Raw genomic sequence first — 219,681 nt, forward strand, 5'->3', positions numbered from 1 at the left:
CCTGTCGCGAAACGTGCGCAGCGACCATCGGTCACCCCTGGATGGGTTGTCACGGGGCTGTGACCTTAGTACTTAGGCCGCCGACCGACACTCTACGCCGATAAGAGGAACTCCTCGATGCGACGCACGTTTGCGGGATTTCTGGCCGCTGCTCTGGCCATGTCCATCGCCCTCCCTGCCTCCGCCGGCGAACCCGAACAGCGCAGCGATCCGCTGGGCGACCTGATCACCGGGGCCCTGACGGGGTCCGTGCCAGGCTCGGTGGAATACCGAATGAAGGCCACGCTCTATCATGCGGGCGCCAAGGGCATCCGCGCGCTGGACAGCCTGGGCTGCAAGGTCGTGGCGATGCGCACCCTGGCGGTCGACAAGAGCGTGATCCCCCGCCGCACCGTGGTGTTCATCAAGGAAACCGTCGGCCTGCCGATGCCCAACGGCGCCAAGCATGACGGTTATTGGTACGCGTCCGACATCGGCGGCGCGATCAAGGGCAACAAGCTGGACCTGTTCAGCGGCCAGGGCGCGTCTTCGATGAAGCCCCTGATGAACCTGAACCTGGCGACCCTCTCGGTGACCAAGGTCGGCGAGTTCAAGGGCTGCCCGCCAGGATAGGCGGAGCAAATCAGTTAAAGAACTCGGTGGAGGCTGGCGCCGCTGAAACGGCCGCGCGGGTTGACGCGCTGGCTATACCGGGCGCGGGCTTCAGCATCTTGGCCACGCGATCGAGCAAATCGGCGCCACTGAACGGTTTCACCACGCAGGTGCGCACCCCCAGGGTGGCGGCGCGTCGAATATCCTCGACCCCCAGCCGCTTGCCGATCAGCAGCGTTGGACAGGGCGGTCGCAAGCGATCGTGCTGCAGGATCGTCAACAGTTTGAAAGCGTCGATATCGAGGATCCCCAAGTCGAGCACGAACGCCGCCGGCCGCATGTTGCGGATGATTTCCAAGGCCCCCGTGCCGCTGCGCGCCGACAACGGATGGTAACCCGCGACGTCCAGGCGGATTTGCAGCATCTCCGAAACCGCGCGGTCGCTGTCTGCGATGAGGATCCGGGCAACTGACATCAGAAGAGATCCAAGTCTCCGGCGTCGTCGCCGTCGTTCAATCCCGCTTCTTCCCCGCCGAACGAGGTCGTCATACGATCGGCCAAGGCGCCCAGCGTGATGCTCTTGAGCGCTGCGGTGACGCCGATCGTTTCTCGGGCCTCGACGGTCTGGCTGAGCCCCCGCGCGAAGGTCGAAAGGCCCGTCAGGTGCTGGCTGAGAAGGTCCACAGCCTGGACCCCCTCAAGCAGTTGCTCGCGGTGCTCGGGCGGAACTGTCATCAGCAACTTGCCGATCAGTGTGTCGAGAAAGATGCAGCGGGCGCCGGCCAATTCCAGCTCCCAAGACAGGACGTCGAATGTCGTGGCGACATCCGAATGAAGTTCAGTGGTCGCCGCTGACAAGATCGTTTCCCCCCAACCTTCGTGAAGGTAGGGGCACGACGGATAACGGCGGCTTAACCCTCCGCGGCTGAGCCTGCGTCCAAACTGCGCGGGGCAAGCCCGGAAGGCGCTAGAAGGCGCTAGATCCCCTCGCCCACGTTCGGCGCGGCGCCTGGGGCGCGAGCGACGTGGATACCGCACTCGGTCTTGTCCTGGCCCGCCCAGCGACCGGCGCGGACATCGGCGTTGGGGTCATCGACCGCCTTGGTGCAAGGCCAGCAGCCCACCGACGGGAAGCCCTGCGAGACCAGCGGGTGGGCCGGCAACCGATACTCGTCGACATAGGCGTCGAGCTCGGCCTTGCCCCAGTTGGCCAGGGGGTTGAACTTGATCTGGCCCTCGGCCTGCTCGACGACGGCGAGGCGCAGGCGGTCGCCGCCGTGGAAGCGCTTGCGGCCGGTGATCCAGCCGTCAAATTCGCCCAGGGCGCGGTCCAGCGGCAGCACCTTGCGGATGTGGCAGCAGGCGTCGGTATCGGTGCGCCACAGGTCGGACTTCGGATCGGTGACCGCCAGGTCGGCGAAGGCCGGGCGCAGGTCGCGCACCTGGGTCAAGCCCAGCTGAGCGGCCAGGCCCTTGCGATAGTCCAGGGTCTGGCCAAACAGCATGCCGGTGTCGAGGAACAGCACCGGGATGTCCTTGGACACCTGGCTGGCCAGGTGCAGCAGCACCGCAGACTCGGCCCCGAACGAACTGACCAGGGCCAGCCTGTCGCCGAAGGTTTCGAAGGCCTTGCGCAGGATGGTCAGCGGATGGGCGTCGCGCAGTTCGGCGTCCAGCCGTGCCACCAAGGTGGCGGTGCTGGAGGTCGGCTCGGCCACGGCTTGGTCATAGGCCATCACACACCCCGTTCCTCGAACGCCACCAGCCGGTCGTCGGCGGCGCGCTGATAGACATGGCGGAAGCGGTGGGCCGCCTTGGTCCAGGCCTCCGGCGTCGCCCCGTCATTGGGTTCGAAGGCGTCGAAGCCGCAGCGGACCATGAAGCCGGCCTGCTCCTGCAGCACGTCGCCCACGGCCCGAACCTCGCCCGTGAAGCCCAGCCGCTCGCGCAACAGGCGGGCCGAGGTATAGGCGCGGCCGTCACGGTATTTCGGAAAGGCCAGGGCCACCACCGCCAGGCGCGGCAGGTCATAGGCCAGGGCCTCGACCTCCTGGTCGGACTCGATGCGCACGCCGATCCGGCGACTATTGGACAGCAGAATCTCGCCCTCGGCCTGGAAGCGGGCCAAGGAAAGGATCACGTCGCCCTCGGGGATGGCCTCTTCGTCGGCGACGTGAGTGAAGCCGTCCTCGGCCCATTGGGCCGTGGCGCCGGCCAGCCTAATCAACCTGGGCATAGACCGCCTCCTTGAAGGGTTCGAGGCCGACGCGGCGATAGGTGTCGAGGAAGCGCTCCTCGCCGGTACGGATCGCCAGATAGACCTCGACCAGGGACTCGATGGCCGGGGCCACCTTGTCGGCCGACAGGCCGGGGCCCAGGATCTTGCCGATCGAGGCGTCCTCCGCCCCCGATCCGCCGAGCGAGAGCTGGTAGAATTCCTCGCCCTTCTTGTCGACGCCCAGGATGCCGATATGGGCCACGTGGTGATGGCCGCAGGCGTTGATGCAGCCGCTGATCTTGATCTTCAGCTCGCCGATCTTCTCGGCGCGATCGGGGTCGGCGAACTTGCGGGCTATGTCCTGGGCGATCGGGATGGCGCGGGCGTTGGCCAGGGCGCAGTAGTCCAGGCCCGGACAGGCGATGATGTCGCTGGCCAGGTCGATATTGGCCGTCGCCAGGCCGTGCTTTTCCAGCATGGCGTGGACCACGGGCAGGTCGTCCAGCCTGACGTGCGGCAAGACCAGGTTCTGGGCGTGGGTGACGCGCAGATCGTCCAGGCTGTAGCGTTCGGCCAGGTCGGCGACGACCTCCAACTGATCCGCGGTGGCGTCGCCTGGCGTCTGGCCGATGGCTTTCAACGACACCTCGACGATCGCGTAGCCGCTTTGCTTGTGCGGCTTGACGTTGTTGCGGGCGAAGCGTTGCAGGGCCGGGCTCAGCGCCCTGGCGGCCTCGAAGCTTTCGGAACGGGCCGGCAGGGTTTCGAACCTGGTCTGGGAGAAGGCGGCGCGGACGCGGGCCAGCTCGGCGGCCGGCAGGTCGGCGCGCTCGGCGCTGATCTTGCCCCACTCCTCGTCCACCTGGCGGCCGAACTCCTCGGCCCCGAGGGCGGCGACCAGGATCTTGATCCGGGCCTTGTAGATATTGTCGCGGCGGCCGTGGCGGTTGTAGACGCGCAGCACGGCCTCGACATAGCTCAACAGCCGCTCGGCTGGCAGGAACGGCTTGATGGTCGGACCCACATAGGGCGTGCGCCCCTGCCCGCCGCCGACGATCACCTCAAAGCCGATCTGGCCTTCTCGGCCGTGGCGCAGGATCAGGCCGATATCGTGCACCTTCACCGCCGCGCGGTCGCTCAAGGCGCCGGTGATGGCGATCTTGAACTTGCGCGGCAGGAAGCTGAACTCGGGATGCAGGGTCGACCACTGGCGCAGCACTTCGGACCAGACGCGCGGGTCGTCGATCTCCTCGGCCGTGGCGCCGGCATAGGGATCGGCGGTGACGTTGCGGATGCAGTTGCCGCTGGTCTGGATGGCGTGCAAGTCCACCTCGGCCAGGGCGTCGAGGATGTCGGGCGTGTCCTTCAGCTTCACCCAGTTGAACTGGATATTCTGACGCGTGGTCATGTGCCCGTAGCCCTTGTCATAGGTACGGGCGATCCAGGCCAGGCGGCGGGCTTGGCGGGCGTTCAGCGAGCCGTAGGGGATGGCCACGCGCAGCATGTAGGCGTGGAGCTGCAGATAGAGGCCGTTCATCAGCCGCAGCGGCTTGAACTGGTCCTCGGTCAGTTCGCCGGCCAGGCGGCGGGCCACCTGATGCCGGAACTCGTTGGAGCGGTCGGTCAGGAACTCGCGGTCGATGACGTCGTACTGATACATCTTACTTCCTGCGGATCAGGTCTACGCGGCCGGTGGAGCGGGCGGCGCCGTGGGCATGGCGCAGCGCCTCGATCACCTCGCCGCCGACGGCCTGCTTGCCGTGGGTGGGTTCGTTGGTAGGGCCCAGGGCCCGGATGCGTTCGCGGTAGCTGACCGGGGCCAGGCCGCCCTCGACCTGCGCCACGTCGATCAGATAGGCGTCGATGACCGTGGTCGCCTGGGTCTTGCCCTTGGCGACCGCCGCCTCGGCGTCGGCCTCATGCGCTTCGTCGAACAGCTCGGCCTCGCCGAAGCCCTCGACCCAGCGGCCGGCCTTCCAGAACACGACGTCGCCGTCGATCAGCCGATTGGCGGTGAGGACCTTCATGACCGGGGGCTCGCGCGCTGGAGGGTGGAGGAGATGATGTCGGGCGCCGCCTCGACGGCCATGGCCATCGATTCGCCGACCATCAGCAACGCCGGACCTCGCAATCCGTCGGCGGCGACGGCCATCTGGCCGAGCGTGGTGAGGATACGGCGCTCGTCGGGGCGGCTGGCGTTCTCGACGATCAGGGCCGGGGTGGCGGCGTCGCGGCCGGCCGCCGTCAGACGCGCAGAGATCAGGGCGGCGGTGCTGACGCCCATATAGACGACCACCGTCTGGTTCGGTCGCGCCAGCGCGGTCCAGTCCAGATCGGGATCGCCGTGCGCCGCATGACCGGTGACAAAGGTCACGGCCTGGGCCGAGCCGCGATGGGTCAGCGGCGCGCCGGCCCCTGCCGAAGCGGCCAGGGCGGCGGTGACGCCGGGGATCACCAGGCATTCGACGCCCGCCTCGCGACAGGCGGCCAGCTCTTCGCCGCCGCGACCAAACAAGAACGGGTCGCCGCCCTTCAGCCGGACGACGACCAGACCCTCCAGGGCCAGGGCCACTAGCAGCTGATTGATGTCATCCTGCGGCAAGGTGTGGCGCGACTTGCGCTTGGCGACATTGATCCGCTGAGCGCCGCGCGGCGCCACGTCGAGGATCTCGTCGGACACCAGGCCGTCATGGACGATGACGTCGGCCGCTTGCAGGGCCTTCAGGGCCTTGATCGTCAGAAGCTCAGGATCGCCGGGGCCGGCCCCGACCAAGGTCACGCGACCCGGCGCGCGGACGCTCTCGCCGCCGCCGATGACGACGAGGCCGGGGGTCGTACGGGCGGAGGCGGATCGGACCGTGGGCCGAGCCATGATTCAGGTCCTCTATAAGCCAAACGCCATCGACGAAACGCCGGGCCGGCCTCTTGGCCAAACCGGTTAGCGCCAAAGCATTACGGGGCGAACCCTAGGGTCCGCCCCGCTCGCGTTCACCGATGAAAAGGGCCGTCTCCATCAGCGAACGCTTGCAAATTGGTCGCGACCGGGTCACTTCGCAAACAAGGTCTTCTGCCGGGGCGTTTAGTAAAACTCATGGAAAGACAGTCGGAACGGCGTCGCCTACCGCCCCTCAACGCCCTGCGCGCGTTCGAGGCCGCCGCGCGCCATCTGAACTTTAGCCGCGCGGCCGACGAGCTGTCGGTGACGCCCGGCGCCGTCAGCCAGCAGATCCAGAACCTTGAGGACTATGTGGGCGCGGCCCTGTTCAAGCGCACGCCCAAGGGCCTGCTGCTGACCGACGCCGCCCAGACCGCCCTGCCCGCCCTGCGCGAGGCTTTCGACCGTCTGGCCGAGGCCGCCTCTCTGCTGACCGCCGCCGTCGATGGCCGCCGCCTGACCCTGACCGCCGCGCCCTCCTTCGCCGCCAAGTGGCTGGTGCCGCGCCTGGGTAAGTTCGAGCAGGCCCAGCCCCAGGTCGATGTCTGGCTGTCGGCCGGCATGGAGGTCGTCGATTTCGGGGCCGGCGAGGTGGATCTCGCCATCCGCTACGGTTCGGGCCGCTATCCGGGGCTGGAGGTCATCCGCCTGCTCAACGAGACGGTGATCCCGGTCGCCTCGCCTGAGCTGCTGGCCAGCAACCCGCTCGAATCGCCCGAGGGCCTTGCCCACCACATCCTGCTGCATGACGGCTCGCCCGACGCCGACGACAGCTGCCCCGACTGGGCCATGTGGCTGGCGGCGCGCGGCATCCGGTCGGTGGACGGGGCGCGCGGGCCGCGCTTCAACCAGTCGAGCATGGTGATCGAGGCCGCCGCCAATGGACGGGGTATCGCCTTGGCCAAACAGACCTTGGCCCAGGCCGATCTGGACGCCGGCCGACTGGTCATCCCCTTCGAGATTCCCACGGCCGTCGACTTCGCCTATTACGTCGTCCATCCCAAGGCCAAGGGACGACTGCCGCAAGTCAAGGCGTTCGTTTCCTGGCTGCAGGCCGAGGCGGCCGCCCACGAGGCGGCCCTCCTCACCATGGACAACGGCGCGGGCATCTAGGGCTAAATGGTCAAGACGAATATCGAGGTCGGCGAACGGCTGGTTCCCGCCGACTGTCAGTCCATGGCCGACGTGCGCCAGGGCGTCGACGCCCTGGACCGGGCCCTGGTGGCCCTGCTGACCGAGCGCCAGGGCTACATGGACGCCGCCGCCCGCATCAAGCCCGACCGCGGCAAGGTGTTCGACCGGGCGCGGATCGAGGACGTGGTCGCGAAGGTTCGCGCGGCGGCCCGCGAGTCGGGGCTATCCGAAGCCATCGCCGAGCCAGTGTGGCGCACCCTGGTCGACCGCTGCATCGCCTATGAGTACGACAGCTGGGACCGGACGAAGGGCTCATAGGCCTTCTGAGTCAGTCACGGCACCACCGCGTCGGCCTGCAGGCTCGAGACATCAATGGCTGCGACGAGATCAGAAAGGCCCTTGGCTGCGGTCGGGCATTCCTCCGCTAAGCAAGCGATGCTGAACTTGATAAAGCTGTCGGTGCCTTTGACGAAAACTGTTCCACGCTCTTGGATGGCGTGTCCCTCAAAGGTCCCGCTACGCTCGCAGTCAACTTTGAGCATTCCAAGGGTGGTGGACGAGGTACAAACGATGGCAGCCGGGTCGCCCTCGGGCATCATGCCCCCCCTCAGCAAACGCCGAGCGAGGTCCTCGGGACCTGCATAATCTTCCGGGCCACCGATATCGACTTCGAGGCTGAAGTTCACAAAGGCGGGGCCATGGTCCGGATCACAGGTGTAATAACCCCGTCCACCATGCTGGAAACTCAGGAATTCGCCGAAGCCTGCCACCTGAACACGCACCCCATAAAAGCCCCTCATAGCGCAATGGTCGGTACGAAGCGGCAACGTCAGGCCGGTCGCTACGTGCCGCACCCGGTCGTCGGTTACGTCAAGCGCGCTGTCGAGCATGTTTTGCGAGAAGTCAGGCGTTCGCCCTGCCACAAAGACGTCTGAACCAAGGTAGGCCCGCCCATCGGGGTGGGTTTTGATAGCGTAGATCGCGGCCCCAGCGCTGGCGTTCGCCGGCAACAATACACTTAGGACAATAAGAAATCCGATGATGGCCGAGCGCATGTGGTTCCCCGATAAGCGTGGCCTTTCCATGCCCTAGGGTCGGCCAGCGCGCAACCTTGAGACGCCCTAACCCTTCAACGACCGCAGCGCCCGTTCGTGCGCGTAGGCGGCGATGTCCATCAGCGCCAGGTCCAGCGCGTTGCGCACCGCTTCGAGGCTTCCACTGCCGTCCTCCGCGTTCTGGCACACGTCGCCCAGCGCGAAGGCCCCCACGCCGCGCGCAGCGCCCTTGACCGTGTGGACCGCATCGCCCCAGCCCGGATGGCTCTTGCTAAGCATCGGCGACCACAGGGCGGCCTGTTCGCGAAACAGGGCCAGCACCTCGTCTATGACCGCCGAATCGCCGGCCGCGAACCCTTCCAGATAGGCGAAATCGACCGCGCCGCTGATGTCTCGTCTGGCCAAAAAATAGTCCCTTGCGTTCCAAGATTCTTTGCGTATGTTCCGCGCCTCGCCGCCGAGGCAGACCACCGCTTCGGGCCGGACGGGCGCATAGCTCAGTTGGTAGAGCAGCTGACTCTTAATCAGCGGGTCGTAGGTTCGAATCCTACTGCGCCCACCATTCTCCCCCTCGTAATCTAGTTATACCCCTGTGGGGAATGACGCACGGATCGCGTGAGCCCAAACGCGGACAATCGTTTGCATGGGGTCTCGATAGGCAACCGGGACCGCCGCCGCGCGGTTTAAGGCCCCTAACGCGACTCCATCGCGGAAAGGGAACCATGCTCGCCCAACCCGCCGATCCCGTCGCGCCGTTCTTCGACATGGTCGGCCTGGCCGCGTCCGGCGATCCGGTGATGCTGCGAAACCTGGCCGCCACCCTGGGCGCCTTCTCGGTGCGCATCCTGGTCGCCGCCCTGATCCTGGCCGGCACCCTGTGGGCGGCCAACCGCCTGGGCCGCCTGGCCGAGGCGGGACTCGAACGCGTTCAAAGGCAGCAGCACCCGGCCGACAAGGCCCTGGGCAGCTTCGTCTCGGCCCTGGTCAAGTACGTCATCGTCGCCATCGGCCTGATCGCGGTTCTGCAGCAGCTGGGCGTGCAGGCCACCTCGGTGATCGCGGTGCTGGGCGCGGCGTCACTGGCTATCGGCCTGGCCTTGCAAGGCACGCTGAGCAATGTCGCCGCCGGGGTGATGCTGCTGCTGCAGCGCCCCTATCGGGTGGGTGACAAGGTCGAGCTGAACGGCCGCCAGGGCGTGGTCCAAGCCATGGACCTCTTCAACACCAGGCTGCTCGACTATGACGGCCTGACCCTGTTCCTGCCCAACGGCAAGGTGTTTGGCGACATGATCGTCAACATCACCCGCGCCGGGCGCCGGCGCATAGAGCTGGCGTTCAATGTCGACTACGAGGACGATCTAGACCTGGCCCTGGCCACCCTGCTGGAGGTGGCCAACAGCGACCGCCGGGTGCTGTCGGAGCCCAAGCCCTGGATAAAGGTGACCGCGCTGCTCGACAGCAGCGTCAGCGTGACCCTGCGCTGCTGGGCCGCGCCAGGCGACTGGATGGACACCCGGTTCGACCTGCTCAAGGCCGGCAAGGAACGGCTGGAGGCCCAGGGGCTGAGCTTTCCCTATCCCCACCAGGTGGCGATGGAGCGCAATTCGGGCCGGCCGGCGTCCGCTGAGTCCGCTGAGCTCAAGGCCAAGGTCCGCGACCGGGCCTCGGCGCCGTAGCGGCACGGTGGCGCGGCTCGCCGTTCCGTCGGATGCTCAGCGGAGAAGCCAGAGGCCCCTGGATGATCACGCTCTATCACTGCGTCGGCGCGCGCTCGTTCCGGGCCCTTTGGGCGCTTGAGGAGCTGGGCCTGCCCTATGAACTGCGGCTGACGGCCTTCCCGCCGCGAGTCCGCGAGCCGGGCTATCTGGACGTCAACCCGCTCGGCACGACCCCGACCCTGTTCGACGGCGACACGATGATGAGCGAGTCGGCGGCGATCGGCGAGTATCTGGCCCGCCGCTACGGGCCGTCCGACCTGACCGTCGGGCCTGAGGAGCCGGGGTTCGGGGCCTATCTGAACTTCCTGCACATGGGCGAGGCCACCCTCACCTTTCCGCAGACCATTCACCTGCGCTACGCGGTGTTCGAGCCGGAGGAGCGCCGCCTGCCGCAGGCGGCGGCCGACTATGTGCAGTGGTTCCTGTCGCGGCTCAAGGCGGCGGCCAAGCTGCTGGACGATACGGGCTATGTCGCCGCCGGGCGCTTCACCATGGCCGACATCTCGGTAGCCTACGCCCTGAAGCTCGGCGAGAGCCTGGGCTTCTCTGACAAGTTTCCCAAGGCCTTCACGGATCACCTGGAGCGGATGAAAGCCCGTGCCGGCTACCAGCGCGCCCTGATCGCCGAAAGCCACGGGGAGCCCGTGCTGTGAACGCCCCTCTTGCGGATCTTGGCCGCATCCCCGTCATCGTCGGGATCGGCGAGGCGCTCGACCGGCCGACCGACCTGAGCCAGGCCCTCGACCCGTTGGCCCTAATGGCCCAAGCGCTGCGCGAAGCCGATAGCGACGCGGGCGGCGGGTTCCTGGCCAAGGTCGGCTCACTGGATGTCGTCAACCAATTGAGCTGGCGCTATGCCGACCCCGCCGCCGAGCTGTGCGCCCGGCTGGGCATCGCCCCGGCCCGCGCCGTCTACGGCCCGGTCGGCGGCGAGAGCCCGGTGCGGTTCCTGCACGAGGCCGCCCAGCGGATCGCCCGGGGCGAGGCGCAGGTCTGCGCCGTGGTCGGGGCCGAGGCGCAGTGGAGCGTCAACAAGGCCCGCGCCGCAGGGGTCGACCTGCCCTGGCCGGCCAAGCCGCCGGCGACGGGCGGCGGTCCGCGCATCGAGGTCCACCCGCTGGCCCTAAAGCTGGGCGTCTTCCTGCCGGTCAGCGTCTATCCGTTCTACGAGAACGCCAGCGCCCATCATTGGGGCCAGACGCCGCGCCAGGCCCTGGCCGAGTCCGGCGCCCTGTGGTCGGCCTATGCGGCGGTGGCGGCGGAGCAACCCAACGCCTGGATCAAGCGCGCCTTCACCGCCGAGGAGATCACCACCCCGCGCCCCGACAACCGGCCGATCGCCTGGCCCTATACCAAGCTGATGGTCGCCAACATGGCGGTGAACCAGGGCGCGGCGGTGATCCTGACCAGCCTTGCTGCGGCGCGGGCCGCCGGGATCGCCGACGAACGGCTGGTGTTCGTCTGGGGCGGGGCGTCGGCGCGGGAGCCTGGCGACTATCTGCAACGAGACCACTATTACGGCTCGGCGGCCCAGGACGCGGTGTTGGAGGCGGTCGGCGGCATGGTTGCCCAAGGTTTGGGTGGCTTCGACGCCCTGGAGCTCTACAGCTGCTTCCCCTGCGTGCCGAAGATGGCGCGGCGCACCCTCGGCTTGCCAGAAGGCCTGACCCCGACCGTGACCGGCGGCCTGACCTTCTTCGGGGCGCCGATGAACGACTACATGACCCACGCGGCGGTCGCCATGACCCGGCGACTGCGCGACGGCGGCGGGACCGGCCTGCTCTACGGCCAGGGCGAGTTCGTCACCAAGCACCATGGCCTGGTGCTCGGTGACCGGCCATGCCCTGACGACGGAGCCCTGCTAAGGCCGGCCAGCGTGCAGGCGCAAGCCGACGCTCGGCGCGGCTCCGTTCCGGCCTTCCTGGAAGCCGCCGAGGGGCCGGCGCGGCTGGAGACCCACACCGTGCTCTACGACCGCGACGGCGCCCCGACCCACGGGGTGGCCATCGTCCGCACGGCAGGGGGCCGCGTCCTGGCCCGCGTGCCTGGTGACGATGGTGACACCTTGGCGGCCCTGACCGCTCAGGACGCCTTCGCCATCGGCCGAGTGGGGACGTTGAGGGCAGGCGGCGACGGGGTCACCGACTGGCGGTTGTGAACCTGTAAGCTCTACCGGCGTTCTCCTAACGAAGGGGAACCCGCCCATGTCTCGCCGCCTGATCGCGCCCGCCCTGTTTCTGGCCCTCGCCCTTGGCGCCTGCGCCTCGGAAAGATCGTCGGCGCCCGGCTACGGCTGGAGCTACATGGACAATACGGGCGACGGCCTGAAACTGGCCTATGGCCGTCCCAACAGCGACGACGTGGTGATTATGCTGGCCTGCGCGCCGGGCACCTCGGCGGTCACCGTGACCGCGACCAGCCTATCTGGTCGCGAAATCGCCCTGGCCTCGGGTCGCGTCGTCACCCGCCTGCCGGCCCAGCGAATGGCCTCGGACATGGCGGAAGGCCTGCTGCAGGCCCGAACCACGACCGACGCCTCGGCTCTCAGCGCCTTCCGCCGCACCGGCGACCTGACCCTGCTGGTCGCCGACGAACGCCACAACCTCGACGCCGCGCCGAGCGACCGGGCGGGGGTGAAGGCGTTCTTCAAGGCATGTGGGGCCTGACGCCTTCCTTGGGGTGATTGGCGCTTTGAGCTTTGAGCGACCGACCTGCTCCAAGCCATCTCCTTTTTTTGACCGTCATTCCCGTCCTTGTGGCGGGAACCCCTGGTTCAGCCGACGGTGAAGCGCCTTGGCGCGCGGGCGCGCCACACCCCTGCCCTTGCGGCGGACAGAGGGGTTCCCGCCACAAGGGCGGGAATGACGGTCGAATGGGGGCGCGCGGCTGAATGTCGACAGCTTCACCGCCCCTGCTGATAGACCCGCACATAGTCCACCTCGAACCGGGCCGGGAGCGCGGCGTCGTCTATGCCCTTCTGGCCGCCCCAGCCGCCGACCGCGAGGTTGAGGATCAGATATTGCGGCTTGTCGAACGGCCAGGCGCCGACATCGCCCGGCTGGTCGTTGTCGATCCGCACGAAGGCGCGGTCGTCCACGCCGATCAGGATACGGTCCTTGTTCCAGTCCAGCTGGTAGCGGTGAAAAGCCCCGCAGACGTCGGGCAACTTGGCCGCCCCGCCGCGCGCCTTGCCGACCGCGTGGTTGTATTTCCCGGTATGCAGCGTGCCGTGCACCACGCCCTCGTCCCAGCCGACATGCTCCATGATGTCGATCTCGCCGCCCTGCGGCCAAGGCGCCTTGGGGTCGGCGGGCATCATCCAGATCGCCGGCCAGGTTCCGCGACCGCAGGCCAGCTTCGCGCGCACCTCGAAGAAGCCGTAGGTCCAGCCGGCCAGGCCCTGGGTCATCAGCTTGGCCGAGCTGTAGCGCTGGCCGCCCCAGTCGGTCGGCTTCGGATCGGCCAGGTCGTCGTGGCGCGCCTCGATGATTAGCCGCCCGTCCTCCACCCGCACGTTCTCGCGGCGACCGGCGGCATAGTACTGCCGCTCGTCATTCCACCAGCCCAGCTTGTTGCGCGAGATGTCGAACCGCCATTTGCGCGGGTCCACCGCGCCGGGGCGGTCGAACTCATCGGCCCAGACCAGTCGTGCGTCGGCCGGGCGGCCGCCGGGCTGGTCGACGGTGTAGCGGGTCTCGCCCTTGGGATCGGCCAAGGCCGGGCTGGCGGCGAGGAGCAGCAGGCTCGTGATGATCAGATTACGCATCGTCCCTCCCTTGGATGGTAGCCACGTCCGGCATCAAAACGTGCCGCGGAAGGCAACCGAAGCCATCCGCTCGAACGAGTGTCCACGCCCCCAATGCTGCAGAGTGTCGCCCCGCTTACGAGGCCAATGTGGAACGGAGCGTGTGGCTATCTACTTCGATCTCATTGTCGGCTTCACCCAACCTGTGCGAGATCTCTCAACTCTAGAGCGGAGTCCATCCCTCCGCAGACGCTGGCCGCAGCGTCCGCTATTACGGGTAAAGGCATATTTATCCATGCAAACAACATCGCCGCACACTTGTCGTTCGCCGCCGCGTCACTCGCGTTCAGTTCATATCTAGGCACGTTCAACATCGCCACACGCCCCGGACTGCCATTGAGTCCAGCAATATACTGAGTGATTTGTGTCGAGCCCCGAACCGCCATAGCGCGTTGGCGCCAATTCGCTGACCGCTCGAGATCGACCGGAACTCCGCGTAGACCTCGGGCGGTTAACACCGATAAGCCGTACTGCGCTTGGGCATCTCCAGCTTCGGCGCGCGCCCGCAGTTCATTGACGGGCGCGGTCAAGGCTAGGCGCAGCGCCGATAGACTTTTTGCTCCCGTGTCAGGCGCCGTTGTCGCGCACCCGGACAGACCAAGCAGCCCAGCCAAGGCGAAGCCCAGGACGCGGCAATAGGTCCGACCTGATTTCACCGCTCGCTCCCCCCGCAACGCCCGAGCACCCTAGGGGGCGCTAGTCTAAGCCCGCCGCCCCGCCGCGCTGATGTTGTCGATGCCCAGCGCCGACAAACACCCGCGCAGGATGCCCTCGGCGTCGAGGCCGGCCTGGGCGTACATGATCTCGGGCTTGTCCTGGTCCTGGAAGACGTCGGGCAGGACCAGGGTGCGGATCTTCAGGCCGCGATCGAGCGCGCCGTGCTGGGCCAGGGCCTGGAGCACGAAGGCCCCGAAGCCGCCCATGGCGCCCTCTTCCACCGTGATGATCGCCTCGTGCTCGCGGGCCAGCCGCAGCAGCATATCCACATCCAGCGGCTTGGCGAAGCGGGCGTCGGCGACGGTGGCCGAGAGACCGCGCGCGGCCAGCAGGTCGGCGGCCTTCAGGCATTCGGCCAGGCGGGTGCCCAGCGAAACGATGGCGACGCTGGTCCCCTCGCGGACGATGCGGCCCTTGCCGATCTCCAGCGGCTCGGCCAGGGCCGGCAGGGTCAGGCCCAGGCCCTCGCCGCGCGGATAGCGGAAGGCGCTGGGGCGGTCGTCGATGGCCACGGCCGTGGCGACCATGTGGGCCAGCTCCAGCTCGTCAGCGGCGGCCATCAGCACCATGCCGGGCAGAGCCCCCATAAAGCCGATGTCGAAGGTGCCGGCGTGGGTCGGGCCGTCGGCGCCCACCAGGCCAGCCCGGTCCATGGCGAAACGCACCGGCAAGCGCTGGATGGCGACGTCGTGGATCACCTGATCATAGCCGCGCTGCAGGAAGGTGGAATAGATCGCCGCGAACGGCTTCATGCCGTCGGCGGCCAGGCCGGCGGCGAAGGTCACCGCGTGCTGCTCGGCGATGCCGACGTCGAAGGTGCGCTCGGGATAGACCTTGCCGAACAAATCCAGCCCTGTGCCCGAGGGCATGGCGGCGGTGATCGCCACGATGGTCGGGTCGATCGCCGCGTGCTTGATCAGCTCCTGGGCGAAGACCTTGGTGTAGCTGGGCGGGCCGGCGGCGGCCTTGTGCTGCTGGCCGGTGACCACGTCGAACTTGACCACCGCATGGAGTTTGTCGTCGGCGCCCTCGGCCGGGGCGTAGCCCTTGCCCTTCTGGGTGACGACATGGACCAGCACCGGCTTCTCGTCGAAGTTCTTGACGTTCTTCAGCACGCTGACCAGGGCGTCCATGTCGTGGCCGTCGATCGGGCCGACATAGTGGAAGCCCAGTTCCTCGAAGAAGGTGCCGCCGGTGACCATGCCGCGGGCATATTCCTCGGCCTTCTTGGCCGCGTCGCGCAGCGGCGTGGGCAGCTTCTCGACCACGGTCTTGCCCAGCTTGCGCACCTTGCGATAGGCGCCGCCGGAAACCAGGTTGGCCAGATAGGCGCTCATGCCGCCCACCGGCGGGGCGATCGACATGTCGTTGTCGTTGAGGATGACGATCAGGCGCTTGGTGGTGTCGACCGCGGCGTTCATCGCCTCATAGGCCATGCCGGCGCTCATCGAACCGTCGCCGATCACGGCGATGACGCTGTTGTTCTCGCCTTTCGCATCGCGGGCGGCGCAGAAGCCCAGGGCCGCCGAGATCGAGGTGGCCGCGTGGGCCGCGCCGAACGGGTCGTATTCGCTCTCGGCCCGCTTGGTGAAGCCCGACAGGCCGCCGCCCTGGCGCAGGGTGCGGATGCGGTCGCGGCGACCGGTAAGGATCTTGTGCGGATAGGCCTGGTGGCCGACGTCCCAGATGACGATGTCCTTGGGCGTCTCGAACACGTGGTGCAGGGCGACGGTCAGCTCGACCACGCCCAGGCCCGCGCCCAGATGGCCGCCGGTCACCGAGACGGCGTCGATGGTCTCGGCCCGCACCTCGCTCGCCAACTGCTTGAGTTCAGCCACGCTGAAGCCGCGCGTGTCGGCCGGTGACGAGATGGTGTCGAGAAGAGGGGTCAAAACAGGCATGTCCGAAGAAAGCGCGGTCAGTTGCGTCGGTCCAGCACGAAATCCACGCTGCGGCGTAGATGATCGGCTCGTTCGCCGAATATATCGAGATGTGACTTGGTTTGCACGGCCAACAGGTTGACCCGCTCCTTGGCCGCGTCGAGGCCCAGCAGCGTGACATAGTTGGCCTTGCCCTTGGCGTCGTCCTTGCCGCCGGCCGCCTTGCCCAGCACAGCCTCGTCGCCCTCGACGTCGAGAATGTCGTCGACGATCTGGTAGGCCAGGCCGAGGTCCTGGGCAAATCCCATCAGGGCCGAGCGCTCTTCCGGCTTGGCCCGGGCGATGATCAGCGGAATCTCGAAGGCAAACGCGATCAGGGCGCCGGTTTTCAGGCGCTGCATGCGGGCCACGGCCCCCAGGTCGTCGCGGACGCCCAGCAGGTCGATCATCTGGCCGCCGCACATGCCTTTGGCGCCCGAGGCGATGGCCAGCTTGCGCACCAGCTCAGAGCGCACATTGCCATCGTCGTGAGTGTCGGGGTGGGCCATGATCTCAAAGGCCGCAGTCTGTAGCGCGTCGCCGGCCAGGATGGCCGTGGCCTCGTCGTACTGGATATGCACGGTTGGACGGCCGCGACGCATGTCGTCATCGTCCATGGCCGGCAGGTCGTCATGCACCAGGCTGTAGGCGTGGATACATTCCAGCGCGCAGGCCGCCCGCAGCACCGGTCGCTCGGGCAGGTCGAACATCTTGCCGGTTTCCAGGGCGAAGAATGGCCGCAGCCGTTTGCCAGGACCCAGGGCCGCATAGCGCATGGCCTCGGTCAGCCGGCTTTCCGGGCCCTCGGCGCGCGGCAACAGCTCGTCCAGCGCCACGGTGACGATATCGGCAGCTTGGACGATGCGCTTCTCGAGGTCGATCAAAACAGTTTTCCCCCGTTGGGAACGTCACGGTCCACATCGACCAGCACCACCCCGCCCTCGGCGTCGGGGAAGCCCAGGCACAGGACCTCCGACTTCATGGGTCCGATCTGGCGCGGCGGAAAATTGACCACGGCGGCCACCCGGCGGCCGACCAGCTCGTCCAGCTGGTAGTGCTTGGTGACCTGGGCCGAGGACTTCTTGATCCCGATCGCGGGACCAAAATCGATAGTCAGCTTGTAGGCCGGCTTGCGCGCCTCCGGAAATGGCGCGGCCTCGATGATCGTGCCGATGCGAATATCGACGCGCTCGAAATCCTCATAGCCGATCTGGGGAGAGGCCTGACCCATCAGTTGAACTCGGCCGCCTCGGCGGTCACGGCCCCGCCTTGGCCGAGCACGATCTTTTCGACCTTCAGGCGAGCGGCTTCCAGCTTCTTCTCGCAATGGGCCTTCAGCGCAGCGCCATCTTCGTAGATCTCGATCGAGCGCTCGAGCTCGGCCTTGCCGGACTCCAGCTCGCCGACGATCTGCTCCAGCCTGGCCAAGGCCTGCTCGAAGCTCATGCCTTCAAGATCTTGCGGACTGATCATTTCTACTCCGGGGCGAACCGGCGCACCCTAGTGGCGGGGCGCCGCTCGGGCAACGCCGTTGGCTCGGCATTTGGTGAACGAAGTTCAGGGGATGGACGCGGCTGACGCTCTGACGGGCGCCTAGACCCGCTCGAAGCGCTTCACGCACCAGTATTTGAACCCCTGGTCCAGGGTCTTCTTTAGGCCGCGCTTCTGCAGGGACAAGCCGATCATGGTGTTGAAGAAGCCATGGGCGATCAGCAACACTTCCTGGCCGTTCTCGGACAGGCCGATCAGCAGGTCGGCGGCCTGGTCTGCGCGGGTGTCGGCTTCGGCGCGGCTCTCCTGGCCGGCATGGTGATCGAAGAACCACCACCAGAAACGGGCGAAAAAGCCCCAGTTCTTGGGCGACATGCGGATCCAGGGCGGCCAGGGCGGCGGCGGCAGCGGAGCCTCGATGAACAGCGGATCGCGCGCGAACACCCTGCCGGCGGCGACCGCGTCAGCGGTCTCGATCGAGCGGCGGCGGGTCGAGGCGACGATGACGCCGGCCCGCTGGGCGGTGGTCAGCAGCGAGGCGGGCGGCGTCTGGCCGGGCAACAAGCCGCCCTCCTCGTAGCGCGCCCACCATTCGCCATAGGCCGGAGCGTTGAAGCGGATCTTGCGCGACAGGGCCGGTTCGCCGTGACGAGCCAGCGTGATGGCGCCGGGCCGGACAGCCGGGAAAAGGTGGTCGGCGCTGGGTTCGTCGGCCATAGATTCTGGAAGCTCGACTTCGCGCCGTGCGCGAATCCCTGAGCCCTTCACCCCTCCTGCAACGCTTTGACATGGGCGGCCGCCGAGCGGCCGAGCGCTTCTAGGTCGTAGCCGCCCTCGAGCGAGGAAACAATACGCCCGCCGCATCGGCGGTTGGCCACCGAGACGATCGCCCGGGTCGCCCAGGCGAAATCCTCGGCCTCCAGGCTTTGCTGGGCCAAGGGGTCGCGGACATGGGCGTCGAAGCCGGCCGACACCAGGATCAGGTCCGGCGCGAAGCCATCGACCTGATCCATCAGCCCCTCGAAGCCGTAGCGCCAGGCTTCTCGAGGCGCATGGGGCGGCACGATGGCGTTGGCGACATTGCCGACTCCGGTCTCCGCCGGATCGCCGGTGCCCGGATAGAGCGGCGACTGGTGGATCGAGGCGAAGAAAACCGAGGCGTCGTTCTCGAACGCGGCCTGGGTGCCGTTACCGTGGTGAACGTCGAAATCGACGATGGCCACGCGCTTCAGGCCCGAGGCCTGGGCCACGCGAGCGGCCACGGCGATGTTGGAGAACACGCAAAAGCCCATCGCGGCGTCCGGCTCTGCATGGTGCCCCGGCGGGCGAACGGCGCAGAAGGCCCGGGTGCGTTGGCCCGCCGCCACGGCCCGCACGGCGGCGGCAACCGCCCCGGCCGCCCGGCGCGCGGCCTTCAGGCTGCCGGTCGACAGGATGGTGTCAGGGTCCAGGGCCCGGGTCCCGCCATGCGGAGCGGCGGCCAGGATGGTCTCGATGTAGTCCTGCGGATGCACCAGGGCCAGATCGGCCAGATCGACCAGCGGGGCCTCGAAGATCTCCAGGTCCAGCCCGCCGTCGTCCTCCAGCGCGTCGATCACCGCCCGCAGGCGCTCTGGTCGTTCGGCATGGCCGTCGCCGGGCCGATGGTCGAGCATGTCGGCATGGGTGTGAAGCGCCACCTCCATGATCAGCCCACCTTGCGCGACGTGAAGACGACCGGCGGACTGGCCAACAGGTTGGCGTCGCCCCAGGCCTTGAGGGCCACGATCACCGGCTCCAGACTGCGGCCGCGCGCCGACAGGGCGTAGTCGACGCGTGGCGGGACCTGGGCGTGAACGGTGCGGACAATCAGACCGTCGCGCTCCAGCTCCCGCAATTGCTTGGTCAACATCCGCTGGGTCACAGCGCCCAGTCGCCGCCCCAGGGCGCTGAACCTCAGCCCGCCGCTCAGCAGGTGGTAGAGGATGACGCCCTTCCACTTGCCGTCGATCAGACCCAGCGTCGCCTCGACGCCGCACTCCTTCGGATCGTCCACGGCTCGCTCCTTGGTATCCCGATGGATACTACGTACAGAAAAAGTCCGTACTTGCGAAGTTGGCTGCGGCAAGCGATCTCGTGCGGCGCGGCGGCGCCGCAATTTCGGAGACACTGCCCATGAAGATCGTTGGCTTCCGCGAGCCCTTGCCTCTCACCGAGCCGAGCGCCTTGCTGGATCTTGAGGCCGCCGAGCCGACGGCGACGGGCCACGACCTTCTGGTCCGCATCAAGGCGGTTTCGGTGAACCCGGTCGACACCAAGGTCCGCAGTAGCGCCGAGCCGCCGGCCGGCGAGCCCCGGATCCTCGGCTTTGACGCGGCCGGTGTCGTCGTGGCTGTCGGCGAGGCCGTCACGCTGTTCGCGCCCGGCGACGAGGTCTTCTACGCCGGCGCTATCGGCCGGCCGGGCTCGAACGCCGAGTTGCAGGTTGTCGACGAGCGTATCGTCGGCCGCAAGCCAGCAAGCCTAGGCTTCGCCGAGGCGGCGGCCATGCCCCTGACCTTCATCACCGCCTGGGAGATGCTGTTCGACCGGTTCGACGTAGCCCGTGACGGCGGTGAGGGCCAGACCCTGGTGATCATCGGCGGGGCCGGCGGGGTGGGGTCGGCGATGATCCAACTGGCGCGCAAGCTGACCCAACTGACAGTGGTCGCCAGCGCCTCGCGCGGCGAGACCCGCCAATGGGTCGGCGAGCTCGGCGCGCATCAAATCTTCGACCATTCGCAGCCCCTGGCCGACGAACTGGCCCGGTTGGGCGCCACCGACCCGGCCTATATCGCCTGCCTGACCCATAGCGCCGAGCATTTCCCGGCCGTCACCGCGGCCATTGGCCTGCAGGGCAAGATCGGCATCATCGAGGCCGACGGACCGATCGACATTCGCCCGTTGCATTACAAGAGCGCCTCGATCCATTGGGAATTCATGTTCGCCCGACCGCAAGGCACGCCGGACATGATCGCCCAGCACCATCTGCTCAATGCCGTGGCCGACCTGGTCGATCAGGGCGTGTTGCGCACCACCCTGACCGCCGTGGTCGGCAAGATCCGCGCCGCCGACCTGATCGAGGCCCATCGTCAGGTGGAAGGCGGCCGGGTCATCGGCAAGCTGGTGCTCGAGGGCTTCTAGACGATCGGCGCGCGCGGCGGCTATGTCTCGGCCATGAGCCTCGACATCCGCCGCGCCACGCCCGCCGACGCCGACACCCTGTCCTCGCTGGGGGCCCGCACCTTCAGCGAAACCTTCGGCCATCTCTACCCGTCCGAGGACCTGGAGACCTTCCTGGCCTATGCCTACGGCCTGGAACGCACCCGGCGAGACCTGGCCGATCCAGCGAAGGCGAGCTGGCTGCTGGAGGACGAGGACGGCGAGGCCATCGGCTACGCCACCGCCGGACCCTGCGGCCTGCCCCATGCGAAGGCCTCGGCCGAGCACGGGGAATTGCACCGGCTCTATGTGCTGAAGGCCATGCAGGGTGGAGGCCGAGGGTCACTGCTCCTGACCACCGCGCTCGACTGGCTGGTGAAGGCCGGTCCTCGCCCACTGTGGATCGGCGTTTTCTCGGAGAACCTGGGCGCGCAGAAGCTTTATGCGCGGCTGGGGTTCGAGAAGGTCGGGGAATATCGCTTCCCGGTCGGCGAGACGCAGGACCTGGAGTTCATCCTGAGACGGGGGTGAAAACCCAATTCCTCCCCCCATGGGGCATGGCAATCGCAGATGAGCGCGAGACGACTTCCCCCTTCCCCCTTTGATGGGCGAAGGGCCGGGGATAGGGGTGAAAGACTGTCCGGACGGGGGCGCGCAAGGACGAATATCTCGGGCGCCTTGCCTGCGAAACCGCAGCATCACCCCCACGCCCGCCCCTCCCCCATCAAGGGGGAGCGAGAAAAAGTCAGCTCCAAACCATATGCGATAGACCTGCCCACAAGGCCCATAGGGGGAGGACCTGTTGCCTTGGCCGCCCGAACCCGCCATCCTTCGAACAACCGTTCGAAAGCACGCCTGCCATGTTCCTCCGCTTCTTTTCCGAGCTCCGCGCCGCCAAGGTGCCGGTCTCCCTGCGCGAGTACCTCCTGTTGATGGAGGCGCTGGACAAGGACGTCATCGATCGCCGCATCGAGGACTTCTATTTCCTGTCGCGGGCCAGCCTGGTGAAGGACGAGAAGAACCTCGACAAGTTCGACCGAGTGTTCGGCCATGTGTTCAAGGGGCTTGAAACGGTCGAAGACGGCCTGACAGCCGACATCCCGGCCGAGTGGCTAAAGGCCCTGACCGAAAAGTTCCTGACCGACGAAGAGAAGGCCCAGATCGAGGCCATGGGCGGCTTCGACAAGCTGATGGAGACCCTGCAGGAGCGCCTGAAGGAACAGAAGGAGCGCCACGAGGGCGGCTCAAAATGGATCGGCTCGGGCGGCACCTCTCCCTTCGGAAACAACGGCTACAACCCCGAGGGCGTCCGCATCGGCCAAGACAAGAGCCGGCACGGCAAGGCGGTTAAGGTCTGGGACAAGCGCGAATACAAGAACCTCGACGACAGCGTCGAACTGGGCACCCGCAACATCAAGGTCGCCCTGCGCCGCCTGCGCAAGTTCGCCCGCCAAGGCGCGCAGGAGGAGCTGGACCTCAACGGCACGATCCGCGGCACAGCGGAAAAGGGCTATCTCGACATCCAGATGCGCCCCGAGCGGCGCAACACCATCAAGGTTCTGTTGTTCTTCGACATCGGCGGTTCGATGGACGGCCATATCAAGCTCTGCGAGGAGCTGTTTTCCGCCGCCAAGACCGAGTTCAAGCACCTGGAATTCTTCTATTTCCACAACTGCCTGTACGAGGCCGTCTGGAAGGACAATCGCCGCCGCCAAGCCGAGAAGACCCCGACCTTCGAGGTGCTCAACAAGTTCCCCCACGACTACAAGGTGATCTTCGTCGGGGACGCCACCATGAGCCCCTACGAGATCACCTATCCGGGCGGCAGCGTCGAGCATTGGAACGAAGAGGCGGGGGCCATCTGGATGACCCGCCTGACCGACATCTACCAGAGCGCCGTCTGGCTGAACCCGACGCCCGAGCGGCACTGGGACTACACCCAGTCGATTGGGGTGATGAAGCAGTTGATGAACAACCGGATGTTCCCCCTGACCATCGACGGCCTGGACAAGGCGATGCGGGAACTGGTGCGAGGCTAGTCGGCCTGGTCCGGCTCGCACGCCGCTTCGGGCCTGGCCAGATCGTTCAGGAGTACTTGGCGGCTTCGAGGTCGTGGAGGCGGCGGTCGACCGGGCAGCGCGGCCTGGGTTTGCGGTCTTCGGGCATGGACGTCGGCTCCTTCCAAAGCCTCCCCCTGGGTAAGGTGGTCGCGCAGCGACCGGTGAGGGGTCTCTCGGACCTGTCCGGACAAGGCTTTCGACCCCTCATCCGACCTGCTTCGCAGGCCACCTTCTCCCGCAAGGGGGAGAAGGAAACTCCGGCAGCAACCCGCCCCCAACAGTCCTTCCCGACGTCCGCTTGTGAACAGTCTCGAGCCCTCTGGCGTTGCCCATGGCAAGCCCTTGCAACGGCGGCGAACCATCAACGATCCGCACGACCTCGACCGCTTCGTGACCGCCCAGGCGTCGACCTATGACACCGCCTTGGCTGAGCTTCGCCGCGGCCGCAAGGCTAGCCACTGGATGTGGTTCATCTTCCCGCAGGTGGCCGGACTCGGCTTCAGCGCCACCTCGCAACGCTACGCTATCGGCTCGCTTGACGAGGCCCGGGCCTATCTGGACCATCCGGTGTTGGGCCCGCGCCTGGTCAGGGCCGTCGAGGCCGTCAACGCGGTGGAGGGCCGCGCCCACACCATCTTCGGCGCGCCCGACGACATCAAGTTTCAGTCCAGCCTGACGCTGTTCGAACAGGCCGCGTCCACCCCAGAGGTTTTCGCGGCGGCCCTGTCGCACTATTACAACGGCCAGCGCGACACCCGCTCCCTGGCCCTGTAGGATCGCGGCCGCAGCCGATAAGGCGGGCGCCCGTCACTTTCCTCCGCCCACCGCCCATCTTGACGCTTGCGCCAATTTCGAACGGCCGTAAGACTTCCCCGCAGGTAAAGGGGGATACCGTCAGTGAGTCCGAAGAGCGAGGCCGTGGCCGCTGCCCAAGCGCCCGAGGCCGACATCGAGAGCATCGACAACGAGGCCGTCACCAAGAACCTGGTGTTCGTGGCCGCCGAGCGTCTGTTCGCGCTGCACGGCTTCCAGAACGTGTCGGTGCGCGACATCACCGCGGCGGCGGGGGTGAACCTGGCCTCGGTGAACTATCATTTTGGCTCCAAGGACGCTCTGATCTACGAGATCTTCCGTCGCCGCACGGTCGAGCTGAACCGCGAACGGGCCAAGAAGCTGCACGAGGCCATCGACCGCCACGCGGGTTCGCCCCCGGTGCGCGAAATCCTGGCCGCTCTTCTGACCCCGCCGCTGACGTGGCTGGCGCCCGACCATGAGCGCCGCATCTCGTTGCAGTTCCTGATCCGGGCCCGCAGCGAGGGCACCGATGAGATCCGCAAGGTGCTGCAGACCGACGTCACCCACCTGCGCCGCTTCTCCGACGCCCTGCTGAAGGCGCGTCCAGACTTGCCGGCCGAGCAGATCTACTGGCGGCTGCACTTCACCCTGGGCATGCTGCACAACAACCGCTTCGCTGAGTTCGACCGCCTGAACGTACTGTCGGAAGGCACGACCAGCGAGGCCGACGTCGAAGCGCTGCTCTCCCGCATGCTGGCCTTCGCCGAAGCGGGCTTCGCGGCCTAGGACTCTTCTGTCGCCAGCGTCCAGGCCTGCTTCAAGTCCTCGACCAGCTGTGCATAGGCGCGAGCCTTGGCGTCGGGGTCGGGCACGCGCAGCAGGTAGGAGGGATGCCAGCTGACCAGGCCCTGGCCGCCGTCGCTCAGCGGTTGGGGTTGGCCCCGGCTCTGGCCGATCGGCACGGCCTTGCCGAACACCGCCAGTCCGGCCGTCGCGCCCAAGGCGAGGATCACCTTGGGTGCTACCAGCCGGCGCTCGGCGTCGAGCCACCAACGGCAAGCCTGGACCTCGCCCCGGTCGGGGGTCTTGTGGATCCGCCGCTTGCCGCGCGGCTCGTGCTTGAAATGCTTGACGGCGTTGGTGACGAAGGTCTGGGCGCGAACGACGCCGGCCTCGGCCATGGCCTTGGCCAAAAGCTGGCCGGCGGGACCAACGAAGGGCGCGCCCTGCAAATCCTCCTGGTCGCCCGGCTGCTCGCCGACGATCATCAGATTGGCCCCTCTTCCACTCAGGAGGGCCGGCCCGACGCCCGGCACGCCCTGGGTGGCGTCGCGCCACAGGTCGCAGCGGCGGCAGACCTGCACCCCGGCGGCCACCTCTTCCAGGTTCACCAGGTTGCTCTCGCCGTAAGAGCCATCGCGGCTATGGCGCAAGGCGGCCTTGAGCACCCGTTCCGAGGGCTTGGTCGGTTGGGCGGTGACCATCAGATCGGTCCGGTTCTGGGCTTGCTCGATCAGCTGCGGAATGAGCGCCGCCTCCGGCAGGTTCCGCCAATAGCGCTTGGGCATCTCCTGTTTCATCATCACCGGGTTCAGCCGGGCCGGGTTGAAGATCGAGGCGTAATAGGTGCGCCACATCTCCTCCTGGGCATCCTGCGACGGCGCGTCGGCCGGATCGGCGCCGGGCGACATCGTCAGGAAGCTGCGGTCCCAGTGGACGCAGGCGTCGGGGGTCAGGATCGACCAATTCATGTTGGCGAACCGCCGGGCGAAGAACGGCGACGCCGCCTCGGTGACCCGGTGGGCAGGCTCGAACCAGGCGACGAAGGTCTCGGGCGTCACGTCCTCCACCAGGCGGAAGCGGACGAAGGCGTGCATCTTGTGGATCGCCCGGCCCACGTTCTTGGCCATGTCGCGGGCCTTGGCGACATTGGCGTCGGCGGGGTTGTCCAGCAGCTTGGGCTGGGCCTCAAGGCGGTGGAGGATGCGGTAGAGCAGCGACAGGCGCTCGGGCGAGCGGTGAAGGATGACAGTCTTGGCGAGATCGACGAAGGCGGCGGGGACCTTAAGAATTCTTCCCTCTCCTATTTCAGGCGCCCTTCCCTCCCCTTTATGGGGAGGGAAAGAACCGGCGCCCTCAAACAGGTCCCGCTCCACCGTCCACACGACCGCCTCCGGCGCCACGCCTTCGGCCCGCAGCGCCCGGGCCGCGTCGCGCCAGCCGTCGAAATCGATCTCGGACTCCAGCCGCACGACCCGCATCAGAACAGGCTCAGCTGCTGTGGCTCGACCAGCGACGCCCGCAGGCCCGCGCCGTCCGTGGCGGCTCCTGGCGTCCAGTCGGCGGTGACGATGAACGGCTTGGCGCGCTTGACCGAACCGCAGACGCGCTTGACGTCTTCCAGGGTGAGCCGCGTCTGGATCCGGGCCAGCAGGATGCGGTCGACCCCCTTGGTCCCCAGGCCCGGCGTGCGCAGTAGGGTCTCGCGATCGGCGGTGTTGACGTCCACCGGGAAGTCGCCCCGGTTTCGCAGGGCCCAGGCGGTCTTGGGGTCCATGGTCAGATCCAGGTCCTCGCCCGGCGCGACGATCTCGCCCTGGCTAAAACCGTAGAACCGCATCAGCCAGTCGGCTTGATAGAGCCGGTGCTCGCGCACCAGCGGCGGGCGGATCAACGGCAGGCGGGCGCTGCTGTCGGCCATAGGGCTGAAGGCCGAATAGTAGACGCGCTTAAGCTGGTAGGAGCCATACAGCGCCGCGCTGCGGGCCAAGATGTCGCCGTCCTTGGTGGCGTCGGCGCCGATGATCAGCTGGGTCGACTGGCCGGTGGCGAACTTGCGAGGCTTGGCGCGCCCGACCTTGACGGGCTCGTTGCGATCCTCGATGGCCAGCCGCATGCGGCCCATGGCCTTCTTGATGCCGGCTGCGTCCTTCTCCGGCGCCAAGGCCGCCAAGCTCTCGTCCAGCGGCAGCTCGACATTGATCGACACCCGGTCGGCATACAGCCCCGCCTCAGCCGCCAACTCCGGCGAGGCCTCGGGGATCAGTTTCAGGTGGATATAGCCGCGGAAGTCATGGTCCAGCCGCAGGCTCTTGGCCACCCGCACCATCTCTTCCATCGTGTAATCGCCGGTGCGGATCACCCCCGACGACAGGAACAGCCCCTCGATATAGTTGCGCTTGTAGAAGTTCAGGGTGAGGTCGACGACCTCCTTCACCGTGAATCGCGCCCGGGTGACATTGGACGACACCCGGTTGACGCAGTAGGCGCAGTCATAGATGCAGAAGTTAGTCAGCAGGATCTTGAGCAGGCTGATGCACCGCCCGTCCGGCGCGTAGGCGTGGCAGATGCCCATCCCCTCCGTCGAGCCAACGCCCTTGCCGTCCGTCGAGTTTCGCTTCTGGGCGCCCGACGAGGCGCAGGAAGCGTCGTACTTCGCCGCGTCGGAGAGGATGGCGAGCTTGCGTTTCAGATCGAGGATAGCCATTCCCCTATCCTATTGTTCTTATTTTGTTCTGTCGACTGCGATCACCTGGCTGTGACGGAACGAAGCGGGTTTCCTCGGGTTATTTTGGCCCATGGCGCGGCTCGGCATCCTTCATGAAACGCGGTACGCCTACGCCCGGCCGGTCGGGTTCGGGGCTCACCGGCTGCTGATCCGGCCGCGCGACAGCCATGCCATCCGCATCGTCAAGGCGTCGCTGCAAACCTCCCTGCCCGGCGAGACCCGCTGGACCTACGACGCCGTTGGCAACTGCGTCTGCTGGTTCACCCCGCGTGGCGAGGCCGACGGCTTGACCATCACCAGCCGCCTGATCATCGACCGCTTTCCCGCGCCCCTCACATCGTTGCAGATCGACGATCCTCACACCATCTCGCCCATCGTCTATTCGCGCGAGGACCGGGCGGTGCTGAACCCGTTCATCACCCCGGCCACCGACGACGACGACCGCTTGCTGCTGCGCTGGCTGCGCCAGCAGATGGAACGGCCCGACGAGCCGGCGATCGACTTCCTGCTGCGGATGAACCGCACGATCCACGACCACTTTACCTATCAAGCCCGGCCCGAGGCCGGTACGCAAGCGCCCGCCGAGACCATCAGCCTGGGCAGCGGCACTTGCCGCGACTTCGCCTGGCTGATGGTCGAGGCCTTGCGCCGGCTAGGCTATGCTGCGGTGTTCGCCACGGGCTACATCTATAGCGGACCAAGCTCGGCCCTGCGGGGCGCGGGCGCCACCCACGCCTGGTGCGAGGTCTTCCTTCCCGGCCTGGGCTGGACCGAGTTCGACCCTACCAACGGCCTGGCGGAGTCGCCGGACCTCATTCTGGTGGCCCATACCCGCACCCCCAGCGAGGCCAAGCCGATCTCGGGCACCATCCTGGACGATCCGGGCGAGGCCAAGCTGAACGTGTCGGTCGAGGTGCGACTGTTGGATGGCCTCAGCGCGGCGGCCTGAAGACAAGAAAAACACAAGGGAGGACCGATATGATCAAGTCTTTCGAACACCAGGCTAGAGCATTTTCGAGCGAAGTGGTTCCGGTTCGCTTGAAGAAAAATGCGTTAAAACAGAAGATTAGAGCTCACGGCCTGACGCAGTCAGGTTGGGAAATGCTCTAGCGCGACTCTGGCTCAGATTGAATCGGCATTCAAAATCTTCCGTCTCCCCGGCGAAGGCCGGGGCCCAGGTGAAACCACGAGAGGCTCTGGATCAATCTGGCTCCCGGCCTTCGCCGGGAAGACGGGGAATAGGAGCGATGCATCTGTGTAAACCAAACGCGCTCTAAGCTGAGCGGCGCCCACCTGCCCTATCCCGTCGCCAAGCCCCAGCACGGCCAGAAGCCGGACGCCGACTGCCTGAAGATCCCGGGACGACGCACGTTCGATCCCCGCCCCGGGCGTTGAGTCACAGTTCCAGGAACGCCTCGAAGCCACCGAAGATCATCCGTTTGCCGTCGAACGGCATGTTTGCCATGTAGCCCTTCAGGCGCTCGTCGGCCATCACCTTGGCCATGATCTCGTCGCGGGCGGCCTTGTCGCGATAGGTGATCCACGAGAACACCACGACCTCGTCCTCGCTGGCCTGCACCGCGCGCGGGAACGAGGTGACCTCGCCGTAGGGCACGTCATCACCGAAGCACTCGACGTAGGACAGGGCCCCGTATTCCATCCAGACCTGGCCGCCGAGGCGAGCCATTTCCTTGTAAGCCTCGATCTTGGCCTTGGGGACCGCGATCACGAAACCGTCGACATAAGACATGACGTTCTCCTTTGCTGTGTTGACCAAGGACGTGCGAGGCGGGGTCGCTCCTACTTCAACCGCCGACCGCCCTTCGAGTGCCCCGCCGTCATCGGATCCGGCTTCTTGGGCGGGATCCAGCCCTCCGGCGGCACATAGCTCGACTGGTTGGTGCCCAGTCCCATCTTTCCCGGCTCCTGGCGCTTCAGGTAGGAGGCCTGGGGCGCGCCGGCCTCCGGTTGCTCCATCACCCGCAGGTCGCGGCGGATCAGGTCGATGCGATCGCGCAGGGCAGCGGCGGTTTCGAAGTCCTCGGCCGCGACAGCCTGGGCCATCTCCGCCTCCAGCTCGGACAGGTGGGTTTGGGACGGCATCGCGGGCTCCGGCGGCGGTTCACGACCATAACGCGCCAGGCTTGAGATCGGCGAACGCCAAGCGTAAGCCCTAGCCGTGTCTTTCGTGCAGCCCGAAGCGCCCGTTCGCGGGACCCGCCTGATCTCCCTAGCCGTCGCCAGCGCGCTGCTGATGGAGTTCATCGACTCCACCGCCCTGTCGACCGCCCTGCCTACCCTGGCCCGGGCCTTCAGCGTCGACCCCATCCACCTGAAGCTGGCCCTGACCTCCTACATCCTGGCCCTGGCGGTGTTCACCCCGGCCAGCGGCTGGGCGGCGGAGCGGTTCGGGGCGCGGCGGGTGTTCATGACCGCCATGGTGGTGTTCCTGGCCGGCTCGGCCCTGTGCGGCCTGTCGCGCAGCCTGGAAACCCTGGTCGCCTCGCGGATCGTCCAGGGAATCGGTGGGGCGATGATGACGCCGGTGGCGCGGCTGATCGTTGTCGGTGCGACCCCCAAGGACAAGCTGATCAAGGCCATGGGCTGGTTCACCATGCCGGCCCTGATCGGCCCGCTGGTCGGCCCGCCCCTGGCCGGCCTGGTGCTGAGCGTCGCCGCCTGGCCGTGGATCTTCTACCTGAATGTCCCCATCGGCCTGCTGGGCATGACGGCGGTGATGCGCTTCGTGCCCAAGAGCCAACCCCAGGAGATGGGCCGCTTCGACTGGCTGGGCTTCACCCTGTCGGCCGTGGCGATCAGCGGCCTGGTGGTGGTGGCCGAGACGGCGGGACTGTCGTTGTTGCCGCTGTGGGGCGTGGCGCTGGTGCTAGCCTTGGCGATCGGATCGGGCTGGCTCTACCTGCGCAAGGCCAAGGTGACGCCCAAGCCGATCCTCGACCTGGGCTTGCTCAAATATCGCACCTTCCGCGCCAGCCTGGTGGGCGGGGCCTTCGTGCGGCTGGGCATCGGGGCCAGCCCGTTCCTGATGCCGCTGCTGCTGCAGGTAGCCCTGGGTTGGAGCCCCCTGAAGGCCAGCATGGTGACCTTAGGGACGGGCGTCGGCGTACTAATCGCCCGCCCGTTCGCCGCCGCCGGCCTGAAGCGCTTCGGCTTCCGCACCTCGCTGGCGGTGTTCGTCACCGCGACCGCGATTCTGACCGCCGCGCCGGGCTTCTTTCGGCCTGAGACGCCGATGCTGCTGATGGCTGGAACCCTGTTCCTTGGCGGCTTCGCGCGCTCCAACCAGTTCATCGCCGCCAACACCATCGCCTATGCCGACGTGCCCCAGGCCCAGATCGCCGCGGCCTCAACCCTGTCGGCGGTCGCCCAGCAGGTGGGCCTGGCCCTTGGCGTCAGCTTCGGCGGCCTGATGCTGCACCTGGCCCGCGGCCACGGCGCCCACCTGACGCCCGAGCGCTTCGTCTGGCCCTATATGGCGATCGGGGTGGTGACCCTGCTGGCTCTGCCCGTCTATCTGCGGCTGGACCGGGACGCGGGCTCGGAACTCAGCGGGCGGGCGCGGACGGTGGGGCCGCTTACTGATTTGGCCCCAACGCCCGCCCATCCCGACCGTTCTTCGCTCGACTAGGGACGGACGCTATATCCGTCCGTTGGCGCGATCCACAGCACGGTGGTCGTCATCGCAGGCGCCGGCTGTCCATCGAGCGTGGCCGAAGCCGACATCGCCCCATTTCCCTGCAGATAGTAGGTGCAGATTTCCTTGCCGAGAATGGGGGCCATGGCTGCCAAAAGCTGCTCGCGCACCTTGGCGGATACAGCCGGATCGGCCGTCTTCCCGCCCACAAAAACCTCCGCGTCATGGAAATCCGAGAACTGGCCGCAAACCGCGCCCGATTTCACGATCACCGGTTCCGCCGTCTTCAGTGTCACCACTGGCGACGACGCGATCAGCACCTCGGCAGTGTTGATGATGGTCCCGTCGGCCTTAAAGACATAGCCGGCGAGGGACTGGCAGGTCTTGGCCGACAGGTTGGGCGCATAGCACTGCTGCATCCCCTTTCGCGCCAGCGCCAAGGGGTCGGCGTCGGCCGAGGCGGCGGCCTGAACCGCCGCCGTCAGGATCAAGGCCAACATCCCTAAACCTCCGTCTTCAGATAGATCTCAGACCCCTGTTCCCGGAACTTGTCGCTCATCTCGGCCATGCCCTGCTCGATGGAGTTCGGCGCTAGTCCCGCCGCGAATTCGCGGACTTCGTGGCTGATCTTCATCGAGCAGAACTTGGGACCGCACATCGAGCAGAAGTGCGCGGTCTTGTGCGCCTCCTTGGGCAGGGTCTCGTCGTGGAAGGCCCGGGCGGTCTCGGGGTCAAGGCCCAGGTTGAACTGATCCTCCCAGCGGAACTCGAACCGCGCCCGGCTGATGGCGTCGTCCCACATGGCCGCGCCGGGGTGACCCTTGGCCAGGTCGGCGGCGTGGGCGGCCAGCTTGTAGGTGATGACGCCGGTCTTGACGTCGTCGCGGTCGGGCAGGCCCAGGTGCTCCTTGGGCGTCACGTAGCAGAGCATGGCCGTGCCGAACCAGCCGATCATCGCCGCCCCGATCGCCGAGGTGATGTGGTCGTAGCCAGGGGCGATGTCGGTGGTCAACGGGCCGAGCGTGTAGAAGGGGGCCTCGTGGCAGTGCTTGAGCTGCTCATCCATGTTGGCCTTGATCTTGTGCATGGCCACGTGGCCCGGCCCTTCGATCATCACCTGCACGCCGTGCTTCCAGGCCACCTTGGTCAGTTCGCCCAGGGTGCGCAGCTCGGCGAACTGGGCCTCGTCATTGGCGTCGGCGGTCGAGCCTGGACGCAGGCCGTCGCCTAGCGAGAACGACACGTCATAGCTGCGCATGATCTCGCAGATGTCCTCGAACCGCTCGTAGAGGAAGTTCTCCTTGTGGTGGGCCAGGCACCACTTGGCCATGATCGAGCCGCCGCGCGAGACGATGCCCGTCACCCTCTTCGCCGTCAGCGGGATGAAGGGGAGCCTGACGCCGGCGTGGATGGTGAAATAGTCCACCCCCTGCTCGGCCTGTTCGATCAGGGTGTCGCGGAAGACTTCCCAGTTGAGGTCCTCGGCCACGCCGTTGACCTTTTCCAGCGCCTGATAGATCGGCACCGTGCCGATCGGCACGCTGCTGTTGCGGATGATCCAGTCGCGGATGTTGTGGATGTTGCGGCCGGTCGACAGGTCCATCACCGTGTCGGCGCCCCAGCGGGTGGCCCAGACCAGCTTGTCGACCTCGTCGGCGACGGTGCTGAGCACCGCTGAATTGCCGATATTGGCGTTGATCTTGACCAGGAAATTGCGGCCGATCGCCATCGGCTCCAGCTCGCCGTGGTTGATATTAGCCGGAATGATGGCCCGGCCGCGCGCCACTTCCTGCCGGACGAACTCGGGCGTCACGAAGTCGGGGATCGACGCGCCGAAGTCCTCGCCATCGCGTACGCAAGGCCGGTCCTGCTCGCGGCGCAGGTTCTCGCGGATGGCGACATATTCCATCTCGGCGGTAATAATCCCGGCCTGGGCGTATTCCAGCTGGGTGACCTTCTGGCCGGCGCGACCCTTGAAGATCGGCCGCTTGGCCATGAACTGCGGGGCCAGGTGCTTGCCCTGGGCGAAGCCGTTGTCCTCGGGCTTCACCTCGCGGGGGTTGAGCACCAGGTCGCAGTCGCCTCGGGCGATGACCCACGGCTCGCGCGAGCGTTCCAGGCCCTTCTCGATGTCGATCACCGCATGGGGGTCAGTGTAGGGGCCCGACGGGTCATAGATGGTGACCGGCGGCTCGTTGGCGCTGGGGTGGACGGCCACCTCGCGGAATGGCACCCGGATGTCGGGAAACAGGCTGCCGGCCTGGTAGACCTTGCGGCTGCCAGGGCGCTCGCCCGTCGGGATCGCGCCGCCAATCTTTTCCTTAAGAAGGGGGGCGTCTTTGATGGGCAGTTGAATATTCATGGTCGGGCGCTCCTCAAGCGTTAAGGAGACCCGGACGTGTCGCGCTAAGTCGGTGTGCGAGCTTGGTTTTCGCCAAGACCGCGTTCCCTCCCTTCGCCGGCATGACCCGGATCAGGTTCGACGGGTCAGGGCTTACGCCCAATCTCAGCCGCGCAAGCGACCCCCCGGTGAACAGGGGGACACTAGGCCGGTTGACGCGGGGGTCAAGGGCGGCCGTGCGTCCTTCGAGGCCCGCTGCGCGGGCACCTCAGGATGAGGAGCTCTGTGGCTCTGAAGTCCTCATCGTGAGATGCGAGGCGGAGCCGGGCCTCGAAGGACGCAACGCGCCTAGAGCGTTCCCGCCGAGAACGTGTCGCAGGCGCCGGGATCACCGGCGTCATAGCCCTTGCCGAACCACTTCATGCGCTGGGCCGAGGAGCCGTGGGTGAAGCTGTCGGGCATCACCCGTCCCTGGGTCTGTTCCTGGATGGCGTCGTCGCCGACCGCCGCGGCCGCGCCCAGGCCGTCCTCGATGTCGGCGCGGTTGATGGCGATCTTGCCGCCCGAGGCTTCCGGCGCGTGCTTGGCCCAGACGCCGGCATAGCAGTCGGCCTGAAGCTCCAGACGCACCGAGCCGCTCTCCGCGCCGCGCGCGCCCATGCGCTGGGCCTGGTCGGAAGCGCCGGTCAGGGTCTGGACGTGGTGGCCGATCTCGTGGCTGATCACATAGGCACGGGCGAACTCGCCCTTGGCGCCGAACCGTGTCTCAAGCTCCTTCCAGAAGGCCAGGTCCAGATAGACCTTGTGGTCGGCGGGGCAATAGAACGGCCCCATGGCTGATTGGCCCGTGCCGCAGCCGGTGGCCGTGGACTGGTCATAGAGCACCACCGCCTCGGGCGGCGTGTACTTGATATTGTGCCGCGCCAGGACCGGACCCCAGACGTCATCGTTGGAGGTCTCGACCACGTCGATGAACTGGCCTTCCTGGTCCGTCACCTGGCCGCGAGCGCCCTCCTGGGCGGCCGGCTGCTGAGCGCCATTGACGGCGTTCATCGTCGTTTCCGGCGGCACGCCGAACACGAAATAGCCAATGATCGCCAGCACCACCGCGCCAATGCCGCCGCCGGCCACGCCGACCGGCCCCAGACCGCGACGGTCCTCGATATTGCCCGAGCGGCGTCCCCCACCCCATTCCATGCGATCGTTCTCCGTGTTGATTATTGAGCAGGCCTGATGGCGCTCAGGCGGGCGCTGTTCTGCGCCAAGCGGGCGTCGGTCAAGCGGTCCATGCGCTCGGCCTGGGCGGCATAGTCGTCGGCCGAGGCTCCGCGCGGTGGAGCAGCCGGCAGGGTCGGGCGCAGGCTGGGCGAAACCGGCGTGGTTGGCGTCAGCGCCAGGTCGCGCAGGGTCAGCTGGGTGGAAAAACGGCCCTGGGCGGCGGCGGCTTCGCGCTGCGCGCCCAAGGCGTTCTGTTGGGCGATATCCTGTTGCTGCACGATGAGGTTCTGATCGCGCAAGGTCCGCAGGTCGACCTGCGCCAGGGCCGGGCCGCCGACGGCCAAGGCCGCCATCGCGGTCGTCGCCCAAAATCGAGCCTTGCTCATCTCGCGCTCCAGTTTCGAGGTCCCGATCGTGGCGCGCAAGGCGTCGTGGTCAAGGTCGCTTGACGGTGAAACGCGCCAACTCCTTTTTCGGCGCATCCCAGGCGGGATCAAGTTCCAACGCCTTGGAATAGTCGCGGTAGGCGGCCGTGACGTCGCCGAGGTTCTCATGGGCGATGGCGCGATTGTAATACGCCTTTTCCGGATCCTTGACCCCCAGGGCCAGGCCTTGGTCGATCTGGCTCAAGCCCTCATCATAGCGCTGGGTTCCGACGAAGGCCGCGCCGCGATTGACGAAGGCCTCGCCCAGGTTCGGATCGATCCTGGAAGCGGAGTCGAAATCACTGACAGCGCCGTTGAAGTCCCGCTGGCGCATGTAGAGCACGCCGCGATTGACATAGGTGCGGGCCCTGTCTCGGAAGTTCAGGGTCTCGATGTCCAACGCAACGGTGCAGGTGGTGACCGAAGCCTTGTCGGCGCGGCCGTTGAGCGCGGCGTTGGAACAGTCCTTGGCCGCGCCGCCGCCGATGATCAGGGTCGAGGCGTGGGCGGTTCCGGCGGCAAGGACCGCAGCGGCGACAAGGACGGTGGACCGGATCGAACTCATGGCGTTCCTCCCAAAGGCGCGCGGCCTTCTGGCGAGGGCGCGGCGGGGGGCCGTCGCGTGCCCGACTTCACGAGGAAGCCACGCCGGGCCGTGCTTTTCTGCGCCCGACCATAGCACGACTGCGCGCGAGGCTGTAGGTGGATCGACGACCGCCGGTTCCCTCAGCAGAGACGCCTCGCATGCACCTGGCCCGCTTCCCCCGCGCCCGTTTCGCCCACCTGCCCACGCCGCTGGAGCCCCTGCCCCGCCTGGGCGCCGAGCTCGGCGTCGACCTGTGGGTCAAGCGCGACGACTGCACCGGCCTGGCCGGCGGCGGCAACAAGACCCGCAAGCTGGAGTTCCTGCTCGGCGAGGCCCTGGCCCAGGGCGCCGACACCCTGGTCACCCAGGGCGCGGTGCAGTCCAACCACGTGCGCCAGACCATCGCCGCCGGCGCGCGCCTTGGCCTGAAGAGCGAGATCATCCTGGAGGAGCGCACAGGCTCCAAGGCGTCGGACTACGTCGGCAACGGCAACGTCCTGCTCGACCGGCTCATGGGCGCTTCGATCCGCTTCGTGCCGGGCGGGACCGACATGGTGGCCGAGCTGGAGGCCTCGGCCGAGGCAGTGCGTCAGCGCGGCGGCAAGCCCTATGTCATCCCCGGCGGCGGCTCCAATACGGTCGGCGCCCTGGGCTATGTCGACTGCGCCCGCGAGTTGGTGGTCCAGGCCGACGCGATGGACCTGAAGATCGATCGCCTGGTCACAGCCACCGGCAGTGCCGGCACCCATGCGGGCCTGGTGGCCGGTTTCGCGGCGCTCAGCGTGGACGTCCCCATCCTTGGCTTTGGCGTCCGCGCGCCCAAGGCCAGGCAGGAGGAGAACGTCTTCAACCTGGCCGTCGCCACCGCCGAGACAATCGGCGCAGCGGGCCGGGTGACGCGCGAAATGGTGGTGGCCGACTGCGACTATGTCGGCGCCGGCTATGGCCTCATCGACCAGGGCGTCATCGACGCCCTGACCCTGGCGGCCCGCACCGAGGGCCTGCTGCTGGACCCGGTCTATTCCGGCAAGGCGATGAAGGGCCTGATCGACCAGGCCCGCAAGGGCGCGTTCGCGGGCGAGCGGGTGGTCTTCCTGCACACCGGCGGCGCCCAGGGGTTGTTCGGGTACCAGAGCGAGATGGAGGCGGCGCTTGTCTAAGACCCTGGGCGTCCTCGGCGGCATGGGCCCCGCCGCCACGCTGGACTTCCTGGCCAAGCTGCAGGCCGCAACGCCGGTCAACCGCGAGCAGGATCACCTGCGGGTGCTGGTCGATATCAACCCCAAGGTTCCCGACCGCAACAACAGCGACGACGCCGCCGGCCCGGTGCTGGCCGAAATGGCCGTGGGCCTGCGCGACGCCGGCGCCCAGGTGCTGGCCATCGCCTGTAACACCGCCCATGCCTATGCGGCCGAGGTGAAGGCCAGCGGCCTGCCCCTGGTCGATCTGATCGAGACTGCCGGGCTCGCCGCCCAGGCCGCGGGGGCCGAGCGGGTCGGCGTGCTGGGCACAAACGGCGCCCTGGCCCTCTATCGCCGCACTTTTTCGCATCAGGCGCTGGAGGCCGTGACCCTGGACGATCACGAGCAGGTGGAGTTCATGGCCCTGCTCTATCGCGTCAAACACGGCGACCTGGGTCCCGACAGCCGCGAAACCATGGCCTCCCTAGCCCACCGCTTGGTCGGCAAGGGCGCGCAGGTCGTCGTCGCGGGCTGCACGGAAGTGCCTTTGGTAATGGGCGCGGCCGATCTGAGCGTGCCGTTCATCGACGCGACGGAGGCCTTGGCCAAACGCTGCGTCGCGGTGTGCCTGGCCGCTGATTAGGCGCTATTCGCCGTCGAGATGGGCGAAGCTGCGAGCCTCGGCCTTGATGGCCACCTGGGCGCGGACTCCCTCGTCAAAGAGCGCGCTGGCATAGTCGAGGGCGGCCTTATAGGCGGCCTCCTGGTTTGAATGGCGCGACAGCACCTGGCCTTCGCGTTCGACCGCCCAGTCGAACGGTTTGGTGACAACCAGGATCGAATCCATGGCCTACTCCTGATCGCCGGCCCCAACGCCGTAATGATCCCCCTACGGACCATTGATGCCCGATTCCGCCACCGCGCCTATGCAGAGCAGTACAGTTTGCGCGCGAAGGCGCTACTTTCGGCCTTAATGGCCGCAACAGCCGCCTTGGCCGCCGGTCGAGCCTCCAGTCGAGCCGCCGCCGTGGCCGTCGCCATGCCCGCCGCCGCCGTAGCGGCCGCCGCCTGACACCGAGACGCTGGACGACGCGCTACCGCTGGCGCTGCTGCTGGCCGAGGCGCTGGTCCCGCCGCCCGACCAAGCGCGGCCGCCGCCATAGGCCCCGCCACCGTAGGACTGGCCGCCGCGACCGCGAGTCGCGCCATAAGCCAGGGCCGCGCCGGTGGCCAGGCCGGCGCCATAGGCCGAGCCGCCGCCGTAGGATTGGCCGCCGCCATAGCCGGACTGGTACCGGCCGTCATAGGCTTGGCCGCCGTAGGCTTGGCCGCCATAGTTGGACTGGTCGTAGCTATGGTCGCCATAGGCCTGACCGCCGTAGCTGGACTGGCCGCCGACCCAGCCGCCGCCGAGCCCGGTACGGGCCGTTGTGCCGCCGTAATAGTAGCCGCCGCCGGCGAGCGCGCCGCCCTGGTCGCTATAGCCGCCACTCTCGCTGTAGCGTTCCGAGCTGGACTCGTAGGTCTGTTCCGAGCGCTCAAAGCCCTGGGCGACCTGGCCATAGGTCTGCCCGCGATCCCGATAGCCACGATCATCATGGGCGCGGTCATCGTCGCAGTCGCAGCCGGGACGCACGACCGTCTGCTGACGATCGACATAGACCGGACGATCGATCGGCACTTCCACGCGGCGCTCGATGATGCGATCGACGGGGCGGTCCACATAGACAGGACGATCCACGGGCACTTCGACGCGCTTTTCGACGACGCGCACCACGGGCACCTCGACCCGCTTCTCGATGACTCGATCGACGGGACGGTCCACATAGACCAGGCGGTCCACGGGCACTTCCACCCGCTTCTCGATGATGCGATCGACCGGGCGATCGACATAGACGGGACGGTCGACTGGCCTTTCGACGATCTTGACGACCGGAACCTCGACCCGCTTCTCGACGATGCGGTCTACCGGGCGATCGACATAGACGGGACGGTCAACGGGCACTTCGACCCGCCTTTCAATATAGACCGGGCGCTCGACGACCTTGACCCGGGCGGACGGCCGGGGCGCGGGCTTGCGAGCGGGCGCCGGCTTGGGCGCGGGCCGGGTGATGGGTGTGACGTGCGCGGGATAGCCGTCGGCCAAGGCGGCCGAGGCCGGCGCCAAGGCGGCGAACGTCAAGCTCGCGGCTCCGACCAGAAGGATTGTCTTCGGGTTCATACTCAACGCCTTTTTTCCGACCAAGCCGCCACGCACCTCGCGGACGCGCCCCCGATGCGTGTCCGAAAAGCGTCCCATTCTGGGTCGCGACAGGGTGTTGGGAGCAAGGCTCGGACCTGTCCAGAATTCCGCTCGTCCGGGCAAAATCCTAGAGGCCGAAGATCCGCCGCAGCCATTTCGGGACATGGCGCGGATGCTCCACCTCGCGATTCTCGTCTGGAACATCGTGCAGGCGCCCCTCGGGCGCGCTGTCCTTCGCGATCAAGCCCGCCTTCAGGCCGCTGGTCATGAAATCCTTCCATATCCGGGCCGGGATGTCGCCGCCGACCACGCGATTCATCGGCGAGTGGTCGTCATTGCCCACCCACACCCCGACCACCAGGTCGCCGCTAAAGCCGACAAAGAGCGCGTCGCGGTAGTCCTGGGTGGTGCCGGTCTTGCCATAGGCCCGCTGCGGCAACCGCGCCGCGCGGCCGGTGCCTTCCTGGACCACGGCCCCCATCAGGTCGAGCAGTTCGGCCCGCATCGCCGGCTCCAGCGGTTTCGTCTGGATCGGTGCGGCAAGCGGACGACCGTAGGGTTGGATCGGCATCTGGCCGGACGCCACGGCTGCGTAGGCGCTGGTCAACTCCAGCAGGTTGGTCTCGGCGGTGCCCAGAGCCAGGGTGGCGTCGTCCTCGCGCAGCGGCGAGGTGATCCCCAGGTCGCGCGCCGCCCGCACCACGGCCTCGCCGCCGGCCTGCTGGTACACCCGGGCGGCAATGATGTTGTTGGACTGGGCGAAGGCGTCGCGCAGGGTCAGATCGCGCCCGCCGCCGCCCTCGTAATTGGCCGGCGTCCAGCCGCCGATCGTCACCGGTTCGCCCACCACCAGGTTGTCCGGCGTGGCGCCGTCGCGCAGGGCGGCGAGGTAGACGAACAGCTTGAAGGCGCTGCCCGGCTGACGCTGGGCCTGAACGGCGCGGTTGAACGGGCTCTGGCGGTAATTGCGCCCCCCGACCATCGCCACCACTTTGCCGTCGGGCCGCATGGCGACCAGCGCCACCTGGCCGTCCTTGGCCTTGCCCGACGCCTTCAGCACCCGCGCCACCGCCTGCTCGGCCTGGCGCTGCAGCCGGCTGTCCAGGGTGGTTGGCACGCGGACCTCGCCATAGGCCGCGCCATCGAAGGCCGACTTCACCTGGGGCGAGATCCAGTCGGCGAAATAGCCTCCAACGGGCAAGGCGGCGCGGGCGACCTGGACATTGACATGGCCGGCGTCCTTGGCCTGCTGGGCCGTGATCACCTTGGTCTCGACCATGGCGTTGAGCACCAGCCGCGCCCTGCGGCCCGCCGCCTCGGGATGATCGACGGGATCCAGATCGACCGGCGCCTTGACAATCCCGGCCAGGATCGCCGCCTCGCCGATGCTCAGTTGCTCTGGGGCTTTGCCAAAATAGTGCCGGGCGGCCGCGCCCAGGCCATAGACCCCGTCGCCGAAATAGATGCTGGACAGGTAGCGCGACAGGATCTGGTCCTTGGACAGCCGCAGTTCCAGCCACAGGGCGATCATCGCCTCCTGGCCCTTGCGGCGCAGGCTGCGCTCGGGCTTGAGGAAGGCGTTCTTGGCCAACTGCTGGGTGATGGTGCTGCCGCCCTGCACCGTGCGATGGGCCTTGGTATTGACGACAAAGGCCCGGGTGATGCCGATCGGGTCGATGCCAAGGTGGTGGTAGAAGCGCCGGTCCTCGATAGCCAGGAAGGCCGCTGGCACGTGCTTGGGCAGCGCCTTGATGACCACCGGCGCCTCCTTGTAGGCGCCGCGCCGGGCGAAGGGCTGGCCCTGGTTGTCGAGCAGGATGATCGCCCGGCTGGGCAAGGGTTCCAGGGCCCGCGAGATCGGCAGGCTCGCCCCCAACCAGACCAGCAGGATCAACAGCGGCAGCAAGGCGCCCGTCGCTGCGCCGACCAGGATGCGATGCCGGACCACAAAGGCGCTCAAGGCCAGCCAGGCCGCCTTCAGCCGGGCGTTCCAGTCCTCAGGGATCATCAGCGACGCGCCTCCTCGGCTCAGCGCCGCTCAAGCTTGCAGAACGGGTTGAGAGGCTGGGGGTTCATTCGCGCCGTCCGTCGCGCGAACTTCCCGCCTCGGCCGGTAACTGCATGAAGGCGTCGACCTTGTTCAAGGCCGACAGCGGCGAGCTGATTCGGCAGTGCAAACCCTCGGCGCGATAGTCGACCTCGACCTGGCCGCCCAACTCGCCTGGTAAGGCGAGCTCGACGATCCGCGAGCCGAAACCGCGCCGCTCGGGCGGCCGCACGGCGGGACCGCCCTGCTCGGTCCAGTCGATGTTCAGCCGATCGCCGCCCTCCACCGCCCAGTGGATATCGACATGGCCGCTCTCCACCGACAGGGCGCCGTACTTCAGGGCGTTGATCGCCAGTTCGTGAAAGGCCAGAGCCATCAAGACAGCCGGTTTGGGCGAGACCATCAGGTCCTCGCCTGTGATGGTCAGCTGGCCGGCCTGGCCGCGATAGGGGGTCACCGAACCGTCGATGATCTGGCGCAGGCTGGCGGCGGACCAGTTCTTGTCGGTCAACACATTGTGTGTCGCGGCGATGGCCATCAGTCGCCCCTCGAACGCGCAGCGCACGGCCACGTCGACGCCCGCGTTGCGCAGCGACTGGCTGGCGATCGACTGGATGGTGGCCAGGGTGTTCTTGACCCGGTGGTTCAGCTCATTGACCAGCAGTTGGCGCTGCGACTCGGAACGCATCTCGCCGGTGACGTCGCGCGAGGTGGCCAGCACCCGGGTCACGCGGCCAGCCTCCAGGATCGGCGAGACGGTGGTGTCCCACCAGCGTGGCTCGCCCTTGGCGGTCGGGCAGAAGGCGCGAAAGGCGCTGGATTCGCCGGCCATCGCGCGCAGCAGGCCCGCCTCGACTTGGGCGCGGCTGTCGCCGGGCCACATGTCGGGCCAGTATTTACGGCGGTTGCGGCCCTCGAAATCGTCGATCTCGAACAGGGCCTGACCCTGGGCGTTCATGTATTCGACGAAGCCATCGGCGCTGATCACCCGGATGCAATCGCGGCTGGCCTCGACGACGCTGAGGAAATAGGCCCCCGCGCGTTCCAGAACGGCCTTGTCCGATCCCTCGTCCGCCACCCGGGTCTCCCTGCACGCGCCCATGATCACCGGCTGGCGCGGCAATTCAAGCGATGCATGTATCGAGACGCGGTTTATCTGAAAGCGTGGGCGAGGCGGGTCAGCCCGGATGGTCTTCCCGACTGGCTTCCAGCATGCCGACCAAGGCGGCCGACAGGCGTGAGGTCTGGGCCATGCGTCGCAGGGCGTCGCGAGCGTGATCGCTGTCGGCGATCTCGGCTTGCCGCTCCAGGCGCTCGGCCTCGTTCAAGTGATCATGTTGGCTAGGCATGGCGAATATTTACGGGGGATGAACGGGCCGTCCTATGTGACCACTGGTCGCATAACAGTGTAAATTCACGCAAATACAGCGCCTTAGCCCTGCCACCGGTGTCAGAAAAATCAAAACGGCCCCAGGTCATTGCTGACCTGGGGCCGTCGTCCTGTTCCCCAACAGGACGGCGTCGCGGGCTGCCAAATCTGGCGCGGCGGTGTCGCCTCAAAAACCAATGGCCCGTTCTCGCCGAGCACGAGCCGACGTGCAACGCGGCGACCTGTCACAGGATGACGCCGGCGTCATCTAACCTTGCTATGTCAAAAGACACTGGTCAAGTCATGACACCGGTATCATAACTTCTCGAACAACGCGCCGACCAACGGCGGCAAAGGTATCGGCGACGCGGACCAGGAGGAAACCAGGGGACCAGAAGGCTTATGAGCCCTCACGCTCCGCCTCCACGCCCAGATCGCCGCGCCCTAGCGTCGCGGGCCTGACGCCTGGGATCCCTCGGAGTCACACCCATGCCGCTAAGCCCGCTGACGCGCCGCCGCCTGCTCGCCACCACCACCGCCACCTTCGCCGTCGCCGCCGCCATGGCCCCGCTGAGGGCCCTGGCCCAAGGCGTGGCGCCGTCGAAAGACCAGGTGCTAGCCACCATGAAGAAGGCCTCGACCTTCATGGCCGAGAAGGCCGCCCATGAGGGCGGCTATGTCTGGAGCTATCTGCCCGACTTCTCGCGCCGGTTCGGCGAGATGGAAGCCTTCCCAACCATGATCTGGGTCCAGCCGCCCGGCACGGCGACCATGGGTCACCTGTTCCTCGACGCCTATCACGCGACCGGCGACGAGTACTATTACCAAGCCGCCGCCAAGGCCGCCGGCGCGCTGATCAAGATCCAGCACCCAGCCGGCGGCTGGAACTATATGGGCGACCTTGCCGGGCCGGCGTCGCTGCAGAAGTGGTACGACACCATTGGCAAGAACGGCTGGCGGCTTGAAGAATTCCAGCACTATTACGGCAACGCCACCTTCGACGACGAGGGCACCGCCGAGAGCTGCCAGCTGGTGCTGCGCATCTACATGGAAAAGAAGGACAAGGCCTTCAAGCCTGCTCTGGACAAGGCCATCAAGTTCGTCCTCGACAGCCAGTATCCGAACGGTGGCTGGCCCCAGCGCTTCCCGCTATCGGGTGGTTTCGAGAACAAGAGCCATCCGGACTATACCGGCTACATCACCTTCAATGACGGCGTCGTCGACGAGAACATCAAGTTCCTGCTGATGGTCTGGCAGACCCTGGGCGACAAGCGGGTGCTGGACCCGATCCAACGCGCCATGGACATCTATATCGCCGCCCAGCAGCCGCAGCCGCAACCGGGCTGGGGCCTGCAGCACACCGTGGCCGACCTCAAGCCGGCCGGCGCGCGCACCTATGAGCCCAAGGCCTTCGCCAGCCACACCACGGCCGGCAACCTCGAAAACCTGATGGACTATTACCAGCTGACGGGCGACCCGAAGTACCTGGCTCGCGTTCCGGAAGCCATCGACTGGCTGGCCAGCCTGAAGCTCAATGACAAGATCGCTCCGGGCAAGCCGCGTTACCCCACCTTCATCGAGATCGGCACGGGCGACCCGCTGTACGTGCACCGCCGCGGCTCCAACGTGTTCAACGGCGAATACTTCGTCGACAAGCACTGGGAGAACACGATCGTCCACTACTCGTCGTTCCGGGCGGTCAATATCGACAAGCTGCGCAAGCGCTACGCCGCGCTGAAGGCCACCCCGCCCGAGGTGGCCAGCAAGGACTCGCCGCTGAAGGGCGGCCGCCGTCCCCTGCCCCGCTACTTCACCACCAAGGACATCTCGGTGTCCGACCTTAATGTCGGCGCCCTGAAGACCAGCGACAGGACCACCGACGCCGACGCCGCCAAGCTGATGGCCGAGCTCAACGCCGAGGGCTGGTGGCCGACCGAGATGAAGGCGGTCAGCAACCCCTATATCGGTGACGGTTCGAACACCGTGACCCCGGGCGAGTTCTCCACGACCCGCGTAGGCGATCCCACCGACACCTCGCCCTACATCGCCGACGTGCCCAAGCCGGGCATCTCTACCGGCGCCTATATCGAAAACATGGCGGCGCTGATCCGCTATCTGGGGGCTTAGGTTTGGAATGGGGACACGCGCAGGCGCGTGTCCCCAAACGCTAGAGCATTTTTCGAGCGAAGTGGTTCCGGCTCGCGTGAAGAAAAATGCGTCAAAACAAAAGATTAGAGCTCACGGCCTGACGCAGTCAGGTCGGGAAATGCTCTAGGCCAGCACCTTGCGCATGAACCAGCGCGGATAGATCGGTTCCGATCCGTCCAGTTGGCCGAACACCTCGAAGCCCAGGCGTTCGTAGAACGGGCGGGCCTGGAAGGCGTAGGTGTCGAGCCACATCAGGTGGCAGCCGCGCCCGCGGGCCTCGGTCTCCGCGCGCTGCATCAGGCTCGTGCCCATGCCCATGTGCTGCAAGTCCTCGGGCACCACCAGCATGTCCACATAGAACGCGCCCCACCGCGACTGTCCCCACAGGCCGCCGCGCACCGTCGTGTCGCCGGGCGCCGTGATCAATAGCGCGAAGTCGTGGTTGTCGGGCGGGCCGACCGCGTCGGTCGTGGTCGCGCGCAGGACCTTCAGGCCTTGCTGATAGGAGGCTAGCGACGGCTTGTCGGTCTCGCGGATCACGGGGGTGAAGGTCATGGGAGACGCTAGCCCAGATCTCCTCACCCATGAAACGGGGGAGGTGGCTGCGAGGACTGATCTTGATCCCACGCCGAGGGTGGCTAGGGTGTGTCAAACACCCGTTCGAAAGCCACCGCCCATGACCGACGCCTTCATCTGCGACGCCATCCGCACGCCGATCGGCCGCTACGGCGGGGCGTTGTCGAGCGTACGGGCCGACGACCTAGCGGCGATCCCGTTGGCGGCGCTGATGGCCCGCAACGGCGGCGTCGACTGGGGCGCGCTGGACGACGTGGTGCTGGGCTGCGCCAACCAGGCCGGCGAGGACAACCGAAACGTGGCCCGCATGGGGGCCCTGCTGGCCGGTTTGCCCGCGACCGCCAGCGGGTCGACCATCAACCGGCTGTGTGGCTCGGGCTTGGACGCCCTGGGCGTGGCCGCGCGGGCCATCAAGTCGGGCGAGGCCCAGTTGATGATCGCCGGTGGCGTCGAGAGCATGAGCCGCGCGCCCTTCGTGATGGGCAAGGCCGACAGCGCCTTCTCGCGCAACGCCGAGATCTTCGACACCACCATCGGCTGGCGGTTCGTCAATCCGGCGATGCGCAAGGCTTACGGCGTCGATTCCATGCCCGAGACCGCCGAGAACGTCGCCACCGACTGGAACGTCAGCCGCGCCGACCAGGACGCCTTCGCCCTGCGCAGCCAGGCCCGCGCCGCCACCGCCCAGGCCAGCGGCCGTTTCGACGCCGAGATTGTCCCCGTCACCCTGCCCCAGCGCAAGGCCGACCCGGTGGTTGTCAGCAAGGACGAGCACCCGCGCACCACCACCATCGAGGCGCTGTCGGCGCTGAAGCCCATCGTCCGTCCCGACGGCACGATCACCGCCGGCAACGCCTCGGGCGTCAATGACGGCGCCGCCGCCTTGATCGTCGCCTCCGAGGCCGCCGTGAAGGCCCACGGCCTGACGCCGCGCGCCCGGGTGCTGGGCGTGGCGGCCGGCGGGGTCGAGCCCCGGGTCATGGGCATCGGCCCCGTGCCGGCGACGCGCAAGCTGCTGGCCCGGCTGGGCCTGTCGATCAACGATATCGATGTGGTGGAGCTCAACGAGGCCTTCGCCGCCCAGGGCCTGGCCGTGCTGCGCGACCTGGGCCTGCCCGACGACGGCGACCACGTGAACCCCAACGGCGGCGCGATCGCCCTGGGTCACCCCCTGGGCATGAGCGGGGCGCGGCTGGGCCTGACCCTGGTCGAGGAACTTCACCGGCGCGGCGCCCGGTATGGCTTGGCGACCATGTGCATCGGCGTCGGCCAAGGCATCGCCATGGTCGTAGAGCGCGTTTAGGGCCTCGCCTCTTCCTCTCCCCACGCGCTAAGCATCGTGGAAGATCAAGGAGGACCAAGATGGACAGCGCAACGATCCGCCGTCGAAGCCTGCTGGGCGCCGCCGGACTGCTGGCGGCTAGTCCCCTAGACGCCCTGGCGGCGACAGCTAAGCCGCGCGTGGTCATCCAGACCAATCACGGCGCCATCGTGGTCGAGCTGGAAACCGCCAAGGCCCCGATCACCGCCGGCAACTTCCTGCGCTATGTGGACGCCCACAAATACGACGGCGGCACGATCTATCGGGCGGCGCGCACCAAGGGCGTCAAGGGCGCGGGGACGATCCAGGGCGGACCCGCAGCTCGGGCCCGGCGTTTCGCCCCGATCGCCCATGAAAGCACGCGGACAACCGGCCTGAAGCACAAGGCCGGGACGATTTCGATCACTCGCAATGCGCCCGGCACCGCCACGGCCGACTTCTTCATTTGCGCCAATCCCCTGCCCTATCTCGACGCCCATCCGGGCGCGCCTGGCGACAACCAGGGCTTCGCGGCGTTCGGCCAGGTCGTCGAGGGCCTGGCGATCGTCAAGACGATCCTGGCCCTACGCAGCGACGGTCCCGCTCCCGTGCCGGCGATGAAGGGCGAGTTCCTGAACCCCCCGGTTCAAATCCTCAGCATGAAACGGGCCGCCGCATGATCCGCGCCTTCGCCCTGCCCTTGCTGGTCCTGGCGTTGCTGGCCACACCCGCCGCCGCCCAGACCTTGAAGGTCACTGGCGGTGAGATCGCCGCCACCCCCGCCGCGCCTGACGGCGTGCGCGTCTACAGGGGCCTGCCCTACGCCGCCCCGCCGACCGGCGAGCGCCGCTGGAAGCCGCCGGCCCCCGTCCAGCCCTGGACCGGCGTGCGTCCCGCTGACGCCTTCTCCCCCAACTGCCTGCAGCCCAAGCGCTACGCCGACCTTGACCCCTTCACCCCGTCGATGAGCGAGGACTGCCTATATCTGAACGTCAGCACCGCCGCGAAGCCGGGCCAGGCCCTGCCGGTGTTCTTCTGGATCCACGGCGGCGGCTATGGCGCGGGGTCGGGCGCCGAGCCGCGTCACGACGGCGCGGCCCTGGCCCGCAAGGGCGTGGTGGTGGTGACCATCAACTATCGCCTTGGCGCCTTCGGCTTCCTGGCCCATCCCGAACTGACGGCCGAATCGCCGAACCACGCCAGCGGCGACCAGGCCCTGGCCGACATGATCGCCGCCCTGCGCTGGGTGCGCGACAACGCCAAGACCTTCGGTGGCGACCCGAACAACGTCACCATCGCCGGGGAGTCGGCGGGATCAGACGCCGTCAGCCGACTGATGATCTCGCCCCAGGCCAAGGGCCTGTTTCACCGCGCCATCGGCGAGAGCGGCTCGGCCTTCGGCATGCTGGGCGATGACAAGACCCTGGCCCAGGGCGAGGCGGTGGGCGTGGCGTTCGGCAAGGCCCTGGGCGGCCAGACCCTGGCCCAGCTGCGCGGCCGCTCGTCGGCCGAGATCCTGGCCTTATGGGTCGCGCCCGACACCGGCCTGAACTTCGGCCCCGTCCTCGACGGCTGGATCCTTCCGGCCTCCGCCCCCGCTACCTTCGACGTTCACCAGCAGTCGGACGTGCCGCTGCTGGTCGGCTGGAACCATGACGAGGGCAGCCTGATGGAAGGCGGCGTGTTTGGCGCCAAGGCCCTGCAGCAGGTGCTGGCCGAGCGCTTTGGCGCGCGGGTCGGCGAGGCCCTGGCGCATTATCCGGCCGCCACGGCCCAGGCCTCGCGGGTCATGTATGCCGGCGACCTGTGGATGGGCCTGCCAACCTGGCGCTGGGCCACGGCCCAGTCCCGCACAGGCAAGGCGCCCGTCTATGTCTACCGCTTCGACCATGCGCCCAAGACGCCGGACGACTGGTTCGGGGCGAACAATCGCGGCAAGAGCTTCGGCGCCTTCCATTCGGCCGACATCGTCTATGTGTTCGACCACCCGGAGATCCTCAAGACCTGGACGGTGGACGCCGTCGATCGCCGCGTGGCCGACCAGATGTCGTCCTATTGGGTGAATTTCGCGCGGTCTGGCGACCCCAATGGCCCGGGCCTGCCACCGTGGACCGCCTACACGCCTGAGACGTCGCCGAAGAAGATGCTGATCGGGCCGGAGACGCGGCTGGTGGCCGATCCGGACATTGCCCGGCTGCGGCTGCTGGAGAGCGTGGGGAAGTAAAATCCTGCCCCTGTGGGGGAGGACCTACTTTGCCGCCGCCTTGATCGCATTTTCCAGGGCCGCCCGCCGCGTCGCAAAGCCTTCGTTGGCCGCCGCCTCTTCGGCCTCCAGCGTCCCGCGCCGCTCGGCGAAGGCCACTTCGGAGGCCTCGGCCTCGTCCTCCAGCGCCTTCAGTTCGGCCCGCAGCCCGGCCAGCGCCTCGGCCCGCGCGGTCTCCGCCTTGGAGGGTTTGCGGCGGGCCTTGGCCGGCAGGGCCTTCAGCGCCGCGCTCAGTCCGCCGGCGAGCCGGGTGATCACCGTGTCTGGCGTGGCCACCGCGGCGTCGAAAGCGGCGCCCGTCTCGACCGCCTTGGCCGTGCCGTCCTTGAACAGGTCGTGGCCGACATCCCAGGCCTCCAGGGCCTTGGCGCGCGACGTCGTGGCCACCGTGTAGTCGTGGAGGCCGTCGGACCAGGAAAATACCTTGAGCTTGCGCGCCATGGCCTCGCAACGATCGACGCCGCCGTGGTGTTCCGTGCGGTCAAGGTCGGAACTCAGGGCCGCGTCGAAGGCTTTCCTTTCCATGCATTGGCAAGGAGCCAACATGGCCGACAAGATCAACAGCCCCGGCCGCGAGGCTAATGCCGCCCTACCCCTTGGCGACCGCCCAGGGCTGGTCTCCGAGCACGACACGGTGAAGACCGGTCACAAGGAACGCCGCACGGCGGGTCCCGACGGCGGCGACGCCGCCGAGGTGGGCGACACCTTCAAGAACAGTCCCGGCGGCAAGGTCTAGGGCATTTTTCGAGCGAAGTGGTTCCGGTTCGCCTGAAAAAAAATGCGTCAAAACAAAAAACTAGAGCTCACGGCCTGACGCAGTCAGGTCGGGAAGTGCTCTAGGGCGGGGTCCTATTCCTTATTCAGTCCACCGCCCAAGGTCGGTCCCATGCCGTCGGCATAGCCGCCGAACGCATTATGGTTTCGCTCGAGCGACGCCTTTTCCAGCCGGGCTCTCAGATCCGCGTCCAGCGTCAGTTCGGCCGTGCAAACGGGGTCGTCCTCGTCGAGCGGACCATCAACGATCGAGGCCGCCAAGACCTGCAGCAAACGCTGCCCGAACCGGGCGTCCTCCGGGGTGTCCCTAGCGGGGGGGCTGGCCATGAACTCCATGACCTCCGTCAGGGCGGTCTCGTTGGCGACGCGGTCGGTCATCGGGGTGCTCCAAGCCAGATTTCACGGCCCCTGAAACGGCCAAGGTCCCATGGCGGTTGCCCAGACCCGCCTCGCGGCCCTAGACAGGCCCGCTCACTCCTCTGGACGCCCCGCCATGGCCTGGACCCGCCTCTATGACGAAGCCGAGCCGCAGCGCGTCAACCGCTGGCTGGCCCAGAACGGCGTCTGTTCGCGCCGCGAGGCCGAGGCGCTGATCAGCCAGGGCCTGGTGTCGATCGACGGCCTGCGAGTCGACGACGTTGGCCGCAAGATCGAGCCGGGCCAGACCCTGGTGCTATCCGACCGCGCCCAGGCGCAGCTGGAAGGCGCCCTGACGGTGATGATCCACAAGCCGATCGGCATCGTCTCGGCCCAGCCCGACACCGGCCAGGTTCCAGCCGTCCGCCTGCTGACCCGCGAGGCGCTGTACGGCCAGAGCCCCGTGATCCCCGGCTTCGACAACAAGCTGGCTCCGGTGGGACGCCTGGACATGGATTCGCGCGGCCTGCTGATCCTCTCCGAGGACGGGGTGGTGGCCAAGGCGGTGATCGGCCCGGCCTCCGAGCTCGAAAAGGAATATCTGGTCTGGGTCGATGGCTGGATCACCGACGAAAAACTCGCCCTGTTGCGGCACGGGCTGGAGCTGGACGAGCGCGCCCTGCGCCCGGCCGGGGTCGAGGTGGTGGGCCGCCAGCAGCTCAAGTTCATCCTGACCGAAGGCCGCAACCGCCAGATCCGCCGGATGTGCGAGCTGGTCGAGCTGGTCGTCGTCGATCTGCTGCGGATCCGCATCGGCGATCTGCTGCTGGGCGACCTGCCCGAGGGCCGCTGGCGGCCGCTGAGCACGGAGGAACGCACCAGCCTGATCGCCTCCGGACGTTGACCCCCGGCCCGGCGAAAGGCAGGGTCGGATTCCCGCTTTGGGGATCGCGCCGGGAGGCTTAATCCGGTGATCCGTCGCCCGCAGTTCGTACAGTCATGATCGCCCTCACCCCCGCCACCGCCCATCCGATCCGCAAGAAGAACCGCAACCGCCACCGCCCGTCGGTGCGGGCCTTGCGCCTGCTCCTGCCGGTCATCGCCATCGGCGTGGCCGTGACCATCGTCGGCCAGGGCACGATCCGCGCCCTGGCCGCCAAGGACGCGCCCGTCGCCTCGGGCGCGTCGCTGCGCATGGACAATCCCCGCTTCACGGGCGCGATGAAGGACGGCCGCGCCTTCCTGATCACCGCCAGTTCGGCCACGCGCGATCCGGCCAATCCCGACCAGGTGTTTCTCAAGACCCCTCAGCTGACGCGCGGCTACGGCTCCGACGCCCCTACCCACGTCGCGTCCAAGGACGGCGTCTATAAGGAGGAGAAGGGCTCGCTGCTGCTGACCGGCGACGTCAAGATCGACAATGGCCAGGGCTATCAGTTCGCCTCGCAGAAGGCCCTGATCGACACCCGCACCGGCGATCTGGTCGGCGGCGCCGCCGTGCAGGGCCTGGGCCCGAACAACAGCGCCGTCCAGGCCGACAGCTATTCGGCCAGCGACAAGGGCGACCGGGTAATCTTCAAGGGCCGGGTGCGCACGCGCATCACACCGCAAAAGTGATCCAGACCGACGCCAAGGCGAACGGCGCCAGGCCCCGGGTCTGTTTCCTGTTCATCGCCCAGACCCACCAGATCCTGCACAGCCTGCCGATCGCTGTCGCTCTGGCGCGCGGCTGGCCGGACGTCGAGGTCGAGATCGCCGCCACCACGGCCGAGCACCTGGACTATGTGCGTGGTTTGCTGGCCCAGCTTGGCGGCGCGCCGATCACCTCGCGTTTGCTACCGCCAAGCTGGCTGCGGAACCTGCGGCTAAAGGGCGCCTCGACCCCGCCCAAGGCCCTCATGCTGGCCGCCAACGCCCAGCGCTTGGGCCGTTACGACGCCGTCGTCACGCCCGAGCGCACCACCGCCCTGCTGCGCAAGCTCGGGGTCAAGGACTGCAAGCTGGTCTACACCCAGCACGGCGCCGGCGATCGCGGCGGGCCGTTCGAGCCGCGCCTGAAGGCCTTCGACCTGGTCATGGCCGCCGGACCCAAGCAGTACGAACGGATGATCGCCGAGGGCTGGGTGACGCCCCAGACCTGCGCCATGGTCGGTTATCCCAAGTTCGACATCATCGACGCCCTGCCCGGCTCGCCGCTGCCGGTGTTCGCCCAGGCCAGGCCGGTGGTGCTGTACAACCCGCATTTCCATCCCACCCTGGGTTCGTGGCCGCGCTGGGGTCGGCAGGTGCTTGAGGCCTTCGCGGCGGACGACCGTTACAATCTGATCTTCGCCCCCCATATCCGCCTCTTCGACGGCGCGGATCCGCGGACGGTGGACGCCCTGGCCTCGTTCGTCGATCATCCGCGCATCCATCTGGACCTTGGGGGGCCCGCCGCGATCGACATGACCTATACCCGCGCGGCCGACCTCTATCTGGGCGACGTCTCCAGCCAGATCTACGAGTTCCTGCGCACGCCCAAGCCGTGCCTGTTCCTCAATGCCTCGGACGCCGCCTGGCAGGGCGATGAGAGCTTTCATCACTGGCTCTATGGTCCGGTGCTGAACAGCGTCGAGGGCCTGGTTGACGCGATCGCTTCAGCGCGGCGCGGCCACGGCGCCTATAGCGACGTCCAGGTGCGAGGCTTTGCTGAAAGCTTCGACCTGCAGGAAACGCCCTCCTCGGTCCGCGCCGCCCGCGCGATCGTCGAGCGGCTGCCGATGTCGAGCCGCCACGGACGATGACCCAGGACTCTCGTGTTCTGAAGCGGGTCCTGGCCAATGCCGGCACCCTGCTCGGCGGGCGCACCGTCAACGCCTTGGTCGGACTGGCCTATATCGCCCTGACCGCGCGCGGCCTTGGCGCGGTTCAACTGGGCATGCTGGTGCTGATCAACGCCTTCGCCCAGTTCCTCGGCGACGTCGCCAAGTTCCAGTCCTGGCAGACCGTGCTGCAGTACGGGACCGGGCCGTTGCTGCAAGGTGATCGATCCCGCTTCCAGCAAGTCCTGCGGTTCACGCTGCTGCTCGACCTGATCGGCGCCGCCGTTGGCGTGAGTCTGGGCGTCAGCGGCGCGTTGCTGCTGGGCGGAGCCCTGGGCTGGCCGCGCGAGCTGGCGCCGGCCGCCGCGCTCTACGCCCTATCGATCGCCATGATGACCTCGGCCACCGCCGTCGGCCTGCTGCGCCTGTTCGACCGCTTCCGCTTCCTGGCCGCCGAGCAGGCGGTCAGTTCGGCGGTGCGCCTGGTCGGCTGCGCCGTGGCCTTCGCGCTGCACGCGCCGATCGGCGGGTTCCTGGCCGCCTGGGCGGCGGGGACGGTGACCTCGTTCCTGTATGTGATTGGCGTGGCCTGGTGGGACCTGGCGCGGCGCAAGCTGCTGGACGGGTTCACCTTCCGGGGACCGCTCAGCGAGGGCCTGCCCGGCGCCTGGCGCTTTGCCTGGGCGACCAATTTCAACGGCAGCCTCGACACCGCCTTCACCCAGGTGATCACCCTGGTGGTCGGGGCGGTGCTGGGCCCGGCCCAGGCGGCGCTATGGCGGGTTGGCCGACAGGTGGCCGACGGCATGGCCAAACCCGCCAAGCTGCTGGTGCCGGCGCTCTATCCTGAACTGGCCAAGTTGCGGGCCACGGGCGGCGAGATGGCCATGCGCAGGCTGGCCGGCCAGATCGCGCTGATGGGTAGCGCGGTGGCCGGGGCCCTGCTGCTGGTCACTGCCCTGTTCGGCGAGCCTCTCCTGGCGCTGGTGATGGGCAAGCCGTTCGCCGCCGCCGCCGGGATCATGACCTGGCAGGTCGCCGCCGCCGCCATCGGCCTGCTAGCCCTGCCGCTGGAGCCGATGCTGGTCTCGCTGAACCAGGCGGGGGCCGCCTTGCGGGTCCGCGTGGTGGTCTGCGCCCTCTATCTGCTGGCCCTCGTGCCTCTGATCAAGAACCTCGGCCTGAGTGGGGCCGGGGCGGCGTTGGTGGCCGCTGCCGCCGCCATGGCGCTGGGCATGTTCCTCACTCTGCGGCAAAGCTTGGGCCGGATGTCCGCCGCGCCGGGCGATGAACAAACTTGCGCCGATGACAAAAACGGCGCCAAAGGCGTGCCCTGATGATGACTCCGACGTCCCCTTCGCGAACCGTTCGCCTCGCCGACTTCCCCACCCTGACCGCCGCTCTCGACTTCGCGGCGAGCGGTGAGACGGGGGTCAACCTCTATTCCCTGCGCGGCGAACTGGTCGAGGCCCTGCCCTACGCCACCCTGCGCGAGCAGGCTTTGGACCTGGCTGGACGGCTGCTGGCCAGTGGCGCAAAGCCCGGCGACAGCGTGGGACTGATCGCCGACACCGAGGGCGATTTCGTACGCGCCTTCTTCGCCTGCCAATATGCGGGCCTGGCCCCCGCGCCCCTGCCGATGCCCGCGCCGCTGGGCGGCCGCGAGGCCTATGTCGAGCAGATCGCCCGCATGCTGACCACGGCGCGCGCCAAGCGGCTGATCGGTCCGTCGGGCATGAAGGACTGGGTAGCCGAGATCGCCGCCAAGACCCCGCTGGACTTCGCCGGCGCGCTGGCCGACCTGCCCGAGGCGCCCACTTCCCAAGAGGACGGGGCCGCGCTGCCCGATATCCTGCCGGCCGCCACCTGCTACCTGCAGTTCTCGTCGGGCAGCACGCGCTTTCCGACCGGCGTGTTGGTCACCCACCGGGCCTTGATGGCCAACGCCGTGGCCATCACCCGCGACGGCCTGCAGGTGAAGCCCCACGACCGCGCCGTGTCGTGGCTGCCGCTCTATCACGACATGGGGCTGATCGGCTTTCTGCTAAGCCCCATGACCAGCCAGATGTCGGTCGATCTGCTGCCGACTGGGGCCTTCGTCCGCCGGCCTCTGCTGTGGCTGGATTTGATCACCAAGAACGGCGGCACCATCTCCTACAGCCCGACCTTCGGCTACGAACTGTGCGCGCGCCGCGCGGAGGTGGCCTCGATCGAGCACCTGGACCTGTCAGGCTGGCGCAGCGCCGGCCTGGGCGGAGACATGATCCGCACCGGCCCTTTGAAGGCCTTCGCCGAGCGCTTCGCCGCCGTCGGCTTCTCGGACAAGGCCTATGTGGCCAGCTACGGCATGGCCGAGGCGACCCTCGCCCTGTCGATGGCTCCTCTGGGCGGCGGCCTCAGGGTGGAGCGCCTGGATGTCGAGCGGCTGGAACGCGAGAACCTAGCCGTCACCAATGACGACGCCGAACGCTCGCGCGACTTCGCCCGCAACGGTCCCGCCCTGCCCGGCCACGAGCTGGAAGTGCGTGACGAGACCGGCGTGGTGCTGCGCGAGCGCGGCGTCGGCCGTATCTATGCGCGCGGCCCCAGCCTGATGCGGGAATATTTCGAGCAGCCGGAGGAGACAGCCCGCGTCCTATCGACCGACGGCTGGCTGGACACCGGCGACATAGGCTTCCTGATCGACGGCGAGATCGTCATCACCGGGCGCGGCAAGGACCTGATCATCCTCAACGGCCGCAACATCTGGCCGCAGGACCTGGAATGGACCGCCGAGGCCGAGGTCGAGAGCCTGCGCAGCGGCGACGTGGCGGCCTTCTCCGTGCCCGGCGACGGCGAAGAGACGGTGGTGGTGCTCGTCCAGGCGCGGGGCGGCGACGCAGACACCCGCGCGGCCCTGGTCGACAAGGTCACCGGCGTCCTGCGCCTGCGCCACAGCGTCGAGACCCAGGTTCAACTGGTCGGCGCCCATGCCCTGCCCCAGACCTCGTCCGGCAAGCTGAGCCGCTCCAAGGCCCGCGCCGCCTATCTGGCCGGCGCCTACGGCGAGAGCGGCTGAAAGATGGACCCTACGCCCGTCAGGGGGCTCGTTGCCGTCACCGGCGCCACGGGCTTTCTTGGCCGGCGCGTGGTCACCGCCCTGGCGGCCGACGGCTGGACCGTGCGGGTGTTGGCCCGCCGCGACATCGCCGACCCCGCCTGGACCGACCTTGAACCACAGCTGGTGATCGGCGACCTGGCCGACGCGCCAGCCCTCGCGGCGCTGTGCGACGGGGCCAAGGTCGTTGTCCACGTGGCCGGCCTGATCAAGGCCCCCTCCCGCGCGGCGTTCGACCGGGCCAATGTCGATGGCGCGCGGCGCGTCGCGGGGGCGGCCAAGGCGGCCGGCGCGCGACTGATCCTGGTGTCCAGCCTGGCGGCGCGCGAGCCTCACCTGTCGGACTATGCCGGCAGCAAGCGCGGCGGCGAGGACGCGGCGCGCGAGGCGTTCGGCGACGCCCTGACCATCGTCCGCCCGCCCGCCATCTACGGCCCCAGCGACATGGAGACGTTGAGGCTGTTCGAAATGGCGTCGCGAAGCGCCTTCCTGCCCGTACTCGACCCCGCGGCGCGGATGGCCTGGATCCATGTCGACGACGCCGCCGCGCGTTTCGCCCATCTGGTCAAATTGCCGCGTCCTGGCCTGCTCAGCTTGTCCGACGACCGTCTTGGCGGGTATGGCTGGATCGAACTCATGCAGACCGCTTCCAAGGCGGTCGGCACGTCGCCCCGATTGATCCGTATTCCCGCCTGGGTGATCAAGTCTTTGGCGAATTTCTCAAAATGGGTCTCGATCGCCACCGGGAGCGACTCAATCTTCACCCCCGGCAAGGCCCGGGAGTTGCTTCACGGGGATTGGGCCCTATCTAGCAACGATCCGATTCCGGACTTTCCCCCGGTGCGTTACGCTCTGGCGGAGGGATTCGCGCACAGCGTGCGGTGGTATCGCTCCAAGGGTTGGTTGAAGGATAAAAAAGCTCAGAAGTCGCCGAATACGGCGATTTTCTGACAGGACGGCTGTTACAATTCGGTTATGTAGGTTTTTGGTCGGGGATATCGGCGCGTTCGATGGAAGCAGTTACGGATCTCACTTTGCGTGAAATTGGCTTGGCGACGGGCAAGGTGCTCGGACGTTCGGTCGAGGTGACGAACGTTACCCATATCGGCCGCGATCTGGCCGTCGATTCCTTGGCCTTGATGAACATCATCATGGAGCTCGAAGACACCTTCGACATCTCCATTCCTCTGGATCGCCTGGGTTCGGTCGAAACGGCCGGAGACTTGGCGGACCTGATCAAAGACCTTCGGAATAGGGCCTGAGCAATGGGGCTTTTCGACAAGCACATCGCATATCGCGACGCCTACAACGCCATCCGGCTAGCGGGCGCCGATCCCTTCAGCGTGCGCTTCGACGCCGTCACCTCGCCCACCGAGGGCGTGATCAACGGCAAACGCACCATTCTACTGGGGACGAACAACTATCTGGGCCTGACCTTCGACGCCGAGGCGATCGCATCTTCCGTCAAGGCCGTGCAGGAACGTGGCACCGGCACCACCGGTTCCCGCATAGCCAACGGCAGTTTCGAGGCCCATGTCGAGCTCGAGACGGCGCTGGCCAAGTTCTACAAGCGCAAGCACGCCATGGTGTTCACCACCGGCTACCAGGCCAATCTGGGCGTGCTGTCCACCTTGGTGGGCCGGGGCGACCATCTGATCCTCGACGCCGACAGCCACGCCTCGATCTATGACGGCGCGCGCCTGGGCCATGCCGAGGTCATCCGCTTCCGCCACAACGACCCCGAAGACCTGTACAAGCGCCTGCGCCGCATGAAGGACGTGCCCGGCGAGCGCCTGATCGTGGTCGAGGGCATCTATTCAATGATCGGCGACATCGCGCCGCTCAAGGAAATCGCCGCCGTGAAGCGCGAGCTGGGCGGCTATTTGCTGGTCGACGAGGCCCACTCGATGGGCGTGCTCGGCGAGCACGGCCGCGGCCTGGCCGAACTGGCCGGCGTGGAAGACGACGTCGATTTCGTGGTCGGCACCTTCTCCAAGAGCCTGGGCGCCATCGGCGGATTTTGCGTGTCCGACATGGACGACTTCGACGTCATGCGCGTCACCTGCCGTCCCTACATGTTCACCGCTTCGTTGCCCCCGGCCGTGGTCAGCTCGACGATCACCGCCCTGCGCCGCCTGGAAGAACAGCCCGAGCTGCGCCACAAGCTGATGGCCAACGCTCTCCGCCTGTATGACGGCTTGAGCGGCCTGGGCTACATGACCGGACCGACCTCCAGCCCGATCGTGGCGATCACCATGCCGAATGTCGAAAGCGCGATCGGCATGTGGAACGCCTTGCTGCAGAGCGGGGTCTATCTGAACCTAGCCCTGCCGCCCGCCACCCCGGACAGCCGCCCGCTGCTGCGCACCAGCGTCAGCGCCGCCCACACCGACGAGCAGATCGACCAGGTTCTGGCGGTGTTCAAGCACGTCGGCACGGCCATGGGCCTTATCGAGAGCCCGCTGAAGCGCGTCTCGGCCTAGTTTTCTCGAGTTCAGGGGGCAGCAGCTCGGCGCCGGGCCCTCACCCCTTTTCCGTCTCCCCGGCGAAGGCCGGGGCCCAGGTGAAACCCACGAGCCGCTCCGGCTGAATCTGGGTCCCCTGAGTTCACAAACGAAGTGCAACACTCTCTGACCGAGGTGTTGCGATGGGACAAGCGTATGATCACCTCACGTTTGAGGAGCGGTGCACTTCAAGTGTGAATCCACATCCCGGCGTTCGCCGGGATGAACGGAATTTTACGACACCCGTGCTTTCAAAAACCCCACCATCTCCGCCAGCACCGGCGCCTTGCCGCGCAAGGGCTTGGAGAGGGCCAGCACCGTGTCGGCGTGATTCAGCCCCGCATAGTGACGCTCCTCCACCGCCACGCCCTTGGCCCGAAGACCGGCGGCCAAAGCCACGGTGTTGCGCGGTTTGACGGTGGTGTCGGCGTCGCCGGTGGCCAGGAAGGCCGGCGGCGATCCGGCCTTGGCGTAGCGCGCCGGCTGGGTGGCGGGCAGGTCGCGGGCCTCGCCGAAGGTCTGCCGGGTGATCGGCCCGTCCAGCGGCAGAAAGTCGTAGGGACCAGACAGGCCAGCGAGCGCCTTCACGGCCTTGGGATCGACGCCGGCGGTCTTCAGGTAGCGGTCATCGAGCGCCAGCATGGCGGCGATATAGGCGCCGGCCGAATGGCCGACCAGCACGAGCCGGTCCGGATCGCCGCCCAGCGCCCGGGCATGCTCGATGGCCCAGCGCACGGCCAAGGCCCCGTCCGCGATGAAGCTGGGATAGCGCACGGCCGGATAGAGCCGATAGTCAGGCACGATTGTCAGGAAGCCCTGGGCCGCCAGGGCCCGGCCCACCCAGCCGTAGTCCTGCCGACGTCCGGAATCCCAGGAACCGCCATAGAAGAACACCGCCACCGGGGCCGGGGCCGTCTCGCGCTTGGGCGCATAGACATCCAGCACCTGCCGCTCCAGGGTCCCATAGGCGGCGCCGTGCTCGCTGAGCTTGGCGGCGTCCTTGGGTGTGAAGGTGGCGAACAGCGACAGCGGCGAACAGGCCGAGGCCATAGACCCCGCCAGCGCGATCAGCCCGGCTCTCCGCGTCATCGATCCGACCATGCCCCGCTCCACCTCATGCGCCCCATGCCCACGCCGCTCAAGATACGGCGTTGCACGGAGCCCGGACGCCTACAGCCGGTAACCGCCCGCCAGAATCTTGGCGTGGACCGTCTTGGTCAGCTTCACATAGCCCTTGGCCTGATCGCGGAAATAGAGCGGATCCTTGGTGTTGGCGGGATCGAAGCCCTCCTTGACCAGGTCCATTTTGCGATATTTGAAGGTGCCGGTGGTCTCGATCTCGGGCTGCAGGCGCACGAAGATCGGACGGGCATAGGCCGGCATCTCGCGATCGACATAGTCGGCCAGGGCGTTAATGTCGAACTCCGGCCCGACCACCAAGGCGGCCATGCCGGCCTTGCCGTCCAGGTCGCCGACCGGCACGCCATAGACATTGACCTCCTTGACGCCCTCGACGCCGGACAGGCGCTCGGAGACCTCGCTGGTGGCGACGTTTTCGCCCTTCCAGCGGAAGGTGTCGCCGATCCGGTCGATGAAATAGAGGTAGCCGTCGCTGTCGCCGCGCATCAGGTCGCCGGTGCGGAACCAGGCGTCGCCCTTCTGGAAGGCGTCGTGCAGGATCTTCTTCTCGGTCGCGGCCTTGTCGGCGTAGCCGGTGAAGTTGGAGCGGGCGTCGCTGGCGATGTGGCCGATGCACTCGCCGATCTCGCCGGGCGCCGCCTCGATGCAGCAGCCGTCGGAGCCGCGCACCGGCATCTCGGTCTCGACGTCGAACTTGACGATGCGGATGTTGAACTTGCTGCGCAGATATTTCGGGATCCGGCCGATCGCCCCGCGCCGGCCGTCGAAGTTGAACAACGAGACGTTGCCCTCGGTCGCGCCATAGAACTCCAGCACACCACCCACCTTGAAGCGGTCGAGCATGGTGTCCCAGACGTCGGGGCGCAGGCCATTGCCGAAGATCAGCCGGATCTTGTGGGCCCGCTCGTTGGGGCCTTCGGGGTGGTTGGCCAGATAGCGGCACAGCTCGCCGATATAGACGAACATCGTGCAGCGCTCGTTGACGCAGTCGTCCCAGAACTGGCTGGCTGAAAACTTCTTGCGCAGCAGCACGCTGCCGCCGTTCAGCAGGGCCGCGCCCATGGCGCAGAGGCCGCCGGTGGCGTGATACAGCGGCAGGGTGACGTAGATGCGGTCGGTGGCGCGGGCGTCGGTCGAGCCCGCGAAGCCGCGCATATAGAGTTGAGCGCGCATGTGGGTGATGCGCGCGGCCTTGGGCAGACCCGTGGTGCCGCTGGTGAAGATGTAGAGGGCCGTGTCCTTGGCGGTGATGCCGTTGCGCGCCGTCAGGCGGTCTGGGCGTAGATGGCTGCAGCTCTTCAGGGCGTTGACCAAGTCGCGCTGGTCGCCGTGCGCCGGTCCCATCACCCACTGCTGGACGTGGCGGTCCAGCGCCCCCTTCGCCTGTTCGAAACAGGGCGAGGTCTCGGCGTCGACGATGCAGTGCAGGGCCTGGGAGATGTTCAGGCAGTGGGCCAGGGCGGGCCCGGTCAACTGGTTGTTGATCAGGGCGGTGGCGACCCCGACCTTGGACAGGCCATACCAGATGGCCAGATATTCCAGCCGGTTGGGCATGAACAGCGCCACGGTGGCGCCGCGCGTGATCCCCTGGCCCTTGGCCCAGTGGGCATAGCGGTTGGCGATGGCGTCTAGTTCGCCGTAGTTGACGGTCTTGCCTTCGAAGGTGATGGCCGGGCTGCCCGACCACTTGTCGACGGCGGCTTCCAGGTCATCGCAGATCAGGTTGCCGCTGTCGGGAGCGATGGACTTCACGCGCTTGAGGGTCCGCGTAAGCCCTTTCAGGAACCGCAGTTCACGCTTCAACCTGGCCGGCAAACTCATCGACGCACTCCGTTCAAACAACCATTGGAGAGCGGCGAGCGACCGGTCAAGACATGGCCGAGTCCACCGATGACCGCGACAGTTGAAAATGGACGGCGCCCCGCCGATAGTCGAGCAAAACGGTCTCGAAGATGCTCAAAACGTCCATGCCCAGCAGCAGGGCGGGCCGGTCGGAAGTCCCCCAATAATCGAAGGTATGAACCGGGCCAAAGACCAGGGGCAGGTTGATCAGGCTGATCGGATCCAGCTTCAGACGCTTGAGCGCGGCCAAGCGACCGTCCGGCATTTGTCCCGTCAGACTGACCAGTTGGGTTTCGGTCCAGGCGCTGGTGACGCCCCGTCGCTGAATGGCGATGTCCATCAAAGCCCCGTTGCCGACCGTGGTGGTGGAGCCTGTGTCCAGGAAGGCAAGGGTCGGGACCCCGGCGGCCAGGGCCTTGATCAAGGCCAACCCGCCGCGACGCAGCTTTGTGGGCGCCGTGACGCTGAGCTCATCGGTCTTGGGCAGGCTGGCGCCGACGTGCAACTGCTTGCCCGCCACGTCCAGTGTCAGCCCCCGCTCGCCCAGCCAGTCCATGCCCAACATGCCCAACATGCCCGGCGCATTGAGATAGCGTTCCGGAAGGACCGACAGGTTCAGATGCCTGCGCTCGCGGCGGCTTACCCGGATGGTGTCGAGCGCCACGGTGCGCACCCTCTGGGCGCCGGCTATGCCGTGCAGGGTGACGTCCGGCCCTCGCGGCAGGGCCAGGCTGTCGGCCAGCACGGCGGAAATGACCGACGCGCTGGCGCCGGTGTCGACTAGGAAGGGATAGGGTCCCTGGCCATTCAGGAAGACCTGCACCGTCAACCGGCGCGCACCATCCAGCACGCGGGTCGGCGCGCTCGAGGGCGGCGTGGGCGCCTGCTGATCAGCCCAGCCAACGCCGAGCGCGGCAAGGGTGGCGAGCGCCGCCGCCATGTGGCGCCGGGATATCGAGACGTTAGCCATGGCGTCGCCTCCTTCTTGGAAGGACGCCTACACCCGCGAACCACCCATGGCCAAGACTAAGGTAACGCCGTTATCCCGTCGCCAGGCGTCGCTGATCCTCGCGCGCCGACTTCAGCTTTTCGGCCACCAGGAAGGCCAGTTCCAAGGCCTGCTCGCCATTCAGCCGAGGGTCGCAATGGGTGTGGTAGCGGTCGGCGAGATCGCCCTCCGACACCGCCCGCGCGCCGCCGATGCACTCGGTGACGTTCTGACCAGTCATTTCCAGATGCACGCCGCCGGGGTGAACGCCCTCGGCGTTGGCGATCTCGACGAACGACTTCACCTCGGCCAGGATTCGGTCGAACGGCCGGGTCTTGTAGCCGGTCGAGGCCTTCAGCGTGTTGCCGTGCATCGGGTCGGTGGCCCAGACGACAGAACGGCCGGCCGCCTTGGTGGCCCTCATCAGGCGCGGCAGGCGGTCGGCGATCTTGTCCGAGCCAAAGCGGCCGTACAGGGTCAGTCGGCCAGGCTCATTATGCGGGTTGAGCACGTCGATCAGCCGCAGCAGGTCGTCGCCCTCCATGGTCGGACCGCACTTCAGGCCGATCGGGTTCTTGACGCCCTTCATGAACTCGATGTGGGCGCCGTCCAGCTGGCGGGTGCGCTCGCCGATCCACAGCAGGTGGGCGCTGGTGTCGTACCAGTCGCCCGAGGTGCTATCGACGCGAGTCATGGCTTCCTCGAAGCCCAGCAGCAGGGCCTCGTGGCTGGTGAAGAACTCCACCTGGTGCATACCCGGATGGCTTTCGGGCGTGACCCCGATCGCGGCCATGAAGGTCAGGCTCTCGCTGATCTTGTCCGACAGCTCGCGGTAGCGCGCACCCTGCGGGCTGTCGCCCACGAAGCCCAGGGTCCAGCGGTGGATGTTGTGCAGGTCGGCATAACCGCCGCTGGCGAAGGCGCGCAGCAGGTTCAGGGTCGCGGCCGACTGGCCATAGGCCTTTAGCAGGCGGTCCGGATCGGGGATGCGCTCGGCGGCCGTGAAGTCCATGCCATTGATGTTGTCGCCGCGATAGGACGGCAGGGTGACGCCGTCGATCGTCTCAATCGGTTCCGAGCGTGGCTTGGCGAACTGGCCGGCGATGCGCCCAACCTTCACCACGGGCTTGCCGCCGGCGAAGGTCAGCACCACCGCCATCTGCAGGATCAGGCGGAAGGTGTCGCGGATGTTGTCTGCGTGGAATTCCTTGAAGCTCTCGGCGCAGTCGCCGCCCTGCAGCAGGAAGGCGCGGCCCTCGGCCACGTCGCCCAGCAGGCTCTTCAAGCGGCGCGCTTCACCGGCGAAGACCAGCGGCGGCATCTGGCGCAGGGTCTGTTCCACGCGATCGACCGCACCCATGTCCGGGTAGTCGGTCGGGACGTGTTTCGCAGGCATGGCTCTCCACGACGACGGGGTCCAACGGCTGGTCATGACGGTCTCGAACTTCTCAAAAGGGAGCGGCTTCTATCCTGGCCGCGCGGCAAAAGCAAAATTATTGCGACGAAACCCCGTTATTTAGCCCAATGGGGTAAGTTCAACCAAATTCTCGCCATCCGGTTGGCTGCCGAACCGCATCAGGCCGCAGGCGATCAGGGTCAAGGCGCCCAGGGCGAGCCACCATTCCTGCCAGACCCCGAAGCTTAAGGCCCCGATCACCAGATAGCTGACCAGGGCCCCGGCCGCCGCTGCAGCCTCGCCCCGCGAGCGCTCGGCGGTCCGTACGACAGCGTAGGCCAACCAGCAGAAGAACACCCCCGCCAGGGCCGCGCCGATCGCCCCCAGCTCCAGCCACAACTGAAGTTGGGCGTTGTGAGTGTGCAGCGGAATGGCAGCGCCGAAGGTGCGGCTGGCGTCCAGGCCCCAGCCGCGAAACGGATGGGTCTGGATGTGGTCGGCGGCGAAGGTCCAGATGTTGAGCCGGGCGTCCCAGGAAGCCGGAACCAGTTTGTGCAGCCAGGCGATCACGCCGGTCTCCACCCCGACCAGCACGGCAAGGGGCGCGACAACGAACGGCAGGGCCACCAGGCCGACCAGGACCCGTGGTCCCAGCGCGCCGCCATAACGCACCATCAGCCAGGCCACGGAGCCCAGAACCAGCGCGACTAGGCAGGCGTCGGAACTGACGATCTTGGAGGCCACCAAGGTTGCGGCGACCAGCACCCAGATCGCGCGCGGGGCGTTGCGCCGCCACAGGATCAACGTCACCGGCCAGATCAGCAGGGCCAGGGCGTAGGTGGCGGTCGAGACCTTGACCAGGGCCAGGTCGGCGCGGATCGGAACTCCGGTGAGTTGGCGAAACTGCTGATAGATCGTCGCGCCGGCGAAGGCGTCGATCACCACCAGCAGGGCCAGGGCGGTCATGCCATAGGCCAGGATCATGCCGGCCCGCTCGGCCGACCTTTCCGAAAGGCCCCGCAGCGCGACCACGGCCGCGCCGTAGCTGGCCAGTTGCAACAGCAGCTTCAGGGCGGTCAGGGCCTCGATGTCGTCATAGTCCTTCAGCGTCGAAGGATCGATCGCCGCCGGGCTCCAGATCATGCTGGTCGCCGCCCAGAGGGCCAGAGCCACCAGGATCAGCAGAGGCGGGGCGGCGGCGCGGGTCAGCCTCAGGCCCGGCAGGCAAAGAAGGCCGGCCAGCGCCATCAGCGGCGCGAAACCCAGCGGCCCCAGATAGGCCAGCAGTGACGTCATCACGACCACGAAGATCGCCACGCCGCCCAGCCAGGGCGTGGGCCGCTCCGAGGCGCCGCCGACGATCGAGGCCTGTCTGATCATGTGCCGCCCATTTCCGACGGCATGTACTTCTCGCGCATCGTCACCAGCTCCTCGGCCAGGGTGGGGTGGACCGCGCAGGTCGAGTCCCACTGCGCCTTGGTGACACCCATCTTCACGGCGATCGCCGCCATCTGGATGATCTCCGGCGCGTCCGGGCTCACCACGTGTACGCCCACCACCCTCTGGTCGTCCTGCTTGACCACCAGCTTGAACAAACAGCGCTCCTGGCCGCCATAGAAGGTCACCTTCATCGGGCGGAACACGGCGCGATAGATGTCGACCTTGCCGAAGGCGTGGCGGGCCTGCGCCTCCGTCATGCCCACCGTCCCGACGGGGGGTTGCGAGAATACCGCCGAGGCGACCATGTCGTGGTCGAAGCTCGTCGGATTGTCGTGGAATTCGGTCTGGGCGAAGGCCGCGCCCTCGCGGATCGCCACCGGCGTCAGGTTGATGCGATCGGTCACGTCGCCGACGGCCCAGATGTTCTCGGCCGTGGTCTTGGAGAAGTCATCGACGACGATCGCCCCGCGTTCGTTAAGCGTCAAGCCGACCTTCTCCAGGCCCAGCCCCTCGACATAGGGGTCGCGGCCGGTGGCGAACATCACCACGTCGGTCTCGAAGGTCAGGTCGTTGCTGAGCGTGCTGACCAGGCCGGCTTCGGTCTTCTCTATCTTCTGGTGGTCACAGCCCAGCACCACCTTGATCCCGCGCTTCTCCAGCTCGTCGGCCAGGTGCGAGCGCACGTCGTCGTCGAAGCCGCGCAGCACATTGGCGCCGCGATAGAGCAGTGTCGTCTCCACGCCCAGGCCGTTGAAGATCGAGGCGAACTCCACGGCGATATAGCCACCGCCCACCACCATCACCCGCTTGGGCAGTTCGGCCAGGTGGAAGGCCTCGTCCGAGGTGATGCCCAGGTCAGCGCCCGGGAAGTCCGGACGCCAGGGCCTGCCGCCGGTGGCGATCAGGATCTTGTGGGCGGTATAGCGGCCGGCGTCCTCGGAGCCATCCTTGGGCAGCACCTCGACGGTGTGGGCGTCGACGATCAGGGCCCGGCCGTGCAGCAGGTGCGCGCCGGCCTTCTGCAGATTGGTGACATAGATCCCCGACAGCCGGGCGATCTCGACGTCCTTGTCCTGCAGGAAGGTCTTCCAGTCGAACTTGGCGCCCTCAATGGTCCAGCCATAGCCCTTGGCGGTCTTCAGCTGGCTGGTGACCTCGCTGGCATAGACCATGAACTTCTTGGGCACGCAGCCGCGGATCACGCAGGTGCCGCCGACCCGGTATTCCTCGGCCACGGCCACCTTGGCGCCGCTCATCGCCGCCACCCGCGCGGCCCGCACCCCGCCCGAACCGGCGCCGATGACAAAGAGGTCGAAGTCGTACTCAGCCATGACAGGCTCCGGGGTGCGTTCAGATCAGGGCGGCCTCGGCGAGACCGGAAGACGGCGGATATGGGTCTAGGGGACCAGCTTGACCACCCCTTGGTCGGTTCCCAGCAGGGCTTCGTCGGCCAGGTCGAGGAACAGGCCATGATCGACGACGCCGGTCACGGTCTTCAGGGCGCCGGCCAGGGCCGCCGGCTCGGCGATCACGCCGGGCTGCATGTCGTAGATCACATTGCCGCCGTCGGTGACCACCAAGCCGCGATCGGCCATCCGCAGGCGCGGCGGCAGCAGGTCGAACTCGGCGGCGATGTCGGCCAGGCGCTGGCCGGTATGGAGGTGCCCAAAGCGCACCACCTCGATCGGCAGCGGGAACCGGCCCAGGGTCTTCACGTGTTTGGCGGCGTCGGCGATGACCACGCAGCGCTTGGACGCCTCCCAGACCAGCTTCTCGCGCAGCAGAGCCGCGCCGCCGCCCTTGATCAGGCTGAGGCCAGGACCGATCTCGTCGGCGCCATCGACGGTCAGGTCGATGCTCTTGACGTCGTCCAGCGCCACCAGGGCGATGCCGAGCTCGCGGGCCAGGCTGGCGGTGGCTTCCGAGGTCGGCACGCAGCGGACGTCCAGCTTGCGCGCCGCCAGGGCTTTCACGAACCAGACCGCCGTCGAGCCGGTGCCCAGGCCCACCACCATGCCGCTCTCGACGAGCTGCGCCGCCGCCTCACCCGAAATCCGCTTCTGATCTTCGGCGCTCATGCTTTCCCCCTCTTGGCCAGTTTCAGGGCCCGGAACCTGTCCGCCCAGCCCGGCTTGTCGCTCTGCGGCGCGCGGGCGACGGCCAGGGCGCCGGCCGCGACGTCGCGGGTGATCACCGAGCCGGAGCCCGTCATTGCCCCGTCGCCGACCCTTACGGGCGCCACGAGCGCTGTGTTGGAGCCGATGAAGGCCCCCTCGCCGACATGGGTCTCGAACTTTTCGAAGCCGTCATAGTTACAGAAGATCGTGCCGGCCCCGATATTGGCCTTCGCCCCGATCGAACCGTCGCCCAGATAGCTCAGGTGATTGGCCTTCGCGCCAGCCCCGACCTTGACCTTCTTGACCTCGACGAAATTGCCGATGTGGGCTTCCGGGCCGATCTCTGCGCCAGGCCGCAAGCGAGCATAGGGACCGATCAAGGCGCCCTCCCCCACGGTCGCGCCCTCGACATGGCTGAACGCCTTGATCACCGCGCCGCTCGCGACGCTGACGCCGGGACCGAACACCACGAAGGGCTCGACCGTGACGCCGGCCGCAAGCCTGGTGTCCCAGCTCAGATGCACCGTATCGGGCGCCGGCATGGTCACGCCCTCGACCAGCAGGGCTTGGCGGCGCGCCGCTTGCCAGACCGCCTCGGCGGCGGCCAGCTCGGCCTGGGAGTTGACGCCCTGCACGGCCGGTTCGGGCGCGAAGGCGGCGCGGGTGGCCAACTCCCGCTCATGGGCCAGGCCGACCACGTCGGTCAGGTAATATTCGCCCTTGGCGTTGTCGTTGCCGACCTGGGCCAACAGGTCGAAGAGTGTGGCGCGGTCGGCCGCCAGGACGCCGGAATTGCAGTGCTTGACCTGTTTGACGGTTTCGTCGGCGTCCTTCTCCTCGACGATGCGCAGCAGCACATGGCCGGGGGCCATGATCAACCGCCCGTAGCCGACGGGATTGGCGGCCTCGAAGCCCAGCACCGCGACGTCAGCGCCTCCCCCACGCGAAGAACCGCCGCGCAGAGCGAACAACGGCTCCACCACTGCGGCGGTCAGCAGCGGGCAGTCGGCATAGGTCACCACCACGTCGCCGTCGAAATCGGCCAGGGCGTCTCGCGCGGCCAGCACGGCGTGGCCGGTGCCCAGCGGCGGGTCCTGCAGAACGGTCGCGCCCTCGCCCAGGCGCTTGCGGACGTGCTCGCCAACCGCCGGGCTGTGGGCGCCGACCACCACGACGATCCGCTCACAGCCGAGGGTCTGGGCGGTGTCGATGGCGTGGTCCAGCAAGGTTCTTCCGCCGATCCGGTGCAGCACCTTGGGGGTCGGCGACTTCATCCGCGTGCCCTGGCCGGCGGCGAGAATGACGGCGGCGCGCGGGCGCACTGGAGGCGAAACGGCGTTGGTCATGGGCGAAGCGACTCCGAAGGCGCGGACCAAAGTTGCATTAGCCGCGCGTTTAGCCGAAAGGCCAGAGCCATGCATGCCCAGAACGACATTCTAACGACTGACGTTCTGCGCGGCGCGACGATCGCCTTCGACCTCGACGGCACCCTGGTCGACACCGCCCCCGACCTCGTCGCCTCGCTGAACATCATCCTTGGCGAAGAGGGCCTGCCACCCCTGCCCTTCGACGACGTGCGCAAGATGGTCGGGCGCGGGGCCAAGGCCCTATTGGAACGCGGTTTCGCCGCCGCCGGCGCGCCGCTGGACGCCGAGAGCGCGCCCGCCCTGGTCGAGCGCTTCATCGCCCTCTATTTGGGCCGGATCGCCCAGGAGAGCACGCCCTTTCCGGGCATGGTCGAGACCCTGGTGTCGTTGCGCACGGTCGGCGCCAGGCTGGCGGTCTGCACCAACAAGCTGACCCACCTGTCGATCGCCCTGCTCGACGCCCTGGACCTGACCCAATATTTCGACGCCGTGGTCGGGGCCGACCACGCCCCCGCCCCCAAGCCCGACCCGCGTCACGTGCTGGCGACGATCGCTGCGGTCGGCGGCGATCCGGCCCGCGCCGTGATGGTCGGCGACAGCATCAACGACGTGCTTTCGGCCAAGGCGGCCGGCGTGCCGACCCTGCTGGTGTCGTTCGGCTATACCGAAGCCCCGGTCGAAACCCTAGGCGGAGATCTGTTGATACACGCCTTCTCCGAGGTCCAGGAGGCCTGCGTCCGGCTTTTGACCTCTTGCGGTCGGGGAACGACCGGGCTATAGGCCCGTCCCTCTCGCGGCGAGGACTTCAAACCTCACCGACACGGCGGATGCTTAGCTCAGCGGGAGAGCACCTCGTTCACACCGAGGGGGTCGTAGGTTCAATCCCTACAGCATCCACCAACCCTTCCACCTTCTGCATCTGAACGCCGGTCGCCGGGCCCAGCCCGATTTGACATCGGCGGTCAGGCTCCCCATCTACCCGTTATCCAGCGGGCTTCGCGATCTCTTCGCACCCCGCCGGTCGCCTGATCGCAGGCCTCTGATCCCCAAAGCTCGCGCACCGCGCAAACCACGGCTTCGGCGACCCAGAATAAGCGGGATATCCGTTTTCCGGATCCGCCCGCCTTTCCTCAGAGCTCCGCGTCGCACCAGACGCTCGCGCCATAGGGCGCGCGCTCACCGAGCCTCCGCATCTGCGCGACCTGGACGTCGCCGGCCGAGGCTCAAGCCACACTCCAGAAAGCCAATATGACTATCCTTTCAACTCAAACCTTCTCCACCCATGCCCTGCCCACGATCTACGTGACGCAGGCCGACCACGAGATCCTCACCAACTTGGCCGACGCAAACGGCGGTCGCGCCCTGGGCGGCCGCGTGCTGGCCGGCGAAATGGACCGCGCCCTTATCGTTGAACCCGGGCAAGCACCCCGCCCTTTTGCCGGCATCGGCTCGACCGTCCATTACCAAGACCTGACCAGCGGCCAGGACCGCACGGTGCGCCTTAGCCTGCCGCGCGACGCCAGCATCGACAACCATCGCGTCTCGGTGGTCGCCCCGGTCGGCGCTGCGCTGATCGGCATGACTGCCGGCGAGACCTTCCGCTGGACCGATGACGAGGGCCGAACGCGCGGCATCCGGGTGCTGGCCGTCGACAACTGATTGCGTGCGATCGCCACTAAATTTTCAATCAAGCGGAGCCATTCGCCGCCGGCCGCGTTTATCAACGGAACGGGGACCTAAGCCATGACTGATCAAACTTCGACCAAGCTGACCTTCGAGCGCGAGCTCGTCGCCCTGATCCCTCACCTGCGCGCCTTTGGCCGCTCGCTATGCGGCAACGCCACCCACGGCGACGACTTGGCCCAGGACGCGCTGGCCAAGGCGCTGGCGTCGCGCGACTCCTATACGCCGGGCACCAACCTGAAGGCCTGGACCTTCATGATCCTGCGCAACGTCTTCTATTCCGAGAAGCGCCGCTCGTGGCGCTCGTGCTCGCTTGATCCGGAAGTGGCTGAGCGCACCCTGATCTCGGTGTCCAACCCGACCGCCGCGCTGGAGCTCGACGAACTGCGCCGCGCCCTGGACATGCTGCCTGCCGACCAGCGCGAGGCCCTGATCCTGATCGGCGCCGCAGGCATGTCGTATGAAGAAGTCAGCGACATCACCGGCGCGGCCCTGGGCACGATCAAGAGCCGGGTCAGCCGGGCCCGCGATCGCCTGGCCCTGATCTTCGCCGAGGGCGCGATCACCGAGGACCACCTACCGGCCCACACCGCCATGGCCGCGATTTTCCAGCGCATCGACACCTACCGCATGGCCCGCGCGGCTTAGACACCTTCAAGCCGGCCCATCAGAATGGCCGCCTGCCCCGTCCGGGACGGGCGGCCTTCTTGATTCCGGGGTGCGTCCCGCCACGGCGCCTCAACTTCCACTCATCCCGGCGAAAGCCGGGATGAAGAGAATTTGGGATGGCCTCCACCCCGCCAACCCTTACCGCGAAGCCGGATCCCAGGCCGCCACCCTGTAGCCGTTCTCATCCAGGCACTTGTCCATCGCCATCTTGTGAGCGTTGTCCTGGGCCATGCGCGCGTCCTTGGACCCGCCCTTGGCCTTGTCATAGGGCACCTTGAGGATCAGGCCGGTCTGGCCGGGCTCGGCGTCGCGCGCGGTGGCGCTGGACCGCGAGATCAGGAAGCTGTCCGTCTTGCCGGCCCGCACCTGATCGCGGCAGGCGGCGAAGGTGGTGGCGAAGGCCTTCTCGTCGGAGGCCTTGGTTTCCAGGCGCGGCGAATAACCCATGCCGCCGCCGCCCATCATCGAACAGGCCCCCAGCGACGTCACGCAAGCGATCGCCGAGGCGGCGACCAAGATCTTGCTACGCTTCATGTTTTCCACTCCGCAAACCGGGCGACCGGCTCGCCCGAGCTTGAGGAGCGCGCGTCTCAAGGTTCCGGTTCCCCGGCGCCTCAAGCCGCCTTGCAGACCTGCGGCGCGAACTCGGGGTAATATCCGGCCATCATCCGCTCGGCATAGGCCACCAGGTTGGGGAAGCCCTCGGCCCGGCGACGGATGGGCGAGTCGAAGAACGGCGTCAGGATCTGGGCCAGCATGGCGAAGACGATGGCGTCGACGCTGGTCGGCCGATGGCCCATCAAGAACGACTTGTTCCCCAAGGTTTCCGACAGGGCGGTCAGCGACCAGGCGGCCAGCTCGACCATCTCGTCGGGCGAATGGCGGCCCATGCCCACGGCGTTGAGATTGCTCCGCACGGCGCCCAGCAAGCCGTCAATCGCGTCGGCCCGCGCCTCGCCCGGCATGCCGTCGAACCAATGGGCCGGGCCCTTGGCGAAGTTGTCGTCGTCGGAGAACCGGAAATGGCAGTTGGCCCAGCCCAGGTGGTTCTCGACCATCCGCTCGATCGCCCAGGCATGGGCGCGCTGGGCCTTAGTGAGGCCGGCGTCCAGATCGACCCCGTAGCTGCGCTCGAGATAGGCGCGGATGAAGGTCGAATCGGCCACCTTGACGCCGTCGTCGTCGATCCACGGCAGCTGGCCCTTGGGCGAGGTTTCGGGCCGGGCCGGAACTTTTTCGTACCAGAGGCCCGCCATCTTCAGGTGGATCTCGGTCTTGGTGACATAGGGGCTGCCCTCGGGAAGACCGTAGGCGGGGCCGGTGGCGTAGAGCGTGATCATCTCGGTATCCCCTGATCCTGCGCCCCACCCATTGTCCCTGGAAGGCGCCGTGTTGCGACATTCAGACGCTACCGCCATGCTGCTGCCAGCATGCTGTCAGCATCGACGGATAGGGTGGACCCATGAGACGCGCCGAACGCCTTTTCCAGATCATCCAGATCCTCCGCCGCAACCGGCAGCCGGTGACCGCCGACGCCATGGCGGCCGAGCTGGAGACCTCCAAACGCAGCGTTTATCGCGATATCGCCGCCCTGGTCGGTCAGAGGGCGCCCATTCGCGGCGAAGCGGGCGTCGGCTATGTGCTGGAGGCCGGGTACGACATGCCGCCCCTGATGCTGACTCCCGACGAGATCGAGGCCGCCGTGCTGGGCGCCCAGTGGGTCGCCAGCCGCGGCGACCCCGTTCTGGCCACCGCCGCCCGCGACCTGATCGCCAAGATCGCCTCCGCCGTGCCCGAGGAGCTACGGCCCTATGTGTTGACCCCCGCCACGGGGACCGGCACGAACTGGAAGGCCCTGCCCGACGGCATCGACATCGCCCAGACCCGCGCCTGGATCCATGCCGGCCGCAAGATCCGCCTCGACTATCGCGATGTGGAGGGCGCCGTCAGCCAGCGGGTGATCTGGCCGGTGACGGTGGGGTATCTGGACACCGTGCGGCTGCTGATCGGCTGGTGCGAGCTGCGCGGGGATTTTCGGAATTTCCGGACGGACCGGATCGAGGGGGCCGAGTTCCTGGACGAGAAGCATGGGCAGCGGGCCGGGGTGCTGAGGGCGCGGTGGCAGCGGGCGCTGGAGGAGGAGCGAGCGCGATGGGTGGAGAAGGGGTGCGGGGGTTAGAGGCAAAGCGCCGGGCTTGTACAGAGTCTGCAAGACGGACGGAGCGCTATGGGTATTTTTCGACGCACTTGGACTTTGCTATTTCGAGTAAGTAAAATTGTTCGCCTGAGGGTGAGACAATATGCGAGCAACCGAAAATGAGAACTTGCCTGATGGAGCCACCCGTCGAAGCAGATCAAGCCGCCAGTCTTCTCGACGCGGCGGCGGATGCAGTGCTTAACGAACAAATGGTGAAGGCGGCCGACTTGCTGCTGCAAGCCGACATCCGAACGCTTCACGCCTACGCCGCCTTCGTGATGCTTCCAACAGCGGAACTTTTGGGATTTAAGAAACACGCCCGTCAGGCTCGGCACGAAGTGCATCTGCAGCATCCAGGGCTGCGAATGCCGACCGGTGTGGACGCTGAAGCTATTTTCAAGCGAGATGGTTTCCGATGTCGCTATTGCAGTTGCCGAGTGGTCAGGCCGGGGGTGCGGTCACTGCTGACAGCTCTATTCCCCGATATCGTCCGTTGGCCCAGCGGAAAGGGAGGCGATCGAGCTAAGCACGCAGCGTTTTACGCCCTGAACGGCGTTCTCGACCATATACAGCCCTATGCCCGAGGTGGCGACAGTTCGACGGAGAACATCGTCACAGCCTGCTGGCCTTGTAACTTCGGAAAAGAAGATCATACGATAGAGGAACTTTGCTTGTCCGACCCTCGGCTGAGAACCCCAGTTGTGGACGACTGGGACGGGCTGGCGCGACTGGTGCGCAACCGCCGCAAGCCCGCCGGAACAGTGGCCAAGCTGCAGACATTTCCGCAGTGGAGTACGCGCCCGGACATTGAGGGGTGGCTGACGTCGATGAACTCTGAAACGTCTCTGGGCGTGATCGAGGCGCTGCGAGATTTGCTTGTTTCGCTGAGAAAACTTTCGTCCGTCAGCTTGTCGATCGGGCAAAACCTAACCGTCAACATTGTCTGCGGCGGCAAATCCTTGGGCGTACTTGGTATAAGCTTAGCGGGCGATGTCGATGTGCCCTGGCTTATCAGCGGTGAGAAAGACTGGTTCAAGCCCTTCGCGAAGACCCTCGCTGACGCCGTTCCCGAAGCCATATTCTACGAGACGCCCAGAATGTGGCGCGTAGACGGCTGCGGTACTGCGAGAGGGCAGATCACCGTCGATGAGCTCGTCGGCGCTGCAGCAGTCGTTCTCGCTGGCGTCGAGCAACTCGCTGGAAAGCAAACCCGCCCTCTTCGGCAGCCGTAAATGGTAGCCTTCCAGCGTTCTCGAACTCTCAAGACGCCCGCTTCCAGCGAACCGCAGCATCTTCACCGGGTGCGGCTGCGCCTTGAACTCTTGGTGGATGGGAGCTCTGGCGTCTGACCGAGTCAAGGACGGCCCGAAGGGCCGCCGCAGCGCGGCGGCGCGAGAGCGTCGTCCTTGACTCGGTCAGACGCCAGAGCAAGCTCGCCAGCAAGGTTTAAAGGCGCGGCCTTGCCGTTGCGGGCGGATTGGGAAGGGGCTGGAGCTGACGCCATGAGCGCTTTGCTTATATAGCTCGCCCAATCGCTTTGGGATCTGGGTCCCGGCATTCGCCGGGATGAGCGGATTTAAACTAGTGGTGAGATTCAGTCGCTTGGAACCCGCCCAAATCCTTCTCGGGAAAGGGATCGAGCGATTTCCAGGGGGACTCAAACGTCGCGTTCTCTCCACTAGACCCCGTGCCGTTTCGCGAACGTCGCGAACAGCGCCGGCCAGGCCGCCACCGGCTTGCCTGTGATAGACCGCATCCCAAACCCGTGGCCGCCCTCCTCGAAGACGTGCAACTCGGCCGGGACCGCCTTGGCCTTCAGGGCCGTGAACATCATCAGGCTGTTGGCCACCGGCACGGTCTTGTCGTCGGCGGCGTGGACCAGGAACACCGGCGGGACGCGGTCGGTGACGGTCTGGTCGGGCGAATAGAGCGCGATCTGCTCGGGCGTCGGCGAGGGCCCCAGCAGTTGCTTGCGCGAGCCGCCATGGGCCGGGCCGTCGGCCATGGAAACCACGGCGTACATCAGGCACGACAGGTCCGGCCGGGCCGACAGGTCGTCGGCGGCGTCGACCGGGTCATAGACCTTGGCGTCGAAGCGGGTGGTCAGGCTGGCGGCCAGGTGCCCGCCGGCCGAGAAGCCCATGATCGCCACGCGCGCCGGGTCGAACCTCATCGCCGCCGCCCTGGACCGCGCCAGCCGCACGGCGCGCTGGGCGTCCTGCAGCGGCGCGTCGGGCCCCGCGCCCCACCCGTCGCCGGGCAGGCGATAGAGCAGGACGAAACAGGTATAGCCATGGTCGGCCAGCCAGCGGGCGGTCTCGAAGCCCTCCTTGTCGGTCACCACCCGCTCATAGCCGCCGCCGGGCATCAGGATCACCGCCGCGCCATTGGGCTTGGCGGGGCGGATCACGGTCAGGGTCGGCTTGCGGGTGTGGGTCACGGCGCGGTCGCGCAGGCCCTTGGGGTCCCCGCGCTCGATGATCGTCTCGACCACCGTGACGCCGCTCGCGCCGGGCGGATCGCCGGGCCACAGGGACAGGATTTCCGTGGGGTCCATGGGAGGAGCCTGGGTCTTAGGTTTCGCCTTGGCCTGGGCGGCGCCCGCGACGGCCGAGGCCAGCAGGCCGCCGGTCAGGCTGGCCAGGGTTCCCCGACGGTTCAACATGGCGACGTCCCTAAGCAACTTTAGGGAACCGTAGGACCCCCCGTTCGCCACCGCAAGTCACCGGTGTCATTGCCTTGGCGCCTAACCCCCCGCGAACCGCAGGTGGTGCAGCACGATCCCGCTGGTGGTGGCGACGTTCAGCGAGTCGAAACCGCCGGCCATCGGGATGCCCACCGTCCGTACCCGCGCCATCACCTCGGCCGACAGCCCCGGCCCCTCGGCGCCCAGCAGCACCGCCGCGCGCGCCGGCGGGACCAGCGCGGCCAGGGTCTGGTCGGCCGCCGGGCTCAACGCCAAACCCTGGAAGCCGTGACGCTCGAGCAAGGCCACAACGTCCTCCCCCGGCGCCAGCCAGGCGGTGGGCACGCTCATCGTCGCGCCGATCGAGACGCGGATGGCCTTACGGTAGAAGGGATCGCAGCAGTCGCCGTCGAGGATCACCCCGTCCACGCCGAAGGCGGCTGCGTTGCGGAAGATGCCGCCGAGATTGTCGTGATTGGCGATGCCCATCAGGATGAGCACCACCGCCCGCTCGCCGGCTTGCGCCAACAAGGCCTCCGCTCTCAGCGGCTCGGGCTTGCGCCCCACGGCCAGCACGCCGCGGTGCAGGTGGAAGCCGGCGATGGCGTCCAGCACCGCCTGGCCGACGACATAGACCGGCGCGCCGTCGGGCAGGGCCTCGAACACCGCCGCCAGTTTGTCGGCCCGCTTGCCATCGACCAGCAGCGACTGCACTCGATCCGGCCTGTCGCGGACGAAGGCCCGCAGCACGGTCTCGCCCTCGGCGATGAACAGGCCCTGGCGGCCGACCAAATCGCGCTCCTTGATGTCGCGATAGGCTGCCACGCGTGGGTCGTTGGGATCGTCGATGGGGATCAGGTCGGCCACAGGGACCCTCGCGGAAGCGCTAACGCACGCCCCGTATCGGAAGGATCGCCAGGCCGCCAGCCGTCGCAAGGCCCGCGGCGACCAGATAGAGCGCGTGATAGTTCACGTGGGTCGGCCCCAGGAAGTACAGGGCCAGCACCGGGGCCAGGGCCTGGGGGAGGGTGTTGGCCAGGTTGATCACCCCCAGGTCCTTGCCGGCGTTCTTCTGCGAGGGCAGCACCTGGCTGACCAGGGCGATGTCGACGGCGTAATAGCAGCCCGCCCCGCAGCCGAAGATCAGGAAGCCTAGGACGACGATCGGCCACGCCGGCACCAGCGAGAAGGTGATCATCGCCGCCGCCAGGGTCAGGGCCGCGCCGGCCGCGAACAGCTTGCGACGCCGCAGGCGGTCCGAGAGCATGCCGCCCAGCATGCCGCAGGTGACATTGGCGCAGGTGGCCACCGTGGTCAGCAGGGCCAGGCCCTCCTCGGCCCGCCGGCCCGGGAAAAGGCGCGTGTAGTGCAGCGCGTCCTGCAAATAATAGAGCATGTAACACTGGGTCAGAGTGATCGCGACCAGCACCATGAACCGACTGATCCAGGCCAGGGCGAAGTCGGGATACTTCACCGGATTGACCCACAGGTCGGCCAGGAAGGCGCGCCATTTCAGGGTCGGCCGCTCGCTGATCGGCAGGGGCGCGTCGTTGAGGCTGAGCGCGAAGGGCGCGATGGCGATCAGCAGCACGAGCCCGATCGCCAGGTAGCGGGAGCCTTCGGTGAACAGCAGGCCGCCCACCAGCACCGCACCGGCCATGGCGCCGATCGGATGGCCCAGGCTGAGAAAGGCCGCCACCCGGCCCTTCTGGACGTCGGGCACCCGGTCCGGCAGCACCGCCAACAAAGCCGAGAACAGCAGGTTGAAGGCCAACTGGAAACAGACCACGCCCAGCATCAGAGTGGCCGCGCTGTGGGCGCGCATGATCATCAGATAGGAAGCGACCGTTCCCAACGCCCCGGCGATCATCCAGGGCCGGCGACGGCCGAAACGCGAGGTGGTGCGGTCGCTGATCGCTCCGGCCAGCAGGTTGGCGACGCTGGCGACGATCGCGCCCCAGATCGCCACCTGGCTCAGCACCACCGCCTTGTGACCCGGGTCAATGGCCTCGGCCTTCAGCGGCAACAGCACCTGGATCAGGGGCATGAAGCTGACATAGGCCCCGATCTGGGCGATCGTGAAGGCGGCGATGAAGCCCGCCTTGACGGGCACGGTCGGCCTTGCCTTATCGATCGCTTCGACCTCCACCGCCGACATCACGCCCCCCGAAAACGTGCGGTCTATGCCGCGATTGGCGCGACACTGACCTCGCCCGCCGGGTGATACAAGCCAGGACCGCCACCGAAAGCGCCCGTCTCGCCGATTTTTCAAAAGCGAGCGTCGCCTTATGCCGCCCAGTTGCTCTAGGCTGACGCCATGGAGATGAGTCCTATCAAACCAGACTTGGCGGGCCCATGGCGTCGGTGACGATCTACGACGTGGCGGCGCGGGCGGAAGTGTCGATCAAGACGGTCTCCCGAGTCATGAACAAGGAACCCAATGTCCGCCCGGCGATGCGCGACAGGGTGCTCGAGGCGGCCAACGCCCTGGGCTACGCGCCGAACCTGTCGGCCCGCAGCCTGGCCGGATCGCGCTCGTTCGTGATCGCCGTCTTCGCCGACGCCGCCCTGACTATCGACCACTGGCGCAGCGAGCGCGGTTCGGACTACCTGCAGCGCATTCAATTGGGCGCGACGCTGGAATGCCGGGGCGCGGGCTATCACCTGCTGGTGGAGCTGATCGACCATGACGACCCCAAGGTGCGCCAGGAGGTCGGCGCCCTGCTAGCCGCCCTGAAGCCCGACGGCGTCATCCTCACCCCGCCCAGCTGCGACAACGCCGTGGTGCTGGAACTGCTCGACAAGTCCGGCACGCCCTATGTGCGCCTAGGTCCTGAAAAGCCGGAGGGCCTGGGCGCCCGCGTCCACATGGACGACGTCGCCGCCGCCCGCGAGATGACCGAGCACCTGGCGGACCTTGGTCACGCGCGGATCGGCTTCATCATGGGCGACAAGCGCTACGGCGCCAGCCAGGCCCGGCGCCAGGGCTATCTGGCCGCCATGAAGGCGCGCGGCCTGAAGGTCGACAAGGCCTGGATTCGCCAGGGTGACTTCACGTTCGAGTCCGGCCACGAGGCGGCGACGGCCCTGCTGGCCCTGCCCGTCCGCCCGACGGCGATCTTCGCCAGCTCCGATGAAATGGCGTTAGGAGCACTGGCCGCCGCAGCCGAGGCCGAGATCAGCGTGCCCGGCGAGGTGTCGGTGGCCGGTTTCGACGACAGCCCTGTCTCGCGCCTGAGCCGTCCCCAGTTGAGCACCATCCGCCAGCCGCTGGTCGAGATGTCGACCCTGGCCACCAAGATGCTGATCAACGGCGTGGCCCGCTACAGCGGCGCCGAAACCCAGCCGCCACGGGACGAACTGCTGCCGTTCACCCTGATCCACCGCGCTTCGACGGCGGCGGTGGCGGAAGGGTGAGGCTCCGCGCCTCAGCGGTTGCAGCCCGGCCCTCATCGTCCTGGGCGGGCGAACGCCGGGGCGCGAGCGCGGACCTCCGGCGCTGGCGTGTCGGCCTGAACAAACCCCGCCCCCGTGCGGAAACCGCCGACATGGTTGGATAGGTCCGCCGCATCGGCCCGCAGGGCGTGGGTGGCCTGGGTGGATCGCTGGACCATGGCGGTGTTGCGCTGGGTGACCTGGTCGAGCTGGTTGACGGCCACATTGACCTGCCCCAGGGCGGAAGCCTGCTCGTTGGCCGAGGCTGCGATCTCGTCGACCAAGGCGTCGATCGAGCCCACCTTGTCGACGATGCCACGCAGGGCCTCACCCGTCTGGCCCACCAGGTCGACGCCCTCGCCCACCTTGCGGCTGGAGTCGGCGATCAGGGTCTTGATCTCCTTGGCGGCGTCGGCCGAGCGCTGGGCCAGGGCGCGGACTTCCTGCGCGACGACCGCGAAACCGCGACCGGCGTCGCCGGCCCGCGCCGCTTCGACGCCGGCGTTCAACGCCAACAGGTTGGTCTGGAAGGCGATCTCGTCAATGACGCCGAGGATCTGCGAGACCTTGTCCGAAGAGCTTTCGATCTGCGTCATGGCCTGGGCCGCGCGGGTCACCACCGCGCCCGAGGCCTGGGCGTCGGCGGCGGCTTGCCGGACCTGAACAGAGACCGCCTTGGCGCTCCTGGCGGTGCGGTCGACGGTGGCGGTGAGTTGTTCGACGGCGGCGGCGGTCTGTTCCAGGGTCGCGGCCTGCTGCTCGGTCCGCTGGGCCAGGTCGTCGGCGGCGTGGGCAATGTCGTCGGCCCCGGCGCGGATGCCCGAGGTGGCGCGGGTTACCGCGTTCATGGTCTTGTCGAGCGCTGCGGCGGCGTTGTCGAAGTCGCTCTTCAAGCTCTCGAACTCGGCTGACAGCACGCCCTCAACCCGCGCCGACAGGTCGCCGGCCGCCAGGCGCGACAGGGCCACGCCCAGGGCGGCGATGGCCGCGGCGCGCTGGCGGTCGGAGGCCTGGCGCTCGGCCTCCAGCCGGTCGCGTTCTTCCAGCAGCACCGAGAAATAGGCCGAGACCGACAGGTCGATGTCGAGGAACACCGCCTTGGTCAGGGCCACCACCTGATCGGCGCCGTCGGTGTCGGCCTTGCCGCCGCCGAACAGCCCGCCCTTGCGGCGCTTGGCCAGCACGGCGCGGATCAAGCCTTCGACGACCAGGGCGTAGCCGCCGATCGACCAACGCGGCTCAAGGCCCGCGCGGGCGTTGGACTGGCCGACGCGCTCGACCGCCTGCAGGTAGTCGGCACCTTGATCGCCCGAGGTCATCCGCTTCCAGTGCGCCACCTGGCGGGCCTGGGCGCTTTCACCGCGCCCGCCCTGGAAGAGACCGCTAGTCTCGGCGAAGCCTTTCAGCTGGACGTAGAAGCTGTCCAACGCCGAGGGGATCGCGGCGTCGAGGGCCGGCTTGGCCGCCTGCAAAGCCGTCCTCGACCGATGATCGAAACGCATGAAGGCCATGCGCTGGTCGAGTTGCGGGTTGGCGCTCATGCGAGGAGTTCCGATTCACTTCGTGCGTTCAAGCAACGAGCCGTGACGGGAATTCATTAACCAAGATTGAAGCGGGGCTGTCGGGTGCAGATAAGACGCGGTTAGATGCTCCTCGCGAACCAGACAATGAAGGCGGCGACGCAGAGCAGGCCGAGCCAGAGGATCACCCTTACCCACAGGGGGTCAGGCGGCGCGACCTGGGCGGGCCATGGCACGGTCAAGGCGCGAAGCGCCGCGACGAACGCGGCGCTGGCGCCGACGACTCTGACCCAGTCGAGCTGAATCCAATGCCGAGCCATGACGATGGATTCCGCGTCCGTGATCGTATTCTTGGGCGAGCCCAGGCCATGGTACCAGAGCGCGGCGTTCATCGGCCAAAACGCGGTAACCGTGAGGATCAGCAGAGCGAGAATGCCGATCGATGGGAGGCATAGGAGCCAGCGATAACGCCATGGCGTCTTCCAGCCCGCAATCAGGGCCCCGAACGCCGCGATGAGCATGGCTGCTGAGAAGGGGATAAAGAAGGCCCCCGTATCGACCGGCCATGCCTTGCCATAGGGCATCATCGCCAAGGACTGCGGCGGGTGGGCGCTCCAAGCGCCTGCCAAGACAACGAGATCGAAGAGCTTTGCGCCAACCAAAGGGCCGCCGACCAGCACCGCCAGCCACAAGAAGGCTCTGGTTGCAACTTCACGACGCGGCATGTCCGACCCCTAGCTTGGCTTGAGAAAGTGCCCGATGTCGAGCCAAGTGTCTATTTCAGCATAACCCGACCGGCAGGTCCGTTTCGCACCACGTCTTCGGCGCTCGATCCCTGCGTTCAGACCTTCCAGCCTGCTATCCTCTATGCCGTCCACAGATAGCGCCATGTCTCCGAAATCGGCGCCCCGCCGCGTAGCAGCCGCAGCGACAATTCCACGTTCGTGGCCGCCGGCTTCAGCCCGAACGCCGCCCGCGCCGAGGCGTCTTCCGGATAGGGCGACAGGGCCCGCCAGGCGATCTCGCCGCCCGTCGCCTCGACCTCCAGGGCCACCCCATCCAAGCCCTCGGCGAGCGCCCCGCCCTGCAGGTCGACGGTGAACAGCCGCAGGCCCGCCTGGGCGTCGGCGCCTGTGCGCGTGCGGAACACCCGCGCGCCGGGGGTGGCGAAGCGCTCCTGGCCCCAGTGCAGGCGGTAGCGCAGATCGACCTGCGAGCCCGCCGCCCACGGCTGTTCTGGCCGCCAGAAGATGGCGATGTTGTCGTCGCTCTCCTTGGTGGTCGCCAGCTCGGCCAGATGGATGGCGCCCTTGCCCCAGGGGTCCAGGGGCTCGACCCACAGGCTGGGCCGCAGGTCGTAGCGGGCCTGCAAGTCACCGAAGTCTTCCAAGGCGCGGGCTCGCTGCACTAGGCCAAAGCCCTTGGGGTTCTCGTCGGGGAAATTGCTGAGCCGGTGGGCCTTGGGGTTCTGCAGTGGCCGCCACAGATGCTCGTCGGCCCCGGTCCAGATCGCCAGGCCGTCGCTGTCATGCACGGCGGTGCGGAAGTCATCGACCGGCGAGGCGGCGGCCACGTTGAACAGGAACATGCTGCTCATCCCCGCTGCGCCGGCCTTGGCCATGGCCACGCGCGGGAAGATGGACGCCGTCACGTCAAACACCACGTCCTCGCCCGGGCGGATCGTGAAGCTGTAGGCGCCGGCGCAGCTGGGACTGTCCATCAGGGCGTGGACGACCACTGCCTCGCCTTGGTGGGCCTCACTGGTGTTTTGGGGCCGCTCGAGCCAGAAGGCGATGAAGTCGGGAAACTCCTCGTTGGGCTCACCCGCCCCAATCGCGAGGCCGCGCGCCGAGAGGCCGTAGCGCTGGCCGCGGCCCAGGCTGCGGAAATAGCTGGCGCCCTGGAACACCGCGATCTCGTCCAGCTTGTCGGCGTCGTTCAGCGGATAGAGCAGGCGGAAGCCCGAAAAGCCGTTCCAGGCCTTGGCGACATCAGCATGCTCGCCGGGAATGTCGAACATCGCCGGGTCGAAGGCGATCGGCCGGGCCAGCCCTGCGGCGACCTCGTGGATCGGCAGCGGGAGGGAATAGAGATAGGCGGGCGGGAAGAACTCCGCGCGGAAGGAGGGACGGCGGTCCTTCCACAGGTCCGCCTCGGGCCGGAAGCGGATGCGGAAATAGTCGTCGTAGGACAGACCCGAGAGGGCCGGCTGGCGCGCGGGCTGGATATAGGAAGTCACGGCCAGGCGCCGGGCGCGTTCGCGCAGCAGTCCGACGGAAAAGGGCTCGGCGGCGTCCTCGACCTCGGCTTCCTCCCCGGCCCGCGCCATCGCCAGCCGGGGGGCCAGGGCCAGCACGGCCGATAGCGAAAGCTTGCCGAGCGCCGCGCGCCGGTTCACGGAACTCGAATACATGCTGGCCTTCTAAAGCAACCCGACGTCACCGCGCTACCGAACGCGGCCTGGACGGCGCCGATTGGCCTTTTCGCCTTGGAACAGGGCGCCGATAGGGCGATCGGCGACGAGGCTGCTGGCGTGACGTGGCAGGCGCGTCTATCACGGCGCGCAACAAGCGCGACCTTGGTGCGTTTGGGCTTTGGTCGACCTCTTTGCTAGGGTTGCGACGTCTGGAAAGAGAGACCTAAGGGCTTCATGGGCGCGCCGGCTGATTTTACCTTCGAGGACATCGACGGCCATCGCACAGCCGTGCTTTCCGGCGACTGGACCGCGCGCGGCATGGTCGACGCCGGCGAGCGTCTTGTCGGCGCCTTGGATGGCTCGGACGCCGTCGATCTGGACCTAACCAACCTCACTCGCTGCGACACAGCCGGGGCCTATGCGATCATCCGCGCCGCTGACGGCCGGGTCACAGCCGGTCACATCAAGGCCAGCAGCCAGACCGAGCGCCTGCTGAAACTGGTCGGCGACGCCGTCCAGGTCGAGCCGGAGGCCGCCCCGCCCCGTCGCGGCTTCCAGGCCCTGCTTGAACGCGTTGGCCGCGGCGTGTATGGCCTGGGCGACGATCTCTACAGCACCCTCGCCTTCCTGGGCCACTTGCTGGTGGCCATCGGCCGCTGCATTGCCAAGCCCAGCCGCATTCGCTGGGCCCCGGTCTTCTCGCTGGCCGAGCGCGCCGGGCTTGACGCCATTCCGATCGTGGCCACCACCACCTTCTTCATCGGCGCGGTCGTGGCCCTGCTGGGCGCCAACCTGCTGACCCAGTTCGGGGCCCAGGTGTTCGCGGTCGAGCTGGTCAGCATTTCGGTGCTGCGCGAGTTCAACATCCTGATTACCGCCATCCTGCTGGCCGGGCGTTCGGCCTCCAGCTTCGCGGCCGAGATCGGCTCGATGAAGATGAACCAGGAAATCGACGCCATGCAGGTGATGGGCGTTGACCCCTACGAAGCCCTGGTCCTGCCGCGCTTCACCGCCCTGCTGATCACGATTCCCCTGCTGACGTTCGTGGCCACCCTGGCCGGCCTCGCGGGCGGCATCGCGGTGACCTGGGCGGTGCTGGACTTGTCGCCGGGCTTCTTCCTGCAGCGCATGAACGACAGCGTCGGCGTGCAGCACTTCTGGATCGGCATGTCCAAGGCGCCGGTGATGGCCATGGTCATCGCCGCCATTGGCTGTCGCCAGGGCATGGAAGTCGGCAATGACGTCGAATCTCTCGGCCGCCGCGTGACCTCCGCCGTCGTCCAGGCCATCTTCGCGATCATCGCCATCGATGCGATCTTCGCCCTGGTCTACATGGAGATAAACGTATGACTTCGGTCATCGCCGCTCCCGCCGAAGACCAAGCCCAATCGACCGCCGAGGCGCCGCCGGTCCGGGTCACGGGCTTGGTCTCGCGGTTTGGCGACAACATCATCCACGAGAACCTGGACCTGACCGCCAATCGCGGCGAGGTGCTGGGCGTGGTCGGCGGTTCGGGCTCCGGCAAGTCGGTGCTGCTCAACACCATCATCGGCCTGAAGGTCCCCGACGGCGGCACGGTCAAGCTGTTTGGCCAGGACATGGCCGACGCCTCGCGCAAGCGCTGGAACGTCATCGAGCGGCGCTGGGGCGTGCTGTTCCAGCAGGGCGCGCTGTTCTCGAACCTGACCGTGCGGGAGAATGTCTCCGCGCCGCTGCACGAGCATACCCGCCTGCCAAGGCGCGAGATCGACCACCTGGCTGACCTGAAGATCGCCCTGGTTGGCCTGCCCGCCCGGGCCGGCAATCTGAAGCCCGCCGAGCTGTCGGGCGGCATGCGCAAGCGCGCGGGCCTGGCACGGGCCCTGGCCATGGACCCCGAGCTGCTGTTCCTCGACGAGCCGACGGCCGGCCTGGATCCGATCAGCGCCGCAGCCTTCGACACCCTGATCAAGGACCTGTCCGACAGCCTGGACCTGACCGTGTTCATGATCACCCACGACCTGGACACCCTCTACGAGATCACCGACCGCATCGCGGTGATCGCCGACAAGCATGTGGTCGCCACCGGCTCCGCCCAGGAGCTGGAGAAGAACGACCACCCCTGGATTCAAGAGTATTTCATGGGACCGCGCGGTCGCGCGGCCGCCGGCAAGGCGACGCCTCAACCCGCGCCGCAGGCGACACCAAGGACGAGTTAATGGAAAGAAACGCCAACTACGCCCTGGTCGGGGGAGCGACGCTGATCCTGTTCATGGGTCTGCTGATCTTCGGCGTCTGGCTGGCAAAGCTCAGCTTCAACCAGGAGTATGACCTGTACGACGTGTTGTTCGTCGGGCCCGTTCGCGGCCTGCAGGACGGCGGCGAGGTGCATTTCAACGGCATCAAGGTCGGCGAGGTCACCAAGATCGCGCTGGACAAGAGTGACCCCAACCGGGTCATCGCCCGGGTGCGCGTCACCTCGGACGTGCCGATCAAGACGGACAGCTTCGCCACTTTGGAGCCCCAGGGCATCACGGGCGTCAACTACATCCAGATCACCGCCGGCGCGCCCGCCAAGCCCTTGCTGAAGAGCACGGTCAAGAAGGACGAGGTGGCGGTAATCCGTAGCCAGCGCAGCGCGCTTTCGGACCTGCTGGAGGGCGGCGGCACGGTGCTGACCCGCACCATCGAGGCGCTGGACCGCATCAACCGCGTGCTGTCGGATGACAACGTCAAGACGGTCAGCGCCGCGATCAGCGACGTGCAGTCCGTCACCGCCGAGCTGCGCGAGCGCAAGGAGATCATCGCCGACGCCCAGCAGGCCCTGCAGAGCATCGAAGCCACCTCGACGCGGATCGGCCAGCTGTCCGACTCGGCCAATGGCCTGGTCAATGGCGACGCCAAGCGGACCCTGGCCAATCTGGGCGACGCCGCCGACGAGCTGAAGGCCACCGCCAAGGACGTGCGCGGCATGGTCGGCAAGCTGGAAGGCCCGACCAGCGACTTCGCCACCACCGGCCTGCCCCAGCTGTCGGCCGCCGTCGTCACCCTGCAATCGGCCGCCGAGTCGCTCGACCGCCTGGTCGGCGAGGTTGAACAGAACCCGCGCGCCCTGGTCAGCAAGGCGCCGGCCAAGGAACTGGAGGTCCAGCCGTGAGCACTCTTTCCATGAGCGTTGGGCGCGTCGCCCTGCGATCCCTGGCGGTCGCCGCTACGGCCCTGGCCCTCACCGGCTGCATCAGCCTGTTCCCCAAGGCGGATCCGTCGGGCCTCTACCGCTTCGGCACGGCGGCCCCGGCCGCGACCAGCGCGCCGGTGGAGAAGTCGTTCGGGGTGTTCAAGACCCCGACCGTCTTCACCCGCGCGGCCATGGGCGACCGGCTGCTGACCTTCACCAATGGCGAGGCCGCCTATATCGCCGGCGCCCGCTGGGTGTCGCCGGCCATCGTGCTGTTCGACGAAGCCGCCGCCCGGGCCTTCGAGGCCGAGAGCAGCCCCGCCCGCCTGGTCACCCGCGGCGAAACCGGCAAGGCCGCCATGGCCCTGCGCCTCGAGGTCCGCGCCTTCGAGACCGACTATGTCGACGGCCCCAAGGCGGCGCCCGAGGTGCTGGTCGAGATCCGGGCCGTCATGACCCGCAACGGCGACCGCGCCCTGCTCGGCGACAAGGTGTTCCAGACGCGGGTCAAGGCGTCGGACAACCGGGTCGGCGCGATCGTCCAGGCCTATGACCAGGCCAACAGCAAGACACTGGCGGACATCATCACCTGGGTGGGCGCTGCGGGCGCGAAGCTGCCGGCGGCGTAGATCCGCCGCTCATTCCAGCGCCGCGATTTCCTTCTCCCCTTGCGGGAGAAGGAACGCGCTGGAAAGGTCGATGACCTCTCTCCGAGATGTGACGCCCCCTACCCCCGCACAAAAATGTTCTTCAACCAGTGCGAGCCGGCCTTGGCGGCCTGGCCCCAGTCCTCGTCTTCGCTGGCGGCGTCGGGGGCGTAGCCCCAAGGGTTGAACAGCTTGACCTTCGTGGCCTTGAAGGCCGCGATGTTGCGCGTCACCAGGGTCAGGCCGTGCTCAAGGGCCGTGGCGGCCAGCAGGGCGTCGCGCCCTCCCCCGTGCGGCAGCTGGGCGCAGCGGCGAACCACCGCCGCATCGACGGGCAGGATGCGGCCGTCAAAGGCCGGCGCGACCTGGACGTCCAGCCAGGCTCGCAGGGCCAAGCCGTGGGTCTTGTCTCGACGCTCGGCGCGCCCTACCCCAGTCTCCAGCTCCAGCAAGGTGAGCGCCGAGATGAAAAGGCTGGCCCGCGCCACCCCGCCCGCCCAGCCGGCCAGCCCCGGGTCGGTCCCGCCCGACTTGGCGTTGCGCAGCTCGAAGACGATGTCGGTGTCGAGCAGGTACATCAGCCGCCGCTCCGGCGGTCCCAGGCGTCATCCGAACGCGCGGCGTCGAGGTCGATGGCCGGAAGTCCTGGCATGGCCAACAGGTCAACTATGGTCTCGGTCTGGCCGGTCAGCCGGCGATAGGTCTCCACGCTCATCAGCACGTGAGTCGCCTTGCCGCGATCGGTGACGAACACCGGCTCGATCCGCGCGGCGCGCTTGGCCTGGCTGACATCCTGGTTGAAGTCGCGGCTGGAGATGACTTTCACGGATCCAAATACCTACATTGACAAGGCTGTCTTGTAGGTACGTTACTACATTGTGACCTTCCGGCAACAGGGAATAAGCCAGCAAAAACAATCTTCTGTACAACCTCGTCAAAAACGGAATTTCAACTTGCGAGCCAAAGCCAAGTCTGCGCGGCTTGGCGCCAACGGCGGTCAACGCCGAGGGGTTTTCACAAGGGGGGACAGTACGTGTCCGACATCATCGCCAGTCTTGTCAGCACCGTCAGCGGCATTCTCGCGCCGCACGGGCCGGCAACCGCCTCCGCCGCGCACAGCTATGCGCCGGGCGATTTCAGCGTTCACTTCTTCCTGCAGCTCGCGGTGATCCTGCTGGCCTGCCGCGTGGTCGGCTGGCTAGGTCAGAAGCTTCTGGGTCAGCCCCAGGTCGTGGGCGAGATGATCGCCGGCGTGGTCCTGGGCCCGTCCTTGCTGGGCCTTGTGTTCCCGCACTTCCAGGGCATGCTGTTTCCCAAGGAAACCAAGAACGTCCTCTATGTCGGCGCCCAGTTGGGCGTGGGCCTGTACATGTTCATGGTCGGCACCAGCTTCCAGGCCGCGCACTTCAAGGCCAAGGCCAAGAGCGCCGCCAGCGTCTCTCTGGCCGGCATCATCGCGCCGTTCCTGATCGCCGTCGCCATCACCCCCTTCCTGCTGAAGGTGCCTGGCCTGTTCGCCGAGGGCATCTCGCGCGCCAACGCCACCCTCTTCCTGGGCGCCTGCATCGCCCTGACCGCCTTCCCGATGTTGGCTCGGATCATCAATGAGCGTGGTTTGGCGAAGACCTCGCTGGGCACCCTGTCGCTGACGGCCGGCGCCTTTGACGACGCGGTGTCGTGGTGCGTGCTGGCCGTGGTGCTGGCCACCTTCGGCGGCGGCCCTGGCGTGGCGGTCCTGGCGATCGGCGGCGGCGTGACCTACGCCCTGTTCCTGGCCTTTTTCGGTCCGCGCCTGCTGGCCCCCCTGGGCCGGATCGTTGAGCGCGAAGGCAAGATGAGCCCGACGATCCTGGCCATCACCCTGATGCTGTTCTGCCTGTCGGCCTTCCTGATGGACGCCGTCGGCATCCACGCCATCTTCGGAGGCTTCATGCTGGGCGCCGTCATGCCGCGCGGCCTGTTCGTCGAGGAACTTAAGAAGAAGGTCGAGCCGCTGGCCGTCGTCCTGCTGCTGCCGATGTTCTTCACCTATTCGGGCCTCAACACCCGGATGGACATGGTCAACTCGCCCCAGCTGTTGCTGATCGCGATCGGCATCCTGGCCGCCTCCATCCTGGCCAAGGGCGTGGCCTGCTACGCCGCCGCCCGCCTGTCGGGCGAGGACAACCGAACGGCCCTGGGCATCGGCGCCCTGATGAACTCGCGCGGCCTGATGGAATTGATCATCATCAATATCGGCCTGCAGAAGGGCATCATCGGCCCGACCCTGTTCTCGATGCTGGTGCTGATGGCCATCGTCACCACGGTGATGGCCAGCCCCCTGTTCGAGGTGGTCTACGGCAAGAAGGCGCGGGAGAGCGGCGAGCTCGAAGCGCTGGACGGAGCCGCGGCCAAAGCCGCCTAGAGCAAGCCGCGCGATATAGAAATCGCACGGCTTGCTCTAGATTTTTGTTTTCGCATCGCTTTTGCGCAAAACCGGTGGCCGCTTTTCCGCGCGATGCTCTAGGCAAGGTCTTGAAAGCCGCTTGCCTTAGCCCCGCTCCTCTGGAGCGGGGCCCTTCTTATGCGTCCGCTTCCGAGGCCAGGTCCCGCAGTGGCGCGCGAGGTGCCTGTTTGAGCCCGACGAGCCCTTCGAAGGCGAGCGTTTTGACGCCTGTCCAGAACTCGCAATAGTCGCGCCACAGGTCCGGCACGAACCAGGCCCCATGGCGGTAGGGCGCCGGCGTCCCGATCCGCATGGCTTCCCGCGGGGCGTCGCGCCACGTCCCGAACAGACGATCCCAGATGGGCAGGAGGGCGAGGTTGATCGGCATCCGGTTGAGGCTGTGATGCAGGCGGTGGTGCAGCGGCGACTGCACGACCCAACGGCCGACCCAGCCGAAGTTGGACTCGATCCGCGAGTGAATCAGAAGCCGAATGATGATGATCACGATGCCGGTTTGGGCCAGGGCCGCGGGGTCCGAACCCAGCAGAACGCCCGGCAGGATGGCGCCGACCACGGCAGTGAACATCGCCGGGTGCACGCGGGCGGCGGTCAGGACCGAGAACGACTCCGCGGCGTGATGGAACCGGTGCAGCGGCCAGAACACGCGCGAGTGGTCCAGGCGATGGCTCCAATAGTCGAGCAGCGTGTAAAGCAGGAACAGGATCGCGGTTTGAAGCAACAGGGGAGCGCCGGCGATGCTGATATCGATCCCGGTCGCGTCGGCGAAAAGGCATCGCAGCCCTGCGCCCGAAACGTACACGACGCCGAAACTCATGATCCCGGCGACCATGGTCGAAACCGGCGCCAGCTGGAAAAAGTAACAGGCCAAGTCGGACCAGCCCGAAGCGGTGCGCTCGACCAGCAGGTGCCGCACCGAGCTCTTCCGCCACCCCACCCACAAGTACTCGACCAGGAAGACGGCGGGCAGCAGGGCGCCGAGTTCCAGCGTGCGGTCGATCACGCGCCGGTGCACCTCATGCACCAGCTGGACGTGTCCGAAGAGATGCAGAACCACGGTGTCGGGAACGAGATGGCGCAGGGTCCACCAGCCCAAAGCCAGCAGGGCCAGGTGGGTGGCGACGAGCGACAACGCGACGGGATGAAACAGCCGGCGAATCGTCACGAAGAAAGGACCCAGCGCTCTCGCTGCTGGGATTGGTCCGCTATGATCCACTCGCCTATCCCTCGCCCCCAAAGCGTTCGGCACTCGCACAACGAGAGCAAGAGTTGAGCCAATAGCCCTAAGGAGCCGTTCACGGCGCAGCTTCGCTTGAGACAAAAGATGTCGAGCCCGTCGTCCGCCTCGTTTCAGGCGCTCTCCAGAGCCCGATCGAACCCGAACCGGTTGATCTGCGCGATCAGGTCGCGGTGGCTGGGCAGGTCCTGGGTGGCGCGTTCGCCAAAGCCGCGGATCTTGCGAAACAGGGTTTCGGCCGCCGCGACGTTGGGGAACTCCGCCCGTCCCGGCGACAGGTCGGTTTTGAAGCCCATGCCGTAGAGGATGTACTGGTAGTTGAAGAAGGCGAAGGTCTCGAGATCCAGGATGAAGTCAAAACGCGTCGGCGGGCGATAGCGCCATTGCTCCAGTAGATCGGCCAGCCGGTCGGGGATCGAGGCCGGATTTCTGTTGTCGCGCCAGAATGGCTCGGCGCGCTGGCTGATGCAGTAGTGCAGCTTGAGAAAGGTGATGATGTTGTCGTAGCGGGCCGTCATCAGTTCGTTGAAGCGGAAGGCGGGGGCTCCGATCGGCCCGTTATGGGGGAAGAGCTCGGCGATCATCGCCACCGCCGCCTCGATCAAGACCACGCCGGTCGATTCCAAGGGCTCCAGAAAACCAGCCGACAGGCCCACGGCGACGCAGTTCTTCACCCACTGCTTCTGACGATAGCCGGCATCGAAGGCGATGCTGCGCGGGGCGATCTCGGCGGCGGTGTCGCCGATGTAGCCGCGCAGAATCGCCTCGGCCTGGTCGTCGTCCATGTGGCCACTGGAATAGACGCAGCCGATTCCCCGGGCTCCGTTCAGGCCGATGTCCCAGGTCCAACCCGCCTCGTGCGCAGTGGCGATCGTAAAGCTCTGGATCGGCGCGTCGGGACGATCATAGGGGATCTTGCAGGCGATGGCCCGGTCGGCGAACAGAATATCGCGCACCGACTTGAAGGGCGACTGCATGGCCTTGCCGATCAGCTCGGCGTGGAAGCCCGTGCAGTCGATATAGAGATCGGCCTCCAGCCGGCCATGCTCGACAGAGATCACGTGGTCAATCGCGCCGGTTGCGTCCAGTTCCACCGTTTGCAGCGCGCCCTTCAGATGACGCACGCCCAACTCGACGGCGCGTTCGGCCAGAACCTCGGCCAGCCGGGCCGAGTCGAAATGGTAGGCATAGTTCAGCGGACCGGCGAAATTGCCCTCGTGCGGACGCTTAGGCGCCCGCTGGGCGTCGGCGACCCGCGACTGGATGGTCATGGCCTCGGCGAACGGCGCGCGCGTCGCCTCGTCCTGCAGCAACCAGTACGGCGCCAGGCTGGAGCCGTCGGTCGAGAACGGCGGCTCAAAAGGATGGAAGAAGTGGTGGCGGGCGCCGTCCTTTGGCGTCTGCGCCCAGTCGTTGAAGCGGATGCCCTGCTTGAAGGTGGCCGAGGTCTCGCGGATGAAACGCGCCTCGTCGATGCCCAGGAATTGCAGGGTGTTGCGGATGGTCGGGAAGGTGGCCTCGCCAACACCGATGATACCGATGTCGGGCGACTCCAGCACGGTGATGTCCAGGCGCGCGTGCTCGGCCACTTGCAGATGCTTGGCCAGGTAGGCCGCCGTCAGCCAACCCGCTGTCCCGCCGCCGACGATGAGGAGGCTACGTCTACGATCCATGTCGTCTGATTAGCGGTTTTGATCGGTTTCGGCCCGCGAAATCGGGCGCCGTCGGCCTCGAAGCGAGGCCCTACAGCGCCGACAGCGGCTCGGCCGCCGCGCCATAGCCGGCGTCGGGCTGGATGCGCAGCGACGCCCCCTCGACCCACGGCTCGACCGTGACCAGCGGTCGGCTTCGCGCGGTGTCGATGGCGGTGGTCGGGCTCGCGCTTTCGGCAAGCAATTGCAGGTTCATCCGGGTGGGGAAGATCACCTTCCGTTCGCCGGACGCCGCCAAGGCTAGGGCCTCGCCGGGCGCGATCCACTCGGCGTCGACCGCCTCGTGGCCGTCGCAGATCGCCAGTTGGGCCAGGGGCGCGTGGGCGACGTAGAACCAGGTGTCGAAGCGCTTGGTCATCAGCGGCGGGGTGATCCAGCGGGCGAAGATGGTCAGGGCGGCCAGGTCCAGCTTCAGCCCCAGATCACGCACGACGTCGAGGAAGGTCACGCGGTCGTCGGCGACGGCGGCCCGCACGTCGATCGCCGCCTCGCCCACATAGGTCTCGCCTTCGGCGTCGCGGGCCAGCAGCACGCCGGCCTCCTCATAGGCCTCGCGGATCGCGGCGATGCGCAGGGCCGGGCCGTCCTCCCCGACGCTGTCCCAGCCGGTGGCGTGGTCGGTCCAGGCGGGATCATGGTCGCCGGCGTGGCTCTTGCCGCCCGGAAAGACCAGGGCGCCCGCCGCGAAGTCGATCTGGTGGTGTCGCTTGACCATCAGCACCTCGAACGGCGCATCGCGGAGAAGCAGGATGGTGGCGGCGGGCCTTATCGGCTCTTCGGGGCGCTCTGACATGGCGTCAGCTTGTCGGAAATGCGCGCGGTTGCCCAGAGGGTTCGAACGGATGTTCGGGTTAGCCCGCCGCGGCCGCTCCCTTGGCCTGTTCACCCAGCCGGTCCACCCGCGCCAGCAGATAGTCGGTATCCTCGCGCGACATCGCCGTGGACGAGGTGAGAAACCGCTGGATCATGTGCTCCTGGAAACGCTCGCGGTCGCCGGGACGGCCGTCATAATCCATGGCGTGAAAGGCGTCGACGCCGGCCCGCAAGGCGGGGAACAGGCGCGGCGGCAGGCCAGCCCGCTCGCAGATCGCCTTCAGGCCCAGGTCGCCAGCGTCGTGGATCATCAGCCAGGTGCGGTGATGCGGTACGCCAGCCAGCTCGGCCACGCCCCACTCGAAGAAGCTCATGTGGCCATGGGCCAGGACCCGCAGCAGCAGCGACGGGGTCAGGCGCTTGACGCTGTTGAGGTGGGCGGCGAAGCCCTTGGCGTCGGCGGCGCGGCCGGCCTGATCGACGAGATCGATCGTGGCCCGCTCCTTGGCGCCCAGAATCAGTTCCAGCGTGCGCTCGGCCGACAGGGCATGGTGGTCTAGGATGTAGTCGCGAAGCTGGTCGCCGACCATGTCGATCAGGCGCTCGGTCACGGCCAGCGGCAGGCTCGTGCGATAGGCGACGGCGGTCAGCACCTTCTCCGAGGTGGAGAACCGGTTCAGCGCCTTTTGCAGCGCGGTCTCGGACATCCGGGCGTTGTCGTTGGCGCAGATGGTGGCGACCATCTCCTCCGACCCTTGCTCGACCAGCAGGGCGGTGACCTTGCTCGACAGCCTGGGACGCTTGGCCACCGCCATCTGCCGCATGGGGCCGCCGAGACGGACGATTTCGGCGAGATCGGCGTCGCTGAACACCGGCGAGAAGCTGATGATCGGCAGCGACACGCTCTCGACGTCGCGGGCAAGCTTGTTGGCGATGTCCGGCGGCAGCACCGGTGAGTTGCGCAGGGTCACGGCCAGGGCGCGGCGCACCAGCTCGGCGGCGTCTCCCGCCATCACCCGCAGGATTTCGTCCGCCAGCGTGCGTTGATCCTCGTCCAGCTCGGCGCGGTCGATGGTTCGACACAGCTTGTGGGCCGCCAGGGCGCGCTCGTCAGGGGTCGCGCCCTTCACCAGCATGCGGATATCTTGGTCGGTGAGGGCGGCGCGGGTGGTGGCCATGGGTGTCTCCCCTATCCCCCGGGGAACAGCGTGGAATCAGATCATCTCGCGTTAAGCTTAACGATTGTTTGTGCTCGAAGGGCTGTGGATTAACGATAAGCCGTAACGGGACGCAAACCGCGACCGCCTTAGGCTTCTCGGATACCCCGAGGAATCCGACCGTTGTTCGCCGAGCGCCGATCTCACGACCCCGCCTCGAGCGGCGCCGACGTCCGCATGGCGCTTGACGCCCAGGCCGCGCTTTTGCCTTACGCTCTGGCGGTATTCGCGGTCAGCCTGCCGATCTATGTCTGGGCCGGATCCTTCGCCGCCAATGCCGGCTGGCTGGCGATGAGCTTTAGCGTGTTCGCCATCAACTGGGGCATCTTCTACGGCGTCGTCGCCTGGCTGCGGACGCCAGCGGCCCAGGACGTGGCGCGGCGCTCGCGGGTGCAGGTGCTGTCGGGCCTGCTGTGGGCCGTGGCGGTCAGCCAGATGGCCGCCTTTGCCGATGGCGCGGGCGCGGCGCGCGAGACCCTGCTGCTGCTGGCTGTCGGCGCTTCGGTAGTCTGCATCTTCTTCTCCGCACCCAACCTCATCGCCCTGCTGATTACCGCACCGATCGCAGCCATGGGCCCGCTGGCCCTGCTGTTCTCACGCGCCGAGAGCCAGAGGGCCGGAACCATGGCCTGGGGCGCCATCGCCCTGGCCATGGCGCTGTCGCTGGTGCTCAACCGCATGCTGCGCCGCCAGCACGCCCTGGCCCTGGCCCACGAGGCCCTGCTTGAGGAGCGGCTGAGGGTGCTGGAGCACGCCGAGCGCGTCGCTCGCTCCAAGTCCGACATCGTCGCCACTCTCAGCCACGAGATCCGCAACGGCCTGACTGGCGTCACCCACGTTCTGGCCGCCGCCGCCGGCAAGGGCGGTCGCGCCGCCCCGTCGCGCGAACAGCTGAACGCCGCCCTCGACGCCGCCCAGGACCTGGTCGCCGTGCTCAACGCCACCCTGGACTCCGAAATCGCCGAGTCCGGCCGCCTCGCGGTCGAGGCGGTGGCCTTCGAACCCGTGCGCCTGATCCGCGACCTGGTCCTGCTCGACCGCCCGCACGCCATGGCCAAGGGTCTGGAGCTGAGCGTCCATATCGAGCCAGACCTGGAACACCGCCAACAGGGCGCCGCCATCGGCGACGCGCTCCGCACTCGCCAGATCGTCGCCAACATCGTCGGCAACGCCGTCAAGTACACCGTTCGCGGCCGTATTGAGGTGCGGGTCGAGCGGCGTGGCGACCAGATCGCCATCGCGGTGGCCGACACCGGTCCGGGTCTGTCGCCCGAGGAGATGGAGCAGGCGTTCCAGGCCTTCCAGCGCATCGAGCGCACCGGCGCCGGCGTCAATGGCGCGGGCCTGGGCCTGTCGCTGTCGCGGCAGCTGGCTCGGCTGATGGGCGGCGCGCTGGAGGCCTCCAGCGCCGTGGGCGTGGGCAGTTGCTTCACCCTGACCCTGCCCTTCGACGAGTCCGTTGTCTGCGCGATCGAGACCGACCGCGAGGCCGCCCAGGCCGCTGAACCGGCTGGCGCCCCTCCGCGCAACCTGCGCATCCTGGTGGCCGAGGACGACGCCCTCAACGCCGCCATGCTGCGGGCCATCCTGGAGCAGCTGGGCCACCAGGTGGTGCACGCCCAGAACGGGCGCCGAGCCCTGGACCTGGCCAAGATCTGCGACTTCGACCTGGTGATGCTGGACGGCCGGATGCCGATCATGGACGGTCCCCAGACCGCCCGCGCCCTGCGCGACCTGGACGGCGCCAATCGCCATGTGGCGATCATCGCGGTGATCGGCGGCGACGCCGACGAGGCCCGCGAGTGCCTGGACGCCGGGGCCGACACCGTGCTGCGCAAGCCGGTCAGCGTCGCCGCCGTAGCCCGCGCCGTCGCCGACGCCGCCACCCTGGGCCGCAAGAGCGCCAACCAGGCGGCGGTCGCCTAGCCTCTTCCCAACAGACGTTTAAGTCGTCCACACTCCTCCCAACGATAAAACGGGAGGATGCGATGCTGCGCGATCTGCGGGTCATAGAGTTGGCCACCTATATCGCCGCCCCAGGCGCGGCCGGGATCATGGCCGACTGGGGCGCCGACGTGATCAAGATCGAGTCGCCCGACGGCGACCCGATGCGCGGCTTCTTCGAGAGCCTGGGCTCGGACCAGGACGCCAACCCGATCTTCGAACTCGACAACCGCGGCAAGCGCTCGGTGGTGCTCGACATCCGCTCGCCGGGCGGAAGCTTGGCGGCGAAGGCCCTGGTCAAGGACGCCGACATCTTCCTGACCAATGTGCGCCCCGCCGCTCTGGCGCGCGCCGGCCTCGACTACGAGACCTTGAAGGCGGTCAATCCGCGCCTGATCTATTGCAGCCTGACCGGCTATGGCCTGGAAGGCCCCGACGCCGACAAGCCGGGCATGGACGTGGCGGCCTTCTGGTCACGGGCGGGGGTGGGCGCGATCACCGCCCCCAAGGGTCAGGAGCCGTTCCCGATCCGCACCGGCATGGGCGACCACGTCACATCCTTGGCGACGGTGTCGGCGATCCTGGCGGCCGTGCACGAGCGCCAGCGCACCGGAGTCGGGCGGTTGGTCGAGACCTCGCTGCTGCGCACCGGCGTCTATGCGATCGGCTCGGACATGGCGATTCAGCTGCGGTTCGGGAAGCTGGCCTCGACCCGGCCTCGCAAGGAGGCCGTGCAGCCCCTGGCCAATTTCTTCAAGACCCGCGACGGGCGGTGGATATGCCTGCTGGCCCGGCAAGGCTCCACCGACTGGCGCCAGATCGCCGCCGCCGCCGGCCGCCCCGACCTGCCCGACGATCCGCGCTTCACGACGGCCCGCCTGCGCCGCGACAATACCTCGGCCCTGGTGGAGATCCTCGACCAGGCCTTCGCCGCCATGGACTACGAAGAGGCCAAGGCCGCCCTCGACGCCGGCGACATCACCTGGGCGCCCTGGCAGACGCCGCGCGATCTGGTCAGCGACCCGCAGGCGGCCGCGGCGGGGTGTTTCGTGGAGACCCCGGATGGGAAGGGCGGGACCTTCCCCGCCCCGGCGGGTCCGGCGCGGTTTCCGGGGTCGGAAGATGGGCCGAGGGGGCCGGCGCCTAAGCTTGGCGAGCATACGGCGGCGGTGTTGGCGGAGGCGGGTTATTCGGAGGACGAGATTGCAGGGCTGGCAAGCCCCTGAAACTTTCCCTCTCCTTTACGGGAAGGGAGAGGAAGATTTGCTACCGATTGCTCTTCGTCCCGTCGCCGGCGTCGGACAGCATGCGCAGCATCTCGGACGAGAACATCGAGCTGGTCATCCGCTGGGCGGACGAGCCGCCGCCGGCCGACGACAGGCCAAAGCCGTCATCGACCCCTTGCGAGCCGCGCAGGATCAGGTCCACCAGTTGCTGCTCTTGCTGGATGCGCTCCAGCCGGCGGCCCGTGGCATATTGCACGAAGCCTGTCTCTGCGGCGGGCGTCGGATCGGAGTCGGGGGTGACGCGCGTGGCGCCGCCGGTCCGGGTCAGGTTGGCATAGACCTCGCTGACCGTGGCGGAGCGGCCCTCGCGATAGAAGATCGAGCGGTTGGCGGCCGCCGCGTCGGGGAACATCGCGGCGGCGCTGGCCCCGGGGCTGGCGCCCACGGCCTCGATCAGCCGCGCCGAGCCCTGGGGTCCCAGGAAGTGGGCGGCGTAGAGCTCGCCGGCCGTCGGCGAGCGCCCGACCCGGCCGCGCAGGTAGGAGGCATGGTCGGAGGTCAGTTCGCCGGCCATCAGCGAGGCGGCGTGCGGATCCAACTTCAGGCTCAGCACCGCCTTGCGCGCCTCGTCGCCGGCCACCCGGTACTTGCCGTCCGAACCCTGCTGGATCAGGTCGGCATAGCGGGCGTAGCCGTATTTGGAGCCGTGTTTTTTCAGCGTCGACAGCCAGGTCTGATCGACGAACTGGAACAGGCCCGACGCCGAGGAGGTGCCGGCCTTGGCGTTGGGGTTGAAGCCGCTCTCTCGCTTGGCCGCGCCCATCAGGAAGGTGAAGTCCACGCCCGTCGCGCTGGAGGCGCGCTGGATCGCCGACTCGACGACGCTGCGGATGGAGGTGACGTTGGCCATGCCCCGAATGTCTGACCGCACGTGGTTAATCGTGGATTAACCACGCCGCTCCGCCAGGCAGATTTTGCCTGTGGCGGGATGTCACAGTTACGTCTGTAATAAATTTAAGTTCGTAATATTTACAACCGTAATTCTTTGTGGAACGGTGGGGCGTCGGCCAGGAGCGGCCGGCCCCAGGAGGTTCCCATGGTCACCCAAACCGCCGCGATCGGTTCCTATATCCCAGGCGTCGACGCCTCGCCCGCCAAGCCCTCGAAGGCGATGCTGGCGGCGCTGGTCGTCGTGTCGATCGGCCATGCAGGACTGTTCGCCTATCTGGCTTACCAGAAGTATGGGCCGCCGATCGACATCGGGGGCGAGCCGCGCGTCTTCGAACTGCCGCTCTATAGGCCTCCGCCCAAGGAAGAGGTTCGAGACAAGCCGACTCCGCCGAGAGCGGCCAACCCTCCCCCGCTGCACAAGGCCGTCCCGCCGCCGGTGATCCCCGAACTGCTCAGTCCCTTCAAGCCGCCCGAGGAGCCGGTCGGCCCCGTCCGGGACGGTCCGGTGGACCCTGGCGCGCCCAAGTCGGAAGTTGGCCCGGTCGGCCCTCCCGCCCTGCCGCCCGCTCCGGTCATCGGCCGGCCCAACTGGCTAAAGAAGCCGGGCGCCTCGGAGTTCAGCCGCTTCTATCCCGACAGCGCCATGCGGCGCGGGGTCTCGGGCTCGGCGACCCTGAGCTGCACGGTGGCCGCCAATGGCGCGATCCGCATGTGCACGGTGCTGGCCGAGACGCCATCCGAAGAAGGCTTCGGCAGCGCCGCCATCAAGCTGTCGCGCTATTTCAAGATGAGCCCCCAGACCGAAGACGGCCGCCCCGTCGACGGCGCCAGCGTCCGCATCCCGATCAAGTTCGCGGCGGACTAGCTCGGGGCGCGGGATCATACCCACTTGCCCCCACCTGACCGCTTCGCGGTCTGTCCGCCCCCATAGGAGGCAGAGCTCAGGCGCGCGGGGCTCCGCCCCCTATGGGGGCGGACAGGCGACGAAGTCGCCAGGTGGGGGCAAGTGGGTGAGCTGCGAAAGGACTGTGACCTCAATAGCTCTTGGGCAGACCCAGCACCCGTTCGGCGATGAAGTTCAGGATCATCTCGCGGCTGACCGGCGCGATGCGGGCGATCATCGCCTCGCGGAAATAGCGCTCGACGTCATACTCCTTGGCATAGCCCATGCCGCCATGGGCCAGGACCGAGGTTTCGCAGGCGGTGAAGCCCGCCTCGGCGCCCAGATATTTGGCCGCGTTGGCCTCGGCCCCGCAATCTTGGCCGCGGTCGTAGAGGGCGGCGGCCTTGAAGGCCATCAGGTTGGCGGCTTCCAGCTCGGCCCAGGACTTGGCCAGGGGATGCTGGATGCCCTGGTTCTGGCCGATCGGCCGGCCAAACACCACGCGCTCCTTGGCGTAGGTCACCGCCTTGGACAGGGCCACTCGTCCCAGGCCCACCGCCTCGGCGGCGAACAGCACGCGCTCGGGATTGAGGCCGTGCAGGAGGTAGGCGAAACCCTTGCCCTCCTCGCCCACTAGGTCCTCCTGGGGCACGAACAGGTCCTCGATGAACAGCATGTTACACTCGACCGCCTTGCGCCCCATCTTGGGGATCGGCTTGGCCTCGATCTTCTCGCGGTCGGTGTAGAACAGGGAGAGCCCCTGGGTCGGCTTGGCGCACTGGTCCTTGGGGGTGGTGCGGGCGATGATCAGGATCTTGTTGGCGCGCTGGGCGCCCGTCGTCCAGATCTTGCGACCGTTCAGGCGGTAGCCACCGTCGACCGGCTCGGCCCGCGTCTCCAGGCTGGAGGTATCGAGGCCCGAATTGGGCTCGGTCACCGCGAAGCACATCTTGTCCTCGCCGGAAATCAGGCGCGGCAGATGCTTCTGGCGCTGTTCCTCAGTCCCAAACTTCACGATCGGCATCGGACCAAAGATGTTCAGATGGATGGCGCTGGCGCCGGAAAAGCCCGCCCCGGACTGGGCCACGGTCTGCATCATCACCGCCGCCTCGGTCAGGCCCAGGCCGGCGCCACCGACGCTCTCGGGCATGGCAACGCCCAGCCAGCCGCCCTCGGCGATGGCGGCGACGAACGCCTCGGGGAAAATCCCGGTCTCGTCGGTGCGCCGCCAGTACTCGTCGTCAAAGCCGGCGCACAGCTTGGCGACGCCCTCGCGGATGGCTTCCTGTTCCTCGGTCAACCAGAATCCGGCCATGCGCTCCTGCCCTTGCCTTGTTATCGTGGGTCCTCAGGTTCGCGAGAACCGCCGCGCGTCGAAGCTCGCGGCGTCCGGACCTGGGTTATCACCCATCAGATACGCGGCGACGAGATCGGCCACAAGCGGCGCCAGCAGCCAGCCGTTGCGGCGGGCTCCGACCGCCAGCATTACCTTGGGCGTCGCACTCCAGCCGACGAGGGGCAGGCCGTCGGGCGTGGTGGCGCGAACGCCGACCTCGGTGGCGAAGACCGCTTGCGCCAGTTGGGGGCGCAAACGGATCGCCGCCCGGCGAAGATCCTCCGTAGCCGTGGTGTCGACGGCCAGGTCATAACGACCAAATTCCATGGTCGCGCCGACGGCCGGGCGCGGACCCGGGCAGATATAGACGCCCTCACCCCGCAGAACCGGACCGTCGGCCGGCCCGCGATCAGCTCGCAAAATCTGGCCCCTGATCGGCGTCAAGACCGATAGCTCCGGCGCCAGGCCCGCGCCGTCCGCCGCGCCGGTCGCCAGCACCACGGCCGAGAAGGCGGCCAGGTCATCGGCGGTGAAGGCGCGGGGCTCGAACCGCGCGCCCAGGGCCTGGGCGGCGTCATGCAGGGCCTTCAGGGCCGGGCGGGCTTCGATCCGCCAGTCCTCGTCGCTCGTCAGGGCGCGTTCGCCGTCAGCGGGGTTCAGGGGCGCGCCCAGGGCCTCGGCGCGCGCCGCGACGGCGCAAAGCCAGGCGGTGTCGCCCTCAACCCTCAGGCCGCCCCTCTGGATCAAAACGCCGAGCGGGGCGGCGAAGGCGGGCCACAGGTCGCGCGTCCGGCGAAGGAGATCCAGGTGCGAAGCCGAAGCCGGGTCAAACAGCGCTTCGGCCACGGGCGCCAGCATGCCGGCCGCGACGCCCGAGGCGTTGTCGCCCAAGGGACGCGGATCGAACACCGTGACCGCCAGGCCGGCGCGCGCCAGGGCCAGGGCCACCGCCGATCCGATCGCGCCGGCGCCCGCCACGGCAACGGCCGTAGCCCCTTGGGCGCCTGCCTTCGTCTCCATGGCCGGCAGACACCCCTACCCGCCAAAAAGGTCAAGTCCGGTTCGCGCGTTTCCGGCGAAAGCGGTGATGTGTCAGAGGCGTGATGTGTCAAACGCGTGATGTGTCAGAGGCGTGACTATGACGGGCTCCTGGGTCTATCCTGTCTTCAGCAAGCTGGGCCGCGCGCCTCGCATCGACAGGCGATCAACGGCGGCTGGAGGGACGTGAAGCGGATGGCAGCAAAAACCACCGCGGATGCAGCTCATCCGGTCGACTTCTATGTCGGCGCGCGCCTGAGGATCCGGCGCAAGGTGCTGGGCCTGAGCCAGACCCAACTGGCCGACGCCCTGGGCATCACCTTCCAGCAGATCCAGAAATACGAGCGGGGGCAAATCGCATCAGCGCCTCGAAGCTCTACGAGGCCGCGCGCCTGCTGGAGTCGCAGATAGCCTACTTCTTCGACGGTCTGGACGAAACATCAGGCGCCAGTGACGACGGCTTCTCACAGCGTATGACCCAGTTCGTGGCCACGGCCGGGGGGCTGGAACTGGCCGACCTGTTCCCGCGCCTGAAGGACCGCCGGCTGCGTCGCCGCGTGGTTGATCTGGTCAAGGCGATGGTCGATGACGAGCCCGCCGCGGCGGTCTCCGAGACGCCCCTCGCCACGATGGCGCGACGACAGATCGAGAGCAGGGTCCGCGCGTTCTGGCCGGCGACTCCTTCCGTCGCTACGCATCGGTCTCCATGCTTCTCATCCTGTCGCTGTTCTTGGTCTGCACCGTCCTCGTCCCGGTGATCGGCGAAGTGGTCCGCCGTCACAACCGCATGATCCTCAAGCGCAAGCAGTTGGAAATCCTTCTGCGCGAGGGCGATGTCGCTGAATATCGGCTCGACTGAACGTCCGATCATAGCGTCGCTGTGACGCGGCCCCAGGCCCTATCGCGGGACGTCGTTCTGGCGCAGCATCCCTGGCAAGTCGAGCAGGCGCGGCGAGGTCCGCGCAGGGGAGCGTAGAGTGACCGTGTCTTCGGGGGCCGCTTTTGGCCGTGTCCGCTATTGGTGGCAGACCCGGCCTTTGGCCGGCTTGATGGTGGGTTGGATCGTGATCGCCCTGATCGCCTGGCGCGTCTGGGCGGCGCTCTTTTGCCCCCATGGCGAGGCCTGACACAGACGGCGACGAAAAAGGCCCGGCTGCGAAGCCGGGCCTTTTTGCGTTCCGCGATGGTACCGCCTCTCAGGCTTGAACTGAGGACCTCCGGTTCCACAAACCGGCGCTCTAACCAACTGAGCTAAGGCGGCGCATCGCGAGGGAGTGTGTTTAGTCGGACGCGGAGGCTGGATCAAGCGCCGAACAGCCTCCGCCATACGAAAACGCCCCGAAGCTTCGCAGCTTCGGGGCGCTCGCTTCTTGACCGGTCTCCGGGATCCCTAACGGGGAACCTGGAAGACGATCGGGATCGAGATCTGTCCACCATCCACCGGGGCGCCATCGAGCGTCTTCGGCTTCATCTTGAACAGTCGCGACAGCTTCATCGCCGCGTCGCCGAAGCCGTAGTCCGCCGGATTTTCCGACGTGACCGAGCAACCTTCGAGCGTACCCCTGGCGTTCACGGTGCACGAGATCGTCGCGCGGCCGTTCACCTCCATCCGCTGGGCGCGGTCGGGATAGTAGCGCGCCATGTCGTCCCCCGTGGGCTTGCGGGCCCAATCAGGACGCGTGACCACCGAAGCCCGAGCCGGCGGGTTCGAAGGAACCGGCGGCACGGCGGAGATCACGGGCGGCGCCGTTTGCTCGACCCGTACCTTCACAGGCGGGATCGGCAGAGGCGGCGGCGGCGTCACATCCGGCGGCGGCGCGATCGGCGGCCTCGGCTGCACCACCGCAGGAGGCGGAGGCGGAGCGTTGGTCGGCGGCGGCGGCGGCGGAGGAGGCGGCGGCGGCGGAGGAGGCGGAGGCAACTCCACGTCCACGGCGTCGTCGCTGTATTCCTTCATCACCGCTTCGAACTTCTGCTTCGCCATATAGACGCCGAGAAGAACGTGAACGCCAAGGACGATCAGGGTCGCAATACCAAAAGTGCCCAGACCCTTTTTCTTTCGGGGTCCTTCCGAGGTCAGCGGATCATAGTGGCGATGCCCGGGCGTTTGTTCGTCAGCCATGCAGCACCCCCTTAGCTATTGTCATCCCGGCCAATGAGCGCCACGCTATAGAAACCTGCATCCTGAAGTGAATTCATCACCTCCATGAAGGCTCCATAACGGGTCTTTTCATCGGCCCGGATGTAGATGCGCTCCTTGGTGGGATCGCGCTTACCGATGCTCTTGGCCAGGTCATCACCCAACGTCTGAGCATCCGTACGATTGTCGCCGATGAACACCTGACCTGAAGACTTGATCGAGATGTAGACCGGCTTTGGCGGGGTCGTTGACGGCTTCGCGACCGCTGGCGGCAGTTTCACTTCGACCGATGGGGCGGCGAGAGGCGCCGCCACCATGAAGATGATCAGTAGGACCAGCATGACGTCCACGAAGGGCGTGACGTTGATCTCGCTGTTCTGTTCGACGTTGAACCTGTCGCCCCCGCCGCCTGAGAGTTTGGCGGCCATCGGTGTTAGGCTCCCTTGTCGAGCTGACGCGAAATTGCGTTCATCAGTTCAGCGACGAAACCTTCCGAGCGGGTGCCGTAGGCCGAAATGCGGGTCTGGAAGTAGTTGTAGAAGATAACCGCCGGGATAGCGGCGAACAGACCAATACCGGTGGCGAGCAGCGCTTCGGCGATACCGGGAGCGACGACGGCCAGGTTGGTGGTGTTGGTGTTCGCGATGTTGATGAACGAGCTCATGATCCCGTAAACGGTACCAAACAGACCGATGAACGGACCGGCCGAACCGACCGAGGCCAGGAACACCATGCCGCCCGACAGGCGCTTGGCCAACGAGGCTTGGACCGCGTTGATGGCGTAGGTGGCGCGGGTGATCACCGAGTCACGGTGCTCGCCCGAGATGGCCAGGCCAGCTTGGCGCGACAGTTCAACTTCTTGGGCGGCCGCGGCGGCCATGTCGGCCATCGGGTTGCCTTCGAATTCCTCCGACGAACCGATACGGGCGATGTCGGCGATCGAACGAGCGCCCCGGAAGGCTTCCAGGAACTTGTCCGATTGACGGTTCAGGGCGCCAAACTCGAGGAGCTTGGTGATCAGCAGCACCCAGGAGAAGACCGAGGCGAGGATCAGGCCGATCATCACGACCTTAACGACGATCTTCGCTTCCATGAACATGGTGAAGGGCGTCAGCTGGTGCGACTTCATCTTTTCAGTCGCTGCGACGCCAGCATCGACTTCCTCGGCCGGGGCCGGGGTAACGGCCGGGGCGGGAGCCGGGGCGGCGGCTGTGGTGGTGGCCGGCGCAGGAGCAGCAGCATCCTGGGCGAAAGCCGGGGCGCTCGCCATCAGCGCGAGAGCGCCGACGAGAGCGATGAGGGGGGTCTTCCGTTTAATGTCGAGCATCTTTCGCCAGTTCCTGGTTGGTCTAGCACGTTTGGACCGAGGGTCGTCGCGCGAGAGCGTCTCCACCCTAACTTGAATAGCCCCCGAGGCGACCGATAACTCGGACGTCCCGCGGACCCGCTTCGCTGCGCTCGACCCGTTACGCCCCTCTAGCCAGGCTTGCGCCCTTCAGAAGGATCGTTTCGAAGCGCGTGTGACCACCGCCCTGTGAGGCAGTGATCTTACAGCAATGTTAGAATTGCGGCAGGGGTCCTTTGGCAACCCCTTTTCGCACCGTCAAGGGGTGACGGGCGGCATAAATTTACCGTCCCTTTGAAGCACCCACTACCGTTGCCGCATCGCACAAAAGAGAAATCAGGATTTAGGGGCGGTTTTTCCCCATCAAAGGGAATACCCATGTTGCGGTGCAGCAACTCAACAAAACGCCGGTCTCACAAGCCTGACCGAGACGCGCATCGCATCAAAGAACAATCTGACCGCGAGCGGCCGCCGGCGGGGGGCCAGGACCATTGAACGAGGCCGCCGCCCAAGACACCGCAATTTTTGCCTATTTTCCTGCGGGAAACCAGCTTGGCGGAAACGAGCTGGAGCCTGCTGGGCCTTCCTTGGCGACGGGTTGCTCCGCCTTCGTCCGCCCCACGGGCGCCGGCCAATAGGCGGCCTCTTTTGTCGGCAAGCGGTCCTCTTGGCTCTCAGACCTGTCGACAAGACGCCGCGATCTTCCCGATGGGAGAGTCAACGCCTTAGAGGTCGGCTCAGCGAAACAGGCTTTGCGAGCCTCGCCAGGCGGTAGGTAAAATTTTACATCTGCACCCCCCAGACGCGCCGGTGCTGAAAGTCGGGGCGCCGGAACACCCAAAGTCCACGTCGGCTTCGGCTGGGGGTCGAGGGAGGAAGTGGTGCCTGGAGCCGGATTCGAACCAGCGACACGCGGATTTTCAATCCGCTGCTCTACCAACTGAGCTATCCAGGCGCCGGGTCCGTCGGGGCCTAAAGGCGATCGAAACCGCCCTGACGCCCGCCTGACGGCGAGGAGCCGCGTCTATAGGTGAGGCGAAAAACGAAGTCCAGTCCCTCGTCGATGATCGCGGACTATTCCCGGCCGAAGTCTGTGGCCAAGTCCGTTGAAGGCGGGTTTTCCTCATCCTCGTCGGCGCCGGGCACGACATAGCGGTCCGACAGCCAGCGGTTTAGATCCACGTCGGCGCAGCGCTTGCAGCAAAAGGGCCGGAAGTCCGGGATCGCGGGCTTCTTGCAGATCGGGCAAGCGCTCATGACGTCGAGACCTCCAGGCGGTCATTGCCCCAATCGACAACCGGCGAAACGGTGAAGCGACGACCGATCTTGTCGGCCAGGGCGACGTCTAGGGCGGCGAAGGTCTCGGCGACGGCCACGCTACAGCGCCCGACCAGCCTGCCCCCGGGGTCGGCCCGGCCTTCGCGCTCGAAGGCCCTGACGAGCCGCAAGGCCCCGGCACGGGCCGAAAGGCCGCCGGTCTCGTCCAGCAGGCGGTCGAGAATCGGCTTGGTCCGTCGCGGCACGATCATCTCCAGCGCGCCAAACTTGCTGATCGGACCGATACCGACGCCGGGATTGTCGATGGCGAAGGCGTTGCGGGCCGCCGTGGTCAGGGCTGGGCCGTCGTGGCCGCGCCCGACCAGGTCAAACACCACAAGCCCCGCCAGGCCCTTCAGGCGCAGGACACGGGCCGCCGTGGTGAAAGCGGCCATGTTGGCGGCGCGGGCCGCCTTCTTGGAATCCCCATCGCGATTTCCGAGATCGACGTCGATGGCCACCAGGGCGCGGGTCGATTCGATGCTGATGTCGCCGCCGCCCGGCAGGGCGAAGACTGTCATCAGCGCCTCGGCCTCGGCCGCCTCGACCGCCTCCAGCGCGGCGAGGCCCTGGGTCGGCGAGCCTGACTTGACCCAGAGGCGCAGCAGCTCCTCCACGGTCGGAGCGTGAGCCGTCACGCGCGGGTCGCCGTCGCCCGGTCCGATGAAGCGGGCCACGGCGGACTTGTCGCGGCGCGAGGGGGTCTTGATCTCGATCTCGACCAATTGTCCCTCGACCAGCTTGGGCATGTCCTGGCGCATGGGCAGCAGGAGGTCGGCGCTGCCTGGGAGGGCGACGAAGGCCGAGTTGAAAACGCGCTCGATCTTCTTGACCCGGGCCACGCCGCGCACGCCCTCAGCGTCGAGAGCATCGTCGCCGTCCCACTCGGCGACCAGTCGCTCGGGACGCCCGTCCAGGGTGACGACCCCGACGGTCTCGCCGATGCCGGTATAGAGATAGGCGCGACGCTCGCTCATGAGGGCCTCCTCCAGCCGAGACCCGTCAGCAGGTTCAGGGTCTCATAGAGCGGCAGGCCGACCACGGAGGTGTAGGAGCCGTGCAGGTCGATGATGAAACCGCCGGCCACGCCTTGCACGCCATAGCCGCCGGCCTTGCCGTTCCATTCGCCGCCGGCCAGATAGTCGGCCCTTTCGGCGTCGGACAGATGCTTGAACTGCACGCGGGTCTCGACCAGCCGCGAGGCCTCGCGGCCATCGGGGGCGATCACGGCCACGCCGGTCAGGACCATGTGGTTGCGGCCCGACAGCAGCTTGAGGCAATGGGCCGCCTGCTCCGGCGTTTCGGCCTTGGGCAGGATTCGGCGACCCACGGCGACCACGGTGTCGGCGGCCAGCACCAGGCAGCCTGGAGAGCGGGGCGCGACCGCCCTCGCCTTCTCGATCGCCAGGCGCAAGGCATGGCGCCGCGGGGTCTCGTCCCGCAGCGGCGTTTCATCAATGTCGGCGGGATCGACCCGATCCGGGGCGACGCCGACCTGCGCGAGCAGGTCCAGGCGCCGGGGGCTCGCACTGGCCAGGACCAGCGGCGTCCGCTGGACGACCATCGCCAGCCCTACTTGAAGCGGTAGGTGATGCGGCCCTTGGTCAGGTCGTAGGGCGTCATTTCCACGAGCACCTTGTCGCCGGCCAGAACCCGGATGCGGTTCTTGCGCATCTTGCCGGCGGTGTGGGCGATGATCTCGTGATCGTTTTCCAGCGTGACGCGGAACGTCGCGTTCGGCAGCAATTCGCTGACCGTACCGGGAAACTCGAGTAGTTCTTCCTTAGCCATCAGGCCTCTCAAAACGGGTGACGCCATGCCGGCGAGGCCCCCGCGACCATTGAGTCGAGGAGCCGGTGACGGCTGCGAGGCGGGGGGTATAGCGCATTCACCCCCCGAACGTCGATGGCGCGCCGAAACGTTGTCGAATTGCGTTGGCCAGGGCGTCGCGAACCTCGCGGTACGAGGCCAGCATGGCCTCGCGAGAACCGTCCGCGAGGGTCGGATCGTGGGTCGGCCAATATTCGATGTCGGTGGCCCGGTCGCGGGCCAGCTCGACGGCCCGGTGCTGGGCCTCGGGAGTCAGGGAGATGACCACGTCGAAACTGTCGTCCTCCAGTTGGGCGAAGCTCTTGGGGCGGTGGGCGGTGACGTCGAGCCCCATCTCGTCCATGACCACCGCCACGAAGGGGTCGATCCCCTCCTCGGCGGGGTCGGGCTTGAGGCCGCACGAATCGACGAACGCTCTCGTTCCATAGAAGTGCTTGAACAGCGCCTCGGCCATCGGCGAGCGCACGCGGTTGAAATTGCAGGCGAAGAGCACCGCGCCCGGAAGCTCGCCCGACACGCCCTAGAGCCTCGCCCTGAAAAAAAGTGTCAGCCGCTCTGCACGCTTTTCATCCGTCTCCCCGGCGAAGGCCGGGGCCCACGTGAAACCCACGAGCCGCTCAGGATGAATCTGGGTCCCGGCCTTCGCCGGGAAAACGGTGGTGGGTAGGTTTGGAAAAGTTCTCATTGTGGGACCGCGCCCACTTTCACTGAGCACTCTAGCCTCGCCAGTGCAGGGCGCAGATCAGGGTGAACAGCCGCCGGGCGGTGTCGAGGTCGGTCTTGACCTTGCCTTCCAACCGCTCGCGCAGCAGGTTCGAGCCCTCGTTGTGCAGGCCGCGCCGGCCCATGTCCAAGGCCTCGATCTGCTGCGGCGTCGAATTGCGGATCGCCGAATAGTAGCTGTCGCAGATCATGAAATAGTCCTTGATCACCCCCCGGAAGGGCGACAGGGACAGCAGGTGGCGGCGCTCGTAGCCCCCCCTTTCGGTACGGGGGCCGGCGATGTCGAAGGCCAGGCGGTTCTCGATCAGCGACAGCTTCAGGTCATAGGGCCCGCCCTGCGCCTCGGCCGGCTCGAAATAGTTGCCGTCGAGCAAGTCAAAGATCGCCACCTGCCGCTCTTGCTCCTGGTCCCGCGACGCCGCCGCGAGGCTGTCCTCGTCGATGAGGATGGACTTCAGGGACTCGGTGGACTGGGCGTCGGACATCGAATGGAGACTTGTCCCTTACGGCTTGGAAGGCAACCGGTTGGACGAAAGCCGAACGGACGCCGAAAGCGCGTGGGCCGGCAAGCCCTCGGCCTTCGCCAAGGCCACGGTGTGCGGCCCCAGGATGCCGAATGACGCCGCGTCGCACTTGACGATCGAGGTGCGTTTCAGAAAGTCGTAGATCGACAGGCCCGACTGGAAGCGCGCCGCCCGGCTGGTGGGCAGCACGTGGTTGGAGCCGGCCACATAGTCGCCGATGGCTTCGGGCGTCAGCCGACCCAGGAAGATCGCCCCGGCGTGACGCACGCGGTCGGCCAGGCGTTCGGGCTCATCGATGGCGAACTCGACGTGCTCGGGGGCCAGCAGATCGACCAGCCGTGGGCTGTCGTCGAGCGGGCACAGGATGATCGCCCCGTGGTCGCGCCAGGACTCGGCGGCGTCGACGCCGGTGGTCAGGGTCTTGAGCAGGGCATCGACAGCGTCCGACACCGCCTGAGCGAAAGCTTCGTCGTCGGTGATCAGGATCGCCTGGGCGGCCGGGTCGTGCTCGGCTTGGCTGAGCAGGTCGGCGGCGATCCAGTCGGGATTGTTGTTGGCGTCGGCGACCACGACGATCTCGGACGGGCCAGCCAGGGCGTCGATGCCAACCACGCCATAGAGACGCCGCTTGGCGGCGGTGACATAGGCGTTGCCGGGGCCGACGATCTTGTCGACCGGCTGGATCGGTCCGGCGCCGTAGGCCAGGGCGGCGACGGCTTGGGCCCCGCCGATCCGCCAGATCTCGGTGACCCCGGCCTCCTTGGCGGCGGCCAGCACCGCCGGCTCCAGCTTGCCGGGCGGGGTGACCATGGCGATACGGTCCACCCCGGCCACCTGGGCGGGCACGGCGTTCATCAGCACGGTCGAGGGATAGGCCGCGCGGCCGCCGGGCACATAGACGCCCACAGCCTCCAGCGGCGTCCAGCGCCAGCCCAACTGCACGCCGGCCTCGTCGATCCAGCTCTGGTCGGTCGGGCGCTGGCGGGTGTGGAAGGCGCGGATGCGGGCGGCTGCAAAGGCGATGGCTTCGCGCACCTCGGCCGAAACGGCGGCGGCCCCGGCCTCGATCTCCTCGGGCGTGACCCGGATGGTGTGCTCGGTCAGCTCGACGCCATCGAAGCGGCTGGTGAAGCTGAGCACGGCCGCCAAGCCATCGGCCTGCACGGCCTCCAGCACGTTGCGGGCGGCCGCATCGACATTCTCGGGCGCGCCCCGACGCTCGTCGAGAAAGGCCTTGAAGGCGGCGGGAAAGGACGGGTCGGTGGAATTGAAGCGACGCATGCGGCCTAGATGCGGGTTTTTGGGGATGGTGCAAGGGGGGATCGCCCAGAGACACCCTCCGGCCGTCCGGACCACCCGCGCCCATCGCCTACGCACCGTCATCAGAGTGACGGGAATGGAGCGGCGTCTACCCCACCATTACCTTCCCGGCAAAGGCCGGGACCCATATTGAACCCAGGGCGCTCAACATCTTGAGCGCCAGAGAAGGGCGCGTCGTCCCCAAACGCTCAGGCTAAATCTGGGCCCCGGCCTTTGCCGGCTAGACGAGGTTAAACCGCAAACGCGCAGCCGCAGAAACGGACTGTTCGAGTGTCTGCGAAGGTGGATATCCGCCTTGAGCCCTAGTGAAATTTGGCGCGTAGAATCTTAGAAGTGCAGGGCTGTACTGTAAAAGTGGCCCGAAATACCGGATCGTTCGGTGGCGGCGGCAGCACATGATAAGTCGCTTGGACGCTTAGGTTGCCGTGGTTGTCCGGCTTACTATCAAACTCTATGTGTTCAAGTCCCTTGACCTCTGGACGGGCTTTCTCAATTTCCGCATACGCGGACCGACTCAGCTCGATTTCCTGGTCTTCCTGTGAAAGCACACAGGCTTGTGGAGCGACAGGACGGGTTGCACACCCTCCCACGAAGACAAGAGCGGCTGCGAACAGAATACGACTAGCAAGTCGCATGATCACTCATCCCTCTCGGCAAGTCCGCAACGCTTTATGCATCCTGGGGTTGGCGGCGCCCTTTTGCAATCGATCTGCCAAGATCCGTTCGGGTCCAGATCGCCTATCCCCATCCGATCAGGCGTTCGCCGGGATGACAGTCTTGGGCATGGTTACCCCATGCCCGCATAGGCCAGGGTCGCCAGTCCGGCCCCGAACATCAGGACCATGGCGACCAGCCCCATCCGGCCCCACTGGATGCAGGGGCCGGCATGCCGAAGCTCGGCGGCCTCGGGCTTGTTGATATCGCATTTGTTGAAGAACACTGGACGCGCACGGGCGCGCGTCGCGAACACGGCGTCAGCCATGGCGTTAACTCCCTAAGTTTCCCGCCCCTCTGACGGGAGCGCGAAAACAGGGTTAACACGAAAACTCGCCAAAAGCGCGAGTTTTCGTGTGCATTCCGCCTAAAGCGGCGCAGAAATGCGCGTTTTTGTCGTCGAAATGACGCCAAACGATCGAAAACGCGCGAATTTCTGAAACGACCTATTTGACGATGGTGTCCACCGTCTGCCGCGTGACGGCGTGATAGAGCGGCCGGGTCTTGGCGTAGAGCGCCTTGGCGATGGGCTGGCCCCAGTCGCCCTGGGCCATCAGGTCCTTGAACAGAGGCGCCACGAACTTGCGGCGGCCCTGCTCGGTGAGAAAGGTCTGCAGCGACGGCACGGCCGGGTCGTAGCGGTTGGCGACGGCCAGCTCCAGCCAGACAAAGCGGATCTCGCTGTTACCCTGGGCCGATAGACCGAAGGCCTTGTCCAGATCGGCCAGGCGTTCCTTCGACAAGGCGCGCGGCAGGCTGGTGATGAAGCGGGTGCGCTCGGGCGTGCTCCAGCCCTTCCATTTGTCGAGCGGCGCGGGGCCGCCGGTGGCGTAGGCGGCGGCCAGGGCGTCGACCGCCGGGAAGGCCGCCGACTTGATGTGCACGGCGTTGTCCGGCAGACCCACCTGATAGACCCACTGGTCGATGCCGATCGCGGCTTCCAGCTTGGGATCGCCCTTGATCAGGCTGGCGCGCAGGTCGGCGACGAAGCCGGCCGTGGTCTGCGACTGGAAGGCGTGGCGGGCGAAATAGTTCTTGAGATAGGCGTCCCATCGCGCGCGGCCGACGGCCTTTTCGATGGTCCGCAGGAAGGTCGCGCCCTTCTGGTAGGCGATGTCGGTCATGCCGTCGTCGGGATCGCGACCGGCCAGGTCGAGGTGCAGGCGGGTGTCGGCGCCGGTCAGGCCGCCGGCGTCCTTGATCGCGCCCTGCAGGTCGCTCCAGCCCAGGTCGGCCAGCATATTGGCGCGCTCCGGACCGTAGAGCTTCTCCATGATCCGGTTCTCGAAATAGTCGGTGAAGCCTTCGTTGAGCCAGAAGTCCGACCAAGTGGCGTTGTTCACCAGGTTGCCCGACCATGAATGGGCCAGTTCGTGGGCCACCAGGCTGACCAGCGAGCGGTCGCCGGCGATGATCGTGGGCGTGGCGAAGGTCAGGCGGGGGTTTTCCATGCCGCCGAACGGGAACGATGGCGGCAGCACCAGCAGGTCGTAGCGACCCCAGGCATAGGGGCCGTAGAGGCTCTCGGCCGCCTCGACCATCTTCTCGACATCGACCAGTTCGTAGGCGGTCTTCTTCATCACCGACGGCTCGGTATAGACGCCGGTGCGCTGGCCCAGCGGTGTGAAGGCGATGTCGCCGACCGCCAGGGCGATCAGGTAGGAGGCGACAGGTTTGTCCATCCGGAAGCGGTAGGCGCGGCCGCCGCCGGCGCCAAGTTTGCCGGCTAGGGGCTCACCGTTCGGAGTCAGCATCTGCGCGCTCATCACCGCCTTCAGGCCGGCCGGCGCCACGATGCGGGCGGTCCAGGTCTGGCGGACGCCTGGGCTGTCCTGGGTGGGAATCCAGGTGCGGTTGAGGATCGCCTCGCCCTGGCTGAACAGATAGGGCTTGGCCTTGCCCGCCGTCTGGGCCGGGGTCAGCCACTGCAATGCCGCGCCGCCGGGGGCGCTGTCGTAAGCGATGACGATGCGCTTGGCGCCGTTCAGTTGGACGGTCAGCGGAGCGCCGAGGATGGGGTCGGTCTTTCCCAGGGTGAAAGGCAAGGCCGCGCCCTTGGCGTCGGTGACGCCCTTGATCACCAGGCCCTTGCTGTCGAGCACGACTTCCTTCGCGCCTGGCGCGGCGGCGATGTCGAGGGCGGCCGTGCCGGTCATCTTCTGGTTGGCGAAGTCGGCGGTCAGGTCCAGGTCGATGTGGGTGACGCGGGCGACCAGGGGCTGTGCGTAGGAGTGGACGTCGCGCGCCTCGGGCGACTTGAGGACCGCCGGGATGGGCGGCTGAACGGCGGGCGTGGCGGCCATGACAGCGGTCGCGGCGGCGCCGGACAGGAGCAGCGCCAATAGGGCGGCGCGACTGGTGATGTTGATCGAGGGCATGATAGGGCGATTTCCGTGTTCGGAAGGGCGTTGGGATTGTTCTAGCCCACCGCCACGGCGGGTCTAAGGCCAATTGCTCAACTCCTTCCCTTTGGGGGCGGTGTCGGTGTCGGCGACGGTGGGGGGAGCAGGATGAGAAAAGATGCCACGCGTCGAGCACTGCCGGCCACTCCCCCCTCCGGCCCTTCGGGCCTCCTCCCCCACAGGGGGGAGGAGCTTAGAGATAATCCAGCAAACTCGTCCCGCCCGTATTCACGCTGCCGTCGGGATTGAACAGCGAGGCCAGCTTGTCCGACAGGTTCTGCAGCGCGACCATCTTGTCATAAAGCGCCGGAGTCCAACCCGCCGCCTGCCGCTCCTCGTCGCTCATCGCCGTGTATTGGGTGATCAGGTTCTTGCCGAAGGCCGAGTTGTCGGAGCCCTTGGCGCTCTTGTAGCTGCTGGAGATGCTGTCGCGGTTGCGGGTCTTCACCTCGGCGGCGGCCTGGGCGACCTCGTGCTCGGAGAACTGGGCGCCCTTGTTCAGCGCCACGGCGGCCAGGGAGCGGTTGTCGAACTTGGAGAAGTCGATCGTTCCGTCGTCGGGATCGGTCGCCAAGCCGTCGCCCGTCGCCGCGGCATATTGCTTGTCGAGCACCGAGCGGACGTCGGAGGCGACCGCCTTGATGTCGCGGGTGCGGGGGCTGGCGACCACGCCGCCGGTGTCCTTCAGATAGGCCGCGACGGGGTCGCCGTCGATGCCGCTGGGGGCCACGCCCGGCTTGTCGGTCGCCTGCTGGAGCCCCTCGGTGAGGGCGGCCTTGTCCTTGGCCCACTGTCCCATGGCCTTTTCCTCGGGCCCGGCGACCTCGAGATTGGCCAGGGCCGCCTTGTAGAGCCCGGCATGGTCTCCGGTCACCCGCATGGCCGAGGCCGGGGCCGACAGCGACGCGTCCCGCGTGGCCTTCATCTGCAGGGTCGCCACCACCTGCTCCTCGATCGGGAACTTACCGCCCTTGTTGCTGGCGATGGCGTAGAGGCTGCGGCGGTCCAGGCCCGCCAGGCTGATCGTCGCCTTGCCGTCCTTCAGGGCGCTGGTCGCCTTGGCGTCGGACAGCAGCTTGTCGAGCGCCGTGCGGGCCGAGGCAACCACGGTGTCGATGGTGCGGCTGTCGGTTTGGGCGGCCAAGGCGGCCTGGGCTTCCGCCGACAGGGTGACATTGACGCTGGAGCCGCTGGTCTTGGCTGCGGATGTGCTGGCGGTATCGGCGGCGGTTGCCTTAGTGGCTGTCGTCCCGGCAGCCGCCGCAGCGTAGGGATTGGTCGCGTAGCCGGTGGTGATGCTGCTGACCATGACGCCCTCGAACCGATCGCCGCGCAATCACGAATCACGGCGCTCCTGAACCCAAGTCAAAGGGCGCGATCATGGTTAAGGCTGCGTTCACCATGATCGCGCCGGGCCATCTCAATCTTGTGTGCTGACCTGGGCGATCGGCGCGATCGTGGTGAAGTTGGCGACGTCGGCCATGACCTCGCCGCCGCGCGGACCGGCCAGCGAGGCCTGCATCGCGGCGGCGTCCTCGAAGGCAAGGTGCGCCATGGCCACGAAGGGCGCGGGACCACCGTCGGGCGCCGAGACGCCGACGAACACCTGAACGTCCTTCAGACCGGAGGATCCGAAGGCGTCCTTCACCAGTGGGATGTGGGTGGCGTCATAATAGGCCTGGTCGAAGCTGGCGCCGGGCGTCGCCGGATAGAGCACGCTGAAGATGACCATGTCGGCTTCCTTGATGGCGGCGCTCGCGCATCGCGGGCCGCTCCCTGACGCGATTTAAGCACGCGCCTGGCCGGGCGCCCATGCGGGGCGCGGCGCCAATTACGAGGTTAGCGCGCTGACCAGAGACTGCCAGCGGCCGCTTGCAGATCTCCAGAGACGTTGCGCCGAGCCAGCGAGAGCCCTTCCAGCTCCACCTTGTCGGCGCGCAGGGTGCGGTCGTGGAGGCTGTAGCCCAGTTGATAGACGGCGCGGTCGGTTTTGGTCTGGCCATCCTCGATGAACACCGTCAGCACGCCGACCGGCACGCGACCGGTCCTGGCCTTGCCGGCATGCTTGCGCAGGCCGTTCTCGATCCAGCCGGCCTCCAGGCGCGGATTGCCGGTGGTCTCGACGCTATCGCTGCGCAGCTCGGCGGGAAACCAGATCGTCTGGGTCTGGATCACCTGCTCGGAATTGACCGAGTTCAGACGCACCGTCTCGCCCTTGTCGGCCACCGCGCCGGTCATCACGAAGGTCAGCTTCCGAGCCTGGGCCTTGGCCTCGGCCCGCCGTTCGCTGACGGCGGCGACCCGGTCGCGCTCATCGCGTTCGCGTTCGCGGTGCGAGTCCCAGAAGCCCAGGCCGGCGATCACCAAGGCCCCCACGCCGACGATCTCGGCCAGGGTCAGCCAACGCAGCTGGATGCGCTTGCGGGAGGTCTCTTCGGTCAAGTCGGTCTCCGTCGAAACAAGCGCGAATCCATGGCATGTTCCCACTCTCTAGGGGAAGTTCGCTTGGGAGGCACGGGAGACTGGACCTGACCTGTCGGCTATCTTGGTGAGCAAACCTTCGTCAGATTGGCCAAAGCCGCCATGCGCACACTTGATTTCGAGGACTTCGTCAGCCCGGCGCCCCATCCGGGTGAGCATCTGCGCGAAGACTATCTGCCGGCTTTCAAACTGACGGCCGGCGCCTTGGCTCGCTCCATGGGCCTGAAGGACCGCACCCGGATCGAGCGGCTGATCCGCGAGAAGCAGCCCGTCACCGCCGATACGGCGCTGCGCCTGGGCAAGGTGTTCGGGACGTCGGCTCAGTTCTGGATCAACCTGCAGAACGCCCACGACCTGTCCAAGCCCGCGATCGAGACGCGCGATGCGTTGAAGGCGATCAAGCCGCTGGCGGCGGCTTAGCGAAACCGCGCAATGTAACTCAATCTTGTCATCCCGGGCGTAGCGAAGCGAAGACCCGGGACCGCCGGAAGCGCCCACGTTCACGCGTCGGTCCCGGATCTTCGCGCTTCGCGCTCGTCCGGGATGACAGCCGAGGGAGGCTGACCTCAGTCCGCGTGCCCCGGCTTCCGAGACGTCGCCCAAGGCTCGGACACATCCGCCAACACCACGTCCAGGCAGTCGACGGTGACGCGCAGATCGCCGCCGCCGGCGAAGGTCAACAGCACGCTGCCGCCGGGGGCCTCGGCGGGCTCGAAGGCCACGGAGAGCAGTTCGACGACCGCCGACTTGGCGTCGCGGCGCAGCTTGCGGGCCTGGACGCCGGTGACGTCGCCAAGCTGGAGGGCGGAACGCACGCGCTCACCCTTCTTGGCGCTCGATTCCCAGCGAAAGCGGTTGCAGGCCAGGGTCAGCGTCCGCGCCGAAGCGTCCCAGCGGATGTCGCCGATCTTGGCGATGGCGTCCTGCAGGGCGGCGGAGATCACCGCCAGGTCGTCGGCGTCCTGGGCCAGCAGGCGTAACGGCGTAGCGGCGTCACTCATGGTCGTCGCCCTCGGCATCGCCCGTGATGCGGCGCACCTGAGCCCCGCAGGCGCCCAGCTTTTCTTCCAGCCGCTCGAAGCCGCGGTCCAGGTGATAGATGCGGCTGACCGTGGTCTCGCCGCGCGCCACAAGGCCGGCGATCACCAGGCTGACCGAGGCGCGCAGGTCGGTGGCCATGACCTCGGCGCCTTCCAGCTGGGCCACGCCGCGCACCCGGGCCTCGCCCCCGGCCACCGAGATGTCGGCCCCCAGGCGCATCAGTTCGGGGGCGTGCATGAAGCGGTTCTCGAAGATGGTCTCGCGGATCCGGCTCTCGCCCTTGGCCGTGGTCATCAGGGCCATGAACTGGGCCTGCAGGTCGGTGGCGAAGCCCGGATAGGGCTGGGTTTCCAGGTCGACGGCTTCCAGGCGGTGGCCGTTGCGCTTGATGATCACCCCGTCCTCGGTGCGAACGACGCCGCAGCCGGCCTCTTCCAGCTTGACCAGCAGGCTGTCGATCAGTTCGGGGCGAGCGCGAGTCAGCTGAACCTCGCCGCCGGCCATGGCCGCCGCCACGGCATAGGTGCCCATCTCGATGCGATCGGGGATCACCGAGTGCGTCGCGCCGTGCAGCTTGGCGACGCCGGTGATGGTGATGGTCGGGGTCCCCCCGCCCTCCACCTTGGCGCCCATGGCGTTGAGGCAGATCTGCAGGTCCAGCAGTTCGGGCTCGCAGGCGGCGTTCCTGATGGTGGTGACGCCGTCGGCCAGCACGGCGGCCAGCATGGCGTGCTCGGTGGCGCCCACCGAGACGAACGGGAAGGTGATCTCGGCGCCCTTCAGGCCGCGCGGGGCCTGGGCATAGACATAGCCTTCATGCAGGTCGATCTTGGCGCCCAGGGCCTCAAGCGCCTGCAGGTGCAGGTCGACGGGACGCGCGCCGATGGTGCAACCGCCGGGCAGGCTGACCTTGGCCTGGCCGGTGCGGGCGATCAGCGGGCCCAGCACATTGAACGAGGCGCGCATCTGCCGGACCAGCTCATAGGGCGCGAAACCGCTGGTAATCTCGGGCGCGTGCAGCACCGTCTCCGAACCATCAGGCCCTTCGCGCTCTTCGACCTGGGCGCCCAGGCGGGTCAGCAGCTTGCCCAGGAACCTGGTGTCGGCCAGGCGCGGCATGTTGGTCAGGCGCAGCGGCTCGGACGTGAGCAGGCTGGCCGCCATCAGCTTGATGGCCGAGTTCTTGGCGCCGCTGACCGGGATGATCCCGTTCAGCTGCGCGCCGCCGATGATGGCGATACGATCCAATGAAAGTCCCTCATCGCGCGGCTATTCGAGGGGGAGCGCCGCGCGGTCATCTGTGAAGAAGAGGTTCTAGCGGTTGCAAAGCCCCGCGCAAGGGGCGGCGCCGATTCCTCACCGTTCCCCCTCAGTCGGACGGCTCGCCGGTCTGTTCAAGAGCTGGTTCCGGCTTGGCGGCCGGCGCGGGGGCGACCTTCCTGCGGCGAAGATTGGTCCGTAGCGCCTGAGCCAGCCGCGCCTCGCGCGCCGCCTTTTCCCCAATGGGCTTGGTGTGAGGCTTGGGGTTGTGGCTCATGTTTCCACAGGTGAAAGCGCCGCGACGATTGGTCAACACGATTTTGGCTTTGCCAACCGCGTTTGGTTCGCTATACGCCGCTCCTCTTCGCCGCGGTAGCTCAGTGGTAGAGCGCATCCTTGGTAAGGCTGAGGTCCTGGGTTCGAGTCCCAGTCGTGGCACCATCGGGGTCCAGACCTCTCAGGTCTGGACCCCGACCACACCAGATCCCACAGATCCTCAACACATCGCCAGCCGCTAGTTGAACCGGCGCTTCTTCAGCAGGGCGCTGCGATCGGCCGAGCGGATCTCGACCTCGAAGACGTCCTGCTCGCGCAGGATGCGCAGAGGGATCACGGCGCCCGGCGGGCCTTGCGCCCAGAGCTGCGTGTAGAATTCGGCCAGGTCGTCGACCGGCTCGCCCGCCACCGCCAGGATGAGATCGCCCGCCCGCAGCTCGGCGCGCGAGGCCGGACCGCCGGGAACGACGCCCACCAGCACGACATGCGCGCCAGACTCCTGGGCCAGCACACCCAGCCACGGACGCGGCGGATGGCCCGGCTTGCCCCGCGCCAGATCGTCGAGGATGGGCGGCAGCAACTCGGCCGGCACGAACATGTTCATGGGCCGGGGCGCGCCGCTGGACGTGCGGCCTTCCAGGCTCAACGAGCCGAGCCCCACCAGCTTTCCGGCGGCGTCGATCAGGGCCGCGCCACTCCAGTGCGGGTGGGCCGGCTCGGTCATGATGGCGTCGTCGAGCAGATATTCCCAATAGCCCGCGAACGGCATGCGGGCGAGCACGCGTCCCGCTGCGGCATGGGCGCGTCCGCCGGCCCCGGCCACCACGACGGCGCTGCCGGCCTTCAGCCCCTGCGACGAGCCGAGCGGCAGCACCGGCAGGTCGAGCGGCTCCAGCGCCTGGACGAGGCCCAGTCCCGTCTGGTTGTCGAGACCCAGGACGTGGGCCGCGACGCGCCGGCCGTCGTTGAGCGTAAGGGTGACAGTCTCGGCCTCGGTGATCAGATAGGCCATGGTCAGCACCAGGCCGCTGGGTCCCACCACCACGCCATTGCCCAGGCGCTCCGTGCCCAGAATGCCGGCGGTGAAGGCGTCGGCCGGCACGCGCGCCTCCAGCGCCACGACGGCGGACAGCGCGCTATCCAGGTTGAACGCATGGCCGTCGGCGGTGGGACGCAGCCGGGCCTCGACCTCGTAACCTTGGAATGGTGAGCTCAACTCGATCTCCTTTAGGAGTCCAGATCTGGGATCGACCGGCGCGCGCGACAAGGGATACCGCCAGGCGACGGCACGTTTGCCTCAAACAGAACGCGAGACGTTCCGCGCGGCGTTGGCTCCGCCCGCGCCTGTGCTAAGAACCAGCATCCTCACGCGGGCCCCTGGCCCGCCAGCCTGCGAATCGCATGTCCGATCCTTCCGACGAGCCCAAGATCGCCCCGCGAGCCGACTCGCCCGAGGGCGCCACGCCGAAGCCGAAACGCGTGCGCAAACCCACGGCCGCGCCCGCGCCGGTGACCGCAGCCGAGCCGGCTCCGGAGACCATCAAGGCCGCCCCCGCCAAGCCCAGGCGCCTCCGCAAGCCAAGGCCCGTCGCCGCGCCCATCTCCGCGGTCGAACCGGAGACGCTGGACACCGTCCAACTCGCGCCGGCGGTTGTTGAACCTGAGCCGGCGCCCGCTGACCCGGAAACCGCCGAAGCGCCGCAAGCCTCCGTCACTTCCGATACCGCCCCGGCGCCGGTCCCCCGCAAGCCGGCGCTGTGGCGGCGCCGCGCCTGGCAGGTCGGAGCTGGCGCCGTCGTGCTGCTGGTGATCTCGGTGATCGCCTCGCTGCTGTGGTCCCTGCCCCTGGGCCGCGCCCTCGAGCCGCTGGCCAACCCGACCCTGATCCTGGAAGCCACCGACGGCACGGCCATCGCCCGGCGCGGGTCCTACAAGGAAGCCCCCGTGGTGGTCGCCAATCTGCCGGCCTATGTGCCCGGGGCCTTTGTCTCGATCGAGGACCGGCGCTTCTACAAGCACATAGGCGTCGATCCCAAGGGCATCGCCCGCGCCATGCGCTCCAACGCCAAGGCGGGCGGCGTGTCCGAAGGCGGCTCGACCATCACCCAGCAGCTGGCCAAGAACGCCTTCCTGTCCAACCAGCGCAGCCTGCGCCGCAAGGCCCAGGAGGTGCTGATCGCGCTCTATCTGGAAGCCCGGTTATCTAAGAATGAGATCCTGTCGCGCTACCTGTCGTCGATCTATTTCGGCGACGGCGCCTTTGGCCTGCGCGCCGCGGCCCGGCACTATTTCGACAAGACACCCGAGACCCTGTCGGTCGGCGAGGCGGCGATGCTGGCCGGCATGGTCAAGGCCCCCTCGCGCCTGGCCCCGACCGAGAATTTCGACGGCGCCAAGGCCCGGATGCGCGTGGTGCTGGTCGCCATGGTCGACACCGGGACCATCACCCCCGCCCAGGCCGCCCAGGCCGTCCGCGACATCCATGTGGACGGCGGCCGCCGCAAGCTGCCTACGGGCTCCTACTTCGCCGACTGGGTGTTCCCCCAGGCCAAGGCGGTGTTCGAAAACACCTATGGCGAGACCGTGGTGCGCACCACCCTGGACCGCGACCTGCAGGCCAAGGCCGAGAAGGTGCTGCGCTCCGCGCTGGACCGCGACGGCAAGGGGCTGAACGTCAGCCAAGGGGCGATCGTCGCCATGCGCACCGACGGCCGGGTGGTCGCCATGGTCGGCGGCCGCGACTACAAGGCCAGCCAGTTCAACCGCGCCGACGGCGATCGTCCGCCCGGCTCGGCCTTCAAGCTGTTCGTCTACCTGACCGCCCTGCGCCAGGGCATGACCCCGACCAGCCCGATCCTCGACGCGCCTGTCATCGTCAGCGGCTGGACGCCCAAGAACCACGAGAGCAAGTACGCCGGCCGCGAGGTGCCGCTAATCACCGCCTTCGCCGCGTCTTCCAACGTCGCCGCAGTGCGTCTGGCCAAGCAGGTTGGTCGAGACAGCATCGTCCGCACCGCCCGCGACCTCGGCGTCACCGACCCGATCCCCGACGACCTGACCCTGGCCCTGGGCACCGGCCCGATGAGCCTGGTGCGGCTGACGGCGGCCTATGCGGCCATCGCGGCCGGCGAGACGCCGGTGGTTCCGCACGGTCTGGCCGACTGGCGCAAGCCGGCCAAGGTTCATCCCCTGACCAAGGCCGAGCTGGTTGGTATGCGTGACCTGCTGCGCTCGGCCACCCAGCGCGGCACCGGCATCGAGGCGGCGATCCCCGGCGCGTTCGGCAAGACCGGCACCAGCCAGAGCTATCGCGACGCCCTGTTCGTCGGCTATGTCGGCGACCTGGTGATCGGCGTTTGGGTCGGCAATGACGACAACAGCCCGATGAACGGCGTGGTCGGCGGCGGCATGCCGGCCAAGATCTGGAAGGAACTCGCCAGCTACGCCGTGGGGCGCGGCGTTCGCGCGGCGCCGGTGATCGACGAAAGCCTGGTGCCACTCAATCCCGAGGACCCGACCCTGGAGATCGCGCCCGAGGTTACGCTCGACCCGGCCGTCCCTGGCGAGCCCGCGCCCGCCGATCCTGCCAGCCCCGCCGCGCCGGCCGACCCCTCGCCTCCGATCGCGCCCGTTCCGGTCGCCCCGGCCGCGCCTCCGCCGAGCGAAAACCGCTAGACTGACCCAAGGGCGCCGGCGCTCAGGTCGGTTCAATGCCGTTTTAGGCAACCGTTCTGGGAGGAACGCCGCTATGCCCGAGGCCCTGATCATCGACGCCTGCCGGACGCCGCGCGGCATCGGCAAGGTTGGCAAGGGAGCGTTGGCCGACCACCATCCCCAGCACCTGGCCGCCACTGTGCTGAAGGCCCTGGCCGAGCGGAACGCGCTGAACACCGCTGAGGTCGATGACATCATCTGGGGCACGAGCACCCAGCGCGGCAAGCAGGGCGGCGACATGGGCCGGATGGCCGCTCTGGACGCCGGCTACGACGTGCGGGCCAGCGGCATGACCCTGGACCGGTTCTGCGGCTCGGGCATCACCACGGTGAACCTGGCTGCGGCCTCGATCATGTCGGGCATGGAAGACCTGGTGATCGCCGGCGGCACGGAAATGATGTCCTACACCGCCGCCACTGCGGATCGGACCTCGGTGGGCCTGCTGGACTCCGGCAATCTGCGCCTGCGGGCCCGCCATCCCCAGACCCACCAGGGGGTCTGCGCCGACGCCATCGCCACCCTGGAAGGCATCGACCGCCGGGCGCTGGACGAGTTGGCCCTGCTGAGTCAGCAGCGCGCCGACCACGCGATCCGCCACGGCCATTTCGACAAGTCGCTGGTGCCGGTCTATCGCGACGACGGCTCGGTGGCCCTGGACCGCGAGGAGTTCCCTCGCCCCGAGACAACGATCGAGGGCCTGTCATCGCTGAAGGCCTCGTTCGAGATGATGGCCGGCGTGCCGATCGACGAGGCGGGGACCACCCTGGGCGGGCTGATCCACCAGGTCTATCCGGACCTCAAGATCAACCATGTGCACCACGCCGGCAATTCCTCGGGTGTGGTCGATGGCGCGGCGGCGGTGCTGCTGGCCTCGCCGTCCTATGCCGCCGCCCACGGCCTGAAGCCGCGCGGCCGCGTGATCGCCATGGCCAATATCGGCGACAGCCCGACCCTGATGCTCAACGCCCCGGTTCCCGCCGCCCGCAAGGTGCTGGCCAAGGCCGGACTGACGGTTGACGACATCGACCTGTGGGAGATCAACGAGGCCTTCGCCGTGGTGGCCGAGAAGTTTATCCGCGACCTGCGGCTCGACCGCGACAAGGTCAATGTCAATGGCGGGGCGATGGCGCTGGGCCATCCGATCGGCGCGACCGGGTCGATCCTGATCGGCACGATGCTGGACGAGTTGGAGCGGCGGGGCCTGAAGCGCGGCCTGGTGACGATGTGCGCGGCGGGCGGCATGGCCCCGGCGATCATCATCGAGCGGGTATAGCGCATGGGGACAGGCGCATACGCCTGTCCCCTGCCGGACCAGTCATCGCGCGTAGTAAGCCTCGACCAGCTTGCGATGGACCGGCAGGTGCTTCAGCGCCTCGGTCGAGGCCGCCGCCACCTTTTCGAAGGTCTGCCGCGCCAGCACGCCATCGGGATACCGCCCGTCGACCGGCGAGAAATCGGTCGCGGCGTTCATGCCGTAGAGGATGAACTGGTAGCTGGCCGGCAGGAAGGTCTCCAGATCGACGACGAAGTCGAAGCGCGACACCGGCCGGTGCGCCCACTGGGCCAGCATGTCGCGCAGACCTTGAGGCCACGAGGCCGGGTCGGCGTTGTCGCGCCAATAGGGCTCTTCGCGCTTGGACAGACAGTAGTGCAGCTTGAGGAAGGCGACGATCCGCTCGAAGCGGCCACTCATGGCGCTGCTGAAGTTGCGCGCCGCGCCTTCCATCGCCGCCCTGCCCTTCAGCGGGAAGGTGTCGGCGATCATCATCGCGGCGGCCTCGATCAGCATGCTGCCGGTGGACTCCAGCGGCTCGAAGAAGCCCGCCGACAGGCCCACGGCCACGCAGTTGCCGACCCACTGGGTCTCGCGATAGCCGGTCTGGAACTTCAGCAACCGCACCGGCAGAAGGTCGGCCTCTTTGCCGACATAGGCCCGAAGCACCTCTTCGGCCCGCGCCTCGTCGCTGTGCCGGCTGGAGAACACGTAGCCGACGCCCCGGCGGTTCTCCAGGCCGATGTCCCAGGTCCAACCCGCCTCGTGAGCGGTGGCCAGGGTGTAGGGCGCGATCGGCGCGTCCGGCGTGGCGTAGGGGACCTGCACGGCCAGGGCGCGATCGTTGAACAGCACATCGTCGCAGCGCTTGAACGGCACGCCCAGGGCCTCGCCGATCAGCAGGGCGCGGAAGCCCGAACAGTCGATGAACAGGTCGCCCTCGATGACGCCCAGTCCGCCGGCCGTGACCGAGGCGATGTCGCCGGTCTCGCCGTCGCGTTGCACCGTCTCGACCTTGCCGGTCAGGTGGACGACGCCCAGGTCCTTGGCCACGCCGCGCAGGAAGTCGGCGAAGCGGGCGGCGTCGAAATGGTAGGCATAGTTCATCGGCCCCTGGAAGTCGGGGTCCTCCAGCCGCTTGGGGCCTAGGCCATGGGCGACGACCTGGCTCTGGTTGGTCACCGCGTCAGCGAATGGGACGGTCGATCCCGCCTGGCGGTCCAGCAGCCAATAGGGCGACAGATCACGCCCGCCCGGTTGGACCGGCACGTTGAACGGGTGAAAGTATTCGGAAGCCTTGCCGTCCGATGAACGCCGTTCCCAGTCGCGGAACAGTACCCCCTGCTTGAAGGTGGCCGAGCTCTCTCGCAGGAACCGCGCCTCGCTGACCCCCAGCGTGGCGAGCGTCGCGCGGATGGTGGGAAACGTGCCCTCGCCCACGCCGATGATGCCGATGTCCGGCGACTCGACCAGGGTGATGCTGGCGCCGCCTGGACGGTTCGCGCCCAGCGCCTTGGCCAGGAAGGCGGCCGTCAGCCAGCCCGCCGTGCCGCCGCCGACGATGACGATGCGGTTGCCTGCCATGAGCGGATGATCCCTCAAAGATTGCTCAGGGAGGGACTGGACCCCGAGTCGGGAAAACAAAGAAAAGCCCGGGCGGCGTCAGGGGAATAGCCGCCACCCGGGAGAGCGTCAGTCTGGGAGGTGGAACGCTCAAGAAACTTCGATGGACCGGCCCACCGCCGGAGGCGGAGGGCCGGTCCCATGCGAGCCTAGAGCATTTCCCGACCTGACTGCGTCAGGCCGTGAGCTCTAATCTTCTGTTTTGACGCATTTTTCTTCACGCGAACCGGAACCACTTCGCTCGAAAAATGCCCTAGAACTTCGCGCGGACGCGGAAGCCCCAGGTGCGCGGGGGTTGATAAACCGACAGCCATACCGGGGTGGACGGCCCCCCGAAGGCGCCGGCCCCGGACTTGATGTTCTTGTCCTCAATGTTCTGGACAAAGCCTTCGAGCGACCACGGATCTTCTGGCGGCTCGTAGCGCACCACCAGGTCGGAGCGCGTATAGCCCTTCTGCTGGTCGGCGGCGCCCTGATTGAAGTAGGACAGCCAGCTCTTGCTTTCGATGTGGGTGCTCAGGCGCGGGGTGATCCGCCCGCCGTTGCTCAGCTCGAACACATGCTCGTACGAGACCGTGCCCGAGAAGCGCGGCGCGTGGGCAAGTTCGTTGCCCTTCACATTGACCAGCTTGGTGGGGTCGTTGTTGGCATAGAGGCGGGCGTCGATGCTCTGCAGGTCGTCCATCTCGGTCTTTTGGAGCGAGGCGGAAAACTGCAGGCGGTCGACGGCGGTCAGGTTGGCGGTTAGTTCGGCTTCGAAGCCGTACGCCGTCGCGCCCTTGGCGTTTTGGGTCACCAGTTGCGAGGACTTCACTGAGCCGTCCGGGTTGCGGGTCGTGACCGCCTGGTTGACCTGATAGCCTTTGAAGTCCGCGTAGTAGGCTGCGAGATTCAGCGTGGCTCGGCCGTCCAGGAAGCGGATCTTCGAACCCACTTCGTAGTTGGTCAGGGTTTCCGGGTTGGTCAGCTTGCCGCCGTCCTGGATGTTGCCCGACTTGAAGCCGGTGCCGACCGAGGCATAGACCAGCACGTCGTCGGTCAGATCGGCGTCGGCGCGGGCCAGCCAGGTCAGCTTGCTCCAGCTGCCCTTCACATCGTTGGGCGAGATCGCGTAGCCCGGCAGCAGCGTCAGCAGCTGGGCGGCGGTCAGGCTGCGGCCGACGGCGAAGATGCCGTGGCCATAGGTCCCGTAGGTGCACGAGAAGCTGCCGGCCGGATCGGGGCAGCCGTCGAACATCACGTTGCGGCCGCCGACGTCCTGCTTGGTGTCCTTGGTGTAGCGAAGGCCGCCGGTAAGGCGAATGCGGTCGGTGGCGTGCCAGACGGCCTGGGTGAAGGCGGCCTTGGACTCGATGGTGCGGGCGGCCTGGATGAAGCTGCCGGCCCAGGCGAAGGTGCCGCCGCGATAGCCGTTGCGCTGGTCGATGTCGAAGCGGATCGAGTTGTCTTCGTGGCTGTAATAGCCGCCCAGGATCCAGTCGACGGCCCGATCGTCGCCGGTCGACTTCAACTGGACTTCGTGGCTGTAGGCGTCGTTGCGCGACCAGACGGTGCGGTTCTCGTTGAAGGCGCCGCCCGGAGTGGTGGCGCTGGTCGGCGGCAAGGCGCCGGCGTCGGCGTCGCTGTTGGCGCCGCCACCCACCCGTTGCCAGCCGGTGATGTAGGTCAGGCCGATGTCGTCGGTGACCGCATAGTCCAGCTGGCTACGGATGCCGTAGGAATAGCGATCGCTCTCGGCGGCGGTGTCACTGAGCGTCGACCACTTCTTCTGGCCGGCGCGCGGGGTCTGCATCAGGCCGATGACCGGCGCGCCGGTATCCTGATAGCCCTCGACATTGACGTTCCAGGTCAGCTTTTCGGTGGCCTTCCACAGGGCGCTGACGCGCAGCGAGCGCTGGTCCTGGGCGTAGTACTTCTTGCCGGTGGTGACGAAGGCGGCGGGGTTGATGCCGTTGCCGGCCGGGGGCTGCTGGTAGTCGGCATAGCCGTCGTGGCGCTCGGTGATGCCGGCGATGCGGATGGCGAAGGTGTCCGACAGCGGCATGTTGACCGAGAAGCGGGCGCCCAGGCGGTTGTACGAACCGGCCACCAGTTCGGCGCTGCCGTAATAGTCGTCCGTCGTCGGCCTGGCCGTGCGTAGGCTGATGGCGCCGACCGTGGCGTTGCGGCCAAACAGCGTGCCTTGCGGGCCGCGCAGCACCTCGACGGCGTCCATGTCGTACATCAGCACCGCAGCGCCCTGGGCGCGCGGCGAATAGATGCCGTCCACATAGATGGCGACCTCGGGGTCGGCAACTTCGGTGTAGGCGTTATCGTTGCCGATGCCGCGCATGGTCACCAGGATCGCGCCCTGGTCGCCTTGCTGGTTGATGGCCATGCTGGGCACGAACTTGGCCAGATCGGTGACATCCTCTACCTGCTGGCGGTCGAGCGAGCCTTGGCCAAACGCCGTAATGGCGATCGGGGTGTCCTGCAGGTTGGTCTCACGCTTGGTGGCGGTGACCGTGATTTCCTCGATTTGGATGTTGTCTGCCGGGGCCTGAGCGGTCTGGGCCTGCACGGCGGTGGCGGCGATCAAGGCCGTTACGGCCGAGGTCCCGGCCAAGAGCGTATTGCGGAGTTTCATTCTTCATCCCTCCCTGTGTGCGATCCTTTTTGGTCGCGACTTGCATGCCGTGAATAGCTACAGTAGGACAACGTTGTCAATCACACTTATATTCAGTGTTTAGTTCAAACCTCGGCTTTTAGTGATATGTTTAGCTAAAAGTAGAAGCCGTGATATAAGCAAACAGCGATCGAATGCCTTGAATAGGGCAAGCTTTCTAAGGGAGGAAAAGAATGAAACGACAGCAGATGCGTGGCTTGGCCATGGCCCTGATGCTCTCAACGGCGTTGCCGGCCGCCGCTGCTCACGCCCAGGCCGCCCCCGCGATCTCGGCGAAACCTTGGATGAACACCAGGCTGAGCGCCGATCAACGCGCCGACCTGGTCGTTGCCCAAATGACGCAGGACGAGAAATTGACCCTGGTGTTCGGGTTCTTTGGCTCGAACCAGAAGAAGCCGCAGTTCACGCCTTCGCCGGAAGCCCGCATGGGCTCGGCCGGCTATATTCCCGGCATTCCCCGCCTGGGTGTGCCCGCCCTGTGGGAAACCGACGCCGGCGTGGGTGTCGCCACCCAGCGCGAGACCAGCGATCCCTACCGCGAGCGCACCTCCCTGCCCTCCGGCCTGGCCACCGCCGCCACCTGGAATCCCGAGGTCGCCTACAAGGGCGGCGCGATGATCGGTTCGGAGGCACGGTCGTCGGGCTTCAACGTGCAACTGGCCGGCGGCGTCAACCTGGCGCGCGAACCGCGCAACGGCCGCAACTTCGAATATGGCGGCGAGGATCCGCTACTGGCTGGCGTGATCGTCGGCGCGCAGATCCGCGGCATCCAGTCCAACAACATCATCTCGACCATCAAGCACTGGGCCCTGAACGCCCAGGAGACCGGCCGGATGACGGTCAGCTCCAATGTCGCGGACGACGCCGCCCGGGCTTCGGACTTCCTGGCCTTCGAATTCGCGATCGAACAGTCGAACCCAGGCTCGGTGATGTGCGCCTATAACCGCATCAATGGCGCCTATGCCTGCGAGAACAACTACCTGCTCAACGAGGTGTTGAAGACCGACTGGGCTTATCCGGGCTTCGTGATGTCCGACTGGGGCGGCGTGCACTCCACCGCCAAGGCCGCCAATGCGGGCCTGGACCAGGAGTCGGCCTACACCTTCGACAAACAGCCCTTCTTTGGCGCGCCGCTGAAGGCCGCCGTGGCCGACGGCTCGGTGCCACAGGCGCGCCTGGACGACATGGTCCGCCGCATCACCCGCTCGATGTTCGCCCACGGCCTGTTCGACCATCCGGTCACCCCGGGACCGATCGACTTCGCCGCCCACGCCAAGGTCACCCAGGCCGACGCCGAGGAAGCCATCGTTCTGCTGAAGAACGACGGCCTCCTCCCGCTCCTTTCTGGAAAGGGGGCCAAGACCGCCAAGACGATCGCCGTGATCGGCTCGCATTCCGACGTTGGGGTGCTGTCGGGCGGCGGCTCGTCCCAGGTGTTCCCGATCGGCGGCATGGCGGTGAAGGGCCTGGGCCCCAGCGGCTTCCCCGGCCCGATCGTCTATCACCCCTCTTCGCCGCTGAAGGCGTTGCAGGCCAGAAACCCCGGCGCCCGGTTCACCTATAGCGACGGGACCGATCCAGCCGCCGCCGCCAAACTGGCCGCGCAAAGCGACCTGGTCGTGGTCTTCGCCCACCAGTGGGCGGCCGAGTCGCAGGACTATTCCCTGACCCTGGCCGACGATCAGGACGGCCTGATCGCCGCCGTCGGCGCGGCCAATCGCAAGACCATCGTGGTGCTGGAAACCGGCGGTCCGGTGCTGATGCCTTGGCTCGACAAGGTCGGCGCCGTGGTCGAGGCCTGGTATCCGGGCACCAATGGCGGCGAGGCCATAGCCCGGGTGCTGACCGGCGAGGTCAACCCGTCGGGACGCCTGCCGATCACCTTCCCGCAAAGCGCCGCCCAATTGCCTCGCCAGACGATCGACTGCGACCCGGCCAAGCCGGAGGACTTCTGCGACGTCGCCTATGTCGAGGGCGCGGCGGTGGGCTACAAGTGGTTCGACCAGAAGGGCCTCCAGCCGCTGTTCGCCTTCGGCCACGGCCTGTCCTACTCGACCTTCGGCTACAGCGGCTTGAAGACCTCGGTGACCGGCGACAAGCTGACCGTCAGCTTCACCGTCAAGAACACCGGCAAGGTCACTGGCAAGGACGTGCCACAGGTCTATGTCGGTCCCACGGCCGGAGGCTGGGAGTCCCCGCGCCGCCTCGGCGGTTTCAAGAAGGTCGCCCTGGCCCCTGGCGCCAGCACCGAGGTCAGCGTCACGGTCGATCCACGCCTGCTGGCCACCTTCGACTCCAAGGGCAAGACCTGGGAGATCGCGGGCGGATCGTATGAAGTGTCGCTGGGCTCCTCGTCCCGGACGCTCTCGGCCAAGGCGAACGTGACGGTGGCGGCCAAGTCGCTGCCGGTGTCGTACGACGGAAAATAAGGCGAAAGGGCGGAGCGGCGGTGACCGCTCCGCCCCCTCTCTCGCAATATTAGGACGCTTTCGGCGCGGGCCCCGTTGAGGCGCGGACCATCAGTTCGAAAGGCAGCATCTGACTGCCCGCCGTCAGCTTCTCGCCCGAGGCGCTGGCCATGATCAGCATGTCGGCGGCCTTCTCGGCCATCCGGGCCACCGGCTGGCGCACCGCCGTCAGCGACGGAACGCTCAGCCGCACCCCGATCGAATCGTCATAGCTGAGGATCGACAGGTCGCCCGGCACCGCCAGGCCACGCGCCTGGGCCACGCTGACCACGCCCAGCGCCATCTGGTCGTTGGAGGCCATGATTGCGGTCGGCGGCAAAGCCAAGTCCAGCAAGGCGTTGGCGCCGGCGACCCCGGCCTCGAACGTGAAGTCGCCCTTGTAGATCCAGTCGTCGGGAACAGCCTGGCCCGCCGCTTCCATGGTCGCCACGAAGGTCTCGACCCGCAGGATGGAGGACGAGAACTTGTAGTCCCCGGCGATCATGCCGATCCGCCTGTGACCCAAGCCCAGCAAATGCTTGGTCGCCTGCCGCGCGGCGGCCCGGTCGTCCATATAGACCCGCGGCCCCTGCCCCTTGACGGGGGTGTTGAGCCGCACGAACGGGATACTTCGCTTTTTTAGAGCCGCCAGCACCACCGGGTTCTCGCAGTTGGGCGGCGTCAGGATCACGCCGTCGGGCTGCAGCGACGACAGGACCGCAGTGATCTGTTTCTCCAACTGGTCGGACTCCCGATCGACCAGCTCGAACATCAGGTGATAGCCCGACTGCTCGCAGCGCAGCATGGCGCCATAAAGCATCTGGTCGATCCACTCGTTACCGCGTTCGCTGCGCCAGTTGTCCAGGGTCAGGCGGCGGTCGTTGAAGGCGACCAGCAGGTAGGAACGCGAACCGGCCATGGTGCGGGCGGCCTTGCTGGGGCTGTAGCCCAGCTTCTCGACGGCCGCGAGCACGCGTTCCTTCAGGTCCGGCGTGACGTTGGGCTCATTGTTGAGCACTCGCGACACCGTCTTGACCGACACGCGCGCCTTCTCGGCGACATGGATGATCGTGGCCGGCCGCTTCGCCATGCAGAATCCATTCCCCCGCTTCAGATTCGAGCCTAGCGACCGCGAAACCTTATGTCTGCCCCCGGACGTCAGACGATGGTGCGGCGCCACCAGTCGGCGCCGGTTCGCCGTACCCGCCGCCACCCGGCGTCTCGATGACGATCACATCGCCGGCCAGCATCTCGGCCGCATCGGTGGCCCCGAGGGCCAGCACGCTTCCGTTCGCCCGCTCGACCCGCGCCGCGCCCAACTGCCCCGCCCCGCCGCCAGCCAGACCGAACGGCGCCACGCGGCGTCGGTTGGATAGCAGGGTGGCGGTCATCGGCTCACGGAAACCGATCCTGCGCACCACGCCGTCGCCGCCATGATGCGCACCGACGCCGCCTGACCCCCGCCGGATCGAGAAAGCCTCGACCAGCACCGGATAGCGACTCTCCAGCACCTCGGGATCGGTGAGGCGGCTGTTGGTCATGTGGGTCTGGACCGCGTCGGCGCCGTCGAAGTCCGGACCGGCCCCAGCCCCCCCGCAGATAGTCTCGTAGTACTGCCGCCGGTCGTCGCCGAAGGTGAAATTGTTCATCGTGCCCTGGGCGGCGGCCATCACACCCAACGCGCCATAGAGGGCGTCGACCACCACCTGGCTAGTCTCGACATTGCCGGCCACCACCGCCGCCGGATAGCGCGGCTTGAGCATGGAGCCTTCCGGAATGACCAGCTCGACCGGCCGCAGGCAACCGTCGTTCATCGGGATCTCGTCATCGACCAGGGTCCGGAACACGTACAGCGCCGCCGCCCGGCAGATCGAGGCCGGGGCGTTGAAATTGGTTGGGACCTGATCGCTGGTGCCGGCGAAATCGACCCGCGCCGCGCGGGCCGCGCGATCGACGGTGATGGCCACCTGCACCACGCTGCCGTCGTCCAGCTCGTAGGCGAAGGCGCCGTCCGACAGGGTCGCCAATACTCGCCGCACGGCCTCCTCGGCATTGTCCTGCACGTGAGCCATATAGGCCTCGATCACATCCTGGCCGAACTCGGCGACCAACCCGGTCAGGCTCTCGGCCCCGCGCGCGCAGGCCGCGACCTGGGCCTTGAGGTCGCCGATGTTCTGGTCGGGATTGCGGGCCGGCCAACGGCCCGAGGCCAGCAGGACCCGGACCTCGGCCTCCAGGAACCGTCCGCCCTCGACCAGCAGGACGTTCTCGATCAGCACCCCCTCCTCCTCGACCGTCCGGCTGTTGGGCGGCATCGAGCCCGGCGTGATGCCGCCGATGTCGCCCTGGTGGCCCCGGGCTGCGACGTAGAAGATCAGAACCCCGGCCGCGTCGAACACCGGCATCACCACCGTGACGTCCGGCAGGTGGGTGCCGCCGTTGTAGGGCGCGTTGAGCATGTAGACGTCGCCTGGTTTCATGCCCCGGCCATCGCCGTCGCGCGCCTCGCGGATGGCTCGAACGCTGTCGCCCATCGAGCCCAGATGCACCGGCATGTGCGGGGCGTTGGCGATCAGGTTGCCGTCCCGGTCGAACAGGGCGCAGGAAAAGTCCAGCCGCTCCTTGATATTGACCGAATAGGCGGTGTTCTGCAGAGCGAAACCCATCTCCTCGGCCACGGCCATGAACAGGTTGTTGAACACCTCCAGCATCACCGGATCGGCCGCCGCGCCCACCGCGTGGCGCTTGGCCAGGGCGACGACGCGGTCGAGGATCAGGTTGAGGTGCGCATCGACCGTGGCTTGCCAGCCGGGCTCGATCACGGTGGTCCCGGTGGCCTCGCGGATGATGGCCGGACCGGCGATCGTTGCGGCGATTGGCAAGGCGGCGCGGTCGAACACCGGCGTGGCGTGTTCCAAGCCGGCCATGCGGGTGAGCACCGTGGCCAAGGCCTCGACGTCGCCGGTCGGAGCAGCGCCCAGATCGGGCGTGGCCCCGGCGTCGGCGTGACCGATGGCCTCGACCGCCAAGGCCTCAACCATCAAGGCTGTACTGGGCGAGATAAAGCCAAAGCGCCGCTGATGCAGGGTCTCGAACGCGGTGCGCACGGCCGCTGCATCGCCCAGCGGTACGCGAAGGGGCGTATCGGTCCCAGCATATTTGACCAGCAGGCTGGAGATCGTCTCGACACGGATCAACGGCACATCTTGCCCGCGTAGGGCCACCTCGGCTTCGCTGGCCAAAACCGCAGCGCGCTCGACCAAGTCGCTGGCGTCGGACAGCGGTTGCTCGACGGTCGCCTCCCGCAGGATCCGCAGTTCGGCCAGGCCCATGCCGTAGGCGCTGAGCACGCCGGCGAACGGGTGGATCATCACCTTGGACATGCCAAGCGCGTCGGCCACCAGGCAGGCATGCTGTCCGCCGGCCCCGCCGAAACAGGCCAGCACATAGCGGGTGACATCGTAGCCGCGCTGGATCGAGATCTGCCGCACGGCCTTGGCCATGTTCTCCACGGCGATGGTCACGAAGCCCTCGGCGATCTGGGCGGGGCTCATATCGCGGCCGGTCGCGGTCAGGATCCCGCCGGCCATGGCCTCCAAGCGCGCCATGACGATGTCGCGGTCCAGCCGCTGATCGGCGTGCGGCCCAAACACCGCCGGGAAGAACTCGGGCGACAGCTTGCCCAGCATGACATTGCAATCGGTCACCGTCAGCGGCCCGCCGCGCCGGTAGCAGGCGGGACCGGGATTGGCGCCGGCCGAGGCCGGTCCCACCCGGAACCGCGCCCCGTCAAAGACGCAGATCGAGCCGCCGCCGGCCGCCACGGTGTGGATGTTCATCATCGGCGCGCGCATCCGCACGCCCGCCACCACGGTCTCGTAGGCCCGCTCATATTCGCCCGCGAAGTGGCAGACGTCGGTCGAGGTGCCGCCCATGTCGAAGCCGATGACGCGGTCGAAACCGGCTTGGGCGGCGGTCTTGGCCATGCCCACCACGCCGCCGGCCGGCCCCGACAGGATGGCGTCCTTGCCCCGGAAGGCGTGGGCGTCGGTCAGGCCGCCATTGCTCTGCATGAACAGCAGCCGGGTCTCGCGGCCCCCCTCTTTCGCCTTGAGGGCACTGGCGACCTTGTCGACATAGCGGCGCAGGATCGGCGATAGGTAGGCATCGACCACCGTGGTGTCGCCCCGCCCCACCAGCTTCATCAGCGGGCTGACCTCGTGGCTGACCGACACCTGGCTGAAGCCGATATCGCGCGCGATGGCGGCGACACGCGCCTCGTGGTCGGTAAAGCGAAAGCCATGCAGCAGCACGATGGCCACCGCGCGAAAGCCGGCGTCGAAGGCGGCCCGCAGACCGTCGCGCGCGGAGGCCTCGTCCAGCGGTCGCAGAACGGCGCCCTCGACGGTCATCCGTTCGTCGATCTCGACCACCCGGGTGTAGAGCGCCTCGGGTTTGACGATCTTGCGGTCGAACAGCTTGGGCCGCGCCTGGTAGCCGATCCGCAGGGCGTCGGCATGGCCCTTGGTGATCGCCAGCACCGTCGGCTCGCCCTGGCGCTCGAGCAGGGCGTTGGTGGCCACGGTGGTGCCCATCTTGACCGCGTCGACGGCGGTCTCGGCGCCTAGCAAGGCCCGCACGCCCGCCACGGCGGCGTCGTCATACTGCTCGGGGTTCTCGGACAGCAGCTTGTGGGTGACCAGGGTCCCGTCGGGACGCCGCGCGACGATGTCGGTGAAGGTGCCGCCGCGATCAATCCAGAACTCCCAGCCGCGTTCGGTCATTCATGGCCCCTTGGTCAGAGGTCCCTTTTCGCGCTGGGGAAGGTTCACATCAAGGGCGCCTCGCGATCCTTCTCCCCCTTGCGGGCGAAGGAGACGTCAACGCATCGCCTCGATCGCCGCCCAGATCCCCAGGCCCAGGAAAACCAGCGCCGCGCCCATGCGGACATATTTGAGCGGCACGACCTTGGTCACCGCCTCGCCGAAATAGACCGCCGGCACGTTGGCGACCATCATGCCCAGGGTGGTGCCGGCCGCGACCAGCAGCACGTTGTGGAAGCGCGCGCCCAGGGCGATGGTGGCGATCTGGGTCTTGTCGCCCATCTCGACCAGGAAGAAGGCGATGGTTGTGGTCAGGAACACGCCGTAGCGACCCTTGCCGCCGGGCATGTCGTCATCGACCTTGTCGGGGATCAGGGCCCAGGCGGCCATGGCGATGAACGAGACGGCGATCGCCCACTTGAACCAGGTTCCGCCGAAGAAGTCCGAGGCCAGCGAGCCGGCCAGCGCCGCCAGGGCGTGGTTGGCCAGGGTGGCGACCAGTATGCCCAGGATGATCGGCACGGGCTTCTTGAAGCGCGTGGCCAGGATGATGGCCAAGAGCTGGGTCTTGTCGCCGATCTCGGCGATGGCCACCACGAGGGCCGACACAAACAGGGATTCCATGGATCAGGTACCGTCAGGGCCGAGCGCATGCCAATAGCGTCGGAGACCCCGCCCAGCCCGGAACGGAAACCGACGCCATTGGTCTCGCCGCGGAAGCCTGTCGGCTTCCTCCACCCGCGCCATGATCTCACCCCTCTTGAAGAAGGAAGACCAAGTATGTTGACGACGGGCCCCGCTGATCGGTGCGGGCGGCTACTCCCCAAAGGTGAGCGGTTGGTAGCGGCGCGAGACGCGGCGGTCAATGCGCGTCTGCCGGTCGAAAGGTCGCGCCCGATGCCCAGGGACTTCGCAAGTCGGCCGCCAGTCTGACGCTGGCCAAGCCGTTCCCGCTAGACCTGTCGGCCATCGAGGGGGGCCCTCCGTTGTCATCCCGGACGAGCGCGCTGCGCGAAGATCCGGAACCGACGCGTGAAGGCAGGCGCTTCCGGCGGTCCCGGATCTGCCCCCGGCTTTCGCCGGGGTTGTCCGGGATGACGGCGGTGGGTGGTTGTGAGTTTGCCACCTCTAGGGAACCACCCCCGCCCCATCGAAGCGCATGACGTGGATCGCCACCCGCACCTTGCCGCCGGTGAAGCTGCCGCCGGCCGCCGTGATCACCACCGCAGTGTCGGCGTAGTAGGCCGTCGGCCCCACCACCCCGACATTGTTGGTGTTCTTGGCGACGCCCAGGCCCGAGCCGAACTTCGCCGTGTCACCGCTGACGCCGCAGCTGTAGGACGTCGCGCCCGTCACCGCGACGCTGGTGCGGGTCGAGACGCCCAGGACGATGGCGCGGTTGGGGATGACGACCGTGGTGGCGGTCAAAGCGCCCGACAGGGTGACTTCCTGTTCGACGATCTCGAACCGCGTATTGGCGCCGAACGGCGACTTGGCCGCCGTGACGGCCTTGAAGGTCACGGCCAGGGGCGTCCAGGTCGCGCCGTCGGAGATCACCGCATGGCCCTCGTCCTTGACCCAGGCCAGCCAACCGGCCGCCGGGGTCAGCGCCTCCCAGGCCCCAGCCTCGAACCGGGTGAGCAATCCCGCCGCCTTGCCTGCCCAGAAGGCCCCGGTCGCGGCGGCGGGCAGGATATGGATCGCGCCGTCGGCTGGCGCGACGGGCTGGGCGACGATCGTGCGGCTCTCGACCGCGAGCTGAACGAGACCGTCCAGCCGGGCGAAGGCCTCGTTGACCGTGATGTGTTTCTGGGCCTGGCCTGCGGCTACATAGGGCAGCGACAGTCGGGGGGTGGCGTCGTCGGACATCGGAAGGCTCCTGGAGGTTTCAAGGCCTCCATTCTCGCCCCGCCGCGAGTGACGGAGGACCGACGCGGGTCGATCCCCCTCTTCGTCCCCGTCTACTGGGCCGCGAAAGCCAGGCGGGCGCCCGATGTGAAGGCCGTCTTGGCCGCCAGCTCCGCCTTCGCGTCCTCGTATTGCTCTGCGAACTTGGCCACCAGCTCGCCGGCGGTCAGCACCGCGTCGATCGCCCCGACGCCCTGGCCCGAACCCCAGATATCGCGCCAGGCCTTGGCGTCCTGGTTGCCACCCGAGCCAAAGTTCATGGCCGAAGGATCGCTGACCGGCAGGTTTTCCGGATCGAGACCGGCCCGGACGATCGACTGGCGCAGGTAATTGCCGTGCACCCCGGTGAAGAGGTTGGAATAGACGATGTCGTTGGCCGAGGCCTCGACGATGGTGTCCTTGTAGCCCTGCGGGGCATTCGCCTCGGCGGTGGCGATGAACGCCGAGCCGATATAGGCCAGGTCCGCGCCCATGGCCTGGGCGGCCAGGATCGATCGGCCGCACGCGATCGCGCCCGACAGCGCCACCGGCCCGTCGAACCAGGCGCGGATTTCCTGCACCAGGGCGAAGGGCGACAGGGTGCCGGCATGGCCGCCCGCCCCGGCCGCCACCGGGATCAGGCCGTCGGCGCCCTTCTCGATGGCCTTGTGGGCGTGGCGGTCGTTGATCACGTCATGCAGGGTGATGCCGCCGTAGGAGTGGATGGCCGCATTGAGGTCCTCGCGCGCGCCAAGCGAGGTGATGACCACGGGCGCCTTGTGCTTGACGCACATCTCGATGTCTTCCTCGAGCCGGTTATTGCTCTTGTGGACGATCTGATTGACCGCGAACGGCGCCGAGGGCGCTTCGGGATGGGCGCGGTCATAGGCGGCCAATTCTTCCGTGATCCGCGCCAACCACTCGTCCAGCTGCGAGATCGGTCGGGCATTGAGGGCCGGGAACGATCCGACGATCCCCGCCTTGCACTGGGCGATGACCAGGTCCGGGTTGCTGATGATGAACAGCGGAGACGCAATGACAGGCAGGCGCAGGCGGTCGCGCAGGATCGGCGGCAAGGCCATGGACGTCGTCTCCTCTTGGGTCTTCCGGGGGCGACCACTCCGGGCCGCTCATGTAATCAGCGTTAGCTTAAACGCTCGTTCGTGGCATGTGCAAGCGCTTGACCTACCCTAGGGCAGAGAGGCATCTGCTGGTCAAAACAAGAAAATGCTGCACTGCAGGAGAGAAACGACGTGACTGAGGCGATCACGCCGCTGGCCGAGGATTTCGGTCCCCCAGACGAAACCCAATGGCTGGCCCTGGTCGAGAAGACCCTGAAGGGCCAGAGCTTCGACGACGCCCTGATCACCCAGACTGCCGATGGCATTGCGATTCGGCCCCTCTATACGGCCAAGGACGGCGCGGTCGTGGTGCGCGACCTGCGCGCCCGCGACGCCGATCGTCCGTGGGACCTGCGGATGCGCGCCGCCCATCCTGATCCCCGCCAGACCGCATCCGAGATCATGAAGGACCTGGAGAACGGCGCGGCTTCGGTTCTGCTGGCCATCGATCCGACGGGACAGAGCGGTGTCGCCGTCGGCGCCGTGCAGGACCTGGCCCTGGCGCTGAACGGCGTGATGCTGGACCTGGCGCCCGTCGCCCTGGACGCCGGGTTCCTGGGTCCCAAGGCCGCCGACTGGCTGGGGACGCTGGCCAAGTCGGCCCCCAACGCGCCCCTGGCCTTCCACATGGATCCGCTGACTGCCTTCGCCCAGGCGGGCGTCTCTCCCGGCCCGATCGAGGGCCACCTGATCGCTGCGGCGACGGTCGGCGCGCGGCTGTCGGAGACCTACGCCAAGGCCAGCCTGTTCCTGGCCACCGGCCGCGCGGCGCACGAGGCCGGCGGGTCCAACACCGAGGAGCTGGCGATGATGACCGCCAGCGCCGTGACCTACGCCAAGGCCCTGGTCCGTGCCGGCCTGTCGATGGAGGAGGCCTTTTCGCGTATCGTCTTGGGCGTCAGCCTCGACGCAGAATATTTCACCGGCGTCGCCAAGGTTCGCGCCGCTCGGGCCCTGTGGGCGAGGATCACCGACGCGTGCGGCGTTTGCGTTCCGGCCGTGATCGAGGCCCGCTCCTCCAACCGCATGCTGACGAAGGCCGACGCCTGGACCAACCTGCTGCGCCTGACCTCGGCGGCCTTCGCCGGCGCCGTCGGTGGAGCCGACGCCGTCGTGCTGGGCGCCTTCACCGACGCCCTCGGCCTGCCCACCGCCTTTGGCCGTCGCCAGGCGCGCAATACCCAGCTGGTGCTGATGGAAGAAAGCCACCTGGGCCGCGTCGCAGATCCGGCCGGCGGGGCGTGGTATCTCGACAACCTCACCGACCTGCTGGCCCGCGCTGCGTGGGGCGGTTTCCAGGCCATCGAGGCTGACGGCGGCATCGTAAAAGCCCTGGAAAGCGGCCTGATCGCCGATATCGTCGCCGACACCTGCGAGGCCCAGGCGGCCCAGTTCGCCGACAAGAGCCGCAAGATCCTGGGCGTCACCGCCTTCCCCAACGCCGCCGACAAGCCTGCCGAGGTGGCTACGCCTGATCTTTCCGACTTCGCGCTGGAAGGGCCCAGCACCCGCGTGCCGGGACCGGACTCCAAGTGCCGGCCCATGACCCCGATTCGTTTCGCCGCCGCCTTCGAGGGCGCTGTCGCATGAGCAAGTTCCCGAATTTCGCCGACATCGCCTTCGAGACCGGCGCCACCGCCGACGCGCCCGCTGATGGCCCCGTCTGGAACACGCCCGAAGGCGTCGGTGTCGCAGCGTCGTTCACGCAGGCCGATGTCGAGGGCCTGGACTTCACCGGCGGCTATCCCGGCGTCGCGCCCTATCTGCGCGGCCCCTACCCGACCATGTATGTCACCAATCCGTGGACGTTGCGGCAGTATGCCGGCTTCTCGACTGCCGAGGACAGCAACGCCTTTTACCGGCGCAACCTGGCGGCGGGTCAGATGGGTCTGTCCGTGGCCTTCGACCTGGCCACCCACCGCGGCTATGACAGCGACCATGAGCGGGTGAAGGGCGATGTCGGCATGGCCGGCGTGGCCATCGACTCCATCCTCGACATGCGCACCCTCTTCAGCGGCATCCCGCTCGACAAGATGAGCGTGTCGATGACCATGAACGGCGCGGTGTTGCCGATCCTGGCGCTCTACATCGTCGCCGCCGAGGAGCAGGGCGTCAGCGCCGACAAGCTGTCGGGGACCATCCAGAACGACATCCTCAAGGAGTTCATGGTCCGCAACACCTACATCTATCCGCCCGCCCCCTCGATGCGGATCATCTCGGACATCTTCGCCTACACCTCGACGCACATGCCGAAGTTCAACTCGATCTCGATCAGCGGCTATCACATGCAGGAGGCCGGGGCCTCGGCCGACCTGGAGCTGGCCTATACCCTGGCCGACGGCGTCGAATACGCCCGCGCGGGGGTCGCGGCCGGCATGAGCATCGACACCTTTGCCCCGCGCCTGTCGTTCTTCTGGGCGATCGGCATGAACTACTTCATGGAGGTCGCGAAAATGCGCGCGGCCCGGCTGCTTTGGGCCGGGCTGATGAAGCGCGAGTTCGCGCCGAAGGACGAGCGCTCGCTGTCCCTGCGCACCCACAGCCAGACCTCTGGCTGGTCGCTGGCGGCGCAGGACGTGTTCAACAACGTGCCGCGCACCTGCGTCGAGGCCATGGCGGCGGTCAACGGCCAGACCCAGAGCCTGCACACCAACGCCCTGGACGAGGCCCTGGCCCTGCCCACCGACTTTTCGGCCCGCATCGCCCGCAACACCCAGCTGTTCCTGCAGATGGAAAGCGGTACGACCCGTGTCGCCGACCCGTGGGGCGGGTCCTACTATGTCGAGCGCCTGACCCACGACCTGGCCGTCCGCGCCCTCGCCCATATCGAGGAGGTCGAGGCGGCCGGCGGCATGGCTCGCGCAATCGAGCAGGGCATCCCCAAGCTGCGCATCGAGGAAGCGGCCGCCAAGACCCAGGCCCGCATCGACGCCAATCGCCAGAGCGTGGTGGGCGTCAACCGCTACAAGCCGGAGGTGGAAGACGTCATCCCGATGCTGAAGGTCGACAACTCGTCGGTCCGCGCCCAGCAGCTGGAAAAACTGGCCCGCCTGAAGGCCGCGCGTGATCCTGCCAGGACGGCCGCCGCGCTGAAGGCCCTGGAAGACGGCGCGCGGGGCGCCGAGAACCTGCTGGCCCTGGCCGTCGATGCGGCCCGCGCCCACGCCACGGTCGGCGAGATCAGCCTGGCCATGGAGAACGTCTTCGGCCGCCATCGGGCCACCATCCAGTCGATCGAGGGCGTCTATGGCAAGGAGGCCGGCGCCGATCCCAAGGCCGCCCGGGCCCGCGCCATGGTCGCGGCCTTCCAGGAGGCCCACGGGGCCCCGCCTCGCATCCTGGTCGCCAAGATGGGCCAGGATGGCCACGATCGGGGCCAGAAGGTGATCGCCAGCGCCTTCTCCGACCTCGGCTTCGACGTCGACATCGGCCCGCTGTTCCAGACCCCGGCCGAGGCCGCGCAGCAGGCCGTGGCCCACGACGTCCACATCGTCGGGGCCTCGTCCCTGGCGGCCGGACACCTGACCCTGGCGCCTGAACTGAAGGCCGAACTGGCCAAGCAGGGACGCGGCGACATCATGATGGTGGTCGGCGGCGTGATCCCGCCCCAGGACTTCGACGCCTTGCGGCAAGCCGGCGCGGCGGCGATCTTCCCGCCGGGCACGGTGATCGCCGAGGCGGTCATCGAGCTGCTGGAAAAGCTGAACAAGCAGTTGGGGTATACGCAGGGGGAAGGGTGAACGAGGTGCGAGGCGGCGACGTCCTGCGTCTGATCGAAGTGGCTGACAGCTCGATCCTGCATGACCTCAGGGTCAAGGCCGAACTCGACGCTCGGCATGGCGTGACCGACTATTGGTGGTCGATGCTTATGGCCGCCGGATTTTCGTCCATCGCGATCCCACGGCCAATGGGTACGGCGAGATCAACGAGCTCAATCGCGACGGCGAGGTCGCGCCCCTTTCCGGATTTGACGGTCAAGGTTGCCGACCTGCCGACCTGCCGACTTAAGCCCTACCGCTTGTCCGCCTTCACCTTGCGCTTCTTGCGCGTCTTGATGTCGATGTCGTCGGGCAGACCGTGCTTGGACTCGATGTCCTTCTGCAGCGCCTTGGCGGCCATCAGGTGGCCGGGGAACAGGGTATCGACCGCCCAGCCCAGCATCGGCACGGTGTCGGACAGGTTGTCGGCGGCCAGATAGGCGGCCATCCGGGCCATCGTGGCGGCAGAGGCTCTGGCTTGCATGGCGTGGTAGAGCAGCACCCCGCCCGCACCCAGGCCGTAGGCCAGACCCACGCCGGGCACCCAGGCCAGAACGCCGTCCAGGCCAATGCCGAAGGGGCCAATGCCGATCAAGCGATCGGACAGGCGCTTGATGGTCTCGGCGTGCCGCCAGGCCTGATGGGCCTTATGGCGGTGGGAGGAAGGGCCTTCGTCGACGACGTAGCCCTCAAGGGTTTCGGCGGTGCGCTCGGTCATGTCAGTTCAACGCGCCTCTACGAACTTGGTTGTCTGAACGCCAAACTAGCCCAGAAACACGACACGGCGTTTTTCCTTGCCGGCCCGAATTCGCTCCAGAAGGTCGCGATATTCGGCAGTGCCCTGGACATCCTTGCGCGTGCCCTCGAAATAGATCGTGTCGTCCATGTGCTTGGTCAGCATGTCGGCCGACCACTTGTGGCCGGTGAACAGCATGTCGGCGATCTTGCCGGCCACCGGCACCGCGCCGGCGACGGTGTCGATCAGGATGATGGCGACGATCTGCACCACGATCATCGGCGCGGCGCGCGCTCGCACGGCGTCGATGACGATCAGCCCCCCGGCTCCCAAGCTGTAGAGCTCGCCCGCCCCCGGGATCCAGGTCAGCAGGCCGTCCAGGCCGATGCCCAGCGGCCCAATCCCGACCACGTTGTCGGACAGCTTCTTCACCCGCTCGACGTTGTTGCGGATATTGTGAAGATCCAAATGCGATTTGGCGAAGATCACCCGGCGGCCCCCAGCAGCGGAAGCGGTCAATCTGCCTTAACCACGGGCGCGCAGGAAGTGGTCAAAGCGCAGTTTCCCGCGTCAGGCGAAACCCCGATGCAAATACTTCGCGCCGGAAGGGAGCCCCTCGCGGATCAGCGGGTTTATGCTTAAGTTAACGGCGACGCGCCGATGGCGGCTGAGGGGGACTTACCGATGCTGATCTCGACCACCCCCTTTATCGAGGGCCGGCCGGTCCAGGATTACAAGGGCGCGATCTACGCCCAGTCGATCCTCGGCGCCAACGTGGTGCTGGATCTGATGGCGGCAATCCGCGACTTTATCGGCGGCCACTCGAAATCCTATGAGCGCGTGCTGGCCCGGGCCCGCGAAGACGCCATGAAGGCCCTCGTCAAAGAGGCCGAAAAACTGGGCGCCAACGCCATACTGGCCGTCGATCTCGACTACAACACCGTCGGCCCCAACGGCTCGATGATGATGGTTTCGGTATCCGGGACGGCTGTCGTCCTTTAGCTAGCGCGGCAACGACAGGCCAAACCAACCGCTCACCCCGGCGGATGCCGGGATGAGCGGTATTAAAGAGCGGCCAGCCGCTCGGCTTGAGCTACCCAGGCGTCGCGCTCGGCGCGGCCCTTCAAGTTCAGCTGGTTATCGAACTTGGCCAAGTCCTTGGCGCTCCAGGCGGCGATCTCTGCGAACCGGGTCACGCCCAGCTCGGCCAGCGCCACCGCCAGCTTGGGGCCGATGCCGACCAGCAGCGTCAGATCGTCGGCGGTCGCCTCTACGGTCTCGACGGCGGCTTCGACCACGGGTTTGGCTAAAGCCTTTGCGGTTTCCATAGCTTCGGTCGTGGCGGCTTCGGCGGTATCGAGCGTCTGCTCCATCGCTTCAGCGACGGCCTCGATCACGGGCGCGGGTTCGACGGGCTCCGCCATCTCGACCGGGGCGAGGTCAAGCGCGGGCGCCTCGGTGACTGGGGCAATGACCGGTTCGGACCCCGGCGCGTTGAGCGAGGGCGCCATCAACGCCTCGACATTGACCGCCTCGCGCCAGCGCGCCGACCACCACCACCAGGTCGCGCCCGCCATGGCGGCGCTACCGAACATCAGCCACAGGGGCGAGGCGGCGGCGGCCAACAGATAGGAGCCTTTTCCAGGGTCGAGCTTGGCGGGTTCGGGCAGGAACGAGAGGGTCATGGCGCGGGCTCCAACAACCGTTTTGTTGCGGCGCAGCATAACACGGTTTCCCGTATCGCAAGCGCGAAAATCTTGACCCTAGGTCAAGCCCGCAGCGCCCAGCGCCAATCCAGCGGCCACCATCACGGCGACCACCGCCAACACCGGCATGCGCAACGCCAGCACCAGCCCGCACGCCAGGCCTGTCAAGCCGAGCGCCCCGAGATTGAGGCTGGCCAGGTCCGGAAGTTCAGTGCGCAGCGGTCCCCAGGTCTTCACCCCGCCGACCCTGAACAGCAGGTGGATGGCAAACCACACCGCCAGGTACGCGATCACGCCGACAGCGGCGGCCGAGACCAGGGCCAGGGCCCGTGCTGGCCTGGGCTTGGTCCTCAGCCGCTCGACGAACGGACCGCCGGCGAAGATCCATAGGAACGACGGGGCGAATGTGGTCCAGGCGGCCATCAAACCCCCGGCCAAGGCGGCGAGCCAGGCCCATCCTTCCGGCGCGGTTTGGTAGCCGCCGACGAAGCCGACGAACACGAAGACCAGCACCAGCGGCCCCGGCGTGGTCTCGGCCAGGCCCAGGCCGTCGAGCATCTGGGTTGGGGTCAGCCAGCCATAGGACCCCGCCGCCTGGCCGACATAGGCCAGCGCCGCATAGGCTCCGCCGAAACTGACCACCGCCAGCGTGCTGAACACCCCGCCGATCCGGACCAGGGGCGATCCCGGCGCGACAGCCAGCGCCAGCGCCACCGGCGCGAGCCAGACGGCAAGGCAGATCACGGCCGTGCGCCAGGTGGGCCGCGCGTCCACCGCGTTGGGCTCCGCCTCGACGACCGGGCCGCCGCCCAAGGTCAAACCGGCCGCGCCGGCGGCCAGGATGATCAGCGGGAACGGCAGGGCGGTCGCAGTCAGGGCCAGGAAGGCCAGGCCGGCCGCCCACCATCCCGCCGCGCCCTTGATCGCCCGGCTGCCCATGCGGATCACGGCCTGCAGCACCAAGGCCACCACGGCCGCCTTCAATCCCAGCAGAGCCGGTCCGGCCCAGGCTTCGCGGCCATGGGAGACGTACAGGGCCGACAGCCCGAGCATCACCAGCAGGCCCGGCAGCACGAACAGCAGCCCCGCCGCGATCCCGCCGCGCACGCCATGCAGCCGCCAACCGAGCCAGGTCGCCAATTGCTGCGCCTCGGGTCCGGGCAGCAGCATGCAGAAGCTGAGGGCGTGGGCGAAACGCGCCTCGTCGATCCAGCCGCGCTGCTCGACCACCTCCTTGTGCAGCAGGGCGATCTGGCCGGCGGGGCCGCCAAAGCCGAGACACCCAACCTTCAGCCAAACCCAGAACGCTTCACGGAAGGTGGGGCGGAAACTGGGGCTGGCCGATGGCGTCACGCGCGCCAGATCCTCGCCTTGGCGCCGACGTCGCCGAGATTCCCGGCCAACCAGGTCGTGGCCTCGGTGATCGCCGCTTCCGTGGACTGCGGCGCGCCGACCATGACCATCGCGCAACCGTTCATCTTCATCGGGTCCGTCAGTGGGCGAAGGCGCAGTTCGGCAGCTAGCGCGTCGTTGGTGACGGTTTCCATGGCGCGCATGAAGGCGTCGAAGGTTTCCAGGTCCTTGAGCGGCATCCAGGCGGCGATCACCGCGTGTCGGTCCTTGGCCAGCACCGCCTTGGTCGTGGCGACGATCTGGGCGTAGTCGTCGCTGCGCTCGAACGGCGGGTCGATCAGCACGAAGGTCCGGCCGCCCTTCCCCGCCAAGGCCGCGGCGGTGGCATAGCCGTCATCCTTGATCGCCTCGGCGAAGGCGTAGGGCTTCACGGTGCGGCGCAAGCTGTCGAACTCGTCGGGCCGCAGCTCGCAGGCGGTGTAGCGGTCGGTCCTGCGCAGGCCGCCGGCGATGAGCAGCGGCGAGCCAGGATAGAGCGAACCGTCGCCGCCGCCGTTCAGCGCCTTCACCGCCGCGACCAGAGGCGCCAACACCGCCGGGACGTTCTTCATCGCCAACAGCCGACCAATCCCCGCCGCCGCCTCGCCCGACCGCAGGGCCATCTCGCCGCCCAGGTCGTAGGCCCCGGCCCCGGCATGGGTGTCGATCACCGACAGCGGACCGTCCTTGGCGGTCAGGGCCGCCAGCAGCGCCAGCAGGATCGCGTGCTTCTGCAGGTCAGCGAAATTGCCGGCGTGGAAGGCGTGTCGGTAGTTCATATCTGGCGCGTCGCTCCCGGAACCGACGATCCGTCTATCACGTTGGCGAATAAACAAGACCGCACGATAGGGGAGCACGCCATGGCGTCGCATTTTTCGAAGGGCGACAAGGTCACCTGGACCTGGGGCGCGCACAAGGCTCACGGCCAGGTCGCCGAACGCTTCGAGCGCCGGGTCCAGCGCACCATCCAAGGCGAAAAGATCGTCCGCAATGGCAGCCGCGCCGCGCCGGCCTATCTGGTCACCCAGGAGGACGGCGGCCAGGCGTTGAAATCCCAATCCGAACTGCATCCTTCAAGGAGCGAGTGACCATGGCCCGCGACATTGCGGAGACGACCCCCGCCGAACGCACCCTGCTGGCCTATGTCAACGACCAGGAGCAGGGCCTGCGCCGCGTCGCCGACGGCAAGGGCTTTTCCTATGTCGATGAGGACGGCAAGACGGTGACGGACGAGGCGACCCTCGACCGCATCAAGGCCCTGGCCATCCCGCCGGCCTGGACCAGCGTCTGGATCTGTCCCGACGCCAACGGCCACATCCAGGCAATCGGCCGCGACCAGAAGAACCGCAAGCAGTACCGCTACCACACCGAATGGCGGGCCGACCGCGACGCGCGCAAGTACGACCGCATGTCCGACTTCGGCCGCTCCTTGCCCAAGCTGCGCAAACGGGTCGAGCGCGATCTGGCGCGTCGCGGCCTGCCGCGCGAGAAGGTGCTGGCCGCCGTGGTCAGCCTGCTGGAACTGACCCTCATTCGGGTCGGCAACGACGTCTACGCCAAGCAGAACAACAGCTTTGGCCTGACCACCATGCGCAAGCGGCACCTGAAGCTGAACGGCGGCGGGGCAGTCTTTGAATTCGTCGGCAAGAGCGGCAAGAAGCACAAGACCGGCTTTCGCGACCGCCGTCTGGCCCGCATCGTCGCCGCCTGCCAGGAACTGCGCGGCCAACGGTTGTTCCAGTATTTGGATGACGACGGTCAACGCCGGGCGATCGAGAGCAGCGACGTCAACGACTACATCCGGTCCGCGTGCGGCGACGAATTCTCGGCCAAGGACTTCCGCACCTGGTACGGCTCGCTGGCGGCGCTGGAGGCCCTGGGCACCAGCCCGGCGCCGGCGACCCAGACCGAGGCCAAGCGCACGCTCAACACCTGCGTCAAGGCCGTCGCCGGCCTGCTGGGCAATACCCCGGCGGTGTGCCGCGCGGCCTATATCCACCCCAAGGTGCTGGAAGCTTTCGAGACCAGCCAACTGCCAAAACGAAAAGCCTCGTCGCCGAGGGCAATGGAGCTCGCGCTGCTGCGGCTGGTGGCGTCACAAAATCCTTCGCCCCTTGCGGGAGAGGGTGGCGGCTCAGCCGTTGAATGAGGGGTCGCACCGACCCCGAAACCGCGAGCGGCGCCTCAGTCTGCAGCGGAGTCGGTTTTCGACCCCTCCGTCGGCCTTAGGCCGCCACCTTTTCCCGCAAGGAGAGAAGGAAGATCGTGCGCCTTCAGCGCCGCCTTCAACTCCTCGACCATCAAGGCCTTCAAGCCCGCCGGCGAGACGATCTCCACCGCGTCACCCCAGGTGAAAAGGTGCCAGGCGAGCTCCCGCATGCCGCTTGCCCGGAAGGCCACGCTCACGGATCCGTCCGGCTCGCGCGACACCACCTGGCTAGGGTGGAAGCGCCAGCGCACGGCGTCGTCGGCGCGGCTGGGGCCGATGCGCAGGACCACGTCCTCGATGTCGCCGTGATAGATCCCGAAGCTCTCGGCGGCGAAGGCCGGCAGCGAGAAGTCGGCCGGCGGGGGCGCCGGCTCGTCGAGCACGCCCACGGCCTCCATGCGGTCCAGCCGGAAGGTGCGCGGACGGGGGTCCTTGCCCTCCACCGCCACCAGATAGTTGCTGTGACCGAAAAGGATGCCCAGCGGCGTGACCTTGCGGGTCCGGCCCGGCGCGCTGCCGCCCTCGTAGCGGAAGGACAGGGCCTGCAGCGCCTTGACGGCCGTGCGGATGGCCCCCAGGACCTGGGCGTCCTCGAACGGACGGGGGCCCGGATGGATGGCGATGGTCTCGGCCTGGATCAGGGCTTCGAGATCCGGAGCCACCCGGCGGCGGGCCGAGCCGCGCAAGGCAGACATCAGCTTGCGCTCCAGAGCCTGCAACGACGCGGCCCGCCCGGCCGCTCCCCCCGCAGCGTAGCTGTCGGCGGCGGTGCGCAGTGCGGCCAGTTCCTCGGCGGTCGGTGTCTGAAACAGGCTGTCCAGACCAGATGGGATGCGGAAACGCTTGGTGGGCGGATCGTCGATGGCTTCCATCTGCGGAAAGGCGGCCCAGACCGCGTCGCGCATCCGTTCGGCGGTGCGTCGCCCCACCTCCATCGCGCGGGCCATCTCGTCCAGGGTCATGCCCTCGGACGAGCCAGCCAGCATCCGGGCGAGGTCCAGCAGTTTGGTCGCCTTGTCGTGCCGCATGGCGAAACCAATACGACCGTTTTTGTCGCAACGCATCCTTAAAAGCAGAGTCCAGCAACTCGCGCCGTCTCGGAGCCTCGATCATGAACCGTCTCGCCTGCCAGGACTGGCACACCGCCCCGGTCAGCGCCGCGATGATCTCGGCCGTGCTCGACTTCGCTGACATCCATCGCGATCTCGGCGGCGGCCGCACCCTGCTGAGGCTGAGCCCCGAGCGGGTGTTGCGGGCCGACATCATTCTGCTGCTGGGCCGCGACGCCGAGCGCGCCGCCGACGTCGGCCTTGTCTGGAACGACCGCGAGGACCAGATCGTCCGGATCATCGACGACGCAGCCCTCCGCGTCACTCGCCAAGCCACGTGGGAAGACGCCTTCGACCTTTTCGACCACGACGACCGCGACCAGACGCCGCATCGCCTGAGCGCCTGAGCGCCTGAGCGGAACGTCTGGACGTTTGGCCGCAGCGAAAAACAACCCGAGGAGGCGGCCGAAAGATAAGGTCGAGAAAATACCCCAGTTTTGTATCAAATCTTTCGACAACGCGACAGATCGACACATGTACCTTAGGTTTTATATATATTGACCCGACACAAATACCCGCGACGACAGATCTTGCCGGTTCCAACAATTCCTCTTCATAGCTCGTAAACCGACATCGACCATTCTGGTGGCGAGCAAAACGCTCCCGGCAGTCAAAATGACGTCGGATGCCTTGAATAGGACGACGACCATGGGTCTCAATAGCATCAACACGAACTCGGGCGCGATGATCGCCCTGCAAAACCTGAACACCACGAACTCGGAACTGCAGGTTACGCAACAACGCATCAACACCGGCAAGAAGGTCGGTAGCGCCAAGGACAACGGCGCGATCTGGGCGACCGCCAAGGTCCAATCCTCGTCCGCCTCCTCATTGAACGCCGTCAAGGACTCCCTGCAACGCGGTCAATCGACGATCGACGTGGCCCTGGCCGCCGGCGACACCGTCACCGACCTGTTGGGCAAGATGAAGGAAAAGGCCCTCGCCGCGTCCGACACCTCGCTGAACACCGCCTCATTCAACGCCCTGGCCGCCGACTTCACCTCGCTGCGCGACCAGATCACCAAGGCTGTCACCAACGCCAAGTTCAATGGCGTGAGCATCGCCGATGGTTCGACCACAAAGCTGACCTTCCTGGCCAACTCGGACGGTTCGGGCTTCACCGTGTCGGCCAAGACCATTTCGCTGGCCGGTCTGGGCATGAGCGCGACGTCGACCTTCACCACCGCCGCGGCCGCCAAGACCATGATCGCTACGGTCACCAACGCCCTGGGCACCGCGGCCAACAAGCTGGCCTCCTTGGGCACCAGCTCCACCGGTCTCGACACCCACCTGACCTTCGTCGGCAAGCTGCAAGACAGCCTCGACGCCGGCGTCGGCAACCTGGTGGACGCCGACCTGGCCAAGGAAAGCGCCAAGCTGCAGTCGCTGCAAACCAAGCAGCAACTGGGCGTGCAGGCGCTGTCTATCGCCAACCAGTCGTCCTCGTCGATCCTGAGCCTGTTCCGTTAATCGACGGCCTTTTGCGTTCATCATACCTTTGGGGGCGGGTCTTCGGACCCGCCCCCTTTTTCGTGCCCCAGAGTCTAAATTTCAACAACGACAGCCTGGCCGCTACAGGATTTAGTCCACTCGTGGCGATGCGCCACCAAGGATCGATTTTGAGTCTCTCGTGTAAAGTGTAGAGATTTATAGTTATCTCTTGACCGAGAGTTCGCCAAGGCTGCTCGAAATAATAGAATCGATCGGCAAGTGTTAATGCCTAACGCGGCGTTAGCTACATCCCAAAAATAGCTGCGACATTTTTACAATATCGAAAGCATGACCGTGGAGAGTGGGCCCCGAGCAAAACGCTCCTGACTGTCAAAATGACGTCAGACACCTTGAATGGGAACTTGCCGAAATGGCTTTGAACAGCATCAACACGAACTCGGGCGCGATGATCGCCCTGCAAAACCTGAACACCACGAACTCGGAACTGCAGGTTACGCAACAACGTATCAATACCGGCAAGAAGATCGGTAGCGCCAAGGACAATGGCGCGATCTGGGCGACGGCCAAGACCCAGTCGAGCACGGCCAGCTCGCTGAACTCCGTCAAGGACTCGCTGCAACGCGGTCAATCGACGATCGACGTGGCCCTGGCCGCTGGCGACACCGTCACCGACCTGCTGGGCAAGATGAAGGAAAAGGCCCTCGCCGCTTCCGACACCTCGCTGAACACCTCGTCGTTCAACGCCCTGGCCGCCGACTTCAACTCGTTGCGCGACCAGATCACCAAGGCCGTGACCAACGCCAAGTTCAATGGCGTGAGCATCGCTGATGGTTCGACCACCAAGCTGACCTTCCTGGCCAACTCGGACGGTTCGGGCTTCACCGTGTCGGCCAAGACCATCTCGCTGGCCGGTCTGGGCATGAGCGCGACGTCGACCTTCACCACCGCCGCGGCCGCCAAGACCATGATCGCTACGGTCACCAACGCCCTGGGCACCGCGGCCAACAAGCTGGCCTCCTTGGGCACCAGCTCCACCGGCCTCGACACTCACCTGACCTTCGTCGGCAAGCTGCAAGACAGCCTGGACGCCGGCGTCGGCAACCTGGTGGACGCCGACCTGGCCAAGGAAAGCGCCAAGCTGCAGTCGCTGCAAACGAAGCAGCAGTTGGGCGTGCAAGCTCTGTCTATCGCCAACCAGTCGTCCTCGTCGATCCTGAGCCTGTTCCGCTAAGTTCAGCGTACCGCGTAAGCGTAAGGAAAGGGCGGGTCTTCGGACCCGCCCTTTTTCTATGCGCGCCCGATAGGCGTCAGCGTCTTGCCCATCCGCACCAAGGGCACCTCGACCCCGCTGGAGGTTGGCGCGGCGAAGCGCTCGATCTCCTGGTACCCGCAGGCCCGGTATAGCGGCTCGCCGGCCAGGGTCGCCGCCAGTTCGCAGCGCGAGAACCCCTCCCCCGCCGCCGCGCCTTCGCAGGCTTCCAGAATCAATCGGCCGACGCCCTTCCGCACGTGATCGGGGTGGGTGTACATCGCCCTCACCCTGGCCGCGTCCCGGGCCGGATCCAGCAGCGCGGCGTCACGCCCCGCCGAATGATCGCCGCCGAACAAGGTGGCGCGCCGGCTCCAGCCACCGCAGCCGGCCAGCACCCCGTCATCCTCGACCACGAAATAGGTGCCGTCGGCCACCAGTTGGCTGTCCAGCCCCATGACCTCGAACGAGGCGGCCACGCCATCTGGGGTCAAAAACGGGGCCAGCAGTTCACCGATCGCCGCGTTCATCAGATCGCGCAAGGCGGGTAGGTCCTCGGGGACGGCGAGACGCAGGTTCAGACTCAAAGCGGATCGCTCCTTTGGCGCGGGCCAGCTTGGCCGCTCGAACGGTCGCCTCCAAGCCCGAAGCCGCGACAATGGCGCCCTTGGCGAAATTCTTTTATGACAACGTTGTCACAGCCAAAAGAATGCGCTACAGAAGTCCCAGCCTTTCTGGGCGTTTCCTCCTATCCCACTTTGGGCCGTCTTCCGCTCTCCTGCGAAGGCGGCCTTTTCTTTGGGCGCTAGAGCATTTTTCGAGCGAAGTGGTTGCGGTTCGCGTGAAGAAAAATGCGTCAAAACAGAAGATTAGAGCTCACGGCCTGACGCAGTCAGGTCGGGAAATGCTCTAGGCGCGGCGGCCGAGACGCGCCAAGGCGCCCACCGCCCCGGCCGCGAACAGACCGCTGCGCCAGGCGCTCTCGCGATCCGGCGCCAGGCCGCAGGCGGCGACCCTGGCGTCGAAATCCATCACCTGCCAGGTCCAGGCGTCATTGCCCGCGTGGATCACCACCGCGTAGTCGCGCACCTGCATCTGGTCGTAGGCCATCTCATCGCTCCTTGATGACGCGTGTCACCAAACTGAAGCGGTCGTGTCGTCCCCCGATGCCGGGGGTTTCCAGGGCGGGCGGAGGGAGCGTGGGGGTTTGGTGCAGAACTTATAAATGTTGTCATCCCGGACAAGCCCGCAGTGCGCAGATCCGGGACCGACGCGTGAACGCAGGGGCTTCCGGCGGTCCCGGATCAGCGGCCCTGCGGGCTTGTCCGGGATGACAGGCTTGGAAGCTACCCCGTCACGACCCGCCCGCCCTCGACCACCACCGGCCAAGGTGACAGCCGCGCCCCGACGCAGGGTCCGCCGACGCAGGCCCCGGTCTCGACCTCGAACAGCGCCCCGTGCCAGGAGCAGGCGATCAGGCCGCCGTCGTCGGTCAGATAGCGGTCCAGCACCTGGGCCAGGGGCAGGCCGGCGTGCGGGCAGCGGTCGACATAACCGAACGCCGCCCCGCCCCGGCGCACCACGAAGCCGTGGAAGCGCTTGTCGCCGATCTGCAGGACATAGTTCCGCGCGCCCGGGTCGGCGATCTGGTCGAGCGGGCCGAGCTTCACCCCGGCCGGCGTCGTCCACACCCGACCGCCAGCCCTGGCGTCCGGCGCGGTCTCTTGGCTCAAACGCGCTCGACCGTCTGTTCGATGGCGCCGAAGATCGAGTGGCCCTTGGCGTCACGCATCTCGATGCGGACCATGTCCTCGCCCAGAAGGAAGGACGTCTTGGCCGCGCCGCCCAGGAGGGTCTCGACCGTGCGCAGCTCGGCCAGGCAAGAATAGCCCAGCCCCCCCTCGGCGATCGGCTTGCCGGGTCCGCCGTCTGCGCCGCGATTGCTGACCGTGCCCGAGCCGACGATAGTGCCCGCCGCCAGGCCGCGGGTCTTGGCGGCGTGGGCCACCAGGGTCGCGAAATCGAAGGTCATGTCGACGCCGGCGTCAGCCTTGCCGAAGTCCTTGCCGTTGAGGGTGACCACCAAGGCGCCGTGCAGCTTGCCGTCCTTCCAGGCCTCGCCCAGGGCGTCGACCGAGACGGCGACTGGCGAGAAGGCGCTGGCGGGCTTGGACTGGACGAAGCCAAAGCCCTTGGCCAGTTCGCCGGGGATCAGGTTGCGCAGGGAGACGTCGTTGCAGAGCATGACCAGGGTGATGGCGGCCAGGGCCTCCTCGCGGGTCGCGCCCAACGGCACGTCGCCGACGATCACCGCCACCTCGCCCTCCAGGTCGCAGCCCCAGGCGGCGTCGGCCAGCGGGATGGTGTCACGCGGACCGAGAAACCCGTCGGAGGCCCCCTGGTACATCAGCGGATCGGTCCAGAAGGTCTCGGGCATTTCGGCGCCCCGCGCCTGACGCACCAGTTGGACGTGGTTCACATAGGCCGAGCCGTCCACCCACTGATAGGCGCGCGGCAAGGGGCTGGCGGCGTCATGCTCATGGAACCGCTCCAGCGGCACGCCGCCATCCTCGACGCTCAGGGCCAGGGCCTTGAGCATGGGCTCGCAGCGCTCCCAGTCATCGAGCGCGGCTTGCAGGGTCGGCGCGATCGTTCCGGCGTCGGTGAACCAGGCCAGGTCGTTGGAGACCACCACCAGCCGGCCGTCACGGCCGCCCTTCAGGGACGCGAGCTTCATGGGCGCTTCCTCTTCATTTTCTTGTTAGGGCAGGACGGCTTTGGGAAAGCCCATCCAGCAGGCGTCATAGTCGGCCTGAAGCGCGCAAGTCTCCAGCGCGAACTTCGTGGGGCGGATCACCCAGCGGCTTTCGAACATGAAGGCCATGGTCCCGTCGATCCTGTGCGGCTTCAAATCCGCCGCCGTCGCGCCCGCATGGCTGGCCACGTCGGGGCCGTGATCGCTCATCATGTTGTGCAGGGACGCCCCGCCGGGGCTGAAGCCGCCGGCCTTGGCGTCATAGGCGCCGGTGACCAGGCCCATGAACTCGCTCATCACGTTTCGGTGGAACCAGGGCGGGCGGAAGGTGTGCTCGGCCACCATCCAGCGCGGCGGGAAGATCACGAAGTCCACATTGGCCGTGCCGGGGATCTCGCTGGGCGCGGTCAGCACGGTGAAGATCGACGGGTCGGGGTGGTCGAAACTGACCGTGTTGATCGTGTTGAACCGCGCCAGGTCGTACTTGTAGGGCGCCAGATTGCCGTGCCAGGCCACCACGTCCAGCGGGCTGTGGTCCCAGGTTCCGGCCCACAGCCCGCCCTGGAACTTCTGGATCACCTGGGTGGGACGATCGACGTCCTCGAAGGCGGCGACGGGCGTAAGGAAGTCGCGGCTGTTGGCCAGGCCATTGGAGCCGATCGCACCCAGCTCCGGCAGGCGGAACATCGGGCCGTAGTTCTCGCAGACATAACCGCGCACGGGCCCATCGACCTCGACGCGGAAGCGGACGCCGCGCGGGATGACCACGATCTCGCCCGGCGCGGCGTCGATCAGGCCCAGCTCGGTAACCAGGCGCACCGCGCCCTGCTGGGGCACGATCAACAGCTCGCCGTCGGCGTTCTGGAACACCCGGTCGGTCATCGACGTGTTGGCGAGATACAGGTGCGCGGCCATGCCGGCTTGGGTCGCCACGTCGCCGTTGCCGGCCAGGGTTGTCAGGCCGTCCACGAAGTCCGTCGGCTCGGCGGGAATGTCGAGCGGGTCCCAGCGCAGGCGGTTGGGGGTCGGCTCGGCGACATCGAACGGGCCGCTCTTCAGGCGATCCTGGACGTAGGGCGCATAGGGACCATGGCCAGCGCTGGGCCGCAGGCGATAGAGCCAGCTGCGGCGGTTTTCATGACGCGGCGCGGTAAAGGCCGTGCCCGACAGCTGCTCGGCATAGAGGCCATAGGGCGGCCGTTGCGGCGAGTTCTGACCGACTGGCAGCGTGCCAGGCACGGCCTCGGTGGAGAAGTGGTTGCCGAAGCCGGATTGGTAGGCGGGCGCGTCAGTCATGCGGTTCTCACAAACACCCCCACCTCCCTTCATCCCGGCGAAGGCCGGGACCCAAGCCGAGCTCGGAAGCGATAAGCGGCGGTTCGATCGTTCTGGGCCAAGCCGAAATCCAGCTTCGGTCCCGGCCCTCGCCGGGATGAAGGGAAAGAGAATAGAACCCTTCCCGCGCCGCTCGAAAAGCCCCCTAGGCCTCGACGGTAATCACCCCACGCCGAATCTGGTCCAGCTCGATGCTCTCGAATAGCGCCTGGAAATTGCCGTTGCCGAAGCCCTGATTGCCCTTGCGCTGGATGATCTCGAAGAAGATCGGCCCAAACAGGTTCTCGGTGAAGATCTGCAGCAGCAGGCCTTCCTCGCCGACATTGCCGTCCAGCAGGATACGGTTCTTGCGCAGGCGTTCCAGATCCTCGCCATGGCCCGGCACACGCTTGTCGACCAGCTCGTAATAGGTCTCGATGGTGTCCTGCAGCTTGACGCCCCGGGCCCGCAGCTTCTCGACAGTGTCGAAAATGTCGTCCGTGGTCAGGGCCAGGTGCTGGATGCCCTCGCCCTTGTACTGGCGCAGGAATTCCTCGATCTGGCTGTGGTCGTCCTGGCTCTCGTTGAGCGGGATGCGGATGGCCTTGTCGGGCGCGATCATCGCTTGGCTGAACAGGCCGGTGGCCTGGCCCTTGATGTCGAAATACTTCTGCTCCTCGAAGCCGAAGACCTCGCGATAGAAGGTCGACCAGGTGCGCATCTGGCCGCGCTTGACGTTGTGAGTCAGGTGGTCGAGCAGGTCGAGGCCGACATTGTTGGCCGCTTCCGCTTCCGCAGCGCCGGGCACGGCGTCCCAGCTCGCGAACACCGCGCCTGGGCCTTCGACCAGATACAGCATCGAGCCGCCGATGCCTTCCAGCACCCGCGCGCCCTCGCCCAGCACGGTCGCCGAGGCGTCGGCCGCGACGGCCCCGCGCTTCAGGGCCTCGGCATAGGCGGCTTCCACGTCGGCGACGCCGAACGCCATGCCGTTGGCCGAAGGGCCGTGCGCCGCGCGGAACGCGGCGACCTGGCCGGCCGGCTCGTCATTGACCAGCAGGCTTATCCTGCCTTGCTTGTAGCGGGTCACGGCCTTGGTCGGATGGGTCGAGGCGGGCACGAAACCCAGTTGCTCGAACAGCGCCTTCATGGCGGCCGGCTCGGGGCTGGTGAACTCGACGAAGGCGAAGCCGTCGAGGCCCAACGGGTTTTGGGGCGGGTTTTCAGCGGTCATGGTCATGGCGTTGTCTCCGGAGTCAGAGCGCAAGGGCGGCCGGCAGGGCGGCGATCAGGCGGTCGTTGTCGGCGGGGCGGCCGATGGTGATCCGCACCCAGCCGCCGGGCACGGGCGTGGGCCGCACGATAAGCCCTTCCCGAAGCAAACGCATGGCGGTCGCTTCGGCGCCGGCCGGGCTGCGCAGGAACACGAAATTGGCCGCGCTCCGTGTGCGCTGCACGGCCATGGCGTGCAGTACGGCCTCCACGCGGCCACGCTCGGCGATCGTCAGGGCGACGGTTTGGTTCAGGTGCTCCTGGTCGTCCCAGGCGGCCAGGGCGGCGGCCTGGCTGATGGCGGCGACGTTGAACGGCGGGCGGATGCGATCGAGGTATCCGACCAGCTCCACCGACGAGCAGATGCCGTAGCCGACGCGCAGGCCGGCCAGGCCATAGGCCTTGGAGAAGGTGCGGCCCGAGACCCAGGTCCCGCCCCAGGCCTTCAGCAGGGCCAGGGTGTCGAAGGCGGCGTGATATTCGCGATAGGCCTCGTCGACGAACACCACGGTCGAGCGCGGGGTGACGGCCAGGATCTCGGCCATGTCGACGCCGCTCATCGCGTTGCCGGTCGGGTTGTTGGGGGTGCACAGCACCATCAGCTTGGGACCCTTGGCGGCCTCGAGCTTGAAGGCCTCGACGTCGAGGTCGAAGCTTTCGAGGCGCGGCACGTCGATGAAGCTGGCCTCGGCGCAGGCCCCGAAGATTCCATAGGCCGGGAAGGTGGGCGCGCTCAGCAGGATGCTGTCGCCGGGGTGCAGCACGGCGCGGAACAGGTAGTCGATCAGGGCTTCAGAGCCCGGGGTGACGACGATCCGGCCGGCGTCGATCGCCAGGCGCTGGCCGATCGCGGCGCGCAGGGTCTCGCAATAGGGGTCGGGATAGATCTCGGGGCTGGCCAGGGCGGCTTGCACGGCGTCGGCGACCTTGGGGCTGCAGCCCAGCAGGTTCTCGTTACTGGCCAGCTTGGACAGGTCGGTGCGGCCGGCGCGGCGGGCCGCTTCGGCCAGGGTCATGCCGGCCTTGTAGGCGACGACGCCTTCCAGGGCGGGACGCACGGGCGAGGAAACGGCGGGGGCCAGGGACTTTTGATCGACAACCAGCATAGCCGTGCTCCGGTACAGGATAGGCCGGCAGGATAGGGCGTCCGCTATGGCGGGGTCTGGCGATGATGACGATCTCATGGCGTTTAATGGTCATTTTATGCCGACTCAGTGGTCCATTTCGGACCTTTGTGACGCCTCCGGGGACATGCCCTTGCGGCGTGTCCCCGTCCGGAAACCCGGCGGGTTGAGAAGGCGCGGAGCGGCCGGGCCAAGCCCGGATGACCGTGGGTTTAGAGTTTGCGTTTCGGCGTGGACCGACCGCTTCGCGAAACCGTTTGTCTCGAGGGACGACGATTGAGGGCTTGTTTCATCCCGATCGTCGTTCCCCCTCGGACGGGCAGGATCAAAGTCGCCCGGAAGGGGCCGTCAGCGACTCCGACAGATCCTGGAACAGACCGGTTTGAACGTCCCGGCCCCGTCGACCCGCGCAGATCCCGGCGAGGTTTTGATGGGCGGCGGATTTCTCCAGACCCATGCCTGCCCCACGCGTGGCCCTGCACGGCCCCGCTCGGTTCCATCTCCATCGCCGCTTCGGGTCGGTATCAAGCGCCCTCCTCCGCGACGGAGACGGGGTCCAGTATGAGGCCGTGGTGGGTGCGCCAGCGGTTGTGACGCTGATTATTTTATAGGGCGTTGAATTTGTTGGGGTTTGGGGTGAGTGATTGTGGGGATGGAGGGCGCTCTATCCTCTCTCCGAGAGGGAGAGGGTTCAACAAAGGCGGCCCGGTACCGCTAAACATGGACCGCGCAGCCGCATCCGGGGCGGATGCGGGCGGTCGCCGGAAGCAGACATTACGAGCGTCCGCGAAGGGCGGGAAGCGGACGCTGCGTCAGCCTTCGAAGGCCTCTGCCATCCTGGAACGATCGTAGTCCAAGAGCCAGTTGTCGAACTGCTGGTAGAGTCCGGATGTGGTTTCCTTGGCGATGGAGGTGACCTCCATACCCCGGTCGTCATAAGCGTTGACCGACACACCTCGCTCTAGGTCGACAAGTTTGGACATGACCGGCGCTTGCGGCATGACGCCGATGTCATGCGCAACTTGGTTCCAGAGCAAGATGTCGGCTTGATCCCAAGTCAGCCTTACAGCGCGGTGCAGCCAAGGTTCAGCCTCATCGTCGATCGTCTCATCCTGCCAGCGATAACCGCTCCAAGTCGCTAGGTTGGACTCGGTCGGCACTCCCATCTCTTCGAGGTGTCCGAAGGCCGTCCCCTTTGTCCAGCCACGCCGCTTGGCTCCCAATTCTCGTTTGGGATCAGGATAGGCAGCGATGACACCAACCAGGTTGTCTGTGGGCAGAGCCGCACGGGCTAGAACGCGTGCGCGATCGTAGCTGCTCGTGAACATCGTCACGTAGGAGTCACCCTGGTTTAGCTCAAATCGGAGCCGATAGGGTGAGGACCACAGGTCTCGCTCCCAGTCAGGTCCAAAGGATAAGGTCATCGTTGTTCTATAGGTGGCGTAAATAAGGTCAGCAAAGGGATCGAAAGCCGGCTTTAGGATTAGTGCGCATAGTTGACGTCTAGGACCTCCATGGGCGGCGTCTAATGAGGGACACACCCGCACTTTCCCCCCTCACCCGCTACCCCCTACCCCCTACCCCCGCTCCTTCGTTCGCTCGAACCGCACCTTTGGGAACCGCTCGGTGACATAGCCGATTTCCCACGACGACTTGCCCAGAAATACCGGCTGGTCGTCGATGTCGTGGGCCATGGCGGTGCGGTGCTTGTTGGTGAAGTCCTCGACGTCGGCGCGGTCGCCATTGACCCAGCGGGCCTCGGAATAGGGGGCGTTCTCGAACAGGCAGTCGAGGGCGTATTCGTTGGCCAGGCGGTCGGCCATGACCTCGAACTGCAGCTGGCCCACGGCGCCGACCACGAAGTCGGAGCTGCCGATCATTGGCCGGAAAAGCTGGGTTACCCCTTCTTCTGCCAGGCCTTCCAGCGCCTTTTTCAGGTGCTTGGCCTTCAGCGGATCGCGAACCCGAACGCGGCGCAGGATTTCCGGGGCAAAATTGGGCAAGCCGGCGAAGCGCAGGGTTCCGCTCTCGGACAGGCTGTCGCCCACCCGCAGCACGCCATGGTTGGGGATGCCGATCACGTCGCCGGCGAAGGCGTCCTCGGCCAGTTCGCGGTCGCTGGCGAAGAACATGATCGGCGCGTTGACGCTCATGGCCTTGCCGGTATTCTGGGCCTTGAGCTTCATGCCGCGCACGAACTTGCCGCTGGTCAGCCGCAGGAAGGCGATGCGGTCGCGGTGGTTGGGGTCCATATTGGCCTGGACCTTGAACACGAAGCCCGAGACCTCCGGATCGCCGGGCGCCACATGGGTGTCGACGCCGCTCTTGTTGACCTTGGCCGCATGCGGCGGCGGGGCGTAGGCGCCGATGCCGGCCAGCAGCTCGTTGACCCCGAAATGGCGCAAGGCCGAGCCGAAGAACACCGGCGTCATGTGGCCCTCGAGGAAGCTCTTGACGTCGAACGGCTTGGCGGCCTCGGAGACCAGCATGGCCCCCTCCTCCACCTCCGACAGCTCCTCTGGGTCGAGATACTGGACGATGGCGTTGGACTTCAGCGACACGGCGGCCGGGTGGCCCTCGTCGTCGGTCGAGCTCTTCTTGGCGTAAGGGATGAAGGTCTGGCCGCGCAGGTCGAGCATGCCCTTGAAGCGTCCACCCGAACCGGCCGGCCAATAGAGCGGCGCCGGATCGAGGGCTAGCTTCGAGGAGACCTCGTCCAGCAGCTCGAACGGGTCCTGGGCCTCGCGGTCCATCTTGTTGATGAAGGTGATGATCGGGATGTCGCGCAGGCGGCACACTTCGAACAGCTTCAGGGTCTGGGGCTCGATGCCCTTGGCGGCGTCCAGCACCATGATCGCCGCGTCGGCGGCCGTCAGGGTGCGGTAGGTGTCTTCCGAGAAGTCCTCGTGGCCCGGGGTGTCGAGCAGGTTGAACATCAGGCCATCGTGGTCGAACGTCATCACCGAGGCCGAGACCGAGATGCCGCGCTCGCGCTCGATCTTCATCCAGTCGGACTGGGTGCGGCGAGCCTGGCCGCGGGCCCGCACCGCGCCGGCCGCCCGGATCGCCCCGCCGGCCAGCAGCAGGTTCTCGGTCAGGGTGGTCTTGCCGGCGTCAGGGTGGCTGATGATCGCGAAGGTGCGGCGGCGCGCGGCCTCGAGGGCGAGAGAAGTGCTCATCAGCGGGGGTTAGCGCTCCGGCGCGCCGTTGTCACCTTCCCCGGGCGTCCGATCGGCCGTTTCCGACGGAGCTGCGGCTGCGTCAAACCATACCGCTTGCACGAAAACTCTCATATGACCCTAGGCAGCCTAGGGTTTTCGGATCATGCTGATTTTACGGCGATAGCTCCCCTGTAGAGGGACGGCCGCGAGTGAGGAAACGACGATGGCTATGGTTCACGACCCGCGCCACCAACGCGGCGCATGCACCCCTCAAGGCACGGCCCTGTGCCTCGGCGTCGCGGTGGCGGGCTTGGTGCTGGCCGCAGTGGCGCTGAGCTGGCTGATAGGGCTGATAGGGCTGATCGGCTTGCTCTAGCCGGCCCCAAAAGACCAGCCTAGGCCGCCAGGCGTCGCCAGACCTGACGGTCGGCTTCCAGATTGCTGAGCGCGCCGGTCTTCTGCCGCTCGAACAACGACCCCATGATCTCCGGCCCAAGCTGGGCATATCGCACCTGCACCTGATCAACCAGGCAACCGCGCGACGGGGCGATGAACAGCGCGGCGTTGATGTCCGGCATCTTGGCGATGATCAGGGTGGCCAGGCGTCGAGCCTTCTCCAGATCCTTGTGATGCAGCAGGGGCTCGGTGGCGTAAAGCTCCTGACCCAGCTTACCGACGTAGTTCAGCGACACCTTCGCGAAACGCTCGCGGGTGATCGGCGGGGCCGGTTCGGCCGCGTCGAGGCTGAGGACGACGTCGTTGAGCAGAAACAGCATCGGAACCTTGAAATCACCGGGCGGCGGCTGGGATCGGGGCGTTCGGGGAGAACCGCGTCATCCTGCCTCTGCGGGCTTTCGTTCCGGTTTAGGAGCAGGGTTAACAACCTGGGAAGCCTGGAAATCCCCAATCGCGCCGGCGCCGAGCCCGGAACCAAGGCTTGGCGACCCCGCCTCGGCGCCCCATGTGGAAGCTTCGCCCTCGCCGGAGCCGCAGCACTTGATCCCATCCCCGATCACCACCGCCCTGCGCGTCGCCGGGTTCTGTCGCGTGTCGCCGCGCGAGACCGACGCCCTGCTCGGCCGGCCCGCGGTGGCAGGCTGGGACGCCTTCGCCGACAGCTGGAATGATCTCGGCCTGGACCGCTTCATGGCCGACGGCGGTCGCTATCGGCGGCGGCGGTTCGCGGCCTTTTCGGCGTCGCCGGAGCAGATTGTGCGCAAGCCCCACCAGCCGCACTATCAGAGTCGCGACCACAACGGCCTCAATGGCGGAGTGCAGCGCTGGTTCGCGCCAATCGACGACGCCATCGCCGACCATCCGGTGACCCAGGCTGTGATCGGCGCGGGCCTGGCGCTGTTCCATCCGCTAACGATGGATCCGCCCAAGGCTTGGCACGTCGAGCTCCACCAGTTCCGGATCGAGGCCGGCGATGGCGAGGCGGGGCTGCCCACGCCCGAAGGCGCCCATCGCGACGGCGTCGATTGGGTGATCGTCATGCTGGTGGATCGCCACAACGTGGCCAGCGGCGTCACCGACATCTACGCCAATGACGGCGCCCGCCTGGGCAGCTTCACGCTGGAGCGCCCGCGCGACACGGTGTTCCTCGACGACCACCGCGTGCTGCATGGCGTAACGGCGATCCGCCCGCTCGAACCCGGCGCGCCGGCGCGGCGCGACGTGCTGGTTGCGACCTTCCGGCGGGAGTAGCAGACTGCTAGAGCATTTCCCGACCTGACTGCGTCAGGCCGCGAGCTCTAATCTTCTGTTTTGACGCATTTTTCTTCACGCGAACCGGAAGCACTTCGCTCGAAAAATGCTCTAGGCGGCCGGATCGGCCTCCACCGGCTCGGTCAGGAAGTGGCGGCCTTCGCGGTCCTCGATCTCGATCACCCAGATGTCGGGATCGATCCGGGCGGCGCGCTGCGTATAGGCGTCCAGGTCGGGTTCGAAGTCCGAGCGGACCGGCTGCATCCAGAACCGCTCGCCGTCGCCGCGCGTCGCCTCGCCATAAAGGCGCGCGGTGTTGGCGCGCCGGTCCACGGCCTTGACCAGCACCGCCCCGGCGCGCGGGTCGCCCTTGCGCGTCACCATGGCGAAGGCCCCACCCAGCTCGGCGCGGCGGATCAGGGCCCCGACCCAGATATCCGTGGAAAGTAGCATCGCTAACCGAACCGCAACCTCGGCGCCCTAAGGCTGCCTGCTGAAACCGCTCTCGCAGAATACGAGACCATGACGTCGAAGACCAAGACCCTTGAGGGTTTGACGGCGCGGTGGCCAGGGATTTTCGTCGCCATCGCCGCGCTCGGCGCGGCGACCGCCGTCCAGGCCGCCACCGCCGCCGACCAGCTCTATGAACGCACGCTGATGACCTCGGCCGACGCCCGCTGCCGGCTGTTCAAGCCCGGCGTGGGTTCCGCCCTGGACGCCGCCCGGGCCCAGGCGCGGGGCGCGACCCTGCGCTCGGGGGCCAGCGAGGCCCAGGTCACGGCGCTGGAGGCCCGCGCCCAATCCAAGGCCGGCGCCGCGCCCTGCAATTCCCGCGACCTGACAACCGCCGCCGACCGCGTGCGCAAGGCCTTCGACGGCTATTCGACCATGTTGCGGATGACCTATCCGGGCGACCGCGCCACCTGGCAAGCCGACCGCTCGGTCTCGGCGACCATTCCGATCTGGCGGCTGTCGCAGCCGGCCGGCTTTGGCGCCGATCGACTGGTGTTCGGCCTGGAGGGTCGCGCCAACCAGATGCGGGCAGTGGTTGTTTTCGCCGACGCCGCCCAGCCCTACACCGCCCGCCTGGTGCTGCGCGACACGCTGCGCACCCAGGGCCCCTATCTGAACGCCCGCAACGCCAAGGGGCTCGCCGCCAACGCCGCTCCCCGCAACGCCAGCCGGGTGTTCGGCGCCGAGACCCGCGACAGCGCGCCCGTCACCCTGCTGCCGGCCGGCGCGAAGACGGGCTTGTCATTCCGCTTTCCCCGCGACGCCATCGACGCCATGAGCCGGCTGGACCCGCGCGAAGCCGCGACGCTGGAATTCGTGTTCACCGGCCGCGCGGGACAGGACGTGGTGCGGCGGGCCTATGTGGAGGTTGGCGATTTCGCGGCGGGGCGGGCGTTCTTGCGGTAGGCGCTCCGGCGGCGAACACTTGCCCTCTACGGATCGCTTCGCGATCGTCTTCCTCCAGAGGGGGAAGAGCTCAAGGCTCCGCGCCCATGGGGGCGGACAGACCGCGAAGCGGTCAGGTGGGGGCAAGTGTGTGAGCCGCCTACCGCGGCGGTGCGAACTTCACGACGTTGGGGCCTAGTTCAGGCTCGGCTTCGGGCTCGGCCATCGGCTCCAGGGTCGCCGGCATCGGCCGTGACGCGTGCAGCAGCACCGGCATGCGCACCGAGACGCTGGTGCCCGCGCCCATCCGGCTTTCCACATGCATCTCGCCGCCATGCAGCTTGGCGAAGGCGCGCACCAGCGACAGGCCAAGGCCCGTGCCCATGGCCCGCTGGTCGACACCGCCGGCCTGTTCATAGGGCCGGCCCAGGCGTTCCAGGTCTTCGGGACTGATGCCAACGCCGGTGTCGGCGACCACCAGCTCGAACTCACCGTCATGGCCGTCGGCGGTGACCGTCACCTGGCCGCCGCGCGGGGTGAACTTCAGGGCGTTGGACACCAGGTTCAGCACGATCTGCTTCAGCGCCCGACGGTCGGCGTCGACCTCCAGCTCGCCCGGCGGCAGCACGCCGCGCAGCTGCACGCCAGCCGCGTCGGCCTGGACGCGCATCAGCCGCATGGCCGCCGTTACCGCCTCGCGGGCGTCGAATTCGCCACGCGTCAGCTCGAACCGCTCGGCCTCGATCTTCGACATGTCGAGCACGTCATTGATCAGGTCCAGCAGGTGGCGGCCGCTCTCATGGATCAGCTCGGCATATTCGCCGTAGCGATCGGTCAGCGGGCCGAACATCCGGGCCCGCATGATGTCGGAAAAGCCCATGATGGCGTTGAGCGGGGTGCGCAGCTCGTGGCTCATGTTCGCCAGGAAGCGGGCGCGGCCGGCGGCCAGGCTCTCGGCCTCGGCGCGGGCTTGCTGCAAGGCGGTCTCGCGGGCGCGCTCGACGGTGGCGTCGCGCATGACCCCGACCAGCAAGGCGGGAGAAACCAGGCGCAATTCCAGGCTGACCGTGCGGGCCGGATCCAGAAGGGGCGCGAACGAGACGCTGGCCTCGCCGGCCTCGAGCGCGGCGGCCAGGGCGGCGCTGACCTTTTGGCGATCCCCGGCGCTGGCGACCGTGACCAGGCCTTCATTGACCAGATTGACCGAGCCGACGCCGCGCGGCGCCACGCCGCGCAGGGTCTTGATCCGGCCGATGCTGTTGACCACCAGCAGCAGCTGCGGCGCGCCATCGACCAGGGTCTGCAGCGTGTTGAGTTCAACGAGATGGCGGCTGTCGCGTTCTCGGGCGACGCGATGGGTGAGAATCAGGCCGGACGCCAGGCCCACCCCCACCGTGGCCACGGACAGGAAGCCGAGAATGAAGGCCAGCGGCCCTTCTGGCGCGGCGGGCGCCAGGCCGGAAAGCTGGGTCAGGGCCGCCACCGCGCCGCCAATCAAGGCCAGGCTGGCGCCTTCGGCCAAGCGTCTGGGGGACGACAGGGTCGAGGCGGCCGCCACCGGCGCCAGGATCCAGGCGCTCATCGCGCCCGAAACGCCGCCCGTGACGATCGCCGCGCCCGCGCCGCAGGTGGCCCACAGCACCAGGATCAGGGATTGCAGGCGCTCGTCCCGCCGCTCGCCGACGGCCAGGGCCGCCAGGGCCGGAACTCCTCCGGCCGCCAGGGCGAGCCAGACGTACAGGCTGGTGGCGTCGGTGAAGGCCGCCGCGCCCGCCGCCAGAAACACCGCCGCCAGCCAACCCAGCCGCCACAGATAGGCCGCGCCAAAGCCACCCGTCGCAGACAGGGGCCGGCCGTTCGGGATCTGGGCGCCGTCAATGGCCAAGGCCGCGAGAATCCCTCTTCGCTGTTTCTGGTCGTCAAAGCTTAACGCGGACCGGGCGCTGCCCCAAGGCCGCACAATCGACGCGCGATCGTTAGCGCCCGAGCTTCCTGTGGACGGAAACGGATTCGTAAGCGCCTTGGTTCAAAGGTGGTCGCTCGCGTTACGGACAGAAGGTCCGGGAGTTCCTGATGCCGCCACCGGCCATCACCGATGCGTCGCCCCATGCCGAACCGCCTCGCGAGAGCGTAGGCGCCGACATGGGACCGATGTCTCAGACCGCGACATTCCGTCGCGCGGCGGCGCGCGCGCGTCGAAAACAGGCTCTCGACGACCAGAAGCGCTCATTCCTGCGCATGGTCAGCCACGAACTCCGGACCCCGCTGAACGCCGTGATCGGCTTCTCCGAAATCCTGTCCTGCGAACTCTACGGCCCCCTGGGGGCGCCCCAATACAAGGAATACGCCACCCTGGTGCATGAGAGCGGCCTGAAGCTGCTCAAGCTGGTCAATCAGATCGTCGAGATCGCTCGGCTGGAAGGCCATGTCACCGACCTGGACCTGGGGTCCGAGGACCTGGACGAGGCGGTCGAGGACGTGGTCCTGCAATTGCGGGCGGAAGCTGCGGCCAAGGGCGTCAGCATCGTCGCGCCGGAGGTCGGCGTCCTGCCCAGCCTGCGCGCCGACGGCCGAGGCCTGCGCACCATCCTGTGCAATCTTTTGCAGAACGCCATCATTCACTCGCCGCAGGGCGGGCTGATCGTCATCGAGGCGCGACGGATCGAAGAGGCGATGGTGGAGATCGAGATCCGCGACCACGGCGAAGGCGTGGATCCCGCCGATCTAAACCGCCTCGTCCGGCCTTTCGAGCAAGGTGGCAGCACGCTGACGCGGTGTTCCGAAGGCGCTGGCCTGGGGCTGCCGATCGTCGATCTGCTGACCCGGGCCATGGACGGCGGACTGCGGCTGAAATCAGCGCCCGGCCAAGGCTTCACGGCGATCGTCACCCTGCCGGAAGTTCAAGCCCGGACCGCAACGGGGCGCGGACGGCTGTAAACGGGCTTCCCCTTTGGGCGGCGGCGCACTAAGTCCCGCGCCATGCAACGCCCGATCGACGCCGCCCTCGGCGAACTCGCCGACGAATTCGAAGTCCTTGGCGACTGGGAAGAACGCTATCGCTATGTGATCGAGTTGGGCAAGGACCTGGCTCCGCTCAGCGAGGCCGAGCATTCCGAGGCCAACAAGGTGCGCGGTTGCGCCAGCCAGGTGTGGCTGGTCACCCAGCCCCAGGCCGATGGCACGGTGGTGTTTCGCGGGGACAGCGACGCGCACATCGTCAGCGGCTTGATCGCGATCGTGCTGCGGCTCTATTCGGGCCAACCCGCCAAGGACATCGTGGCGTTCGACGCGGCGGCCGCCATGGCGCGGCTCGGCTTGTCGGAGGCGTTGTCTTCGCAGCGGTCCAACGGCCTCAAGTCGATGGTGGCGCGGATTCAGCGCGACGCCGGGGCGCTGAGCTGAATCCTGCCGACCGCATCGGTCGAGATTTAGAAGAAGCCCGCCCGGGTTCCAATGAACCAGATCGCGATGACGATCAGCACCAGCTGCAGCAGCCAGTTGACCGGCGAGGGAATGGGGCTGCGTTGGACCGCATAGAGCGCTAGGCCAAGCAGAACGAGGGCGACGACGATGATGATCAGGATGCTCATGACGGCTAAACCGCGCTACCTGAACATTAGTTCCAGTCACGCTTGAGAACCTGTCACGCTTGAGAAGAAAGGCGTCACGGCCTATGGCCAGCCGATGAGCTTCCGCGTCGCCGCCCTCTATCGTTTCACCACCTTCGAGGACCCGGCCGCGATCCAGGGACCGCTGGCCGCCCTGTGCTGCGGCCTGGGCATAAAGGGGACCCTGTTGCTGGCTCGCGAAGGGATCAACGGCACCATCGCCGGCCCGCCGGAAGCGATCGACCAGGTGCTGGGCCACATCCGCGGCTTGCCCGGTTGCGGCACGCTTGAGCTAAAGTTCGCCGACGCGGACGCCATGCCCTTCCACCGCATGAAGGTGCGGATCAAGCGCGAGATCGTCACCCTTGGGGCGGGAGAGCTGGACCCCGCCAATCAGACCGGCGCCTATGTCGAGCCCGCCGACTGGAACGCCCTGATCGCCCAGGAAGACGTGGTGGTGATCGACACGCGCAACGCCTATGAGGCCGCCATCGGCACGTTCGAGGGCGCGATCGATCCCCGAACCTCCAGCTTCAGCGACTTCCCCGCCTGGTTCCGCGCCTTCCGCGAGACCTGGGATCCGACCGCGCCGCCGCCCAAGGTGGCGATGTTCTGCACCGGAGGCATCCGCTGCGAGAAGTCCACGGCCTTCCTGAAGAGCGAGGGCGTGCCGGAGGTCTTCCACCTGAAGGGCGGTATCCTCAACTATCTGGAGACCACGCCCGCCGACGAGAGCCTGTGGCGCGGCGAATGTTTCGTGTTCGACGAGCGGGTGGCGGTCGGCCATGGGCTGACGCCCGGCACGCACGGCCTGTGCCGGGGCTGCCGACGGCCGCTGGGGCCGGAGGATCGCGCGTCACCGCTTTATGTCGAAGGCGTCGCCTGCCCCGCTTGCCACGACGAACGCGACGAAGACGCCAAGGCCCGCTACGCCGAACGCCACCGCCAGGCGGCCCGGGCGCGGCAGCTGGGCATCGCCCATGTGGGGGCGGTGATGCCGCCGCGTGAAACGGACTGAACGGTCGGGATCATCGCCGCGTCGTCCGCGTTATCGAGGCTCACCCTTTTTGACGGAGCCTCCCCATGGCCGCCTATGACGCCTCCTACGGAAAGCCCGCCGCCTCGTCGGGCCTCTTTTCCAGCCTTAGCGACAAGCTCTCCGGCCTGTTCGGCTCGAAGGCCGCCCCGGCCTTCTCGACCGACCCCAACGCGCCGGCCCCGCCGGTCGATTACGCCCTGACGCCGGACGCCCAAGGCAAGATCACCCTGGCTGGCTACAAGGTGCCCGTGGCCTTGGCCGTGGTCGGCGCCGTCGCGGTCGGCGCCCTGCTGATCAACCGCCGCACCCGGGCCCCGGCTATCGCCGCAGCGGCCACCGCCTGGAGCTTCCTCGGCAAGAAGGCCGTCTAAGCCGCCGCTTCGAACCTTTCGGCCGAGCCCCGCGTTAGGCTGGTCACCATTCCAAGGAGAGCCTCTCATGGCCCATACCAACGAAGACCACATCAAGCTCGTCAACGGCCTGGTGGAAACCACCATAGACAGCGCCGACGGCTATGAAGAAGCCGCCAAGGACGCCGACGGCGCCCGCTTCAAGGACCTGTTCACCCAGCGCGCCCAGGAGCGTCGCTCGGTGGCCTCCGACCTGCAGAACGAAGTCCGCCGCCTGGGCGGCGAAGCCAAGGACGACGGCACCATCCTGGCCGCCGCCCACCGCGCCTTCGTCAACCTGAAGGAGAGCCTGACCAAGGGCGACGAAGCCGTGGTCAACGAGGTCGAGGCCGGCGAGGACCACATCAAGCACAAGTTCGAAAAAGCCCTGGCCGACACCGACGTTGACACCCAGACCCGAGCCGCCATCGAAAAGGCCTGGACCTCGGTCAAGTCCGGCCACGACCAGATGCGCGACCTCAAGAAGTCGCTGCAGCACTAGGGCATTTCCCGACCTGGCTGCGTCAGGCCGTGAGCTCTAATCTTCTGTTTTAACGCACTTTTCTTCAGGCGAACCGGAACCACTTCCGCTCGAAAAATGCTCTAGCGTCTAGTCGGGGGACACACACTCATCCCACGCCCTCTGCCCTGTCGGCACGGGCAGGAGGTTGAGCGTTTGTCCCCCTTTCGCCCGCGCTAATCACGCCATCCGGTAGTGGCTCGCCAGTCGCTGCAGCGCCAATTTCAGGATCGTCTTGCCCGACCGCCTGGGCAGGCCCAACTCACGTTCCGCCGCCTGAAGCGCGGTCTCGGCCAGGCACACCCGCTCCAGCATCTCCCGCAGTCCCGGACCCACCGCCGCCAGGGCCGCAGCGATCCGGTCCTTGGCCGCCCGCGCCCGCAACGCCGGCTCAAGGCGTTGGCCGCCACCTGCGGAACGTGGCTGGGCGTCCCAGTTCATGGTCAGACGGCCCAGCGTGCCGGCTTTTTGGAAGTCCTCGCGCAGCCGCTCGCCCGCCGCCATCTCGACGGGCTCGATGCCGCCGCGTCGGGCCAGCCAGGCCAAGGGGGACTCGCCCAGATTGGCCTTCAACACCACGTGGGCGCTGCTGCCCTCGATCACCACCCGCTCACCCTCGATGACACCAGGACGGCCGGGGGGCGGCAAGGCCGGGCCCTGGAGCGGGGCCAACCGCCAACCGCCCTCGCGCCGGACAATCAGGCCCCACTCACGCGCCAGAGCCCGAAAGGCGGCCTCGTCCATGGCCAGCATCGCCCGCTGGCGCGGTCCGAAGCGTACGGCATAGCCCAGGCCCTTCACCTCCAGCAGCGCGCCGGGCCGCTGCAGCAGCCGCGCCGCCCGGGCGGCCAGGCGCTCGGCCTCCAGTTCACGCTCGAAGACACCGCTCATCGCCGCGCGCCCTGGTGACAGGTGAGGTCGGGGATGGTGTCGGGCGCCTGTTTCACGCAGGCGTCCAAGGCGTTCATCTGGGCGTCAAAGGCGGCGTTCTCGCGCATGTCTTCGATGCGGTGGCAAGCGTGGCCGCAGGTGGTGCGGTCGCGGTTGAAGGCCAGGGCCACGCGCAGCAGCGGCCAGTTGAAATTGACGTGGGCCAGATAGATGGCGATCTGCCGCGCGCGGGCCGCCGCCTTGCTGGTGCGGCCGACCGAGGCGATCTCGGACGGCGACACCCCGGTGGCCAGGGCCACGGTATGGGTGACGAAGGCCGCGGCCAATCGGTCGCGACGCGGGTCGGGCGTGATCGCCCACAGGTCTTCGAGCGCTTGAGCAATCATGTACCACCCCCAGTGGTCGACGCCCCAATGACGCCGTCTGACCATCAGCCTAGGCCGATATTCCGGGGTAGAGGATAACTTTCCTATTACGCGCGTCTAGTAGGAATATAAACCTTTGATTGTACTCAGATGGGAGCCCCTCTATCCCCGCGTCCAAACGGGCATCGACGCTTTCGGAAGGATCGCGCCCTTGCAGCCGACGACCGCCGCGGCCAGCTCATGGCCGCGAATCACCGCCGATTCGATGGCCAGTCCGGCCAGGCGCGAGTGCAGGTAGGCGGCGTTGAAACTGTCGCCCGCCCCGGTGGTGTCCAGCGCCTTGACCCGCTGCTGCGCGGGCGTGGCGATGCGGCCTTCGGGGGTGTGGACATTAATCGCGTGGCTCTCGTCGCGCGCCACCACCTCGGCGCCAGTGGCGGCCCATTCGGCGGCCAGGTCCTCGGCCTCGCGGCCATAGGGCGGGCGGCTGTCCTCGCTGCTCAGCGAGATGTAGCGGCAGGACGGTACGACGCCATCGAGCGCCTCGCGAGCCGCCTCTGAAGTGGCCCACAAGGCGGGCCGGTAGTTGAAGTCGAGGGCCGCCGCCACGCCCAGCGAGTGGACATAGGCCAGAATATCCTTCAGCCGCGCCCGACCGATGTCGCCGATCACCGCCAGGGTGACGTCGGACAGATAGACCAGGTCGCTGGCCTTGGCCGCGGCGATCAGCTGGTCGGCGGTATGCTGCGAGAACAGGTCGCGGATTGGGGCCCGCTCGCGCCACTAGTGGAACTTCCGCTCGCCGTTGTCGTCCAACACGATGACGTAAAGGCCCGGCAGGCGGTTCTCGGCCTCGCGCACCAGCCGGGTGTCCAGCCCCTCGCGCCGCATGGCCGCAAGGGCGCCCTCGCTGAAGGGGTCGTCTTGGCCAAAGCGCCGTGCAGTAGGCGACCAAGTCGCCCAGCCGGGCCAGGTAGACGGCGGTGTTGAAGGTGTCGCCGGCATAACTCATCCGATGCAGACCCTCGCCCTCCGGCGACAGCTCGACCATGCATTGGCCCTGCATCAATTCTGCAAGTCTATCGCCTTAGGTCAGCCAACCTGAAGGGCCGCGCTCGATGAACGTCATTCGCACGATCGGTGAAGCCTTGACCCTTGGCGCCCGAGCGATCGTCATGGTCTGCGCGGCCGGCCTGCTGGCGAGTTGCGACGAGGTGGCGATGTCAGACGCCGACCGCGCCTTCGACGCCGCCTTCACTACAGCCTTGGCGCGACATCAGCCGATTGATCTGGCTCGCCTCGAAACGGGCGACTGGTTTCAGGTCTGCGCGATCGGCGAGGACAGACCGGCGTCGATGTTGCCGGGCCAACGACCCCGTCCGGGAGAAGCGGCGTTCGACACCCTGATCGACCCGGCCTTCTTGCCCGCGGGTCAGGCCGACGGCGGCGCCCTGGCCTATACTCATCCGGACGGGGTGGAGGTTCGTCCGCTATCGGGCCTGGCGATCAACATGGGGGCGTCGATCAATCGCTGCGTCCCGCGCAAGGCTGCTGTCTTGGTCGACTCGCCTGACACCGGCTGGCGGTTTCGAGATTATCCGACATCAACCGACTGGACGGCGGGCACTAGCCCTTCTTCCGCTCCAGAATCCACGCGTCCACCTTGGCCTCCAGCACCGCCAGCGGCAGCGAGCCGTTGAGCAGCACCGCGTCATGGAAGGCCCGCTCGTCGAACTTGTCCCCCAGCGCGGCCTCGGCGCGGTGGCGCAGTTCGAGGATCTTCAACTCGCCCACCTTGTAGGCCAGGGCCTGGCCCGGCCAGGAGATGTAGCGGGCCACCTCGACGTCGATATTGACCGGCGACAGGGCGGTGTTTTCGACGAAACAGACCTTGGCCTGGTCGACCGTCCAGTGCTTGGCGTGGAGGCCCGTGTCGGCCACCAGCCGGCAGGCCCGCCACATCTCGTAGGACAGCCGGCCAAACAGTTCATAGGGGTCGCGATAGAGCCCCATCTCCTCGCCGAGCCATTCCGAGTAAAGGCCCCAGCCCTCGCCATAGGCGTTGAAATAGACGGTCTTGCGAAAGTCCGGGACGCCGGTCTGTTCCTGGGCCAGCGAGGTCTGGATGTGATGGCCTGGCGCGCCCTCGTGCAGCACCAGGGCTGGCAACTCATAGAGGCCGCGCTGGTCGAGCGCCGAGGTGTTGATCATCAGGCCGCCGGCCCGGCCGGTCTTGGGGTCGCCGCCGAAATAGCGGCCGGTGGTGTAGCCCTGCTCGATGCTGGCCGGCACGGGGCGCACGCCATAGGTCAGGCGTGGCAGGGTCCCGAAATGGGCCGGAAGCTGGTCGTCGGCCCGCTTGGCGATCTCGCTGGCCTTTTCCAGTAGCTGCTGGCGGCTGGTGGCGTAGAAGCGCGGGTCCTTGCGCAGAAAGGCGATGAAGGCGGGCAGGTCGCCCGTGAAGCCCGCCTGCCGCATCACCGTCTGCATACGGCCCCGGATGCGCGCCACCTCCGACAGGCCCAGGGCGTGGACCTCGTCGGGCGTCATGGTCGTGGTGGTATGGCGGCGCACCAGGAAGGCATAGTAGCGCGCGCCGTCGGGCAGGTCGGTGGCGGCCAGGCTCTTGGCGGCGTACGGCAGATATTCGGTCTCCAGGAAGGTCACGAATCCCGCGCGGGCCGGCGCCACCTTGTCGGCCAGCACCTCGGACCCCTCGGCCAGCAGGGCGGCTCGGCGATCGGCGGGGATGGACGCGGGCAGGTCGCGCAGCGGGGCCAGCAGCGGCTCGTCGACCAGCGGCGTGGCGGCCGTTCGGCGGGCGCGGTCCAGCACGGCCCGCGCGGTCGGGACGGCTTGGACAAAGCCCGTGCTGATCCCGCGCCGGGCGTTGGTGATATTGGCCGCGTACCAGTCGGGCGTGGCGGCCAGCAGGCCGATCCACTGGCGCGCCTCGGCCTCGCTCTTCAGGTGCATGCCGTTGGCGCGGTACAGCAGGGTCACGTCGAAGCCGCCGTCGGTGTTGAACGGCATCCGCGCCTCGTCGAACGACAGGCCCTCCAGCCGCTCGTCGAGACTCCATTTGAGGATGGCGTGGGTCAGGCGCTGGTCGGGGGTCAGGCCGGCCAGGTCGACGCCGTCCAGGGCCTGGCGGGCGGCCGTCAGCTGAGCCTTACGCGTGGCGTCGGCGGCCGGTCCTACTGGCGGAAACTTGAAGCGCGAAGCCTCGTCGGCCCCGCCCTCCCCGTCGTCCTCGCCCGCTCCGGCGGCCTCATAGGCCTTGACGGCCTGATCCAGCCGGTCGGCGGCGCTGGGCGTCGCGGCGGCCGCCGCGCCATTCAGGGCGAGGGTCAAGGCCAGACCTACAAGGACGCACTTGAACATTGGAAGTTCCCCGCTAAAGCCTCGCGGTTAGAGCAGGAATCGCGGCGCCGCCCAAACGGCTAGAACGTCGTCTTGCAGCCTTGCTTGGCGTGGACGCCGCGCAGGAAGCCGCGACGGGCGAAGCCGGCGTCGAGGGCGGCGTTCATGCGGCGCTCGGCGGGGGCGGCGCCCGAGACCTCGCGCACCAGGCCGCGGAAGGGGATGATGGCGTTGACCACGGTCTTGCCGCCCGCCTCGGCCAGACGGCCGACGCGGTTTTCCTTGTACTCGTTGCCGACGTTGTAGTCGGGGCCGAGTTCGCCGTTCAGGCTGGCGATCTCGGCGGCCAGCGCCTTGCAGGTTTTCAGGCCCTTGATGTTGTAAGGGTCGCTGGCGGCCTTGGCCAGGATCGGCGGTACGTCGCGCTTCATCACGCCGACGTCGCGAGCCGGCTGGGTGCCGATCTCCAGGGTCTTCTTGCGCGCGCCGTCTTTCCAGCTTTCGTTGGTCTCGTCGGCGGGTTTCTTCTGCACCACCTTGGCGGGGACCTTGCCCGGATCCCTGCTCGGATCCTCCGGCTGGATCTGGCGCTCGGCTGCGGTCTCCTGGATCTTGGCTCTTGCCTGGGCGTGCGCCTGGCCAGCCAGCATAAGCGCCGCCGCAGCAACCGTCATAGAGGCCAGGCGAGCGCGTCCAAGGTTCATTCGAGTCATGTGCCGTTCCTACACCTTCACCGGCCCGACGCAGGTGAACGCCGTTTATAAACGGCTAGCTTCACAGTGGGTTCCGCAGCGCACCCAAGGCCCACCGGATGCGTCACGCTTCAAATTCTGGGGAGGAAATTGGAGCGGGCGAAGAGATTCGAACTCTCGACCCCAACCTTGGCAAGGTTGTGCTCTACCACTGAGCTACGCCCGCATCCGGGATCTTCTGGGTCTCGTTCCACGCTCCGAAAACCGGAGAATGGAGCGGGCGAAGAGATTCGAACTCTCGACCCCAACCTTGGCAAGGTTGTGCTCTACCACTGAGCTACGCCCGCATCGGCGAGGGCTGAAACAGCGCCCCGCGACGAGGAGGCGGCTTATGGCAGAGCGCCCCGCGGTTGGCAAGCGGTCTGAGGGAGGGTTGCGGCGCATGATGGTGGACATTGCAAACTCCTCCCCCTTTGGGGCAGGCGGCCGAAGGCCGGTGGGGGGAGTATTGGGGTCGTCGATCTTGTTCGTGGCCCGCGTCCAATCACTCCCCGCTCCGTCGGCTGCGCCGACACCTCCCCCACAGAGGCCCCAAAGGGGGAGCAACTGGGGTTGCGCCGAGGCTCGTTTTGCCCGTTCATTCGCCCCCTCATTTTCAGGAACTTAGCGTTTGCGTCTGTTCGTGTTCGGATTGGGTTATGTCGGCCTGGCCTTCTGCAAGGCCCTGGTCGCGAAGGGCTGGAGCGTCGTCGGGACGACGCGGGGCGCTGACCGCGCCGTGTCGCTGCGCGCCCTTGGGATCGAGACCATCGACGCCAACGACCGCGCCGCGATGACCGCCGCCCTGACCGGCGTCAACGCCGTGCTGATTACCGCTCCCCCCACGGCCGAGGGCTGCCCCGGCCTGGAGGCGGTGATCCCCGCCCTGGCCGCGGCCCAGGCCTTTCCCGACTGGATCGGCTATCTGTCGACCACCGGGGTCTATGGCGACTTCGAGGGCCGCTGGGTGTTCGAAAGCAGCCCGCTGAAGGCCCAGTCGGTCGAGGGCGCCCGCCGGGTCGGCGCCGAGCGCGACTGGCAGGAGGTGGGGCGCGGCATGGGCCTGACCGTGACCACCTTCCGGCTGCCCGGCATCTACGGCCCTGGCCGCAGCGCGCTGGACCGCCTGCGGGCCGGCGAGGGCCGGCGTATAGTCAAGGCTGGCCAGGTGTTCAGCCGCATCCATCTGGACGACATCGTCACCGGCCTGCTGGCCTCGCTGGACCGGCCCAGGGCGGGCGGCGTCTATAATCTGTGCGACGACGAACCGGCCCCGCCGCAGGATGTCATGGAACACGCCGCCGGCCTGCTGGGCGTGGCCGTGCCGCCGGACCTGCCGTTCAACGAACTGGGCCTGTCGCCCGCCACCCGCCGCTTCTACGCCGAGAACAAGCGCGTCTCGAACGCCCTGGCCAAGGCCGAGCTGGGCTGGCGGCCGAGATATCCGACCTATCGAGAGGGGCTGGCGGCGATTTTGGCGGGCGGGGGCTAGGGTCGCCCTACTCCTCCTCGGCGCTCGCCCACGGCGCCGGCGCCAGGGCCTCCAGGTTCGGCGCACCGCGGATGCGGGCGGCTCGGGCGAGGCGGCGGGAGACCAGGTCGCCTTCGCCTTCCGTCGCGATCCGTGACCGCGCCTCGGCCACGGCCGCCACCAGCCGCTCCAGGTCCTGGGGCCGCGACAGCCGATGATCGCCGTCCTTGATCAGGGTGAAGACCACGTCGCTTGAGGTCAGGCTGTTGGCCAGTTCCAGGGCGTGGGTCCAGGGCACATCCGGATCGGCACCGCCTTGCAAAACGCGCACGGGGACGTCGATCGGCACGGCGCCTTGCAGGATCGACCAGCGCGCGCCGTCTTCCAGGAGTTCGCGGGTTATCGGATAGCCGCCGTCCTCGTAGTCGGAAGGCCGGGTCCAGAAGCCGTCGCGGGCGATGGCCGTCTTGGCCTCGGCGGAAAGTTCGGGTTCCATCAGCTTTTCGGTGAAGTCCGGAGCCGGGGCGATCAGCACCATGGCCTTGACACGCTCGGGCCGGGCGATGGCCGCCAGACACGCGATCCAGCCGCCCATCGACGAGCCCACCAGCACCAGCGGGCCCGTCGTCAGGTCGTCGATCACTGACAGGGCGTCCTCGCGCCAGCGGCTGATGGTGCCCTCGGCGAAATCGCCGTCCGATGCGCCGTGGCCGAAATAGTCGAAGCGTACGAAGCCGCCGCCGGTGGCCTGGGCCTGGTCAGCCAGAACCTGCGCCTTGGTCCCCGTCATGTCCGAGTGGAAGCCGCCCAACCAGACCACGGTCGGGCCATCGCCGATAACCTTGTGATAGGCCAACCTGAAATTGTCGTCTCGGGCGTGGTATTCAACGGAATCGGTCATGGCGCGGCCTTGTTCATTTCGATAACTACGACCCCGTAACCCTCGCCAGAGCAACGCGTGTCCATTCTCCCCGATGATTTCACGCTTCTGCAAGTGACCCCCGAGCTTGAAACGGGCGGCGCCGAGCAGACGACGATCGACGTGGCCCACGGCGTGATCGCCCAGGGCGGCAAGGCGTTGGTCGCCACCAAGGGCGGACGGATGGCCGCGCGCCTTGAGGCCGATGGTGGTCGCCTGGCCCAGATGCCGGCCCAGACCAAGAACCCGCTGATCATGCTGGGCAACGCCGCCCGCTTGGTCGACCTGATCCGCCGTGAAAAGGTCAGCCTGGTCCACGCCCGCTCGCGCGCTCCGGCCTTCAGCGCCCTGTGGGCGGCCTACGCGACGAAGGTGCCGTTCATCGCGACCTATCACGGAGTCTACAACGCCAAGTCCAGCCTCAAGCGCTGGTACAACGCGGTGATGACCAAGGGCGACCTGGTGATCGCCAATTCCGAATATACCCGCGCCCACGTCATCGCCGAGCACGGCATTTTGCCCGACAAGGTGGTGGCGATCCCGCGCGGCGTCGACCTGACCCGGTTTGAGCCCGGCCTGGTCTCGGCCGAGCGGGTCGACGCGCTGCGCAAGGCCTGGGGCGTATCGTCCGAGGATCGCCGCCTGAAGGTGGTGCTGGCCGGCCGGCTGACCCGCTGGAAGGGCCAGGCCCTGGCCATCGAAGCCCTGGCCAAGCTCAAGGCCGTCGGCGAGCTGCGCATCCTGCTGCTGCTGGTCGGCGACGACCAGGGCCGCAAGGCCTATCGGGCCGAGCTGGAACACATGATCGCCCAGGCGGGCCTGCAGGACAGCGTCAAGCTGTGCGGCCATTGTGACGACATGCCGGCCGCCTATCTGGTCGCCGACCTGGCCATCGCGCCCTCGCTGGAGCCCGAGGCCTTCGGCCGCACGGCGGTCGAGCCGCAGGTGATGGGCAAGCCGGTGATGGCCGCCGATCATGGGGCGGCGCGCGAGACCGTGCTGAACGGCGACACCGGCTGGCTGGTCAAGCCGGGCGACCCGGAAGCCTGGGCCGAGGCCCTGTCCAACGCTTGCGAGGCGGGCGCGGCGCGACGTCAGATCATGGGCATGGCGGCCCGGGCCCGCGCCCGTAAATTGTATTCTGTTGACGCGATGGTCGAAGCAACGCTCAAGGTCTACGCGCGCGTTCTGGAGACGAAGAGTTGAGCAAGGAAGTCAAGAAGGTCCTGGTCATCAAGCTGGGCGCCCTCGGCGATTTCGTACTGGCCCTGGCGGCGATGAAGAAGATTCGCGAGGCCCATCCGCGCGCCAAGATCACCTTGCTCACCACCCCGCCCTTCGAAGCCCTGGCCAGGCTGTCGCCCTATTTCAACACCATCGAGACCGACGGGCGGCCCGGCGATTTCGGCGACCTGACAGCCATGCTCGGCCGGATGCGCAAGGCGCGCTACGACAGGGTCTATGACCTGCAGACCAACAGCCGCAGCAACTGGTACTTTCAGGCCCTGCGGCCTTTTCCGCCACAGTGGTCGGGCATCGCCACGGGCTGCGCCCTGCCCCAGCGCGGCAAGGCCCGCGACCACATGCACACCCTGGAGCGGCAGGCCGACCAGCTGAAGCAAGCTGGCATCTGGCCCGACGCCCCCACCGAGCCCGGCAGCGCCCCGCCGCCGGACCTGACCTGGATTCTGCGCCGCACCAAGGAGCCCCGCGGCCCAGTGGCTGGCGCGACGGCGGCCAAGCCCTATGTGCTACTGGTGCCGGGCGGCTCGGCCCATCGGCCCGAGAAGCGCTGGCCGGTCGAGAGCTATGCGCAGCTCGCGGCGCTGCTGAAGGCGCGGGGGCTGGATATCGTCATCATCGGCGGCCCGCAGGAAAGCGCCATGGCCCGCCAGATCCAAAAGGCGGTCGGCCAGGCCCGCGACCTGACCGGCCGCACCGACTTCGCCCAACTGGCCGTGCTGGGCGCCAAGGCGGCCCTGGCGATCGGCAACGACACCGGCCCCACCCACCTGCTGGCCGCCGCCGGCGCCCCGACCATCGCCCTGTTCTCCGACGCCTCCGATCCCGAACTGTGCGGCCCGCGCGGCCATGTGGCGGTAATCCGCTCGCCGGACCTCAAGGCCCTGCCCGTCAGCACCGTGGCCAGCGCCGCGATCTCGCTGCTACCGCACTGAGGACCGGGCGGGGACATGCACTTGTGCGTGTCCCCGGGTCTTGGCGTCATGCCTCCGAGTGGGGACACGCACAAGTGAATGTCCCCAGCTCAGTTCCGATCTCAATACCCCTCGTACCGCCCAGGCTTGTGATTGGCGATGATCACCACGCTGAGCGCGACAGCCGACAGGATGGACAGCAGCAGCCTGTCCCACGAGATCACCGCGAAGGCCGCGACCACGATCACGCAGTCCGACGCCATCTGCACCTTGCCGGCGCTGATCCCGCGTTTCTCGTAGAGCCACAGGGCCAGCACGCCGATGCCGCCGACGCTGGACTTGTGCCGCGCCAGGGCCAGGATCCCCATGCCGATGATCGTGCCGCCGAAGATCGCGGCGAACAACGGGTCGACGCCGGTGATCTTCAGCCAGTGCGGCATGGCCCAGGCCAGGCCCATCAGCAGCAGGTTGGTGACCAGGGTCTTGCCCGTGAACACCCAGCCCAGGGTGCGCTGGGCCAGAACATAGAACGGAATGTTGATCAGGAAGAACAGCACCCCGACCGGCCAGTGGGTTAGGTACGAGATGATCAGCGCCACCCCCGCCAGCCCGCCGGTCGACAGGCCCGCGGCCTTCAGCAGGGTCAGGCCCACGGCAATGAAACTGGAGCCGATCAGCAGGGCGTGGACGTCCTCGATCGGCGTATGGCGCGCGGCTGAAGCGGGCGCGGAGGCGGAGGCGACGGGGGCCGCCACGGGGGAGATGGTCATCGGGACTGAACGGATCACGGCTGGAAATGAAGGCCAGCCCGACCGAACGCCTCGCTCCCCTACCCGTTCCTGACACGACAAGGCCCAAAAAGCGGGGCCTTGGACGCGCGGCGCCTTGATAGCGCGGGACTCCTTCGTCATATATCACTAGGCGAACGCGGCGTCCCCAGGGCGCCGCGCGAACCTATTCAACGCCATAGCGCTACGTTCATGCTATCGTGGTGCAAACGCCCTTAAACAACACCGGAGCCGCCCTATTCGCCGTCCTATGCAAACGCCGCCCGTCAAGGATGGTCCGCGTATCAACGAAGACATTCGGGTCCCCCGCGTCCTGCTGATCGACCACAATGGCGAGAAGCAAGGCGAGATGCCGATTTCCGCCGCGCTCGAAGCGGCCGAGGAGGCTGGCCTGGACCTGGTCGAGATCGTTCCCAACGCGAACCCTCCCGTCTGCAAAATCCTGGACTATGGCAAGTTTAAGTTCCAGGAGCAGAAGAAGAAGAACGAGGCCCGCAAGCGGCAGAAGATCGTCGAGCTCAAGGAAATCAAGCTTCGCCCCAACATCGACATTCACGACTATGACGTGAAGGCCAAGTCGATGAGCCGGTTCTTCGAGGAAGGCGACAAGGTCAAGGTGACCCTGCGTTTCCGCGGCCGTGAAATGGCCCACCCCGAGCTGGGCATGAAGCTGCTGCTGAAGGTCAAGGCCGACTTCGACGAGATCGCCAAGGTCGAGTACGAGCCGCGCATGGAAGGCCGCCAGATGATCATGATCCTGGCCCCGCGCTAGGACCAGGCTTTCAGGCCCATTCCGCAAAACGCCCCGGCCCATCGGCCGGGGCGTTTTTCCTTGCCCAGCCGCCCGCAACCGCACCTTGCAAACAAGCGCGACAATGGGCAGGTTGCCCCCGGTATCGGGGAGTCCTAAGTGTTGAAACGCTTTCTGGCCGTCGTTTCGGCCTGCGTCTCCATGGCGAGCACCTTGGCGGGCGTCGCCCAGGCCGAGGTGACGCCTCTGTCGGTCTATGGCGGCCTGCCCAACCTGGAACAGGTGGAGATTTCGCCTGACGGCAAGCTCCTGGCGATCGCGGTGACCGATGGCGAGAAGCGGATGCTGGTCGTCCGTGAGGCGGCCGAGGGCGGCAAACTGCTCAGCGCCATGAACTTCGGAAACACCAAGTTGCGCGCCGTGCAGTGGGCGGGGCAAGAGCACGTGCTGATCACCACCTCAAGCACCGCCGAGGTCTTTGGTCTGAGCGGGCCCAAGCGCGAATATCTGATGGGCTTCGACTTCAACCTGGTCACCAAGAAGCAGACCCTGCTGCTGAAAAACCAGGAAGGCGCGATGAACGTCATTCTGGAAACGCCCGACGTGCGGTTCATCGACGGCGTACCCCAAGCCTTCGTCGAGGGCGTGCATTTCAACGACAATCGCGGTTGGAACACCCTCTACCGGGTTAATCTGAAGACCGGCGTCACCAAGATGCTGGACAGCGGCGGCAGCGAAAACACCGACGACTGGCTGGTTTCCCCTGCGGGTCAGCCGCTGGCCCAGTCGATCTATGACGAAAAACAGGGCGCCTGGAGCCTGAAGGTCAAGGGCGACGGCGGCTGGACCACGGTCGAGAAGACCGTCTCGAAGATGGGCTCCTTTGGCGTTAAAGGCATGGGGCGCGACGGGCGCAGCGTGCTGGTCTGGGCCTATGACGAGGACACCGACAAGACCCTGCTGCGCGAATACGCCTCAGACGGCGGCCACGTCGACGTGCCGGGCAGCGGCGACTACGACAGCCCGATCCCCGCGCCCGACGGCTCGCGCCTGCTGGGTGGCTACAGCCTGGTCGGCGACGAGCGCCGCTATACCTTCTTCGACACCAAGACCCAGGCCAACTGGAGCGCCGTGCGCAAGGCCTTTCCCGGCGACCAGGTCTCGCTGGAATCCTGGTCGGATGACCGGCGCAAGGTGGTGGTCAAGGTCGACTCGCCTACCCTGGGCCCGGCCTACGCGCTGGTGGATCTGGACGCCAAGAGCGCCCGCTGGCTGGGCGACATCTACAGCAAGCTGACGCCCGACGGCGTCTCCGAGGTTCGCCCGGTCAAGTACAAGGCCGCCGATGGCCTGGAGATCACCGGCTATCTGACCCTGCCGCGCGGCAAGGAGCCCAAGAACCTGCCGCTGTTGGTGCTGCCGCACGGCGGCCCCGCGTGGCGCGATATGCCGGGCTTCGACTGGTGGTCCCAGGCCCTGGCCTCGCGCGGCTATGCGGTGCTGCAGCCCAATTTCCGCGGTTCGGACGGCTTTGGCCAGGCCTTCCTCGAAAAGGGCTACGGCCAGTGGGGCAAGACCATGCAGACCGACCTCTCGGACGGCGTACGCTATCTGGCCACGCAGGGGACAATCGACCCCAAGCGCGTCTGCATCGTCGGCGCCAGCTATGGCGGCTACGCGGCCCTGGCCGGCGCAACGCTGGATCGCGGCGTCTATCGCTGCGCGTCGTCGGTCGCCGGCCTCTCGGACCTCAAGCGGTTCGTGGTCGACGGCAGCAAGCGTTTCGAGACGGGCAATAACTCGGCTCAGCGCTACTGGCTGCGGTTCATGGGCGCCGATGGCCTCAAGGACCCCGACCTGGCCCTGATCTCGCCGGCCAAGATGGCCGACAAGATCGAGATCCCGCTGCAGCTGATCCACGGCAAGGACGACACCACCGTTCCCTATGTCCAGAGCACCCTGATGGTCGACGCCCTGAAGAAGGCGGGCAAGCCGGTCGAACTGGTCACGCTCGACGGCGAGGATCACTTTCTATCCAGAGGCGCGACGCGACTGCAGATGCTGACCGCGATGGTGGCCTTCCTGGAGAAGAACAACCCGCCGAACTGACCGGCCAAAGACGCCCGGTGAAATTTCGGACAGCGGTCGCCAGGGCGCGTGATCTGGCGTAAACCGCGCGGCCCGATGTCCACGCTCTCAACCCCCGCCCTGCTGGGCCTGAACATGGCCGCCGGCTCGCTGGCCCGGATGAGCGGACCCATGCTGGCCGGCCCCTTGTTTGGCCTGGCCATCGGCGGGCCCTACTGGTTCGGCGCCGCGCTGATGATCCCGGCCATCGCCTTCGCCCTGACGATCGAGCACAGGGCCAAGGCGGCGGCATAGGCTGGACAGCTCTACCTTGGCCGGGTTACCCCAGACGGGTAGAGTTCGGGGGTTTTCATGTTGAAGTTGTTCGCGGGCGCCACCTTGGCCGCGTTGGTCGGAATTGGCGCGGCGGTGGCGTCGCCGATCGACGCCTATGGCCGCCTGCCGGCTATGAGCGACGTCTCGATCTCGGCGAATGGCGCCGACATCGCCTACATCGCCAATGAGGGCGGCGCCGCCACCGTCGTCGCCATGGGGCTGGACGGCACGGTGTTGCAATCGGCCAATCTAGGCCCGCGCAAGGTGAGGGCGGTGAGCTGGGTCGACGGCACTCATGTCATGATTCAGGTCTCGACAACCGTCGGTATCGCCAACATCGCCTATGTCGGCGAATGGTATCAGGCGCTGAGCCTGAACGTGAAGACCGGCGCGATGGTGCAACTGCCCAGCGGTTCGGAACAATCGGTCCTCAACGTGATGATGGACACGCCGCATGGCGGCACGTTGGAAGGCAAACCTGTGATCTGGGCCAGCCTCTACGCTAAGGAGGCGCAGAGCTGGCAGGACGACGGCCATTTGGATTTCTACCGCATGGACCCGGAAACGGGCATGGCGCGCAAGCAACAGATGGGCGACGCGGAGACCAAGGAATTCCTGGCCAAGTCCGACGGGACAGTCCTGGCGCGGGTCAAGTATCGCGCCAAGGACGGCGCCTGGCGGCTCGAACTGCGTCATGGCGGCTGGGAACAGGCCTATAGCGAAATCGCGCCCATTGATCAGCCCGACCTCGTGGGTCGGTCGCTGGACGAGAAGTCGGTTATCCTCACCCTCTGGGACGAGAAGAACGACCGGTGGCGCCTGGCGCCGTTCGCGTTGGCGGATGGCAAACAGGGCGAGTTTTTCGGCCCCGACAAACCGTTCGGCACGATCACCGACGAAGAGCGTCGACTGGTGGGTCTGTCCTATACGGACGTCTACACCGAATATGACTTCTTCGAGCCGCGCCTGAAGGCGATCTGGCCCCAGGTGCGTCAGGTGTTCGCCGGACGCCAAGTGAGCCTGACCTCCAACACGCCCGACTACGCCAAGCTGATCGTCTATGTGGAGGGTACTGGAGAGCCGGGCGGCTACTATCTCGTCGATCTGGGCGCTAAGAAGGTGAAGCGGATCGGCGCGGCCTATCCCGCCTTGACCAGCGCCGACATCGCGACGGTGAAGGCTATCAAGTACAAGGCCGCCGATGGCCTGGAGATCAGCGGCTACCTGACCTTGCCCAACGGTAGGGCGCCCAAAGGCCTGCCGCTGATCGTCATGCCGCACGGCGGGCCGCAGTCGCGCGACACCGCCGGGTTCGACTGGTGGGCCCAGGCCCTGGCCTCGCGTGGCTACGCCGTGTTGCAGGCCAACTTCCGCGGCTCGTCAGGGTACGGTCACGCCTTTATCGAGGCCGCCTATGGCGAGTGGGGCGCCAAGATGCAAACCGACCTGTCGGACGGCGTACGCTACCTCGCGCAACAGGGCGTCGTGGATCCCAAGCGGGTCTGCATCGCCGGCGCGAGCTATGGTGGCTACGCGGCCCTGGCCGGCATCACCCTGGACAAGGGTGTCTATCGCTGCGCCGTCGCCGTGGCCGGAGTTTCGGACATGGCCCAGATGCTCGCCAAGGAGAGCAGCCAGAGCGGCCCCGACAGCACCGCCGTGCGCTACTGGAAACGTTATATGGGCGTCGAGCGGTCGTCGGACCCCAAGCTCCGGGAACGCTCCCCCGTCAATTTCGCCGACAAGGCCGACGGCCCTGTGCTGCTGATCCACGGCAAGGATGACACGGTCGTCTATTACGATCAGAGCGTAGCCATGCGCCGCGCCTTGGAAAAGGCCAAGAAGCCTGTCGAGTTCGTGACCCTCAAGGCGGAGGACCACTGGCTCTCGCGCGAGGGCACCCGCCAGCAGATGCTGTCGGAAACCGTCGCCTTCCTCGAAAAGCACAATCCGCCGAACTGACCGACAGCGCGACGGGCCGAGGGGCGGAGACGGCTCTTGCCTTCGCCGCCCCTTTCCCGTACTAACCCCGCCTTTCCGGAACCGCCTGGCTAATGGCATGCCATGGCGGTTCGTCATGCTTCTCTAGAGGACGGGGCGGTTAAACGCTCCGACGCGAAATGCCTAAGTTGAAGACCAAGTCGGGCGCCAAGAAGCGCTTCAAGATCACGGCCACGGGCCTGCTGAAAGCCGGCGTCGCCGGCAAGCGTCACCGTCTGATCGGCCACAACGGCAAGTACATCCGCCAAAACCGCGGAACGAAGGTCATGAGTGCTTCGGACACCAAGACCATCCGTTCGTACATGCCCTACGGCCTTTAAGAGGAGCGCTGAGATATGGCTCGCGTCAAACGGGGCGTCACCGCCCACGCCAAGCACAAGAAGGTTCTTGAACAGGCCAAGGGTTTCTACGGCCGTCGCAAGAACACCATCCGTATCGCCAAGCAGGCCGTCGACAAGGCCGGGCAGTACGCCTATCGCGACCGCAAGGTGCGCAAGCGCGCCTTCCGTTCGCTGTGGATCCAACGCATCAACGCCGGCGCCCGCGTCGAGGGCTTTACCTACTCGCAATTTATCCACGGCCTGGACGTGGCGGGTATCGTGATCGACCGCAAGGTCCTCTCGGATATCGCAGGTCAAGACCCGGCTGCGTTCAAGGCCATTGCCGACAAGGTCCGCACCGCCCTGGCCGCCTAAGGTCTGTTTTCGGGTCCGCCCGATCGCGATCTGGAAAAGCCCTCCGGTGTGAGCCGGGGGGCTTTTTGCCGTCTGGGCCTCGGCGGAACGCTCTTCCCCTGCCCCTCCCCCCCCAGGAGGAGGGAAATGACGTCAGTCGCTAGTTCCAACAGCCCCCGAAACCGCCTAGACGGAACCCCGTCATGACCGATCTCACACCTCTCGAAGCCGACGTGCTGGCGCAAGTCGCCGCCGCTGGCGACCTCGCCGCCCTGGACGCCGTGCGCGTGTCCGCCCTGGGCAAGACCGGCTCGATCTCGGGCCTGCTCAAGACCCTGGGGGCCATGAGCCCCGACGAGCGCAAGGAACGCGGCGCGGCGATCAACGTGCTGCGCGACCGCGTGCAGACGGCGCTGAGCGACAGGAAGGCCGCGCTGGAAACCGCCGCCCTCGACGCGCGCCTGGCCAGCGAGACCCTGGACCTCACCCTGCCCGCCCCCTATCGCCGCAAGGGCGGCGTTCACCCCACCATGCAGACCCTGGACGAGATGATCGCCATCTTCGCCGAGATGGGCTTCGCCGTGGCCGAAGGTCCCGATATCGAGGATGACTTCCACAACTTCACGGCCCTGAACTTCCCGCCCAAGCATCCGGCGCGGGAAATGCACGACACCTTCTTCTTCAACGAGAAGGAAGACGGCGAGAAGCTGTTGCTGCGCACCCACACCAGCCCCGTACAGGTGCGGACCATGGTGTCGCAGACACCGCCGATCCGCATCATCGCGCCCGGCCGCACCTATCGGGTCGACAACGACGCCACCCATACCCCGGTCTTCCACCAGGTCGAGGGCCTGGTGATCGACAAGGGCATCCACATGGGGCACCTGAAGTGGACCCTGGAGACCTTCCTGGCCCGGTTCTTCGAGACGGGCGCCGTGACCACCCAGTTTCGCCCTCACCACTTCCCGTTCACCGAGCCCTCGGCCGAGATGGATGTGCAGTGCGACCGCCCAAAACCCGGGGAGAGGGGCGGCGAGATCAAGATCGGCCAGGGCACGAGCTGGCTCGAGATCCTGGGCTGCGGCATGGTCCATCCCAACGTGTTGCGGGCCTGTGGGATCGATCCCGACGAGTACCAGGGCTTCGCCTTCGGCATGGGCGTCGACCGGCTGGCCATGCTGAAATACGGCATGCCCGACCTGCGCGACATGTGGTCGTCCGACGGCCGCTGGCTGGCCCACTACGGCTTCAGCGCCTTCGCCGCGCCGAACGCGGCTAGCGGGCTTAGCTGATGCGCGCGCTCGGCGTCGCCAGCCTGGCTCTGACGGTCCTCGCCGCCTCGCCCGCCCTTGCCGCGACGCCGGTCGCGTTGTGGAAGGTCGGCGACGACGGCCTGACCAATCGCAACTTCGACGCCCTGGAAAAGGCGTTTGGCGCCGCGAAGGACTTTAGCCTGGCGCAGTCCGGCGAAGGCCTTGTGAAGGTGGAGATCACCAACCACCTCGCCTGGCGCCAAGATGGCGGCACGCTCCATGCCACCGCGCCCTATTCGATTTCCCGCGCTGGCGCCGCGCCGCTCGTCGGCGAGGCGACCTGCACCGAAGCCACCCTGCCTGTCTGCGCCGACGAGATCCTGAGCGCGACCCGCACGTACCTGAAGAACCGGTAGACCCATGAAATTCACCCTCTCCTGGCTCAAGGATCACCTCGACACCGAGGCGTCCGCCACCACCGTCGTCGCCGCCATGACCATGGCCGGCCTCGAGGTCGAGCACGTCACCGATCCGGCGACCAAGCTGGCGGCCTTCACGGTCGCCAAGATCGTGGAAGCGGTCCAGCACCCCAACGCCGACCGCCTGCGCGTCTGCCAGGTCGACACCGTTGACGGCCGCAAGGAGATCGTCTGCGGCGCGCCCAACGCCCGGGCTGGCCTGACCACCATCTATGCCCCGATCGGCGCCTATGTGCCGGGCCTGGGCGTCACCCTGGTCGAGAAGCCGGTGCGCGGCGTCGTCTCGAACGGCATGCTGTGCTCGGGCTCCGAGCTGGAGGCCGACGACGGCGCCGAGGGCATACTGGAACTGTCCGATGATCTCGCCGTCGGCACGCCCGCGAGCCAGGCGCTCGGCCTGGAAGCCGTCATCGACTTCGAGGTCACCCCCAACCGCCCCGACTGGCTGGGCGTGGCCGGCATCGCCCGCGACCTCGCGGCGGCTGGCGTGGGCACGCTGAAGGACCTGTCGATCGCCCCCGTGCCGGGGACCTTCCCCTGCCCGATCAGCATCAAGGTCGATGGCGACGCCTGCCCGGTTTTCAGCGGCCGGCTGATCAGGGGGATCCGCAACGGTCCAAGTCCTGGGTGGCTGGCCGACCGGCTGAAGGCCATCGGCCTGCGCCCGATCAACACCCTGGTCGATATCACCAACCTGATCACCTATGACCGCGCCCGGCCGCTGCACGTCTATGACGCCAAGCTGCTGGTCGGCAACGTCATCGAGGCGCGCCTGGGACGCGGCAAGGCGCAGGTCACCCCCGGCGACCAGCCCTCGCCGGCCGAGCACCAGGACGAGCAGTTGATCGCCCTGGACGGCAAGACCTATGACATCACGCCCGAGATGAGCGTCATCGCCGACGCCGCCGGCAATCGCCCGATCGGTTTGGGCGGCGTCATGGGCGGGATGAGCACCGGCTGTTCGGACGCCACCACCGAGGTCTTCGTGGAAAGCGCCTGGTTCGAGCCGATCCGTATCGCGCAGACCGGCCGCGCCACCGGCATCAACAGCGACGCCCAGTACCGCTTCGCCCGCACGGTCGACACCGGCTCGGTCGTGCCTGGCCTGGAGCTGGCGACCCGGATGATCCTCGAGCTGTGCGGCGGCGAGGCCTCGGAGGTCGTGGTGGCCGGTCAAGCGCCCGAAGCGCCAGGCCCGATTCTCTTCGACCCGGCCTATGTCGAGCAGCTGTCGGGCCTGGCCATCACGCCTGAGCGCAGCCTGAAGATTCTGACTGACCTGGGCTTCGCCATCGCCCCCCCCAGCGACGTCTCGACCACCGCATTCGCCATGAACGCCGAGAGCCTGGTCTGCGTCACCCCGCCGACCTTCCGCCGCGACGTGGACGGCAAGGCCGACCTGGTGGAAGAAGTGGCCCGCATCGCCGGCTATGGCGAATTGCCCTCCACGCCCCTGCCCGAGGTTCCCCGCGCCGTCGGCGGCGTGCTGACCGCCCAGCAGGCCCGCGTCCGCGTGGCCCGCCGCGCCCTGGCCGCCGCCGGCTATGCCGAGGCCCTGACCTTCAGCTTCACCAGCCGCAAGACGGCGGCGCTGTTCGGCGGCGGCGCGGCGCAGCTGGTGCTGGCCAATCCGATCGCCGCCGACCTGGATTGCATGCGCCCCTCCTTGCTGCCCAACCTGATCGAGGCGGCCGGCCGCACCGCCCGCAAGGGCTTTTCGGACATCGCCCTGTTCGAGATCGGCCCGGTGTTCCTCGGCGATCGCCCGCAGGACCAGAAGACCCCCATCGCCGCCATTCTGGTTCCCCGCGCCCCGCGCGGCTGGGCCAAGACGCCGGCCGAGGACCTGTTCTCGGTCAAGGCCGATCTGATGGCCCTGCTGGAGGAGATCGGCGCGCCGGTCGCGTCCTTGCAGACCGCACAGGGCTTGGCCTCGTCCTGGTGGCATCCGGGCCGCTCGGCGCGCCTGCAACTGGGCCCCAAGGCGGTGCTGGCCGAGTTTGGCGAACTTCACCCGGCGGTGCTGAAGGCCCTGGATGTGGCCGGCCCGGTCTATGGTTTCGAGATTACCTTGGAGGCCGTCCCCGAGCCCAAGAAGAGAGCCCTCAAGGCGCGCGCCGCCTTCAGCCCCTCGGCGCTGATGCCCCTGACCCGCGACTTCGCCTTCGTGACCGACAAGGCCAAGGCGGCGGGCGACCTGGTGAGGGCTGCGGCCGGCGCCGACAAGGCGCTGATCACGGCGGTGCGCGTGTTCGACGTCTATCAGGGCCCCGGCGTGCCGGAGGGTTTCAAGTCGGTGGCGCTCGAGGTGGTGGTGCAGCCGCGAGACAAGACCCTGACGGAGGCTGAGATCGAGGCGCTGTCGGGCAAGATCGTGGCGGCGGTGGAGAAGGTGGGCGGGACGTTGAGGTCGTAGGACATAGGTCCTCCCCCACAGGGGGAGGACTTACAAGTTGGCGCCGTCGCATATTTCTTGCGCAGTCTGGACCAAACGCCGCGCCGCAACGGCCGCCCCTTGCGCAGCGCCCAACCCCGCGCTACCTGTAAAGCCGCACACGGAGTCCGTTCGCCAAGATGCACGCGCAGCTGGCCATGACCGTTCTGATCGCGACCGGCCTCACCGCCGGGCTCGCGATCTCGCGTACGCGCGCCATTATGATGCAGGCCAAGATTAAAACCGTTCGGATTCGGACGGGGCAGCACAGGCGCGCGGACTAGACCCGCAACACCGCCGAAGATCGCAAGATCCGCAAAGCCCCGCTTCCGAAAGGAGCGGGGTTTTTGCTGTGCGCTCGTCGGTCCTCCTCTCAAATCCAAGGACCTTGAACCCATGAGCTACCTGCCTTCCCCACCCGCCTTCAACTCCGACCACCAAGGCGTCACCATCCACCAGCTGCTGCTAGCCGCCCAGGATGCGAACTCCGCCCTGGACGCGGTCCGCCAGGGCCTGGCCGACAGCGGCGCCGAGCTGTGCGGTCTGTCGATGAAGCCGGTCGGCCAGATCGTCGAAGGCTCCTTACGGGTGCGCCATCTCAGCGACCAGGCCGCCCGCCTGCTGGCCCGCGACCTGGCCGCCTGGCCCGGCGTCACCTCGGCCAGCGTCGAACATCAGTGGGTGCGGCCGTGAGTCAACCGGAAGAAGACAAACGCCGTCTGTTCTTGGTGATCGCCGACGACACGCCCGACGCCCTGATGCGGGTGTTGGGCGTGGCCAATGTGCAGCAAACCCGCCTGCGCTCCCTGACCGCCCAGCCGGACGGCGCGGGCCTTTCCATCCGCATGGAGATCGACGACCAGGGCGACGACCGCGCCCAGGTCCTGGCCGCGCGCCTGGCCGCCGCGCCTTCGGTGCGCAGCGTCGGGTTCGGCTGGCGATAGGGATGTAACCTTTCGGCGGTCTCGTCCGTATCTATCGGTACGCACCCTGGAGCCACCCGATGATCCGCCGCCTGCTCGTCCTGCTCACCGTCCTGCTGATGCCGAGCGCCGCCCTCGCCGCCGCGCCCAAGCCCGCGACCCAGACCCAGACCGCCGTGTTCGCCGGCGGCTGCTTCTGGTGCATGGAGAACGACATGCGCGGCATTCCCGGCGTGCTGAAGGTGGAGTCCGGCTATACCGGCGGCCACGTCGCCAAGCCCACCTACGAAGACGTCACAAGCGAACGTAGCGGGCATTACGAGTCGGTGCGCGTCACCTATGACCCCGTCAAGCTCGACTACGGTTTCCTGCTCTACAAGTATTGGAAACTGGTCGACCCCACCGATGACGGCGGCCAGTTCTGCGACCGCGGCCCGTCCTACAAGCCCGCCGTCTTCGTCACCCCCGCCCAGCGCCCGATCGCCGAAAAATCCCGCGCCGAGGCCGCCGTGCGCTTGAAGTCCGGCGGGATGAAGGCCCAGATCCTCGACGCCAAGACCTTCTGGCCAGCCGAGGCCTATCACCGCGACTACGCCAAGAACCACGCGGTCCAATATCACCTGTATCGCACCGGCTGCGGCCGTGATCTGCGCTTGAAGCAGGTGTGGGGCGGCTAGCTGGACTCTTCGACCCACAGCGCGTCTAAGCCCGGACGCCCGTCTGAACCTTCACCCGGGCAAGCCGTTGGCATGGTTCACCCCGGGAGAGTTTGACGATGCGCGTAAAGATCGAGGCGCAGCTGGACTACGAGTTCCCGGAACGCTCTGAATCGCTGCTGCAGATCGAGGCCGCCGTCGCCGCCGATCAGCGCGTGATCGGCGAGACCCTGACCTTTGACCCGCCCTTGGTCGTCACCCGCCGCGACGACCCGACGACGGGCGAGCGTCGTGTGGCCTTCACCCACCAGGGCCATCTGTCCATGGTCTACACCGCCGAGGTCGAGATCGATCCGCGCGAGATGGAACTGACAGGTTCGGACCAGCACCCCATCGCCGAACTGCCGGTAGACACCCTGCCCTTCCTGCGCGGCAGCCGCTATTGCCCGTCCGACACCTTCGAGACCATCGCCCGCCAGAAGTTTGGCAGCTTGCGCGGCGGCGAACGGGTCAGCGCGATCATGGATTGGATCGCCGCCCACCTGGAATACATCCCCTGCAGTGACTCCCGGACCACGGCGCTGGAAACCTATGTCCAGCGCGCCGGCGTCTGCCGCGACTACGCCCACCTGGCCGTCACCCTGTGCCGAGCCAGCGATATTCCGGCCCGAGTCGCCAGCGTCTATGCCCTGGGCCTGCACCCGCCCGACTTCCACGCCGTGGCCGAGGTGTTCGTCGGCGACCGCTGGCGGCTGCTGGATCCCACGGGCTTGGCGCCGATCGACGGCCTGGTCCGCATCGCCTACGGCCGCGACGCGGCGGACGTCGCGTTCCTGACGATCTTCGGCCGGGCCAATATGGTGGCGCAGAGCGTGACGGTGACACTGGCCTGAAGCCGCTAAAATGTTCGACTGGACGCCTCGACCCTGGGCGCCGAAGGGGAAACTAGCCATGAACTGGCGGCGCCGCTTTCAGCCCCTGTGGGCAGGGGGAGGACCTGAAAACTCTAGAACGGGATGAGATTCCGCTGCCGGCTGTAGGCCAGATAACCCACATTGGCCCCCAGGCGCAGGCCGAGGCCAGCGCGGATCGGGGCCAGGGTGATGGTGTCGGCGCGCTGGTAGTTCACGCCGAGGCCGCCGATCAGATAGGCCGTGCCCTCGACGCCCGGGAAGCGGCGGAAGATGGCGTCCGGATATTGCAGATTATAGCACAGGGTGAAGGCTCGGCTGACGTTGCCGCCCCAGTCCCAGCCCACCGAGGGGCCCTGCCAGAACACTTCCTGGGTCGGCCGGCCCTTCATGTAGAGCAGACCCCGGCCGTAGCGCAGGCCCAGGCCGATGGCGCCCGAGCCCTCCTCGCCGGCGATGTAGCCGGTGGGCTGGCCATTGTCGCGGAACACCCGCTCGACCGCTGCGCCGACCGTCTCGGCGGCCACGCCCAGGAAGTCCGAACCGTTGCGGATGATCTCGTCGGCCGAATAGGTGGCGGCCGCGCCGGTGTCATAGGCCGGAGCCTTGGCGTTGTACGGGTCACGCGGCTGGGACGTGCTGGCGCAGCCCCCGAGGCCGGCGGTGGCCATACCGGAAAGGATCAGCTTGCGGCGGTCCATGGGGGTGCTCTCGTGATGTCCGACAGGCTTCAGAGTGCCAAGCCTTCATGTCCGGTTTGCGGCCGGGAGCTTAAGGCACGGTTAACCATGCCACCGTTCCCCCCCCCATGGGGGGAGGTGTCGGCGCAGCCGACGGAGGGGGGAGTGATCGGCCGACAGGCAGCCCCACGATGGCGCCCCGCCCCCCGCTCCCCCTCCGGCGCTACGGGCCACCTCCCCCACAGGGGGAGGAACTACGCTCGCGAACGCCCGCAAATATGCTAGACGCACGCCCATGACTTCGACGCCTCTGAACCTGATCCGCAACTTCTCCATCGTGGCCCACATCGACCACGGCAAGAGCACCCTGTCCGACCGCCTGATCCAGGAGACCGGCGGCCTCACGGCGCGTGAAATGACCGCCCAGGTCCTCGACAACATGGACATCGAGAAGGAGCGCGGGATCACCATCAAGGCCCAGACCGTGCGCCTGGAGTACAAGGCTGACGATGGCCAGACCTACATCCTCAATTTGATGGACACCCCCGGCCACGTCGACTTCGCCTATGAGGTCTCACGTTCACTGGCCGCCTGCGAAGGCTCGATTCTGGTCGTGGACGCCTCGCAGGGCGTGGAGGCCCAGACCCTGGCCAATGTCTATTCGGCCATCGACAACAATCACGAGATCGTCCCGGTCCTCAACAAGATCGACCTGCCGGCCGCCGAGCCCGAGCGGGTGCGCGCCCAGATCGAGGACCTGATCGGCCTGGACGCCAGCGACGCGGTGCTGGCCAGCGCCAAGTCAGGCGTCGGCATCCATGACGTGCTCGAAGCCATCGTCACCCGCCTGCCGCCGCCCAAGGGCGACGAGAACGCGCCGCTGAAGGCCCTGTTGGTCGACGCCTGGTACGACGCCTATCTGGGCGTCGTGGTGCTGGTCCGGGTGATCGACGGCCGCCTGCGCGCCGGCCAGAAGATCAAGATGATGCAGCACGGCTCCACCCACCTGATCGACCGGGTCGGGGTCTTCAAGCCCAAAAATACCCCCGTCGAGAGCCTCGGCCCCGGGGAGATCGGCTTCATCACCGCCCAAATTAAAGAAGTGGCCGACGCCGCCGTCGGCGACACCATCACCGACGAGAAGAAGCCCACCGACAAGGCCCTGCCCGGCTTCAAGGACGTGCAACCGGTGGTGTTCTGCGGCCTGTTCCCGGTCGACGCCGCTGACTTCGAGGCCCTGCGCGCCGCCGTTGGCCGCCTGCGCCTCAATGACGGCAGTTTCACCTACGAGATGGAAAGCAGCGCCGCCCTGGGCTTTGGTTTCCGCTGCGGGTTCCTGGGTCTGCTGCACCTGGAAATCATCCAGGAGCGCCTCTCGCGCGAGTTCGACCTCGACCTGATCGCGACCGCCCCGTCGGTGGTCTACAAGATCCAGATGCGCGACGGCACGGAGATCGAGCTCCACAACCCCGCCGACATGCCCGACCCCATGCACATCGAGAGCATTCTCGAACCGTGGATCAAGGCGACGATCTTCACCCCGGACGAATATCTCGGCGGCGTCATCAAGCTGTGCCAGGACCGTCGCGGCGTGCAGCGCGAGCTGAGCTATGTCGGTAACCGCGCCATGCTGGTCTATGAGCTGCCGCTCAACGAGGTGGTGTTCGACTTCTATGACCGCCTGAAATCGATCTCCAAGGGCTATGCCTCGTTCGACTATCAGGTCGAGGATTACAAGCCCGGCGACCTGGTCAAAATGTCGATCCTGGTCAATGCCGAGCCGGTCGACGCCCTGTCGATGCTGGTCCACCGCGACCGCGCCGAGAGCCGGGGCCGGGGCATGTGCGAGAAGATGAAGGAGCTCATCCCGCAGCACATGTTCGTCATCCCCATCCAGGCGGCGATCGGCGGCAAGATCATCGCCCGCGAAACCGTCCGCGCCCTGCGTAAGGACGTCACCGCCAAGTGCTACGGCGGCGACGCCTCGCGCAAACGCAAGCTGCTCGACAAGCAAAAAGCCGGCAAGAAGCGCATGCGCCAGTTCGGCAAGGTCGAAATCCCGCAGGAAGCGTTCATCGCGGCGTTGAAGATGGACGGGGATTGATCCAGGCCAAGCTGGCTACCCCTGACCGTTTAACGCGCCCTCCGCGGCAGCGATCAGCTGTGGAAGGCGGTAGGTGACGGTGGCCCAGACTAAGGCCGGCGATACGTCGTCATAGTCATGCCGGTAGACATTGCCCGAGCCCATGATCTCCCGCCATGGCAAGTCGGCGAAGCGTTAGCGCTCGGTCACATCAAGGCAGCGGGTCGCCGCGTAGAAGCTTTTGGTATCATGGGCCAAGGCGGCTTCGTCGAGACCGATGGTGAAAGCGAGCGCCAGACGCGCGTTTTCCAGAATATCGGTCCAGGCCTGAACGTCTCGTTCAGAAGGCATAGATCGCATCGCGCTCGGCGGATGGGCGCACATGCGCCTTCAAGCTCTCGCGTTTGACCACATCAACGGGCTCGACAAACAGGTCGGCCAAAAAATGCTGGATTCCGACATAGTCGTGCAGATCGATCTTCGCTGCTGGGTCCAATTCGACCAGGATGTCCAGATCACTGTCCGGTCGCGCCTCACCTCGAGCGGTCGATCCGAATAGAGCCGCTCGGGAAACGCCCATGGCGCGCAAAGCCGCCTCGGCGGTGCGCAGAACGGCGATAACGGCGTCGCGGGTCATCAAAGCCAGCATAGGTGAAGTGCGTTTGAATGGCGATTCACGCGGCTTCATCGTTGGAGAACACATGCTGAAAATCCTCGGCCGCACCTCGTCCCTCAATGTCCGCAAGGTGCTGTGGACCTGCGACGAGCTTGGCTTGGCCTATGAGCGCGAGGACTGGGGCAAGGGGTTCGCTTCGACCCAGAACCCGGAATTCCTGGCGCTGAACCTCAACGGCCTGGTGCCGGTGCTTATCGACGAGCAGGGCGCGCTCTACGAGAGCAACACCATCTGCCGGTATCTCGCCGCCCGCTATGGCGGCGGCCACCTGCTGCCCGCCGTGGTTCGGCCGCGCGCCGTGGTCGAGCAGTGGATGGACTGGCAGGCCACCGAGCTCAACCCGACCTGGGGCTACGCCTTCCTGGCCCTGGGCCGTCCTACGCCGGGCTATGGCGACGCGGCGCAGATCGCCGCCAGCGTCCAAGCCTGGAATGGGGCCATGACCATCCTCGAACAACAACTGCGGATCACCGGCGCCCATGTCGCCGGACACGATTTCAGCGTGGCCGACGTGGTGATGGGCGTGTCAGTGCACCGTTGGGTGGCGACGCCGATGGACCGCGCGGAACTGCCGGCGGTCGAAGCCTATTACGCGCGGCTGAAGCAGCGTCCGGCGTTCGGGCCTTGGGCGCGGAACGACGTGCCCTAAGGCATTTTTCGAGCGAAGTGGTTCCGGTTCGCGTGAAGAAAAATGCTTCAAAACAAAATATCAGAGCTCACGGCCTGACGCAGTCAGGTCGGGAAATGCTCTAGACGGCGCCGCGCGCGCCGCGCACACGAAACACCCTGGCCTCCCGCGCCACGTCGTACAGCCGGTAGACCTGGAACGCTTCGGGCTGCTCGCGGCTCAACGCTTCCTCGCCCTGGTTCAGCCTAAAGGGCGTCGCCGCGCCTCCCGTGGTGGTTTTGACGGCGATGCGGCGCGGGGCGCCGGTGCGGCTGAAGCTGACGAGGTCGCAGCCCTCATCGTCCGGGGGCAGGGCCAGGCGGACCTGGTCGGCGAGGTCGGGCCGACCGCGCGCGGTTAGGCGGGTCTGCTCATAGGCCAAGGCGGCTGCGACGCCGATGCGGCTCAGGATGCGGGCGTCGCCGTCGCGGTCGGCGGGGTCGAAGCGGGCGATGAGGGCGCGCGTCCGCTCGCTGGGACGGACCGGCACGGCCTGGGCCGGCGCGCCTTCGGCCAGAACGGGCGCGGCGGCGCGACCCAACAGGGCCGGCGGCTGGGCCAGGTCCTTCAGGGCGGCGGGCTTGGCGGTCAGATGTCGGTCTATCGCATCGACCAGGACGTCGCCGAAGTCCCAGCGCGGCGGATGGTCCTTGAGGGTCGGCAGACCGACGAGCGTCAGGATCGCCGAGATCTCGCCCTGCAGGAAGGTGATCGCCCCGCCCGAGCGGTTGGTCACGAAGCGCAGAGCCCGCTGGTGGGTGGCCGGATCAAGGGCGCGGCCGGTCATCACCTTGTCGAGCATGACAAAATAGTCGCCGACCACCAGGTCGTGCTCGGCCTCGTTCCAGGTCTTTCCGTTAATCGCCACGTCGCCCACGCCGCCCACGTCGCCCACGCCGCCCACGCCGCCCACGCCGCGACGATGCCTCAGGCCGAGAGTCGGCGCCAGCGACATCGCGGTCGGTCGCGGCTCATGCTAGAAAGCGATCATGACCGACCAGCCTGAAGATTCCCCCGAAGTTCCCGGCGAGACCCCGATCCAGCGCGCCCTGCGCCTGAAGAAGGCCGCCCTGGCCGCCAAGCCGAAACCGCCGCGCGGCGGGAAGTTCCAGCGCGAGCAGGCGGCGGCGGCTAATTCGAGCAACAAGAGCAAGCCCTGGCTGACGCGCTAGCGCGTGTTTGGCTACACAGATGCTTCGCTCCAGTTCCCCTTCGCCGGGGAGACGGAATATTTGGCTGCCGATTCAATCTGAACTAAAGGCGCGCTAGCGCCTCGCCAGACGCTTCCTCGGCCTTGAGAAGGCCGCGCTTTAGCGGCACGATACAATATATGCGCGCCTTGACCCTCGCCCTGACCCTGTGCCTCGCCTCCGGCCCCGCCTTGGCGCAATCCGCCGTGTCCCCACCCAAGCCTTCAACGCCCCGGCCGCGCGAGGAGCCGACCTCGGTGTCGCCGGTGTTGGTGATGCCGCCGACGGCCAAGCCAAGGGTCGTGGGCACCTGGCCCGCCGCAGGCCAGGCGATCGCGCCCGGCGTGTTGGTGTTGAAGGTGGTGTTTGACCAGCCGATGACCCCGCGCGACTTCGCCTATGCTCCCTCGGCCAGCGGCGATGCGCTGGAGTGCCTGAAGACCCCGCGCCTGCTGAACGACACCAAGACCTTCGTCCTGCTGTGCCGAACCTTGCCAGGCAAGACCTATGCGGTGTCGCTGAACAAGGATCCAGCCTCGCCCACCGCCTTCGCCAACCTTGCCGAGAACCGGGCCGTCGAGAGCGAGCTCTCGTTCTCGACCCTGGCCGGTGAGCCCATCACCAAGCTGCGTGAGGCGGTCAAGACCGCCGGCCTCGGCGATCTCGACATGCCTGTCGAGGAAGCGCCGCGTCAGGCTAATGCCGCGCCGTGATCGTCTGAGGCGGTTTGCAAGCGGTGGAGAGCCGGCCGGATTTATGCGTCGGGACACCCCGACCGGCTCTCAGCCTGCGATCTGGTCATACCCCCTCGGAATTGGGCGGACCGACATGCCGGGGGGAATCGGGGGAGGCCACCCGGCATCTGCAAGCCCGCTCAGGTTGCAACAGCGCGCGCCGTTCATCCATAGGGTAAAACCCTGATCGCGGTCGCCGAATTTCCCGATGGACGTGGGCGAAAAGCCTGCCGGTTAACGATGTTGGGATGCCGCAGCACGACGGTGTGATCGCCGGACGACATGCGCAGCGTCAGACGAACGGGCAACCCTACCGTCGTCGGGGACTTCGATGACCAGGCTTTACGAGCGCGGTTGGCGAGACACCACGATGCCGAGGCATCCATCTGGCCGAGGGCCAGATGCGCTCGCGCGACTTCGAGGTGGTCGACGGCCCTCTGCGCTCCGGCGGCTCCGGCGGCTCCGGCGGCGACGCGCTTAATGGGCTTCCCTAAGGTCCGGCTATCGCCAGCCGTGATCCGCGCCCATCATCATCGCAAAAGAACGATAGGGGTGGAACGTAATGCGTTGGATCTTTCGAGGCCTGCTGGTCATCGTCTGCCTGGCGGTCATCACCGTGCTGGGGTTGATCGGCCTGGATCGCGCCGCTCAGCCGCCCAAACCCGACATCCAGGCTCTGATCGCCAAGGCCGGCGCCTATGACGTGCGCATCCGGCGCGACGAATGGGGCGTGCCTCACATCCTGGGCAAGCGCGACGCCGACGCCGCCTTCGGCCTGGCCTACGCCCAGTCCGAGGACGATTTCGCCACCGTGCAGAGCGTGGTGCTGGCCACCCGCGGGACCCTGGCGCACCGCGACGGCGCCAAGGCCGCCGTCACCGACTATCTGGTGGGTCTGCTCGATGTGTGGCCGACCGTCGAGGCGGGTTATCCCAAGCTTCCCGCCTATCTGCGCGCCCTGCTTGAGGCCTATGCCGATGGGGTCAACCTCTATGCCGCCCAACATCCCGACGCGGTGACGCCGGGCCTGCTGCCCCTGAGCGGCAAGGACGTTCTGGCGGGCTTCGTGTTCAAGCAGCCGTTCTTCTATGGCCTGGATGGCGAGCTGAAGCGGCTGAACGCGCCGGAGGAGGCCCAGAAGGCCCCACCCAAGGGCTCGAACGGCCTGGCGGTCGCACCGTCACGCGCCGCCGACGGCTTCACCCGTCTGCTGGTCAATTCGCACCAGCCCTATACCGGCCCGGTCGCCTGGTACGAAGCCGTGGTCGAGAGCGGCGAAGGCTGGCACGTGGCTGGCGGCTTCTTCCCCGGCGCGCCATTCATGCTGCATGGCCACAACGCCACCCTGGGCTGGGCCAACACCGTCTCCAAACCCGACCTGTTCGACGCCTACCGGCTGGTGATCAACCCGCAGAACAAAAACCAGTATCGACTGGACGGCCAGTGGCGCGACTTCACGCGGCACGACGTCAAGCTGCGGATCAAGCTGTGGGGGCCGATCGTCATCCCGGTGACCAAGCACGCCCTGCGCACCGTCCAGGGTCCGGTGCTCGAGACCAAGCACGGCCTGTTCGCCCTACGCTATGCCGGCATGGGCGAGTATCGCCAGCCACTGCAATATTGGCGGCTGAACAAGGCGCGGAACCTGGCCGAGTGGCGGGCCGGCATCGCCACCCACGCCCTGCCCAGCCTGAACTACATCTATGCCGACGCCGCCGGGAACATCGGCTTCGTCCACAATGGACAATACCCCAACCGCCGGGAGGGCGTTGACTGGACAAAGATCCTGCCCGGCGATCGCTCCGATCTCGTCTGGCAAGGCTATCGCCCGGTCGAGACCATTCCCCAACTGTGGAACCCCCGGTCGGGCTATGTCTACAACTCCAACAACAGCCCATTCCTGGCCAGTGACCCGGCCGACAATCTGAGGTCCGCCGACTTCCCGGCCAGCGAAGGCTTGCAGACCAACGTGACAAACCGCGCCCTGCGCATCCAGGAGTTGGTCGGGGCAGACCATGCGATCACCGATCAAGCGTTCCGGCGCTACAAGTTCGACATCGCCTACAGCGAGCGTTCATCCGTCGTGGCCATGGTGCGGCAGGCGATCGCCGCCGATCCGGGGAACGACGCCGACCTCAAGGCCGCCCAGGCAATCCTGCGTGGCTGGGACCGGCGCACCGACGTAAACAACCGCGCCGCCGCCTTGGCCTCGCTGATGGCCCAGCCCATCCTGGTGGCGCAGATGAACGGCGATCCCGTCCCGACACCGCTGGAGAGCTTGAAGGCGGCGATCGTCACGCTGAAGCAAGGCTTCGGCCGCCTCGATCCGAAATGGGGCCAGGTCAATCGCATCCGCCACGGCAAGGTCGACCTGCCAATCGACGGCGCGGCCGACACCTATCGCGCGGTCTGGGGCATTCCGCAGAAAGACGGAACCTTCTCCGCCGACGCCGGCGACACCTTCATCATGTTCGTCAGCTGGGACAAACAGGGCGTGGTCCATTCCGACAGCATCCACCAGTTCGGGTCGGCCACCCTGGATGCCGCCTCGCCGCACTATGCCGACCAGACGCCGCTGTTCGCGACCATGCGAACCAAGCCCGTGCTGTTCACGGAGGCGCAGCTTCAAGGGCATGTAAAGGAGGACTATCGGCCGGGCCATCGGTAGCATCTAGTCGAACCGAAACCCTTGATTTGTCATCCCGGACAACCCCGGCGAATGCCGGGGTCAGATCCGGGACCGCGGGAAGCACCTGCGTTCACGCGTCGGTCCCGGATCTTCGCGCTGAGCGCTTGTCCGGGATGACAACTCGCTGGGACGGCGCGGAGGCTTGAACAGCAGCGCTTCGCGTGGCTAATCTCGGCCGCACTTCCCTCCAGTCTGGACCTCCTCCCATGCGCAAGATCCTAATCCTGGCCGTCACGGCCGCCGCCCTGATGGTTTCGGCCTGCAACACCGTCGAAGGCGTCGGCAAGGACGTGTCGGCCGCTGGCCACGCCGTCAGCGACACCGCCAAGGACGCCAAATAGCCGCAGGCCAAGCTTCGCGGAGTCCGGCAACCGGACTCCGCGAACCCCGGTGTAGTTAAGTCGCGTTTGCCCAAGGCCGCGCTTGTTGTCAGATTTTGCAAGATCGGCGGCTACTTACCCGTAACCCACAAAGCGCCAGTGGTTAATGTGGCGAAAGTCTGGCAGCTTTACTCGCTCATCTTGCGAGTGAATGCTTGGGCACACGCATACTCATCTCTACGAAACCTGATTCAAAATGGCGCATGCGACCGCGCGCCCCCTTTCGCAAGGCCCGCTGCGGGAGCATATCCACGCCCATGAATAAGAAGTCTCCTCCCAGCGTCCTGACCGGCATGAAGCGCGGTGTCCGTCACCGTTGCCCCAACTGCGGCGAAGGTCGGCTGTACACGCGCTATCTGAAGGTCGATCTGGACTGCGAGGTTTGCGGCCATGACCTGGCGCGTTACCCGGCCGATGATGGCCCGGCCTATTTCACGATCCTGATCATCGGCCACCTGTTCGTCGCCCCGCTGCTGCTGTTCCCGTTCATCTGGAAAATGTCGCCGGCGCTGGTGGTGCCGCTGACCGTGCTGCCGCTGGCCGGCCTGACCCTGCTGCTGCTGCCCCGCGTCAAGGGCGCGGTGATCGGCGCCCTATGGGCAATGGGCCTTCGCAAGTCCGAGGATTGCCCTAGCGGCTGAGCGGGATCGACACCACTTCACTTGATCAAAGGCTCGGGCTGTACGACAAACCCGGTCGACGGGTGGAGTTGTTTTCTATGCGCGCGATCAAGTTAGCCCTTGCGGCCCTGGCTGCGGTCGTCGGCCTGGCGTGCGGCGCCCCGGCTTTCGCGGAGGGCCCAGGCGACAGCTTCACCTACGGCGTCTGGCGCAATCCAAAGAACACGGTCCATCTCGAGATCAAGCCCTGCGGCGGTGGCCAGGCCTGCGGCAAGGTGGTCTGGGCCAATTCAGACGCCCAGGCCGACGCCCGCAAGGGCGGCACACCGAGCCTGATCGGTCTGCAGCTGCTTCGCGACTTCGAGCTGCAGAAGAATGGCAGCTGGCGCGGCAAGGTGTTCGTTCCCGACCTGAACATGGTGCTGACGGGCACCGCCGATTTCCCCGACGCCACCACCATGAAGGCCAAGGGCTGCCTGGTGGGCCGGCTGTTCTGCAAGTCGCAGACCTGGAAGCGGATCGATATCGCGGCCGGCTAGCCTCGCCAGCCCCGCTGGAACCTTGACCGCACCCTCGGCATTTCCTCTCCCGAACCCGAGCGCGCAGAGCGCTCGGATACAACGGAGACGGACATGCTCGGCACGATCCTCATCATCATCCTGATCCTGGCCCTGGTCGGGGCCCTGCCGACCTGGGGTCACAGCCGTTCGTGGGGCTATTTCCCCAGCGGGGGTCTGGGCCTGATTCTGGTGATCCTGATCATCCTGGTGCTGATGGGCCGGATCTAGCCGTCCACGGAACGGACGGGGACGCACGCATGCCTGCGTGCGTCCCCGATCGCTGCCCCTCCCCCAAAGACCATTGTTCGCCTAAGGTCGCGACAACCAGAGTCGCGGGGCCAACATGACCGACACCACCATACCGGCGACCTCGCCCGTCGCCCCTGATCGGGTCCCCATGACCGCCTGGCGCCGCGTCCGCGCCATCCTCGGCGGTTCGGCCGGCAACCTCGTCGAATGGTATGACTGGTTCGCCTACGCCGCGTTCTCGATCTACTTCGCCAAGATCTTCTTTCCCAAGGGCGACCAGACCGCCCAACTGATGCAGACGGCCGCCATCTTCGCCGTGGGCTTCGGCGCGCGTCCTGTTGGCGCCTGGCTGATGGGGCTCTATGCCGACCGCAAGGGCCGCAAGGCCGCGCTCACCCTGGCTGTCGGCCTGATGTGCGCTGGCTCGCTGATCATCGCCCTGTGCCCCGGCCACGCCACGATCGGCGACGCCGCGCCGGTGATCCTGCTGCTGGCCCGCCTGCTGCAAGGTCTGTCGGTGGGCGGCGAATACGGCGCCAGCGCCACCTATATGAGCGAGATGGCGGGGAAGAAGCGACGAGGCTTCTGGTCCAGCTTCCAATATGTGACCCTGATCATGGGTCAGCTCGTCGCGGCCCTGGTGCTGGTGATCCTCCAGAACACCTTGGACAAGTCCGACTTGGCGGCCTGGGGGTGGCGCGTGCCGTTCTTCATCGGCGCCGCCCTTGCGGTTGTGGTCTTCTGGATTCGGACCGGCATCGAGGAGAGCGTCTCCCACCGGAACGTCGCCCAGCACGACCCGATCAGCAGCCGGCAGGTGGCTTCGGTGACCACCCTGCTGCTGCTGACCGTGGCGGCGATGGTGGTTGGCTTCACCGCCTGGTCCTTCGCGGGCGCGGCCCAAGGCGTCTCGGTGGTCTTGCTGATCATGACCTATGTGGCGCTCGCCGCGCCGCTGGTCTCGCGCCATCCCAAACAAACCCTGGCGATCATCGGGCTGAGCGCGGCGGGCTCCTTGGCCTTCTATGCCTACACCACCTACATGCTGAAGTTCCTGACCAACACCACCGGCTTCGACAAGGCCACGGCCGGGGCGGTCAACTTGGCGACCCTGTTCGGGTTCATGCTCCTGCAGCCGCTGTTCGGCTGGCTGTCGGATCGCCTGGGCCGCAAGATCATGCTGGTCTTCGCCTTCGGGGTCGGGGCGCTGATCGCCTGGCCGGTGTTCACCCTGACCGCCAAGGCCGCCAGCCCGCTGATCGCCTTCGCCCTGATCATGACCGCCCTGGTCGTGCAATCGGGCTACACCTCGATCAGCGCCGTGGTGAAGGCCGAGCTGTTCCCCACCCATGTGCGGGCCCTGGGCGTCGCCCTGCCCTACGCCCTGGGCAACGCCGCGTTCGGCGGCACCGCCGAATATGTCGCCTTGTGGTTCAAGCACGAGGGCATGGAAAGCGGCTTCTACCTCTATGTTTCGGCGATCATGGCCGTGGGGTTGGTGGTGGCGCTGTTGCTGCGCGACACCGGCAAGCACAGCCTGATCCTCGAAGACTGATAGCGGTCCCTCGCCCCTTTCACCGACTCTCGTTCCAGACCTAAGCTCACCCCATGCACGCTTCGATCCGTCACGCCCTGCACGCCTTTCCCCTGCCGACCTTCGATCTGGTCGTCCTGGGCTTCTTCGCGTTCTGCTGGCTGTTTTACGAACCGCTGCTCAAGCGCCTGGGCCACGCCAAGAACGTCATCAACACCGACATGACGGTGATCCGCCGGCGCTGGATGGCCGAGATGGCGGTGCGCGAGATCGCCCTACTGGATGGCCAGCTGCTCGGCCACGCCATCAACTCGGCCTCGTTCTTTGCTTCGTCCAACCTGATCTTGATCGCCGCCGCGGCCGGGGTGCTGTTTGGCGGCGACAGCGCGCTGAAGAGCATCGAGGGCCTGGCCGTGCTGGCCCCGGCTTCGACCCTGGTGTTCCAGATCAAGATGGGCCTGGTCTTGATCGCCCTGGCGCGTGGCCTGCTCGACTTCATCTGGGCGATCCGCCAGATGAACTACTGCCTGGCCGCCATTGGCGCCACGCCAATGTGGGCCCCGCGCAAGGTGCTGGAAGACTATGCCGAGGCGACCGGGGCGGTGCTCAACCCCGCCCTGTCGTCGTTCAACGCCGGGGTGCGCGGCTACTATTTCGCCCTGGCCGCCGCCGCCTGGCTGCTGGGTCCGATCGCCTTCGCGGCGGCGACGGGAGGGGCCATGGCGCTATTGCTCTGGCGCCAGCGCCGTAGCCCGGCCTCGGTCGCCGTCCGCCGCATCCGTGAGATCCTCGAGGCTCAGCCCGTGACGACCGGACCCCACCTGCCGCGCGACGACCAGGCGAGTCTGTCCTAGAGCATTTTTCGAGCGAAGTGGTTTCGGTTCGCGTGAAGAAAAATGCGTCAAAACAAGAGATTAGCGCTCACGGCCTGACGCAGTAAGGTCGTGAGCCCTAGAATCCGAGCCCAGCCCGGACCTTCTTGGTAAGCTTGGCGGCGATCAGGCCGTGGGCGGTCTTCAGCCAGTCGATGACCTCGGCCTTGTCCTGGTCTGCCAGGTCCTCGAAATACAGCCATTTGGCCCGAGCCAGATAGGGGGCGGGAACGGCCTGGCCAGTCTCGCTAAGCACTTCGAACGCCACATCCGAGGTCTTCAACGAAAACCCCTTGCCGCCTATCGCCCCGCCCAGCACGGCGAACATCTTGCCGCCAACCTTGTAGACGTGGTTGTCGCCCCACTGGACGGTCATGGTCGCGCCGGGCAGGGCCATGGCGGCGGCGTCGAAGGTTTTGGGAGTCATCACGGGTCCTTTGACGCGGGCCAGGCACTATAAGTCGCCCGTGGCTCCGTTTCACCTCGCATGGCCGCTTGCCCCCGCAACCTTCCTGAGTATATTGCGCCCCTTCCTGCGACGGGGCCTTCAACCGCCTTCGAATCAAGTGCGCATGGTGAGGTGGCCGAGTGGTTGATGGCGCACGCTTGGAAAGCGTGTTTAGGTGAAAGCCTAACGAGGGTTCGAATCCCTCTCTCACCGCCACTGCCCTCATCCAACATATTGTTTTTACTGGATAATATTTACGCGTCGTTTCTATTGCCCCGTTTTCGGTCCCATTTTCGAATTCGATGACGAGACGGGTGCCCCGCGCGAATCGATGGGCCCCGGATAGATGGCAACCTGGGCTTGCAGGAATGAGGTGGCGCCGGTTCTCCGCACAGTTTGGCGGCTTGGCTAAGGTTGGTTCAGGTTCAGATCACGCCGCCAGTTTGTGATCGAGGTTGGCCCTATCCGGGGCGAACCCCGGATAGGGCGGCGCCCGGATTTGGCCACAGGCCTCGTCGGGGGTGGCCCCGGCAAGGGCCGAGTGGGGCCGGTTGGTGTTGTAGTAGCCGATCCACTTGGTCAGGCCGTCCCGCGTCTCCGATCCGGTCTCGAAGGCATGGATGTAGACGCACTCATATTTGAGGCTGCGCCAGAGCCGCTCGATGAAGACATTGTCCATCCAGCGGCCGCGGCCGTCCATGGAGACCCGCACGCCGGCGTGCTTCAGCACGTCGACGAAGCGGGGCGAGGTAAACGGGCTGCCCTGGTCGGTGTTGAAGATCTCTGGCGGCCTGTAACGGGCCATGGCCTGCTCCAGGGCCTGGATGCAGAACTCGGCGTCCATGCTGTTGGACAGCCGCCAGGACAGCACCTTCCTCATCGCCCAGTCCATCACCGCCACTAGAGCATTTTTCGAGCGAAGTGGTTCCGGTTCGCGTCAAGAAAAATGCGTCAAAACAAAAGATTAGAGCTCACGGCATGACGCAGTCAGGTCGGGAAATGCTCTAGTACAGAAAGCACCGGCGCATCGGGATGTAAGTAATGTCCGATCACCAGACCTGATTGGGCCGGTTGATCACCAGCCCGCGCAGCAGGTACTTGTAATATAAGGCCGCCGCCGGCCCGGCGAGGGGTCTCCGACGGGGCCTCCGACGGGGCCTCCCCGAACATGCCGCGATAGGCGCCGGCGAAGCGCCCCAGTTCCCAGAACCCATGATCTAGCGCCACCTGGGTCACCGTGGTGGGCCGACTGGCGGCCGCCAGCAGCCGAGCCCGGGTCGCCGACATGGTCTTCAGCCGCAGCGCGCCGCGAGACCGCCCAGGCCAGCCACATCGACGGCTTGTTGAGGGGCGCGTGAGGGGCCGTCCGCCCCCCTTGCTTACGCTTCGATATCGACGTCCTTGGTTTCCTTGAGGAACAGCGTGCCGATCACCGCGGTAAGTCCGGCGACGACGATCGGATACCATAGGCCGTAGTAGATATTGCCCGTGGCGGCGACCATGGCGAAGGCCGTGGTCGGCAGGAAGCCGCCGAACCAACCGTTGCCGATATGGTAGGGCAGGCTCATCGAGGTGTAGCGGATGTTGGTTGGGAAAAGTTCGACCAGCATGGCGGCGATCGGGCCGTAGACCATGGTCACGTACAGAACCAGGATCGCCAGCACGCCGACCACCAGGGGCTTGTTCATCAGGGCGTCGTCAGCCTTGGCCGGATAGCCGGCGGCCTTCAGCGTCGCACCGAGCTCTTTCTCCCAGGCGGTCTTGCGGGCCTTGAAGGCGGCCTTGTCGAGGGTCTGGCCCGGGAACGAGGCGAGCACCGCCGGGCCGATCCGCACCTGGGTGATCGCGCCGGCCGGGGCGGCTTGGTTGGCGTAGGTGACGCCGGCCTTGGCCAGGTAGGATTTGGCTAGGTCACAGGAGCGGTTGAATACGGTCTTGCCCACGGGGTCGAACTGGAACGAGCAGTCGGCCGGGTCAGCGACCACGGTCACCGGCGCGCTGGCCACCGCCGCCGCCAGTTGCGGATTGGCCGCCGTGGTCAGGGTCTTGAACAGCGGGAAATAGGTCAGGGCCGCCAGGACGCAGCCCAGCATGATGATCGGCTTGCGGCCGATCTTGTCCGACAGCCAGCCGAAAAACACGAAGAACGGCGTGCCGATCAGCAGGGCGATGGCCACCAGCAGGTTGGTCGTGCCGCCATCGACCTTGAGCATCTTCTCCAGGAAGAACAGGGCGTAGAACTGGCCGGTGTACCAGACAACCGCTTGCCCCATCGTCAGACCGACCAGGGCGAGAATGACGATCTTCAGATTGCCCCACTTGGCGAACGAGTCGGCCAGGGGCTTCTTGCTGCCCTTGCCCTCGTCGACCATCTTCTGAAACGATGGGCTTTCGGCCAATTGCAGGCGGATCCATAGCGACACGCCCAGCAGCAGCACCGAGATCAGGAACGGGATGCGCCAGCCGAAGGCCTGGAAGTTGTCATCGCCCAACGCGTTGCGGGTCAGCAGTATGACCACCAGGCTGAGGAACAGGCCGAAGGTGGCGGTCACCTGGATGAAGCTTGTGTAGAGGCCGCGCCGACCGGCGGGCGCATGCTCGGCCACATAGGTCGCCGCCCCGCCATATTCACCGCCGAGCGCCAGGCCTTGGACCAGGCGCATGACGACCAGGGCGATGGGCGCCGCGATGCCGATCTGCGCGTAGCTGGGCAGCAGCCCGACCACGAAGGTCGACAGGCCCATCAGCAGCATGGTGACCAGGAAGGTGTTCTTGCGCCCCCACAGATCGCCCAGCCGCCCGAACACCAGCGCTCCGAACGGCCGCACCGCGAAGCCTGCCGCGAAGGCCAGCAGGGCGAAGATGTAGCCCGTGGTCTCGTTGACCCCCGAGAAGAAATGCTTGGTGATGTAGGTGGCGAGCGAGCCGTAGAGGTAGAAGTCATACCATTCAAACACCGTGCCCACCGAGGCGGCCCCGATGACCAGGGCGTCCTTGCGCCCGACGGGACGGCCATCCTTGGCGCCCTTGGCCGGTTTGCCGGCGTTCGTCGCCGTGGTGTCGCTGCCCATCGCATCTTCCCCCTGAAGGCCGCTATTGGCGCGGCTCATGTTACCGCAACCATCATGCCCTCGACCGATTGCGATGGCGAGAGCCTACATGAACTGGTTGAAAGCCGAAGCGTTGGCGCTGAGTCTTTGAGCGTTGCTGTCGCCCTTCAGGAGAGCACCCCCGCATGAGCGTCGTCGCGGCCTACATCTACAAGGACGGCGTCCGGAAACGCGAAGTGTCGCTGGACGACCCGCAAGCCCTGGTCACCAAGCTTGGCGAGTTCGTGTGGATTGGCCTCTACGATCCCAGTGAGGCCGAGATGAGCCGGTTGGCGACCCGCTTCAAGCTGCATCCGCTGGCGGTCGAGGACGCTCTCAACGCTCACCAGTCGCCCAAGGTCGAGGTCTATGGCCGGGAGTTGTTCGTGGTGGCGCGAACCGCCCAACTGGTCGAGGACAAGATCTGCTACGGCGAAACGGCGATTTTTGTCGGGCAGGGCCACATCATCACCGTCCGCCACGGATCGGCGCGGGCCCATAGCGACCTGCGCCAGCAGTTGGAAGCCTCGCCCGACCTGCTGGCCAAGGGCTCGGACTACGTGCTGCACGCGGTGCTGGACTTCGTGGTCGATGGCTATCTGCCAATCATCGAGGCGCTGGAGGACGAGGTGCTCGACATCGAGCGCCGCACGCTCGAGACCTTCCTCAGCCACGCGGAGGTCAAGCGCCTGTTCCACCTTCGTCGCGACCTGATCCGCTTTAAACGGGTGCTAAGTCCCATGGCCGAGGTCAGCGGCCGCCTGGAGCACCTGGAGACACCCTGTCTGGATAGCGACGTGCGACCCTATTTCCGCGACGTGCACGATCACACGCAGAAGGTCGAGAACATGGTGGATGCCTTGCGCGAGGTGATCACCTCGGTGTTCGAGGCCGCATCCCTGCTGGAACAGCAGCGCCAGGGCGCCATCACCCGCAAACTCGCCGCCTGGGCCGCCATCCTGGCTGTGCCGACGGCGATCGCCGGCGTATACGGCATGAACTTCGAGCACATGCCCGAACTGCGGTGGGTTTGGGGCTACCCGGCGGTGATAATTGGCATCACCTCGATCATCGGCGTGCTCTATGTGCGGTTCAAGAAGAACGGCTGGCTGTAGAGGCCCTGGCCGGACCCTTTCTAGAGCATTTTCCGACCTGACTGCGTCAGGCCGTGAGCTCTAATCTTTTGTTTTGACACATTTTTCTTCGCGCGAACAGGAACCACTTCGCTCGAAAAATGCTCTAGCTCGCCCACGCCCGCGCGGGATGCAGGAAACGCCCGGCCTCGGCGCCGTCGCGCAGGAACACTCTCACCTCGGCGGAGCGGCCAGAAGCGGCGACGCGATTGGCGAGATCGCGGGCGGCGGCCTCGGCGCGACCGCCGCGCTCGAAGGTGAGGTCGGCCTCGAGGGCTTCGGAACGGACAGACCAGCCCTGCTCGGCCGGCGTCACGGAAATCAGCAGAGCCATCGGGAGCTCCTTACGCAAAACGACTTGGGGTGCGCCCATCGAGGCGCGAACGAGCGGATCTTCGAGCGGTTGGACCGGGCCCCGAAGTTGCGGGATCAGGCCGGCATTCGCCCTGGGTGGGGGTAGCGTCGACACATCTTATAGGCTCGCATTCTCACAACTTGACGACATGGGTATGACTGGAATGCGACTTATGCGAGCTAGAACTCCTCACGCCGTTGTCAGTTTCTCGGGTCGTTCAATGTTCTGAAGGTCGAGCCAGAAAAACTGCCTCGACTTAATTCCTACTAAATCAGTATGTTTTAGAAGGCTGCGCCCTTCCTCCCCTTTGGGCGCCGCCGGCCCGCGCCGTGCGGATCCGTCGGGGGATGGATGATCCGCGCGGCGCGACTACGCGCTGTGACGGGGGGGCGTCCCGTCTCGGCAGTCCTAGGCGCCTAGATGCGCCTTGATCAGCGCCCGTCCCGCTCGCGCCACGGCCCGCACGGGGCCGTTGGGACCCAGCGTCACGCGAGCCGTATAAGCGCCCTCCATCAGCAGCATGAGGCTGTCGGCCAGGTCCTCGTCCGGCGCGCCGGCCTGCTTGCACAGATCGACCAGTCGGGCATGAAGCCGCTGCTTGTAGGCCACCGACACCTTCTGGGCCGGGTGATCCACCTCGTGCAGTTCAAGGGCGGCGTTCGACAGCGGGCAGCCGTGAACATCGGCGTTGCAGGCCTTGGTCTCGAAGGCGTCGAAGATCGCTTCCAGCTGCACGCGAGGGTCGCCGCACGTGCAACCGGTCACTTCATCCCACCATATCCAGTAGTCGCGTTCCTGCTCGCGCAGCACCTCGGCGACCAGCTCGTCCTTGGACGGGAAGTTGCGATACAGCGTCATCTTGGTGGCGTCGGCCTCGTGGGCGATCGCCTCGACGCCCACCGCGCGGATGCCGTGCTGATAGAACAGCTCGCGGGCCGTTTCGAAAATCCGGTCGCGAGCTGGTCGTTTGGACAATGGGGCGCAAACCGGCGCCTCCATGGCGTCCATCTTGCCCTCGCTAGAATTTCTCTCAGCCATTTTCAATGCGCCTCACCTTGACGTGAGAGTTACCGGTCAGTATCTCTCACCGCGTGAATGATACCGAACGGTACCGTCACATCCATCTAAATCGTCACAGATGGCCGCCACGTCAAGCAACAGCCACTGCGACATTTTCATCCCAACCCAGAACGGAGCGCGAGCCATGTCCCCCAGTGCAAGCCAGGACCCCGCCCGCCCCCTGGGCGCCATCGCGAACCGACCGTGGCTGGCGTCCGCCAAGGCCTGGATCGCCCAGGCCGCCGAACCCCGCCGCCGGACGACCCGCTCGGCCAAGCGCCCTGTCCTCGAATAGCACACTGACCGCTTCCGTTCCGCCTCCCCATCGTCCGTCTTCAGGTGTTTCCATGCGCAAGCATCCCGCCCCCCTCTCGTCCTTGCCCGTCTCTCCCGCTCTCAAATCCTTCGCCGTCCTGGCTGCGGCCGCCGTCTTGGCCGCCTGCACCGCCCAGGCCAAGCCGGAAGCCGCTCCGCCACCGGCCCAGGTCACCATCACCGCCGTGGACTTCAAGGACCTGCGCCAGTGGGATGACTTCACCGGTCGCCTGGAAGCCGTCGACACCGTCGACATCCGCCCTCGCGTCGGGGGTTACATCGACGGCGCGCGGTTCGAGGAAGGCGCGCGGGTCCGCAAGGGCCAGGTGCTGTTCCAGATCGACCCGCGCCCCTACCAGGCCGAGGCCAATCGCGCCGCCGCCGAGGTGGACCGCGCCAAGGCCCAGCTGAACCTGGCCGTCGTCAACCGCGAGCGCGGCCGCCGGCTGATCGAGCAGAACGCCCTGGCCCAGAGCGAATTCGACCGGTTGTCCGCCGAGGAGAAAGCCGCCCAGGCCAATGTCGCCGCCGCAGCAGCCACCTATCAGACGGCCCGCCTGAACCTGGAATGGACCCGCGTGGTCTCGCCGATCGACGGCCGGGTCTCCAAGGCCGCGATCACCCGCGGCAACCTGGTGACGCCCTCGGACCTGCTGACCACCGTGGTCAGCGACAGCCCGATCTACGCCACCTTCAACGCCGACGAGCAGACCTTCCTCAAGTACGCCTCGGCTGAACGCGGCAAGGCCAGCCCGGTCTATATGGGCCTGATGACCGAGGACGGTTATCCCCACCAGGGCCAGCTGAAGTTCATCGACAACGCCATGGACGCCAAGAGCGGCACCATCAATGGCCGGGCGATCTTCGATAATGCAGACGGCCGCTTCACCCCAGGCCTGTTCGCCCGCATCCGGATGGTCAGCGACACCTCGCAGGTGGTGGCCCTGGCCCCAGACCGGGCGATCGCCACCGACCTGGGCAAGCGCTACGTCGTGGTGGTGGGCGCCAATAACAAGGCCGAGTACCGCCCCGTTGAGATCGGCCCGCTGGCCGGCAGCCTGCGCATCATCCGCACCGGTCTGAAGCCCGGCGACAAGGTGATCGTCGGCGGCCTGCAGAAGGTCAAGCCGGGCGATGTCGTAAAGCCGGTGGTCATCAAGACCGAAACGGCCGGCGACCTGCGCCAGTTCGAGACCGCGCCCCAGCGCGTCGCGATGATCAACAGTGTGGGCCAGAACTGATCCTTTAAACCGCTCATCCCGGCGAATGCCGGGACCCAGATCCCCAAGCGATGGGGCGGGTTGGAGTAGCTCGGCGCGCCTGGCGTCAGCCACACCGCCTTTCCATCTGGGTCCCGGCATTCGCCGGGATGAGCGGAACGTGTGCGCCTACTCCCTCCTCGCCTCCTCCCCCTTTTCGCCCGTAAAAGGCGCCGCTCATGAACTTCTCCAAATTCTTCGTCAGTCGGCCGCGGTTCGCCGCCGTGCTGTCGATCGTCATCTTCATCGCCGGGCTGGTGGCGCTGCCGCGCCTGCCGATCTCGGAATATCCGGAAGTGGCGCCGCCGACCGTGGTCGTGCGCGCCGCCTATCCGGGGGCCAACCCCGCCGTCATCGGCCAGACCGTCGCCGCTCCGCTGGAGCAGGCGATCAACGGCGTCGAGGGGATGATCTACCAGTCCTCGCAGTCGGCCTCAGACGGCGCGATGATCCTGACCGTCACCTTCGCGCTCGGGATCGATCTCGACAAGGCCCAGGTGCAGGTGCAGAACCGCGTCGCCCAGGCCCTGCCGAAACTGCCCCAGGAGGTGCAGCGCATCGGCGTCACCACCGACAAGGCCTCGCCCGACCTGACCCTGGTCGTGCACATGATCTCGCCCAACAACCGCTACGACATGCTGTACCTCAGCAACTACGCGCAGCTGAACGTTCGCGACCGCCTCAAGCGCGTCGATGGCGTGGGCGACGTCCAAATCTTCGGCGCCGGTTCCTATTCCATGCGGATCTGGCTGGACCCGGAAAAGCTGGCCTCGCTGAACATGACGGCCGGCGATGTGGTGAAAGCCCTGCGCGAGCAGAACGTCCAGGTCGCCGCCGGCCAGCTGGGCGCGCCCCCCACCCCGGGCGGCGCCGAGTTCCAGCTGTCGGTCAACGCCCCCGGCCGCCTGACCGACGAGGAGCAGTTCCGAGACGTCATCATTCGCTCGGGCGACAAGGGCGAGATCACCCACCTGGGCGACGTGGCCCGCGTGGAGATGGGCGCCAACAACTACGCCCTGCGCTCCTTGCTCGACAACAAGTTGGCCGTGGCCATGCCGATCTTTCAGCGCCCCGGTTCCAACGCCCTGAATATGGCCGCCGACATCAAGGCCACCATGAAGGACCTGAAGAAGGATTTCCCCGAGGACGTCGACTACGAGATCATCTACGACACTACCGCCTTCGTGCAGGAATCCATCAATTCGGTGGTCCACACCCTGATCGAGGCCATCATCCTGGTGGTGCTGGTGGTGGTGCTGTTCCTGCAGGGCTGGCGCGCCTCGATCATCCCGCTGATCGCCGTGCCCGTCTCGCTGATCGGCACCTTCGCGGTGTTGCTGATGCTGGGCTTTGGCCTCAACGCCCTGACGCTGTTTGGCCTTGTCCTGGCCATCGGCATCGTCGTCGATGACGCCATCGTCGTGGTCGAGAACGTCGAGCGCAACATCGCCAACGGCTTGGAGCCGGCGGCGGCCACCCGCAAGGCGATGAGCGAGGTCACCGGACCCATCGTCTCCACCGCCCTGGTGCTGTGCGCCGTCTTCATCCCCACCGCCTTCATCAGCGGCCTGTCGGGCCAGTTCTACCGGCAGTTCGCCCTGACCATCGCCATCTCGACGGTGATCTCGGCCTTCAACTCCCTAACCCTGTCGCCGGCCCTGGCCGCCGTGCTCCTGAAGAGCCACGACGCCCCCAAGGACCGCTTCCAGAAGATGATCGACGCGGCCCTGGGCTGGCTGTTCAACCCCTTCAACCGGATGTTCGCCAAGGCTTCGAACGGCTATGTCCGCAATGTCGGCCTCACCCTGGGCAAGTCGACCGCGGGGTTGGTGATCTACGGCCTGCTGCTGCTGCTGACGATCGGCGCCTTCGCCAAGACCCCCGGCGGGTTCGTGCCCCAGCAGGACAAGGCCTATGTGGTCGCCGTCGTGCAACTGCCCGACGCCGCCTCGCTGGACCGCACCGAGGCCGTGATCCGCCAGATGAGCGACATCGCCATGAAGGTGCCGGGCATCAAGCACTCGGTGGCCTTCCCCGGCCTGTCGGCCAACGGCTTCATCAACAGCCCCAATTCCGGCGCTGTGTTCTTCCCGCTCGCCGACTTCGACGAGCGCAAGGACAAGTCGATGTCGGCCACGGCCATCGTCGGCCAGCTGAACGCCAAGTTCGGCGCCATTCCCGACGCCCAGATCGCGGTCTTCCCCCCGCCTTCGGTGCAGGGGCTGGGCACGATCGGCGGCTTCCGCATGCAGATCGTCGATCGCGCGGGCCTGGGCCCCGACGAGCTCAACAAACAGACCCAGAACCTGATCGACAAGGCCCGCAAGGACCCCGCCCTGACCGGCGTGTTCTCGACCTACCAGGTCGGGGTGCCGAAGATCGAGGCCAGCATCGACCGGGAAAAGGCCCGGGCCTCGGGCGTCAGCCTGACCGACCTGTTCGAGACCATGCAGGTCTATCTGGGCTCGCTCTATGTCAACGACTTCAACCGCTTTGGCCGCACCTACGAGGTCAATGTCCAGGCCGACCAGAAATTCCGCATGCAGCCGGAACAGATGCTGCGGCTGCAGACCCGCAACGGCTCTGGCCAGATGATCCCGCTGGGCGCCTTCGTCAGCTTAAGGGAGGCCACCGGCCCCGACCGCGAGAGCCACTATAACGGCGTGCTCACGGCCGAGATCAACGGCGGCCCGGCCCCCGGCTACTCGACGGGCCAGGCCCAGAAGGCGCTGGAAGACCTGGCCAAGCAGGAACTGCCCAACGGCATGGGCTTCGAATGGACCGAGCTGACCTATCAGCAGATTCTGGCCGGCAACACGGCGATCTATGTCTTCCCACTGTGCGTGGTGCTGGCCTTCCTGGTGCTGGTCGCCCAGTACGAAAGCTGGACCCTGCCGCTGGTCGTCATCCTGATCGTGCCCATGACCCTGCTGTCGGCCCTGGCCGGCGTGCTGCTGGCTCATGGCGACAACAACATCTTCACCCAGATCGGGCTGATCGTGCTGGTGGGGCTGGCCTGTAAAAACGCCATCCTGATCGTCGAATTCGCCAAGGAGCGCGAGGAGCACGGCGACACGCCGATGCAGGCGGTGCTGGAGGCCTGCCGCCTGCGCCTGCGGCCGATCCTGATGACCTCGATCGCCTTCATCATGGGCGTGGCCCCGCTGGTCACCTCGCACGGGGCGGGCGCCGAAATGCGCCGGGCCATGGGCGTGGCGGTGTTCTCCGGCATGCTGGGCGTCACGGTCTTCGGCCTGGTTTTGACCCCGATCTTCTACTTCGTCATCCGCCGCAACACCGCCCGCAAGGCGGCGCTGAACGCGGCGAAAACCCCGACGACCGCCGTGGAGGCGCAATGATGTCTCAAGTTCTCACCCCCAACTACGGTTGGCGAAACCTCCGGGTCCAGCTGGGCCTGTTCGCCAGCATGACCCTGCTCTCGGCCTGCGCCGTCGGTCCCGACTACAAGACCCCGGTCACCGCGCCGGTAGTCCTGCAGAACGCCCCGGCCGCCACCTATTCCGCCGCCCAGCCGGAGGCGGACTGGTGGAAGCTGTTCGGCGACCCGGTGCTCGATGGCCTGGTCAGCCAGGCCCTGGCCGGCAATCTCGACCTCAAGGTCGCGGTCGCCCGGGTCGACGAGGCCCGCGCCCTGTTCAAGGACGCGCGTCTCGACCAGCTGCCGCGGGTCACCGCCAGCGGCGGCTATCAGAAGAGCGACCAGCAGCAGCCGGGCTCGAACGGCGAGCGGGTCGAGGGCGAGACCTATACGGGCGGCTTCGACGCCGGCTGGGAGATCGACCTGTTCGGCCGCGTTCGCCGGGGCGTGGAGTCGGCGCGGGCCGAGGCCGGGGCGGCCAAGGCCGACCTGCGCGACGCCCAGGTGACCATCGCCGCGGAAGTCGCTCGAAATTATCTCGAACTGCGCGGCGCCCAGGCCCGGCTGGCCGTGGCCAACCGCAACCTGGAAACCCAGCGCGAGACGGTGCGCCTGACCAAGGTGCGCTACGACGCCGGGGCCGGCAGCCCGATCGACGTCGCCAGCGCCCAGGCCCGCCTCAACGCCACCGAGGCGGTGATCCCGGCTTTGATCACCGCCGAGAAGCGCGCCAACTACCGGCTGTGCGTGCTGACCGGTCAGCGGCCCGGCGCCCTGGACGCCACCCTGGTGGTCCAGAACGCCGAGGTCACGCCGCTGATCACCGCCCTGCCGATCGGCGATGCGACGGACCTGCTGCGCCGGCGTCCCGACGTCCAGGCCGCCGAGCGCCGCCTGGCCGCCCAGACCGCCAAGGTGGGCGTGGCCACGGCCGACCTCTTCCCGCGCGTCCGGGTGACCGGCTTCATCGGCTTCCTGTCGGGCTCGGCCGGCGGCTTTGGCAACAGCGCCAGCCAGGCCTGGTCGGTGGCCCCCACCGTCAGTTGGCCGGCCCTCGACCTGGGCGGCGCCCACCAGCGGCTGAAGGCGGCGCAGGCCCGCAATGACGCCAGCCTGGCAGTCTATGACCAGACCGTGCTGGGCGCGCTGGAGGACCTGGAGAACGCGTTGGTCGGCTACCGCCAGCAACAGGCCCAGCTCGTGAGCCTCACCAACCAGGCCGCCGCCTCCCGCCGCGCCGCCGAGCTGGCGCGGATCCAGTACAAGGAAGGCGGCATCGACTTTCTCGTGCTGCTCGACGCCGAACGCACGCTGCTGGCCGCTGAAGACTCGCTGACAGTGGCCGAGACGGGCGTCAACACCAACGTCGTGGCAATCTGCAAGGCGCTGGGGGGTGGGTGGAGCTAGCGGGGGGCGCGCACATCTGAAACCCTAGCCCAAAGGGAGAGGGTGAGGAAAAACGGCAGAAGTTATCCACAGGGCGGCCGTCCATCCCCACCTGTCGCAAGATGGACCCCAACCCTATCAGCGCCTTGCACAAGAACGCACGTTTCCGATCCTCACCCTCCAGGACGGCAGCGCAGGGGCGGTTGTGAGCCGGGGGTACAGACTGCCCCCTACGGGTCGCTCCGCGATCGTCTTCCGCCATAGGGGGAAGAGCTCAAATGCGCTTGAGCTCCGCCCCCTATGGGGGCGGACAGACCGCAAAGCGGTCAGGTGGGGCAAGTGGGTGTGATCCCACGCCCGCCTACTTCGTCACATGCCCCTTGACCAGCTTCAGCTGGATCGTCTCGCCCGTCGGATCCTTGGACGTCAGGCCGACCTCGGGGTCGGTCGGAAAGGTCTCGCACAGGCTGCCGAACAGCTTGGGCTTGGACTGTTTCAGGCAGACCTTGTCGCCCTTGACGCTCCACTTGCCGGCCAGGTCCAGGCCCCGGCGGCTGAGGCCCGTCCAGGTCCCGTCAGGCTTCAGCCAGATCTTCCGCGACCGCCCGTCGGGGTCGATGGTCAGCACGGTATTGCCGAACGCCGCCTTGACATTGGCCGCCGGCGCGGCGGCCTGGGCGGCGAGCGGCGTGGCGAGGACGGCGGCCAGGAGGAGCGCTGTGGGCTTGGTCATGGCGGGGTAACGCGCGACGGCGCGGAAGGCGCCGGCCTTCTCCTCACCCGCGCAACGGGGGAGCGAAGAAAGGCCGCCAGCCATCCCA

Annotated in this window: 217 protein-coding genes, 8 tRNA genes, 5 pseudogenes and 1 riboswitch; of the genes and pseudogenes, 104 read left to right on the forward strand and 126 right to left on the reverse strand. The window is 67.1% G+C overall.

All coding sequences use genetic code 11. The features are described from left to right. Positions 1-117 precede the first annotated feature (117 nt). Positions 118-612 carry a 3D domain-containing protein gene (locus ACP694_RS12050; RefSeq protein ID WP_426012695.1) on the forward strand — a complete coding sequence of 165 codons (495 nt, stop codon included), beginning with the start codon at positions 118-120 and terminating at the stop codon, positions 610-612. 10 nt (positions 613-622) lie between these two features. On the opposite strand, the gene ACP694_RS12055 is transcribed toward ACP694_RS12050, so the two are convergent. The 7 genes from ACP694_RS12055 to cobA all read right to left on the reverse strand — a co-directional run bounded on the left by ACP694_RS12055 (position 623) and on the right by cobA (position 5,681). Then, positions 623-1,066: a response regulator gene (locus tag ACP694_RS12055; RefSeq protein WP_426012696.1), complete on the reverse strand. Its 444-nt coding sequence runs from the start codon at positions 1,064-1,066 to the stop codon at positions 623-625. Continuing rightward, the gene (locus ACP694_RS12060) at positions 1,066-1,449 is read right to left on the reverse strand and encodes a hypothetical protein (RefSeq protein ID WP_426012697.1); all 384 of its coding nucleotides are present in this window, start codon (positions 1,447-1,449) and stop codon (positions 1,066-1,068) included. The genes ACP694_RS12055 and ACP694_RS12060 overlap by 1 nt, the downstream gene beginning before the upstream one ends. Positions 1,450-1,568: 119 nt before the next feature. Beyond that, entirely contained in the window at positions 1,569-2,327 is a 759-nt protein-coding gene (locus ACP694_RS12065; protein ID WP_426012699.1) for a phosphoadenylyl-sulfate reductase, read from the reverse strand. Beyond that, a complete protein-coding gene (locus ACP694_RS12070; protein WP_426012701.1) occupies positions 2,327-2,827 on the reverse strand; it encodes a DUF934 domain-containing protein in 501 nt (166 codons plus the stop codon). The genes ACP694_RS12065 and ACP694_RS12070 overlap by 1 nt, the downstream gene beginning before the upstream one ends. After that, entirely contained in the window at positions 2,811-4,469 is a 1,659-nt protein-coding gene (locus ACP694_RS12075; protein WP_426012703.1) for a nitrite/sulfite reductase, read from the reverse strand. The genes ACP694_RS12070 and ACP694_RS12075 overlap by 17 nt, the downstream gene beginning before the upstream one ends. A gap of 1 nt (position 4,470) precedes the next feature. Then, entirely contained in the window at positions 4,471-4,836 is a 366-nt protein-coding gene (locus tag ACP694_RS12080) for a DUF2849 domain-containing protein (RefSeq protein ID WP_426012705.1), read from the reverse strand. After that, entirely contained in the window at positions 4,833-5,681 is an 849-nt protein-coding gene (cobA, locus tag ACP694_RS12085) for a uroporphyrinogen-III C-methyltransferase (RefSeq protein ID WP_426012706.1), read from the reverse strand. Before cobA ends, ACP694_RS12080 begins: the two co-directional genes overlap by 4 nt. 219 nt (positions 5,682-5,900) lie before the next feature. Here cobA and gcvA point away from each other — a divergent pair, with 219 nt between their 5' ends. Both gcvA and ACP694_RS12095 read left to right on the forward strand, forming a co-directional pair. Further along, positions 5,901-6,857, forward strand: a complete 957-nt coding sequence (gene gcvA, locus ACP694_RS12090; protein WP_426012708.1) for a transcriptional regulator GcvA — start codon at positions 5,901-5,903, stop codon at positions 6,855-6,857. Positions 6,858-6,863: 6 nt separating this feature from the next. Beyond that, positions 6,864-7,196 carry a chorismate mutase gene (locus ACP694_RS12095; protein WP_426012709.1) on the forward strand — a complete coding sequence of 111 codons (333 nt, stop codon included), beginning with the start codon at positions 6,864-6,866 and terminating at the stop codon, positions 7,194-7,196. Between the two features lie 14 nt (positions 7,197-7,210). Here the strand turns inward: ACP694_RS12095 and ACP694_RS12100 are convergent, their stop codons facing one another. Next, entirely contained in the window at positions 7,211-7,933 is a 723-nt protein-coding gene (locus ACP694_RS12100; RefSeq protein WP_426012711.1) for a hypothetical protein, read from the reverse strand. 66 nt (positions 7,934-7,999) lie between these two features. Continuing rightward, complete coding sequence (locus ACP694_RS12105; RefSeq protein WP_426012713.1) at positions 8,000-8,338, reverse strand: Hpt domain-containing protein; 339 nt, start codon at positions 8,336-8,338, stop codon at positions 8,000-8,002. A gap of 81 nt (positions 8,339-8,419) precedes the next feature. Between ACP694_RS12105 and ACP694_RS12110 the strand changes: the two genes are divergently transcribed. From ACP694_RS12110 to ACP694_RS12130, 5 genes are all read left to right on the forward strand, one after another. Then, positions 8,420-8,495, forward strand: a tRNA-Lys gene (locus ACP694_RS12110). A 160-nt stretch (positions 8,496-8,655) separates the two neighbouring features. Continuing rightward, entirely contained in the window at positions 8,656-9,609 is a 954-nt protein-coding gene (locus tag ACP694_RS12115) for a mechanosensitive ion channel family protein (protein ID WP_426012715.1), read from the forward strand. A 62-nt stretch (positions 9,610-9,671) separates the two neighbouring features. Further along, entirely contained in the window at positions 9,672-10,304 is a 633-nt protein-coding gene (locus tag ACP694_RS12120; RefSeq protein WP_426012717.1) for a glutathione S-transferase family protein, read from the forward strand. Then, positions 10,301-11,809 carry an acetyl-CoA acetyltransferase gene (locus ACP694_RS12125; protein ID WP_426012719.1) on the forward strand — a complete coding sequence of 503 codons (1,509 nt, stop codon included), beginning with the start codon at positions 10,301-10,303 and terminating at the stop codon, positions 11,807-11,809. The genes ACP694_RS12120 and ACP694_RS12125 overlap by 4 nt, the downstream gene beginning before the upstream one ends. Before the next feature lie 46 nt (positions 11,810-11,855). After that, positions 11,856-12,317, forward strand: coding sequence for a hypothetical protein (locus ACP694_RS12130; protein WP_426012721.1), 462 nt, complete (start codon positions 11,856-11,858; stop codon positions 12,315-12,317). 236 nt (positions 12,318-12,553) lie between these two features. Here ACP694_RS12130 and ACP694_RS12135 read toward each other — a convergent pair whose 3' ends face one another. From ACP694_RS12135 to ACP694_RS12170, 8 genes are all read right to left on the reverse strand, one after another. Continuing rightward, the gene (locus tag ACP694_RS12135) at positions 12,554-13,417 is read right to left on the reverse strand and encodes a glycoside hydrolase family 16 protein (protein ID WP_426012723.1); all 864 of its coding nucleotides are present in this window, start codon (positions 13,415-13,417) and stop codon (positions 12,554-12,556) included. A gap of 740 nt (positions 13,418-14,157) precedes the next feature. Further along, positions 14,158-16,074: a 1-deoxy-D-xylulose-5-phosphate synthase gene (gene dxs, locus ACP694_RS12140; RefSeq protein ID WP_426012725.1), complete on the reverse strand. Its 1,917-nt coding sequence runs from the start codon at positions 16,072-16,074 to the stop codon at positions 14,158-14,160. 17 nt (positions 16,075-16,091) lie between these two features. Beyond that, positions 16,092-16,976 carry a polyprenyl synthetase family protein gene (locus tag ACP694_RS12145; RefSeq protein WP_426012727.1) on the reverse strand — a complete coding sequence of 295 codons (885 nt, stop codon included), beginning with the start codon at positions 16,974-16,976 and terminating at the stop codon, positions 16,092-16,094. Beyond that, complete coding sequence (locus ACP694_RS12150; protein WP_426012729.1) at positions 16,973-17,323, reverse strand: tRNA-binding protein; 351 nt, start codon at positions 17,321-17,323, stop codon at positions 16,973-16,975. The genes ACP694_RS12145 and ACP694_RS12150 overlap by 4 nt, the downstream gene beginning before the upstream one ends. Beyond that, positions 17,323-17,565, reverse strand: a complete 243-nt coding sequence (locus tag ACP694_RS12155; protein ID WP_056761797.1) for an exodeoxyribonuclease VII small subunit — start codon at positions 17,563-17,565, stop codon at positions 17,323-17,325. The genes ACP694_RS12150 and ACP694_RS12155 overlap by 1 nt, the downstream gene beginning before the upstream one ends. Positions 17,566-17,685: 120 nt before the next feature. Then, the gene (locus ACP694_RS12160; RefSeq protein ID WP_426012731.1) at positions 17,686-18,300 is read right to left on the reverse strand and encodes a histidine phosphatase family protein; all 615 of its coding nucleotides are present in this window, start codon (positions 18,298-18,300) and stop codon (positions 17,686-17,688) included. Positions 18,301-18,347: 47 nt separating this feature from the next. Next, on the reverse strand, positions 18,348-19,268 hold the full coding sequence (locus ACP694_RS12165) for a histone deacetylase family protein (RefSeq protein ID WP_426012732.1): 921 nt from the start codon (positions 19,266-19,268) through the stop codon (positions 18,348-18,350). Between the two features lie 2 nt (positions 19,269-19,270). Continuing rightward, positions 19,271-19,618 (reverse strand): winged helix-turn-helix transcriptional regulator, encoded by a 348-nt coding sequence (locus tag ACP694_RS12170; protein ID WP_426012734.1) that lies wholly within the window; start codon positions 19,616-19,618, stop codon positions 19,271-19,273. Between the two features lie 119 nt (positions 19,619-19,737). On the opposite strand from ACP694_RS12170, the gene ACP694_RS12175 reads away from it, so the two are divergent. From ACP694_RS12175 to ACP694_RS12195, 5 genes are all read left to right on the forward strand, one after another. Then, positions 19,738-20,745 carry a zinc-binding alcohol dehydrogenase family protein gene (locus tag ACP694_RS12175; protein WP_426012735.1) on the forward strand — a complete coding sequence of 336 codons (1,008 nt, stop codon included), beginning with the start codon at positions 19,738-19,740 and terminating at the stop codon, positions 20,743-20,745. Between the two features lie 33 nt (positions 20,746-20,778). Further along, a complete protein-coding gene (locus ACP694_RS12180) occupies positions 20,779-21,294 on the forward strand; it encodes a GNAT family N-acetyltransferase (protein ID WP_426012737.1) in 516 nt (171 codons plus the stop codon). 329 nt (positions 21,295-21,623) lie between these two features. Then, a complete protein-coding gene (locus ACP694_RS12185) occupies positions 21,624-22,802 on the forward strand; it encodes a vWA domain-containing protein (RefSeq protein ID WP_426012739.1) in 1,179 nt (392 codons plus the stop codon). Between the two features lie 363 nt (positions 22,803-23,165). Next, positions 23,166-23,597 (forward strand): DUF1810 domain-containing protein, encoded by a 432-nt coding sequence (locus ACP694_RS12190; protein ID WP_426012741.1) that lies wholly within the window; start codon positions 23,166-23,168, stop codon positions 23,595-23,597. Between the two features lie 144 nt (positions 23,598-23,741). After that, positions 23,742-24,404: a TetR/AcrR family transcriptional regulator gene (locus ACP694_RS12195; protein WP_426012742.1), complete on the forward strand. Its 663-nt coding sequence runs from the start codon at positions 23,742-23,744 to the stop codon at positions 24,402-24,404. On the opposite strand, the gene ACP694_RS12200 is transcribed toward ACP694_RS12195, so the two are convergent. Both ACP694_RS12200 and ACP694_RS12205 read right to left on the reverse strand, forming a co-directional pair. Then, complete coding sequence (locus ACP694_RS12200; RefSeq protein WP_426012744.1) at positions 24,401-25,879, reverse strand: UdgX family uracil-DNA binding protein; 1,479 nt, start codon at positions 25,877-25,879, stop codon at positions 24,401-24,403. The two genes, ACP694_RS12195 and ACP694_RS12200, sit on opposite strands and share 4 nt — an antisense overlap. Continuing rightward, on the reverse strand, positions 25,879-27,105 hold the full coding sequence (locus ACP694_RS12205; protein WP_426012745.1) for a putative DNA modification/repair radical SAM protein: 1,227 nt from the start codon (positions 27,103-27,105) through the stop codon (positions 25,879-25,881). The genes ACP694_RS12200 and ACP694_RS12205 overlap by 1 nt, the downstream gene beginning before the upstream one ends. 91 nt (positions 27,106-27,196) lie before the next feature. On the opposite strand from ACP694_RS12205, the gene ACP694_RS12210 reads away from it, so the two are divergent. Next, positions 27,197-28,075 carry a transglutaminase family protein gene (locus ACP694_RS12210; protein ID WP_426012747.1) on the forward strand — a complete coding sequence of 293 codons (879 nt, stop codon included), beginning with the start codon at positions 27,197-27,199 and terminating at the stop codon, positions 28,073-28,075. A gap of 447 nt (positions 28,076-28,522) precedes the next feature. Here ACP694_RS12210 and ACP694_RS12215 read toward each other — a convergent pair whose 3' ends face one another. Beyond that, positions 28,523-28,876, reverse strand: coding sequence for a DUF1428 domain-containing protein (locus ACP694_RS12215; protein ID WP_426012749.1), 354 nt, complete (start codon positions 28,874-28,876; stop codon positions 28,523-28,525). A 50-nt stretch (positions 28,877-28,926) separates the two neighbouring features. Continuing rightward, positions 28,927-29,229 (reverse strand): UvrB/UvrC motif-containing protein, encoded by a 303-nt coding sequence (locus tag ACP694_RS12220; RefSeq protein WP_426012750.1) that lies wholly within the window; start codon positions 29,227-29,229, stop codon positions 28,927-28,929. A gap of 76 nt (positions 29,230-29,305) precedes the next feature. Here ACP694_RS12220 and ACP694_RS12225 point away from each other — a divergent pair, with 76 nt between their 5' ends. After that, on the forward strand, positions 29,306-30,775 hold the full coding sequence (locus tag ACP694_RS12225) for an MFS transporter (protein ID WP_426012752.1): 1,470 nt from the start codon (positions 29,306-29,308) through the stop codon (positions 30,773-30,775). Here the strand turns inward: ACP694_RS12225 and ACP694_RS12230 are convergent. The 5 genes from ACP694_RS12230 to ACP694_RS12250 form a co-directional block, all read right to left on the reverse strand. After that, positions 30,772-31,281, reverse strand: a complete 510-nt coding sequence (locus ACP694_RS12230) for a hypothetical protein (protein ID WP_426012753.1) — start codon at positions 31,279-31,281, stop codon at positions 30,772-30,774. The genes ACP694_RS12225 and ACP694_RS12230 overlap by 4 nt on opposite strands. A gap of 2 nt (positions 31,282-31,283) precedes the next feature. Next, positions 31,284-33,143, reverse strand: a complete 1,860-nt coding sequence (thiC, locus tag ACP694_RS12235; RefSeq protein WP_426012755.1) for a phosphomethylpyrimidine synthase ThiC — start codon at positions 33,141-33,143, stop codon at positions 31,284-31,286. 71 nt (positions 33,144-33,214) lie between these two features. Then, positions 33,215-33,320: riboswitch (TPP riboswitch) on the reverse strand. A gap of 150 nt (positions 33,321-33,470) precedes the next feature. Continuing rightward, positions 33,471-34,319 carry a KPN_02809 family neutral zinc metallopeptidase gene (ypfJ, locus tag ACP694_RS12240; RefSeq protein WP_426012757.1) on the reverse strand — a complete coding sequence of 283 codons (849 nt, stop codon included), beginning with the start codon at positions 34,317-34,319 and terminating at the stop codon, positions 33,471-33,473. A 20-nt stretch (positions 34,320-34,339) separates the two neighbouring features. Beyond that, on the reverse strand, positions 34,340-34,726 hold the full coding sequence (locus tag ACP694_RS12245) for a hypothetical protein (RefSeq protein ID WP_426012758.1): 387 nt from the start codon (positions 34,724-34,726) through the stop codon (positions 34,340-34,342). Positions 34,727-34,775: 49 nt separating this feature from the next. Continuing rightward, entirely contained in the window at positions 34,776-35,330 is a 555-nt protein-coding gene (locus ACP694_RS12250; protein WP_426012760.1) for a tetratricopeptide repeat protein, read from the reverse strand. Between the two features lie 179 nt (positions 35,331-35,509). Between ACP694_RS12250 and ACP694_RS12255 the strand changes: the two genes are divergently transcribed. Together ACP694_RS12255 and ACP694_RS12260 are read left to right on the forward strand one after the other, a co-directional pair. Next, positions 35,510-36,511, forward strand: a complete 1,002-nt coding sequence (locus ACP694_RS12255) for a D-cysteine desulfhydrase (protein ID WP_426012762.1) — start codon at positions 35,510-35,512, stop codon at positions 36,509-36,511. Further along, positions 36,504-37,175 carry an aspartate/glutamate racemase family protein gene (locus tag ACP694_RS12260; RefSeq protein WP_426012764.1) on the forward strand — a complete coding sequence of 224 codons (672 nt, stop codon included), beginning with the start codon at positions 36,504-36,506 and terminating at the stop codon, positions 37,173-37,175. The genes ACP694_RS12255 and ACP694_RS12260 overlap by 8 nt, the downstream gene beginning before the upstream one ends. Before the next feature lie 3 nt (positions 37,176-37,178). Here the strand turns inward: ACP694_RS12260 and ACP694_RS12265 are convergent, their stop codons facing one another. From ACP694_RS12265 to ACP694_RS12285, 5 genes are all read right to left on the reverse strand, one after another. Then, positions 37,179-37,379: a hypothetical protein gene (locus ACP694_RS12265; protein WP_426012766.1), complete on the reverse strand. Its 201-nt coding sequence runs from the start codon at positions 37,377-37,379 to the stop codon at positions 37,179-37,181. Positions 37,380-37,502: 123 nt separating this feature from the next. Next, the gene (locus ACP694_RS12270) at positions 37,503-38,753 is read right to left on the reverse strand and encodes an IMCp domain-containing protein (RefSeq protein ID WP_426012767.1); all 1,251 of its coding nucleotides are present in this window, start codon (positions 38,751-38,753) and stop codon (positions 37,503-37,505) included. A 148-nt stretch (positions 38,754-38,901) separates the two neighbouring features. Continuing rightward, complete coding sequence (locus ACP694_RS12275; RefSeq protein ID WP_426012769.1) at positions 38,902-40,782, reverse strand: transglycosylase domain-containing protein; 1,881 nt, start codon at positions 40,780-40,782, stop codon at positions 38,902-38,904. A 64-nt stretch (positions 40,783-40,846) separates the two neighbouring features. Continuing rightward, positions 40,847-41,899, reverse strand: coding sequence for a sensor histidine kinase (locus ACP694_RS12280; RefSeq protein WP_426012770.1), 1,053 nt, complete (start codon positions 41,897-41,899; stop codon positions 40,847-40,849). A 100-nt stretch (positions 41,900-41,999) separates the two neighbouring features. Beyond that, positions 42,000-42,170 carry a hypothetical protein gene (locus ACP694_RS12285; RefSeq protein WP_426012771.1) on the reverse strand — a complete coding sequence of 57 codons (171 nt, stop codon included), beginning with the start codon at positions 42,168-42,170 and terminating at the stop codon, positions 42,000-42,002. A gap of 509 nt (positions 42,171-42,679) precedes the next feature. On the opposite strand from ACP694_RS12285, the gene ACP694_RS12290 reads away from it, so the two are divergent. Beyond that, the gene (locus ACP694_RS12290; RefSeq protein ID WP_426012772.1) at positions 42,680-44,317 is read left to right on the forward strand and encodes a pectate lyase; all 1,638 of its coding nucleotides are present in this window, start codon (positions 42,680-42,682) and stop codon (positions 44,315-44,317) included. A gap of 144 nt (positions 44,318-44,461) precedes the next feature. Here the strand turns inward: ACP694_RS12290 and ACP694_RS12295 are convergent, their stop codons facing one another. Continuing rightward, positions 44,462-44,893: a GNAT family N-acetyltransferase gene (locus tag ACP694_RS12295; RefSeq protein ID WP_426012774.1), complete on the reverse strand. Its 432-nt coding sequence runs from the start codon at positions 44,891-44,893 to the stop codon at positions 44,462-44,464. Between the two features lie 121 nt (positions 44,894-45,014). Here ACP694_RS12295 and pcaF point away from each other — a divergent pair, with 121 nt between their 5' ends. The 3 genes from pcaF to ACP694_RS12310 are packed head-to-tail and all read left to right on the forward strand — an operon-like array spanning position 45,015 to position 48,438. Then, positions 45,015-46,217 (forward strand): 3-oxoadipyl-CoA thiolase, encoded by a 1,203-nt coding sequence (pcaF, locus tag ACP694_RS12300; RefSeq protein WP_426012776.1) that lies wholly within the window; start codon positions 45,015-45,017, stop codon positions 46,215-46,217. A gap of 59 nt (positions 46,218-46,276) precedes the next feature. Beyond that, entirely contained in the window at positions 46,277-46,894 is a 618-nt protein-coding gene (locus ACP694_RS12305) for a peptidylprolyl isomerase (RefSeq protein WP_426012778.1), read from the forward strand. Continuing rightward, positions 46,891-48,438 carry a carboxylesterase/lipase family protein gene (locus ACP694_RS12310; protein WP_426012779.1) on the forward strand — a complete coding sequence of 516 codons (1,548 nt, stop codon included), beginning with the start codon at positions 46,891-46,893 and terminating at the stop codon, positions 48,436-48,438. The genes ACP694_RS12305 and ACP694_RS12310 overlap by 4 nt, the downstream gene beginning before the upstream one ends. A gap of 24 nt (positions 48,439-48,462) precedes the next feature. Here the strand turns inward: ACP694_RS12310 and ACP694_RS12315 are convergent, their stop codons facing one another. Beyond that, on the reverse strand, positions 48,463-49,002 hold the full coding sequence (locus tag ACP694_RS12315; RefSeq protein ID WP_426012781.1) for a hypothetical protein: 540 nt from the start codon (positions 49,000-49,002) through the stop codon (positions 48,463-48,465). Positions 49,003-49,021: 19 nt separating this feature from the next. Here ACP694_RS12315 and ACP694_RS12320 point away from each other — a divergent pair, with 19 nt between their 5' ends. Next, a complete protein-coding gene (locus ACP694_RS12320; RefSeq protein WP_426012783.1) occupies positions 49,022-49,213 on the forward strand; it encodes a hypothetical protein in 192 nt (63 codons plus the stop codon). A 113-nt stretch (positions 49,214-49,326) separates the two neighbouring features. On the opposite strand, the gene ACP694_RS12325 is transcribed toward ACP694_RS12320, so the two are convergent. Beyond that, positions 49,327-49,629: a hypothetical protein gene (locus ACP694_RS12325; RefSeq protein ID WP_426012784.1), complete on the reverse strand. Its 303-nt coding sequence runs from the start codon at positions 49,627-49,629 to the stop codon at positions 49,327-49,329. Positions 49,630-49,744: 115 nt separating this feature from the next. Between ACP694_RS12325 and ACP694_RS12330 the strand changes: the two genes are divergently transcribed. From ACP694_RS12330 to spt, 8 genes are all read left to right on the forward strand, one after another. Then, complete coding sequence (locus ACP694_RS12330; RefSeq protein WP_426012785.1) at positions 49,745-50,512, forward strand: pseudouridine synthase; 768 nt, start codon at positions 49,745-49,747, stop codon at positions 50,510-50,512. A gap of 95 nt (positions 50,513-50,607) precedes the next feature. After that, entirely contained in the window at positions 50,608-51,225 is a 618-nt protein-coding gene (gene lptC, locus ACP694_RS12335) for an LPS export ABC transporter periplasmic protein LptC (protein ID WP_426012787.1), read from the forward strand. Beyond that, positions 51,222-52,391 carry a glycerophosphotransferase gene (locus tag ACP694_RS12340; protein WP_426012788.1) on the forward strand — a complete coding sequence of 390 codons (1,170 nt, stop codon included), beginning with the start codon at positions 51,222-51,224 and terminating at the stop codon, positions 52,389-52,391. The genes lptC and ACP694_RS12340 overlap by 4 nt, the downstream gene beginning before the upstream one ends. After that, positions 52,388-53,746: a lipopolysaccharide biosynthesis protein gene (locus ACP694_RS12345; protein WP_426012790.1), complete on the forward strand. Its 1,359-nt coding sequence runs from the start codon at positions 52,388-52,390 to the stop codon at positions 53,744-53,746. Before ACP694_RS12340 ends, ACP694_RS12345 begins: the two co-directional genes overlap by 4 nt. Then, positions 53,746-55,467 (forward strand): fatty acyl-AMP ligase, encoded by a 1,722-nt coding sequence (locus ACP694_RS12350; RefSeq protein ID WP_426012791.1) that lies wholly within the window; start codon positions 53,746-53,748, stop codon positions 55,465-55,467. Before ACP694_RS12345 ends, ACP694_RS12350 begins: the two co-directional genes overlap by 1 nt. A gap of 3 nt (positions 55,468-55,470) precedes the next feature. Then, positions 55,471-56,457, forward strand: a complete 987-nt coding sequence (locus ACP694_RS12355) for an NAD-dependent epimerase/dehydratase family protein (RefSeq protein WP_426012793.1) — start codon at positions 55,471-55,473, stop codon at positions 56,455-56,457. 59 nt (positions 56,458-56,516) lie between these two features. Beyond that, entirely contained in the window at positions 56,517-56,768 is a 252-nt protein-coding gene (locus ACP694_RS12360; RefSeq protein WP_426012795.1) for an acyl carrier protein, read from the forward strand. 3 nt (positions 56,769-56,771) lie between these two features. Further along, on the forward strand, positions 56,772-57,989 hold the full coding sequence (gene spt / locus ACP694_RS12365; protein WP_426012796.1) for a serine palmitoyltransferase: 1,218 nt from the start codon (positions 56,772-56,774) through the stop codon (positions 57,987-57,989). 255 nt (positions 57,990-58,244) lie between these two features. On the opposite strand, the gene ACP694_RS12370 is transcribed toward spt, so the two are convergent. From ACP694_RS12370 to glmU, 8 genes are all read right to left on the reverse strand, one after another. After that, the gene (locus tag ACP694_RS12370) at positions 58,245-59,111 is read right to left on the reverse strand and encodes an alpha/beta hydrolase (RefSeq protein WP_426012798.1); all 867 of its coding nucleotides are present in this window, start codon (positions 59,109-59,111) and stop codon (positions 58,245-58,247) included. A gap of 69 nt (positions 59,112-59,180) precedes the next feature. After that, on the reverse strand, positions 59,181-60,971 hold the full coding sequence (locus ACP694_RS12375) for a long-chain-acyl-CoA synthetase (RefSeq protein ID WP_426012800.1): 1,791 nt from the start codon (positions 60,969-60,971) through the stop codon (positions 59,181-59,183). Between the two features lie 46 nt (positions 60,972-61,017). Continuing rightward, positions 61,018-61,962 carry a retroviral-like aspartic protease family protein gene (locus ACP694_RS12380; RefSeq protein WP_426012801.1) on the reverse strand — a complete coding sequence of 315 codons (945 nt, stop codon included), beginning with the start codon at positions 61,960-61,962 and terminating at the stop codon, positions 61,018-61,020. Positions 61,963-62,032: 70 nt separating this feature from the next. Beyond that, the gene (locus ACP694_RS12385) at positions 62,033-63,412 is read right to left on the reverse strand and encodes a class II 3-deoxy-7-phosphoheptulonate synthase (protein WP_426012802.1); all 1,380 of its coding nucleotides are present in this window, start codon (positions 63,410-63,412) and stop codon (positions 62,033-62,035) included. A gap of 84 nt (positions 63,413-63,496) precedes the next feature. Beyond that, the gene (locus ACP694_RS12390) at positions 63,497-64,756 is read right to left on the reverse strand and encodes an O-antigen ligase family protein (protein ID WP_426012804.1); all 1,260 of its coding nucleotides are present in this window, start codon (positions 64,754-64,756) and stop codon (positions 63,497-63,499) included. Beyond that, on the reverse strand, positions 64,753-66,147 hold the full coding sequence (gene gor, locus ACP694_RS12395; RefSeq protein ID WP_426012806.1) for a glutathione-disulfide reductase: 1,395 nt from the start codon (positions 66,145-66,147) through the stop codon (positions 64,753-64,755). The genes ACP694_RS12390 and gor overlap by 4 nt, the downstream gene beginning before the upstream one ends. Before the next feature lie 66 nt (positions 66,148-66,213). Continuing rightward, the gene (rpiA, locus tag ACP694_RS12400) at positions 66,214-66,894 is read right to left on the reverse strand and encodes a ribose-5-phosphate isomerase RpiA (RefSeq protein ID WP_426012808.1); all 681 of its coding nucleotides are present in this window, start codon (positions 66,892-66,894) and stop codon (positions 66,214-66,216) included. After that, the gene (gene glmU / locus ACP694_RS12405) at positions 66,891-68,279 is read right to left on the reverse strand and encodes a bifunctional UDP-N-acetylglucosamine diphosphorylase/glucosamine-1-phosphate N-acetyltransferase GlmU (RefSeq protein WP_426012810.1); all 1,389 of its coding nucleotides are present in this window, start codon (positions 68,277-68,279) and stop codon (positions 66,891-66,893) included. The genes rpiA and glmU overlap by 4 nt, the downstream gene beginning before the upstream one ends. A gap of 69 nt (positions 68,280-68,348) precedes the next feature. On the opposite strand from glmU, the gene gph reads away from it, so the two are divergent. From gph to ACP694_RS12425, 4 genes are all read left to right on the forward strand, one after another. Further along, positions 68,349-69,080 (forward strand): phosphoglycolate phosphatase, encoded by a 732-nt coding sequence (gph, locus tag ACP694_RS12410; RefSeq protein WP_426012812.1) that lies wholly within the window; start codon positions 68,349-68,351, stop codon positions 69,078-69,080. Positions 69,081-69,125: 45 nt separating this feature from the next. After that, positions 69,126-69,200 (forward strand) — tRNA-Val (locus ACP694_RS12415). Between the two features lie 348 nt (positions 69,201-69,548). Beyond that, the gene (locus tag ACP694_RS12420) at positions 69,549-69,959 is read left to right on the forward strand and encodes a GreA/GreB family elongation factor (RefSeq protein ID WP_426012814.1); all 411 of its coding nucleotides are present in this window, start codon (positions 69,549-69,551) and stop codon (positions 69,957-69,959) included. An 84-nt stretch (positions 69,960-70,043) separates the two neighbouring features. Further along, positions 70,044-70,631 carry a sigma-70 family RNA polymerase sigma factor gene (locus ACP694_RS12425; protein ID WP_426012815.1) on the forward strand — a complete coding sequence of 196 codons (588 nt, stop codon included), beginning with the start codon at positions 70,044-70,046 and terminating at the stop codon, positions 70,629-70,631. 159 nt (positions 70,632-70,790) lie between these two features. On the opposite strand, the gene ACP694_RS12430 is transcribed toward ACP694_RS12425, so the two are convergent. Both ACP694_RS12430 and ACP694_RS12435 read right to left on the reverse strand, forming a co-directional pair. Further along, a complete protein-coding gene (locus ACP694_RS12430; protein ID WP_426012817.1) occupies positions 70,791-71,186 on the reverse strand; it encodes a hypothetical protein in 396 nt (131 codons plus the stop codon). Positions 71,187-71,266: 80 nt separating this feature from the next. Then, positions 71,267-71,992 carry a glutathione S-transferase family protein gene (locus ACP694_RS12435; RefSeq protein WP_426012819.1) on the reverse strand — a complete coding sequence of 242 codons (726 nt, stop codon included), beginning with the start codon at positions 71,990-71,992 and terminating at the stop codon, positions 71,267-71,269. A gap of 122 nt (positions 71,993-72,114) precedes the next feature. Here ACP694_RS12435 and ACP694_RS12440 point away from each other — a divergent pair, with 122 nt between their 5' ends. Further along, the gene (locus tag ACP694_RS12440) at positions 72,115-72,831 is read left to right on the forward strand and encodes a helix-turn-helix transcriptional regulator (protein WP_426012820.1); all 717 of its coding nucleotides are present in this window, start codon (positions 72,115-72,117) and stop codon (positions 72,829-72,831) included. 152 nt (positions 72,832-72,983) lie between these two features. After that, positions 72,984-74,081, forward strand: a complete 1,098-nt coding sequence (locus tag ACP694_RS12445) for an HNH endonuclease (protein WP_426012821.1) — start codon at positions 72,984-72,986, stop codon at positions 74,079-74,081. 446 nt (positions 74,082-74,527) lie between these two features. Here the strand turns inward: ACP694_RS12445 and ACP694_RS12450 are convergent, their stop codons facing one another. The 3 genes from ACP694_RS12450 to ACP694_RS12460 form a co-directional block, all read right to left on the reverse strand. Continuing rightward, the gene (locus tag ACP694_RS12450) at positions 74,528-75,514 is read right to left on the reverse strand and encodes an alpha/beta hydrolase (protein WP_426012822.1); all 987 of its coding nucleotides are present in this window, start codon (positions 75,512-75,514) and stop codon (positions 74,528-74,530) included. A gap of 81 nt (positions 75,515-75,595) precedes the next feature. Continuing rightward, positions 75,596-76,402, reverse strand: a complete 807-nt coding sequence (locus tag ACP694_RS12455; RefSeq protein WP_426012823.1) for a TrmH family RNA methyltransferase — start codon at positions 76,400-76,402, stop codon at positions 75,596-75,598. Positions 76,403-76,421: 19 nt separating this feature from the next. Further along, positions 76,422-77,693 (reverse strand): MFS transporter, encoded by a 1,272-nt coding sequence (locus tag ACP694_RS12460; protein ID WP_426012824.1) that lies wholly within the window; start codon positions 77,691-77,693, stop codon positions 76,422-76,424. Between the two features lie 197 nt (positions 77,694-77,890). Here ACP694_RS12460 and ACP694_RS12465 point away from each other — a divergent pair, with 197 nt between their 5' ends. Beyond that, on the forward strand, positions 77,891-78,952 hold the full coding sequence (locus ACP694_RS12465) for a LacI family DNA-binding transcriptional regulator (RefSeq protein ID WP_426012826.1): 1,062 nt from the start codon (positions 77,891-77,893) through the stop codon (positions 78,950-78,952). Between the two features lie 32 nt (positions 78,953-78,984). On the opposite strand, the gene ACP694_RS12470 is transcribed toward ACP694_RS12465, so the two are convergent. From ACP694_RS12470 to ACP694_RS12480, 3 genes are all read right to left on the reverse strand, one after another. Continuing rightward, entirely contained in the window at positions 78,985-80,511 is a 1,527-nt protein-coding gene (locus ACP694_RS12470; protein ID WP_426012827.1) for a methyl-accepting chemotaxis protein, read from the reverse strand. 101 nt (positions 80,512-80,612) lie between these two features. Next, complete coding sequence (locus ACP694_RS12475) at positions 80,613-81,215, reverse strand: anthrone oxygenase family protein (protein ID WP_426012829.1); 603 nt, start codon at positions 81,213-81,215, stop codon at positions 80,613-80,615. Positions 81,216-81,355: 140 nt separating this feature from the next. Further along, positions 81,356-82,903, reverse strand: a complete 1,548-nt coding sequence (locus ACP694_RS12480) for a glucan biosynthesis protein G (RefSeq protein WP_426012831.1) — start codon at positions 82,901-82,903, stop codon at positions 81,356-81,358. Positions 82,904-83,140: 237 nt separating this feature from the next. Here ACP694_RS12480 and ACP694_RS12485 point away from each other — a divergent pair, with 237 nt between their 5' ends. From ACP694_RS12485 to ACP694_RS12500, 4 genes are read left to right on the forward strand one after another with little or no spacing between them, the layout of a single operon-like run. Beyond that, positions 83,141-84,256 carry an ABC transporter permease gene (locus ACP694_RS12485; protein WP_426012832.1) on the forward strand — a complete coding sequence of 372 codons (1,116 nt, stop codon included), beginning with the start codon at positions 83,141-83,143 and terminating at the stop codon, positions 84,254-84,256. An 8-nt stretch (positions 84,257-84,264) separates the two neighbouring features. Next, complete coding sequence (locus ACP694_RS12490) at positions 84,265-85,104, forward strand: ABC transporter ATP-binding protein (protein ID WP_426013254.1); 840 nt, start codon at positions 84,265-84,267, stop codon at positions 85,102-85,104. Continuing rightward, the gene (locus ACP694_RS12495; protein WP_426012834.1) at positions 85,104-86,042 is read left to right on the forward strand and encodes an MlaD family protein; all 939 of its coding nucleotides are present in this window, start codon (positions 85,104-85,106) and stop codon (positions 86,040-86,042) included. The genes ACP694_RS12490 and ACP694_RS12495 overlap by 1 nt, the downstream gene beginning before the upstream one ends. Further along, on the forward strand, positions 86,039-86,692 hold the full coding sequence (locus tag ACP694_RS12500) for an ABC-type transport auxiliary lipoprotein family protein (RefSeq protein WP_426012836.1): 654 nt from the start codon (positions 86,039-86,041) through the stop codon (positions 86,690-86,692). Before ACP694_RS12495 ends, ACP694_RS12500 begins: the two co-directional genes overlap by 4 nt. A gap of 98 nt (positions 86,693-86,790) precedes the next feature. Here ACP694_RS12500 and ACP694_RS12505 read toward each other — a convergent pair whose 3' ends face one another. Then, positions 86,791-87,288 carry a type II toxin-antitoxin system VapC family toxin gene (locus tag ACP694_RS12505; protein WP_426012838.1) on the reverse strand — a complete coding sequence of 166 codons (498 nt, stop codon included), beginning with the start codon at positions 87,286-87,288 and terminating at the stop codon, positions 86,791-86,793. Further along, positions 87,288-87,536, reverse strand: coding sequence for a type II toxin-antitoxin system Phd/YefM family antitoxin (locus tag ACP694_RS12510; RefSeq protein WP_426012840.1), 249 nt, complete (start codon positions 87,534-87,536; stop codon positions 87,288-87,290). Before ACP694_RS12510 ends, ACP694_RS12505 begins: the two co-directional genes overlap by 1 nt. Before the next feature lie 207 nt (positions 87,537-87,743). Here ACP694_RS12510 and ACP694_RS12515 point away from each other — a divergent pair, with 207 nt between their 5' ends. Beyond that, positions 87,744-89,114: a cation:proton antiporter gene (locus ACP694_RS12515; RefSeq protein ID WP_426012842.1), complete on the forward strand. Its 1,371-nt coding sequence runs from the start codon at positions 87,744-87,746 to the stop codon at positions 89,112-89,114. A gap of 157 nt (positions 89,115-89,271) precedes the next feature. Here ACP694_RS12515 and ACP694_RS12520 read toward each other — a convergent pair whose 3' ends face one another. From ACP694_RS12520 to spbR, 4 genes are all read right to left on the reverse strand, one after another. After that, positions 89,272-90,318 (reverse strand): sterol desaturase family protein, encoded by a 1,047-nt coding sequence (locus ACP694_RS12520; protein WP_426012844.1) that lies wholly within the window; start codon positions 90,316-90,318, stop codon positions 89,272-89,274. 185 nt (positions 90,319-90,503) lie between these two features. Then, entirely contained in the window at positions 90,504-92,063 is a 1,560-nt protein-coding gene (locus tag ACP694_RS12525; protein WP_426012845.1) for a tryptophan halogenase family protein, read from the reverse strand. A gap of 70 nt (positions 92,064-92,133) precedes the next feature. Continuing rightward, positions 92,134-92,895, reverse strand: coding sequence for an NUDIX hydrolase (locus ACP694_RS12530; protein WP_426012847.1), 762 nt, complete (start codon positions 92,893-92,895; stop codon positions 92,134-92,136). Positions 92,896-92,953: 58 nt separating this feature from the next. Then, positions 92,954-94,093, reverse strand: a complete 1,140-nt coding sequence (gene spbR / locus ACP694_RS12535) for a pole-localized protein SpbR (protein ID WP_426012849.1) — start codon at positions 94,091-94,093, stop codon at positions 92,954-92,956. A 162-nt stretch (positions 94,094-94,255) separates the two neighbouring features. On the opposite strand from spbR, the gene ACP694_RS12540 reads away from it, so the two are divergent. Together ACP694_RS12540 and ACP694_RS12545 are read left to right on the forward strand one after the other, a co-directional pair. Beyond that, on the forward strand, positions 94,256-96,058 hold the full coding sequence (locus ACP694_RS12540; RefSeq protein WP_426012851.1) for an ATP-binding protein: 1,803 nt from the start codon (positions 94,256-94,258) through the stop codon (positions 96,056-96,058). Positions 96,059-96,120: 62 nt separating this feature from the next. After that, the gene (locus ACP694_RS12545; protein WP_426012853.1) at positions 96,121-97,302 is read left to right on the forward strand and encodes a CaiB/BaiF CoA transferase family protein; all 1,182 of its coding nucleotides are present in this window, start codon (positions 96,121-96,123) and stop codon (positions 97,300-97,302) included. 40 nt (positions 97,303-97,342) lie between these two features. Here the strand turns inward: ACP694_RS12545 and ACP694_RS12550 are convergent, their stop codons facing one another. Beyond that, on the reverse strand, positions 97,343-98,212 hold the full coding sequence (locus ACP694_RS12550; protein ID WP_426012854.1) for a transglycosylase SLT domain-containing protein: 870 nt from the start codon (positions 98,210-98,212) through the stop codon (positions 97,343-97,345). A 186-nt stretch (positions 98,213-98,398) separates the two neighbouring features. Here ACP694_RS12550 and ACP694_RS12555 point away from each other — a divergent pair, with 186 nt between their 5' ends. Beyond that, positions 98,399-99,118: a TonB family protein gene (locus ACP694_RS12555; protein WP_426012856.1), complete on the forward strand. Its 720-nt coding sequence runs from the start codon at positions 98,399-98,401 to the stop codon at positions 99,116-99,118. 169 nt (positions 99,119-99,287) lie between these two features. Here the strand turns inward: ACP694_RS12555 and ACP694_RS12560 are convergent, their stop codons facing one another. Then, positions 99,288-100,451, reverse strand: a complete 1,164-nt coding sequence (locus ACP694_RS12560) for an acyl-CoA dehydrogenase family protein (RefSeq protein ID WP_426012858.1) — start codon at positions 100,449-100,451, stop codon at positions 99,288-99,290. A 33-nt stretch (positions 100,452-100,484) separates the two neighbouring features. After that, on the reverse strand, positions 100,485-101,492 hold the full coding sequence (locus ACP694_RS12565) for an FAD-dependent oxidoreductase (protein WP_426012859.1): 1,008 nt from the start codon (positions 101,490-101,492) through the stop codon (positions 100,485-100,487). Positions 101,493-101,705: 213 nt separating this feature from the next. Here ACP694_RS12565 and ACP694_RS12570 point away from each other — a divergent pair. From ACP694_RS12570 to ACP694_RS12580, 3 genes and pseudogenes are all read left to right on the forward strand, one after another. Continuing rightward, a pseudogene (locus ACP694_RS12570) lies at positions 101,706-102,103 on the forward strand (helix-turn-helix domain-containing protein); the annotation flags it as partial. Positions 102,104-102,216: 113 nt separating this feature from the next. Then, positions 102,217-102,369 carry a hypothetical protein gene (locus ACP694_RS12575; RefSeq protein ID WP_426012861.1) on the forward strand — a complete coding sequence of 51 codons (153 nt, stop codon included), beginning with the start codon at positions 102,217-102,219 and terminating at the stop codon, positions 102,367-102,369. A gap of 118 nt (positions 102,370-102,487) precedes the next feature. Next, positions 102,488-102,637, forward strand: a complete 150-nt coding sequence (locus ACP694_RS12580; RefSeq protein WP_426012863.1) for a hypothetical protein — start codon at positions 102,488-102,490, stop codon at positions 102,635-102,637. Between the two features lie 57 nt (positions 102,638-102,694). Here the strand turns inward: ACP694_RS12580 and ACP694_RS12585 are convergent. The 17 genes from ACP694_RS12585 to ACP694_RS12665 all read right to left on the reverse strand — a co-directional run bounded on the left by ACP694_RS12585 (position 102,695) and on the right by ACP694_RS12665 (position 116,267). Continuing rightward, a tRNA-His gene (locus ACP694_RS12585) sits at positions 102,695-102,771 on the reverse strand. 129 nt (positions 102,772-102,900) lie between these two features. Further along, complete coding sequence (locus ACP694_RS12590) at positions 102,901-103,632, reverse strand: energy transducer TonB (protein ID WP_426012865.1); 732 nt, start codon at positions 103,630-103,632, stop codon at positions 102,901-102,903. Positions 103,633-103,643: 11 nt separating this feature from the next. Further along, on the reverse strand, positions 103,644-104,078 hold the full coding sequence (locus tag ACP694_RS12595; protein ID WP_426012866.1) for a biopolymer transporter ExbD: 435 nt from the start codon (positions 104,076-104,078) through the stop codon (positions 103,644-103,646). Between the two features lie 5 nt (positions 104,079-104,083). Further along, positions 104,084-104,977: a MotA/TolQ/ExbB proton channel family protein gene (locus ACP694_RS12600; RefSeq protein WP_426013255.1), complete on the reverse strand. Its 894-nt coding sequence runs from the start codon at positions 104,975-104,977 to the stop codon at positions 104,084-104,086. An 897-nt stretch (positions 104,978-105,874) separates the two neighbouring features. Continuing rightward, positions 105,875-105,950 (reverse strand) — tRNA-Phe (locus ACP694_RS12605). 119 nt (positions 105,951-106,069) lie between these two features. Beyond that, on the reverse strand, positions 106,070-106,252 hold the full coding sequence (locus ACP694_RS12610; RefSeq protein WP_426012868.1) for a DNA gyrase inhibitor YacG: 183 nt from the start codon (positions 106,250-106,252) through the stop codon (positions 106,070-106,072). Beyond that, complete coding sequence (locus ACP694_RS12615) at positions 106,249-107,289, reverse strand: ribonuclease E/G (RefSeq protein ID WP_426012869.1); 1,041 nt, start codon at positions 107,287-107,289, stop codon at positions 106,249-106,251. The genes ACP694_RS12610 and ACP694_RS12615 overlap by 4 nt, the downstream gene beginning before the upstream one ends. Beyond that, positions 107,286-107,876, reverse strand: coding sequence for a Maf family protein (locus ACP694_RS12620; RefSeq protein WP_426012871.1), 591 nt, complete (start codon positions 107,874-107,876; stop codon positions 107,286-107,288). The genes ACP694_RS12615 and ACP694_RS12620 overlap by 4 nt, the downstream gene beginning before the upstream one ends. 8 nt (positions 107,877-107,884) lie before the next feature. After that, the gene (gene infA, locus ACP694_RS12625; RefSeq protein WP_008261544.1) at positions 107,885-108,103 is read right to left on the reverse strand and encodes a translation initiation factor IF-1; all 219 of its coding nucleotides are present in this window, start codon (positions 108,101-108,103) and stop codon (positions 107,885-107,887) included. 97 nt (positions 108,104-108,200) lie between these two features. Further along, positions 108,201-108,659 carry a low molecular weight phosphatase family protein gene (locus tag ACP694_RS12630; RefSeq protein ID WP_426012873.1) on the reverse strand — a complete coding sequence of 153 codons (459 nt, stop codon included), beginning with the start codon at positions 108,657-108,659 and terminating at the stop codon, positions 108,201-108,203. Between the two features lie 199 nt (positions 108,660-108,858). Then, positions 108,859-109,350: a UPF0262 family protein gene (locus ACP694_RS12635; protein ID WP_426012875.1), complete on the reverse strand. Its 492-nt coding sequence runs from the start codon at positions 109,348-109,350 to the stop codon at positions 108,859-108,861. 18 nt (positions 109,351-109,368) lie between these two features. Then, entirely contained in the window at positions 109,369-110,670 is a 1,302-nt protein-coding gene (gene hisD / locus ACP694_RS12640) for a histidinol dehydrogenase (protein ID WP_426012876.1), read from the reverse strand. An 826-nt stretch (positions 110,671-111,496) separates the two neighbouring features. Further along, the gene (locus tag ACP694_RS12645) at positions 111,497-111,691 is read right to left on the reverse strand and encodes a hypothetical protein (protein ID WP_426012878.1); all 195 of its coding nucleotides are present in this window, start codon (positions 111,689-111,691) and stop codon (positions 111,497-111,499) included. 178 nt (positions 111,692-111,869) lie between these two features. After that, positions 111,870-113,801 carry a M1 family metallopeptidase gene (locus ACP694_RS12650; RefSeq protein ID WP_426012880.1) on the reverse strand — a complete coding sequence of 644 codons (1,932 nt, stop codon included), beginning with the start codon at positions 113,799-113,801 and terminating at the stop codon, positions 111,870-111,872. Between the two features lie 217 nt (positions 113,802-114,018). Next, positions 114,019-115,134, reverse strand: a complete 1,116-nt coding sequence (locus ACP694_RS12655; RefSeq protein ID WP_426013257.1) for a hypothetical protein — start codon at positions 115,132-115,134, stop codon at positions 114,019-114,021. Between the two features lie 111 nt (positions 115,135-115,245). Beyond that, a complete protein-coding gene (locus tag ACP694_RS12660) occupies positions 115,246-115,557 on the reverse strand; it encodes an EthD family reductase (RefSeq protein ID WP_426012881.1) in 312 nt (103 codons plus the stop codon). Between the two features lie 107 nt (positions 115,558-115,664). Further along, positions 115,665-116,267, reverse strand: a complete 603-nt coding sequence (locus ACP694_RS12665) for a hypothetical protein (RefSeq protein WP_426012883.1) — start codon at positions 116,265-116,267, stop codon at positions 115,665-115,667. 141 nt (positions 116,268-116,408) lie between these two features. Here ACP694_RS12665 and ACP694_RS12670 point away from each other — a divergent pair, with 141 nt between their 5' ends. After that, the gene (locus ACP694_RS12670; protein WP_426012885.1) at positions 116,409-116,726 is read left to right on the forward strand and encodes a HigA family addiction module antitoxin; all 318 of its coding nucleotides are present in this window, start codon (positions 116,409-116,411) and stop codon (positions 116,724-116,726) included. 146 nt (positions 116,727-116,872) lie between these two features. On the opposite strand, the gene ACP694_RS12675 is transcribed toward ACP694_RS12670, so the two are convergent. From ACP694_RS12675 to ACP694_RS12685, 3 genes are all read right to left on the reverse strand, one after another. Continuing rightward, entirely contained in the window at positions 116,873-117,307 is a 435-nt protein-coding gene (locus ACP694_RS12675) for a DUF2948 family protein (RefSeq protein WP_426012887.1), read from the reverse strand. Then, positions 117,300-118,595: a UDP-N-acetylglucosamine 1-carboxyvinyltransferase gene (murA, locus tag ACP694_RS12680; protein WP_426012888.1), complete on the reverse strand. Its 1,296-nt coding sequence runs from the start codon at positions 118,593-118,595 to the stop codon at positions 117,300-117,302. Before murA ends, ACP694_RS12675 begins: the two co-directional genes overlap by 8 nt. Positions 118,596-118,716: 121 nt before the next feature. Continuing rightward, on the reverse strand, positions 118,717-118,884 hold the full coding sequence (locus tag ACP694_RS12685) for a hypothetical protein (RefSeq protein WP_426012890.1): 168 nt from the start codon (positions 118,882-118,884) through the stop codon (positions 118,717-118,719). An 89-nt stretch (positions 118,885-118,973) separates the two neighbouring features. Here ACP694_RS12685 and ACP694_RS12690 point away from each other — a divergent pair. Next, positions 118,974-119,048: transfer RNA gene (locus tag ACP694_RS12690), tRNA-Thr, on the forward strand. Between the two features lie 73 nt (positions 119,049-119,121). On the opposite strand, the gene ACP694_RS12695 is transcribed toward ACP694_RS12690, so the two are convergent. Further along, a complete protein-coding gene (locus ACP694_RS12695) occupies positions 119,122-120,099 on the reverse strand; it encodes a S1C family serine protease (protein ID WP_426012892.1) in 978 nt (325 codons plus the stop codon). A gap of 185 nt (positions 120,100-120,284) precedes the next feature. On the opposite strand from ACP694_RS12695, the gene ACP694_RS12700 reads away from it, so the two are divergent. Together ACP694_RS12700 and ACP694_RS12705 are read left to right on the forward strand one after the other, a co-directional pair. Beyond that, positions 120,285-122,558 (forward strand): transglycosylase domain-containing protein, encoded by a 2,274-nt coding sequence (locus ACP694_RS12700; protein WP_426012894.1) that lies wholly within the window; start codon positions 120,285-120,287, stop codon positions 122,556-122,558. Between the two features lie 73 nt (positions 122,559-122,631). Continuing rightward, positions 122,632-123,870: an acetyl-CoA C-acetyltransferase gene (locus ACP694_RS12705; RefSeq protein ID WP_426012896.1), complete on the forward strand. Its 1,239-nt coding sequence runs from the start codon at positions 122,632-122,634 to the stop codon at positions 123,868-123,870. Between the two features lie 42 nt (positions 123,871-123,912). On the opposite strand, the gene ACP694_RS12710 is transcribed toward ACP694_RS12705, so the two are convergent. Both ACP694_RS12710 and ACP694_RS12715 read right to left on the reverse strand, forming a co-directional pair. Then, positions 123,913-125,454, reverse strand: coding sequence for a tryptophan halogenase family protein (locus tag ACP694_RS12710; RefSeq protein ID WP_426012898.1), 1,542 nt, complete (start codon positions 125,452-125,454; stop codon positions 123,913-123,915). A gap of 292 nt (positions 125,455-125,746) precedes the next feature. Continuing rightward, positions 125,747-128,119, reverse strand: a complete 2,373-nt coding sequence (locus ACP694_RS12715; protein ID WP_426012900.1) for a TonB-dependent receptor — start codon at positions 128,117-128,119, stop codon at positions 125,747-125,749. A gap of 212 nt (positions 128,120-128,331) precedes the next feature. On the opposite strand from ACP694_RS12715, the gene ACP694_RS12720 reads away from it, so the two are divergent. Continuing rightward, positions 128,332-130,587 (forward strand): beta-glucosidase, encoded by a 2,256-nt coding sequence (locus ACP694_RS12720; RefSeq protein ID WP_426012901.1) that lies wholly within the window; start codon positions 128,332-128,334, stop codon positions 130,585-130,587. Positions 130,588-130,636: 49 nt separating this feature from the next. On the opposite strand, the gene ACP694_RS12725 is transcribed toward ACP694_RS12720, so the two are convergent. From ACP694_RS12725 to ACP694_RS12745, 5 genes are all read right to left on the reverse strand, one after another. Continuing rightward, a complete protein-coding gene (locus ACP694_RS12725) occupies positions 130,637-131,695 on the reverse strand; it encodes a LacI family DNA-binding transcriptional regulator (RefSeq protein WP_426012902.1) in 1,059 nt (352 codons plus the stop codon). 49 nt (positions 131,696-131,744) lie between these two features. Continuing rightward, positions 131,745-135,389, reverse strand: coding sequence for a hydantoinase B/oxoprolinase family protein (locus ACP694_RS12730; protein WP_426012904.1), 3,645 nt, complete (start codon positions 135,387-135,389; stop codon positions 131,745-131,747). A 96-nt stretch (positions 135,390-135,485) separates the two neighbouring features. After that, positions 135,486-136,052 (reverse strand): TMEM165/GDT1 family protein, encoded by a 567-nt coding sequence (locus ACP694_RS12735; RefSeq protein WP_426012905.1) that lies wholly within the window; start codon positions 136,050-136,052, stop codon positions 135,486-135,488. Positions 136,053-136,556: 504 nt separating this feature from the next. After that, positions 136,557-137,297: a DUF2793 domain-containing protein gene (locus ACP694_RS12740; RefSeq protein ID WP_426012907.1), complete on the reverse strand. Its 741-nt coding sequence runs from the start codon at positions 137,295-137,297 to the stop codon at positions 136,557-136,559. A gap of 92 nt (positions 137,298-137,389) precedes the next feature. Next, positions 137,390-138,397 carry an NAD(P)H-dependent flavin oxidoreductase gene (locus ACP694_RS12745; protein WP_426012908.1) on the reverse strand — a complete coding sequence of 336 codons (1,008 nt, stop codon included), beginning with the start codon at positions 138,395-138,397 and terminating at the stop codon, positions 137,390-137,392. A 183-nt stretch (positions 138,398-138,580) separates the two neighbouring features. Here ACP694_RS12745 and ACP694_RS12750 point away from each other — a divergent pair, with 183 nt between their 5' ends. Together ACP694_RS12750 and scpA are read left to right on the forward strand one after the other, a co-directional pair. Continuing rightward, positions 138,581-140,026 carry a methylmalonyl-CoA mutase subunit beta gene (locus ACP694_RS12750; RefSeq protein WP_426013259.1) on the forward strand — a complete coding sequence of 482 codons (1,446 nt, stop codon included), beginning with the start codon at positions 138,581-138,583 and terminating at the stop codon, positions 140,024-140,026. Next, a complete protein-coding gene (gene scpA / locus ACP694_RS12755; RefSeq protein WP_426012910.1) occupies positions 140,023-142,176 on the forward strand; it encodes a methylmalonyl-CoA mutase in 2,154 nt (717 codons plus the stop codon). The genes ACP694_RS12750 and scpA overlap by 4 nt, the downstream gene beginning before the upstream one ends. A gap of 271 nt (positions 142,177-142,447) precedes the next feature. Here scpA and ACP694_RS12760 read toward each other — a convergent pair whose 3' ends face one another. Further along, positions 142,448-142,912 (reverse strand): DUF4112 domain-containing protein, encoded by a 465-nt coding sequence (locus ACP694_RS12760; protein ID WP_426012912.1) that lies wholly within the window; start codon positions 142,910-142,912, stop codon positions 142,448-142,450. Positions 142,913-142,957: 45 nt separating this feature from the next. Then, the gene (locus tag ACP694_RS12765) at positions 142,958-143,419 is read right to left on the reverse strand and encodes a DUF4112 domain-containing protein (RefSeq protein ID WP_426013261.1); all 462 of its coding nucleotides are present in this window, start codon (positions 143,417-143,419) and stop codon (positions 142,958-142,960) included. Positions 143,420-143,614: 195 nt separating this feature from the next. Between ACP694_RS12765 and ACP694_RS12770 the strand changes: the two genes are divergently transcribed. Beyond that, positions 143,615-143,932, forward strand: coding sequence for a heavy metal-binding domain-containing protein (locus tag ACP694_RS12770; protein WP_426012914.1), 318 nt, complete (start codon positions 143,615-143,617; stop codon positions 143,930-143,932). A 62-nt stretch (positions 143,933-143,994) separates the two neighbouring features. Here the strand turns inward: ACP694_RS12770 and ACP694_RS12775 are convergent, their stop codons facing one another. The 3 genes from ACP694_RS12775 to rlmJ all read right to left on the reverse strand — a co-directional run bounded on the left by ACP694_RS12775 (position 143,995) and on the right by rlmJ (position 146,807). Further along, positions 143,995-144,615, reverse strand: coding sequence for a hypothetical protein (locus ACP694_RS12775; protein ID WP_426012915.1), 621 nt, complete (start codon positions 144,613-144,615; stop codon positions 143,995-143,997). 78 nt (positions 144,616-144,693) lie between these two features. Continuing rightward, positions 144,694-145,989 (reverse strand): chromate efflux transporter, encoded by a 1,296-nt coding sequence (chrA, locus tag ACP694_RS12780; protein WP_426012917.1) that lies wholly within the window; start codon positions 145,987-145,989, stop codon positions 144,694-144,696. Then, positions 145,986-146,807: a 23S rRNA (adenine(2030)-N(6))-methyltransferase RlmJ gene (rlmJ, locus tag ACP694_RS12785; RefSeq protein WP_426012919.1), complete on the reverse strand. Its 822-nt coding sequence runs from the start codon at positions 146,805-146,807 to the stop codon at positions 145,986-145,988. The genes chrA and rlmJ overlap by 4 nt, the downstream gene beginning before the upstream one ends. 81 nt (positions 146,808-146,888) lie before the next feature. On the opposite strand from rlmJ, the gene ACP694_RS12790 reads away from it, so the two are divergent. Beyond that, positions 146,889-147,116 carry a DUF2945 domain-containing protein gene (locus ACP694_RS12790; protein ID WP_426012920.1) on the forward strand — a complete coding sequence of 76 codons (228 nt, stop codon included), beginning with the start codon at positions 146,889-146,891 and terminating at the stop codon, positions 147,114-147,116. Between the two features lie 2 nt (positions 147,117-147,118). After that, the gene (locus ACP694_RS12795; protein ID WP_426012922.1) at positions 147,119-148,177 is read left to right on the forward strand and encodes a DNA topoisomerase IB; all 1,059 of its coding nucleotides are present in this window, start codon (positions 147,119-147,121) and stop codon (positions 148,175-148,177) included. A 116-nt stretch (positions 148,178-148,293) separates the two neighbouring features. On the opposite strand, the pseudogene ACP694_RS12800 reads toward ACP694_RS12795, so the two are convergent. Then, positions 148,294-149,265, reverse strand: a pseudogene (locus tag ACP694_RS12800) (helix-turn-helix transcriptional regulator); the annotation flags it as partial. Positions 149,266-149,348: 83 nt separating this feature from the next. Between ACP694_RS12800 and ACP694_RS12805 the strand changes: the two are divergent. The 3 genes from ACP694_RS12805 to ACP694_RS12815 all read left to right on the forward strand — a co-directional run bounded on the left by ACP694_RS12805 (position 149,349) and on the right by ACP694_RS12815 (position 152,029). Next, positions 149,349-149,693 carry a hypothetical protein gene (locus ACP694_RS12805; RefSeq protein ID WP_426012924.1) on the forward strand — a complete coding sequence of 115 codons (345 nt, stop codon included), beginning with the start codon at positions 149,349-149,351 and terminating at the stop codon, positions 149,691-149,693. A 301-nt stretch (positions 149,694-149,994) separates the two neighbouring features. Then, positions 149,995-150,816, forward strand: a complete 822-nt coding sequence (locus ACP694_RS12810; protein ID WP_426012109.1) for a flagellin — start codon at positions 149,995-149,997, stop codon at positions 150,814-150,816. Positions 150,817-151,207: 391 nt separating this feature from the next. Beyond that, on the forward strand, positions 151,208-152,029 hold the full coding sequence (locus ACP694_RS12815; protein WP_426012926.1) for a flagellin: 822 nt from the start codon (positions 151,208-151,210) through the stop codon (positions 152,027-152,029). A 56-nt stretch (positions 152,030-152,085) separates the two neighbouring features. On the opposite strand, the gene ACP694_RS12820 is transcribed toward ACP694_RS12815, so the two are convergent. The 9 genes from ACP694_RS12820 to ACP694_RS12860 form a co-directional block, all read right to left on the reverse strand. Continuing rightward, on the reverse strand, positions 152,086-152,634 hold the full coding sequence (locus ACP694_RS12820) for a GNAT family N-acetyltransferase (RefSeq protein WP_426012928.1): 549 nt from the start codon (positions 152,632-152,634) through the stop codon (positions 152,086-152,088). 322 nt (positions 152,635-152,956) lie between these two features. Continuing rightward, positions 152,957-153,157, reverse strand: a complete 201-nt coding sequence (locus ACP694_RS12825) for a hypothetical protein (protein WP_426012930.1) — start codon at positions 153,155-153,157, stop codon at positions 152,957-152,959. 236 nt (positions 153,158-153,393) lie between these two features. Beyond that, positions 153,394-153,780, reverse strand: a complete 387-nt coding sequence (locus ACP694_RS12830; protein WP_426012931.1) for a Rieske (2Fe-2S) protein — start codon at positions 153,778-153,780, stop codon at positions 153,394-153,396. Next, positions 153,777-154,784, reverse strand: coding sequence for a fumarylacetoacetate hydrolase family protein (locus ACP694_RS12835; RefSeq protein WP_426012933.1), 1,008 nt, complete (start codon positions 154,782-154,784; stop codon positions 153,777-153,779). The genes ACP694_RS12830 and ACP694_RS12835 overlap by 4 nt, the downstream gene beginning before the upstream one ends. Positions 154,785-154,808: 24 nt before the next feature. Beyond that, positions 154,809-156,098 carry a homogentisate 1,2-dioxygenase gene (gene hmgA, locus ACP694_RS12840; RefSeq protein ID WP_426012935.1) on the reverse strand — a complete coding sequence of 430 codons (1,290 nt, stop codon included), beginning with the start codon at positions 156,096-156,098 and terminating at the stop codon, positions 154,809-154,811. A gap of 184 nt (positions 156,099-156,282) precedes the next feature. Then, on the reverse strand, positions 156,283-157,350 hold the full coding sequence (gene hppD, locus ACP694_RS12845; RefSeq protein WP_426013262.1) for a 4-hydroxyphenylpyruvate dioxygenase: 1,068 nt from the start codon (positions 157,348-157,350) through the stop codon (positions 156,283-156,285). Between the two features lie 22 nt (positions 157,351-157,372). Beyond that, positions 157,373-158,494: a pyridoxal phosphate-dependent aminotransferase gene (locus ACP694_RS12850; RefSeq protein ID WP_426012937.1), complete on the reverse strand. Its 1,122-nt coding sequence runs from the start codon at positions 158,492-158,494 to the stop codon at positions 157,373-157,375. 830 nt (positions 158,495-159,324) lie between these two features. Next, complete coding sequence (locus ACP694_RS12855; RefSeq protein WP_426012939.1) at positions 159,325-159,936, reverse strand: DUF3885 domain-containing protein; 612 nt, start codon at positions 159,934-159,936, stop codon at positions 159,325-159,327. Positions 159,937-160,089: 153 nt separating this feature from the next. Continuing rightward, entirely contained in the window at positions 160,090-161,691 is a 1,602-nt protein-coding gene (locus ACP694_RS12860) for a peptide chain release factor 3 (protein WP_426012941.1), read from the reverse strand. A 205-nt stretch (positions 161,692-161,896) separates the two neighbouring features. Between ACP694_RS12860 and ACP694_RS12865 the strand changes: the two genes are divergently transcribed. Next, positions 161,897-162,049: a hypothetical protein gene (locus tag ACP694_RS12865; protein WP_426012943.1), complete on the forward strand. Its 153-nt coding sequence runs from the start codon at positions 161,897-161,899 to the stop codon at positions 162,047-162,049. Between the two features lie 19 nt (positions 162,050-162,068). On the opposite strand, the gene ACP694_RS12870 is transcribed toward ACP694_RS12865, so the two are convergent. Next, positions 162,069-162,449 carry a hypothetical protein gene (locus tag ACP694_RS12870; protein ID WP_426012945.1) on the reverse strand — a complete coding sequence of 127 codons (381 nt, stop codon included), beginning with the start codon at positions 162,447-162,449 and terminating at the stop codon, positions 162,069-162,071. 235 nt (positions 162,450-162,684) lie between these two features. On the opposite strand from ACP694_RS12870, the gene ACP694_RS12875 reads away from it, so the two are divergent. Continuing rightward, positions 162,685-163,380 (forward strand): 2OG-Fe dioxygenase family protein, encoded by a 696-nt coding sequence (locus tag ACP694_RS12875; protein ID WP_426013264.1) that lies wholly within the window; start codon positions 162,685-162,687, stop codon positions 163,378-163,380. Between the two features lie 111 nt (positions 163,381-163,491). Here the strand turns inward: ACP694_RS12875 and ACP694_RS12880 are convergent, their stop codons facing one another. Continuing rightward, positions 163,492-163,833, reverse strand: a complete 342-nt coding sequence (locus tag ACP694_RS12880; RefSeq protein WP_426012947.1) for a DUF1491 family protein — start codon at positions 163,831-163,833, stop codon at positions 163,492-163,494. 69 nt (positions 163,834-163,902) lie between these two features. Between ACP694_RS12880 and ACP694_RS12885 the strand changes: the two genes are divergently transcribed. Further along, positions 163,903-164,799, forward strand: a complete 897-nt coding sequence (locus ACP694_RS12885) for a hypothetical protein (protein WP_426012949.1) — start codon at positions 163,903-163,905, stop codon at positions 164,797-164,799. Between the two features lie 139 nt (positions 164,800-164,938). Here ACP694_RS12885 and ACP694_RS12890 read toward each other — a convergent pair whose 3' ends face one another. Continuing rightward, entirely contained in the window at positions 164,939-166,663 is a 1,725-nt protein-coding gene (locus ACP694_RS12890; protein WP_426012951.1) for a sensor histidine kinase, read from the reverse strand. A 188-nt stretch (positions 166,664-166,851) separates the two neighbouring features. Between ACP694_RS12890 and ACP694_RS12895 the strand changes: the two genes are divergently transcribed. Next, positions 166,852-167,715, forward strand: a complete 864-nt coding sequence (locus tag ACP694_RS12895) for a sensor histidine kinase (RefSeq protein ID WP_426012953.1) — start codon at positions 166,852-166,854, stop codon at positions 167,713-167,715. A gap of 42 nt (positions 167,716-167,757) precedes the next feature. Next, entirely contained in the window at positions 167,758-168,180 is a 423-nt protein-coding gene (locus ACP694_RS12900; protein ID WP_426012954.1) for a SufE family protein, read from the forward strand. 26 nt (positions 168,181-168,206) lie between these two features. Here the strand turns inward: ACP694_RS12900 and ACP694_RS12905 are convergent, their stop codons facing one another. Further along, on the reverse strand, positions 168,207-168,368 hold the full coding sequence (locus tag ACP694_RS12905; RefSeq protein ID WP_426012956.1) for a hypothetical protein: 162 nt from the start codon (positions 168,366-168,368) through the stop codon (positions 168,207-168,209). A 94-nt stretch (positions 168,369-168,462) separates the two neighbouring features. On the opposite strand from ACP694_RS12905, the gene ACP694_RS12910 reads away from it, so the two are divergent. The 3 genes from ACP694_RS12910 (at position 168,463) to ACP694_RS12920 (ending at position 170,316) form a co-directional block, all read left to right on the forward strand. Next, entirely contained in the window at positions 168,463-169,404 is a 942-nt protein-coding gene (locus ACP694_RS12910; RefSeq protein WP_426012958.1) for a rhodanese-related sulfurtransferase, read from the forward strand. Positions 169,405-169,469: 65 nt separating this feature from the next. Then, positions 169,470-169,796 carry a hypothetical protein gene (locus ACP694_RS12915; RefSeq protein WP_426012960.1) on the forward strand — a complete coding sequence of 109 codons (327 nt, stop codon included), beginning with the start codon at positions 169,470-169,472 and terminating at the stop codon, positions 169,794-169,796. 67 nt (positions 169,797-169,863) lie between these two features. Further along, positions 169,864-170,316 carry a PA2169 family four-helix-bundle protein gene (locus ACP694_RS12920; protein WP_426012962.1) on the forward strand — a complete coding sequence of 151 codons (453 nt, stop codon included), beginning with the start codon at positions 169,864-169,866 and terminating at the stop codon, positions 170,314-170,316. Positions 170,317-170,514: 198 nt separating this feature from the next. Here ACP694_RS12920 and ACP694_RS12925 read toward each other — a convergent pair whose 3' ends face one another. The 3 genes and pseudogenes from ACP694_RS12925 to ACP694_RS12935 all read right to left on the reverse strand — a co-directional run bounded on the left by ACP694_RS12925 (position 170,515) and on the right by ACP694_RS12935 (position 172,656). Next, entirely contained in the window at positions 170,515-171,225 is a 711-nt protein-coding gene (locus ACP694_RS12925) for a DUF6456 domain-containing protein (RefSeq protein WP_426012964.1), read from the reverse strand. Beyond that, a complete protein-coding gene (locus ACP694_RS12930; RefSeq protein WP_426012965.1) occupies positions 171,222-171,611 on the reverse strand; it encodes a helix-turn-helix domain-containing protein in 390 nt (129 codons plus the stop codon). The genes ACP694_RS12925 and ACP694_RS12930 overlap by 4 nt, the downstream gene beginning before the upstream one ends. Positions 171,612-171,752: 141 nt before the next feature. Beyond that, positions 171,753-172,656: pseudogene (locus ACP694_RS12935) on the reverse strand (sugar kinase). A gap of 52 nt (positions 172,657-172,708) precedes the next feature. Here ACP694_RS12935 and ACP694_RS12940 point away from each other — a divergent pair. Further along, positions 172,709-173,290 carry a hypothetical protein gene (locus ACP694_RS12940; protein WP_426012967.1) on the forward strand — a complete coding sequence of 194 codons (582 nt, stop codon included), beginning with the start codon at positions 172,709-172,711 and terminating at the stop codon, positions 173,288-173,290. Here the strand turns inward: ACP694_RS12940 and ACP694_RS12945 are convergent. The 4 genes from ACP694_RS12945 to ACP694_RS12960 form a co-directional block, all read right to left on the reverse strand. Beyond that, positions 173,217-174,974: a DUF885 domain-containing protein gene (locus tag ACP694_RS12945; RefSeq protein ID WP_426012968.1), complete on the reverse strand. Its 1,758-nt coding sequence runs from the start codon at positions 174,972-174,974 to the stop codon at positions 173,217-173,219. The two genes, ACP694_RS12940 and ACP694_RS12945, sit on opposite strands and share 74 nt — an antisense overlap. A gap of 59 nt (positions 174,975-175,033) precedes the next feature. Further along, on the reverse strand, positions 175,034-175,666 hold the full coding sequence (locus tag ACP694_RS12950) for a hypothetical protein (RefSeq protein WP_426012969.1): 633 nt from the start codon (positions 175,664-175,666) through the stop codon (positions 175,034-175,036). A gap of 130 nt (positions 175,667-175,796) precedes the next feature. Further along, positions 175,797-175,871 (reverse strand) — tRNA-Gly (locus tag ACP694_RS12955). A 46-nt stretch (positions 175,872-175,917) separates the two neighbouring features. Next, positions 175,918-175,992 (reverse strand) — tRNA-Gly (locus ACP694_RS12960). A 323-nt stretch (positions 175,993-176,315) separates the two neighbouring features. Between ACP694_RS12960 and ACP694_RS12965 the strand changes: the two genes are divergently transcribed. Further along, positions 176,316-177,176, forward strand: coding sequence for an SDR family oxidoreductase (locus tag ACP694_RS12965; RefSeq protein ID WP_426012972.1), 861 nt, complete (start codon positions 176,316-176,318; stop codon positions 177,174-177,176). Between the two features lie 7 nt (positions 177,177-177,183). Here the strand turns inward: ACP694_RS12965 and ACP694_RS12970 are convergent, their stop codons facing one another. Beyond that, complete coding sequence (locus ACP694_RS12970; protein ID WP_426012974.1) at positions 177,184-178,056, reverse strand: alpha/beta fold hydrolase; 873 nt, start codon at positions 178,054-178,056, stop codon at positions 177,184-177,186. A gap of 57 nt (positions 178,057-178,113) precedes the next feature. Between ACP694_RS12970 and ACP694_RS12975 the strand changes: the two genes are divergently transcribed. Both ACP694_RS12975 and ACP694_RS12980 read left to right on the forward strand, forming a co-directional pair. Then, on the forward strand, positions 178,114-179,280 hold the full coding sequence (locus tag ACP694_RS12975) for a glycosyltransferase family 4 protein (RefSeq protein WP_426012975.1): 1,167 nt from the start codon (positions 178,114-178,116) through the stop codon (positions 179,278-179,280). Next, the gene (locus tag ACP694_RS12980; RefSeq protein WP_426012976.1) at positions 179,277-180,251 is read left to right on the forward strand and encodes a glycosyltransferase family 9 protein; all 975 of its coding nucleotides are present in this window, start codon (positions 179,277-179,279) and stop codon (positions 180,249-180,251) included. The genes ACP694_RS12975 and ACP694_RS12980 overlap by 4 nt, the downstream gene beginning before the upstream one ends. A 101-nt stretch (positions 180,252-180,352) precedes the next feature. On the opposite strand, the gene ACP694_RS12985 is transcribed toward ACP694_RS12980, so the two are convergent. Beyond that, complete coding sequence (locus ACP694_RS12985; protein ID WP_426012977.1) at positions 180,353-181,000, reverse strand: YitT family protein; 648 nt, start codon at positions 180,998-181,000, stop codon at positions 180,353-180,355. Positions 181,001-181,268: 268 nt separating this feature from the next. Between ACP694_RS12985 and infC the strand changes: the two genes are divergently transcribed. The 14 genes and pseudogenes from infC to ACP694_RS13055 all read left to right on the forward strand — a co-directional run bounded on the left by infC (position 181,269) and on the right by ACP694_RS13055 (position 193,485). Continuing rightward, positions 181,269-181,790 (forward strand): translation initiation factor IF-3, encoded by a 522-nt coding sequence (infC, locus tag ACP694_RS12990; protein WP_426012979.1) that lies wholly within the window; start codon positions 181,269-181,271, stop codon positions 181,788-181,790. A 180-nt stretch (positions 181,791-181,970) separates the two neighbouring features. After that, positions 181,971-183,878 carry an alpha/beta fold hydrolase gene (locus ACP694_RS12995; protein ID WP_426013265.1) on the forward strand — a complete coding sequence of 636 codons (1,908 nt, stop codon included), beginning with the start codon at positions 181,971-181,973 and terminating at the stop codon, positions 183,876-183,878. Positions 183,879-183,977: 99 nt separating this feature from the next. Next, positions 183,978-184,151: pseudogene (locus ACP694_RS13000) on the forward strand (MFS transporter); the annotation flags it as partial. A 57-nt stretch (positions 184,152-184,208) separates the two neighbouring features. Continuing rightward, on the forward strand, positions 184,209-186,134 hold the full coding sequence (locus ACP694_RS13005; protein WP_426012981.1) for an alpha/beta hydrolase family protein: 1,926 nt from the start codon (positions 184,209-184,211) through the stop codon (positions 186,132-186,134). A 158-nt stretch (positions 186,135-186,292) separates the two neighbouring features. Beyond that, a complete protein-coding gene (gene rpmI, locus ACP694_RS13010) occupies positions 186,293-186,493 on the forward strand; it encodes a 50S ribosomal protein L35 (RefSeq protein WP_012285249.1) in 201 nt (66 codons plus the stop codon). A 15-nt stretch (positions 186,494-186,508) separates the two neighbouring features. Continuing rightward, the gene (rplT, locus tag ACP694_RS13015; RefSeq protein ID WP_426012983.1) at positions 186,509-186,868 is read left to right on the forward strand and encodes a 50S ribosomal protein L20; all 360 of its coding nucleotides are present in this window, start codon (positions 186,509-186,511) and stop codon (positions 186,866-186,868) included. A gap of 182 nt (positions 186,869-187,050) precedes the next feature. Further along, a complete protein-coding gene (gene pheS / locus ACP694_RS13020; protein WP_426012985.1) occupies positions 187,051-188,139 on the forward strand; it encodes a phenylalanine--tRNA ligase subunit alpha in 1,089 nt (362 codons plus the stop codon). Next, on the forward strand, positions 188,139-188,516 hold the full coding sequence (locus ACP694_RS13025) for a hypothetical protein (RefSeq protein WP_426012986.1): 378 nt from the start codon (positions 188,139-188,141) through the stop codon (positions 188,514-188,516). Before pheS ends, ACP694_RS13025 begins: the two co-directional genes overlap by 1 nt. A 4-nt stretch (positions 188,517-188,520) precedes the next feature. After that, complete coding sequence (pheT, locus tag ACP694_RS13030) at positions 188,521-190,995, forward strand: phenylalanine--tRNA ligase subunit beta (protein WP_426012987.1); 2,475 nt, start codon at positions 188,521-188,523, stop codon at positions 190,993-190,995. A gap of 176 nt (positions 190,996-191,171) precedes the next feature. Further along, complete coding sequence (locus ACP694_RS13035; protein WP_426012988.1) at positions 191,172-191,297, forward strand: hypothetical protein; 126 nt, start codon at positions 191,172-191,174, stop codon at positions 191,295-191,297. 112 nt (positions 191,298-191,409) lie between these two features. Next, positions 191,410-191,706 carry a hypothetical protein gene (locus ACP694_RS13040; RefSeq protein ID WP_426012989.1) on the forward strand — a complete coding sequence of 99 codons (297 nt, stop codon included), beginning with the start codon at positions 191,410-191,412 and terminating at the stop codon, positions 191,704-191,706. Continuing rightward, entirely contained in the window at positions 191,691-191,957 is a 267-nt protein-coding gene (locus ACP694_RS13045) for a hypothetical protein (RefSeq protein ID WP_426012992.1), read from the forward strand. The genes ACP694_RS13040 and ACP694_RS13045 overlap by 16 nt, the downstream gene beginning before the upstream one ends. A gap of 62 nt (positions 191,958-192,019) precedes the next feature. Further along, on the forward strand, positions 192,020-192,613 hold the full coding sequence (gene msrA / locus ACP694_RS13050; protein ID WP_426013267.1) for a peptide-methionine (S)-S-oxide reductase MsrA: 594 nt from the start codon (positions 192,020-192,022) through the stop codon (positions 192,611-192,613). A 98-nt stretch (positions 192,614-192,711) separates the two neighbouring features. Further along, positions 192,712-193,485 carry a transglutaminase-like domain-containing protein gene (locus ACP694_RS13055; protein WP_426012993.1) on the forward strand — a complete coding sequence of 258 codons (774 nt, stop codon included), beginning with the start codon at positions 192,712-192,714 and terminating at the stop codon, positions 193,483-193,485. A gap of 113 nt (positions 193,486-193,598) precedes the next feature. Here ACP694_RS13055 and ACP694_RS13060 read toward each other — a convergent pair whose 3' ends face one another. Beyond that, the gene (locus ACP694_RS13060; RefSeq protein WP_426012996.1) at positions 193,599-194,204 is read right to left on the reverse strand and encodes a DUF1134 domain-containing protein; all 606 of its coding nucleotides are present in this window, start codon (positions 194,202-194,204) and stop codon (positions 193,599-193,601) included. Between the two features lie 274 nt (positions 194,205-194,478). Here ACP694_RS13060 and lepA point away from each other — a divergent pair, with 274 nt between their 5' ends. Further along, positions 194,479-196,287: a translation elongation factor 4 gene (lepA, locus tag ACP694_RS13065; protein WP_426012998.1), complete on the forward strand. Its 1,809-nt coding sequence runs from the start codon at positions 194,479-194,481 to the stop codon at positions 196,285-196,287. Between the two features lie 15 nt (positions 196,288-196,302). On the opposite strand, the gene ACP694_RS13070 is transcribed toward lepA, so the two are convergent. Together ACP694_RS13070 and ACP694_RS13075 are read right to left on the reverse strand one after the other, a co-directional pair. Then, on the reverse strand, positions 196,303-196,449 hold the full coding sequence (locus tag ACP694_RS13070) for a DUF86 domain-containing protein (protein ID WP_426013000.1): 147 nt from the start codon (positions 196,447-196,449) through the stop codon (positions 196,303-196,305). A 157-nt stretch (positions 196,450-196,606) separates the two neighbouring features. Beyond that, positions 196,607-196,903: a nucleotidyltransferase family protein gene (locus ACP694_RS13075; RefSeq protein ID WP_426013002.1), complete on the reverse strand. Its 297-nt coding sequence runs from the start codon at positions 196,901-196,903 to the stop codon at positions 196,607-196,609. Positions 196,904-196,967: 64 nt separating this feature from the next. Here ACP694_RS13075 and ACP694_RS13080 point away from each other — a divergent pair, with 64 nt between their 5' ends. After that, complete coding sequence (locus ACP694_RS13080) at positions 196,968-197,591, forward strand: glutathione S-transferase family protein (RefSeq protein ID WP_426013004.1); 624 nt, start codon at positions 196,968-196,970, stop codon at positions 197,589-197,591. Between the two features lie 100 nt (positions 197,592-197,691). Here ACP694_RS13080 and ACP694_RS13085 read toward each other — a convergent pair whose 3' ends face one another. Next, positions 197,692-198,564, reverse strand: coding sequence for a DUF3883 domain-containing protein (locus ACP694_RS13085; protein ID WP_426013006.1), 873 nt, complete (start codon positions 198,562-198,564; stop codon positions 197,692-197,694). A gap of 34 nt (positions 198,565-198,598) precedes the next feature. Between ACP694_RS13085 and ACP694_RS13090 the strand changes: the two genes are divergently transcribed. The 9 genes from ACP694_RS13090 to ACP694_RS13130 all read left to right on the forward strand — a co-directional run bounded on the left by ACP694_RS13090 (position 198,599) and on the right by ACP694_RS13130 (position 206,419). Continuing rightward, the gene (locus ACP694_RS13090) at positions 198,599-198,781 is read left to right on the forward strand and encodes a hypothetical protein (protein WP_426013008.1); all 183 of its coding nucleotides are present in this window, start codon (positions 198,599-198,601) and stop codon (positions 198,779-198,781) included. Positions 198,782-198,939: 158 nt separating this feature from the next. Next, positions 198,940-199,512: a hypothetical protein gene (locus ACP694_RS13095; protein ID WP_426013010.1), complete on the forward strand. Its 573-nt coding sequence runs from the start codon at positions 198,940-198,942 to the stop codon at positions 199,510-199,512. 583 nt (positions 199,513-200,095) lie between these two features. Further along, positions 200,096-202,201 (forward strand): acylase, encoded by a 2,106-nt coding sequence (locus tag ACP694_RS13100; protein WP_426013012.1) that lies wholly within the window; start codon positions 200,096-200,098, stop codon positions 202,199-202,201. A 227-nt stretch (positions 202,202-202,428) separates the two neighbouring features. Beyond that, positions 202,429-202,563, forward strand: coding sequence for an entericidin A/B family lipoprotein (locus tag ACP694_RS13105; protein ID WP_426013013.1), 135 nt, complete (start codon positions 202,429-202,431; stop codon positions 202,561-202,563). Positions 202,564-202,859: 296 nt separating this feature from the next. Then, positions 202,860-203,243 carry a DUF983 domain-containing protein gene (locus ACP694_RS13110; RefSeq protein WP_426013015.1) on the forward strand — a complete coding sequence of 128 codons (384 nt, stop codon included), beginning with the start codon at positions 202,860-202,862 and terminating at the stop codon, positions 203,241-203,243. 77 nt (positions 203,244-203,320) lie between these two features. Continuing rightward, a complete protein-coding gene (locus ACP694_RS13115) occupies positions 203,321-203,761 on the forward strand; it encodes a DUF2147 domain-containing protein (protein WP_426013017.1) in 441 nt (146 codons plus the stop codon). Between the two features lie 93 nt (positions 203,762-203,854). Continuing rightward, positions 203,855-204,010: a DUF3309 family protein gene (locus ACP694_RS13120; RefSeq protein WP_426013018.1), complete on the forward strand. Its 156-nt coding sequence runs from the start codon at positions 203,855-203,857 to the stop codon at positions 204,008-204,010. A 115-nt stretch (positions 204,011-204,125) separates the two neighbouring features. Beyond that, positions 204,126-205,586 carry an MFS transporter gene (locus ACP694_RS13125; RefSeq protein ID WP_426013020.1) on the forward strand — a complete coding sequence of 487 codons (1,461 nt, stop codon included), beginning with the start codon at positions 204,126-204,128 and terminating at the stop codon, positions 205,584-205,586. Positions 205,587-205,639: 53 nt separating this feature from the next. Further along, the gene (locus tag ACP694_RS13130; protein ID WP_426013022.1) at positions 205,640-206,419 is read left to right on the forward strand and encodes a DUF599 domain-containing protein; all 780 of its coding nucleotides are present in this window, start codon (positions 205,640-205,642) and stop codon (positions 206,417-206,419) included. 97 nt (positions 206,420-206,516) lie between these two features. Here ACP694_RS13130 and ACP694_RS13135 read toward each other — a convergent pair whose 3' ends face one another. After that, positions 206,517-206,864, reverse strand: a complete 348-nt coding sequence (locus ACP694_RS13135) for an MmcQ/YjbR family DNA-binding protein (protein WP_426013024.1) — start codon at positions 206,862-206,864, stop codon at positions 206,517-206,519. Positions 206,865-207,011: 147 nt separating this feature from the next. Here ACP694_RS13135 and ACP694_RS13140 point away from each other — a divergent pair. Beyond that, a tRNA-Ser gene (locus tag ACP694_RS13140) sits at positions 207,012-207,101 on the forward strand. A gap of 214 nt (positions 207,102-207,315) precedes the next feature. On the opposite strand, the pseudogene ACP694_RS13145 reads toward ACP694_RS13140, so the two are convergent. The 3 genes and pseudogenes from ACP694_RS13145 to ACP694_RS13155 all read right to left on the reverse strand — a co-directional run. After that, positions 207,316-207,789, reverse strand: a pseudogene (locus ACP694_RS13145) (transposase); the annotation flags it as partial. An 83-nt stretch (positions 207,790-207,872) separates the two neighbouring features. Then, complete coding sequence (locus tag ACP694_RS13150) at positions 207,873-208,172, reverse strand: hypothetical protein (protein ID WP_426013026.1); 300 nt, start codon at positions 208,170-208,172, stop codon at positions 207,873-207,875. A gap of 92 nt (positions 208,173-208,264) precedes the next feature. Beyond that, positions 208,265-209,956 (reverse strand): MFS transporter, encoded by a 1,692-nt coding sequence (locus tag ACP694_RS13155; protein ID WP_426013269.1) that lies wholly within the window; start codon positions 209,954-209,956, stop codon positions 208,265-208,267. A 164-nt stretch (positions 209,957-210,120) separates the two neighbouring features. Here ACP694_RS13155 and corA point away from each other — a divergent pair, with 164 nt between their 5' ends. Continuing rightward, complete coding sequence (gene corA / locus ACP694_RS13160; protein WP_426013028.1) at positions 210,121-211,089, forward strand: magnesium/cobalt transporter CorA; 969 nt, start codon at positions 210,121-210,123, stop codon at positions 211,087-211,089. A 124-nt stretch (positions 211,090-211,213) separates the two neighbouring features. Here corA and ACP694_RS13165 read toward each other — a convergent pair whose 3' ends face one another. Together ACP694_RS13165 and ACP694_RS13170 are read right to left on the reverse strand one after the other, a co-directional pair. Continuing rightward, positions 211,214-211,441, reverse strand: coding sequence for a hypothetical protein (locus ACP694_RS13165; protein ID WP_426013030.1), 228 nt, complete (start codon positions 211,439-211,441; stop codon positions 211,214-211,216). 429 nt (positions 211,442-211,870) lie between these two features. Further along, positions 211,871-212,500, reverse strand: a complete 630-nt coding sequence (locus ACP694_RS13170) for a TetR/AcrR family transcriptional regulator (protein WP_426013032.1) — start codon at positions 212,498-212,500, stop codon at positions 211,871-211,873. Between the two features lie 166 nt (positions 212,501-212,666). On the opposite strand from ACP694_RS13170, the gene ACP694_RS13175 reads away from it, so the two are divergent. From ACP694_RS13175 to ACP694_RS13190, 4 genes are all read left to right on the forward strand, one after another. Next, positions 212,667-212,816, forward strand: coding sequence for a hypothetical protein (locus ACP694_RS13175; protein ID WP_426013034.1), 150 nt, complete (start codon positions 212,667-212,669; stop codon positions 212,814-212,816). A 52-nt stretch (positions 212,817-212,868) separates the two neighbouring features. Continuing rightward, a complete protein-coding gene (locus ACP694_RS13180; protein WP_426013035.1) occupies positions 212,869-214,077 on the forward strand; it encodes an efflux RND transporter periplasmic adaptor subunit in 1,209 nt (402 codons plus the stop codon). Between the two features lie 197 nt (positions 214,078-214,274). Further along, on the forward strand, positions 214,275-217,454 hold the full coding sequence (locus tag ACP694_RS13185) for an efflux RND transporter permease subunit (protein WP_426013037.1): 3,180 nt from the start codon (positions 214,275-214,277) through the stop codon (positions 217,452-217,454). Next, the gene (locus tag ACP694_RS13190) at positions 217,454-218,881 is read left to right on the forward strand and encodes an efflux transporter outer membrane subunit (RefSeq protein WP_426013038.1); all 1,428 of its coding nucleotides are present in this window, start codon (positions 217,454-217,456) and stop codon (positions 218,879-218,881) included. The genes ACP694_RS13185 and ACP694_RS13190 overlap by 1 nt, the downstream gene beginning before the upstream one ends. 340 nt (positions 218,882-219,221) lie before the next feature. On the opposite strand, the gene ACP694_RS13195 is transcribed toward ACP694_RS13190, so the two are convergent. Further along, positions 219,222-219,593, reverse strand: coding sequence for a hypothetical protein (locus ACP694_RS13195; RefSeq protein WP_426013040.1), 372 nt, complete (start codon positions 219,591-219,593; stop codon positions 219,222-219,224). Between the last annotated feature and the right edge of the window lie 88 nt (positions 219,594-219,681).

Origin of the sequence: Caulobacter sp. DWR2-3-1b2 (assembly GCF_049896345.1) — a bacterium.
Classification (GTDB): Bacteria; Pseudomonadota; Alphaproteobacteria; order Caulobacterales; family Caulobacteraceae; genus Caulobacter.

What these genes read in the sequence shown, in the direction of transcription:
- ACP694_RS12050 (WP_426012695.1), top strand. Translation starts at nt 118, where the DNA reads ATGCGACGCACGTTTGCGGGATTTCTGGCCGCTGCTCTGGCCATGTCC.
- ACP694_RS12055 (WP_426012696.1), bottom strand. Translation starts at nt 1,066, where the DNA reads ATGTCAGTTGCCCGGATCCTCATCGCAGACAGCGACCGCGCGGTTTCG.
- ACP694_RS12065 (WP_426012699.1), bottom strand. Translation starts at nt 2,327, where the DNA reads ATGGCCTATGACCAAGCCGTGGCCGAGCCGACCTCCAGCACCGCCACC.
- ACP694_RS12070 (WP_426012701.1), bottom strand. Translation starts at nt 2,827, where the DNA reads ATGCCCAGGTTGATTAGGCTGGCCGGCGCCACGGCCCAATGGGCCGAG.
- ACP694_RS12075 (WP_426012703.1), bottom strand. Translation starts at nt 4,469, where the DNA reads ATGTATCAGTACGACGTCATCGACCGCGAGTTCCTGACCGACCGCTCC.
- ACP694_RS12080 (WP_426012705.1), bottom strand. Translation starts at nt 4,836, where the DNA reads ATGAAGGTCCTCACCGCCAATCGGCTGATCGACGGCGACGTCGTGTTC.
- cobA (WP_426012706.1), bottom strand. Translation starts at nt 5,681, where the DNA reads ATGGCTCGGCCCACGGTCCGATCCGCCTCCGCCCGTACGACCCCCGGC.
- gcvA (WP_426012708.1), top strand. Translation starts at nt 5,901, where the DNA reads ATGGAAAGACAGTCGGAACGGCGTCGCCTACCGCCCCTCAACGCCCTG.
- ACP694_RS12095 (WP_426012709.1), top strand. Translation starts at nt 6,864, where the DNA reads ATGGTCAAGACGAATATCGAGGTCGGCGAACGGCTGGTTCCCGCCGAC.
- ACP694_RS12100 (WP_426012711.1), bottom strand. Translation starts at nt 7,933, where the DNA reads ATGCGCTCGGCCATCATCGGATTTCTTATTGTCCTAAGTGTATTGTTG.
- ACP694_RS12115 (WP_426012715.1), top strand. Translation starts at nt 8,656, where the DNA reads ATGCTCGCCCAACCCGCCGATCCCGTCGCGCCGTTCTTCGACATGGTC.
- ACP694_RS12120 (WP_426012717.1), top strand. Translation starts at nt 9,672, where the DNA reads ATGATCACGCTCTATCACTGCGTCGGCGCGCGCTCGTTCCGGGCCCTT.
- ACP694_RS12130 (WP_426012721.1), top strand. Translation starts at nt 11,856, where the DNA reads ATGTCTCGCCGCCTGATCGCGCCCGCCCTGTTTCTGGCCCTCGCCCTT.
- ACP694_RS12135 (WP_426012723.1), bottom strand. Translation starts at nt 13,417, where the DNA reads ATGCGTAATCTGATCATCACGAGCCTGCTGCTCCTCGCCGCCAGCCCG.
- dxs (WP_426012725.1), bottom strand. Translation starts at nt 16,074, where the DNA reads ATGCCTGTTTTGACCCCTCTTCTCGACACCATCTCGTCACCGGCCGAC.
- ACP694_RS12150 (WP_426012729.1), bottom strand. Translation starts at nt 17,323, where the DNA reads ATGGGTCAGGCCTCTCCCCAGATCGGCTATGAGGATTTCGAGCGCGTC.
- ACP694_RS12155 (WP_056761797.1), bottom strand. Translation starts at nt 17,565, where the DNA reads ATGATCAGTCCGCAAGATCTTGAAGGCATGAGCTTCGAGCAGGCCTTG.
- ACP694_RS12160 (WP_426012731.1), bottom strand. Translation starts at nt 18,300, where the DNA reads ATGGCCGACGAACCCAGCGCCGACCACCTTTTCCCGGCTGTCCGGCCC.
- ACP694_RS12165 (WP_426012732.1), bottom strand. Translation starts at nt 19,268, where the DNA reads ATGGAGGTGGCGCTTCACACCCATGCCGACATGCTCGACCATCGGCCC.
- ACP694_RS12175 (WP_426012735.1), top strand. Translation starts at nt 19,738, where the DNA reads ATGAAGATCGTTGGCTTCCGCGAGCCCTTGCCTCTCACCGAGCCGAGC.
- ACP694_RS12180 (WP_426012737.1), top strand. Translation starts at nt 20,779, where the DNA reads ATGAGCCTCGACATCCGCCGCGCCACGCCCGCCGACGCCGACACCCTG.
- ACP694_RS12185 (WP_426012739.1), top strand. Translation starts at nt 21,624, where the DNA reads ATGTTCCTCCGCTTCTTTTCCGAGCTCCGCGCCGCCAAGGTGCCGGTC.
- ACP694_RS12200 (WP_426012744.1), bottom strand. Translation starts at nt 25,879, where the DNA reads ATGCGGGTCGTGCGGCTGGAGTCCGAGATCGATTTCGACGGCTGGCGC.
- ACP694_RS12205 (WP_426012745.1), bottom strand. Translation starts at nt 27,105, where the DNA reads ATGGCTATCCTCGATCTGAAACGCAAGCTCGCCATCCTCTCCGACGCG.
- ACP694_RS12210 (WP_426012747.1), top strand. Translation starts at nt 27,197, where the DNA reads ATGGCGCGGCTCGGCATCCTTCATGAAACGCGGTACGCCTACGCCCGG.
- ACP694_RS12215 (WP_426012749.1), bottom strand. Translation starts at nt 28,876, where the DNA reads ATGTCTTATGTCGACGGTTTCGTGATCGCGGTCCCCAAGGCCAAGATC.
- ACP694_RS12220 (WP_426012750.1), bottom strand. Translation starts at nt 29,229, where the DNA reads ATGCCGTCCCAAACCCACCTGTCCGAGCTGGAGGCGGAGATGGCCCAG.
- ACP694_RS12230 (WP_426012753.1), bottom strand. Translation starts at nt 31,281, where the DNA reads ATGTTGGCCTTGATCCTGACGGCGGCGGTTCAGGCCGCCGCCTCGGCC.
- thiC (WP_426012755.1), bottom strand. Translation starts at nt 33,143, where the DNA reads ATGAATATTCAACTGCCCATCAAAGACGCCCCCCTTCTTAAGGAAAAG.
- ypfJ (WP_426012757.1), bottom strand. Translation starts at nt 34,319, where the DNA reads ATGGAATGGGGTGGGGGACGCCGCTCGGGCAATATCGAGGACCGTCGC.
- ACP694_RS12245 (WP_426012758.1), bottom strand. Translation starts at nt 34,726, where the DNA reads ATGAGCAAGGCTCGATTTTGGGCGACGACCGCGATGGCGGCCTTGGCC.
- ACP694_RS12250 (WP_426012760.1), bottom strand. Translation starts at nt 35,330, where the DNA reads ATGAGTTCGATCCGGTCCACCGTCCTTGTCGCCGCTGCGGTCCTTGCC.
- ACP694_RS12255 (WP_426012762.1), top strand. Translation starts at nt 35,510, where the DNA reads ATGCACCTGGCCCGCTTCCCCCGCGCCCGTTTCGCCCACCTGCCCACG.
- ACP694_RS12265 (WP_426012766.1), bottom strand. Translation starts at nt 37,379, where the DNA reads ATGGATTCGATCCTGGTTGTCACCAAACCGTTCGACTGGGCGGTCGAA.
- ACP694_RS12270 (WP_426012767.1), bottom strand. Translation starts at nt 38,753, where the DNA reads ATGAACCCGAAGACAATCCTTCTGGTCGGAGCCGCGAGCTTGACGTTC.
- ACP694_RS12275 (WP_426012769.1), bottom strand. Translation starts at nt 40,782, where the DNA reads ATGATCCCTGAGGACTGGAACGCCCGGCTGAAGGCGGCCTGGCTGGCC.
- ACP694_RS12285 (WP_426012771.1), bottom strand. Translation starts at nt 42,170, where the DNA reads ATGCCTAGCCAACATGATCACTTGAACGAGGCCGAGCGCCTGGAGCGG.
- ACP694_RS12290 (WP_426012772.1), top strand. Translation starts at nt 42,680, where the DNA reads ATGCCGCTAAGCCCGCTGACGCGCCGCCGCCTGCTCGCCACCACCACC.
- ACP694_RS12295 (WP_426012774.1), bottom strand. Translation starts at nt 44,893, where the DNA reads ATGACCTTCACCCCCGTGATCCGCGAGACCGACAAGCCGTCGCTAGCC.
- pcaF (WP_426012776.1), top strand. Translation starts at nt 45,015, where the DNA reads ATGACCGACGCCTTCATCTGCGACGCCATCCGCACGCCGATCGGCCGC.
- ACP694_RS12305 (WP_426012778.1), top strand. Translation starts at nt 46,277, where the DNA reads ATGGACAGCGCAACGATCCGCCGTCGAAGCCTGCTGGGCGCCGCCGGA.
- ACP694_RS12310 (WP_426012779.1), top strand. Translation starts at nt 46,891, where the DNA reads ATGATCCGCGCCTTCGCCCTGCCCTTGCTGGTCCTGGCGTTGCTGGCC.
- ACP694_RS12315 (WP_426012781.1), bottom strand. Translation starts at nt 49,002, where the DNA reads ATGGAAAGGAAAGCCTTCGACGCGGCCCTGAGTTCCGACCTTGACCGC.
- ACP694_RS12320 (WP_426012783.1), top strand. Translation starts at nt 49,022, where the DNA reads ATGGCCGACAAGATCAACAGCCCCGGCCGCGAGGCTAATGCCGCCCTA.
- ACP694_RS12325 (WP_426012784.1), bottom strand. Translation starts at nt 49,629, where the DNA reads ATGACCGACCGCGTCGCCAACGAGACCGCCCTGACGGAGGTCATGGAG.
- ACP694_RS12330 (WP_426012785.1), top strand. Translation starts at nt 49,745, where the DNA reads ATGGCCTGGACCCGCCTCTATGACGAAGCCGAGCCGCAGCGCGTCAAC.
- lptC (WP_426012787.1), top strand. Translation starts at nt 50,608, where the DNA reads ATGATCGCCCTCACCCCCGCCACCGCCCATCCGATCCGCAAGAAGAAC.
- ACP694_RS12345 (WP_426012790.1), top strand. Translation starts at nt 52,388, where the DNA reads ATGACCCAGGACTCTCGTGTTCTGAAGCGGGTCCTGGCCAATGCCGGC.
- ACP694_RS12350 (WP_426012791.1), top strand. Translation starts at nt 53,746, where the DNA reads ATGATGACTCCGACGTCCCCTTCGCGAACCGTTCGCCTCGCCGACTTC.
- ACP694_RS12355 (WP_426012793.1), top strand. Translation starts at nt 55,471, where the DNA reads ATGGACCCTACGCCCGTCAGGGGGCTCGTTGCCGTCACCGGCGCCACG.
- ACP694_RS12360 (WP_426012795.1), top strand. Translation starts at nt 56,517, where the DNA reads ATGGAAGCAGTTACGGATCTCACTTTGCGTGAAATTGGCTTGGCGACG.
- spt (WP_426012796.1), top strand. Translation starts at nt 56,772, where the DNA reads ATGGGGCTTTTCGACAAGCACATCGCATATCGCGACGCCTACAACGCC.
- ACP694_RS12370 (WP_426012798.1), bottom strand. Translation starts at nt 59,111, where the DNA reads ATGGTCGGATCGATGACGCGGAGAGCCGGGCTGATCGCGCTGGCGGGG.
- ACP694_RS12375 (WP_426012800.1), bottom strand. Translation starts at nt 60,971, where the DNA reads ATGAGTTTGCCGGCCAGGTTGAAGCGTGAACTGCGGTTCCTGAAAGGG.
- ACP694_RS12380 (WP_426012801.1), bottom strand. Translation starts at nt 61,962, where the DNA reads ATGGCTAACGTCTCGATATCCCGGCGCCACATGGCGGCGGCGCTCGCC.
- ACP694_RS12385 (WP_426012802.1), bottom strand. Translation starts at nt 63,412, where the DNA reads ATGACCAGCCGTTGGACCCCGTCGTCGTGGAGAGCCATGCCTGCGAAA.
- ACP694_RS12390 (WP_426012804.1), bottom strand. Translation starts at nt 64,756, where the DNA reads ATGATCAGACAGGCCTCGATCGTCGGCGGCGCCTCGGAGCGGCCCACG.
- gor (WP_426012806.1), bottom strand. Translation starts at nt 66,147, where the DNA reads ATGGCTGAGTACGACTTCGACCTCTTTGTCATCGGCGCCGGTTCGGGC.
- rpiA (WP_426012808.1), bottom strand. Translation starts at nt 66,894, where the DNA reads ATGAGCGCCGAAGATCAGAAGCGGATTTCGGGTGAGGCGGCGGCGCAG.
- glmU (WP_426012810.1), bottom strand. Translation starts at nt 68,279, where the DNA reads ATGACCAACGCCGTTTCGCCTCCAGTGCGCCCGCGCGCCGCCGTCATT.
- gph (WP_426012812.1), top strand. Translation starts at nt 68,349, where the DNA reads ATGCATGCCCAGAACGACATTCTAACGACTGACGTTCTGCGCGGCGCG.
- ACP694_RS12420 (WP_426012814.1), top strand. Translation starts at nt 69,549, where the DNA reads ATGACTATCCTTTCAACTCAAACCTTCTCCACCCATGCCCTGCCCACG.
- ACP694_RS12425 (WP_426012815.1), top strand. Translation starts at nt 70,044, where the DNA reads ATGACTGATCAAACTTCGACCAAGCTGACCTTCGAGCGCGAGCTCGTC.
- ACP694_RS12430 (WP_426012817.1), bottom strand. Translation starts at nt 71,186, where the DNA reads ATGAAGCGTAGCAAGATCTTGGTCGCCGCCTCGGCGATCGCTTGCGTG.
- ACP694_RS12435 (WP_426012819.1), bottom strand. Translation starts at nt 71,992, where the DNA reads ATGATCACGCTCTACGCCACCGGCCCCGCCTACGGTCTTCCCGAGGGC.
- ACP694_RS12440 (WP_426012820.1), top strand. Translation starts at nt 72,115, where the DNA reads ATGAGACGCGCCGAACGCCTTTTCCAGATCATCCAGATCCTCCGCCGC.
- ACP694_RS12445 (WP_426012821.1), top strand. Translation starts at nt 72,984, where the DNA reads ATGGAGCCACCCGTCGAAGCAGATCAAGCCGCCAGTCTTCTCGACGCG.
- ACP694_RS12450 (WP_426012822.1), bottom strand. Translation starts at nt 75,514, where the DNA reads ATGTTGAACCGTCGGGGAACCCTGGCCAGCCTGACCGGCGGCCTGCTG.
- ACP694_RS12460 (WP_426012824.1), bottom strand. Translation starts at nt 77,693, where the DNA reads ATGTCGGCGGTGGAGGTCGAAGCGATCGATAAGGCAAGGCCGACCGTG.
- ACP694_RS12465 (WP_426012826.1), top strand. Translation starts at nt 77,891, where the DNA reads ATGGCGTCGGTGACGATCTACGACGTGGCGGCGCGGGCGGAAGTGTCG.
- ACP694_RS12470 (WP_426012827.1), bottom strand. Translation starts at nt 80,511, where the DNA reads ATGAGCGCCAACCCGCAACTCGACCAGCGCATGGCCTTCATGCGTTTC.
- ACP694_RS12475 (WP_426012829.1), bottom strand. Translation starts at nt 81,215, where the DNA reads ATGCCGCGTCGTGAAGTTGCAACCAGAGCCTTCTTGTGGCTGGCGGTG.
- ACP694_RS12480 (WP_426012831.1), bottom strand. Translation starts at nt 82,903, where the DNA reads ATGTATTCGAGTTCCGTGAACCGGCGCGCGGCGCTCGGCAAGCTTTCG.
- ACP694_RS12485 (WP_426012832.1), top strand. Translation starts at nt 83,141, where the DNA reads ATGGGCGCGCCGGCTGATTTTACCTTCGAGGACATCGACGGCCATCGC.
- ACP694_RS12495 (WP_426012834.1), top strand. Translation starts at nt 85,104, where the DNA reads ATGGAAAGAAACGCCAACTACGCCCTGGTCGGGGGAGCGACGCTGATC.
- ACP694_RS12505 (WP_426012838.1), bottom strand. Translation starts at nt 87,288, where the DNA reads ATGTACCTGCTCGACACCGACATCGTCTTCGAGCTGCGCAACGCCAAG.
- ACP694_RS12525 (WP_426012845.1), bottom strand. Translation starts at nt 92,063, where the DNA reads ATGGATCGTAGACGTAGCCTCCTCATCGTCGGCGGCGGGACAGCGGGT.
- ACP694_RS12530 (WP_426012847.1), bottom strand. Translation starts at nt 92,895, where the DNA reads ATGTCAGAGCGCCCCGAAGAGCCGATAAGGCCCGCCGCCACCATCCTG.
- spbR (WP_426012849.1), bottom strand. Translation starts at nt 94,093, where the DNA reads ATGGCCACCACCCGCGCCGCCCTCACCGACCAAGATATCCGCATGCTG.
- ACP694_RS12545 (WP_426012853.1), top strand. Translation starts at nt 96,121, where the DNA reads ATGCTGCGCGATCTGCGGGTCATAGAGTTGGCCACCTATATCGCCGCC.
- ACP694_RS12550 (WP_426012854.1), bottom strand. Translation starts at nt 98,212, where the DNA reads ATGGCCAACGTCACCTCCATCCGCAGCGTCGTCGAGTCGGCGATCCAG.
- ACP694_RS12555 (WP_426012856.1), top strand. Translation starts at nt 98,399, where the DNA reads ATGGTCACCCAAACCGCCGCGATCGGTTCCTATATCCCAGGCGTCGAC.
- ACP694_RS12560 (WP_426012858.1), bottom strand. Translation starts at nt 100,451, where the DNA reads ATGGCCGGATTCTGGTTGACCGAGGAACAGGAAGCCATCCGCGAGGGC.
- ACP694_RS12565 (WP_426012859.1), bottom strand. Translation starts at nt 101,492, where the DNA reads ATGGAGACGAAGGCAGGCGCCCAAGGGGCTACGGCCGTTGCCGTGGCG.
- ACP694_RS12575 (WP_426012861.1), top strand. Translation starts at nt 102,217, where the DNA reads ATGCTTCTCATCCTGTCGCTGTTCTTGGTCTGCACCGTCCTCGTCCCG.
- ACP694_RS12590 (WP_426012865.1), bottom strand. Translation starts at nt 103,632, where the DNA reads ATGGCTGACGAACAAACGCCCGGGCATCGCCACTATGATCCGCTGACC.
- ACP694_RS12595 (WP_426012866.1), bottom strand. Translation starts at nt 104,078, where the DNA reads ATGGCCGCCAAACTCTCAGGCGGCGGGGGCGACAGGTTCAACGTCGAA.
- ACP694_RS12600 (WP_426013255.1), bottom strand. Translation starts at nt 104,977, where the DNA reads ATGCTCGACATTAAACGGAAGACCCCCCTCATCGCTCTCGTCGGCGCT.
- ACP694_RS12610 (WP_426012868.1), bottom strand. Translation starts at nt 106,252, where the DNA reads ATGAGCGCTTGCCCGATCTGCAAGAAGCCCGCGATCCCGGACTTCCGG.
- ACP694_RS12615 (WP_426012869.1), bottom strand. Translation starts at nt 107,289, where the DNA reads ATGAGCGAGCGTCGCGCCTATCTCTATACCGGCATCGGCGAGACCGTC.
- ACP694_RS12620 (WP_426012871.1), bottom strand. Translation starts at nt 107,876, where the DNA reads ATGGTCGTCCAGCGGACGCCGCTGGTCCTGGCCAGTGCGAGCCCCCGG.
- infA (WP_008261544.1), bottom strand. Translation starts at nt 108,103, where the DNA reads ATGGCTAAGGAAGAACTACTCGAGTTTCCCGGTACGGTCAGCGAATTG.
- ACP694_RS12635 (WP_426012875.1), bottom strand. Translation starts at nt 109,350, where the DNA reads ATGTCCGACGCCCAGTCCACCGAGTCCCTGAAGTCCATCCTCATCGAC.
- hisD (WP_426012876.1), bottom strand. Translation starts at nt 110,670, where the DNA reads ATGCGTCGCTTCAATTCCACCGACCCGTCCTTTCCCGCCGCCTTCAAG.
- ACP694_RS12645 (WP_426012878.1), bottom strand. Translation starts at nt 111,691, where the DNA reads ATGGCTGACGCCGTGTTCGCGACGCGCGCCCGTGCGCGTCCAGTGTTC.
- ACP694_RS12650 (WP_426012880.1), bottom strand. Translation starts at nt 113,801, where the DNA reads ATGCCCTCGATCAACATCACCAGTCGCGCCGCCCTATTGGCGCTGCTC.
- ACP694_RS12655 (WP_426013257.1), bottom strand. Translation starts at nt 115,134, where the DNA reads ATGGTCAGCAGCATCACCACCGGCTACGCGACCAATCCCTACGCTGCG.
- ACP694_RS12660 (WP_426012881.1), bottom strand. Translation starts at nt 115,557, where the DNA reads ATGGTCATCTTCAGCGTGCTCTATCCGGCGACGCCCGGCGCCAGCTTC.
- ACP694_RS12670 (WP_426012885.1), top strand. Translation starts at nt 116,409, where the DNA reads ATGCGCACACTTGATTTCGAGGACTTCGTCAGCCCGGCGCCCCATCCG.
- ACP694_RS12675 (WP_426012887.1), bottom strand. Translation starts at nt 117,307, where the DNA reads ATGAGTGACGCCGCTACGCCGTTACGCCTGCTGGCCCAGGACGCCGAC.
- ACP694_RS12685 (WP_426012890.1), bottom strand. Translation starts at nt 118,884, where the DNA reads ATGAGCCACAACCCCAAGCCTCACACCAAGCCCATTGGGGAAAAGGCG.
- ACP694_RS12700 (WP_426012894.1), top strand. Translation starts at nt 120,285, where the DNA reads ATGTCCGATCCTTCCGACGAGCCCAAGATCGCCCCGCGAGCCGACTCG.
- ACP694_RS12705 (WP_426012896.1), top strand. Translation starts at nt 122,632, where the DNA reads ATGCCCGAGGCCCTGATCATCGACGCCTGCCGGACGCCGCGCGGCATC.
- ACP694_RS12710 (WP_426012898.1), bottom strand. Translation starts at nt 125,454, where the DNA reads ATGGCAGGCAACCGCATCGTCATCGTCGGCGGCGGCACGGCGGGCTGG.
- ACP694_RS12715 (WP_426012900.1), bottom strand. Translation starts at nt 128,119, where the DNA reads ATGAAACTCCGCAATACGCTCTTGGCCGGGACCTCGGCCGTAACGGCC.
- ACP694_RS12720 (WP_426012901.1), top strand. Translation starts at nt 128,332, where the DNA reads ATGAAACGACAGCAGATGCGTGGCTTGGCCATGGCCCTGATGCTCTCA.
- ACP694_RS12725 (WP_426012902.1), bottom strand. Translation starts at nt 131,695, where the DNA reads ATGGCGAAGCGGCCGGCCACGATCATCCATGTCGCCGAGAAGGCGCGC.
- ACP694_RS12730 (WP_426012904.1), bottom strand. Translation starts at nt 135,389, where the DNA reads ATGACCGAACGCGGCTGGGAGTTCTGGATTGATCGCGGCGGCACCTTC.
- ACP694_RS12735 (WP_426012905.1), bottom strand. Translation starts at nt 136,052, where the DNA reads ATGGAATCCCTGTTTGTGTCGGCCCTCGTGGTGGCCATCGCCGAGATC.
- ACP694_RS12740 (WP_426012907.1), bottom strand. Translation starts at nt 137,297, where the DNA reads ATGTCCGACGACGCCACCCCCCGACTGTCGCTGCCCTATGTAGCCGCA.
- ACP694_RS12745 (WP_426012908.1), bottom strand. Translation starts at nt 138,397, where the DNA reads ATGGCCTTGCCGCCGATCCTGCGCGACCGCCTGCGCCTGCCTGTCATT.
- scpA (WP_426012910.1), top strand. Translation starts at nt 140,023, where the DNA reads ATGAGCAAGTTCCCGAATTTCGCCGACATCGCCTTCGAGACCGGCGCC.
- ACP694_RS12760 (WP_426012912.1), bottom strand. Translation starts at nt 142,912, where the DNA reads ATGACCGAGCGCACCGCCGAAACCCTTGAGGGCTACGTCGTCGACGAA.
- ACP694_RS12770 (WP_426012914.1), top strand. Translation starts at nt 143,615, where the DNA reads ATGCTGATCTCGACCACCCCCTTTATCGAGGGCCGGCCGGTCCAGGAT.
- ACP694_RS12775 (WP_426012915.1), bottom strand. Translation starts at nt 144,615, where the DNA reads ATGACCCTCTCGTTCCTGCCCGAACCCGCCAAGCTCGACCCTGGAAAA.
- rlmJ (WP_426012919.1), bottom strand. Translation starts at nt 146,807, where the DNA reads ATGAACTACCGACACGCCTTCCACGCCGGCAATTTCGCTGACCTGCAG.
- ACP694_RS12790 (WP_426012920.1), top strand. Translation starts at nt 146,889, where the DNA reads ATGGCGTCGCATTTTTCGAAGGGCGACAAGGTCACCTGGACCTGGGGC.
- ACP694_RS12795 (WP_426012922.1), top strand. Translation starts at nt 147,119, where the DNA reads ATGGCCCGCGACATTGCGGAGACGACCCCCGCCGAACGCACCCTGCTG.
- ACP694_RS12805 (WP_426012924.1), top strand. Translation starts at nt 149,349, where the DNA reads ATGAACCGTCTCGCCTGCCAGGACTGGCACACCGCCCCGGTCAGCGCC.
- ACP694_RS12810 (WP_426012109.1), top strand. Translation starts at nt 149,995, where the DNA reads ATGGGTCTCAATAGCATCAACACGAACTCGGGCGCGATGATCGCCCTG.
- ACP694_RS12815 (WP_426012926.1), top strand. Translation starts at nt 151,208, where the DNA reads ATGGCTTTGAACAGCATCAACACGAACTCGGGCGCGATGATCGCCCTG.
- ACP694_RS12825 (WP_426012930.1), bottom strand. Translation starts at nt 153,157, where the DNA reads ATGGCCTACGACCAGATGCAGGTGCGCGACTACGCGGTGGTGATCCAC.
- ACP694_RS12835 (WP_426012933.1), bottom strand. Translation starts at nt 154,784, where the DNA reads ATGAAGCTCGCGTCCCTGAAGGGCGGCCGTGACGGCCGGCTGGTGGTG.
- hmgA (WP_426012935.1), bottom strand. Translation starts at nt 156,098, where the DNA reads ATGACTGACGCGCCCGCCTACCAATCCGGCTTCGGCAACCACTTCTCC.
- hppD (WP_426013262.1), bottom strand. Translation starts at nt 157,350, where the DNA reads ATGACCGCTGAAAACCCGCCCCAAAACCCGTTGGGCCTCGACGGCTTC.
- ACP694_RS12850 (WP_426012937.1), bottom strand. Translation starts at nt 158,494, where the DNA reads ATGCTGGTTGTCGATCAAAAGTCCCTGGCCCCCGCCGTTTCCTCGCCC.
- ACP694_RS12855 (WP_426012939.1), bottom strand. Translation starts at nt 159,936, where the DNA reads ATGACCTTATCCTTTGGACCTGACTGGGAGCGAGACCTGTGGTCCTCA.
- ACP694_RS12860 (WP_426012941.1), bottom strand. Translation starts at nt 161,691, where the DNA reads ATGAGCACTTCTCTCGCCCTCGAGGCCGCGCGCCGCCGCACCTTCGCG.
- ACP694_RS12865 (WP_426012943.1), top strand. Translation starts at nt 161,897, where the DNA reads ATGGCTATGGTTCACGACCCGCGCCACCAACGCGGCGCATGCACCCCT.
- ACP694_RS12870 (WP_426012945.1), bottom strand. Translation starts at nt 162,449, where the DNA reads ATGCTGTTTCTGCTCAACGACGTCGTCCTCAGCCTCGACGCGGCCGAA.
- ACP694_RS12880 (WP_426012947.1), bottom strand. Translation starts at nt 163,833, where the DNA reads ATGCTACTTTCCACGGATATCTGGGTCGGGGCCCTGATCCGCCGCGCC.
- ACP694_RS12885 (WP_426012949.1), top strand. Translation starts at nt 163,903, where the DNA reads ATGACGTCGAAGACCAAGACCCTTGAGGGTTTGACGGCGCGGTGGCCA.
- ACP694_RS12895 (WP_426012953.1), top strand. Translation starts at nt 166,852, where the DNA reads ATGCCGCCACCGGCCATCACCGATGCGTCGCCCCATGCCGAACCGCCT.
- ACP694_RS12900 (WP_426012954.1), top strand. Translation starts at nt 167,758, where the DNA reads ATGCAACGCCCGATCGACGCCGCCCTCGGCGAACTCGCCGACGAATTC.
- ACP694_RS12905 (WP_426012956.1), bottom strand. Translation starts at nt 168,368, where the DNA reads ATGAGCATCCTGATCATCATCGTCGTCGCCCTCGTTCTGCTTGGCCTA.
- ACP694_RS12910 (WP_426012958.1), top strand. Translation starts at nt 168,463, where the DNA reads ATGAGCTTCCGCGTCGCCGCCCTCTATCGTTTCACCACCTTCGAGGAC.
- ACP694_RS12915 (WP_426012960.1), top strand. Translation starts at nt 169,470, where the DNA reads ATGGCCGCCTATGACGCCTCCTACGGAAAGCCCGCCGCCTCGTCGGGC.
- ACP694_RS12920 (WP_426012962.1), top strand. Translation starts at nt 169,864, where the DNA reads ATGGCCCATACCAACGAAGACCACATCAAGCTCGTCAACGGCCTGGTG.
- ACP694_RS12925 (WP_426012964.1), bottom strand. Translation starts at nt 171,225, where the DNA reads ATGAGCGGTGTCTTCGAGCGTGAACTGGAGGCCGAGCGCCTGGCCGCC.
- ACP694_RS12930 (WP_426012965.1), bottom strand. Translation starts at nt 171,611, where the DNA reads ATGATTGCTCAAGCGCTCGAAGACCTGTGGGCGATCACGCCCGACCCG.
- ACP694_RS12940 (WP_426012967.1), top strand. Translation starts at nt 172,709, where the DNA reads ATGAACGTCATTCGCACGATCGGTGAAGCCTTGACCCTTGGCGCCCGA.
- ACP694_RS12945 (WP_426012968.1), bottom strand. Translation starts at nt 174,974, where the DNA reads ATGTTCAAGTGCGTCCTTGTAGGTCTGGCCTTGACCCTCGCCCTGAAT.
- ACP694_RS12950 (WP_426012969.1), bottom strand. Translation starts at nt 175,666, where the DNA reads ATGACTCGAATGAACCTTGGACGCGCTCGCCTGGCCTCTATGACGGTT.
- ACP694_RS12970 (WP_426012974.1), bottom strand. Translation starts at nt 178,056, where the DNA reads ATGACCGATTCCGTTGAATACCACGCCCGAGACGACAATTTCAGGTTG.
- ACP694_RS12985 (WP_426012977.1), bottom strand. Translation starts at nt 181,000, where the DNA reads ATGACCATCTCCCCCGTGGCGGCCCCCGTCGCCTCCGCCTCCGCGCCC.
- infC (WP_426012979.1), top strand. Translation starts at nt 181,269, where the DNA reads ATGCAAACGCCGCCCGTCAAGGATGGTCCGCGTATCAACGAAGACATT.
- ACP694_RS12995 (WP_426013265.1), top strand. Translation starts at nt 181,971, where the DNA reads ATGGCGAGCACCTTGGCGGGCGTCGCCCAGGCCGAGGTGACGCCTCTG.
- ACP694_RS13005 (WP_426012981.1), top strand. Translation starts at nt 184,209, where the DNA reads ATGTTGAAGTTGTTCGCGGGCGCCACCTTGGCCGCGTTGGTCGGAATT.
- rpmI (WP_012285249.1), top strand. Translation starts at nt 186,293, where the DNA reads ATGCCTAAGTTGAAGACCAAGTCGGGCGCCAAGAAGCGCTTCAAGATC.
- rplT (WP_426012983.1), top strand. Translation starts at nt 186,509, where the DNA reads ATGGCTCGCGTCAAACGGGGCGTCACCGCCCACGCCAAGCACAAGAAG.
- pheS (WP_426012985.1), top strand. Translation starts at nt 187,051, where the DNA reads ATGACCGATCTCACACCTCTCGAAGCCGACGTGCTGGCGCAAGTCGCC.
- ACP694_RS13025 (WP_426012986.1), top strand. Translation starts at nt 188,139, where the DNA reads ATGCGCGCGCTCGGCGTCGCCAGCCTGGCTCTGACGGTCCTCGCCGCC.
- pheT (WP_426012987.1), top strand. Translation starts at nt 188,521, where the DNA reads ATGAAATTCACCCTCTCCTGGCTCAAGGATCACCTCGACACCGAGGCG.
- ACP694_RS13035 (WP_426012988.1), top strand. Translation starts at nt 191,172, where the DNA reads ATGACCGTTCTGATCGCGACCGGCCTCACCGCCGGGCTCGCGATCTCG.
- ACP694_RS13040 (WP_426012989.1), top strand. Translation starts at nt 191,410, where the DNA reads ATGAGCTACCTGCCTTCCCCACCCGCCTTCAACTCCGACCACCAAGGC.
- ACP694_RS13055 (WP_426012993.1), top strand. Translation starts at nt 192,712, where the DNA reads ATGCGCGTAAAGATCGAGGCGCAGCTGGACTACGAGTTCCCGGAACGC.
- ACP694_RS13060 (WP_426012996.1), bottom strand. Translation starts at nt 194,204, where the DNA reads ATGGACCGCCGCAAGCTGATCCTTTCCGGTATGGCCACCGCCGGCCTC.
- lepA (WP_426012998.1), top strand. Translation starts at nt 194,479, where the DNA reads ATGACTTCGACGCCTCTGAACCTGATCCGCAACTTCTCCATCGTGGCC.
- ACP694_RS13075 (WP_426013002.1), bottom strand. Translation starts at nt 196,903, where the DNA reads ATGACCCGCGACGCCGTTATCGCCGTTCTGCGCACCGCCGAGGCGGCT.
- ACP694_RS13080 (WP_426013004.1), top strand. Translation starts at nt 196,968, where the DNA reads ATGCTGAAAATCCTCGGCCGCACCTCGTCCCTCAATGTCCGCAAGGTG.
- ACP694_RS13085 (WP_426013006.1), bottom strand. Translation starts at nt 198,564, where the DNA reads ATGTCGCTGGCGCCGACTCTCGGCCTGAGGCATCGTCGCGGCGTGGGC.
- ACP694_RS13090 (WP_426013008.1), top strand. Translation starts at nt 198,599, where the DNA reads ATGACCGACCAGCCTGAAGATTCCCCCGAAGTTCCCGGCGAGACCCCG.
- ACP694_RS13095 (WP_426013010.1), top strand. Translation starts at nt 198,940, where the DNA reads ATGCGCGCCTTGACCCTCGCCCTGACCCTGTGCCTCGCCTCCGGCCCC.
- ACP694_RS13100 (WP_426013012.1), top strand. Translation starts at nt 200,096, where the DNA reads ATGCGTTGGATCTTTCGAGGCCTGCTGGTCATCGTCTGCCTGGCGGTC.
- ACP694_RS13105 (WP_426013013.1), top strand. Translation starts at nt 202,429, where the DNA reads ATGCGCAAGATCCTAATCCTGGCCGTCACGGCCGCCGCCCTGATGGTT.
- ACP694_RS13110 (WP_426013015.1), top strand. Translation starts at nt 202,860, where the DNA reads ATGAATAAGAAGTCTCCTCCCAGCGTCCTGACCGGCATGAAGCGCGGT.
- ACP694_RS13115 (WP_426013017.1), top strand. Translation starts at nt 203,321, where the DNA reads ATGCGCGCGATCAAGTTAGCCCTTGCGGCCCTGGCTGCGGTCGTCGGC.
- ACP694_RS13120 (WP_426013018.1), top strand. Translation starts at nt 203,855, where the DNA reads ATGCTCGGCACGATCCTCATCATCATCCTGATCCTGGCCCTGGTCGGG.
- ACP694_RS13125 (WP_426013020.1), top strand. Translation starts at nt 204,126, where the DNA reads ATGACCGACACCACCATACCGGCGACCTCGCCCGTCGCCCCTGATCGG.
- ACP694_RS13130 (WP_426013022.1), top strand. Translation starts at nt 205,640, where the DNA reads ATGCACGCTTCGATCCGTCACGCCCTGCACGCCTTTCCCCTGCCGACC.
- ACP694_RS13135 (WP_426013024.1), bottom strand. Translation starts at nt 206,864, where the DNA reads ATGACTCCCAAAACCTTCGACGCCGCCGCCATGGCCCTGCCCGGCGCG.
- ACP694_RS13150 (WP_426013026.1), bottom strand. Translation starts at nt 208,172, where the DNA reads ATGTCGGCGACCCGGGCTCGGCTGCTGGCGGCCGCCAGTCGGCCCACC.
- ACP694_RS13155 (WP_426013269.1), bottom strand. Translation starts at nt 209,956, where the DNA reads ATGGGCAGCGACACCACGGCGACGAACGCCGGCAAACCGGCCAAGGGC.
- corA (WP_426013028.1), top strand. Translation starts at nt 210,121, where the DNA reads ATGAGCGTCGTCGCGGCCTACATCTACAAGGACGGCGTCCGGAAACGC.
- ACP694_RS13165 (WP_426013030.1), bottom strand. Translation starts at nt 211,441, where the DNA reads ATGGCTCTGCTGATTTCCGTGACGCCGGCCGAGCAGGGCTGGTCTGTC.
- ACP694_RS13170 (WP_426013032.1), bottom strand. Translation starts at nt 212,500, where the DNA reads ATGGCTGAGAGAAATTCTAGCGAGGGCAAGATGGACGCCATGGAGGCG.
- ACP694_RS13175 (WP_426013034.1), top strand. Translation starts at nt 212,667, where the DNA reads ATGTCCCCCAGTGCAAGCCAGGACCCCGCCCGCCCCCTGGGCGCCATC.
- ACP694_RS13180 (WP_426013035.1), top strand. Translation starts at nt 212,869, where the DNA reads ATGCGCAAGCATCCCGCCCCCCTCTCGTCCTTGCCCGTCTCTCCCGCT.
- ACP694_RS13185 (WP_426013037.1), top strand. Translation starts at nt 214,275, where the DNA reads ATGAACTTCTCCAAATTCTTCGTCAGTCGGCCGCGGTTCGCCGCCGTG.
- ACP694_RS13190 (WP_426013038.1), top strand. Translation starts at nt 217,454, where the DNA reads ATGTCTCAAGTTCTCACCCCCAACTACGGTTGGCGAAACCTCCGGGTC.
- ACP694_RS13195 (WP_426013040.1), bottom strand. Translation starts at nt 219,593, where the DNA reads ATGACCAAGCCCACAGCGCTCCTCCTGGCCGCCGTCCTCGCCACGCCG.